Annotated in this window: 170 protein-coding genes, 2 tRNA genes and 1 riboswitch (1 of these 173 running past the window's edge); of the genes, 107 read left to right on the top strand and 65 right to left on the bottom strand. The window is 64.9% G+C overall.

Features of this window, described 5'->3' with window-relative positions:
- The 7 genes from motA to F3H87_RS15360 form a co-directional block, all read left to right on the top strand.
- Positions 1-279 carry the end of a flagellar motor stator protein MotA gene (motA, locus tag F3H87_RS15330; protein WP_149787299.1) on the top strand. 591 nt of this gene lie to the left of the window's left edge, so 279 of the gene's 870 nt are visible here — the last part of the coding sequence; its start codon lies off the left edge, out of view; its stop codon occupies positions 277-279.
- A gap of 248 nt (positions 280-527) precedes the next feature.
- On the top strand, positions 528-2,480 hold the full coding sequence (locus F3H87_RS15335) for a hypothetical protein (protein ID WP_149787298.1): 1,953 nt from the start codon (positions 528-530) through the stop codon (positions 2,478-2,480).
- Positions 2,481-2,630: 150 nt separating this feature from the next.
- Positions 2,631-3,308 (top strand): transglycosylase SLT domain-containing protein, encoded by a 678-nt coding sequence (locus tag F3H87_RS15340; protein ID WP_149787297.1) that lies wholly within the window; start codon positions 2,631-2,633, stop codon positions 3,306-3,308.
- Positions 3,308-5,386: a flagellar biosynthesis protein FlhA gene (flhA, locus tag F3H87_RS15345; protein WP_149787296.1), complete on the top strand. Its 2,079-nt coding sequence runs from the start codon at positions 3,308-3,310 to the stop codon at positions 5,384-5,386. The genes F3H87_RS15340 and flhA overlap by 1 nt, the downstream gene beginning before the upstream one ends.
- A complete protein-coding gene (locus tag F3H87_RS15350) occupies positions 5,383-6,156 on the top strand; it encodes a flagellar biosynthetic protein FliR (protein ID WP_149787295.1) in 774 nt (257 codons plus the stop codon). Before flhA ends, F3H87_RS15350 begins: the two co-directional genes overlap by 4 nt.
- Complete coding sequence (locus tag F3H87_RS15355; protein WP_149787294.1) at positions 6,153-7,235, top strand: EscU/YscU/HrcU family type III secretion system export apparatus switch protein; 1,083 nt, start codon at positions 6,153-6,155, stop codon at positions 7,233-7,235. Before F3H87_RS15350 ends, F3H87_RS15355 begins: the two co-directional genes overlap by 4 nt.
- Positions 7,232-7,612 carry a hypothetical protein gene (locus F3H87_RS15360; RefSeq protein ID WP_149787293.1) on the top strand — a complete coding sequence of 127 codons (381 nt, stop codon included), beginning with the start codon at positions 7,232-7,234 and terminating at the stop codon, positions 7,610-7,612. The genes F3H87_RS15355 and F3H87_RS15360 overlap by 4 nt, the downstream gene beginning before the upstream one ends.
- A gap of 7 nt (positions 7,613-7,619) precedes the next feature.
- On the opposite strand, the gene F3H87_RS15365 is transcribed toward F3H87_RS15360, so the two are convergent.
- The 9 genes from F3H87_RS15365 to F3H87_RS15405 are packed head-to-tail and all read right to left on the bottom strand — an operon-like array spanning position 7,620 to position 12,171.
- Positions 7,620-8,105: a flagellar basal body-associated FliL family protein gene (locus tag F3H87_RS15365; protein WP_149787292.1), complete on the bottom strand. Its 486-nt coding sequence runs from the start codon at positions 8,103-8,105 to the stop codon at positions 7,620-7,622.
- 15 nt (positions 8,106-8,120) lie between these two features.
- A complete protein-coding gene (flgH, locus tag F3H87_RS15370; protein WP_149787291.1) occupies positions 8,121-8,852 on the bottom strand; it encodes a flagellar basal body L-ring protein FlgH in 732 nt (243 codons plus the stop codon).
- The gene (gene flgA / locus F3H87_RS15375) at positions 8,849-9,268 is read right to left on the bottom strand and encodes a flagellar basal body P-ring formation chaperone FlgA (RefSeq protein WP_149787290.1); all 420 of its coding nucleotides are present in this window, start codon (positions 9,266-9,268) and stop codon (positions 8,849-8,851) included. The genes flgH and flgA overlap by 4 nt, the downstream gene beginning before the upstream one ends.
- Positions 9,268-10,053, bottom strand: a complete 786-nt coding sequence (gene flgG, locus F3H87_RS15380; RefSeq protein WP_149787289.1) for a flagellar basal-body rod protein FlgG — start codon at positions 10,051-10,053, stop codon at positions 9,268-9,270. Before flgG ends, flgA begins: the two co-directional genes overlap by 1 nt.
- Positions 10,054-10,068: 15 nt before the next feature.
- Positions 10,069-10,782, bottom strand: a complete 714-nt coding sequence (locus F3H87_RS15385) for a flagellar hook-basal body complex protein (RefSeq protein ID WP_149787288.1) — start codon at positions 10,780-10,782, stop codon at positions 10,069-10,071.
- 18 nt (positions 10,783-10,800) lie between these two features.
- Positions 10,801-11,067 (bottom strand): flagellar biosynthetic protein FliQ, encoded by a 267-nt coding sequence (locus tag F3H87_RS15390; protein WP_149787287.1) that lies wholly within the window; start codon positions 11,065-11,067, stop codon positions 10,801-10,803.
- A 3-nt stretch (positions 11,068-11,070) separates the two neighbouring features.
- On the bottom strand, positions 11,071-11,355 hold the full coding sequence (fliE, locus tag F3H87_RS15395; protein WP_149787286.1) for a flagellar hook-basal body complex protein FliE: 285 nt from the start codon (positions 11,353-11,355) through the stop codon (positions 11,071-11,073).
- A gap of 27 nt (positions 11,356-11,382) precedes the next feature.
- Positions 11,383-11,772, bottom strand: coding sequence for a flagellar basal body rod protein FlgC (gene flgC, locus F3H87_RS15400; RefSeq protein WP_149787285.1), 390 nt, complete (start codon positions 11,770-11,772; stop codon positions 11,383-11,385).
- A 12-nt stretch (positions 11,773-11,784) separates the two neighbouring features.
- The gene (locus F3H87_RS15405) at positions 11,785-12,171 is read right to left on the bottom strand and encodes a FlgB family protein (RefSeq protein ID WP_149787284.1); all 387 of its coding nucleotides are present in this window, start codon (positions 12,169-12,171) and stop codon (positions 11,785-11,787) included.
- A gap of 83 nt (positions 12,172-12,254) precedes the next feature.
- On the opposite strand from F3H87_RS15405, the gene F3H87_RS15410 reads away from it, so the two are divergent.
- Positions 12,255-13,613: a FliI/YscN family ATPase gene (locus F3H87_RS15410; protein WP_149787283.1), complete on the top strand. Its 1,359-nt coding sequence runs from the start codon at positions 12,255-12,257 to the stop codon at positions 13,611-13,613.
- A 17-nt stretch (positions 13,614-13,630) separates the two neighbouring features.
- Here F3H87_RS15410 and F3H87_RS15415 read toward each other — a convergent pair whose 3' ends face one another.
- The 6 genes from F3H87_RS15415 to F3H87_RS15440 form a co-directional block, all read right to left on the bottom strand.
- Entirely contained in the window at positions 13,631-14,434 is an 804-nt protein-coding gene (locus tag F3H87_RS15415) for a DUF1217 domain-containing protein (protein WP_149787282.1), read from the bottom strand.
- Complete coding sequence (gene flbT, locus F3H87_RS15420) at positions 14,431-14,835, bottom strand: flagellar biosynthesis repressor FlbT (RefSeq protein ID WP_149787281.1); 405 nt, start codon at positions 14,833-14,835, stop codon at positions 14,431-14,433. Before flbT ends, F3H87_RS15415 begins: the two co-directional genes overlap by 4 nt.
- Positions 14,832-15,209, bottom strand: coding sequence for a flagellar biosynthesis regulator FlaF (flaF, locus tag F3H87_RS15425; RefSeq protein WP_149787280.1), 378 nt, complete (start codon positions 15,207-15,209; stop codon positions 14,832-14,834). Before flaF ends, flbT begins: the two co-directional genes overlap by 4 nt.
- 77 nt (positions 15,210-15,286) lie before the next feature.
- Positions 15,287-16,498: a flagellin gene (locus tag F3H87_RS15430; protein WP_149787279.1), complete on the bottom strand. Its 1,212-nt coding sequence runs from the start codon at positions 16,496-16,498 to the stop codon at positions 15,287-15,289.
- Between the two features lie 228 nt (positions 16,499-16,726).
- Entirely contained in the window at positions 16,727-17,077 is a 351-nt protein-coding gene (locus F3H87_RS15435; RefSeq protein ID WP_149787278.1) for a flagellar protein FlgN, read from the bottom strand.
- Between the two features lies 1 nt (position 17,078).
- Positions 17,079-17,342, bottom strand: a complete 264-nt coding sequence (locus F3H87_RS15440; RefSeq protein ID WP_149787667.1) for a rod-binding protein — start codon at positions 17,340-17,342, stop codon at positions 17,079-17,081.
- 111 nt (positions 17,343-17,453) lie between these two features.
- On the opposite strand from F3H87_RS15440, the gene fliK reads away from it, so the two are divergent.
- The 3 genes from fliK (at position 17,454) to F3H87_RS15455 (ending at position 20,398) form a co-directional block, all read left to right on the top strand.
- Entirely contained in the window at positions 17,454-18,761 is a 1,308-nt protein-coding gene (fliK, locus tag F3H87_RS15445; RefSeq protein ID WP_223228084.1) for a flagellar hook-length control protein FliK, read from the top strand.
- A gap of 9 nt (positions 18,762-18,770) precedes the next feature.
- Complete coding sequence (locus F3H87_RS15450) at positions 18,771-19,439, top strand: flagellar hook capping FlgD N-terminal domain-containing protein (protein WP_149787277.1); 669 nt, start codon at positions 18,771-18,773, stop codon at positions 19,437-19,439.
- A gap of 71 nt (positions 19,440-19,510) precedes the next feature.
- Positions 19,511-20,398 carry a phosphotransferase family protein gene (locus F3H87_RS15455; protein WP_149787276.1) on the top strand — a complete coding sequence of 296 codons (888 nt, stop codon included), beginning with the start codon at positions 19,511-19,513 and terminating at the stop codon, positions 20,396-20,398.
- Here F3H87_RS15455 and ubiB read toward each other — a convergent pair.
- Together ubiB and ubiE are read right to left on the bottom strand one after the other, a co-directional pair.
- Positions 20,383-21,918, bottom strand: coding sequence for a 2-polyprenylphenol 6-hydroxylase (gene ubiB / locus F3H87_RS15460; protein WP_149787275.1), 1,536 nt, complete (start codon positions 21,916-21,918; stop codon positions 20,383-20,385). The two genes, F3H87_RS15455 and ubiB, sit on opposite strands and share 16 nt — an antisense overlap.
- A 1-nt stretch (position 21,919) precedes the next feature.
- On the bottom strand, positions 21,920-22,672 hold the full coding sequence (ubiE, locus tag F3H87_RS15465) for a bifunctional demethylmenaquinone methyltransferase/2-methoxy-6-polyprenyl-1,4-benzoquinol methylase UbiE (protein ID WP_149787274.1): 753 nt from the start codon (positions 22,670-22,672) through the stop codon (positions 21,920-21,922).
- A gap of 88 nt (positions 22,673-22,760) precedes the next feature.
- Here ubiE and mutM point away from each other — a divergent pair, with 88 nt between their 5' ends.
- The 7 genes from mutM (at position 22,761) to gyrB (ending at position 31,795) form a co-directional block, all read left to right on the top strand.
- Complete coding sequence (gene mutM, locus F3H87_RS15470) at positions 22,761-23,612, top strand: bifunctional DNA-formamidopyrimidine glycosylase/DNA-(apurinic or apyrimidinic site) lyase (protein WP_149787273.1); 852 nt, start codon at positions 22,761-22,763, stop codon at positions 23,610-23,612.
- 65 nt (positions 23,613-23,677) lie between these two features.
- Positions 23,678-24,454, top strand: coding sequence for an enoyl-CoA hydratase (locus tag F3H87_RS15475; protein ID WP_149787272.1), 777 nt, complete (start codon positions 23,678-23,680; stop codon positions 24,452-24,454).
- Between the two features lie 211 nt (positions 24,455-24,665).
- Positions 24,666-24,929 (top strand): 30S ribosomal protein S20, encoded by a 264-nt coding sequence (gene rpsT / locus F3H87_RS15480; protein ID WP_149787271.1) that lies wholly within the window; start codon positions 24,666-24,668, stop codon positions 24,927-24,929.
- 529 nt (positions 24,930-25,458) lie between these two features.
- Positions 25,459-26,820, top strand: a complete 1,362-nt coding sequence (gene dnaA, locus F3H87_RS15485) for a chromosomal replication initiator protein DnaA (protein WP_223228085.1) — start codon at positions 25,459-25,461, stop codon at positions 26,818-26,820.
- Positions 26,821-26,977: 157 nt separating this feature from the next.
- A complete protein-coding gene (gene dnaN / locus F3H87_RS15490) occupies positions 26,978-28,096 on the top strand; it encodes a DNA polymerase III subunit beta (RefSeq protein ID WP_149787269.1) in 1,119 nt (372 codons plus the stop codon).
- Positions 28,097-28,166: 70 nt separating this feature from the next.
- The gene (gene recF, locus F3H87_RS15495; protein ID WP_149787268.1) at positions 28,167-29,279 is read left to right on the top strand and encodes a DNA replication/repair protein RecF; all 1,113 of its coding nucleotides are present in this window, start codon (positions 28,167-28,169) and stop codon (positions 29,277-29,279) included.
- A gap of 98 nt (positions 29,280-29,377) precedes the next feature.
- A complete protein-coding gene (gyrB, locus tag F3H87_RS15500) occupies positions 29,378-31,795 on the top strand; it encodes a DNA topoisomerase (ATP-hydrolyzing) subunit B (RefSeq protein ID WP_149787267.1) in 2,418 nt (805 codons plus the stop codon).
- Positions 31,796-31,876: 81 nt separating this feature from the next.
- On the opposite strand, the gene F3H87_RS15505 is transcribed toward gyrB, so the two are convergent.
- A complete protein-coding gene (locus F3H87_RS15505; RefSeq protein WP_149787266.1) occupies positions 31,877-32,278 on the bottom strand; it encodes a group I truncated hemoglobin in 402 nt (133 codons plus the stop codon).
- A gap of 41 nt (positions 32,279-32,319) precedes the next feature.
- Positions 32,320-32,541 (bottom strand): tautomerase family protein, encoded by a 222-nt coding sequence (locus F3H87_RS15510; protein WP_149787265.1) that lies wholly within the window; start codon positions 32,539-32,541, stop codon positions 32,320-32,322.
- Positions 32,542-32,725: 184 nt separating this feature from the next.
- Between F3H87_RS15510 and F3H87_RS15515 the strand changes: the two genes are divergently transcribed.
- From F3H87_RS15515 to glpK, 3 genes are all read left to right on the top strand, one after another.
- Entirely contained in the window at positions 32,726-33,424 is a 699-nt protein-coding gene (locus tag F3H87_RS15515; protein WP_149787264.1) for a winged helix-turn-helix transcriptional regulator, read from the top strand.
- A 177-nt stretch (positions 33,425-33,601) separates the two neighbouring features.
- On the top strand, positions 33,602-35,155 hold the full coding sequence (gene glpD, locus F3H87_RS15520) for a glycerol-3-phosphate dehydrogenase (RefSeq protein WP_394852157.1): 1,554 nt from the start codon (positions 33,602-33,604) through the stop codon (positions 35,153-35,155).
- A 63-nt stretch (positions 35,156-35,218) separates the two neighbouring features.
- Positions 35,219-36,703 carry a glycerol kinase GlpK gene (glpK, locus tag F3H87_RS15525; RefSeq protein WP_149787262.1) on the top strand — a complete coding sequence of 495 codons (1,485 nt, stop codon included), beginning with the start codon at positions 35,219-35,221 and terminating at the stop codon, positions 36,701-36,703.
- Here glpK and F3H87_RS15530 read toward each other — a convergent pair whose 3' ends face one another.
- A complete protein-coding gene (locus F3H87_RS15530; protein WP_149787261.1) occupies positions 36,704-37,528 on the bottom strand; it encodes an ABC transporter permease in 825 nt (274 codons plus the stop codon).
- A gap of 133 nt (positions 37,529-37,661) precedes the next feature.
- Here F3H87_RS15530 and cysQ point away from each other — a divergent pair, with 133 nt between their 5' ends.
- The 8 genes from cysQ (at position 37,662) to F3H87_RS15570 (ending at position 46,988) form a co-directional block, all read left to right on the top strand.
- Complete coding sequence (cysQ, locus tag F3H87_RS15535) at positions 37,662-38,459, top strand: 3'(2'),5'-bisphosphate nucleotidase CysQ (protein WP_149787260.1); 798 nt, start codon at positions 37,662-37,664, stop codon at positions 38,457-38,459.
- The gene (locus F3H87_RS15540; protein WP_149787259.1) at positions 38,456-39,256 is read left to right on the top strand and encodes a 3-deoxy-manno-octulosonate cytidylyltransferase; all 801 of its coding nucleotides are present in this window, start codon (positions 38,456-38,458) and stop codon (positions 39,254-39,256) included. Before cysQ ends, F3H87_RS15540 begins: the two co-directional genes overlap by 4 nt.
- The gene (locus F3H87_RS15545; RefSeq protein ID WP_149787258.1) at positions 39,253-40,479 is read left to right on the top strand and encodes a glycosyltransferase family 2 protein; all 1,227 of its coding nucleotides are present in this window, start codon (positions 39,253-39,255) and stop codon (positions 40,477-40,479) included. Before F3H87_RS15540 ends, F3H87_RS15545 begins: the two co-directional genes overlap by 4 nt.
- A 155-nt stretch (positions 40,480-40,634) precedes the next feature.
- Positions 40,635-41,528 (top strand): UTP--glucose-1-phosphate uridylyltransferase GalU, encoded by an 894-nt coding sequence (gene galU, locus F3H87_RS15550; protein ID WP_149787257.1) that lies wholly within the window; start codon positions 40,635-40,637, stop codon positions 41,526-41,528.
- A 16-nt stretch (positions 41,529-41,544) separates the two neighbouring features.
- Positions 41,545-42,786 (top strand): glycosyltransferase, encoded by a 1,242-nt coding sequence (locus F3H87_RS15555; protein WP_262974987.1) that lies wholly within the window; start codon positions 41,545-41,547, stop codon positions 42,784-42,786.
- 70 nt (positions 42,787-42,856) lie between these two features.
- Positions 42,857-43,843 (top strand): glycosyltransferase family 2 protein, encoded by a 987-nt coding sequence (locus tag F3H87_RS15560; protein ID WP_188129158.1) that lies wholly within the window; start codon positions 42,857-42,859, stop codon positions 43,841-43,843.
- A 16-nt stretch (positions 43,844-43,859) separates the two neighbouring features.
- Positions 43,860-45,557, top strand: coding sequence for a DUF5927 domain-containing protein (locus F3H87_RS15565; protein ID WP_149787255.1), 1,698 nt, complete (start codon positions 43,860-43,862; stop codon positions 45,555-45,557).
- 3 nt (positions 45,558-45,560) lie between these two features.
- Entirely contained in the window at positions 45,561-46,988 is a 1,428-nt protein-coding gene (locus F3H87_RS15570) for a sulfotransferase domain-containing protein (protein WP_149787254.1), read from the top strand.
- Here F3H87_RS15570 and F3H87_RS15575 read toward each other — a convergent pair whose 3' ends face one another.
- The 7 genes from F3H87_RS15575 to F3H87_RS15605 form a co-directional block, all read right to left on the bottom strand.
- The gene (locus F3H87_RS15575) at positions 46,989-47,453 is read right to left on the bottom strand and encodes a PTS sugar transporter subunit IIA (protein WP_149787253.1); all 465 of its coding nucleotides are present in this window, start codon (positions 47,451-47,453) and stop codon (positions 46,989-46,991) included. It lies immediately after the preceding gene.
- Positions 47,454-47,503: 50 nt separating this feature from the next.
- Entirely contained in the window at positions 47,504-48,070 is a 567-nt protein-coding gene (gene hpf, locus F3H87_RS15580; RefSeq protein WP_149787252.1) for a ribosome hibernation-promoting factor, HPF/YfiA family, read from the bottom strand.
- Positions 48,071-48,312: 242 nt separating this feature from the next.
- Positions 48,313-49,071 (bottom strand): LPS export ABC transporter ATP-binding protein, encoded by a 759-nt coding sequence (gene lptB / locus F3H87_RS15585; protein ID WP_149787251.1) that lies wholly within the window; start codon positions 49,069-49,071, stop codon positions 48,313-48,315.
- A gap of 4 nt (positions 49,072-49,075) precedes the next feature.
- Entirely contained in the window at positions 49,076-49,555 is a 480-nt protein-coding gene (lptA, locus tag F3H87_RS15590) for a lipopolysaccharide transport periplasmic protein LptA (protein ID WP_223228091.1), read from the bottom strand.
- A gap of 18 nt (positions 49,556-49,573) precedes the next feature.
- On the bottom strand, positions 49,574-50,179 hold the full coding sequence (gene lptC / locus F3H87_RS15595) for an LPS export ABC transporter periplasmic protein LptC (RefSeq protein ID WP_149787250.1): 606 nt from the start codon (positions 50,177-50,179) through the stop codon (positions 49,574-49,576).
- Positions 50,180-50,219: 40 nt separating this feature from the next.
- Complete coding sequence (locus tag F3H87_RS15600) at positions 50,220-50,831, bottom strand: ribonuclease D (protein ID WP_149787249.1); 612 nt, start codon at positions 50,829-50,831, stop codon at positions 50,220-50,222.
- Positions 50,832-50,980: 149 nt separating this feature from the next.
- Positions 50,981-51,067 (bottom strand) — tRNA-Leu (locus F3H87_RS15605).
- Between the two features lie 143 nt (positions 51,068-51,210).
- Here F3H87_RS15605 and F3H87_RS15610 point away from each other — a divergent pair.
- On the top strand, positions 51,211-52,191 hold the full coding sequence (locus F3H87_RS15610) for a complex I NDUFA9 subunit family protein (RefSeq protein ID WP_149787248.1): 981 nt from the start codon (positions 51,211-51,213) through the stop codon (positions 52,189-52,191).
- A 30-nt stretch (positions 52,192-52,221) separates the two neighbouring features.
- On the opposite strand, the gene F3H87_RS15615 is transcribed toward F3H87_RS15610, so the two are convergent.
- Entirely contained in the window at positions 52,222-53,025 is an 804-nt protein-coding gene (locus F3H87_RS15615; RefSeq protein ID WP_149787247.1) for an undecaprenyl-diphosphate phosphatase, read from the bottom strand.
- Between the two features lie 222 nt (positions 53,026-53,247).
- On the opposite strand from F3H87_RS15615, the gene F3H87_RS15620 reads away from it, so the two are divergent.
- The 7 genes from F3H87_RS15620 (at position 53,248) to queG (ending at position 63,428) form a co-directional block, all read left to right on the top strand.
- On the top strand, positions 53,248-54,690 hold the full coding sequence (locus F3H87_RS15620; protein WP_149787246.1) for an NAD(P)-dependent oxidoreductase: 1,443 nt from the start codon (positions 53,248-53,250) through the stop codon (positions 54,688-54,690).
- Positions 54,691-54,715: 25 nt separating this feature from the next.
- Positions 54,716-55,171, top strand: a complete 456-nt coding sequence (locus F3H87_RS15625; RefSeq protein WP_149787245.1) for a GFA family protein — start codon at positions 54,716-54,718, stop codon at positions 55,169-55,171.
- Positions 55,168-59,697 carry a glutamate synthase large subunit gene (gene gltB / locus F3H87_RS15630; RefSeq protein ID WP_149787244.1) on the top strand — a complete coding sequence of 1,510 codons (4,530 nt, stop codon included), beginning with the start codon at positions 55,168-55,170 and terminating at the stop codon, positions 59,695-59,697. Before F3H87_RS15625 ends, gltB begins: the two co-directional genes overlap by 4 nt.
- 163 nt (positions 59,698-59,860) lie before the next feature.
- Positions 59,861-60,766, top strand: coding sequence for a Hint domain-containing protein (locus F3H87_RS15635; protein WP_223228092.1), 906 nt, complete (start codon positions 59,861-59,863; stop codon positions 60,764-60,766).
- A 43-nt stretch (positions 60,767-60,809) separates the two neighbouring features.
- On the top strand, positions 60,810-61,571 hold the full coding sequence (gene mtgA / locus F3H87_RS15640; RefSeq protein ID WP_149787663.1) for a monofunctional biosynthetic peptidoglycan transglycosylase: 762 nt from the start codon (positions 60,810-60,812) through the stop codon (positions 61,569-61,571).
- 63 nt (positions 61,572-61,634) lie between these two features.
- A complete protein-coding gene (gene fzlA / locus F3H87_RS15645) occupies positions 61,635-62,300 on the top strand; it encodes an FtsZ-binding protein FzlA (RefSeq protein WP_149787242.1) in 666 nt (221 codons plus the stop codon).
- A gap of 96 nt (positions 62,301-62,396) precedes the next feature.
- Positions 62,397-63,428: a tRNA epoxyqueuosine(34) reductase QueG gene (gene queG, locus F3H87_RS15650; protein WP_149787241.1), complete on the top strand. Its 1,032-nt coding sequence runs from the start codon at positions 62,397-62,399 to the stop codon at positions 63,426-63,428.
- Here queG and F3H87_RS15655 read toward each other — a convergent pair.
- Both F3H87_RS15655 and rbfA read right to left on the bottom strand, forming a co-directional pair.
- Positions 63,425-64,168: a phosphodiester glycosidase family protein gene (locus tag F3H87_RS15655; protein WP_149787240.1), complete on the bottom strand. Its 744-nt coding sequence runs from the start codon at positions 64,166-64,168 to the stop codon at positions 63,425-63,427. The genes queG and F3H87_RS15655 overlap by 4 nt on opposite strands.
- Positions 64,165-64,578 carry a 30S ribosome-binding factor RbfA gene (gene rbfA, locus F3H87_RS15660; RefSeq protein ID WP_149787239.1) on the bottom strand — a complete coding sequence of 138 codons (414 nt, stop codon included), beginning with the start codon at positions 64,576-64,578 and terminating at the stop codon, positions 64,165-64,167. The genes F3H87_RS15655 and rbfA overlap by 4 nt, the downstream gene beginning before the upstream one ends.
- An 83-nt stretch (positions 64,579-64,661) precedes the next feature.
- Between rbfA and dapB the strand changes: the two genes are divergently transcribed.
- Complete coding sequence (gene dapB, locus F3H87_RS15665; protein WP_149787238.1) at positions 64,662-65,471, top strand: 4-hydroxy-tetrahydrodipicolinate reductase; 810 nt, start codon at positions 64,662-64,664, stop codon at positions 65,469-65,471.
- Between the two features lie 6 nt (positions 65,472-65,477).
- On the opposite strand, the gene F3H87_RS15670 is transcribed toward dapB, so the two are convergent.
- Positions 65,478-65,663: a DUF1674 domain-containing protein gene (locus F3H87_RS15670; protein ID WP_149787237.1), complete on the bottom strand. Its 186-nt coding sequence runs from the start codon at positions 65,661-65,663 to the stop codon at positions 65,478-65,480.
- 67 nt (positions 65,664-65,730) lie between these two features.
- Between F3H87_RS15670 and F3H87_RS15675 the strand changes: the two genes are divergently transcribed.
- The 3 genes from F3H87_RS15675 (at position 65,731) to preA (ending at position 69,953) form a co-directional block, all read left to right on the top strand.
- On the top strand, positions 65,731-66,999 hold the full coding sequence (locus F3H87_RS15675) for an RsmB/NOP family class I SAM-dependent RNA methyltransferase (protein WP_149787236.1): 1,269 nt from the start codon (positions 65,731-65,733) through the stop codon (positions 66,997-66,999).
- A 317-nt stretch (positions 67,000-67,316) separates the two neighbouring features.
- Positions 67,317-68,645, top strand: a complete 1,329-nt coding sequence (locus tag F3H87_RS15680) for an NAD(P)-dependent oxidoreductase (RefSeq protein ID WP_149787235.1) — start codon at positions 67,317-67,319, stop codon at positions 68,643-68,645.
- A gap of 3 nt (positions 68,646-68,648) precedes the next feature.
- Positions 68,649-69,953 (top strand): NAD-dependent dihydropyrimidine dehydrogenase subunit PreA, encoded by a 1,305-nt coding sequence (gene preA / locus F3H87_RS15685; RefSeq protein WP_149787234.1) that lies wholly within the window; start codon positions 68,649-68,651, stop codon positions 69,951-69,953.
- A gap of 25 nt (positions 69,954-69,978) precedes the next feature.
- Here preA and F3H87_RS15690 read toward each other — a convergent pair whose 3' ends face one another.
- On the bottom strand, positions 69,979-70,593 hold the full coding sequence (locus tag F3H87_RS15690; RefSeq protein WP_149787662.1) for a TetR family transcriptional regulator C-terminal domain-containing protein: 615 nt from the start codon (positions 70,591-70,593) through the stop codon (positions 69,979-69,981).
- 160 nt (positions 70,594-70,753) lie between these two features.
- Between F3H87_RS15690 and F3H87_RS15695 the strand changes: the two genes are divergently transcribed.
- From F3H87_RS15695 to F3H87_RS15725, 7 genes are all read left to right on the top strand, one after another.
- Entirely contained in the window at positions 70,754-72,004 is a 1,251-nt protein-coding gene (locus F3H87_RS15695; protein WP_149787233.1) for a Zn-dependent hydrolase, read from the top strand.
- A gap of 231 nt (positions 72,005-72,235) precedes the next feature.
- Complete coding sequence (gene hydA, locus F3H87_RS15700) at positions 72,236-73,699, top strand: dihydropyrimidinase (protein ID WP_149787232.1); 1,464 nt, start codon at positions 72,236-72,238, stop codon at positions 73,697-73,699.
- A 92-nt stretch (positions 73,700-73,791) separates the two neighbouring features.
- Positions 73,792-74,577, top strand: a complete 786-nt coding sequence (locus F3H87_RS15705; RefSeq protein WP_188129156.1) for an ABC transporter ATP-binding protein — start codon at positions 73,792-73,794, stop codon at positions 74,575-74,577.
- A complete protein-coding gene (locus F3H87_RS15710) occupies positions 74,567-74,788 on the top strand; it encodes a hypothetical protein (RefSeq protein WP_149787231.1) in 222 nt (73 codons plus the stop codon). The genes F3H87_RS15705 and F3H87_RS15710 overlap by 11 nt, the downstream gene beginning before the upstream one ends.
- Complete coding sequence (locus F3H87_RS15715; RefSeq protein WP_149787230.1) at positions 74,785-75,648, top strand: ABC transporter permease; 864 nt, start codon at positions 74,785-74,787, stop codon at positions 75,646-75,648. The genes F3H87_RS15710 and F3H87_RS15715 overlap by 4 nt, the downstream gene beginning before the upstream one ends.
- Entirely contained in the window at positions 75,648-76,493 is an 846-nt protein-coding gene (locus F3H87_RS15720; RefSeq protein ID WP_149787229.1) for an ABC transporter permease, read from the top strand. The genes F3H87_RS15715 and F3H87_RS15720 overlap by 1 nt, the downstream gene beginning before the upstream one ends.
- Positions 76,494-76,529: 36 nt before the next feature.
- The gene (locus tag F3H87_RS15725) at positions 76,530-77,510 is read left to right on the top strand and encodes an ABC transporter substrate-binding protein (RefSeq protein WP_188129155.1); all 981 of its coding nucleotides are present in this window, start codon (positions 76,530-76,532) and stop codon (positions 77,508-77,510) included.
- Positions 77,511-77,730: 220 nt separating this feature from the next.
- Here the strand turns inward: F3H87_RS15725 and F3H87_RS15730 are convergent, their stop codons facing one another.
- Both F3H87_RS15730 and F3H87_RS15735 read right to left on the bottom strand, forming a co-directional pair.
- Entirely contained in the window at positions 77,731-79,053 is a 1,323-nt protein-coding gene (locus tag F3H87_RS15730) for an ammonium transporter (RefSeq protein WP_149787228.1), read from the bottom strand.
- 26 nt (positions 79,054-79,079) lie between these two features.
- The gene (locus tag F3H87_RS15735; protein ID WP_090028867.1) at positions 79,080-79,418 is read right to left on the bottom strand and encodes a P-II family nitrogen regulator; all 339 of its coding nucleotides are present in this window, start codon (positions 79,416-79,418) and stop codon (positions 79,080-79,082) included.
- A gap of 262 nt (positions 79,419-79,680) precedes the next feature.
- On the opposite strand from F3H87_RS15735, the gene F3H87_RS15740 reads away from it, so the two are divergent.
- Positions 79,681-81,876 (top strand): transglycosylase domain-containing protein, encoded by a 2,196-nt coding sequence (locus F3H87_RS15740; RefSeq protein ID WP_149787227.1) that lies wholly within the window; start codon positions 79,681-79,683, stop codon positions 81,874-81,876.
- A gap of 4 nt (positions 81,877-81,880) precedes the next feature.
- Here F3H87_RS15740 and F3H87_RS15745 read toward each other — a convergent pair whose 3' ends face one another.
- Together F3H87_RS15745 and F3H87_RS15750 are read right to left on the bottom strand one after the other, a co-directional pair.
- On the bottom strand, positions 81,881-82,504 hold the full coding sequence (locus F3H87_RS15745; protein WP_149787659.1) for an MlaC/ttg2D family ABC transporter substrate-binding protein: 624 nt from the start codon (positions 82,502-82,504) through the stop codon (positions 81,881-81,883).
- The gene (locus tag F3H87_RS15750; protein WP_223228086.1) at positions 82,479-83,288 is read right to left on the bottom strand and encodes an MlaA family lipoprotein; all 810 of its coding nucleotides are present in this window, start codon (positions 83,286-83,288) and stop codon (positions 82,479-82,481) included. The genes F3H87_RS15745 and F3H87_RS15750 overlap by 26 nt, the downstream gene beginning before the upstream one ends.
- Positions 83,289-83,521: 233 nt before the next feature.
- On the opposite strand from F3H87_RS15750, the gene F3H87_RS15755 reads away from it, so the two are divergent.
- The 4 genes from F3H87_RS15755 to F3H87_RS15770 are packed head-to-tail and all read left to right on the top strand — an operon-like array spanning position 83,522 to position 86,278.
- Entirely contained in the window at positions 83,522-83,983 is a 462-nt protein-coding gene (locus F3H87_RS15755; protein WP_149787225.1) for a RidA family protein, read from the top strand.
- Positions 83,980-84,744, top strand: coding sequence for a glycerophosphodiester phosphodiesterase family protein (locus tag F3H87_RS15760; RefSeq protein ID WP_149787224.1), 765 nt, complete (start codon positions 83,980-83,982; stop codon positions 84,742-84,744). The genes F3H87_RS15755 and F3H87_RS15760 overlap by 4 nt, the downstream gene beginning before the upstream one ends.
- Positions 84,745-84,797: 53 nt before the next feature.
- Complete coding sequence (locus F3H87_RS15765; protein WP_149787223.1) at positions 84,798-85,985, top strand: GNAT family N-acetyltransferase; 1,188 nt, start codon at positions 84,798-84,800, stop codon at positions 85,983-85,985.
- Positions 85,982-86,278: a 4a-hydroxytetrahydrobiopterin dehydratase gene (locus F3H87_RS15770; protein WP_149787222.1), complete on the top strand. Its 297-nt coding sequence runs from the start codon at positions 85,982-85,984 to the stop codon at positions 86,276-86,278. Before F3H87_RS15765 ends, F3H87_RS15770 begins: the two co-directional genes overlap by 4 nt.
- A gap of 333 nt (positions 86,279-86,611) precedes the next feature.
- Here F3H87_RS15770 and urtE read toward each other — a convergent pair whose 3' ends face one another.
- The 6 genes from urtE to urtA all read right to left on the bottom strand — a co-directional run bounded on the left by urtE (position 86,612) and on the right by urtA (position 93,126).
- Positions 86,612-87,307 (bottom strand): urea ABC transporter ATP-binding subunit UrtE, encoded by a 696-nt coding sequence (gene urtE / locus F3H87_RS15775; RefSeq protein WP_149787658.1) that lies wholly within the window; start codon positions 87,305-87,307, stop codon positions 86,612-86,614.
- 4 nt (positions 87,308-87,311) lie between these two features.
- Positions 87,312-88,052 (bottom strand): urea ABC transporter ATP-binding protein UrtD, encoded by a 741-nt coding sequence (gene urtD / locus F3H87_RS15780; RefSeq protein ID WP_149787221.1) that lies wholly within the window; start codon positions 88,050-88,052, stop codon positions 87,312-87,314.
- Positions 88,049-89,305: an urea ABC transporter permease subunit UrtC gene (gene urtC, locus F3H87_RS15785; RefSeq protein WP_149787220.1), complete on the bottom strand. Its 1,257-nt coding sequence runs from the start codon at positions 89,303-89,305 to the stop codon at positions 88,049-88,051. Before urtC ends, urtD begins: the two co-directional genes overlap by 4 nt.
- 28 nt (positions 89,306-89,333) lie before the next feature.
- Complete coding sequence (locus F3H87_RS15790) at positions 89,334-89,750, bottom strand: DUF6636 domain-containing protein (protein WP_149787219.1); 417 nt, start codon at positions 89,748-89,750, stop codon at positions 89,334-89,336.
- A gap of 73 nt (positions 89,751-89,823) precedes the next feature.
- A complete protein-coding gene (gene urtB, locus F3H87_RS15795) occupies positions 89,824-91,785 on the bottom strand; it encodes an urea ABC transporter permease subunit UrtB (protein WP_149787218.1) in 1,962 nt (653 codons plus the stop codon).
- A gap of 57 nt (positions 91,786-91,842) precedes the next feature.
- Positions 91,843-93,126 (bottom strand): urea ABC transporter substrate-binding protein, encoded by a 1,284-nt coding sequence (gene urtA, locus F3H87_RS15800; RefSeq protein WP_149787217.1) that lies wholly within the window; start codon positions 93,124-93,126, stop codon positions 91,843-91,845.
- 368 nt (positions 93,127-93,494) lie between these two features.
- On the opposite strand from urtA, the gene F3H87_RS15805 reads away from it, so the two are divergent.
- The 5 genes from F3H87_RS15805 to nrdF all read left to right on the top strand — a co-directional run bounded on the left by F3H87_RS15805 (position 93,495) and on the right by nrdF (position 98,340).
- Complete coding sequence (locus F3H87_RS15805) at positions 93,495-94,196, top strand: endonuclease III domain-containing protein (RefSeq protein WP_149787216.1); 702 nt, start codon at positions 93,495-93,497, stop codon at positions 94,194-94,196.
- 80 nt (positions 94,197-94,276) lie between these two features.
- Positions 94,277-94,480, top strand: a riboswitch (cobalamin riboswitch).
- Between the two features lie 102 nt (positions 94,481-94,582).
- On the top strand, positions 94,583-94,804 hold the full coding sequence (gene nrdH, locus F3H87_RS15810; RefSeq protein WP_149787215.1) for a glutaredoxin-like protein NrdH: 222 nt from the start codon (positions 94,583-94,585) through the stop codon (positions 94,802-94,804).
- Positions 94,805-94,808: 4 nt separating this feature from the next.
- Entirely contained in the window at positions 94,809-95,237 is a 429-nt protein-coding gene (gene nrdI, locus F3H87_RS15815; RefSeq protein WP_149787214.1) for a class Ib ribonucleoside-diphosphate reductase assembly flavoprotein NrdI, read from the top strand.
- Positions 95,219-97,351: a class 1b ribonucleoside-diphosphate reductase subunit alpha gene (gene nrdE, locus F3H87_RS15820; protein ID WP_149787213.1), complete on the top strand. Its 2,133-nt coding sequence runs from the start codon at positions 95,219-95,221 to the stop codon at positions 97,349-97,351. Before nrdI ends, nrdE begins: the two co-directional genes overlap by 19 nt.
- 11 nt (positions 97,352-97,362) lie before the next feature.
- Positions 97,363-98,340 (top strand): class 1b ribonucleoside-diphosphate reductase subunit beta, encoded by a 978-nt coding sequence (gene nrdF, locus F3H87_RS15825; RefSeq protein ID WP_149787212.1) that lies wholly within the window; start codon positions 97,363-97,365, stop codon positions 98,338-98,340.
- Between the two features lie 86 nt (positions 98,341-98,426).
- Here the strand turns inward: nrdF and F3H87_RS15830 are convergent, their stop codons facing one another.
- Both F3H87_RS15830 and F3H87_RS15835 read right to left on the bottom strand, forming a co-directional pair.
- The gene (locus tag F3H87_RS15830; protein WP_149787211.1) at positions 98,427-100,394 is read right to left on the bottom strand and encodes an acetoacetate--CoA ligase; all 1,968 of its coding nucleotides are present in this window, start codon (positions 100,392-100,394) and stop codon (positions 98,427-98,429) included.
- Between the two features lie 84 nt (positions 100,395-100,478).
- Positions 100,479-100,967, bottom strand: a complete 489-nt coding sequence (locus tag F3H87_RS15835) for a peroxiredoxin (RefSeq protein WP_149787210.1) — start codon at positions 100,965-100,967, stop codon at positions 100,479-100,481.
- 102 nt (positions 100,968-101,069) lie between these two features.
- Between F3H87_RS15835 and F3H87_RS15840 the strand changes: the two genes are divergently transcribed.
- Genes F3H87_RS15840 through F3H87_RS15850 form a run of 3 tightly spaced genes read left to right on the top strand, consistent with a single transcriptional unit; the run spans position 101,070 to position 103,386 of the window.
- Entirely contained in the window at positions 101,070-102,281 is a 1,212-nt protein-coding gene (locus F3H87_RS15840) for an NAD(P)/FAD-dependent oxidoreductase (protein ID WP_149787209.1), read from the top strand.
- Entirely contained in the window at positions 102,278-102,838 is a 561-nt protein-coding gene (gene rsmD, locus F3H87_RS15845) for a 16S rRNA (guanine(966)-N(2))-methyltransferase RsmD (protein ID WP_149787208.1), read from the top strand. The genes F3H87_RS15840 and rsmD overlap by 4 nt, the downstream gene beginning before the upstream one ends.
- Positions 102,838-103,386, top strand: a complete 549-nt coding sequence (locus tag F3H87_RS15850) for a YcxB family protein (protein WP_149787207.1) — start codon at positions 102,838-102,840, stop codon at positions 103,384-103,386. Before rsmD ends, F3H87_RS15850 begins: the two co-directional genes overlap by 1 nt.
- A gap of 6 nt (positions 103,387-103,392) precedes the next feature.
- On the opposite strand, the gene map is transcribed toward F3H87_RS15850, so the two are convergent.
- Entirely contained in the window at positions 103,393-104,241 is an 849-nt protein-coding gene (map, locus tag F3H87_RS15855; protein WP_149787206.1) for a type I methionyl aminopeptidase, read from the bottom strand.
- 55 nt (positions 104,242-104,296) lie between these two features.
- Positions 104,297-104,998: a DNA/RNA nuclease SfsA gene (gene sfsA / locus F3H87_RS15860; RefSeq protein ID WP_149787205.1), complete on the bottom strand. Its 702-nt coding sequence runs from the start codon at positions 104,996-104,998 to the stop codon at positions 104,297-104,299.
- Between the two features lie 48 nt (positions 104,999-105,046).
- Here sfsA and F3H87_RS15865 point away from each other — a divergent pair, with 48 nt between their 5' ends.
- The 4 genes from F3H87_RS15865 to F3H87_RS15880 are packed head-to-tail and all read left to right on the top strand — an operon-like array spanning position 105,047 to position 107,992.
- Positions 105,047-105,769 (top strand): competence/damage-inducible protein A, encoded by a 723-nt coding sequence (locus F3H87_RS15865; protein WP_149787204.1) that lies wholly within the window; start codon positions 105,047-105,049, stop codon positions 105,767-105,769.
- Positions 105,766-106,497, top strand: a complete 732-nt coding sequence (locus F3H87_RS15870; RefSeq protein WP_149787203.1) for a GNAT family N-acetyltransferase — start codon at positions 105,766-105,768, stop codon at positions 106,495-106,497. The genes F3H87_RS15865 and F3H87_RS15870 overlap by 4 nt, the downstream gene beginning before the upstream one ends.
- Positions 106,494-107,066 carry a peroxidase-related enzyme gene (locus F3H87_RS15875; RefSeq protein ID WP_149787202.1) on the top strand — a complete coding sequence of 191 codons (573 nt, stop codon included), beginning with the start codon at positions 106,494-106,496 and terminating at the stop codon, positions 107,064-107,066. The genes F3H87_RS15870 and F3H87_RS15875 overlap by 4 nt, the downstream gene beginning before the upstream one ends.
- The gene (locus F3H87_RS15880; protein WP_149787201.1) at positions 107,063-107,992 is read left to right on the top strand and encodes an OmpA family protein; all 930 of its coding nucleotides are present in this window, start codon (positions 107,063-107,065) and stop codon (positions 107,990-107,992) included. The genes F3H87_RS15875 and F3H87_RS15880 overlap by 4 nt, the downstream gene beginning before the upstream one ends.
- Before the next feature lie 24 nt (positions 107,993-108,016).
- Here the strand turns inward: F3H87_RS15880 and F3H87_RS15885 are convergent, their stop codons facing one another.
- The 3 genes from F3H87_RS15885 to F3H87_RS15895 all read right to left on the bottom strand — a co-directional run bounded on the left by F3H87_RS15885 (position 108,017) and on the right by F3H87_RS15895 (position 110,309).
- A complete protein-coding gene (locus F3H87_RS15885) occupies positions 108,017-108,397 on the bottom strand; it encodes a rhodanese-like domain-containing protein (RefSeq protein WP_149787200.1) in 381 nt (126 codons plus the stop codon).
- A gap of 24 nt (positions 108,398-108,421) precedes the next feature.
- Entirely contained in the window at positions 108,422-109,318 is an 897-nt protein-coding gene (locus F3H87_RS15890) for an MBL fold metallo-hydrolase (RefSeq protein WP_149787199.1), read from the bottom strand.
- A gap of 76 nt (positions 109,319-109,394) precedes the next feature.
- A complete protein-coding gene (locus F3H87_RS15895; RefSeq protein WP_149787198.1) occupies positions 109,395-110,309 on the bottom strand; it encodes a LysR family transcriptional regulator in 915 nt (304 codons plus the stop codon).
- 98 nt (positions 110,310-110,407) lie between these two features.
- Here F3H87_RS15895 and F3H87_RS15900 point away from each other — a divergent pair, with 98 nt between their 5' ends.
- From F3H87_RS15900 to F3H87_RS15920, 5 genes are all read left to right on the top strand, one after another.
- Complete coding sequence (locus tag F3H87_RS15900; RefSeq protein WP_149787197.1) at positions 110,408-111,631, top strand: urate hydroxylase PuuD; 1,224 nt, start codon at positions 110,408-110,410, stop codon at positions 111,629-111,631.
- 51 nt (positions 111,632-111,682) lie between these two features.
- The gene (locus tag F3H87_RS15905; protein ID WP_149787196.1) at positions 111,683-112,783 is read left to right on the top strand and encodes a THUMP domain-containing class I SAM-dependent RNA methyltransferase; all 1,101 of its coding nucleotides are present in this window, start codon (positions 111,683-111,685) and stop codon (positions 112,781-112,783) included.
- A gap of 60 nt (positions 112,784-112,843) precedes the next feature.
- Positions 112,844-114,685, top strand: a complete 1,842-nt coding sequence (mutL, locus tag F3H87_RS15910) for a DNA mismatch repair endonuclease MutL (protein WP_149787195.1) — start codon at positions 112,844-112,846, stop codon at positions 114,683-114,685.
- Entirely contained in the window at positions 114,682-115,860 is a 1,179-nt protein-coding gene (locus F3H87_RS15915) for a DNA recombination protein RmuC (RefSeq protein WP_149787194.1), read from the top strand. Before mutL ends, F3H87_RS15915 begins: the two co-directional genes overlap by 4 nt.
- A 130-nt stretch (positions 115,861-115,990) precedes the next feature.
- Complete coding sequence (locus F3H87_RS15920; RefSeq protein ID WP_149787193.1) at positions 115,991-116,305, top strand: antifreeze protein; 315 nt, start codon at positions 115,991-115,993, stop codon at positions 116,303-116,305.
- 6 nt (positions 116,306-116,311) lie between these two features.
- Here F3H87_RS15920 and F3H87_RS15925 read toward each other — a convergent pair whose 3' ends face one another.
- Entirely contained in the window at positions 116,312-117,151 is an 840-nt protein-coding gene (locus F3H87_RS15925) for a prephenate dehydratase (protein ID WP_149787192.1), read from the bottom strand.
- 115 nt (positions 117,152-117,266) lie between these two features.
- Between F3H87_RS15925 and F3H87_RS15930 the strand changes: the two genes are divergently transcribed.
- From F3H87_RS15930 to F3H87_RS15950, 5 genes are all read left to right on the top strand, one after another.
- Entirely contained in the window at positions 117,267-117,794 is a 528-nt protein-coding gene (locus tag F3H87_RS15930; RefSeq protein WP_149787191.1) for a c-type cytochrome, read from the top strand.
- A 173-nt stretch (positions 117,795-117,967) separates the two neighbouring features.
- Entirely contained in the window at positions 117,968-119,920 is a 1,953-nt protein-coding gene (locus F3H87_RS15935; RefSeq protein WP_394852154.1) for an extracellular solute-binding protein, read from the top strand.
- Positions 119,921-119,938: 18 nt separating this feature from the next.
- Positions 119,939-121,027: a microcin C ABC transporter permease YejB gene (locus F3H87_RS15940; RefSeq protein ID WP_149787189.1), complete on the top strand. Its 1,089-nt coding sequence runs from the start codon at positions 119,939-119,941 to the stop codon at positions 121,025-121,027.
- Positions 121,028-122,134 (top strand): ABC transporter permease, encoded by a 1,107-nt coding sequence (locus F3H87_RS15945; RefSeq protein WP_149787188.1) that lies wholly within the window; start codon positions 121,028-121,030, stop codon positions 122,132-122,134. It begins immediately after the preceding gene.
- Entirely contained in the window at positions 122,131-123,720 is a 1,590-nt protein-coding gene (locus F3H87_RS15950; protein ID WP_149787187.1) for an ABC transporter ATP-binding protein, read from the top strand. Before F3H87_RS15945 ends, F3H87_RS15950 begins: the two co-directional genes overlap by 4 nt.
- Positions 123,721-123,730: 10 nt before the next feature.
- On the opposite strand, the gene F3H87_RS15955 is transcribed toward F3H87_RS15950, so the two are convergent.
- Entirely contained in the window at positions 123,731-124,627 is an 897-nt protein-coding gene (locus F3H87_RS15955; protein WP_149787186.1) for an endonuclease/exonuclease/phosphatase family protein, read from the bottom strand.
- A gap of 11 nt (positions 124,628-124,638) precedes the next feature.
- Entirely contained in the window at positions 124,639-125,994 is a 1,356-nt protein-coding gene (gene hemN, locus F3H87_RS15960; protein ID WP_149787185.1) for an oxygen-independent coproporphyrinogen III oxidase, read from the bottom strand.
- 64 nt (positions 125,995-126,058) lie between these two features.
- On the opposite strand from hemN, the gene fnrL reads away from it, so the two are divergent.
- From fnrL to F3H87_RS15975, 3 genes are all read left to right on the top strand, one after another.
- Positions 126,059-126,805, top strand: a complete 747-nt coding sequence (gene fnrL / locus F3H87_RS15965; RefSeq protein ID WP_149787184.1) for a transcriptional regulator FnrL — start codon at positions 126,059-126,061, stop codon at positions 126,803-126,805.
- A gap of 70 nt (positions 126,806-126,875) precedes the next feature.
- Positions 126,876-128,153: a flavin-dependent oxidoreductase gene (locus F3H87_RS15970; RefSeq protein WP_149787183.1), complete on the top strand. Its 1,278-nt coding sequence runs from the start codon at positions 126,876-126,878 to the stop codon at positions 128,151-128,153.
- A gap of 57 nt (positions 128,154-128,210) precedes the next feature.
- Complete coding sequence (locus tag F3H87_RS15975) at positions 128,211-128,465, top strand: GlsB/YeaQ/YmgE family stress response membrane protein (protein WP_149787182.1); 255 nt, start codon at positions 128,211-128,213, stop codon at positions 128,463-128,465.
- A 128-nt stretch (positions 128,466-128,593) separates the two neighbouring features.
- On the opposite strand, the gene F3H87_RS15980 is transcribed toward F3H87_RS15975, so the two are convergent.
- On the bottom strand, positions 128,594-129,433 hold the full coding sequence (locus tag F3H87_RS15980) for a universal stress protein (protein WP_149787181.1): 840 nt from the start codon (positions 129,431-129,433) through the stop codon (positions 128,594-128,596).
- A gap of 223 nt (positions 129,434-129,656) precedes the next feature.
- On the opposite strand from F3H87_RS15980, the gene ccoN reads away from it, so the two are divergent.
- The 9 genes from ccoN to ccoS all read left to right on the top strand — a co-directional run bounded on the left by ccoN (position 129,657) and on the right by ccoS (position 138,418).
- Entirely contained in the window at positions 129,657-131,261 is a 1,605-nt protein-coding gene (ccoN, locus tag F3H87_RS15985) for a cytochrome-c oxidase, cbb3-type subunit I (protein WP_149787180.1), read from the top strand.
- 14 nt (positions 131,262-131,275) lie between these two features.
- A complete protein-coding gene (ccoO, locus tag F3H87_RS15990; RefSeq protein WP_149787179.1) occupies positions 131,276-132,004 on the top strand; it encodes a cytochrome-c oxidase, cbb3-type subunit II in 729 nt (242 codons plus the stop codon).
- 11 nt (positions 132,005-132,015) lie between these two features.
- The gene (locus F3H87_RS15995; RefSeq protein WP_149787178.1) at positions 132,016-132,207 is read left to right on the top strand and encodes a cbb3-type cytochrome c oxidase subunit 3; all 192 of its coding nucleotides are present in this window, start codon (positions 132,016-132,018) and stop codon (positions 132,205-132,207) included.
- Between the two features lie 3 nt (positions 132,208-132,210).
- Positions 132,211-133,095, top strand: coding sequence for a cytochrome-c oxidase, cbb3-type subunit III (gene ccoP / locus F3H87_RS16000; RefSeq protein ID WP_149787177.1), 885 nt, complete (start codon positions 132,211-132,213; stop codon positions 133,093-133,095).
- A 364-nt stretch (positions 133,096-133,459) separates the two neighbouring features.
- Positions 133,460-133,966, top strand: a complete 507-nt coding sequence (locus F3H87_RS16005) for an acyloxyacyl hydrolase (protein WP_149787176.1) — start codon at positions 133,460-133,462, stop codon at positions 133,964-133,966.
- Positions 133,967-134,127: 161 nt separating this feature from the next.
- Entirely contained in the window at positions 134,128-135,591 is a 1,464-nt protein-coding gene (ccoG, locus tag F3H87_RS16010) for a cytochrome c oxidase accessory protein CcoG (protein WP_394852153.1), read from the top strand.
- Entirely contained in the window at positions 135,591-136,049 is a 459-nt protein-coding gene (locus tag F3H87_RS16015; RefSeq protein WP_149787174.1) for a FixH family protein, read from the top strand. The genes ccoG and F3H87_RS16015 overlap by 1 nt, the downstream gene beginning before the upstream one ends.
- Positions 136,050-136,065: 16 nt before the next feature.
- On the top strand, positions 136,066-138,252 hold the full coding sequence (locus F3H87_RS16020) for a heavy metal translocating P-type ATPase (protein WP_149787173.1): 2,187 nt from the start codon (positions 136,066-136,068) through the stop codon (positions 138,250-138,252).
- Between the two features lie 7 nt (positions 138,253-138,259).
- Entirely contained in the window at positions 138,260-138,418 is a 159-nt protein-coding gene (ccoS, locus tag F3H87_RS16025) for a cbb3-type cytochrome oxidase assembly protein CcoS (RefSeq protein WP_149787172.1), read from the top strand.
- A 140-nt stretch (positions 138,419-138,558) separates the two neighbouring features.
- On the opposite strand, the gene F3H87_RS16030 is transcribed toward ccoS, so the two are convergent.
- Together F3H87_RS16030 and F3H87_RS16035 are read right to left on the bottom strand one after the other, a co-directional pair.
- On the bottom strand, positions 138,559-139,941 hold the full coding sequence (locus tag F3H87_RS16030; RefSeq protein ID WP_149787171.1) for a D-alanyl-D-alanine carboxypeptidase family protein: 1,383 nt from the start codon (positions 139,939-139,941) through the stop codon (positions 138,559-138,561).
- A gap of 267 nt (positions 139,942-140,208) precedes the next feature.
- The gene (locus F3H87_RS16035; protein WP_149787170.1) at positions 140,209-140,910 is read right to left on the bottom strand and encodes an HAD family hydrolase; all 702 of its coding nucleotides are present in this window, start codon (positions 140,908-140,910) and stop codon (positions 140,209-140,211) included.
- An 87-nt stretch (positions 140,911-140,997) separates the two neighbouring features.
- Between F3H87_RS16035 and clpS the strand changes: the two genes are divergently transcribed.
- The 5 genes from clpS (at position 140,998) to F3H87_RS16060 (ending at position 145,334) form a co-directional block, all read left to right on the top strand.
- A complete protein-coding gene (gene clpS / locus F3H87_RS16040; RefSeq protein WP_149787169.1) occupies positions 140,998-141,336 on the top strand; it encodes an ATP-dependent Clp protease adapter ClpS in 339 nt (112 codons plus the stop codon).
- 55 nt (positions 141,337-141,391) lie between these two features.
- Positions 141,392-142,339: a class I SAM-dependent methyltransferase gene (locus F3H87_RS16045; RefSeq protein ID WP_149787657.1), complete on the top strand. Its 948-nt coding sequence runs from the start codon at positions 141,392-141,394 to the stop codon at positions 142,337-142,339.
- A gap of 40 nt (positions 142,340-142,379) precedes the next feature.
- Positions 142,380-143,180: an SDR family NAD(P)-dependent oxidoreductase gene (locus F3H87_RS16050; RefSeq protein WP_149787168.1), complete on the top strand. Its 801-nt coding sequence runs from the start codon at positions 142,380-142,382 to the stop codon at positions 143,178-143,180.
- Between the two features lie 67 nt (positions 143,181-143,247).
- A complete protein-coding gene (gene hemF / locus F3H87_RS16055) occupies positions 143,248-144,135 on the top strand; it encodes an oxygen-dependent coproporphyrinogen oxidase (protein ID WP_149787167.1) in 888 nt (295 codons plus the stop codon).
- Between the two features lie 149 nt (positions 144,136-144,284).
- The gene (locus F3H87_RS16060; protein WP_149787166.1) at positions 144,285-145,334 is read left to right on the top strand and encodes a cytochrome-c peroxidase; all 1,050 of its coding nucleotides are present in this window, start codon (positions 144,285-144,287) and stop codon (positions 145,332-145,334) included.
- A gap of 60 nt (positions 145,335-145,394) precedes the next feature.
- On the opposite strand, the gene F3H87_RS16065 is transcribed toward F3H87_RS16060, so the two are convergent.
- Both F3H87_RS16065 and F3H87_RS16070 read right to left on the bottom strand, forming a co-directional pair.
- Positions 145,395-146,096, bottom strand: a complete 702-nt coding sequence (locus tag F3H87_RS16065; RefSeq protein ID WP_149787165.1) for a response regulator transcription factor — start codon at positions 146,094-146,096, stop codon at positions 145,395-145,397.
- The gene (locus F3H87_RS16070; protein ID WP_223228087.1) at positions 146,093-148,015 is read right to left on the bottom strand and encodes a hybrid sensor histidine kinase/response regulator; all 1,923 of its coding nucleotides are present in this window, start codon (positions 148,013-148,015) and stop codon (positions 146,093-146,095) included. Before F3H87_RS16070 ends, F3H87_RS16065 begins: the two co-directional genes overlap by 4 nt.
- Before the next feature lie 174 nt (positions 148,016-148,189).
- Here F3H87_RS16070 and F3H87_RS16075 point away from each other — a divergent pair, with 174 nt between their 5' ends.
- From F3H87_RS16075 to F3H87_RS16110, 8 genes are all read left to right on the top strand, one after another.
- Positions 148,190-150,190, top strand: a complete 2,001-nt coding sequence (locus F3H87_RS16075; RefSeq protein WP_149787164.1) for an AMP-binding protein — start codon at positions 148,190-148,192, stop codon at positions 150,188-150,190.
- A gap of 51 nt (positions 150,191-150,241) precedes the next feature.
- Positions 150,242-151,063: an ABC transporter ATP-binding protein gene (locus F3H87_RS16080; RefSeq protein ID WP_149787163.1), complete on the top strand. Its 822-nt coding sequence runs from the start codon at positions 150,242-150,244 to the stop codon at positions 151,061-151,063.
- Between the two features lie 37 nt (positions 151,064-151,100).
- Positions 151,101-152,087 (top strand): branched-chain amino acid ABC transporter permease, encoded by a 987-nt coding sequence (locus F3H87_RS16085; protein WP_149787162.1) that lies wholly within the window; start codon positions 151,101-151,103, stop codon positions 152,085-152,087.
- A 4-nt stretch (positions 152,088-152,091) separates the two neighbouring features.
- Complete coding sequence (locus F3H87_RS16090) at positions 152,092-152,349, top strand: hypothetical protein (protein ID WP_149787161.1); 258 nt, start codon at positions 152,092-152,094, stop codon at positions 152,347-152,349.
- On the top strand, positions 152,349-153,425 hold the full coding sequence (locus F3H87_RS16095; protein ID WP_149787160.1) for a branched-chain amino acid ABC transporter permease: 1,077 nt from the start codon (positions 152,349-152,351) through the stop codon (positions 153,423-153,425). Before F3H87_RS16090 ends, F3H87_RS16095 begins: the two co-directional genes overlap by 1 nt.
- A 136-nt stretch (positions 153,426-153,561) precedes the next feature.
- Positions 153,562-154,845: an ABC transporter substrate-binding protein gene (locus F3H87_RS16100; RefSeq protein WP_149787159.1), complete on the top strand. Its 1,284-nt coding sequence runs from the start codon at positions 153,562-153,564 to the stop codon at positions 154,843-154,845.
- A 63-nt stretch (positions 154,846-154,908) separates the two neighbouring features.
- The gene (locus F3H87_RS16105; protein WP_149787158.1) at positions 154,909-155,736 is read left to right on the top strand and encodes an ABC transporter ATP-binding protein; all 828 of its coding nucleotides are present in this window, start codon (positions 154,909-154,911) and stop codon (positions 155,734-155,736) included.
- A gap of 86 nt (positions 155,737-155,822) precedes the next feature.
- Positions 155,823-157,043, top strand: a complete 1,221-nt coding sequence (locus tag F3H87_RS16110; protein WP_149787157.1) for a phenylacetate--CoA ligase family protein — start codon at positions 155,823-155,825, stop codon at positions 157,041-157,043.
- 97 nt (positions 157,044-157,140) lie between these two features.
- On the opposite strand, the gene ykgO is transcribed toward F3H87_RS16110, so the two are convergent.
- On the bottom strand, positions 157,141-157,266 hold the full coding sequence (gene ykgO / locus F3H87_RS16115; RefSeq protein ID WP_012177066.1) for a type B 50S ribosomal protein L36: 126 nt from the start codon (positions 157,264-157,266) through the stop codon (positions 157,141-157,143).
- 71 nt (positions 157,267-157,337) lie between these two features.
- Positions 157,338-157,412 (bottom strand) — tRNA-Val (locus F3H87_RS16120).
- Positions 157,413-157,570: 158 nt separating this feature from the next.
- On the opposite strand from F3H87_RS16120, the gene F3H87_RS16125 reads away from it, so the two are divergent.
- A complete protein-coding gene (locus tag F3H87_RS16125) occupies positions 157,571-158,434 on the top strand; it encodes an N-formylglutamate amidohydrolase (protein ID WP_149787156.1) in 864 nt (287 codons plus the stop codon).
- On the opposite strand, the gene F3H87_RS16130 is transcribed toward F3H87_RS16125, so the two are convergent.
- Positions 158,435-159,688, bottom strand: a complete 1,254-nt coding sequence (locus F3H87_RS16130; protein WP_149787155.1) for a DNA polymerase IV — start codon at positions 159,686-159,688, stop codon at positions 158,435-158,437.
- Between the two features lie 46 nt (positions 159,689-159,734).
- Here F3H87_RS16130 and F3H87_RS16135 point away from each other — a divergent pair, with 46 nt between their 5' ends.
- Positions 159,735-160,169 carry an NUDIX hydrolase gene (locus tag F3H87_RS16135; RefSeq protein WP_149787154.1) on the top strand — a complete coding sequence of 145 codons (435 nt, stop codon included), beginning with the start codon at positions 159,735-159,737 and terminating at the stop codon, positions 160,167-160,169.
- On the opposite strand, the gene pyrF is transcribed toward F3H87_RS16135, so the two are convergent.
- A complete protein-coding gene (gene pyrF, locus F3H87_RS16140) occupies positions 160,166-160,861 on the bottom strand; it encodes an orotidine-5'-phosphate decarboxylase (RefSeq protein ID WP_149787153.1) in 696 nt (231 codons plus the stop codon). The genes F3H87_RS16135 and pyrF overlap by 4 nt on opposite strands.
- A gap of 53 nt (positions 160,862-160,914) precedes the next feature.
- The gene (locus F3H87_RS16145; RefSeq protein ID WP_149787152.1) at positions 160,915-161,175 is read right to left on the bottom strand and encodes a hypothetical protein; all 261 of its coding nucleotides are present in this window, start codon (positions 161,173-161,175) and stop codon (positions 160,915-160,917) included.
- 210 nt (positions 161,176-161,385) lie between these two features.
- On the opposite strand from F3H87_RS16145, the gene clpB reads away from it, so the two are divergent.
- Complete coding sequence (gene clpB / locus F3H87_RS16150; RefSeq protein WP_149787151.1) at positions 161,386-164,004, top strand: ATP-dependent chaperone ClpB; 2,619 nt, start codon at positions 161,386-161,388, stop codon at positions 164,002-164,004.
- 82 nt (positions 164,005-164,086) lie between these two features.
- On the opposite strand, the gene F3H87_RS16155 is transcribed toward clpB, so the two are convergent.
- The 3 genes from F3H87_RS16155 to F3H87_RS16165 all read right to left on the bottom strand — a co-directional run bounded on the left by F3H87_RS16155 (position 164,087) and on the right by F3H87_RS16165 (position 166,233).
- Positions 164,087-164,701, bottom strand: coding sequence for a hypothetical protein (locus tag F3H87_RS16155; protein ID WP_149787150.1), 615 nt, complete (start codon positions 164,699-164,701; stop codon positions 164,087-164,089).
- A 128-nt stretch (positions 164,702-164,829) separates the two neighbouring features.
- Positions 164,830-165,615 carry a helix-turn-helix transcriptional regulator gene (locus F3H87_RS16160; RefSeq protein WP_149787149.1) on the bottom strand — a complete coding sequence of 262 codons (786 nt, stop codon included), beginning with the start codon at positions 165,613-165,615 and terminating at the stop codon, positions 164,830-164,832.
- 180 nt (positions 165,616-165,795) lie between these two features.
- Positions 165,796-166,233 carry a DUF302 domain-containing protein gene (locus F3H87_RS16165; protein WP_149787148.1) on the bottom strand — a complete coding sequence of 146 codons (438 nt, stop codon included), beginning with the start codon at positions 166,231-166,233 and terminating at the stop codon, positions 165,796-165,798.
- A gap of 111 nt (positions 166,234-166,344) precedes the next feature.
- Here F3H87_RS16165 and F3H87_RS16170 point away from each other — a divergent pair, with 111 nt between their 5' ends.
- From F3H87_RS16170 to F3H87_RS21990, 4 genes are all read left to right on the top strand, one after another.
- On the top strand, positions 166,345-167,835 hold the full coding sequence (locus F3H87_RS16170) for an FMN-binding glutamate synthase family protein (RefSeq protein WP_149787147.1): 1,491 nt from the start codon (positions 166,345-166,347) through the stop codon (positions 167,833-167,835).
- A gap of 112 nt (positions 167,836-167,947) precedes the next feature.
- A complete protein-coding gene (gene msrP / locus F3H87_RS16175; RefSeq protein WP_149787146.1) occupies positions 167,948-168,847 on the top strand; it encodes a protein-methionine-sulfoxide reductase catalytic subunit MsrP in 900 nt (299 codons plus the stop codon).
- Positions 168,847-169,479, top strand: coding sequence for a protein-methionine-sulfoxide reductase heme-binding subunit MsrQ (gene msrQ, locus F3H87_RS16180; protein WP_394852152.1), 633 nt, complete (start codon positions 168,847-168,849; stop codon positions 169,477-169,479). Before msrP ends, msrQ begins: the two co-directional genes overlap by 1 nt.
- A 61-nt stretch (positions 169,480-169,540) precedes the next feature.
- The coding region (locus F3H87_RS21990; RefSeq protein WP_223228088.1) for a hypothetical protein at positions 169,541-169,806 on the top strand (266 nt) is incomplete at its 3' end.

A 169,806-nucleotide genomic window follows, 5' to 3' on the forward strand; every position in this document is an offset into this window, starting at 1 on the left:
GTGCTGGGCAAGATGATCGGCGGTGCGCTTGTCGGCACGTTCCTCGGCGTCTTTCTGGCCTACGGTCTGGTTGCGCCATTCGCGGGCAAGGTCAAGGCCGTGGTCGAGGAAGACGCGCATTTCTATCAGTTGATCCGCGAGGTGCTGGTCGCCAACCTGTACGACCATGCGGCCAATATCTGTATCGAGGTCGGGCGGCAAAACACGCCTTCGCACTATCGCCCCGATTTCGACGAGCTGGAAGAGGCGCTCAAGGCGCTCCGGCAGGAGGCGGCATGACACGGTTCCTGGCCTGTCTGCTTCTGATTGCGGGTCTGGCGGCGCCGATGGCGTGGGCGGCGCAGGCCACTGTCCGATCGGGGGACCATGGTGATTTCACGCGGCTTGTGATCCACCTTCCCCGGCCCGGCGAATGGGTGCTCGAAGAACGCCCCGGCGCGGCGGTGTTGCGTATCCCCGAAGGTGTTACCGGGTTCGATCTGTCGGAGGTGTTCACCCGGATCGACCGCAGCCGGATCAGGGATGTGGTGCCCGGCGCGCTGCCGTCCGAGATCGTCGTCGAATTCGCCTGCGATTGCGCGGTTCGGGTCGAGGATCAGGGGGGCGGTATGCTGGTCCTCGACGTTTTCGGGGAGCCGAAGATATCCGAGGTACTCGGCCACCAGGGCCGGGAGTCGAATGCCACTCCCGAACCGGACGTCACGGCCACCGATCTGCCGTTGTTCCTGCCCCATCCGACTGCGCCGCCCGGTGTGCCGGATCGACTGGACGCAAACGTGCAACAGAACGCAGAAATCGGAGAGGCGGTAAAAGCCGCAGAACAGAGGCTGCTGGAGCATCTGGGTCGCGCGGCGGCGCGGGGCGTTTTGCAACCCGCGCAGAGATTGCCGACACGAGACCCGGCCTTGCAACCGGCTGAGCCTGCTTCCGCAGCGAAGCCGGTGGATTCTTCGATTCCATTGGGTGTGCTTACAGGCACAGACGCGGCGATAGACGCACATATGCGCGTGAATGGTGAAGGTCTGAACGACACCACCTGCCTGGATGACGTGGCATTTGCCATCGCCGGTTGGGGGGCAGAGGATTTCAACACGGGCCTCGCAAACTGGCGGTCGCAGCTTTACGGGGAATTCGACAGGCTCCGGCCCGAGGCTGCGCTGGGACTGGCCCGTCACTATCTGCATTACGGTTTCGGGGCCGAGGCGCGCGGCAGCCTTGCCCTGCACGAGGTTTCTCAGCCTGTCCTGACTATCTTGTCGCATATTGTCGATGGCGGGACGGTGGCAGAGGCCGGACCCCTGACCGGGCAGGCCGTTTGCGATGGTGCGGTGGCCCTGTGGGCTGTTCTTGCACTGCCGGACGGGATGGACCGGCAGGACGTGGACGACAAGGCGGTGGTCCGGCATTTTGCGGCCCTTCCCGATCATTTGCGCCAAAGGCTGGGGCCAATGCTGGCGCGGCGTTTGATGGCCCTCGGGTATCGTGATGCGGCGGAAACGGTGCTGCGCCGGCTCGACCTCGCGCGAGAGGAACAGGACGCGGACAGCAAGATGGCGTCGGCGGATATTTCCGCCCGTTCCGGTGCGGTCGACCGAGCGCAGGACAGGCGCAAGGAAGTGGTTGCGAAGAATACCACCCAGTCGCCCGAAGCCTTGGCCGAACTGATCGTGGCCGAGATTGCCGCGGGGCGGCCGATTACGCCGGAGACCGCGGATCTGGCTGCGGCCTTCGCGTTCGAGCACAGGAAATCCGATGCGGCGGACCGGCTGGCCTGGGCCGAGAGCCTGGCGCGCGCCGGTGCCGGGCAGTTCGGGGACGCCTTTGCCGTATTGGAGGCATTGCCCGATGACAATGGCGTCGCGCGCCCTGAAACGATCTATGACCTCTTGCACGACAGGGCATCGGACGAGGTTTTTCTGACGCAGATTTTCCCGCGCCTGGAAACCGCCGCGTCGCTGTCTGCCCGGACGGCCAATCGCCTGGCCGCGCGGCTGGGCACGCTCGGGTTTCATCAGCAGGCGGTGTTGGTCCTGCGTGGTGGTGCGACGGGTTCTGCGGGGCGGGAGAGGCGTCTTTTGCGTGCCGGGAATGCCCTTGCGCGCGGACAGTCGCGTCAGGCCGAAGCTGAAATTCTGGGGCTGTCCGGCAGGGATGTCGATGCGTTGCGGGCGCAGGCGCGCGACATGGCGGGCAATCACGCGGTGGCGGCGCGAATCTATGCCGCGCTCGAGGTGCAGGACAAGGCCGCGCACGCCGCCTTTCTGGCCGAAGACTGGGGGACACTGGCAAATGCGGAAGATCCGGTTCTTGCCGGGATCGCGCGGCTGAAGACCGGGGCTCGCGACCCGGAAACCGGGCCCGAAGGCGTCCTGACGCGAAACCGCACGCTTCTGGATCAAAGTGCCGCCATGCGCGCGATGTTGGACCGACTGCTGTCGTCCTACCCGGTCGAGGGCGTGCTGCAGGACGGACAGGAATAGCTGCCTTGGCAGCACCGGCGGTAACCGAATCGCAACCGGAGGCCCCTAAACCTGGTGGCGCTGGCAGAAAGCGGCGGAGGACGGTGAATGACCGCGCGACATATGAGTTCCGGGATGTACCGAGGCGCCCTTTGGCCACTCCGCGGTGCGATGATCGCAATATGCTGGCTGTTGCTTTGTCGTCTGGCCCTGGCCGATCCCGTTGCGGGGCGCTGTGACGAGGCCGCCAGGATCGCCTCGCAGGAAACCGGCGTTCCCCTCTCTGTGCTGCGCGCGATCACCCGCACCGAAACCGGACGCAGCCGCGCCGGCGCGCTGCAACCCTGGCCCTGGACGGTGAACATGGAGGGCGAAGGCGTCTGGTTCGACACGCCGGACGAGGCCAAGGCCTATGTCTTTCGGCATTTCAAACGCGGCGCGCGCAGCTTCGATGTCGGGTGTTTCCAGATCAATTATCGCTGGCACAGCGGCGGGTTCCGTTCGATCGACGAGATGTTCGATCCGCAGGCCAATGCCCTTTACGCGGCACGGTTTCTTGGGTCGCTCCACGATGAAACCGGCGACTGGACGAAAGCTGCCGGGGCCTATCATTCACGCACGGCTACCCATGCACGTCGCTACGAGGCACGGTTTTCCGAAATCCATGCATCCCTTGGCCCGTCAGAGGCCCCGGCACCCTTGCAGCGTCCCGCCGGACATGAGGGACGGCGAGGAAATGCCTTTCCTCTCTTGCGGGCGGGCGCGCCGGCGCGGCTGGGGTCACTTGTGCCGCAGGATGCGCATATCGGGCGGTCCTTTCTGCCTCTCGTTAGCGAGGAGCGGGGTTGATGTCGCACCGCGCGTTGTTCCAGCCCACCGTGTTGCTTGCGCTTGCGCTGATGGCGGTGATCGTGATGATGATCCTGCCGATGCCGGCCTGGGTCCTCGATATCGGGCTGGCGGTGTCCTTCGCGCTGGCGATCCTGATCTTTACCGTTACGCTGTTCGTCGAGAGGCCGCTGGATTTCTCGGCCTTTCCGACGATCCTGCTGGCGTCGCTGATGCTTCGGCTGTCGCTCAACGTGTCGTCCACCAAGTTGATCATCGGCCAGGGGCATACCGGCACCCGCGCCGCCGGGGGTGTGATCGAGGGCTTCGCCAGTTTCGTCATGGGCGGTAGCCTGTTCCTGGGCCTCGTGGTGTTCGGGGTTCTGCTGATCGTGAATTTCATGGTCATCACCAAGGGGGCCGGGCGGATGGCCGAGGTTGGCGCGCGTTTCGCGCTGGACGGGATGCCGGGCAAGCAGCTGGCGATCGACAGCGACCTGTCCGCCGGGGCGATCGACCATGCCGAAGCCCGTGCCAGGCGCGAGAAGGAACAGCAGGAGACGACCTTTTTCGGCTCGCTCGACGGTGCTTCGAAATTCGTCAAGGGCGACGCGCTGGCGGGGCTTCTGATCACGTTGCTGAACCTTGTGATGGGGCTTGTCATGGGGCTGGTGGTGCATGATCTGCCGGTTGCCACCGCCTTCGAAACCTATGCGATCCTGACTGTCGGTGACGGGCTTGTGACGCAGATCCCGGCCGTGATCATTTCCATCGCCGCCGCCCTGTTGCTTGCGCGCGGGGGGACGGTGGGGGCCACCGACACGGCGCTTGCCACGCAACTCGGCCGGCATCCTGCGGCGCTTGCCACGGTTGCGCTTTTGATGGCGCTTTTCGCGCTTGTGCCCGGCCTGCCATTCGTGCCGTTCGTCCTGGGGGCGGCCGGGCTGGGCGCGGCGGCATTTGCCGTGTATCGCCGCGGCCCGGGGGACCCACAGGACAGGCCCGACAAGACGGAAGACACCGCCCCGCGTCCGCAGCCGCTGGGCGATGTGCTGGACCTTGACGACATCCATGTCGAATTTGCGCCCGACCTTGTGACCATGGTGCTGGACACGGGTACCGGGCTTGACGTGCGGATCGCGAACATGCGGATGCATGTGGCCAAGTCCTTTGGCCTGATCCTGCCCGAGATCCGGCTGACGGATGACGCCGCCTTGCCGCCTGGCACCTACGTGATCCGCATCCAGGGGGTCGAGCAGGTACGCGCGCGGCTGTTTCCCGACCGGGTGCTGGCGCTGGTGCCCGAGGGCAAGACCGGCCTGCCACCCGGCGAAGACGTGGCCGAACCCGTCTATGGCGCACCGGCGCGCTGGATCGAGGATGCGGCGCGCGAGAACCTGGCGCTGGCGGGCGTGACGATCGTGACCGCGGCCGAGGTTCTGGCAACCCACCTTCTGGAAACGATCAAGCGGAATTTCCCGCGCCTGCTGACGCTCAAGGCGTTGCGCCGCCTGCTGGACGAGATGGTGAACCTGTCCGACCCCGCCCGCGCGGATGCCAACCGCAAGCTGCTGGACGAGATGATACCGGACCGCGTGCCGCTGGACCTTTTGCACCGGGTCGCGCGGCTGCTGCTGGAAGAGCAGGTGTCGATCCGCAACCTGCCCCTTATCCTCGAGGCAACGGCCGAGGCGCGCGCGGCCGGCCTCTCGGCGCCGGACGCGATTTGCGAACATGTGCGTCAGCGGCTGGGGTTCCAGCTCGTTTCCGGGTTGAAGCGCGCGGACGGTTCCCTGCCGCTGATCCAGCTTGCGCCGGAATGGGAGGACAGGTTCGCCGCCTACCAGATCGAGAGCGAGCGCGGCGCGCTGGATATCGCCCTGCCGCCCGAGCTGTTCACCAGGCTTGCCGATGGCGCCGCCGCGAATGTGTCGGACGCGGGTGAGAGGGGGGTGTTCCCCGTCATCGTCACCTCGGCCCGGCGCCGCCGTTTCTTGCGCACGGTTCTGTCGGCAAAGGGGCTGTCGACACCCGTCTTGTCCTTCGAAGAAATTGGCGTTGACGCCCGGCCGGCGCTTATCGGGACGGTGGCCGCATGATCGAGCAGGCGGCGGGTTTGCTGGGCCTGTCGCTGGCAGTCCTGTGGCACGGTTTCGTTGTTTTCCTGCGAGTCGGTGCGCTTGTCGCGTTGCTGCCGGCATTTGGCGAAACATCGGTTCCGGTGCGGGTCAGGCTTGGTCTGGCACTGGTCTTTGCCGTGCCGGTTGCAGCGTCGGTCCCACCGTTCGGCACGGCACCTACGCTGCCGGACCTGGCCTGGCTGGTTCTGACCGAGACGCTGGCGGGGCTTCTTCTCGGGCTGTCGCTGAGGCTTTTCGTGCTCGGCCTCTCCACCGCCGGGGCCATCGCGGCACAATCCACGTCGCTGGCGCAGATCTTCGCGGGCGCGGGTGCCGATCCGCAGCCGGCCATTGCCCATGTCCTTGTGGTTGCCGGTCTGGCGCTGGCCATGATGACGGGCCTGCATGTCAAGGCGGTCAGCTTCGTGATCCTGTCCTACGAGCTTTTCCCGCCCGCCCGTCTGCCGGACGCATCGGTGGTTGCGGCATGGGGCTCGGGGCTGGTGTCGCGGGTGTTTGCGCTGGCCTTTACCCTGGCTGCGCCCTTCGTGATAGCGTCGGTCCTTTACAATCTGACGCTCGGGGCGATCAACCGCGCGATGCCGCAGCTGATGGTGGCCTTTGTCGGCGCGCCGGTCATCACCTTTGGCGGGCTTGCGTTGCTGATGATCCTGTCGCCGCTGATCCTGCAGGTCTGGCTGGCGGCGATTGACGCGTTTCTTGCGGCGCCGCAAGGACCTACCCGATGAGCGCCGGGCAGGAGGAGGGCGACAAGACACATGACCCGACGCCCCGAAAGCTGGAAGAGGCGCGCAAGAAGGGCGAGGTCGCAAGATCGCAGGATCTTTCGGTGGCCGCAGCTTATGGCGGGCTGCTGCTGTCCTTTCTGGTCGCGGGGGTGCAGGGGGTTGACCGGCTCGGCACCGTTTTCGCCAGCCTGACCGGCGGTGCCGATGGCTGGCGAGCGGTCTTTTTCGGCGGTGCCTCGGCCGCGCCTGCAATTTCACTGATCGGCCGGGTTGCCGGGGCAGTGGCCCCGTGGTTCGCGATTCCGGCGGCCCTGGTCCTGCTGGCCATCGTCGCGCAGCGTGCCCTGGTGGTAGCGCCGTCAAAACTTGCGCCGAAACTCAACCGAATATCCCCGGTCTCGAACGCGAAGAACAAGTTTGGACGGGGCGGGTTGTTCGAGTTTGCCAAGAGCTTTGTCAAACTGGTGATCTATTCGGTCGTGCTATTCCTGTTTCTCCGCGCCCGGATCGAGGAGATGTCGGCCAGCGTCCAGACCAGCCCGGCCATCGCCGCGTCGTTGCTGGCCAGGCTGAGCCTTGAATTTCTTTTCGTCGTCCTGCTGGTGGCGCTGGGCATCGGTGCGGTCGACTATCTTTGGCAACGGCACGAGCATCTGCGCAAGAACCGCATGTCGCACCAGGAATTGCGCGATGAACACAAGGAGGCCGAGGGCGATCCGCATATGAAGCAGAACCGCCGGCGGAAGGCACAGGAAATCGCGTCGCGCCGGATGATGGAGGCGGTGCCGGGCGCGGATGTGGTGATCGTCAACCCCACCCATTATGCCGTGGCCCTGAAATGGAGCCGTGCGCCTGGCACGGCGCCGGAATGCGTGGCCAAGGGTGTGGACGAGATCGCCCGCCGCATCCGCGAGATTGCGGCGGAGAACGGTGTTGCCATCCATTCCGATCCGCCGTCCGCGCGGGCGCTTTTCGCCAGCGTGGACATCGGACAGGAAATCGCGCCCGAACATTACCGCGCGGTCGCGGCCGCGATCCGGTTTGCCGATACGCTGCGGCAGAAGGTATGGCGCGGATGAGTGGGCGTCACGCGGATCTGGCCCGGCTGACCGGCATGGTCTATCGCCTGCGCCAGTCGGAAATGCAGGCCCTGCGCGCCGAGGAACAGAAATTGCGCGCGGCACTTGCCGAGATGGACGAGAGCCGCCGTGCCTCGGCCCGGACGAATCACGACAGGCCTGAGCGCAGGGCCAGCGGCGCGGATGTGGCATGGCAGGCGTGGCTCGATGCGCGCCAGCGCACGCTCAACATGGAGCTGGCGCGGCTTCTGGCCCGCAAGGAGCCGGTCGAACACCGGCTCAGGCAGGCGTTCGGACGCGATCGCGCCGCGCGGGAGCTGGAAAAACGGGCCGGGAAAACGGCCCGTGCCCGGCACAGCGGGCAGGAATGGCAATAGGGGTGGATCACACGTCCTGGCGGGCGATGTCGGTGATCAGAACATCCGTCACGTCATGACCCATCACGCCCTGCGCGGCATCGAGCAGCGCGCCGCGCAGGGTGCCCATGTTCCCGGCGGTGGTAAAGGTGCCGCGGAAACCGCCGACATTGGCGTGATCGAACAGCACTTGCAGGAAGATGTCCCGCAGCTTTGGCTCGCGCGAAAAAACCTCTTCGCGCTTGCCGGGATTTGCCTCGAGGCTGATCGACAGCACCACCATCGACGCGACCCGGTCGTGATCGACGATGGGGATCACGAACTGGTTGTTGAGCTTGATGTATTCCGGCAGGTCCGGGGTGTCATGACCATCGTGATCGTCGCGGGCGATCTCGACCGGCGCGCATTCGGGCAACGCCGCTTTCGCAGCCGGGTCCGGGCGCAGCAGCAGCCCGGCGCCAATGCCACCGCCGATCCCGATCAGGATCAGAAGGATGGGAAGGATCTTTCGCATCTGTGGCACCCCGGTTCAGAATGGCAGGATCGCGTCCAGAACCTGCTGGCCATAGCGTGGTTGCTGCATGTCGGAAATCTGCCCGCGCCCGCCATAGGACACCCGGGCCGAGGCGATCTTGTCATAGGTCACCTCGTTCTGGCGCGAGATGTCTTCGGGCCGGACATAGCCGCTGACCAGAAGCTCGCGCATCTCGAAGTTAACGCGCACCTCCTGGCTGCCTGAGATCGACAGCACACCGTTCGGCAGAACGTCGGTGATCGTGGCGGCGACGCGCAACGTCAGCTTTTCGTTGCGCCGGACCGAGCCCGTGCCCGAGCTTGACGAGGACGATTTGACCGACACTGCGTCCGCCATCGTGGCCCCGTCGGGCAGACGCCGGTCGAGCCGTTGCGGGATACCCAGAAGGCCGGGCAGGCCAAGGTTTTCCGATCCGTCGCGGGCCCGCTCGGAGCTGTTGGATATCTCGGCCTCGTCGTCGATCTCGATCACCACGGTCAGGATGTCGCCCCGCCGCATTGCCCGCCGGTCGCCCAGCAGCGATTGCCGCCCGGACCGCCACAGCGATGCCTGGTCGACGGGCCGCAGGATCTCTTGCCGCATCGGCAGGCCGGGGTTGAACATGGCGTGATGCGCATCGGTTTGGTGGATCGGGGTGAAATCGGGCGCCTTGCCGATATGCCCCGTGCGCCCGCAGGCGGCGGTGATGGCGAGGAAGGTCAGAAAAACGAGTGATTTCAGGGTCATTTCGTACCTTCGACCAGGATTGAGCCATCGGGCTGCACCGTGCCCGTCACCGGGTTGCGTGACCCGAGGTTGAGAACGCGGACCGTTTCGCCCGCGCCTGCACGGTCAAGGGCGCGGGCCTCGGTTTCGATGCGCAGGATGGCCGAGGCGTAGATCAGCGGCACCACCTGGTTGCGTTCCACGATGGCGGGCGGGCCCACATCGCCGGGGCGCAGGGGGCGGCCGGCATAGATCGTGACGCGGGTTTCCTGCCCGATCACGAGCGCCGGATCGGTCAGGCCGGTATCGGGCCCGGCGCGCAGGGTCAGGTCGCCGGGCGAAACGATGGTCTGGGCGCGCAGGGTGCGGGTGGCTACCAGCATGTCGGCATGTGCCGGCAGCGCGGCAAGGCAGGGAAGCAGCCAGAGCCAGCGCATCACCGCACCTGCGCGGTTGCGCCCAGCATCTGATCGGCTGCCGAAATCACCTTGGAATTCAGTTCATAGCCGCGCTGCGCCTCGATCAGTTCGGTGATTTCGCGCACCGGATCGACCGAACTGTCTTCGAGATAGCCCTGCCTGAGCGTGCCCAGCCCGTCCTCGCCCGGGGTGGAGACAAGCGCGGGGCCGGAGGCTTCGGTCTCGGTAAAGAGGTTCGAGCCGATTGCCTCGAGCCCTTTGGGATTGGTGAAACCCACCAGGCTGAATTGCCCCAGAAGCTGTGCCTCGGTTGCAAGATCGAAATAGGCATAGACCTCGCCATCGGCATTGATCGAGATTGATTTCGCATCCTCGGGGATGACGATCTCGGGCTGCACCGGGAAGCCGTCGGATGTCACGATCAGCCCGTCGCCGGTGCGTTTCAGGCCACCGTCGCGGGTATAGGCGGCCTGCCCCGAGGGCAACGTGACCTCGAGATATCCCTGGCCGTCGATGGCGATATCGAGATCGCCGCCGGTATTGCTGAGCGATCCCTGCGCGATGTTCACCGACACCGCGGCGGGCCGCACGCCAAGACCAAGCTGCACGCCGGTGGGCAGAACGGTGCCGTCCGAAGCGTTCACCGTGCCGGCGCGCGCAACCTGCTGGTAATGCAGGTCGGCAAACTCGGCGCGGCGCGCGTTGTAGCCGGTGGTGGACATGTTGGCGAGGTTGTTCGAAATGGTTTCAACCCGCATCTGCTGGGCTGACATGCCGGTGGCGGCGATTTTCAAGGCGCGCATGGGGTGCTCCTGTGATCAGCGGATGAATGTCTTGACGGCGTTGCGAATGCGCTCGTCCTCGGCTTCGAGGAATTTCTGGCCCAGTTCATAGGCGCGCTGAACCTCGATCATGCGGGCGACCTGGCCCAGCGGATCGACATTCGATCCTTCGAGAAACCCCTGAAGGATGCGGGCCTGTTCGACGGGCTCGGTGCCGGTTTCGGCGCGGAACATCACCCCATCCTCGCGGATCAGGTCCAGCGGGTCGGCGGGACGGAACAGGCCGATCTGCCCGAGCGGCCGGCCATTGCTGCTGATCGTGCCGTCGGCTGCGATGGCGACATCCCCGGCATCGGGCGGCACGAATATCGGCGCCCCGCCCGCGTCGAGCACGCGGAACCCGTCATTCGTTACCAGTTCCCCCTGGGCATTCGGAGTGAAGCTGCCGTTGCGTGTCAGACGCTCGCCGCCGGGTGTTTCGATCAGAAAAAAGCCATCACCCTCGATCGCCAGGTCAAAGCGTCCGTTTGTTTGCGCCAGTGCCCCCTGCAGCATCGAGGTGTTGCGCACATTCGCCGTGGCCATCGACAGAGATGGGCCGGGGCCAGTGGCTTTCACATGCTCGGCAAAAATCAGACCTTCTTGCCGAAAACCGGTCGTTGCCATGTTCGCAATGTTGTTCGCCACCACCCGCATTTCGCGCATCAGCCCCGATTGACGGGTCAGCGTGGTATAGCCTGCATTGTCCATGTTCTGCCCCTTGCCGCGTTAGCCACCGATCATCAGCGGCACCAGCGTGTCCTGAAAAAAACTGACCAGCGTCTGCGTCATGAATCCCATCGACATCCAGTAGACGATGACGATCGCGCCCAGCTTGGGCACGAAGGTCAGCGTCATTTCCTGGATCGAGGTCAGCGCCTGGAACAGGCCGACCACAAGGCCTGCGACCAGCGCGACCGACAGGATCGGCACCGAGGTGATGACCGCGACCCACAGCCCCTGACGGAGCGTGTCATAGAAAACGCCCTGGTCCATCGGTCAGACCGGCATCCGCAGGATTTCCTGATAGGCCTCGACCATCTTGTCGCGCACGGTCACCGCGGCCTCGACCGCGAGTTCGGTCTGGGCAAGGACCTGTACCAGCGCATGCGGGTCGGCATCGCCGGTCATCGCGGCCTGTGCCGTCGCCTCGGCCTGTTGCAGCGTCGCGGTGAAATCGCGGGCGATGTTCAGCGCCGCAGTGCCGCCCGTGCCCGGTTGCGGTTCGGTTGCGGGGCGGGCGGCGGCATAGCTGTGCCCGGCGAGGGCGGAAACTGTCGGCATGGTTTCTTCCTTTCTTTTCAGCCGGTTTTACCGGCGCAACAGGTCCATCAGGGCCGATGACATCTGTCTTGTCTGGTCGAACATCTTGAGGTTTGCCTCGTAACTGCGTTGCGCTTCGCGCGCGTCGGCGATCTCGATCACCAGATCGACGTTGGAGCCGAGGTAGTGGCCGGTTTCGTCGGCCAGCGGATGCGCCGGGTCATAGACCCGCTCCAGATCGCTGCGGTCGAGTTTCACCCGGCCGGGTTTCACCGCGCTGGCACCGTTCCGGCCAGCCTCGATTTCGAACGGGATGGTCTTGCGGCGGTATCCCGGCGTGTCGGCATTTGCGATGTTTTCGGATACGTGGCGCAGGCGCTGGGCCTGGGCGGTCAGGCCGCTTGCCGACACTGAAAGGGATTTTGAAAAGTCGCTCATGTTTGCCCTCCTTTACCGGCGGCCGATGGCGCTGCGCAGGATGGTGAGAGAGCTTTTGTAAATGGCGAGCGCCCGGTCATGCTGCCGCCTGGTATCCACCGCGTGCAGCATCTCCTGCTCCAGCGTGACATTGTTGCCGTTGGGATTGGTCGTCCCCCCCTCGCGCGGGATCACGGTGAGGGGCGTCTGCGGTCCGGCGGTGCCATTCAGGTGATCCGCCCGCGTGGCGCGCAGGCCGGTCTGTCCGGTCTGAACCATCTCGGCAAACGGGCGCAGATCCTGCGCCTTGTAGCCGGGCGTATCCGCGTGGGCGATGTTTCGCGCGATGACGGCCTGACGCGCGCCGGCATGGGCGGCCATGGAATGCGCAAGGCGAAAAATCTGCAGGTTGGCAAACATCCGGGCTTCTCCCTCGGTGACTACACCGATGCTTAACCCCGATTCCTTTAGAAATTGTTTTCAAAGGATTTTCGGAGCGTTCGATGCCACAAAGAAAACTGACCCCCCTGTTATCCGACCTGCAAAGCCTGTCTGCCGTGCGCGATGTGGGGCGCGTATGTGCGGTGTCCGGCGGCCTGATTGAGGTGCAGGGCCTTGGTGCGCTGGCGCGGCTGGGCGACCGTTTGCGCCTGATGCGCAAGGGGGCCGCCCCGCTTGAGGGCGAGGTACTGCAGATCACGCGCGACGGGCTGGCCATGTTGCCCGAGGATGCGCCCGATGGTGTCGCCCTGGGCGATCGGGTGGTGTTGGCGGGGCCGGCGCGAATCGCGCCCTGCGACGGTTGGATCGGCCGCGTGATCGACGCCATGGGCCGGCCGATGGATGGCCGGCCGTTGCCGCAGGGCCCGGCCGTGCGTGCATTGCAGGCCGCCCCGCCCCCGGCGGCGTTGCGGCGTGGGCTGGGGCCGCGGCTTGCCACGGGTATGCGCGTGTTCAACACCCTGCTGCCGATCGTGCGCGGGCAGCGCGTCGGGCTTTTCGCGGGTTCGGGTGTGGGCAAGACGCGCTTGCTGGGGCATCTGGCGCAGAACATGCAGGCGGATCTGGTGGTGATCGCCCTGATAGGCGAACGCGGGCGCGAGCTTGGTGAATTCGTCAACCGGGTACTTGGGCCCGACGGGATGGCGCGGGCGATCGTCGTCGCCGCGACCTCGGATCAGTCGCCGCTGTTGCGCCGGCGCTGTGCCTGGACGGCGATGTGCGTGGCCGAGCATTTTCGGGATGCCGGCCGAAACGTGCTGTTTCTGGCCGATTCGATCACCCGCTTTGCCGAGGCGCATCGTGAGATTGCCGTGGCGTCGGGCGAGGCTGCGGCGCTGCGTGGGTATCCCGCCTCGACCGCACATACGATCATGTCGCTGGCCGAGCGTGCCGGGCCGGGAAGCGCGGGTATGGGCGACATCACCGCCCTGTTCACCGTGCTGGTGGCCGGATCGAACATGGACGGGCCGATTGCCGACATCCTGCGCGGTGTTCTTGACGGTCACGTGGTTCTGGATCGCGGGATCGCCGAGCGCGGCCGTTTTCCGGCGATCGACCTGCCGCGCTCGGTCTCGCGCAGCCTGCCCGAGGCGGCGGACGATGATGAGAATGCCGCGATTGCCGAGGCACGTCGCCTGCTTGGGCATTACGATGAGAACGAGATGATGATCCGCGCGGGGCTGTATGTTGCAGGGTCCGATCCGGTACTGGACAGGGCAATCGCGGCCTGGCCCGAGCTCGATGCGTTCCTGGCCGAGCCCGAGGCGCAGGGTATCGAGGATAGTTTTGCACGGCTTCGCCTGATCCTGCGCCGTGCCGGGGCGCAGGGTGCGCGCGGCGGTCCGGCCCCGGGCGGATGATCGGGGCGTGGTCCCTGTCATCCCGGGCGCGGCATGGACTGCAAAAGGCTCAGCGCGATTGCACCTGCCGAGGGTGCGGCAGCTTCGGCCACCTGGTTGCGCAGAAGGTAGCGCTGGATCAGCTTGTCGCGGATATCCGGTTGCGCCAGATCGTCGAAGGTTTCGATACCTAACTGGGCGCGCGCCTTGTCCTGAAAAACCTCAAGCTGCTTGTCGAGGTCGATCCGGCCAAAGCTTTTGGGCAATCCCAGCGCGACCTCGAAAACCTCGCGCAGGGGGGCGGTGCCCATGACGCGCAACCATTTGGTCGTGTCGCTGCTGGAGGACTCCGTCAGGTCCGGCAGCTGGCGCTGGGCATTTAGGGCAAGGCGCATCGCCCCGTTCTGTTCCCCCACCGCAAGCTCGAACTGCTGGCGCCGGTAAAGTGCGACAACGCGCGGGGCAAAATCGCTAAGTCCGGTATTGGGGACGGGAAAGTCACCAAAGCCGAAGGCGCGCGAAAAGGTCTTGAAGCGGTCGTCAGCCAGCCGGTTGGCCAGCGCGTCGGGATCTGCCGTGCCCTCTTCCAGAACCTTGCGGATGAAATAGCGGTTGTCGATCTCGTCCTGCAGGCCGTAGGCGCCCAGCGCGACGCGTAGTAGCCGGCGATCCGCGACCAGTTGTTCGACCGTTTCGATCTGGCCGATGGTTTCAAGGAAATAGTCGGTGTCTCGGGTGATCTGCACGCCCTTGTCGAACGCGGCTGTCTGGCTTTCCAGCGTGCGTTGCAGGAACCGCCAACCGGCAAGGCCGCCTGCAGGAAGAACCGGCTGAAAGCTCATCTTGGCGATGCCGCCAGCAGGCGGTCCTCGCGCGGGATCAGCCGGCGGAGCGCCTTGAGGCAGTGATAGTAGTGGCCCGAGATCAGCGCCTGTGTCGCCTCGGCCAACTGGGCGCGACTGTCGTGATCGGTCAATACCTGGCTGAGTTCCTCAATCCGGCGCAACAGTTGTTGCCGGGCCTCTGCCGGGTCCGCGTCTCCTGACAGCACCAGTTGCGCGGCATAGCAGACGCGCCGGACAGGGGTGCGTGCGTCCTCGGGGTGGATGGCATCGCGCAGCCGCAGGATATGTGCGCCGGGGGTGACGATCGACAGGCGTGTACGCCGATCGCCGTTTTCGATCACGGCGCCGTTCACAAGCACGCGTTCCCTGGGATTCAGTTTCAGGACAAGCCCGCTCATCTTGCAGCTCCTTCCGTTTTCAGGCCCCGCATCACGGCGGTATTCACCTCGATCAGCGGGGCAACGGTTGCCTGGCCGCGCAGCACCTTCCGGCTGTGGGTGTCGGTGAATTCTGCAAGGTAGAACAGGCGCGCGCGCAAATCATGCGGCAGGGCGTTTTCGTCATCCGCCACCGCGGCCGCCAGCACTGTCCAGAGCCGGCGGTTTTCATGCAACGCGTCGGCAAGGGCGGCAAAGCCGGCCTTGCCCTGGCGGGCGGTGCTGGCCAGGCGATGGGTTATGCGGGCAAACGCCTCGTACTCGGTGCTGCGTGGTGTGCGGATGGGCGTTTGTGTCGACTGATAGGCGCGTTGCGCCTGACGCTGGCTGTTCACGTCTGGTCCTTCCGGTCTGCGGGGATGTTCGGGAAAAGGGCCGGGGGCGCGGGACGGCGCCCCCGGTATGTGTCAGCTCAGCGGAAAAGCGACAGGATCGTCTGAGGCGCCTGGTTGGCGATCGACAGAGCCTGAACGCCGAGCTGCTGCTGCACCTGCAACGCCTGCAGCCGGGCCGAGGCCTCTTCCATGTCGGCATCGACCATCGTGCCGATACCCGATTTCAGCGCATCGACCATACCGTTGATGAACTCGGACTGGGTTTCGATTCGGCCCTGGATCGAGCCGAAGGCCGCTGCCGAATCGATTGCCGTCTGAATCAGCCCTTCGATCGCGGTAAGCGATGCGTTGGCGGCCTCGCTTGAGGTCACGTCGATACGGGACAGCAGTTCGAGCCCGCCGCCCGCCTCGCCATCCGTTGTAACGCTGATATTGCCGGCTGCCGTGGTGACGGCGGTCGCAGTGTTGTTCGTCAGCGTCAGGTCCGTGCCATTCGCCGAAAAGGAGATATCCGCCACGCCGGCATCGGCCAGCGCAAAGTTCAGTCTTGCGGCAAGCTGGCTGGCTGCGTCGGCGGCGGTTTCACCGTCCCGCAGCACATAGTCGGCCGCAATCGTCTGCCCCGCGATGCTTGCGGAGTATTCGAACGACAGGCCGTAGGCATCGGTATTGGTCGACAGGTCGTAGTCCACCGTGCCGCCGTTGGCCGCCGCGGTCGGCCCCGACACACCGATCGCCGTGCCCGCAGTCGACCCTGCCAGCGATGCCTGCTGTCCGAGATCCTGCTTGGTGACGGAAATGTCGCTGGTCGCCACCCCGCTGGCAGAGCGGTCAAGCGAGGACAGGACGTCCACCGTGCCCGAACCGACGGCACTATCCTGGTTCGAAAGCAGGTTCAGGCCGTTGATCTGGGCCGCGCCCACGATCGAGGTGATCTGGTCGCGCAGCGCGTCGATATCCGTCTGGATCTTCGCCCGGTCGACGTTTTCTTCCTGTGCGGCAACGATCTTTTCCTTCATGTCGGTCAGAAGGTCGGAGACGGTTTCCGATGCCTGGCGTGCCACGGCGACGGTGGAATCCCCAAGGCTCAGGCTGGTCTGAATGGCCTTGAAGCCCTTTACATCCGATTCCATCACCTTGGAGATCGCCCAGACAGCCGCGTTATCCCGGGCCGTGGCAACGGATTTGCCCGTGGAAATCTCGTTCTGGGTGGTGGCGAGGTTCTTGTTGATCGAACGCAGGGTCTGAAGCGCGACCATCGCGCTGTTATTTGTCAGGATGCTTGACATCTTTTTTCCTTCAGTCACGGGGCGGTTTCCGCCCGTTTGGGTTTTCCGCGCCCCGAAAGACCGGGGGCGGATCGACCGTCTTCTGACGTTTGCGGGATCGGTTTGCCGGTCCCGCGCCACCGGAAGGTGCGCCGCCAGACTGAAGCGCAAAGAGCTAAGAGACCCCTAACCGGACAGGGCAATGTCGTGCGGATTTGACTGAACAGAAGTGGAAAATTCGCCTTGAATTCAGGCCCGTTTCTCGACCCTGGGCTGGCGCAGGCCGTCGATGCTGTGGCGCCTGCCGTTGCTGTCATAGGTGTCGAGCGTGCCGCGCAGCTGGCGTACCGCCTCAAGCCGGTCGGCGACGGCGCGGATTCCGTCAAGCGCGCTGTTCAAAAGCGCCTGATTGCGGGCGGCCTTGTTCCGAAGCCCCTCAAGCCCCGGGACTGCGCTACCCGAAAGCTGCCCGATCAGGCGCTCCTTTTCCTCGGCAAGCCCGGCGATCGTTTCCAGATCGCCGGCAAGAAGGGCGTTCCGTTCCCGGTCGAGCAGCTTTTCGAGTGCTTCATGCACCACGTCCCTGGTTCTGTCGGTCATGTCATTTCCCTTTCAATGCGTTGAAAATCGTCTCGGCCAGGCCGATTCCGCCGCGTTCGGCCAGTGCGCGGGCCTGTTCATGCACGAGGAACGAGGCGAACTGATCCTCGCCCGCGCCGCCACCGAATGCGTCCGGCGTCTTGCCCAATCCGGCCGTTTTCAACATTTCCGCCAGGAAACTGGCCTCAAGCTTGATTGCGACATCGCGCAAGGGGCGGTCGTTGGCGGATGGTGTTGCGCCTTGGACAGGGGACAGGTCGGTCATGTCACGGATTCTTTCAATTCGATGGATTTTCCCGACCATGGCCTGAGACCGGTAAAGAACCGGTAACTACCAGTGATCATAGTCGGCCCGACGATCCGGGACGGAGCTGCCATGATCAACGATTCCCCACCGCCGGGCGGCCTGCCGGCCATCGCATTCGCAACGCCGGTGCCGGGCAGCGGGCACTCCCCGGCGTCCGGTTTCCTGTGCGAGTTTCTCGCCCAGCCAGTCGAAGAGCAGGCTGTTTCGCCTGTCGAAGGCATGTCGCAACAGGGCAACGATCACGAGCACGCTCCGGTGACCGACGTCGATGGCGGGGCAGACGAAAACGATCCGAACGCCGTCACCGGTGAAACCGATGATCGTGCCGGTGTCGAAGGGTATTCCGATCCATCATGTCCGGGCCTGTCCTATGGCTCAATGCCGCCGGTGCGGCCCGAAACCCTTGTAAGGGGACATCGACAGAGTGCACTGCCAGCGACGGGTACGGTGAATTCCGCCGAAGAGTTTTGCGACAGCGATGCCCCAAGGAATGAAGGACGGTCCGCTACGCCTGTGGGCACGGATACGCATGAATCGCAGGATGGAACGCCTGTTGCCGAAAACCCGCGTCCCAGATCCGGGGCGCCTGTGCAGCGGATGGATCGGCCAGACACCTCGCCGCTTCCCTTGCACACGAAAACGGCGGCTGACCCCGCCGATATACGGCGCGAATCGCCCGCTGTGCCTGCCGAACCATCGGCGGGCATATCCGAAACGCCGCTACGGTCGATGACCGATCAGGACTTGGCAACCCCGGCCGGTACGGGTCGGACGATTGAGCAAGGCGCAATGCGAACTGCGCACCAAAATAACCCCTTTCATAGGCTGCCTGGCAATGCCTCTGCCGGGCAGGAGGTCGTTCGGTTTCGCCGCCAAGGGGAGGAACCGGACCCGCACGCATTGGGCCTCGATCCGCTGACCAACCGTGTGTTGCAACCGAGTGCCGCGCCCGCATCAGGGGCGGGGGCCCGTCCGGCCACGCTTGCGCAGACCGTTGCGCACCAGATTGCGGATGCCGCCCCGCGGCTTTCCGAAGGGGCGTTGGAAATCATCCTCCGGCCGGAAGAACTGGGCCGGCTGCGCCTGACGCTTTCACCGGGGGAGGGCACCGCCGGTGTCCTTACCGTCATTGCGGATCGCCCTGAAACGCTGGAGCTTGTGCGCCGCCATCTCGCGCTGCTTGTGTCCGAATTCGCGGCGCAGGGCTTTGCTGATCTGCATGTGGCGCTTGGCAATGACCGGGGTGCGGCGATGCAGGGTCAAGGCGGGTCAGCCGCGCAGGCCGACGATCAGGCAACCCCTGACGTCACAGTCGATATACCCGTCCCACTGGGCAGGCCGCGAATGGCTGCCGATACGCTCGACATCAGATTGTAAGAGATACACATGACCGAATCCCAGGCGATCCAACCCGCATTTTCGGCGTCCTCGGCACCCAGGCCCGGCGGCGCGACATCCCGTGCGACGCTCAGTTCGGATTTCGAGACATTCCTCAAGATGCTGACGGTGCAGATGCAGAACCAGGACCCGCTCAACCCGGTCGAATCCTCGGAATACGCGGTGCAGCTTGCGACCTTTTCCTCGGTCGAGCAGCAGGTTCTGACCAACGATCTGCTGGGTCAGATTCTGGGGCAATCGGGTGCCGGGCTGGCGCAGATGGCGGGCTGGGTCGGGATGGAGGTGCGCGCGCCCGGCCCTGCCACGTTCGAGGGTTCGCCGATTACCGTCTGGGCCGAACCGGCGGCGGGCGCGGACGATTCCGATCTGGTGGTGCGCGATGGTTATGGCAATGAGATCACGCGCAACCGGATCGCCGGCGAGGGTGGCCGCATGACCTGGACGGGTACCTTGCCGGATGGCGGCATGGCGTTGCATGGCGATTATGTTTTCGAAGTGGAGAGCCGTGCCGCCGACGGATCGGTGATCGGGCGGGATGCGGCGCAGGTCTATGCCCGCGTGGTCGAGGCGCAGCAGGTGCCGGAGGGGTTGCTGCTGGTAACCGAAGCCGGGCGCAGCGTTGCTGCCAGCACGGTAACCGCCCTGCGCGCCCCGTAATTGCGGCGCTTGTTCCCCGAGGGCGCAGGCAGTAGCGTGCCGCGCGTTGCCTTGCCGGGAACAGGATCGAGATGACAGCCTCTGCCCCGAAAACCGAAACGCCCGCATTGGCGGCAGACCCTGCCCTGCGCGGCTGGCTTCCCCGACGCGCCGAATGGCGGCGGCTTTCCGGCGGGCGCACCAACCGGCTGTGGCATGTCATGGCGGACGGTGCGGCGCTGGTGGTCAAGCTGTATGACCGGGATGCCGCGACACCGCTTTTCCCGAACGATGCGCAGGCCGAGGCGGCGGTGCTGCGCTGGCTGGATGGCACGGGGCTGGCCCCCGTACTGATCGCAGAGGTGGATACCGCGCAAGGGCCATGCGTGATCTACCGGCATGTTCCGGGGGCGCAGGGCGCCGTGTCGCCGGACGCGATGGGGCGTGCGCTGGCCCGGTTGCACCGGCACCCGCCGATGCCCGGGCTGCGGCCCGTGCCGTCAGGGGGGCAGTCCATTCTGCGTCAGGGGGACCAGATCCTTGCGGCCTGTCGCACGCCCGGGGATATTGCCCGCCTCCGGCCGGTTGTTGAGGATCATCCGGCGCCGGCGCCGGTGTTCCTGCATGGCGATCCGGTGCCCGCCAACGCCATTGCCACGCAAACGGGCATCTGCCTGATCGACTGGCAATGCCCAGCCCTGGGCGATCCGGTGGAGGATCTGGCTATCTACCTTTCCCCGGCGATGCAGTTTCTTTACGGCGCAGGCCCGCTGTCACTGGCCGACGAGCACGCGTTCCTGACCGGGTACGGGGATGACAGGGCGGTTGCGCGCCTGCGTGGGCTGGCCCCGGCATTTCATTGGCGGATGGCGGCCTATTGCCAGTGGCGGGCCGAGCGGTCGGGCGCGGATACGCGGGACAAAGAGGCGCTGCAGCTTGAGCTTGCGGCGCTGCGGGCCACGGCTCAACCCAGCAGGTGAAGCGCCAGCGCCGTTGCCGCCGCACCGCCGATGGCCCCCACGCCGACACCCAGCCAGACCAGCCAGCCGCTGCGTTGCACGGGCGGTTCCTGCGGCTGGGCCTGTCGCACCAGCGCCGTTTCGACAAGGCCGGGCAGGCGCGGGCCGAACCGGGCCAGCACCACCGCCGTCTTGCCCAGATCGCGCGCCAGCGCGGCCGGGCCGATCGACGTGCGGATGTAATTCTCGACAACCGGCCGCCCGACCTTCCAGATGTTGATCTGCGGGTTGAGCGACCGTGCCACGCCTTCGACCACCACCATCGTGCGCTGCAGCAGAATCAGCTCGGTCCGGGTTTCCATGCCGAACCGCTCGGTCACTTCGAACAGGTAGCTCAGCAGCCGGCCCATCGACACCCTCGTGGCATCGAGGCCGAAGATCGGTTCGCCCACGGCGCGCAGGGCGCGGGCGAATTCCTCGACATCGCGGTCGGCGGGCACATAGCCGGCTTCGAAATGCACCTCGGCCACGCGCTTGTAATCCTTGCGGATGAAGCCATAGAGAATCTCGGCATAGACCCGGCGGGTATATTCGTCGATATGGCCCATGATCCCGAAATCATAGGCGATGATGTCGCCATCCGGCGCGACCTTCAGGTTGCCCTGGTGCATGTCGGCGTGAAAGAACCCGTCGCGCAGCGCGTGATTCAGGAACAGTTGCAAAACCCGTTCGCCCAGAACGGCGCGGTCGTGGCCCGCCGCGTCCAGCGCCGCGTTGTCGCCCAGCGGCACACCTTCGGCCCAGCCCAGCGTCATGACCCGGCGGCTGGAATAGCGCCATTTTACCTCGGGCAGCTGGAACCCCTCGTCATTGGCCGTGTTGGCCGCGTATTCGCTGGCCGAGGATGCCTCGAGCCGCAGGTCGAGTTCCCCCATGACCACGCCTTCGAAATGCGTGATCACGTCGTTCGGGCGCAGGCGGCGTGCGAACGGGGCCAGGAATTCGATGATGTCGGCGGCAAGAAAGAAGGCGTCGATATCCTTGCGGAACGCGCGTTCGATACCGGGGCGCAGCACCTTGACGGCCACGGCCTCGCCGGTTTCGCGCAGCCGCGCCTTGTGCACCTGCGCGATCGAGGCGGCGGCGACCGGTTCGCTGATGTCGAGAAACACGTCGTCGACCGGCTCGCCCAGTTCGGTCTCGATGCTCTTGCGCGCCTCGGCCAGCGAGAACGGCGGCAGCTTGTCCTGCAGCACGCGAAGCTGGTTGGCCAGTTCGTCGCCCACAACGTCGGGTCGCGTCGAAAGGACCTGACCGAACTTGATATAGGCCGGGCCCAATGCCGTCAGCGCGCGCGTCGCGGGCGGCATCGACGGGTCGCCCTTGTAGCCCAGCCAGCGGAACGGCCACGCGACCGAGCGCAGGACAATCCGCACTATGCGCGGGGCGTCGAAGGCGTCCAGAACCACGTGCATGGCGCCCGTGCGTTCCAGCGTCGCGCCCGTGCGGATCAGGCGCCATATGTTGTGGGGGCCGCGCATGTCAGATCTTCCAGCCGGAATGCAGGCAGGCAATGCCCATCGTCAGGTTGCGATACTTGGCATTCCCGAAACCCGCGGCGCGGACCATGCTCAGGAATGTTTCCTGATCGGGGAATTTGCGGATCGATTCGACAAGATACTGATAGCTGTCCCTGTCATTCGCTATGACCTGCCCCAGACGCGGAATGATGTGAAAGGAATAGAGGTCATAGACCTTTTGCATCAGGTCGTTCGGGATCTGGCTGAATTCCAGCACCATCAACCGGCCACCGGGGCGCAGCACACGATAGGCTTCGTTCAGCGCCTCTTGCGGGCGTGTCACGTTACGGATGCCAAAGGAAATCGTGTAAGTGTCAAAGCTGTTGTCGGGAAACGGCAGGGCCATCGCGTCGCCCACCACCCAGTCCAGGTTGTCGGCCTGCCGCTCGGCCTCGGCCCGTTTGCGACCCTCGACCAGCATCGGTTCGGTCAGGTCCAGAACGGTGGCGTGCGCCTGGCCCGCGCGCGCGAGATAGCGGAACGCGATATCGCCCGTGCCGCCCGCGACATCCAGCAGCCGGGTGCCGGGGCGCGGGGCCAGCCAATCCATCATCGCATCCTTCCAGATGCGGTGAATCCCCATGCTCATCGCGTCGTTCATCACATCGTATTTCGATGCGACCGATCCGAACACGCCCTGAACGCGCCCCGCCTTTTCGGATTCGGGGATGTCCTGAAACCCGAAATGCGTGGTTTTCTGATACTCGTCGCTCATGGGGCTTGCCGTTCCTGTGACTCTGCCCTTCTTATAGGGCGCTTGCCGGGCGCTGCAATGCGCCCTTCTGTCAGGGAGGTCCGCAAACATGCCCGAATTGCCCGAGGTCGAAACCGTCCGCCGCGGTCTTGCCCCCGTAATGGAGGGGCAGGTGATTGCCCGCGCACAGGTGAACCGGCCCGATCTGCGCTGGCCGTTTCCCCCCGGCATGGCCGGGCGGCTGACGGGCCGGCGGGTGCAGGCGTTGCGGCGGCGGTCGAAATACATCCTCGCCGATCTCGATTCGGGGGAAACGCTGCTTGTGCATCTGGGAATGTCCGGCCGGATGCTGGTGTCGGGCGATCCGCTGGGGGTTTTCGTGCATGACCATCCTGCGCCCGAGAAACATGACCACGTGGTGCTGGACATGGAGAACGGCGCGCGCATCACCTTCAACGATCCGCGCCGGTTCGGGGCGATGGACCTGATGGAGACCGCCACCGCCGACAGCCACAAGCTGCTTGCGGCGCTTGGCCCGGAACCGCTGGGCAACGATTTCAGCGAACCGCATCTTGTTGCGGCGTTTCGCGGGCGAAACACGCCGGTCAAGGCGGCGTTGCTGGATCAGCATATCGTGGCGGGGCTGGGAAATATCTATGTGTGCGAAGCACTTTACCGCGCCCGCATCTATCCGCAGCGCAAGGCGGGGCGCATCTCGGCGCGGCGTGTCGCCGCATTGGTACCGGTAATCCGGCAGGTTCTGACCGATGCGATCGCCGCCGGCGGATCGTCGTTGCGCGACTTCCGGCAGGCGGATGGCGAACTGGGCTATTTCCAGCATTCCTTTGACGTTTACGGACGCGAGGGGCAGCCCTGCCGCACGCCCGGATGCGAGGCGAAGATTGCCCGGATCGTCCAGTCGGGGCGGTCGAGCTTCTACTGTCCCATATGCCAAAGATAACTTGAACCGCGCGGCAAGGGTGGTAAGCGTATCGACCTGAGCGAAACAAGCGAAAGCGAAACTTCATGGCCTATGAGACGATCATCGTCGAAGTAGAAGACCACGTCGCCCTTATCAGGCTGAACCGTCCCGACGCTATGAATGCCCTCAACGATCAGTTGCTGGGTGAATTGTCGGACGCGCTGACGGCGGCACAGGAAAATGACAAGGTGCGCTGCATCGTCATCACCGGAAGCGAAAAGGCTTTTGCCGCCGGTGCCGACATCAAGATGATGAGCGAGAAAAGCTTTGTCGACGTGTTTGCCGGCGATCTGTTCACCAATGAAACGGATGCGATCTGCCGCGTGCGCAAGCCAATCGTCGCTGCGGTCTCGGGCTATGCCCTGGGTGGCGGGTGCGAGCTTGCGATGATGTGCGATTTCATCATCGCGTCGGACACCGCCAAGTTCGGGCAGCCGGAAATCAACCTGGGCGTCATGGCCGGTATCGGCGGCACCCAGCGCCTGACCCGCGCCATCGGCAAGGCCAAGGCGATGGACATGAACCTGACCGGCCGCTTCATGGATGCCGAAGAGGCCGAGCGCGCAGGCCTGGTCAGCCGCATCGTTCCCTGCAAGGAGCTGATGAAGGAAACCATGGCCGCCGCCGCCAAGATTGCCGAGAAATCCATGATCACCGTGATGGCGGTCAAGGAATCGGTGAACCGGTCCTTCGAGACGCCGCTGCGCGAGGGCCTGCTTTTCGAACGCCGCGTCTTCCACTCGCTTTTTGCGACCGACGACCAGAAGGAAGGCATGGCGGCCTTCCTCGAAAAGCGCACCGCGCAGTTCCGCGACCGCTGATATCGGAACCGGCCCGGCCTGTGCGCCGGGCCGGTTGCCGGGTGGACGGGAAATAGAGGTTTGCAAAACCCGCGCTTTCCGCTATAGCCCGCCGCCATACATGCGCGTGCAGCCCGCTCTGGCTCGAATCGATCCGGCCCCTGGCCTGCCGGAACGGGTTTGCATCCTGCAAGACAACGAACCGAACCCGTAAAGACAAAGGTCAGATACCATGGCAAATACGCCCCAGTCCAAGAAACGCGCCCGCCAGAACGAGCGCCGCTATGCCGTCAACAAGGCACGCCGTTCGCGCATCCGCACCTACCTGCGCAAAGCCGAGGAAGCGATCGCTTCGGGCGACAAGGACGCGGCACAGGCCGCCCTGCGCGCCGCCCAGCCCGAACTGATGCGCGGCGTCACCAAGGGCGTGTTCCACAAGAACACCGCAGCGCGTAAAATGTCGCGCCTGGCAGCCCGGGTGAAGGCCCTCGGCTGACCTTTGGTCACAGCGAAAATGACGGGAAGGCGTTGCAGTTCTGCAGCGCCTTTTTTCGTGACTCCAAGAGATTCAAAGGCCTGCTGCGGGCGCGAGAGATTCTTTTTCGCAAAAGCCAGAGTCAAGCGCGAAGATCGGTTGCCCGGCGCTTGGCCGAATTGCTAGCTTCGGTCCTGCGAGTCACATCGCCTTGGGGGGACAGGTAAGGTCAGGCAACGCCGAACAGGAGCGGGCCGGACCTATCGGAAGTCGCTGATGCGCAGCTGCTGCGCATGTCTGCTTTCTGCGGGTGTCGTTTGCGCCCGGCCAGTCCGACAAGCTATTTCGGTGCGTGGGTCACCGTGCGGTACTCGGGGAGGGGACGCCCCGCGCACATGCCCGCCATCGAACCTTATGAATGCCGCCCGTGAAGGGCAGCGTCCGGCTGAGCAGTGTCAGCGGGCAGGGGAGTTTTGTGTGGTTTACGGTTCGGACAGGCCGTGAATTTGGGGTGTGTTGGCGACAGGGCCGCGACAGAAACGGGGTAGAGATGACGCAGGAACAGTGGGGACAGTTGCGCAAGAACTTGCTGGGGACGGTGGGCAAGAACAACTACGCAAACTGGATCGAGCCGATCGAATTTTCGGACATAAAGGACGGGGTCGCCGTCTTTACCGTGCCCACCAGTTTCCTTGGAAACTACGTATCGCAGAATTTCGGTGAGCTGATCCTGCATCAGCTGACCAGCGCGGGTGAGAATGTCCGCCGCCTGAGCTTCCAGGTCGCCGCGAACGAAACCGCACGCCCCAGGGCTGCCGCCGTGGCCGACACCCCGCGCAACACATCCCGCCCGGCGATGCAGGACGACCTGCTGCCGGGTGCGCCGCTCGATGCGCGTTTCACCTTCGACACCTTCGTTGTGGGCAAGCCGAACGAGCTGGCCCACGCCGCCGCAAGGCGCGTGGCCGAGGGTGGGCCCGTCACCTTCAACCCGCTGTTTCTTTACGGCGGCGTCGGGCTGGGCAAGACGCACCTGATGCATGCCATCGCGCATGAATTGCAGGCGCGGCGGCCTGACCTGAACGTGGTCTACCTGTCCGCGGAACAGTTCATGTACCGCTTCGTGCAGGCGCTGCGCGACCGCCGCATGATGGATTTCAAGCAGCTTTTCCGTGCTGTCGACGTGCTGATGGTCGATGACGTGCAGTTCATCGCCGGCAAGGATTCGACGCAGGAAGAGTTCTTTCACACCTTCAACGCGCTGGTGGACGGCAACAAGCAGATCATCATTTCGGGCGACCGCGCACCGGGCGAGATCAAGGATCTGGAGGACCGGATCAAAAGCCGTCTGCAATGCGGGCTGGTCGTCGACCTGCACCCCACCGATTACGAGCTGCGCCTGGGTATCCTGCAATCCAAGGTCGAACAGTTCCGCGACCAGTATCCCGGCCTTGTCCTGACTGACGGTGTGCTGGAATTCCTTGCCCACAGGATCAGCACCAATGTCCGCGTTCTCGAAGGGGCGCTGACGCGCCTGTTCGCCTTCGCTTCGCTTGTCGGGTGCGAGATCACGCTGGACATGACCCAGGATTGCCTTGCCGATATCCTGCGCGCCTCGGAACGCAAGATCACGATCGAGGAAATCCAGCGCCAGGTGGCCGAGCATTACAACATCCGCCTGTCCGACCTTGTCGGGCCCAAGCGCGTGCGCAGCTTTGCCCGCCCGCGCCAGGTTGCGATGTATCTGTGCAAGCAGCTGACCAGCCGCTCGCTGCCCGAAATCGGGCGCCGGTTCGGCGGGCGCGACCACACCACGGTGATGCATGGCGTCCGGCGCATCGAGGAATTGAGGGTGCAGGACGGCCAGATCGCCGAGGATATCGAGATGCTGCGCCGCACGCTTGAGGCGTAATCGACACGAAACCGGGGTGTCGGGCGGCAGCATCCCTTGCCGCCCTTGACGCCTTTTGCTTTTCCTTGGACAACCGAACAAAAGCCTTGAGCAGGCGGGGATTTGCGATACCTTGCCGCTCCCGGCATGTGTCCGGCACGGGAAAGGAACGAGGATCATGAAGCTCAGCATCGAACGAGGCACCTTGCTCAAGGCTGTCGCTCAGGCGCAATCGGTTGTCGAACGGCGCAACACCATTCCGATCCTCGCCAACGTCCTGATCGAGGCCGAGGGCGATACCGTGCAGTTCCGCGCGACCGACCTCGATATCGAAGTTGTCGACAAGGCCCCGGCCCAGGTCGAACGCGCGGGCGCGACGACCGTATCGGCGGTGACGCTGCATGAAATCGTGCGCAAGCTGCCCGATGGCGCGCTGGTCACCCTGACCGACGATGGCGCGAACGGCCGCCTGGCCGTCACGGCGGGCCGGTCGCAGTTCAACCTTGCGACGCTGCCGAAAGAGGATTTCCCGGTCATGGCCTCGTCGGAATACACGACGAATTTTTCCGCCGCTGCCCCGGTGCTGCGCCGCCTGTTCGACAAGTCGAAATTCGCGATCTCGACGGAAGAGACGCGGTATTACCTGAACGGCGTCTACATGCATGTGGCCGATTCAGACGGGGGCAAGGTGCTGCGCTGCGTGGCGACCGATGGCCATCGCCTTGCCCGGATCGACGCCGATCTGCCTGAAGGCGCGGCCGACATGGCCGGCGTGATCGTGCCCCGCAAGACGGTGGGTGAGCTGCGCAAGCTGCTGGAGGATGACGACACCAGGATCGCCGTGTCCGTGTCGGAAACCAAGGTACGTTTCGCCACGCCCGACATCACCCTGACCTCCAAGGTGATCGACGGCACATTCCCCGATTACACCCGCGTCATCCCGCAGGGCAACACCCGCAAGATGGAGGTGGACGCCAGCGAATTCGCGGCCGCGGTGGACCGCGTGGCGACCGTCAGCTCGGAACGCTCGCGTGCGGTCAAGATGCAGCTGGACGAGGATCGTTTGGTGCTGTCGGTCAACGCACCCGACAGCGGCGCCGCCGAGGAAGAACTGGCCGTGGCCTATGGCGACGAGCGGCTGGAGATCGGGTTCAACGCCAAGTACCTGCTGGAAATCGCGTCCCAGGTGGATCGGGAAAACGCGGTGTTCCTGTTCAACTCGGCGGGCGACCCGACCCTGATGCGTGAGGGTAACGATACCAGCGCGGTCTATGTCGTCATGCCGATGCGGGTGTGACGGTCCGGGCGAAATCGGCTGCGCCGATGCCTTCGGCGAGAGTATTTGCGGAACAGTGAAGGACAGGGACATGGCTGGCCTGTATCTGTCCGAACTGACGCTGTCCCATTTCCGATCCCACCTGGGCGCGCGGCTGGCGCTCGATCCGCGGCCGGTGGCGATTTTCGGGCCGAACGGCGCGGGCAAGACCAATATGATCGAGGCGGTTTCGCTGTTTTCCCCCGGTCGCGGGCTGCGGCGATCCTCGGCCGGGGACATGGCCCGCCGCCCCGAGGCGCTGGGGTGGAAGATCACCGGCATCCTGCATTCCCTGCACCAGGTGCACGAGGTCGAGATATGGTCGGAACAGGGGGCCGCGCGGCAGGTTCGGATCGACGGCAAGGCGGCGACGCAACTGGCACTGGGCCGGATCGCGCGGGTGCTGTGGCTGGTGCCCAGCATGGACCGGCTGTGGATCGAAGGCGCCGAGGGACGGCGGCGGTTCCTGGACCGCATGACCATGAGCTTTACCCCCGACCATGCCGAGGCGGTGCTGGCCTATGAAAAGGCGATGCGCGAACGCAACCGCCTGCTGAAAGACCAGGTGCGCGACGGGCACTGGTATGTCGCGCTGGAACGCCAGATGGCAGAGGCCGGTGCGCAGATCCACGCCAACCGGCAGGCGGCGCTTGTGCAACTGGCCGAGGCGCAGGGCGCGGCGGAAACCGCCTTTCCCGCCGCTGAGCTGGAGTTGCAGCAATCCGAGGGCGCGATGCCCGAAATCGCCGGCGATCTGCGCGATGCCCTGTCCGAAGGCCGGTTCCGCGACCTTGCCGCCGGCCGCACGCTGGTCGGGCCGCACCGCACCGACCTTTACGGGGTTTACGCGGCCAAGGGCGTGCCCGCGCGCGATTGTTCGACGGGCGAACAGAAGGCGCTGCTCGTGTCGCTGATCCTGGCCAATGCCCGTGCGCTGGCCCGCGATTTCGGCGCGCCGCCGCTGTTGCTGCTGGACGAGGTCGCCGCGCATCTGGATGCAACGCGTCGTGCCGCGCTCTATGACGAGATCTGCGCACTGGGCGCGCAGGCCTGGATGACGGGCACGGGGCCGGAACTTTTCGCCGAACTGGGCGACCGGGCGCAGTATCTGGAGGTCACCGACGAGGCCGGCACATCGCGCACCGCGCAGACCGGCGGGGCGTGACCGGCGCCGGCACGCAGACGCCGCAAAATCTGGTGTATCTGCGTGACAATCCCCCCCACAACTCGTATAAATCGGCGCAAAGAACAAGGAAGTCATAAATGGCAGAAAACGCGCAGCCCCAGCAAGAATACGGCGCCGATTCCATCAAGGTTCTCAAGGGCCTGGAAGCGGTGCGCAAACGCCCGGGGATGTATATCGGCGACACCGATGACGGCTCCGGTCTGCATCACATGGTCTATGAGGTCGTCGATAACGGCATCGACGAGGCGCTGGCCGGCCATGCGGATTCCGTGCGCGTGAAGATTCACGCCGACAGCAGCGTTTCCGTGCGCGACAACGGGCGCGGCATCCCTGTGGATATCCACGAGGAAGAAGGCGTATCCGCGGCCGAGGTCATCATGACCCAGCTTCATGCCGGGGGGAAGTTCGACCAGAACTCCTACAAGGTGTCCGGGGGCCTGCATGGCGTGGGCGTTTCGGTGGTGAACGCGCTGTCCGACTGGCTGGAACTGCGCATCTGGCGCAAGGGAAAAGAGCATTTCGCAAAGTTCGAGCGTGGCGAGACCGCCGAGCATCTGCGCGTCGTGGGCGACTCGGACGGTGAGACGGGAACCGAGGTGCGGTTCCTTGCCTCGACCGACACGTTTTCCAACCTCGACTACAGTTTCGAGACGCTGGAAAAGCGCCTGCGTGAACTGGCCTTCCTGAACTCGGGCGTGCGTATCATTCTTGAGGACGAGCGCCCCGCGGAACCCCTGAAAACCGAGCTTTTCTACGATGGCGGGGTGCGCGAATTCGTCAAGTATCTTGACCGCTCCAAGACCCCGATGATGCCCGAACCCATCTTCATGGAAGGGGAGCGTGACGGCATCGGCGTCGAGGTCGCAATGTGGTGGAACGACAGCTACCACGAGACGGTCCTGCCCTTCACCAACAACATCCCGCAGCGCGATGGCGGCACCCACATGGCGGGGTTCCGGGGGGCGCTGACGCGGACGATCACGAAATACGCGCAGGAATCCGGCATCGCGAAAAAGGAAAAGGTGAACTTTACCGGCGACGACGCGCGCGAGGGCCTGACCTGCGTTCTTTCGGTCAAGGTGCCCGACCCGAAATTCAGCAGCCAGACCAAGGACAAGCTGGTCAGCTCCGAGGTGCGCCCGGCTGTGGAAAACCTTGTGAACGAAAAACTGGGCGAGTGGTTCGAAGAGCACCCGAACGAGGCCAGGATCATCGTGTCCAAGATCGTCGAGGCCGCGCTTGCGCGCGAGGCCGCGCGCAAGGCCCGTGAGCTGACCCGCCGCAAGACGGCGATGGACGTGAATTTCCTTGCCGGCAAGCTGAAGGATTGTTCGGAAAAGGATGCCTCGAAGACCGAATTGTTCCTGGTCGAGGGTGACAGCGCCGGCGGTTCGGCCCAGACCGGGCGCGACCGGCGCACGCAGGCGATCCTGCCCCTGCGCGGCAAGATCCTGAACGTGGAACGCGCGCGGTTCGACAAGATGCTCAGTTCGCAGGAGATCGGCAACCTTGTCATGGCGCTGGGCACGGGGATCGGGCGTGATGAGTTCGATATCTCGAAGCTGCGCTACCACAAGATCGTCATCATGACCGATGCCGACGTGGACGGCGCGCATATCCGCACGCTTTTGCTGACCTTCTTCTATCGCCAGATGCCCGAGCTGATCGAGGGCGGATACCTCTATATCGCGCAGCCGCCGCTCTACAAGGTGATGCGCGGCAAGTCCGAGGTGTATCTGAAAGACCAGACCGCGCTTGAGGATTACCTGATCGACCAGGGCACCGATGGCGCGGGCCTGCGGCTGAAATCGGGCGAAGAGATCACCGGCAACGATCTGGTGCGCGTGGTCGAAGAGGCCCGCCAGACCAAGCGGATTCTGGATGCGTTCCCAACGCATTACCCCCGCCACATCCTGGAACAGGCGGCGATTGCGGGCGCGTTCGAAACCGGCCGCGCCGATGCCGACCTGCAGGGCGTGGCCGACGATGTGGCGCGGCGTCTGGATCAGGTTGCGGTGGAATACGAACGGGGCTGGCAGGGCCGGATCACGCAGGATCACGGAATCCGCCTTGCCCGCGTCGTGCGCGGCGTCGAAGAGGTGCGCACGCTGGACGGCCAGGTTCTGCGCTCGGGCGAGGCGCGCAAGCTCGGGTCGATGTCGAAGGCGCTGCAGGCGGTCTATGCCGAGGTGGCGCATCTGCTGCGCAAGGAACGGATGCAGGAGATTCACGGCCCACTGGACCTGCTGGATGCGATCCTGAAAGAGGGCGAAAAGGGCCTGACGCTGCAGCGCTACAAGGGTCTGGGCGAAATGAACCCCGACCAGCTTTGGGAAACCACGCTGGACCCCGAGGCGCGCACCCTGCTGCAGGTCGAGGTCGACGACATGGCCGAGGCCGACGACCTGTTCACAAAGCTGATGGGCGATGTGGTCGAGCCACGGCGTGAGTTCATCCAGCAGAACGCGCTGAACGTCGAGAACCTCGATTTCTGATCGGGTGTAGCGAATGCGTGGCGCGCACCCGGATGCGCGCCACCGCTCAGGTTTGGTCCTGGCCGTTTTTGCGATCCGGCATCATTTGTGCACGATGTCCGGTTTCAGCGATCGAAGGATCGCGTGAACCTCTTCCCGGGTCTTCTCGTCATAGTTCAACGAGTCCATCGTCCCGAGGATGTCATCGGCCGCGGCGTCATATTCCGCAGCGTCGATATCCATGTCCCGATGCGCTTCGGCCATGTCGCGGCCCTGATACCTGTCGGGCCCGCCACTTCCGGCGGCGAAGAAATCGCAAGTGTGCTGCTTGATCTCCTCGACACGCTCGGGGCGGTCTTCATAGGGCAGAAACCGTGCCTTGATGGCCGGGTTCTGCATATGCGCCGCGACGGCGCCGTCGACGATCCGCCGGATTCCGGCAGCACCGCCAAGCCGTTCGAACAGCGTCACGTTGGTAAGGTTTTGCGCCAGCGATTGTTGCATCATGTCCTCCTGCGTCTGTCGTTGTGTCGTCTGGCGTCCTGTCAGGCGGGTTCGGATCGGGCCGCCGTGACATCGGCGGTGGTCATCGCCTTGCCGCCGATCGCCCATTCGCCGCTCGCGAACTCCCGGACCCTGACCCAGGTGACGCCGCGAAGGGCCTCGCCCTCGACGCGCACCATCGCTTCGGTCACGTCCCTGATCATCGCTTGTTTCTGGTTTTCGTCGAAGACGCCTTCGATCAGTTGAATGTCTACAAGGGGCATGGCGATACTCCTTTGGCTCCCTGTGTTTCGTTGCCATCGGTCTTTTCCGATGTGGGGACAGGCTGCCATTCCGGTTGCCGGTCCGGCCAGTTCAGGAAGTGAACCCGGGCGATACAGTATCTGAACTGGCCACAGGCGGCGCACGCATGGCAGGATGGGGCGACCTCGATGAAAGGAGGCCACAATGACCAATGCGAGCTACCAGCAGTTCTGTCCCGTTGCGATGGCGGCCGAAATCCTGTGCACGCGGTGGACTGTCGTGCTTCTGCGTGAGTTGATTGCCGGATCGACGCGGTTCAACGAATTGCGCCGGGGCGTGCCCCGGATGTCGCCGGCCCTTCTGTCCAAGCGGCTGGGAGAGCTGGAACAGGCCGGTATCGTCGAACGTGCGCGCGTGACCGGACGGCCCGAGATCGACGCCTACCGGCTGACGGACTCTGGCCGCGACGTTCAGGCGGTTGTCGAAGCCATCGGCATGTGGGGCCAGAAATGGGTCGAAACCGAGCCGTCGCTGGACAATCTGGATGTCGAATTGCTGATGTGGGACATGCGGCGCAACCTGAACACCCAACCCGTTCCGCCCGAACGGACGGTGATCGAATTCATGTATCCCGAGCTGCCGCACTCCCGGCGAAAATGGTGGTTGATCGTCGAACCGGACCGCACGGTCGATCTGTGCCATATCGACCCGGGCTTTGACGTCGATCTTTATGCAACGGTCGATCTGCGGACGATGACCGAGATCTGGATGGGCCTCAGAACCGTTGCGAACGCGGTCGACCGCAACAGGCTTTTGCTGGTCGGTCCCTCCACGTTGATCGACAACATGCAAAACTGGCTCGGTCTCAGCCCTTTTGCCAAACAGGAGAAACTGGCAAGTTGATCGTCGGCCGTTTTCGGGCTGACCGGGGTTTTGGTCTGATGGGGCGTCTTTTCCGATCTTGCGAAAGCGGCTGCGGCCCGTTTCGTTTTCCTGTCATATCGGCAGGTTACGGCGCGGCATGATTGACAAGACAGTGCGCTTTCCGGCGCAATCCGGGATATGGCAGAGATGACGGATATGGCCCCGACCGCGCCGGTCGACCTCCTCGTGATAGGGGGTGGCGTGAATGGCTGCGGTATCGCCCGCGATGCTGCTGGGCGCGGCCTGTCGGTGATGCTGGTCGAACAGGGCGATCTGGCACAGGCGACCTCGTCAGCGTCGACAAAGCTGTTTCATGGCGGGTTGCGATACCTGGAATATTTCGAGTTCCGCCTGGTGCGCGAGGCGCTGAAGGAACGCGAGGTGTTGCTGCGCAACATGCCCCATATCAGCTGGCCGATGCGTTTTGTCCTGCCACTGGCCCCCGACATGCGGTTCGACAGCGAAACCCCGGCGGGGCGCTTGCTGGCGCGGCTGATGCCCTGGCAAAGGGGGCGGCGGCCCGGCTGGATGATCCGGCTGGGGTTGTTCCTTTACGATCACATGGGCGGGCGGCGGCTTCTTCCGGCGACGCGGCGCTTGCGCTTGCGGGAGCAGAAAGAGGGGGCACCGCTCAGGCCGGCTTATCGCGCGGGGTTTGAATACTCGGACTGCTGGGTACAGGATTCGCGGCTTGTGGTTCTGAACGCGCGCGACGCGCAGGCGCGGGGTGCGCGGATTGCCACGCGGACACGGCTGGTTAATGCCATACGCGGTGCCGATACCTGGCGCTGCACGTTGCAGGACGCCCGCACCGGCGCGCTTTGCGAGGTCGAGGCGCGGGCGCTGGTCAACGCGGCCGGTCCCTGGGTGGCGCAGGTGATCCACGATGCGCTGGGGCAGATGACGGGCGAGCGTATCCGCCTTGTCCGGGGCAGCCATATCGTGACGAATCGCCTTTACGATCACGATAAAGCCTATTTCTTTCAGGGGCCTGACGGGCGGATCATCTTTGCCATTCCCTATGAGCAGGATTTTACGCTGATCGGCACCACGGATGTCGATCACCCCGATCCCGATACGCCACCCGTCTGCACCGAGGAGGAGCAGGCGTATCTTTGCGCCTTTGCCTCGCGCTATTTCCAGCGGCCGGTGACGCGGGACGATATCGTCTGGACCTATTCCGGCGTGCGTCCGCTGATGGATGACGGGCAGCCCTCGGCCAGCGCGGCGACGCGGGACTATACGCTCAGGTTGGATCGTGACGGTGCGCCGGTGCTGCATGTCTTCGGCGGCAAGATCACGACGTACCGCAAGCTGGCCGAGGCGGCGATCGAGGAACTCCGCGCGGTTTTGCCGGTAAACCGCGCGGTCTGGACGGCGGAGGCGCCGCTGCCGGGCGGCGATTTCCCGGTCGGGCAGGTGGCCGAAAGGATCGCGCGGCTGCAGGGCGACTACCCGTTCCTGACCCCCGGTCAGGCCGGGCGGCTTTTCCGCACCTACGGCACCGAGGCGTGGCAGGTGCTGGGCGATGCGAAGGGCGTTTCCGATCTCGGGCAGGATTTCGGGGCAGGGCTGAGCGCGGCCGAGGTCGACTGGCTTGTCGCCCGTGAATTCGCCCGGTCCGCCGAGGATATCCTGTGGCGGCGCACACGGCTGGGGTTGCACATGACCGGGAAGCAGGTTGCGCGGCTTGCGGCTTATCTGGCCTGACCGCTTGCCGATGCCGTGACTGCGCGGCACGATACGCCCGGGTATTGAAAGGGAGGCGCCGACATGACCCACATCCTTGCCATCGACCAGGGCACCACGTCATCGCGCGCGATGATCTTCGATGCAGCTTTACATCCGGTGGCAAGCGCGGGGCAGGAATTTCCGCAGCATTTTCCCGCCTCGGGCTGGGTCGAGCACGATCCGCGCGACCTGTGGACCAGCGTGGCCGGCAGCTGCCGCGCGGCCATCGAAAAGGCGGGGTTGCGGGCCGGGGATATTGCGGCCATCGGCATCACCAACCAGCGCGAAACCACGCTGATCTGGGATCGTGCGACCGGCAAGCCGATCCATAACGCGATCGTCTGGCAGGACCGCCGCACCGCCGATACATGCGCCGCGCTGCGCGAGGCGGGGCATGAGGCGGCGATCACACAGGCAACGGGGCTGCTGCTCGACCCATATTTCTCGGGCACCAAGATCAAGTGGATTCTGGATCATGTCGAGGGCGCGCGGACGCGGGCCAAGGCGGGGGAACTGGCCTTTGGCACGGTGGATACGTGGCTGATCTGGAACCTGACCGGCGGCGCGGTGCACGCCACGGATGCCACGAACGCCGCGCGCACGATGCTGTTCGACATCCGCACCGGCGAATGGAGCGACGAGATCTGCGCCCTGCTGGACATACCGCGCGCGATCCTGCCCGAGGTGTGCGACTGCGCGGCGGATTTCGGGCACGCCCGTGCCGATCTTTTCGGGGCGGAAATCCCGATCCTCGGCGTGGCGGGCGACCAGCAGGCGGCCACGATCGGGCAGGCCTGTTTCCGGCCCGGCATGATGAAATCCACCTATGGGACGGGGTGCTTTGCGCTGCTGAATACCGGCCCGGAGATGGTGCAATCGCAGAACCGGCTGCTGACCACCATCGCCTACCAGCTTGACGGGCAGCGGACCTATGCGCAGGAGGGGTCGATCTTTATCGCCGGGGCGGTGGTGCAATGGCTGCGCGACGGGTTGAAGATCATCCGGGAGGCCAGGGAAACCCAGCCGCTGGCCATGGCTGCCGATCCGGCGCAGGACGTGGTGATCGTGCCGGCCTTTACCGGGCTGGGCGCCCCCTATTGGCGGCCGGATACCCGTGGCGCGGTGTTCGGGCTGACACGAAACTCGGGCCCGGCCGAGTTTGCACGGGCGGCGCTGGAAAGCGTGGGTTTCCAGACCCGCGACCTGTGGGAGGCGATGCGCGCCGACTGGCAGGGCGCGGGCGACAGCGTGTTGCGGGTGGACGGGGGCATGTGCGCCTCGGACTGGACGATGCAGTTCCTGGCCGACATCCTGGGCGCGCCGGTGGACCGGGCCGAGGTGCAGGAAACCACCGCGCTGGGCGCGGCGTGGCTGGCGGGGATGCGGGCCGGTGTCTGCCCGGGGATGGAGGATTTCGCCGAAAGCTGGCGCTGCGAAAGGCGGTTCACGCCAGCGATGGAGGCGGGGGCACGCGATGCGCGTTACGGCAGGTGGCAAAAGGCTGTCGCGGCGGCGATGCAGGTGTGATCAGCGCCGCGCACCCCAGCTGAGTGAGGCGTGGCGGCGCGTATAGAACTCGCCCATCATGCCGATCATCAGCAGCACCAGCCCCACCCAAAGCGCGTATTCCCAGGACGTGTAACGCGGGAAATAGTTGATGAAGACATAGCCGCGCGACTGGTCGATGCAGTGGAAAAGCGGGTTCCAGTCGAACATCGCCAGCATATAGGCGGGCAGGGTGTTGGCCACGAACATCTTGCCCGACGCGATCATGTTGGCGCGCTGGTAGATCGTGGTGAAGATGCTGACGAAGGTGGGAAACCACGGCTTGATCGACAACAGCAGAACGCCCAGGCCAAGGCCGGTGAACCACGCGATCAGCACCATGCCGAAGGCCGAGGCGGGGTCCTGTATCTCGAACGGGGTGACTGCCACGTCATAGATGAACAGGATCACGAACAGCGACAGCACCTGGATGTAAAGCGTGGACAGCGCCGCCGCCAGGATCGAGATGATCGTGTTCATCGGCGCGTGTTTCATCATCGGAGAGGCTGGCCCTTCGGACCCGACGACCGCCCCCAGCGTCTTGGAATGCGTTATGTAGAGAAAGATGCCCGACATGATGTAGAGCAGGAAATCGCCGCGAAGCGCGGCGCTGCGCAATCCCAGAACCGAGAAGAGCACGTAGAAGGCCAGGACGAAGATTGCGACCTGCAGCATGTTCATGACCAGTGCCATCAGCGCATTGCCATGCGCCTTGCGCACGTTGCGCACGGTGCTGTGATACACCAGTTCGAATAACTGGACAGCCGAGCCGAGGCCGGACTGCCGGATGGGTCTTTGCTGAAACATGGCCTGACCGCTCTGCCGATGGGGGTATTCGTGACACGGAATTCTTGCCGTTCCGTTGGCGCCGGATCATAAGGGGACCAGCCCGTTTTGGCAATTCGCATCCGCATGGCGGTTGAAAACAGGAGAGATTGGTTTGGATTACGAAAAGCTGACCCGCGTGATGCGTCGTCTTGCGCTCGAGGCCGGAGATACGATCATGGCGATCTACGAGGCCGACGATTTCGAGGTAAAGGCGAAATCCGACGACAGCCCGGTGACCGAGGCGGACGAGGCGGCGGATGCGCTGATCTCGGCGGGTTTGCGGGCCGAATTTCCCGACGTGTTGCTGGTGACCGAGGAACAGGCGGCCTCGCATACGCAGAAGGCCGATACGTTCCTGATCGTCGATCCGCTGGACGGCACCAAGGAGTTCATCAAGCGGCGTGGCGATTTCACGGTGAACATCGCCTATGTCGAAAACGGCGTGCCGACGCGCGGCGTTGTCTATGCCCCGGCACGGGGGCGGATGTTCATCACGCTGGCGGATGGGTCTGCGGTGGAAGAGGACGGGCCGTTCGACAAGGCGCGGGTGGGAAACCTGCGTCCGATCCGGGTGAGCAATGCCGATAACGGCGCGCTGAACGTGGTGGCATCGAAATCGCACCGCGACCAGGCAACCGACGATTACATCGGCAAATATGCCGTGGCGGATACGAAATCGGCGGGCTCGTCGCTGAAATTCTGCCTTGTGGCGACGGGTGAGGCCGATCTTTACCCGCGCGTCGGGCGCACGATGGAATGGGATACGGCGGCGGGTCATGCGGTGCTGACCGGGGCGGGGGGCCGCGTGCTGCGGTTCGACGACCACAGCCCGCTGACCTATGGCAAGGACGGTTATGCCAACCCGTTCTTCATCGCCTGTGCGCCGGGCGTGGAGCTGAAACCGGCATGAGCGTGCTGATCGTCATCCCGGCGCGCTATGCCTCGACCCGCTATCCGGGCAAGCCGCTGGTCGGTCTGACCGGGGCCGGTGGCGACACCCGCAGCCTGATCGAACGAAGCTGGCGCGCGGCTTGTGGTGTGGCGGGTGTGGATCGCGTTGTCGTGGCGACCGACGACGATCGCATCCGCGACGCGGCCGAGGGGTTCGGTGCCGAGGTGGTGATGACCTCGACCGATTGCCAGAACGGCACCGAACGCTGCGCCGAGGCGCATGAGGCGCTGGGCGGCGGCTATGACATCGTGGTGAACCTGCAGGGCGACGCGCCGCTGACGCCAAGCTGGTTCGTCGAGGATCTGGTGCGGGGATTGCGCGACGATCCGGCCGCCGAGGTGGCGACGCCGGTTCTGCGCTGCGACGGCCGTGCGCTGAACGGTTTTCTGGATGACCGGAGGGCCGGGCGCGTCGGTGGCACCACGGCGGTTTTCGGCGCGGCGCGTCATGCGCTTTATTTCTCGAAAGAGGTGATACCCTACACCTCGGACCGCTATGCCGATGATGCGGAAACGCCGGTGTTCCACCATGTCGGTGTCTATGCCTACCGGCCGGATGCCCTGTCGGCCTATCCCGCGTGGGAGGCCGGGCCGCTTGAACGGCTGGAGGGTTTGGAGCAGTTGCGATTCCTGGAACGCGGGCGCGCGATCCTGTGTGTCGAGGTCGCCGCGCGCGGGCGGCAGTTCTGGGAACTGAACAACCCCGAGGACGTGCCCCGGATCGAGGCGATGATGGCCGAGATGGGGATGGAATGACCGCAGCGCGGGCCAGCGTCGTCATCGTCAGCCGGGGACGGCCCGACGCGTTGGTTCGCTGCCTGTCAGGCGTCGCGCGGTTGCGGAACGCCGAATACGAGGTGATCGTCGTGGCCGATCCCGATGGGATCGCGGCGGTCCGTGCGCTGCCCTTTGCCGGGCAGGTCAAGCTGGTGGCTTTCGACCGCGCCAATATATCGGAGGCGCGCAACCTCGGGATCGCCGAGGCGGCGGGGGATGTCGTTGCCTTCATCGACGACGATGCGGTGCCCGAACCGCGCTGGCTGGAGCATCTGTTGCGTCCGTTCGGGGATGCGCGGGTTGCTGCGGCAGGCGGGTTCGTGCGCGGGCGGAACGGGATTTCATTTCAGTGGAAGGCGCGGGTGGTGGATGCCACCGGACGGACCCACCCGGCGCAGGTGGACGAGGACAGGCCCACGATCCTGACCCCGCCGACGGGCCGTGCGGTCAAGACCGAGGGCACCAACATGGCGGTGCGGCGCGAGGTGCTGGCCGGGATGGGCGGGTTTGATCCGGCCTATCGGTTTTACCTGGATGAAACCGACCTAAACATGCGGCTGGCGCAGGCTGGTCACGCGACGGCCATCGTGCCGCTGGCGCAGGTGCATCACGCCTATGCGCCCAGTTCGCGGCGCACCGCCGGGCGTGCGGTGACCGACCTGCATGAAATCGGTGCCTCGCAGATGGTATTCCTGCGCAGGCATTGTTCCGATCAGTTGCTCTGGCCCGTGGTTCTGGACGACATGCGCAAGGAACAGCGCCGCCGCCTGTTGCGGCAGATGGTGGATGGGCTGGCCGAGCCGGGCGATGTCCGTCGTATTCTTGCGGGGTTCGATGCGGGTGTGGCCGACGGGCGGCAGCGCAGGCTGGCATCGTTGCCCGCCATTCCCGCATCTCCGCGCGGTTTTCGGCCCTTTTCCAGCCTCGCGACCGGGCCGGTCGAGGTATTGGCGGGCCGGATCTGGAGCCGCAAACGCCTGCGGGCCGAGGCTGCCCGGTGCGCGCATGAGGGGGCGACGGTATCGCTGTTCGTCTTTTCGCATACCGCGCTGTATCACTCGGTACGATTCCTGCCCGAAGGCATCTGGTTCCAGCGCGGCGGGCTTTGGGGGCGCAGCGACAGGGCCGATCCGGCCTGGAAATGGTGGCGGTTCGCACGCCGCCTTGAGCGGGAAATGGCGCGCAACGCGGGGCTGCGGTGACTAGGATGGTGTGATTTTTTTCCGCATCGGGTATGAATTTTGTGGTTTTTCCCCTCGATGCCCGGAAATTAACATGTTTTACCCATTTCCATGTGCAAGACTGCGCCCGAAAAGACCACGCGACAGAAAGTGGATCACGAGTTAGAGGTCAGGATATGAGAAAAAAACTTACCAAAGCCATCTTCCCGGTTGCGGGTCTGGGAACGCGGTTCCTCCCGGCGACGAAATCCGTCCCGAAAGAGATCATGACCCTGGTCGACCGCCCCCTGATCCAATACGCCATCGACGAGGCGCGGGCTGCCGGTATCAAGGAATTCATCTTTGTCACCTCGCGCGGCAAAGGCGCGCTTGAGGATTATTTCGACGAGGCGCCGCAACTCGAACAATCCCTGCGCAAATCGGGCAAGACCGAGCTGTTGGAGATCCTCAGAAACACCAACATGGAAAGCGGGGCCATCGCCTATATCCGCCAGCACAAGGCGTTGGGGCTCGGCCACGCAGTCTGGTGCGCGCGGCGGCTGATTGCGAACGAACCCTTCGCGGTGATCCTGCCCGATGACGTGATCGCGGCGGAAAAGCCCTGCCTTCAGCAGATGGTCGAGGCTTATGAGGAAACCGGCGGCAACGTGGTGGCCGCGATGGAGGTGCCGCAGGAAAAGGCCAGCGCCTACGGCATTCTCGACGTGAAAGAGGACATGGGATCGGTCGTGTCGGTCAATGGCATGGTGGAAAAGCCGCCGATGGGCGAAGCGCCGTCCAACCTGGCCGTGATCGGGCGCTACATCCTGACGCCGCATGTCCTGCAGAACCTCAACAAGATGAAATCCGGGGCAGGTGGGGAAATCCAGCTGACCGACGCCATCGCCGCCGAGATCGAGGCGGGGCGCGATGTCTTTGGCTATCGTTTCCGCGGCCAGCGATTCGATTGCGGATCGAAGGCGGGTTTCCTGCAGGCCACGGTATCCTTCGGCCTGTCGCGCCCGGAATTGCGCGACGAGCTGGCGCAATACCTGCGTGAAATCGTCTCGCTCGAGAAGGCCGCCGAGTAAGGCGGCGTTGCCTGCCGTGACTGACAGGGCCAATGCCCCACCGGCGGGGTTCCTGCTGGATCTGTCGCGGCTTGTCAGCCGGGCAGGCCGCACGCCCACCGGTGTGGACCGCGTGGAACGGGCCTATCTCGATCATTTCCTGGGGCTGGACGTGCCGCTGTTTGCGCTTGTGCGCACGGCTTACGGGTTTGCGCTGCTTGACCGGGCGGGGATGGCAGGGTTGCGCGACAGGCTGTCCGGCGCGCTGCCCTGGGGCGAGGCCGACCGGCTGTCGCGGATGCGGCGGGGCCTGTCCGCGCCACGGCAGAGGGCCGAGGCGGATGTGCGGCGGCTGGCGGTGGCGCGGTGCCTGCCCGCGCGGTTGACGCGGCTTTTGGCGCGCGCGGTGCCGCGGGGGGCGATCTATTTCAACATCGGCCACAGCAACCTGACCGATCGCGTATTGATCGCCGTCAGGCTGGGTGCGGACGCGCGTATCGCGGTTTTCGTGCATGACACGATCCCGCTGGATTTTCCGCAGTATCAGCGGGCGGGCGTCGCCGAACGGTTCGGCCCGATGCTGCGGCGCGTGCGGGCCAGGGCCGACTGGATCATCTGCAACTCGCACCAGACCGGGGGCGACCTGCACCACATCATGGGGCGATGGGGGCCCGTGCCGCCGATCGTCGTGGCGCATCTGGGGGTGGATCTGCCCGAACCGGCAGCGGCATGGCCGCACCCCGCCGGGTTCGATCCGGGGCGGCCGTATTTCGTGACGGTGGGCACGATCGAGCCGCGCAAGAACCACGGCTTTCTTCTGGACCTCTGGGCCGGGCTGCGGCGCGACGGTATCCGGCCGATGCCGCAGCTTGTGATCTGCGGCGCGCGCGGCTGGAACAACGAGGCGGTGTTTCACAGGCTCGACAGCGATCCGATGATCGGGCGCGACGTTTTCGAACTGCCGGGGCTGGACGACGCGGAACTGGCGGCGGCGCTGACCGGGGCGGCGGGGCTGTTGTTTCCCAGCCATGCCGAGGGTTATGGCCTGCCCGCCGCCGAGGCGGCGGCGCTGGGCGTGCCGGTTCTGTGCAACGATCTTGCGGTGTATCGGGAGATACTGGGCGATATTCCCGTTTACGCACAGGTCGGCGACATATATCCTTGGCAGCAAAGAATAATGGCCATGTTGGCCGGAGAACGGGCAGGATCCGGGGAAAGAGCGGTCGAAGTGCCGGGATGGGATGCGCATTTCAATACCGTCTTAAGCAGACTGGTATAGGCGCGACCGGGGACAGATCCCTCGGGCACGGGACGGGGATGACGATTTGGGCGCGTTGCAATCATACCGTTTGAGGCTCCAGCGGAAACGCTGGCTCATTCGCGCGTTTCGCAAGCGCCGCGAGCTGAAAACGGTGATCGACCGGACATCGCAGATCCGCCCCGGCGATATCCTGTTGTTCTCGACCCTGCGGAACGAACAGGTCCGCCTGCCGTTTTTCCTGAATTATTACCGCGAGATGGGGGTCAACCATTTCCTGATCGTCGATAACGCCAGCAGCGACGGATCGGTCGATTACCTGGCCGATCAGCCCGACGTATCGGTCTGGCAGAGTGCGCACAGCTACAGGCGGTCGCGTTTCGGGGTGGACTGGCTGAACTGGCTGCAACGCAAATATGCGCATGGGCATTGGGCGCTGGTGGTCGACCCGGACGAATTCCTGGTCTACCCGTTCTGCGACACACGCCCGATCCGGGCGCTGACCGACTGGCTGGACGCTTCGTCGATCAAGTCGTTCCCGGCGATGCTGCTGGACATGTATCCCAAGGGGCGGATCGACGAACAGCCCTATCGCGCGGGGCAGGACCCGCTTGAGATCGCAACCTGGTTCGATTCCGGGAATTACACGATTTCTAGGAACCGCCGCTTCGGCAACCTGTGGATACAGGGCGGGCCGCGGGCGCGGGTGTTTTTCCCCGAGATGCCGGAAAAGGCGCCGGCGCTGAACAAGATACCGCTGGTGAAATGGGACCGGCGCTATGCCTATGTCAGTTCGACCCACATGCTGCTGCCGCGCGGCCTGAACCTTGTCTACGACGAATGGGGCGGCGAAAAGGCCAGCGGGGTTCTGCTGCATACCAAGTTCCTGGATACCTTCACCGTCAAGGCCGCCGAGGAGCTGACGCGCAAGCAGCATTATGCCGCCAGTGTCGAATACAGGGCCTATGCCGAAAGGCTGACGGAAAACCCCGATCTGTGGTGCAAATGGTCTGAGAAATACATCAACTGGCGGCAGCTGGAGATCCTGGGCCTCATGTCCAAGGGAAACTGGGCATGAAGCGGGGCACGCGCGGATGAATGTCGGGATCGTCATGCTGGTGCATACCGCGCTGGGCCGGGCCGAGCAGGTGGCGCGACACTGGCACGCCGCCGGCTGCCCGGTGGTGATCCACGCTGACAGGAAGGTGCCGCGCAAGACCTATGACGCTTTCGTAAAGGCGCTGTCGGATCTGCCGAATGTCCGGTTCTCGCGTCGCCATCGTTGCGAATGGGGCACCTGGGGGATCGTTGCCGCATCGCAAAGCGCGTCCGAGCTGATGCTGGCCGAGTTTCCCGAGGTGCGCCATGTCTATCTGGCCTCGGGGTCGTGCCTGCCGTTGCGGCCGGTGCAGGAGCTGATCGACTACCTGGCTGACCGGCCGCGCACCGATTTCATCGAAAGCGCCACAACCGCCGACGTGCCCTGGACGGTGGGCGGGCTGGATCACGAACGGTTCACGCTGCGGTTTCCGTTCAGCTGGAAAAAGCACCGCCGGTTTTTCGACGGTTACGTGAAACTCCAGCGGCGGCTGCGGCTGCACCGCAAGATCCCCAGGGGAATCGTGCCGCATATGGGCAGCCAGTGGTGGTGCCTGACCCGCCAGACCCTGTCGGCGATCCTGCAAGACCCCGAGCGTGACACTTACGACGCCTATTTCTCGAAGGTCTGGATTCCCGACGAAAGCTATTTCCAGACGCTTGCGCGGCTTTACTCCACCAATATCGAAAGCCGGTCGCTGACCCTGTCGAAGTTCGATTTCCAGGGCAAGCCGCATATCTTCTACGACGATCACCTGCAGCTTTTGCGGCGGTCCGACTGCTTTGTCGCGCGCAAGATCTGGCCCCATGCCGGCCGCCTTTACGAGGCGTTCCTGACCGATCCGGCCGGCGCGATGAAACGGACCGAACCGAACCCGGGCAAGATCGACCGGATATTTGCCAAGGCCGTGGAAAAACGGACGCGCGGGCGGCCGGGCCTTTACATGCAAAGCCGCTTTCCCAACGAGGATTGGGAAAACGGCGTGACCTCGGGGCGTTACTCGGTGTTCTGCGGTTTCTCGGACCTGTTCGAGGATTTCGAGACATGGCTGACCAAGGCGACCGGCGCGCGTGTGCACGGCCATCTTTTCGCCCCCGGGCGCGTGGAATACGCGCAGCGGCAAACCATCATGAACGGCGCGTTGACGGACAATGCCTGCGCGCGCGACTACAATCCGCGGGCCTTTCTGACCAACCTGATCTGGAACACCCGTGGCGAACGCCAGTGTTTCCAGTTCGGGCCGGGCGACACCCAGGACATCAACTGGTTCATGGCCAAGGATTCGAACGCGCAGATCTCGGTCGTGTCCGGGGCGTGGGCGGTTCCGCTGTTCAAGTCGAACAGGAATTTCGCCGATATCCGAAGAACAGCGGCGGAGTTGCAGCGCGTTGAAAGCAAGTTCCTGGATGTATTGCGGTCGCCCTATGCCAAGGCGCGCACCCGCATCTGGACGATGGCCGAGTTCATCGAGGCCCCGATGGAACCGCTGCAATCCATCATCGACGAGATCGGCAACAAATCCCTGCGCCGCCTTGCCGAAGTGCCCAAGATGGAAGATCTGGCGGGGTTCGGGCAATTCCTGCAGAACCTCAAGAACCAGGGAATGCATCCCTATCTGATGGGCGATTTCCCGGTGACGCGCGACCTGGGCCCGCAGCAAAGCCGCCCGCGCAAACCCTATCTGGTCAAGTAAGCCATGCCGCAGCCCTTTGATTACTTCGTCGTTTTCGCCGAGATGCGGACGGGGTCGAATTTCCTGGAAACCAACCTGAACGCCTATGACGGGGTTACCTGCCATGGCGAGGCGTTCAACCCGCATTTCATCGGTTATCCGAACAGGACCGAGATCCTGGGGATCACGCAGGCGATGCGGGATGCCGATCCGCTGCGGCTGGTCACGACGATACGGGACGCGACCGGGGGGCTGGGCGGGTTCCGGTTCTTTCACGATCACGATCCGCGCGTGCTGGAGGCGGTGCTGGGCGATCCGCGCTGTGCCAAGATCATCCTGACGCGCAACCCCGCCGAAAGCTATGTCAGCTGGAAGATCGCGCAGGCCACCGGCCAGTGGAAGCTGACCGATGCCCGCCGCCGCAGGGACAGCCGCATTACCTTTGACCGGGACGAGTTCGAGACGCATCTGGATGCGTTGCAGGAGTTCCAGCTGCGGCTGCTGAACGCATTGCAGATCACCGGCCAGACGGCTTTCTATGTCGATTACGAGGATCTGCAGAGCGTCGAGGTGATGAACGGGCTGGCGCGCTGGCTGGGGATATCAGGGCAGCTGGAAACGCTGGATCAGAGCCTGAAAAAGCAAAATCCCGAACCGATGGCCGACAAGGTCAGGAATTTCGAGGCGATGGGCGAGGCGCTGGCGCGGCTGGACCGTTTCAACCTGAGCCGCACGCCGAATTTCGAACCGCGCCGCGGGGCGCAGGTGCCCAGTTTCGTCGCCGCGGCGCGGGCGCCGCTGCTTTACATGCCGGTCCGCTCGGGGCCCGAGGCGCAGGTGATGTCATGGCTTGCGGCGCTCGACGGGGTCGGGGTGGATGGGTTGCAGGCGAAATTCACCCAGAAAACCCTGCGCCAGTGGAAACGCGCCCTTCCCGGGCATCGCGGCTTTACCGTGCTGCGTCATCCGGTGGCGCGGGCGCATGACGTGTTCTGCCGGCGCATCCTGTCCACCGGGCCGGGCAGCTATGCCGAGATTCGCAAGACCTTGCGCAAGGCGTTCAAGCTGCCGATCCCGGGGCAGGAACCGGGGGCGGAATACGACCGCGCCGCGCATCGTGCGGCCTTCCTGGCGTTCCTGGAGTTTCTGAAGAAGAACCTGAACGGGCAGACCGGCATCCGCGTCGATGCGGGCTGGGCCAGCCAGGCGCAGGTGGTGCAGGGGTTTGCCGGTTTCGCGCTGCCCGACCTGATCCTGCGCGAGGCGGATATGGCCGAAACGCTGCCCGACCTCGCGCGGCGGGCCGGGTGCGATCCGGTGCCGGTGCCGGGGGCCGCGCCGGACGAGGCGCCCTTTGCGCTGCCCGAGATCTACGATGACGAGATCGAGGCGCTTGCCGCGCAGGTGTACCAGCGCGACTACGTCACCTTCGGTTTCGGGCGCTGGGCCTGATCAGGCGGCCTGCACCGTCTGCGCCTCGGTCAGGATGGTGTAAAGCGTCTGCGCATCCGCATTGGCCCGCAACTTCTTGCAGATCGACTGCTCGCGCAGGGTGCGCGATACCAGCGCCAGCGCCTTGAGGTGTTCGACACCGGCCTCTTCGGGGGCGAAAAGGCCGAATATGATGTCGACCGGCTGGCGGTCGACCGCGTCGAAATCGACGGGTTTCTCCAGCAGGATGAACACGCCGACCACCTCGTCGAGGTCACCGATGCGGGCATGGGGGAGGGCCACGCCGTGGCCCACCCCTGTCGGGCCGAGCGTTTCGCGTTCCATCAACGCCTCGACAGCGCGCGCGGAATCGATTCCGTATGCGCTGGCGGCAAGGTCGCCCAGATCGTGCAGAAGGCGTTTCTTGCTCGATGCCGAAGAAACGACCTTGACCGCCTCTGGCTTGAGGATCGTGGAAAGTTGCATGCTCGTCCTGTCTCTGGCGCGCGGCCGGATCGGGATGGCCGCGGTTTATATCAGTTCGGATCGATCCACCCGATATTACCGTCATCGCGGCGGTAGACCACGTTCAACCCGTCCTTGCCTTCGTTTCGGAACACCAGCACCGGCGCCCCCGCGAGTTCCATTTGCATCACCGCCTCGCCTACGGACAGGGACGGGACACGCGTTTCCATTTCGGCGATGATCATCGGCTGGAGCGTTTCGGGCTCTGATTCCGCGTCATCCTTGTCAGAGGCGAGGATATACGAGGACACGCCGATGAGTTCAACAGGTTCGGACCGCTCGCGGTGGTGATCCTTGAGCCGCCGCTTGTAGCGGCGAAGCTGCTTGTCCATCTTTTCGTTGCAACCATCGAAGGCTGCATAGATTTCGGTGGCGTGGGCCTTGGCCTGCGCCGTCAGGCCGGTGGAAAGATGCACTGTCGCCTCGCACACGAATTCGTGCCCCGATTTCGAGAAAGTCACATTCGCATCGGTCGGGCGCCCGGCATATTTTTCGACCGTACTGCCCAGTTCGGTCTTCACATGGGTCTGAAGGGCCTCGCCAATGTCGATCTGCTTACCGGTGATCTGATAGAGCATCTTGTCTCCTTTACGTGACAAATCGGGGGTCTTGTCCGGCCGCGGGATGCAACCGGTTTGTTTATGCCCGAATGCTTGGAAATGACATTCCGCCGGATTGTGGCCGACCGGGCCTTGGCAAACAGGCCATGCGCGAATGCGGTGCAAAACCCAGGAATGTCATACTCCCATTTGAGGCGAGTCGGGCGGCTGCTGTCAATCGAAACCGGCGAAACCCATTGTTTGCGCATCGAAATGCCACGTCACGACATGCGGAAGGTATCGCCCAGGTAGACGCGGCGCACATTGTCGTTGCGCACGACGTCCTCGGGCGTGCCCGACATCAGCACCTTGCCATCGTGCAGGATATAGGCGCGGTCGACGATTTCCAGTGTTTCGCGGACGTTGTGATCGGTGATCAGAACGCCGATGCCGCGTTTTTTAAGGTCGGCAACAAGATGCCGGATATCGCCCACGCTGATCGGGTCGACCCCGGCGAAGGGTTCGTCGAGCAGCAGGTATTTCGGGTCGGCGGCCAGGCAGCGGGCGATCTCGACCCGGCGCCGCTCGCCGCCCGACAGGGCCAGCGCCGGTGCGCGGCGCAAATGTTCGATCGAGAATTCGCTCAGCAACTCTTCCAGCCGCTCGCGCCGCTTGTGCCGGTCCCTGACCGCAATATCCAGAACCGCCGATATGTTGTCCTCGACGCTGAGGCCGCGGAAGATCGACATTTCCTGCGGCAGATAGCCGATACCGAGCTGCGCGCGCCGGTACATCGGCAGGTTCGTCACGTCCCGCCCGTCAAGGATCACCTGGCCCGCCTCGGCCGTCACCAGACCAGCGATCATGTAGAAGGTGGTGGATTTGCCCGAGCCGTTGGGCCCCAGCAGCGCGACCACCTCGCCGCGGTTCAGCTCCATGCTGAAATCGCGGATCACCACCCGTTTCTTATAGCTTTTGCGCAGGTTGACGACGCGCAAGCCCAGGTCGCCATCGGTTACGGTAAGGTCGGGGCGGGCCATTCGGTCACTCCTGCGGTTGCAGAATGGTCTTGACCCGGCCGTGCATCTGGGCCGAACCGGTCGTCAGGTCCACCGTCATGTAGTCCGATGTCATCACGTTCAGGCCCCGTGTCACCAGCACGTCGTTCGTCATCACCACAAGGCCGGTGTCGATGTCGTAATCGGCGCGCTCGGCCTCGGCCGCGTCCTCGCCGCTGACCAGCGTCGCACCGCCCGTCGCCTCGAGCCGCTGGATACGGCGCTGGTCCTCGCTGTAGACGACCATGACGCGGGGGGCGGCCAGCCGCATCTCGCCCTGCACGATCACCACGTCGCCGGTAAAGATGGCGATGCCGGTTTCCTGGTCGACCGACAATTCCTGCGAGGTGACCTCGACCGGCAGGCTGGTGTCCTGCTGCATGTTGCCGAATGCGACGCTGGTGGTCTGCGCCTGCGCGGCCGACGCCAGGAAAAGCGCACCGCAAACGGCAAGGACGTGACGAATGGCTGACACTGCTACCCCCTAGTTTGCCGGATCATATATCAGCTTGACGCCGTTTGTGAAAAGCAAATGGGCGTTGCCGGTTTCGGGATCGCTGTCGATCTGCATCTTTCCGGCATCAATCCGCCCCGGCGGCCCGGTGCCAGTGACCGGGCCCGCGGTTTCGGCTTCGATCCTATCCAGTGCCGTCGTGAGCTTTTCGGTGGTCATCCGGTACCCGGCCGAAGTGGTGATCACCGCGTCGCCGATCAGCTCGGCTTCTTGCCTGCGGTCGTTGACGACGCCCTGTTTCGCGGAAAAATCCATTGCCGAGCCGCTCAGGAAATCAATATGCGCGGTCAGATCCCTGGCCAGAAGGCGGTCAGCCTGTTCGGGGTCGGGGCGTGCGGTCGTTGCGATAAAGGAGATCAGGTCGCCCTCGGCGGTCGCGCCGGAAAAGAACGGGCCGGTCACCTGCTGGTCTATCACGCGGTTTTCCATTTCGTCGGTGACGAAGGGGATGGTCCTGGACGGGTCGATATTGCGCGACAGCAGGAACAGCGTCGAGAGCAGCCCCAGCGCCAGCAGCGGCAACAGGATTCGCAGCCACGCGATCAGGCGGGGATAGTATCTGTCCCGGCGGCTCATGCGCGTGCCACCCCGGGGCGCGATATGCGCGCCGCCGCGATCAATGGGCGAAAATGTCGATTTCGGGCCAGCCGGCCAGGTCGAGCCGGGCGCGCATCGGCAGGAAATCGAAACAGGCCTGCGCCATCGCGGTGCGGTCCTCGCGCTCCAGCATCCGGTCCAGCGCCTCCCTCAGGCGGTGCAGGTGCAGCACGTCCGAGGCGGCATAGTCGAGCTGCGCTTCGGTCAGGGCGGTTGCGCCCCAGTCGCTCGATTGCTGCTGTTTCGAGATGTCGACGCCCAGCAGTTCCTGCAGCAGGAACTTCAGCCCGTGCCGGTCGGTATAGGTGCGCACCAGCTTGCTGGCGATCTTGGTGCAATAGACCGGCGCGGTCGTCGCGCCGAACGCGTTATAGAGCGCGGCGATATCGAATCGCCCGAAATGAAACAGCTTCAGCACATCGGGGTTTTCCAGCATCGCGCAGAGATTCGGCGCCCCGGTCTGGCCCTTTTCGATCTGCACCAGATGCGCGTCGCCATCGCCGCCCGACATCTGCACCACGCACAGCCGGTCACGATGGGGGTTCAGGCCCATCGTTTCGCAGTCGATGGCCACGACCGGGCCAAGGTCCAGCCCGTCGGGCAGATCGTTCCTGTAAAGATGGTTCGTCATGATCGTCCTTCCGCGCCACAAGGGTCCGGGGCGTTTCGGGCAGGGCCCGCGCTGTATTTGCGGGGTTATCCAACCTCACCGGCAGCGGCGCAAGGGGTTTGTCCCCGGCAGGGTGCCGGACCGGGTCACATCGTCGCGTTTCGGGGGAATGGTGCCCAGGAGAGGACTCGAACCTCCACGTCCGTACGGACACTAGCACCTGAAGCTAGCGCGTCTACCAATTCCGCCACCTGGGCAGGTGTCGTGGAGGGGCGTTTAGACCTGCCGCGCGATGCTGTCAACGGCGATTCTGGTGATTTTTCGGATTCCTCTCAATCGTCTTGTTCCGGGGGGCGGTTGGGGGTAGGAACGGACAGGATTTTCAGGGCCGGAGGCAGACATGTCGAAACTCGTCACCATCTATGGCGGATCGGGCTTTGTGGGGCGCTATATCGCGCAGCGGCTGGCCAGCGACGGCTGGCGCGTGCGTGTCGCGGTGCGCCGCCCGAACGAGGCGATGCATGTCAAACCCTACGGCGTGCCGGGCCAGGTCGAGCCGGTGTTCTGCAACATTCGCGACGATGCCAGCGTGCGTGCCGTGATGCACGGGGCCGACGCGGTGGTGAACTGCGTGGGCACGTTCGAGGCGCGCGGAAAGAACAATTTCGACGCGGTTCAGCACGCAGGGGCCGAGCGTATCGCGCGTATCGCCGCGGAAGAGGGCGTTGCGCGCCTGGTGCATATCTCGGCCATCGGCGCCGACAAGGACAGCCCCAGCCGTTATGCGCAGACCAAGGCGCTGGGCGAAGAGGCCGTTCTGGCGCATATGCCTGACGCAATGATCCTGCGCCCGTCGGTGGTGTTCGGGCCCGAGGACGGGTTCTTCAACAAGTTCGCCACAATGGCCGCGTCCTCGCCGGTGCTGCCATTGGTGGGGGCCGATACGAAGTTCCAGCCTGTCTATGTCGATGACGTTGCCGCCGCGGCGGTAATGGGCGTCGAGGGCAAGGCCAGCGGCATTTACGAGCTTGGCGGCCCGGACGTGGGCAGTTTCCGCGAACTGATGCAGGAAATGCTGGGCGTGATCCAGCGCCGCCGCCTGATCGTGAACTTGCCGTTCTGGGTTGCCCGGATCATGGCCTTCGGGCTGGACATGGTGCAGGTGGCGACCTTCGGCCTGGTCAAGAACACGCTGCTGACCCGCGATCAGGTCAAGGGCCTGAAGGCCGACACAGTGATGGCCGAAGGCGCGAAGGGGTTGGCCGATCTCGGTATCCAGCCCACCGCGACCGAGGCGGTGCTGCCGGAATACCTGTGGTCCTATCGCCCGTCCGGGCAATATGCCGCCATCAAGAACTCGGCGCGCAACCTGCGGACCTGACCGGGCGTTTCAGGGTTTCCCCGAAATGCTTCAGCGGTAGCCGATCCACAGCAGGATGCCGCCCAGAATCACGCGATAGATCACGTAGGGCGTGAAGCTGACCGCGCGCAGCAGTCGCATCATCAGGCTGAGCGCCAGCAGCGCTGCGACAAAGGCGAAAACGGCCGCGATCGCCCCGTCGCGCGCGGCCCGTGCGTTTGCGGTGGCTGCCACCTCGATCCCCAGAAGGGTGCCGCTGGCGATGATAACGGGAATCGACATCAGCATTGCGATCTTGGCCGCGTCATGCCGGGCATAGCCCAGCATCCGCGCAGCGGTGATCGTGATGCCCGAGCGTGATGTGCCGGGAATCAGCGCAACCGCCTGCCACAGCCCCATCCTGATCGCATCGCCAAGGCCCCAGTCGGCATCGGTCTTTTCCGTCGCGCCGGTCTGGTCGGCCCAGTAGAGCAGCAGCCCGAACAGCAGCATGGTCCAGCCGATCACCGTGATGCCGCGCATCGCGTCGTTCAGGCCGGTGAGTTTCAGGATCAGGCCGAAAATCACCGCCGGGATCGTGGCGACCAGCAGAAGAAACGCCAGCCGTGCCCCCGGCGTATCCGCGCGCCCGGTCAGCAGCCGCGGCAGGCCCACCAGCGCCACGCGCACATCCGCCCAGAAATAGAGGATGACGGCGAAAAGCGTGCCGACATGCACGGCCACGTCGATCACCTGCCCCTGGTCCTGCATCCCGGTCAGTCCGGGCAGCAGGATCAGATGCCCCGAGGACGAGATCGGCAGGAACTCGGTAATGCCCTGCACCACGGCGACTAGGAAAATGTGGAACAGGGTCATGCGTGGCTTCCCGGGTGGACTTGGCACATTGCTAGCGCCCTTCGAATCAAAGGGAAAGCACATAGATAGGTCCGGTTCGGTCATAAAATTAGCAAGATTCCCGCGACTTGCTGCCTTGCGGCATCGAAAAACATGAATTTAGGTCAGTAGAATTTACTTTTATCGACTCCGAAACTCGCTTATACGGGCGCGACCGAAGGAATCTGAGCGGAGGCTCCAACCGTGGCCAAGCAACCGATGCTGAAATTCGTAACCGTCGCCCGCGACATGCCCGAAAAGCGTGGCGCCGATGAGCGGCGCGCCGACTTTCACGAAATCTATGCGGAATTCGCGGCTGAAAAGGCAAAGGAGCAGGCCAGCCGCTGCAGCCAGTGCGGCGTGCCCTATTGCCAGTCGCATTGCCCGCTGCACAACAACATCCCCGACTGGCTGAACCTGACCGCCACGGGCCGCCTGCAAGAGGCGTATGAGGTCAGTCAGGCCACCAACACCTTTCCCGAGATTTGTGGCCGCATCTGCCCGCAGGATCGCCTGTGCGAAGGCAATTGCGTGATCGAACAATCGGGCCACGGCACCGTCACCATCGGCGCGGTCGAGAAATACATTACCGACACCGCGTGGGAGGAAGGCTGGGTCAAACCGGTGAAGCCCGCGCAGGAACGCCCCGAAAGCGTGGGCATCATCGGCGCGGGCCCCGGCGGGCTGGCGGCGGCCGACATGCTGCGCCGCGCCGGCGTGCAGGTCACGGTCTATGACCGCTATGACCGCGCGGGCGGGCTGATGACCTATGGCATCCCCGGCTTCAAGCTGGAAAAGGACGTGGTGATGCGCCGCAACGACCAGCTTGCGGCGGGCGGCGTGTCCTTCGTCATGAACTGCAATGTGGGCGAGGATATCCCGTTCGACGATATCCGCGCGAAACACGATGCGGTGCTGATCGCCACGGGCGTCTATCAAAGTCGCGACCTGGGCGGGCCGGGCGCCGGTGCGGCCGGGATCGTCAAGGCGCTGGATTACCTGACCGCCTCGAACCGCGCGGCGAATTTCGGCGACAGCGTGCCCGAATTCGACAGCGGCGAGCTGAACGCCGCGGGCAAGAAGGTGGTGGTGATCGGCGGTGGCGACACGGCGATGGATTGCGTGCGCACCGCCATCAGGCAGGGCGCCGAAAGCGTGAAATGCCTTTATCGCCGCGACCGCGCCAACATGCCCGGTTCGCAACGCGAGGTGCAGAACGCCGAGGAAGAGGGCGTGCAGTTCGAATGGCTGACCGCGCCCAAGGGCTTTACCGAAAAGGACGGCAAGGTCGCGGGCGTGATGGTGCAGAAGATGCGCCTCGGTGCCCCCGATGCCACCGGCCGCCAGAGCCCCGAGGCGATCGAGGGTGCGGATTACCTTGAAGACGCCGACCTTGTGATCACGGCGCTTGGGTTCGAGCCCGAGGATCTGCCAAAGCTCTGGGGCGTGGACGGGCTGGACGTGACCCGCTGGGGCACGATCAGGGCCGACTTCACCACCGGCAAGACCAGCCTCGACGGCGTATTCGCAGTGGGCGACATCGTGCGCGGCGCCTCGCTGGTGGTCTGGGCCATCCGTGACGGGCGCGATGCGTCCGAGGCGATCCTGGACTACCTGAACCAACCGGCCGCGGTGGCGGCGGAATGAACGACCCGGAAAGGGAGGCAGACCGATGACCGAAACCGCCTATCGCAGAACCGGCCGGATGGACGGCCACTGCCTGTGCGGTGCCGTCACGATCCGCATCGGGGGCGAGCATATCGCCGCCGTCGGGGTCTGTCATTGCAGCATGTGCCAGCACTGGAACGGCGCCGTGTTCGGCGTCTTCACCGCGGCGCCCGAGGCGGTGACGATCACCGGGCCGGTCGTCCGCTACCAGTCCTCGGAATTTGCCGAGCGGGCATTTTGCCAGACCTGCGGCAGCCATCTGTGGATGCGCAACACCACGCCGCCGGACGATTACGAGTTCATGCCGGGGCTGTTCCCCGACGCGCGGGATTTCCCGCTGATCTCGGAAATCTACGTGGATTGCGCACCCGCCTATGCGCCGCTTGCCGGCAACCACAGGCGCCTGACGCGCGCAGAATATGAATCGGAAAACCTCTTTGTCGAGGGAGACAAGCCATGACCAAATATGATGCCGAATGGGTCAGAGCCGAAGAGGCCAGGCGCAAGTGGCTGGCCGGGAACGGCCTGTATTCCGAGGCCGATGAAAAGGCCAATTGCGGCGTGGGCCTTGCCGTGTCGATCGACGGCAAACCCAGCCGCAAGGTGGTGGAAAACGGTATCAGCGCGCTCAAGGCGATCTGGCACCGTGGCGCGGTGGACGCCGATGGCAAGACCGGCGATGGCGCGGGCATTCACCTGCAGATCCCCGTCGCGTTCTTCTATGACCAGATCGAGCGCACCGGCCACAAGCCCCGCAATGACGAGCTGATGGCCGTGGGCCAGGTGTTCCTGCCGCGCACCGATCATGGCGCACAGGAAACCTGCCGGACGATCGTGGAAACCGAAGTCCTGCGCATGGGGTATTACATCTATGGCTGGCGCCACGTGCCGGTGAATGTCGATGTGCTGGGCGAAAAGGCGAACGCCACCCGCCCCGAAATCGAACAGATCCTGATCTCGAACGCCAAGGGCGTCGACGAAGAGACTTTTGAGCGCGAACTTTACGTGATCCGCCGCCGGATCGAAAAGGCCGCCGCCGCCGCCGGTATCAGCAACCTCTATCTTGCGTCGCTGTCGTGCCGGTCGATCATCTACAAGGGCATGATGCTGGCCGAGCAGGTCAGCGAGTTCTACCCAGACCTGCAGGACGAGCGGTTCGAAAGCGCCTTTGCGATCTATCACCAGCGCTATTCCACCAACACCTTTCCGCAATGGTGGCTGGCGCAGCCGTTCCGCATGCTGGCCCACAACGGCGAGATCAACACGCTCAAGGGCAACGTCAACTGGATGAAAAGCCACGAGATCCGCATGGCCAGCGCCGCGTTCGGCGACATGGCCGAGGATATCAAGCCGATCGTGCAGTCGGGCAGCTCGGACTCGGCCGCGCTGGACGCGGTGTTCGAGGCGCTGGTGCGCGCGGGCCGCAATGCGCCGATGGCCAAGACCATGCTGGTGCCGGAATCCTGGTCCAAGCAGGCGGTGGAACTGCCGCAGGCGTGGCGCGACATGTATTCCTACTGCAACTCGGTGATGGAGCCGTGGGACGGCCCCGCCGCCCTGGCGATGACCGATGGCCGCTGGGTCTGCGCCGGGCTCGACCGCAACGGGTTGCGTCCGATGCGCTATGTCATCACCGGCGACGGGCTGCTGATCGCAGGGTCCGAGGCGGGGATGGTTCCGGTCGACGAAACCCGGGTCAAGGAAAAGGGCGCGCTTGGCCCCGGGCAGCTTCTGGCCGTGGATATGGCCGAAGGCGCGTTGTATCACGACACCGAGATCAAGGACAAACTGGCGGCCAGCCAGCCCTTTGGCGAATGGGTCGGCAAGATCACCGAACTGGACGAGGAACTGGCCAAGGTCACCGAAACGGCGATCTATTCCGGTGACGAGCTGCGCCGCCGCCAGATCGCGGCCGGTTATACCGTGGAAGAGCTGGAACAGATCCTGTCGCCCATGGTCGAGGACGCCAAGGAGGCGCTGGCCTCGATGGGCGACGACACGCCCAGCGCGGTGCTGTCCAAGCAGTATCGCCCGCTCAGCCACTTCTTCCGCCAGAACTTCAGCCAGGTGACCAACCCGCCGATCGACTCGTTGCGCGAATACCGGGTGATGAGCCTGAAGACACGGTTCGGCAACCTCAAGAACGTGCTGGACGAAAGCAGCAGCCAGACCGAGATCATCGTGCTGGACAGCCCGTTCCTGGGCAACGCGCAATGGCAGCGGGTGAAAGAGGCGTTCAACGCCGACATGGTCGAGATCGACTGCACCTTCGCCGGCGGTCCCGGTGCGCTGCAAAAGGGGCTGGAGCGTATCCGCGCCGAGGCCGAGGATGCCGTGCGTTCGGGCGCGGGCCACCTTGTGCTGACCGACCAGCACCAGGGCGCCGAGCGCGTTGCGATGCCGATGATCCTGGCCACCAGCGCCGTGCACAGCCACCTGACGCGCAAGGGGTTGCGGACCTTCTGCTCGCTCAACGTGCGGTCGGCCGAATGCATCGACCCGCATTACTTCGCGGTCCTGATCGGCTGCGGCGCGACCACGGTCAACGCCTATCTGGCCGAGGATTCCATCGCCGACCGGATCGAACGCGGGCTGCTGGACGGCCCGCTGACCGAGGCGGTCGCCCGCTATCGTGAAGCGATCGACCAGGGGCTGCTCAAGATCATGGCCAAGATGGGAATCTCGGTGATCTCGTCCTATCGCGGCGGCCTGAATTTCGAGGCCGTCGGCCTGTCGCGCGCCATGTGCGCCGAGTATTTCCCCGGTATGCTCAGCCGTATCAGCGGTATCGGTGTCAGCGGTATTCAGAGAAAGGCCGAAGAGGTCCACGCCCGCGGCTGGAAGGCCGACGCGGTGATGCCCATCGGCGGCTTCTACAAGGCGCGCAAGTCGGGCGAGACCCACGCCTGGGGCGCGCAGACGATGCATATGATGCAGATGGCCTGCAACAAGGCCAGCTATCAGCTGTGGAAGCAGTATTCGGCCAAGATGCAGGCGAACCCGCCGATCCACCTGCGCGACCTGCTGGCGATCAAGCCGCTGGGCGAACCGATCGCGCTGGAAGAGGTGGAATCGATCACCTCGATCCGCAAGCGTTTCGTGACGCCGGGCATGTCGCTGGGCGCGCTGTCGCCCGAGGCGCACAAGACGCTGAACGTGGCGATGAACCGCATCGGCGCCAAGTCGGATTCCGGCGAGGGCGGCGAGGACCCGGCGCATTTCGTGCCCGAACCGAACGGCGACAACCCGTCGGCCAAGATCAAGCAGGTGGCCTCGGGCCGGTTCGGCGTGACGGCCGAATACCTCAACCAGTGCGAAGAGCTGGAAATCAAGGTGGCCCAGGGCGCCAAGCCCGGCGAGGGCGGCCAGCTTCCGGGGATGAAGGTCACCGACCTGATCGCGCGGCTGCGGCATTCGACCAAGGGCGTAACGCTGATCAGCCCCCCGCCGCACCACGACATCTATTCGATCGAGGATCTGGCGCAGCTGATATATGACCTGAAACAGATCAACCCACGCTGCAAGGTCACGGTCAAGCTGGTGGCGTCCTCGGGTGTCGGCACCATCGCGGCGGGCGTGGCCAAGGCCAAGGCCGACGTGATCCTGATCTCGGGCCATAATGGCGGCACGGGCGCATCGCCCGCGACCTCGATCAAATACGCGGGCCTCCCGTGGGAGATGGGCCTGACCGAGGCGCATCAGGTGCTGGCGATGAACAACCTGCGCAGCCGCGTGACGCTGCGCACCGATGGCGGGCTGCGCACCGGGCGCGACATCGTCATGGCCGCGATGATGGGGGCCGAGGAATACGGCATCGGCACCGCCGCGCTGATCGCGATGGGCTGCATCATGGTGCGCCAGTGCCAGTCCAACACCTGCCCGGTTGGCGTGTGCACCCAGGACGAGGCGCTGCGCGCCAAGTTCACCGGCACGGCCGACAAGGTGGTGAACCTCATCACCTTCTACGCCCAGGAAGTGCGCGAGATCCTTGCCTCGATCGGGGCGCGGTCGCTGGACGAGGTGATCGGCCGCGCCGACCTGCTGAGCCAGGTCAGCCGTGGCGCCGCGCATCTGGACGACCTGGACCTGAACCCGCTGCTGATCACCGTCGATGGCGCGGCCGAGATCGTCTATGACCGCAACAAGCCGCGCAACGAGGTGCCCGATACGCTGGACGCCGAGATCGTGCGCGACGCCGCGCGGTTCCTCGAGGATGGCGAGAAGATGCAGCTGCAATACGCGGTGCAGAACACGCATCGCACCGTCGGTACCCGCGTTTCCAGCCATATCGTGCGGCGGTTCGGGATGCGCAATTCGCTGCAGCCCGATCACCTGACGGTCAAGCTGAACGGCAGCGCCGGGCAGTCGCTGGGTGCCTTCGCCGCGCCGGGCCTCAAGATCGAGGTGTCGGGCGATGCCAACGACTATGTCGGCAAGGGCCTGTCGGGCGGCATCATCGTGGTGCGCCCGCCGATGGCCAGCCCGCTGGTGGCCGATCAGAACACGATCATCGGCAACACGGTGCTGTATGGCGCGACCGACGGCTACCTGTTCGCGGCCGGCCGCGCGGGCGAGCGGTTCGCCGTGCGCAACTCGGGTGCGCGGGTGGTGGTCGAGGGCTGCGGCTCGAACGGGTGCGAATACATGACTGGCGGCGTTGCCGTAATTCTCGGTCAGATCGGCGCCAATTTCGGGGCCGGCATGACCGGCGGCATGGCCTATCTCTATGATCCCGAAGGGCTGGCACTGCCGCTGATGAACATGGAGACGCTGGTGACCTGCCCGGTCGAGGTCGACCATTGGGAGGCGCAGCTGAAAGGGCTGGTCGAACAGCACCATGCCGAAACCGGCAGCCGCAAGGCGGGCGACATCCTGCAACACTGGGATGCCGAGCGCGCCAATTTCATCCAGGTCTGCCCCAAGGAGATGCTGAACAACATCCCGCATCCCCTGACGCTGGAACAAGGCGCGATCCCGGCGGAATAAGCGCCTACGGCATTGAAAAGGCGACCCCGCGGCATTCCTGCCGCGGGGTTTTTTCTGCCGATCACAATCCGGCCAAAGTTCCCTCGTATTTGTGGCTGATTTTTCCTGCATTGAAGCGAAGGGTGGTATCGCGTTCGAGTAGGAAAGGATCAGGGTTTTGGCCGTGATCAGTGATCAGTTCTTCGTCCTGGACCCAGGTTCGGCGCCCTCGTACGGCACCGCCCTGACCGTGCAGCAATTCGCCATCAACGATGCGAATAACGACAACTACGTGTCGACCTCGGCCGGTGACACGGTCGGCGGCCTGACCGTGACAAGCGTCTGGGTCGGCGACCAGATTCGTGTCCGCTGGCCGGACAACACGACGCAGTGGATCACCGGCGTCACCTTTTACCGGTCCGGTGGTTCGGCGGTGTTTACACCGACCGATGGCACTGTCCTGCAAAACGCGACCTTCCTGAGTTCGACCTGGGTCAACACCAGCACGCAGGTGCCGCTGGGCGATCTGGGGCCGGCGTGTTTCGGGCTGGGAACGCTGATCGAAACCGATCGCGGCGTGCGCCCCATCGAAACGCTGACCGCCGGGCAGCTTGTCCGCACGCTCGACAACGGGTTGCAGCCGGTGCGCTGGATCGGTCGCACGACGGTGCGCGCCTGTGAAAACTATGCGCCGGTGCATATCGCACCGGGTGCGCTGGGCAACATGCGCGCGCTGATCGTGTCGCAGCAGCACCGCGTGTTGCTGCGTAGCTGGCAGGCCGAGCTGATGTTCGGAGAGCCCGAGGTGCTGGTTGCCGCGAAACACCTGGTGAACGGCGATACGATACACATCCGCGCCGGCGGTTCGGTCACCTACCTGCATTTGCTGTTCGACCGGCATGAAGTGGTCTTTTCCGAAGGGATCGCCACCGAAAGCTATTTCGCCGATGGCGCCGCCGACCGCCCGGCCGATGCGCAAAGCGCCGAGATCCTGGCGCTGTTTCCCGAACTGGCCGCGCGTCATCCCTTGCACGGGATACCGGCCCGCCCGGTTCTGCGCGGCTACGAGGCGGCGACGTTGGTCGCCTGAGCGGGGTTTTCACCGCACCCTGAGCGGCCTATAGCTTGGCATGATGGCGCGGAAATCTGGCAAACCGACGCGGCGGAAGGGCCGCAAATCCACGGCGGACGGCCCGGTCGCCGCGATTGCGCGCGCGCCGCTGCGCCCGCTGCGGTGGATCTTGCGCTGGACGGTGCGCGGCCTGCTGGTCGCGGTTGCGCTGCTGGCGATCTGGGTGTTGTCCTATACGGTGATCGACCCCCGGACCACACCCTATATCCGGCACGAGGCGCGCAGGCTGGGCGGGGTGGACCGGGCCTGGGTGTCGATGGACGAGATCGCGCCGGTCATGGCGCGCAGCGTGGTCGCGGCGGAGGATGCGAATTTCTGCCTGCACTGGGGGTTCGACATGGCCGCGATCCGTGCCGCGCTGGAACAGGGCGCGCGGCGCGGGGCATCGACGCTCAGCCAGCAGGTGGTCAAGAACGCGTTTCTCTGGCATGGGCGCGACTGGTCGCGCAAGGCGCTTGAGGCACTGATCACCCCGCTGGTCGAGGCGACGTGGTCCAAGCGCCGTATTCTCGAGGTCTATCTGAATATCGTGGAGTTCGACGAAGGCATATTCGGCGTCGAGGCGGCGGCGCGGCATTACTTCGGCATCGGCCCCGAGGCGCTGAGCGCGGTGCAGGCCGCGCGGTTGGCCGCAGTGCTGCCCAACCCCAAGGCACGCGATGCCGCGCGGCCCACCGCCAACCTGCGCCGCCGCGCTGCCGGCATCCTCGACGGGGCAGAGACGATCCGCCGGGATGGCCGCGCCGCCTGTTTCGAGGATTGAAATTGCACGCCTTAGCGTGCATTCAAGGATAAGTTTCCGCACGCGTTTCAACGAGGTCGCCGTATGGCAAAGCTCTATCACGTTCCGTTGTCCCCGTTCTGCCGCAAGGTGCGCCTGACCCTTGCGGAAAAGCGGATCGAATGCGAGCTGATCGAAGAACGCTATTGGGAACAGAACCCCGACTTCCTGCGCCGCAACCCCGCGGGCAAGGTGCCGGTGCTGAAGATCGACGGCCGCACCATGTCGGAAAGCGCGGCGATCTGCGAGTGGCTGGAGGAAACCCACCCCGACCCCGCGCTGATGCCCAAGGACACCGACGGGCGCTATGAGGTGCGGCGGCTGGTGGCCTGGTTCGACGACAAGTTCCACAGCGAAGTGACCTCGAAACTGGTCTACGAACGGGTGAACAAGAAGGTGATGAAGCAGGGCTTTCCCGACAGCGGCAACGTGAAGTCGGGCGCGCGGGCGATCAAGTATCACCTGGATTACATGGCGTGGCTGCTGGACCGGCGGCGCTGGCTGGCCGGGGACAACATGACGCTGGCCGATTTCGCGGCCGCCGCGCATCTGTCGTCGCTCGACTATATCTCGGACGTGGACTGGAACCGCAGCGAGACGGTCAAGGACTGGTATGCCAAGATCAAGTCGCGGCCCGCTTTCCGCAGCATCCTGGCCGACCAGGTGCCGGGCTTTCCGCCGCCCGCGCATTATGCCGACCTGGATTTCTGATCCGGTTGCGCGGCCTTCCGGCCGCACCCCGGGGCAGGGGGCGCTGCCCCCTCTTGGGCCTGCGGCCCAATTCACCCCCGGAGTATTGCCGGCAAGATGAAGGACGACCTGAAATCCCGGCTGATCGCGCAGGCCCGCGCCGAAGGGTTCGACCTGACCCGTATCTGCCGGCCCGACGCGGTGCCCGAGGTGCCCGCCCGGCTGGCCGCGTTTCTGGCGCACGGCTATCACGGGCAGATGGGCTGGCTGGCGGACAGGGCGGCGTGGCGGGGCGATCCGGCGGCGTTATGGCCCGAGGCGCGGTCGGTGATCGTGCTGGGCGAAAGCTATACCCCGGAAGAAGACCCGCTGGCCGGGCTGGAAACGCCGGATCGCGGGGTGATCTCGGTCTATGCGCGCAACCGCGATTATCATGACCTGGTCAAGAAACGGCTGAAGCGGCTGGCGCGCTGGCTGATCGCCGAGGGCGGGGGCGAGGTCAAGGTATTCGTCGATACCGCGCCGGTGCCCGAGAAACCGCTGGGGCAGGCGGCCGGGCTGGGGTGGCAGGGCAAGCATACCAACCTTGTCAGCCGCGATCTGGGCAGCTGGTTTTTCATCGGGTCGGTTTTCACCACACTCGCGCTGGAACCGGACGCGCCCGAGACGGATCATTGCGGCAGTTGCCGGGCCTGTCTCGATGCCTGCCCGACCGATGCATTCCCGGCGCCCTACCGGCTGGATGCGCGACGCTGCATTTCCTACCTCACGATCGAGCACAAGGGGCCGGTCGACGAGGAATTGCGGGCGAAGATGGGCAACCGCATCTATGGTTGCGACGATTGCCTGGCGGCCTGCCCGTGGAACAAGTTTGCCGTGGCGGCGCGCGAGCTGCACTATCACGCGCGGCCCGACCTGGTGGACCCGCCGCTGGCCGAACTGGCGGCGCTGGACGATGCGGGGTTTCGCGCGCGGTTTTCCGGGAGCCCGATCAAGCGGGTCGGGCGTGACCGGTTCGTGCGCAACGTGTTGTATGCGATTGGAAATTCGGGCGATGCGGCTTTGCGGCCCGCCGCGCAGGCGCTGGTGGATGACCCGGACGCCACGGTGGCCGAGGCCGCGCGCTGGGCCGTGGCGCGGCTGGGTTAGCCTGCGGGTTCGGTCACGCCTACGATCGGGCCCATGCGAAACCCCGGATCGGAGCGGCCCAGTTGCGGCGCGTGCAGGCGCGAGATGTTGCCATCGAAATAGAGCGCGTTCGGGGTCTGCAGGGCGTCGCGGAACAGCCGGCCGAATTCGTGGAACGTGACCGGGTTGTTGGAGATCACGAAATGCACGGTCCGCCCGTCATCCGAGGTGCCCACCCCGTTGCGGATATAGCGCGAGGCGCTGTCGGGCAGGAAGCGCGGGTGCAGCGCGCCCTCGATCACCAGCATCGGGCCGGATTGCGTGGCAAAGCGGCAATCGCGCGGTTTTGTCACGAAAGCGCGCGTTTCGATGACATCGGCGCGCGACGGGCCGATACAGAGAAGGCCGTTCGGCACCAGCCCGAAATTGCCCGGCCCGGCAGAGGTGATGATGCGCATCCGTTCCTCCCCGTTTTCGACATAAAGGCCGACGGGGCTGCGGTCGGTGTGGTACATGCCGGCATTCATGGCGAAGGACAGCCGGCGCCCGTCCTGTGAAAGTGCCTGGTCCAGCGTGCTGAAGTGGCTGTATTTCCGGCCCTCCGCATCGTCGAGGAACAGGCGCAAATCCTCGGATGCCGTATCTACCGTGCAGAGCGAATAGCTGTTGCCGTCATGGGTCAGGTCGCGGCAGTCGACCGCGAAAGCCGCCGTGGCGCACAGGGCGAATACAAGGCCCAGCACGGCGCGCAGGGCGGTCATGGATCGTCCTGTTCGTCCGTTCCGACATCGCGGCGCACGTCGTCCTGCGAAAACAGGCGGCGGGTTTCGTCCAGCCGGTCGAATGTCTCGTCGATGCGGAACCGCAGGTCGGGGGTGAATTTCAGCCCGACCTTCTTGCCGATCATGCGGCGCAGCTCGCCCTTGTTGCGGGCCAGCAGGTGCAGCACGTCCTCTTGCCCGGTGCCGCCCAGCGGCAGGACATAGGCGGTGGCGATCCGCAGGTCGGGGGATGTCGTCACCTCGCCCACCGTGATCGACAGGCGGTTGAGGTCGGGATCGTGCACGTCGCCGCGCGCCAGCACCTCGGAGAGCGAGCGGCGGATCACCTCGCCCACGCGCAGCTGGCGCTGGCTGGGACCGGGACCGTCGTGAAACTTGTTCTTTGCCATGATCCGCACTTAAGGCTTTGCCGGGGCTTTGCCAATGGGGGAAGGCTTCGCTATGACAGCGCGAAAGCATAGGAGCGACGGAAATGACCGACCTGCCGGGAATCGTGGTGACGGGCGCCTCGGGGCGCATGGGGCAGATGCTGATCCGCACGGTGCTGGCCAGCGACAAGGCCCGGCTGGTCGGCGCGGTCGAACGCGCGGGCCATGACTGGGTGGGCCAGGACGTGGGCGTTGCGATGGGCGGCGCGCCGATCGACCTTCACGTGACCGATGACGCGCTCGAGGCGTTTTCGAAGGCGCAGGCGATCATAGATTTCACCGCGCCCGCCGCGACGGTCGAATTCGCGGGGATCGCGGCGCAGGCGCGGGCGGTGCACGTGATCGGCACTACCGGGCTGGGCGAGGACGACCTTGCCAGCATCAGGGCCGCCGCGCGTCATGCGGTGGTGGTGCGCGCGGGCAACATGAGCCTTGGGGTCAACCTGCTGGTGCAGTTGACGAAAAAGGTGGCCGCCGCGCTGGACGAGGATTTCGATATCGAGGTGATCGAGGCGCATCACCGCCACAAGGTCGATGCCCCCTCGGGCACCGCGCTGATGCTGGGCGAGGCCGCCGCCGAAGGGCGCGGCGTGTTGCTTGAGGCGGTCAGCGACCGGGGGCGCGACGGCATCACCGGCGCGCGCGAGCGCGGGCATATCGGGTTTCACGCCATCCGTGGCGGCGATATCGTGGGCGAACATGACGTGCTGTTCGCGGCCGAGGGGGAGCGGATCGTCCTGCGTCACGTGGCCAGCGACCGGGCGGTGTTCGCGCGCGGCGCGCTGAAGGCGGCGCTGTGGGGGCAGGGCAGGAAGCCCGGCGAATACGACATGGTCGATGTTCTGGGGCTCTGACCGGGGTCAGAAATCCACCGCGATCCCTTTCTTTTCCCAGTCGCCGAAGCGCACGGGTTCCGGCCCGTCGCGGCCGCCCAGTTCCTTTGGCATTGTTCTTGCCTCGGCTTCGGCCTTCCTACGGCGTTCCTCGGCCTCGGCCAGGGCGCGTTGGGCGGCGGGCGGCAGATCCTTGCGCGGGATGTCGGACATCGGTGGCTTCCTTCCGTTCTCTACCCCTGATATACGCCGCTGGCCCCGCACAGCAAGGCCATAGCCCATGTCGACATCGCCCTCACCCGCCCGCCGCAGCGCCGTTTACCTGTTGGATCAGGTTCTGGGCGAGGGGCGCCTGATGGCCGAATTGCTGGGCGCCGGTGCGCTGGACCGGCTGGAACCGGCCGACCGCGCCCGCGTGCAGCGGCTGGCGCAGGACGTGCTGCGCGGGCTGGAACGCGCCGACCGGGTGCTGGGCAAACACCTGCGCAAGACCCCGCCGCTGCATGTGCGCAACATCCTGCGCCTTGCCACGGTCGAGCTGTGTTCGGGCGGCGATGCGCACGGCGTGGTGAACGACGCGGTGGCGCTCACCGCCGGCCACAAGAAGGGCCAGCACATGAAGGGTATGGTCAACGCGGTCCTGCGCAAGGTCGCCGCCGATGGCGGTGCCGAATGGGCAAAGCTGCGCGTGCCGCGCCTGCCGAAATGGCTGCGCGATCCGCTGGTCATGGCCTGGGGCGGCGAGGCCGTGATGGCGATGGAGACCGCGCAATTCGCCGGTGCGCCGCTGGACCTGACCGTCAAACCCGACGCCGGGGACTGGGCCGCGCGGCTGGGCGGGGCGGTTCTGCCCACCGGATCGGTCCGGGTGGCGCAGGCGGGGCAGGTTTCGGCGCTGCCGGGTTTTGCCGAGGGCGCGTGGTGGGTGCAGGATGCCGCCGCCGCGATGCCCGCGCGCCTGCTGGATGCGCGGCCCGGCGAGGCGGTGCTGGATATGTGCGCGGCCCCCGGCGGCAAGACGCTGCAACTTGCCGCCGCCGGTGCCGATGTGACGGCGCTGGATATCTCCGAGGCGCGGCTTGCGCGGGTGCGCGAAAACCTGTCGCGCACCGGGCTGACCGCGCGGGTGGTGGCCGGTGACGCGCTGGAACATCGGGGCAGTTACGACGCGATCCTGCTGGATGCGCCCTGTTCGGCCACTGGCACGATCCGTCGCCATCCCGACCTGCCCCATGCCAAGGACGGGGCGGAATTCGGTGCGCTTTTCGAGTTGCAGGCGGCGATGCTGGACCATGCGCTGGGCCTGCTGAAACCGGGCGGACGGCTGGTGTTCTGCACCTGCTCACTCTTGCCGGACGAGGGCGAATGCCAGGTGGAAGAGGCGCTGGAACGTCACCCCGGCCTGACCGTGGATCGTGCCGCGCCGGACCGGCCCGGCATCGACCCGGCCTGGATCACCGAAGAGGGCGGGCTGCGCCTGCGCCCCGATTACTGGCCTGACCTGGGCGGGATGGACGGGTTTTACATGGCGGTCCTGCGCAAGGGCTGATCGGAGGGTGTCGGGCCGGTCCTTGGCCGGGCGATTGGCTGCCGTGAGCGCTTCGCTTTGAGGGAGGAAGTGGCTGCAGCATAAACTGCCAGCCGCAGCCGTCGGATCGCCCGACTGCGGCCCTGCGATGCCCTCTGTTGCGTTCAATCCGACAGGTTGGCCGGCGCCCCACCTCCTTGCCCAAATCTTGTGCGTGGGCCCGCGCGGCCCCCGGTTTTTGTCCATCCGGTAAATTTTACCGATTGATAAAAAATCGAATCGTGGAATACTGATTCCCAATAAAAGGCACCGACAAGGCACCAACAGGAGAGGATGGGATGGCCGCGAATGCGCTGACTCCCGGTATTGTCGCGGGGCGTCTGGGCCCTGCCGACTACGCCGAACAATTCACCGATCTGCACCCCAGGCTGGACGATCACGAGGCGCTTGTCGCCGCCGATCGCTGCTATTTCTGCCATGACGCGCCCTGCGTCACGGCCTGCCCCACCGATATCGACATACCGCTGTTCATCCGGCAGATCGCCACCGGCACGCCCGAGGCGGCGGCACGGACGATTTTCAGCCAGAACATCCTTGGCGGCATGTGCGCCCGCGTCTGCCCGACCGAAACGCTGTGCGAAGAGGCCTGCGTGCGCGAAACCGCCGAGGGCAAGCCGGTCAAGATCGGCGAATTGCAGCGATATGCCACCGACACGCTGATGGAACAGGGGGTTCACCCGTTCTCCCGGGCGGCCTCGACAGGGCGGCGTATTGCCGTGGTCGGGGCCGGACCCGCGGGTCTGGCCTGTGCGCACCGGCTGGCGATGCTGGGGCATGACGTGGTGATCCTCGACGCCCGGCCCAAGTCGGGCGGGCTGAACGAATACGGCATCGCCGCCTACAAGACACCGGGCGGGTTCGCGCAGGCCGAGGTCGACTGGCTGCTGAAAATCGGCGGTATCACTGTCGAGAACGGCAAGTCGCTGGGCCGCGACGTGACGCTGGAGGCATTGAAGGCCAGTTATGATGCCGTGTTCCTGGGCATCGGTCTGGGCGGGGTCAACGCGCTGAATGCGCCGGGCGAGGACAAGGCGGGCGTGCTGGACGCCGTCGATTTCATCGCCGACCTGCGGCAGGCGTCGGACCTGTCCGGGCTGCCCGTGGGCCGCGATGTCGTGGTGATCGGCGGCGGCATGACGGCGGTGGATGCCGCCGTGCAGGCGAAGCTGCTGGGCGCGCTGAATGTCAGCCTTGTCTACCGCCGGGGCCGCGACCGGATGAATGCCAGCGTGTTCGAACAGGATCTTGCCGCCTCGAAAGGCGTGCGGATCATCACCAACGCCACGCCCGTCGCGGTGCATGGCAACGGCGCTGTGCGTGAGATCGAGTTCGAATATACCGACGACGACCTGAAGCCGACCGGCCAGACATTCCGCCTGGCCGCCGACCAGGTGTTCAAGGCGATCGGCCAGACGCTTTCGGGCGACGGGCTGCCCGCGCTGGACGGCCGCAAGATCGGGGTCACCGGTGCCGGCCGCACCAGTATCGCGGGCGTCTGGGCCGGGGGCGATTGCGCGGCGGGGGGCGACGACCTGACCGTGACGGCGGTGGCCGAAGGCCGCGATGCCGCCGAAGACATTCACGCAACACTGACGGCGGAGGGCTGAGACATGGCCGATCTGACGACCGAATTCGCCGGGATCAAATCCCCCAACCCGTTCTGGCTGGCCTCGGCGCCGCCGACGGACAAGGAATACAACGTGCGCCGCGCCTTCGAGGCCGGTTGGGGCGGCGTGGTCTGGAAAACGCTGGGCGAGGACGGCCCGCCCGTCGTCAACGTGAACGGCCCGCGCTATGGCGCGATCTGGGGGGCGGATCGCCGCCTGCTGGGGCTGAACAATATCGAATTGATCACCGACCGCCCGTTGCAGGTGAACCTCGATGAAATCACGCGGGTGAAAAAGGACTATCCCGACCGCGCCGTGGTGGTCAGCCTGATGGTTCCGGTGAACGAGGATGCATGGAAATCCATCCTGCGCCGGGTCGAAGAGACCGGTTGCGACGGGGTCGAGCTGAATTTCGGCTGCCCGCACGGCATGAGCGAGCGCGGCATGGGCAGTGCGGTGGGCCAGGTGCCCGAATACGTGCAGCAGGTCACCGAATGGTGCAAGCAGCATTCCGACCTGCCGGTGATCGTCAAGCTGACGCCGAACATCACCGACATCAAGAAACCCGCGCAGGCGGCCAAGGACGGCGGCGCGGATGCCGTTTCGCTGATCAACACGATCAATTCCATCACCTCGGTCGATCTGGATCTTTTCGCGCCCGAACCCACGATCGACGGCAAGGGCGCGCATGGCGGGTATTGCGGACCGGCGGTGAAACCCATCGCGCTGAACATGGTGGCGGAAATCGCGCGCACGCCGTCGTTGCAGGGATTACCGATCAGCGGCATCGGCGGCGTGACCACGTGGAAGGACGCGGCCGAATACCTGGCGCTTGGGGCGGGCAACGTGCAGGTCTGCACCGCGGCCATGACCTATGGGTTCAAGGTGGTGCAGGAAATGATCTCGGGCCTGTCGCAATACCTGGATGAAAAGGGCATCGACTCGGTCCATGATCTTGTGGGGCGGGCGGTTCCGAACCTGTCGGACTGGCAGCACCTGAACCTGAATTACATCACCAAGGCGCATATCGACCAGGACGCCTGTATCAAGTGCGGCCGCTGCTATGCCGCCTGCGAGGATACCAGCCACCAGGCCATCGCCATGTCCGATGACCGCACGTTTACCGTCAAGGACGAGGAATGCGTGGCCTGCAACCTGTGCGTCAATGTCTGCCCGGTCGAGGATTGCATCACGATGGTCGAAATGCAGCCCGGCGAGGTCGATCCGCGCACCGGCAAGGTGGTCGAAAAGGACTATGCCAACTGGACGACCCACCCCAACAACCCCGGTGCCTGCGCCGCGGAATAGCGGTGTTTCGCCGGCCGTCCGGGCCTTACCGGCCCGGTGTCAGAAGCCGCGTGTAAAGCGTTTCCAGAAACGTCTCGGCCCCCGGTGCGCCCGGGGGCATGAGCACGCCAAGCTGGGCGTCGAAATCGGCGTAATGCTGGGTCGTCGCCCAGATCGACACGATCAGGTGGCCGGGATCGACAGGCGCCAGCCGCCCCTGATCCATCCATTCCCGGACAAGCGCGCATTTCCTGTCGAACAGCGGTTTCAGCCCGCTTTCCAGATGCGGCGCCATGCGCGGTGCGCCTTGCAGGATCTCGTTGGCGAACAGCCGGCTTTCGCGGGGAAATTCGCGGCTCATCTGCAGCTTGCGGCGGACATAGCCCAGCATTTCCTGCAGCGGGTCGCCATTCGGGTCCATCTCGTCCAGCGGGTCGAGCCAGGTTTCCATCAGCCGGTTCAGCAGGGTGACGTGAATCTCTTCCTTGCCGCTGAAATAATACAGGATATTCGGTTTGGACAGGCCCGCCGCCTCTGCGATCTGGTCCAGCGTCGCGCCGCGATAGCCGTGCTGCGAAAACACGTCCAGCGCGGCCTCAAGGATGCGCTTGCGGTTCTTCTGCTGGATGCGGCTGGGCTTTTTCGGGGTGGGCTGATCCATCGCTGCTGCATCTTTCATCACGTTGCGCCGGGGGATAGCCCGCAAGGCGCCCGCACGCCAAGACGAATCTTGACACCACGGGGGGCTTTGGCAATCGTGACTTTACCATTTGGTAAAAAAGCGGCAAGCCAAGCCGCCGGGGAAAAAGCAGGGGGATGCGATGCCGGCACCGGGCGAAAATCTTAGGATAAACGGCGATCGTCTGTGGGACAGCCTGATGGAAATGGCAAAGATCGGCCCCGGCGTCGCGGGCGGCAACAACCGCCAGACCCTGACCGACGAAGACGCCGAAGGCCGCGCGCTGTTCCAGACATGGTGCGAGGAGGCGGGCTGCGAAATGGGGCTCGACAGCATGGGCAACATGTTCGCCATGCGCCCCGGCACCGATCCCGATGCGCTGCCGGTCTATGTGGGCAGCCACCTGGATACGCAGCCTACGGGCGGCAAGTATGACGGGGTGCTGGGCGTGCTCGGCGGGCTTGAGGTCGTGCGCACGCTGAACGATCTGGGCATCAGGACGAAACACCCCATTGTCGTCACCAACTGGACGAACGAGGAAGGCACGCGGTTCGCGCCGGCCATGCTGTCCTCGGGCGTATTTGCCGGTATTCACACCGAAAGCTGGGCCAAGGAGCGGACCGATGCCGAGGGCAAGACCTTCGGCGACGAGTTGAAGCGGATCGGCTGGGAAGGCGACGAACCCGTGGGCGCGCGCAAGATGCATGCCATGTTCGAACTGCATATCGAACAGGGGCCGATCCTGGAGGCCGAGGGCAAGGATATCGGCGTCGTCACCCACGGCCAGGGGCTGAGCTGGACGCAGGTGACGGTGACGGGCAAGGATGCGCATACCGGCTCGACACCGATGCCGATGCGCCGCAACGCCGGGTTGGGCATGGCGCGCATCCTTGAAAAGGTGGACGAAATCGCGTGGTCGCACGCCCCCCATGCGGTCGGCGCGGCGGGCCATATCGACGTTTATCCCAACTCGCGCAACGTGATCCCCGGCAAGGTGGTCTTTACCGTCGATTTTCGCAGCCCCAACCTGTCGGTGATCGAGGACATGGAAAAACGCCTGCGTGAAGAGGGACAGAAGATTGCCGACGACATGGGCCTGCAGGTCGCATTCGAAAAGGTCGGCGGCTTCGACCCGGTGGAATTCGACAAGGGCTGCGTGCAGGCGATCCGCGACGCGGCAGAAAGGCTGGGCTATTCGCACCAGGATATCATCTCCGGCGCCGGGCACGATGCCTGCTGGATCAACCAGGTGGCGCCGACCGCGATGGTCATGTGCCCCTGCGTCGACGGGCTGAGCCATAACGAGGCGGAAGAGATATCAAAGGAATGGGCGACGGCGGGGGCGGATGTGCTGTTTCACGCGGTGGTGGAAACGGCGGGGATCGTGGAGTGAGGTTTGCCGGAAAAGCGGAAACCTCCCACAAGGCCGTTGGATCGTGTATCAATCGGGGGTGACGCTGCCATGACCGGCCACCGCCCGGCAAATATGGTGGGAGCGCGCTGCCCGATCGCCCGGAAAAGCGGTCGGTCGCGGCGTTCCCGGTTCTGACAAGGCGCGCCACCGGCGTGCGCAGCGGGACCGCGTGACAATCGTGGCCCGCCCAAATACGGGGAGATTTGAAAGATGGGAACCAAAGTCATCAAGGGCGGCACCGTCTGCACCGCGGACCGCACGTGGAAGGCCGATGTCCTGATCGAGGGCGAAACGATCAAACAGATCGGCGAGGATCTGAAGGGCGACGAATATATCGACGCCGAAGGCGCCTATGTGATCCCCGGCGGGATCGACCCGCATACGCATCTGGAAATGCCCTTCATGGGCACCACGGCGGCCGAAACCTTCGAAACCGGCACCTGGGCCGCGGCCTGTGGCGGCACCACGATGATCGTGGATTTCTGCCTGCCGGGCGAGGATGGCAGCATCAAGAACGCCATCGCCGAATGGCACCGCAAATCCGCGCCGCAGATTTGTGCCGATATCGGCTATCACATGGCGATCACCGGCTGGAACGAGCAGGTGTTCGACGAGATGAAGGATGCCGTGGACGCGGGCGTGAACTCGTTCAAGCATTTCATGGCCTACAAGGGTGCGCTGATGATCGAGGATGACGAGATGTTCGCCTCGTTCAAACGCTGCGCGGAACTGGGCGCGCTGCCGATGGTCCATGCCGAGAACGGCGACCTCGTGGCCGAGTTGCAGGAAAAATACTTCAACCAGGGCATCACCGGCCCCGAGGGCCATGCCTATTCCCGCCCGCCCGAGCTGGAGGGCGAGGCCGCCAACCGCGCGATCACCATCGCCGATACGGCGGGCGTGCCGCTCTATATCGTGCATGTGAGCTGCGAGCAGACGCATGAGGCGATCCGCCGGGCCCGGCAAAAGGGGATGCGCGTCTACGGTGAGCCGCTGGTGCAGTTCCTGACGCTGGACGAGTCGGAATATTTCAACAAGGACTGGGATCACGCCGCGCGCCGGGTGATGTCGCCGCCCTTCCGCAACAAGGAACACCAGGCCTCGCTCTGGGCGGGTCTGCAATCGGGGTCGTTGCAGGTGGTCGCCACCGATCACGCGGCCTTCAGCACCGAACAGAAACGCCGCGGCGTGAACGATTTCCGCATCATTCCCAACGGGTCGAACGGGCTGGAGGAACGGCTGGCCGTGCTGTGGACCGAAGGGGTGGAAACCGGCCGTCTGACGCCGAACGAGTTTGTCGCCGCCACCTCGACCAACGTGGCCAAGATCCTGAACATCTATCCCAAGAAGGGCGCGATCGTCGAAGGGGCGGATGCCGATATCGTGGTCTGGGACCCGAAGATCACCAAGACGATCAGCGCCTCGAACCACCATTCGATCCTGGATTACAACGTCTTCGAAGGGTTCGAGGTGCAGGCGCAGGCGCGTTACACCATCAGCCGGGGCGAGGTGATCTGGGCCTGGGGCCAGAACAGCCAGCCCAACCCCGGCCGGGGTCGTTTCGTGCCGCGCCCGGCCTTCCCCTCGGCGCATACCGCGCTGTCGAAATGGAAAGAGCTGACCGCGCCGAAACAGATCAGGCGCGATCCGCTCAATATTCCGGCAGGGATCTGAATTTTCTTGCGCCCGGGGCAGTCCTCGGGCGCAAGTCCTTGACAACAATAACAGATCGCGGCGCGATGAGCCGCGACAGGGGAGACACGGGTGTGACGACCGAGACAGTGATCAGCGCCAAGGGCCTGAACCTGACATTCCAGACGAACGATGGCCCGGTGCACGCGCTCAGGGACGTGGACCTTGACATCAACAAGGGCGATTTCGTCAGCTTCATCGGCCCCTCGGGCTGCGGCAAGACAACATTCCTGCGCTGCATGGCCGATCTGGAAACGCCCACCGGCGGGTCCATCACGGTCAACGGCGTCAGCCCCGAAGAGGCGCGCAAATCCCGCGCCTATGGCTACGTGTTTCAGGCGGCGGGGCTTTACCCGTGGCGCACCATCGGGCGCAACGTGTCGCTGCCGCTGGAAATCATGGGCTACCCGAAATCCGACATTGCCGACCGCGTGCAGCGCGTGCTGGAGCTTGTCGACCTTGCCGGGTTCGAAAAGAAATTTCCCTGGCAGTTGTCGGGCGGGATGCAGCAGCGCGCCTCGATCGCGCGGGCGCTGGCCTTCGACGCCGATATCCTGCTGATGGACGAACCCTTCGGCGCGCTGGACGAGATCGTGCGCGACCACCTGAACGAACAGCTTCTCAAGCTCTGGGACCGCACCGACAAGACCATCGCCTTCGTCACCCACTCGATCCCCGAGGCGGTGTACCTGTCGACGAGAATCGTCGTGATGAGCCCGCGCCCAGGCCGGATCACCGACGTGATCGAAAGCACCCTGCCGCGCGAGCGCCCGCTCGATATCCGCGACACGCCGGAATTCCTGGAAATCGCCCATCGCGTCCGCGAGGGCCTGCGCGCGGGACATGCCTATGACGATTGAGGCGGCCATCCTGTCACCGGCCCGCGTTTCGGACAAGGGAGCGGGCCCCTTCTTCACCGTTCGCGGCCATCGGCTCTCCAGCCTGTACCGCGGGGCGAGAAAAGCACCAAATCCTTTCATCGTTCTTAAAATACTCGAATACCTGCGCTGGCCGTCCGGCGGCGCGGGTGAGTATTTGTGGAACGATGAAAACAGGGGGTGCGCGCCATGACCCGCAGCATCCTGCCCATCCTGACCGTCGTCGCGGCGATCTTCGTGCTTTGGTATGGGGCCGCCGTTTGGCTGAATGCCGCCTGGGCGCATGACAAGGCGGGCCGCGCGGGGGTCGAGCTTTCCTTCGGCGAACTGGTGGCCGACACCTGGAGCCAGGACAAACCCAAGCTGCCGGCGCCGCACCAGGTGGCGGTGGAGCTGTGGGATACCACGGTCGAGAAAAAGATCACCTCGAAGCGCAGCCTGATCTATCATTCCTGGGTCACGCTGTCGGCGACCTTGCTGGGTTTTGCGCTGGGCACGGTCCTGGGGGTGGGGCTGGCGATCGGGATCGTCTATAACCGCGTGATGGACATGAGCGTGATGCCCTGGGTCATCGCCAGCCAGACCATTCCGATCCTCGCCATCGCGCCGATGATCATCGTGGTGCTGAACGCGGTGGGGATTTCCGGGTTGCTGCCCAAGGCCATCATCTCGATGTACCTGTCGTTCTTCCCGGTCGTCGTCGGCATGGTGAAGGGGCTGCGCAGCCCCGGCGTGATGCAGCTTGACCAGATGAAGACATGGAACGCCAGCGCCAGCCAGACCTTCTGGAAACTGCGGCTGCCGTCCTCGATGCCTTACCTCTTCACCTCGATGAAGGTGGCGATGGCGGCCAGCCTTGTCGGGGCCATCGTGGGCGAATTGCCCACCGGCGCGGTTGCCGGGCTGGGCGCGCGGCTGCTGGCCGGCAGCTATTACGGGCAGACCATCCAGATCTGGAGCGCGCTTTTGATGGCCGCGGCACTGGCCGCCGTGATGGTCGCGCTGATCGGCGCGATCCAGCGGGTGACGCTGAAACGGATGGGGATGGCGTGATGGGCTGGATCGTTGCAGGGTTTGCCGCATGGGCCGTGGGATGGTGGGCCAACGCGCTGCTCGCCCGCCTGCCGAAAAGCCGCGCCACCGGGCTGGCCGTGCCGGTGATATTCGGCCTGACCGTCATCGTGATGTGGGAATGTTTCGTGCGCGGGCTGGATGTGTCCTCGGTCATCCTGCCGCCGCCCAGCGCCATCGCGGCGCGGTTCGCCGCCTCGACCGGCATCCTGTGGGAGGATTTCGTGCAGACCGTCGTCAAGGGGGCGCTGACCGGCTATGTCCTGGGCTGCGGCGCGGCGGTCCTTATGGCCATCGCGGTCGACCGCTTTCCGTTCCTGCAGCGCGGCCTGTTGCCGGTGGGCAATTTCGTGGCGGCCCTGCCGATCATCGGCATGGCGCCGATCCTGGTCATGTGGTTCGGCTTCGACTGGCAGTCGAAGGCGGCCGTGGTGGTCGTGATGGTGTTCTTCCCGATGCTGGTGAACACCGTGCAGGGGTTGCAGTCCAGCGACCGGATGCAGCGCGACCTGATGCGCACCTATGCGTCGTCCTACTGGCAGACGCTTTTCAAGCTGCGCCTGCCGGCGGCGATGCCGTTCATCTTCAACGGGCTCAAGATCGCCACCACGCTGGCGCTGATCGGGGCCATCGTGGCCGAGTTCTTCGGCTCGCCCGTGCGCGGCATGGGCTTTCGCATTTCCACCTCGGTGGGGCAACTGGCGCTCGATCTGGTCTGGGCCGAGATCGTCGTTGCCGCCATCGTGGGGTCGGCATTCTATGGCGGGGTCGCGCTGCTGGAAAAGGCAGTCACCTTCTGGCACCCGTCGCAACGAGGCAGAGCATAGAAAACAACCAAGCCAAACCAGCAAGGAGAGAATGAAATGAAACATATGGCAACGACACTGGGCACCGCCGCCCTTGGCCTTTGGGCCGGCATGGCCGCCGCCGCGGACGAGGTGACGCTACAGCTGAAATGGGTCACGCAGGCGCAGTTCGCGGGCTATTACGTGGCGCTCGACAAGGGCTTTTACGAAGAAGAAGGGCTGGACGTCACGATCAAGCCCGGCGGCCCGGATATCGCGCCGGTGCAGGTCCTGCTGGGCGGCGGGGCCGACGTCATGGTCGACTGGCTGCCCTCGGCGCTGGCCGCGCGGGAAAAGGGGGCACCGATCGTCAATATCGCGCAGCCCTTCGCCTCGTCGGGGCTGATGCTGACCTGCCTGAAGGAGCACGGCATCACCTCGCCTGAGGATTTCCCCGGGCACACGCTGGGCACCTGGTTCTTCGGCAACGAGATCCCGCTTTACACCTGGATGGGCAAGCTGGGCATTCCCACCGACGGGTCCGAGGGCGGTGTGACCATCCAGAAGATCAACTTCAACGTCGATCCGCTTTTGCAAAAGCAGGTCGAATGCGCCACGACCATGACCTACAATGAATACTGGCAGGTTATCGACGCCGGCCTGACCCCGGATGACCTGGTGGTCTTCAAGTACGAGGACGAAGGCATCTCGACGCTTGAGGACGGTCTTTACACCACCGAGGACAAGCTGGCCGACCCGGCCGAGGTGGACAAGCTGGCCCGCTTCGTCAAGGCGTCCATGAAGGGCTGGAAATATGCCGAGGAAAACCCCGACGAGGCCGCCGATATCGTCCTTGAAAACGACGAAACCGGCGCCCAGACCGAAAAGCACCAGCGCCGCATGATGGGCGAGATCGCCAAGCTGACCGCGGGCAGCAACGGCGCGCTCGATCCGGCGGCCTATGAGCGGACGGTGGGCATCGTCATGGACGGCGGTGTGATCACCAAGGAGCCCGAGGGCGCCTGGACCCATGCGGTCACCGACAAGGCCCTGAACTGATCCTGTCGTCATATCCCTGGAAAGGCCCGGCATCGTCCGGGCCTTTTCTTTTGCCCGCCGCACCGCCAGATGTCTGGCCGGCATTTCATCGTTCCCCAAATACTCCCGCCGGAGGCGTCCGGCATTGCCGCCGCCGCAAACGGGGCAGGTTGCACGCGGACAGCAAAAAGCCCGGGCGCGAACGCCCGGGCAGGTGTCACAGAGCCGATGGAAGGAGGTATCAGCTCTTGGAGAATTCGGGATAGGCCTCCATCCCCAGCTCGGCCATGTCGAGGCCGTTGATCTCTTCCTCTTCGCCGACACGGATGCCCATGACGGCCTTGAGGATCAGCCAGACCACCATGCTGACCACGAAGACGAAGGCGCCGATGGCCACGATGCCGACGATCTGCGTGCCGAACGAGGCGTCGCTGTTATAGGCCGGGACGATGAAGGTGCCCCAGATACCGGCGATCAGGTGCACCGGGATGGCACCCACGACGTCGTCGATCTTGAGCTTGTCCAGCATCGGCACGGTCAGCACGACGATGATACCGCCCACGGCACCGATCCACAGCGCGCCGAACAGCGTCGGGGCCAGAGGCTCGGCGGTGATCGACACCAGACCGGCCAGCGCGCCGTTCAGCGTCATGGTCAGGTCGGGCTTTTTGTAGAGCGCCTGGCTGAGCAGCAGGGCGGCGACGGCGCCGGCGGCGGCGGCCATGTTGGTGTTGGCGAAGATGCGGCTGACATCGGTCACGTCACCCACGGTGCCCATCGCCAGTTGCGAGCCGCCGTTGAAGCCGAACCAGCCCAGCCACAGGATGAACGTGCCGAGCGTGGCAAGCGCCAGGTTCGAACCGGGGATCGGCACGGTCTTGCCGTCCTTGTTGTATTTACCGATACGCGGGCCCAGCACCAGTGCGCCTGCAAGGGCTGCGAAACCGCCTGCCGCGTGCACCAGCGTCGAACCGGCGAAATCGGAAAAGCCCATTTCGCTCAGCCAGCCGCCGCCCCACTGCCAGGACGCTTCGATCGGGTAGATGGCGCCGGTCAGGACCACCACGAAGATCAGGAAGGGCCACAGCTTGATACGTTCGGCCAGCGTGCCCGACACGATCGACGCCGTGGTGGCGCAGAACATCAGCTGGAAGAAGAAGTCCGAGCCGACCGAGGCGTAATCCAGCGATGCGTCGGCAGCCGCCAGGCCCACCGGCTCAAGCGAGGTGGTGGAGAACCACGGGCCCATCCAGCCGGCAACCCACCAGCCGTCGCCGGGATACATCAGGTTGAAGCCGATCAGCCAGTACATGATGGCCGCGATCGAAAACAGCGCGATGTTCTTGGTCAGCTGCATCGTCACGTTCTTGGAGCGCACGAGCCCCGCTTCGAGCATGGCAAAGCCTGCGGCCATCCAGAACACGAGGAAGCCACCGATCAGGAACAGAAGCGTGGTGAAGATATACGGGTTGATGTCGGGTGCAGCCTCGGCCTCCTGCGCCAGCCCCATCGAGGGCAGGGCGACCAGAGCGGCGGCAAGGCCCAGTTTGGTTGCGAGTTTCATGATGTTGTCCTTTCCCCCGGCGCGCATCACAGCGCGTCCTCGTTCGTTTCGCCGGTGCGGACGCGCACGGCCTGTTCCAGATCCAGTACGAAAATCTTTCCGTCGCCGATCTTTCCGGTCTTGGCGGTCTTTGCGATCGTCTCGATCACCTGGTCGGCCATCGCGGCGTTCACGGCGATTTCGAGCTTGATCTTGGGCACGAAATTCACGGCATACTCGGCGCCGCGGTAGATTTCCGTGTGGCCGGACTGCGCGCCGAACCCCTTGATTTCGGTCACCATCATCCCGCGCACGCCGATTTCGGTCAGCGCCTCGCGGACCTCTTCCAGCTTGAACGGTTTGATCGTCGCTATGATCAGTTTCACCTTTGTCCCCTTTGCGATTTGCGGCGGAGGGTGCCCGCCTGTTTGCACGTGCAGAAAACCGGAGACTCGGGTCAGGAAGGAAGGTAAATGCCCGGTTGGGCGTGATGAAAAAACGCCAGAACGCATAAAAAATGTGCATATCGGGCGTATGGATTAAAATTTATGCAAAACAAAAAGGCATACGGGGCGGTCTGCAGGGTCTACATCCTGTCGCCGGATCGTTATGATCGCCGCAACGATACGGGCTCGGGCAGGGCAGGAAATGAGTGATTCAGGTCGCAGGAAACGGCCATTGGTGGCGGACCGTCGTTACCCCAAAACGGCAAAGGCGCCGGCAAAGAAAAAGACCCCCGCAAGCCCGAAAAAGGCTGCGGGCCGGAAAACCGCGCGCAAGCCGGCGCGCAGGCGCAACCCGGTCGTTGCCCTGTTCCTGGCCATAATCGGGTTCTTCTGGCGGATTATCTGGGCGCTCACATGGCGCATCGGCGCGATTACCGCGCTGCTGATCGCGCTGGCGGTGGGCTATGTCTATGCCACGCTGCCCGCGCTGGACGAGGTGCTGGACGGGCGGCAGCGCGGCTCGGTCACGCTGCTGGATGCCAACGGCCGGAACTTTGCCTGGCGCGGCGACCAGTTCGGCGGCGTCGTGACCGCCGATATCGTCAGCCCGCACCTCAAGAACGCCGTGGTCGCCACCGAGGACAAGCGGTTCTATCGCCATTTCGGGCTGTCGCCGCGCGGGATCGCCTCGGCCATCCGCATCAACCTGCGCGAAGGGCGCGGGCCGTTCAGCGGGCATGGCGGTTCGACCATCACGCAGCAGACGGCCAAGCTGATGTGCCTTGGCGTGAAATACGACCCCGCCAAGTGGGAAAGCGAGGCCGCGTATGAGGCCGACTGCCGCCGCGGCTCGCTGTCACGCAAGGCGAAGGAAGCGATCTATGCGCTGGCGATGGAGGTCAAGTACAGCAAGGACGAGATCCTGACGATCTATCTCAACCGCGCCTATATGGGCGGCGGGGCCTTCGGGGCCGAGGCCGCGGCGCAGCGGTTCTTTGGCAAGACGGCCGGTCAGGTGACCCCGGCCGAGGGCGCGATGCTGGCGGGGCTGCTGACGGCACCCACCTCGCTGGCACCGACCAACAACCTGGAACGTTCGCAAAGCCGCGCGGCGCTGGTGATCGGGCTGATGCGCGATCAGGGCTACCTGTCCGAGGCCGAGGCGCGCGAGGCGCTGACCAACCCGGCCGAGCTGTCCGAGGCCGCCGAGGCGCAGGCCGGCGGCTATTTCGCCGACTGGGTGATGTCGTCGGGCCCCGAGTTCTTTACCCGCAACACGACCGAGGACGTGATCATCCGCACGACGCTCGATCCGCGCATCCAGGACGCCGCCGAAGACGCGATGAAATACATCTTCGAAAACAAGGTGCGCGAGGGATCGAAGGCGCAGGCCGCCATCGTGGTGATGAGCGCCGACGGCGCCGTGCGCGCGATGGTGGGCGGGCGCAAGACAAAGGTGGTGGGCGCCTTCAACCGCGCGACGCAGGCGCTGCGCCAGACCGGCTCGGCGTTCAAGCCCTTCGTCTATGCCGCCGCGCTGGACATGGGGTATTCCGGCAACGACGTGATCGAGGACGGGCCCTATTGCATCACCGTGCCGGGCTCGGGCGAGTGGTGCCCGCAGAACTATGACCGCAAGTATCACGGGCGCGTCACCCTGACCGAGGCGCTGCGCACGTCGCTGAACATCCCGGCGGTGAAGGTGGCGCAAAGCGTGGGGCTGGATCTCGTGCGCAGGGTCGCCGCCGATTTCGGTATCGACTCGGACCTGGCGCTGGGGCCTGCGCTGGCGCTGGGTGCGTCGGAATCGACCCTGATCGAGATGACGGGCGCCTATGCCGGCATCCTGAACGGCGGCTCGGCCGTGACGCCCTATGGCCTGGTCGAACTGCGGATGCAGGGCGACAGCGAACCGGTGATGACCGCCACCGGCGGCATCGGCGAGCGCGTGATCCAGCAGGATGCGGCGCGCGAGCTGACATGGATGATGCACAAGGTCGTGGCCGAGGGAACCGGCCGCCGTGCCGCGCTGCCCGACCGGCAGACCGCGGGCAAGACCGGCACCACCCAGGCCGCGCGCGATGCGTGGTTCATCGGGTTCAGCGCCGATTACGTGGCCGGCGTCTGGATGGGCTATGACGACAACACACCGCTGACCGGGGTGACGGGATCGGGCCTGCCGGCCGAGATCTGGCATGAAACCATGGTCCGCGTGCATGACGGGCTGGCGCCGCGCGAACTGCCGATGCAGCCGCCCGCCGGGTATTCGGAGTTTTCCGAGCAGCCGCAGGTGCAGCGCGACCGCAACACGCGGTCAGGCATCGAGAACCTTCTGGAAAGCATCTTCGGCGGCAATGTCGAACCGGGGCAGGCCCCGACGCCGGAAAGCCAGCGTTAGGGGATCAGCCCGTGGCGCGCAGGTCGGCGATCATCTTGTCGATGTCGCCGCCGCGACGGTCCAGCATCGCGCCGATCTCGGTGCGTTCGGTCAGCAGCATGTTCACCCCTTCGATGAACAGGTTGAAGAACCGGTCGCTGCCGGAGCGGTCGGACACCAGGAAGGTCACGTTGAACGGTGCTTCGCCGCGCAGATGCGCCACGGTCCTGACCTCGATGAAGCTCTTGACCGGGCGGGCGTCCCGCACCTCGATGCGGCCGCCGATGAACTCGCGGAAACGCCGGCCGTACTTGACCGAGATGTAACGCTGGAAAACGTCGGTAAAGCTGCGCAGCTGTGCCGGGCTGGCGCGGCGCGCATCTACCCCCAGCGCATAGCGCGCGATGGTCGGCACGTCGGCATAGCGCGAAAAGATGCGTTCGAAATCGCGGTACATCGCGGGTTCGGATTTGCCGGAATTGATGACCGAGTTGATATCGGCCACCACGCTGTCGACCAGCGATTTCGCCTTTGCCTCGCTCAGTGCAAGGGCCGGCGTTGCCATCATCGGCGCGGCAAGGCCGGCGCCGATCAGCGTCAGGGCGCCACGGCGGCTCAGGCGGTCATTCGGCGGCGTAAGGGTCGGCATACGGGTCATCGTAAGGGTCCTCGTAATTCGGGTCGGTGCCTGTGGCATATGGGTCTTCATAGGCGTCCGCGCTATCCCCGCCCAGTTCGAAGCGCCGGTTCTGCAGGTAGATCAGGCGCGACTGGGCATAGCTGTCGGCGCTTTCATAGAGGATCGAATCGACGATATCCGAATACCGGCCCCGGTCGCCGACCCGCGCCGCCACCGATGCGCCGCGCGCGTAATAGCGTTCGGGATCGGGCAGCGTGTTGATCAGCGGGTTGGTGAACAGATCCACCATGCGGCCCAGCGTATCGCGCTGTGTCGAGGGGCCCAGCACCGGCAGTTCCACATAGGCGCCTTCACCCACACCCCAGGTGTACAGCGTTTCGCCGAAATCGGTATCGAACTCGGGGATGCCCAGCGCCCCGGCCATGTCGATCAGCCCGCCCAGGCCGACCGTGGTGTTCACCGCAAACCGAATCGTGTTCATCACCGCGCCCTCGACGTCACCCTGCAAAAGGTGGTTCACGAAATGGCTGGGTTCCCCGAGGTTGCTGGCGAAATTGCCGACGCCCTGCTGCACCGGCTCGGGCACGATCTGCACGTATCCCTTGCCGACGGGCCGCACGAGCGCGCGGTCCAGGTTGCGGTTGAACTCGTGCCTCGCGCGGTTCTCGGCCTCGTAGGGATCGTTGATGCCCGAGGCCACGGGGGCCGAGCAGGCGGCAACGGCGAACAGCGCCAGCGCGGCAAGGCCGCGGGCCACAAGGCGAAAGGGGGGTCTGGAACGAACAGAAGACAATGGTTTTCCCGGCAGCTTACTTGACGTGTGTATGTAAATCATACCACGGGCGTTCCCACCCCCCGGCGCGTGGTTGCCCCCTTCTGTGGCAGATTCGCGACAACAATCCAAAGGTAATCTGCGTGCAGGCGGGGACAAAAGCGCGCCTTTCATGCGCGATCCGTCGCCGCCGGTGTTTTCTTTGCCGGGGGCGCGATGTAGCGTCGCCGCAAACACCCAACCGGAGAGCTGCCATGAGCGTGATCGAATCCCGTCTTGCCGAACTCGGCGTCACCCTGCCCGATGCCCCCGCACCTGCGGCCAATTACGTGCCCTTTGTGCAGTCGGGCAACCTTGTCTTCGTGTCGGGCCAGATCTCGATGCGCGACGGCGCGATCATCACCGGCAAGCTGGGCGACGATATGGACACCGCCGATGGCGCGGCGGCGGCGAAAACCTGCGCGATCGCGCTGCTGGCGCAGCTCAGGGCCGCGTGCGGCGGCGATATCGACCGGCTGGTGCGGGTGGTCAAGCTGACCGGCTTCGTCAACTCGACGCCGGATTATACCGAGCAGCCCAAGGTCATCAACGGCGCGTCGGATTTCCTGGTCGAGGCGCTGGGCGACAAGGGGCGGCATTCGCGCTCGGCGGTGTCGGCGGCGGCGCTGCCGCTGGGCGTGGCGGTCGAGATCGAGGCGATCTTCGAAATCGCATGAAGCTGCCCGACAGCTTCCTGCGGGCACCGCTGGCGCATCGCGCCTTTCACGACCTGTCGCAGGGGCGGGCCGAAAACGCCCCCGCGTCGATCGAGGCGGCGATCGGCGCAGGATATGGGATCGAGATCGACGTCCAGATATCGCGCGACGGGCGGGCGATGGTGTTCCACGATTACCGGCTTGAGCGTCTGACCGGCGAGGCGGGTTTCATCCGCGACCGTGATGCCGCCGGTCTGGGGCAGATTCGCGTCAAGGGCTCTGATGACACGATCCCGACGCTTGCGCAGGTGCTGGAACAGGTCGCGGGCCGCGCGCCGCTGCTGATCGAGATCAAGGACCAGGACGGCACGCTGGGCCCCGCCGTGGGCCGGCTGGAGCAGGCGGTGGCCGACGATCTGGCGGGCTATCGCGGGGATGTGGCTGTCATGTCGTTCAACCCGAATTCCGTGCGTGTATTCGGTGGCATGGCCCCGGAGGTGCCGCGCGGGCTGACGACCTGCAGCTTTTCCAGGGACGACTGGCCCGCGGTGCCGGGGGTGCGGCGCAAGCGATTGGCAGGTATGCCGGATTTCGATCCCGCGGGGGCGTGTTTCATTAGCCATGATGTGACCGACCTGCAGAACCCGCGCGTTCTGGACCTGAAATCGCGCGGTGTGCCGGTCCTGTGCTGGACGGTGAAATCGTCCGGGCAGGAAGGGGTGGCGCGGCAGGTGGCCGATAACATTACCTTCGAAGGCTACGCCGCCGCGATCCCGGCTTGAAGGTTGCAGATGCGGGCCCAGATTGAGCGGGGCAGAGGGATGGGCCGGATTTCATGACCGAAACCCAGGTGGAAATCGAGATCGTTCAAAGCCTTGGCGCGGTTACGCCCGCCGAGTGGGACGCCTGCGCCTGCCCCGAGGCGGAGGATGGCGGCCGGCCCGGGGACCCGTTCACCACCTACCGTTTCCTGAAGGCGCTGGAAGACAGCGGTTCGGTCGGGCGCGGCAGCGGCTGGGCGCCGCATTACCTGCTGGCGCGGGCCCAAGGGCGGCTGATCGCCTGCGCGCCGCTTTACCTGAAATCCCACAGCCAGGGCGAATATATCTTCGATCATTCCTGGGCCCATGCCTATGAACGGGCGGGCGGGCGGTATTACCCGAAATTCCAGATCGCCGCGCCCTTTACCCCGGTGACGGGGCGGCGTTTCCTGACCCTGCCGGGGTTCGAGGAAACCGGCATGTCCGCGCTTGTGCAGGGCGCGGTCGAGATTGCGGCGAAGAACGGTATCAGCTCGCTCCACGCCACGTTCTGCACGGGCCCCGAGGCGGAGATGGGCGAAAAGCTGGGGCTGATGCACCGGATCGGCAGCCAGTATCACTGGGAAAACCCGGGCTACCGCGATTTCGACGCGTTCCTGGCGGCGCTGAATTCGCGCAAGCGCAAGACCATCCGCAAGGAACGCCAGCGCGCGCAGGCGTTCGGCGGCGAGATCGTGCACCTGACCGGCGATACCATCCGCCCGGCCCATTGGGATGCGTTCTGGGCGTTCTACCAGGACACCGGAGCGCGGAAATGGGGGCACCCCTATCTGACGCGGCAATTCTTTGATATCGTTCACGAAACCATGCGCGACGACGTGCTGCTGGTGCTGGCGATGCGGGGCGGGCAGCCGGTGGCGGGGGCGCTGAACTTCATCGGGCGGACGGCGCTTTTCGGCCGGTATTGGGGCTGTATCGAGGATCACCCCTGCCTGCATTTCGAGTGCTGTTATTATCAGGCGATGGATTACGCGATTGCGCACGGCCTGGAACGGGTCGAGGCGGGGGCGCAGGGTGAGCACAAGATCGCCCGCGGATACCTGCCGCGCCGCACGCATTCGCTGCACTGGATCGCCGATCCCGGCTTTGCCCGGGCGGTGGCGCAATTCCTGCGGGCCGAACGGGGCGCGGTGGATGAAGAGGTTGAAATCCTTACGGATTACGGCCCCTTTCGGAAGACAGAAGGAAGGGAAACGGAATGACCGAGAAGCTGAGCGATACAGGCCGCAAGACCATGCTGGAGCCGCTTTTGCAGAACGGCTGGACGCTGGACGAAGGGCGGGATGCGATTTCCAAGGAGTTCGTCTTTGCCGATTTCGTGACCGCCTTCGGATTCATGACCCGCGCGGCGATCTGGGCCGAGAAATGGGACCATCATCCCGAGTGGTCCAACGTCTACAAGACGGTGAACGTGACGCTGACGACGCACGATGTCGAGGGGCTTTCGTCGCTGGATGTGAAGCTGGCGCGCAAGCTGGACCAGATCGCGGGCTGAGCCCCGCACGGCGCGTTAACCGCGCGGTCGGGGCGTGAAACCGCGCGGTTCCTGACAAGAGGTTAACAGAAATCGCGCGGTTTCCGGGCGATAGCGCGCGATTCCTGACGAAAGGTAAACGGGTTTCGGGCGATTTGCCGGGAAATCCGGCCTGATCCGGCACCTGCGGGCCAGAACCGCGCGGTTTCGGGTGCAAACCGCGCGGCGGTTAAGGTTTTGGGTCGATGGCCGCCCGGGGCCTGCCCCCGGCTTGCGAACGAAACACCCCGCCCGGAACGGCCGCGCCCCTGCTATGGCCTCTGTAGCAAGACGGTCTAACGGCCCCCGCCTCCCCTAAACCGAGACGTTTTCCAGAAGCGATTGCCGCGAGACATCGGCCTTGGTGCCGGACATGACGACCTCGCCCCGGCGCAGCACGCAGAAGCGGTCGGCAAGGTCGTAGGCGAAGTCGAAATACTGCTCGACCAGCACGATGGCCATGCGGCCCTCGTCGCGCAGCTTGCGGATCACGTCGCCGATCATCTGGATGATGTTGGGCTGGATGCCCTCGGTCGGTTCGTCCATCAGCAACAGCTTGGGCCGCGTGATCAGCGCGCGGGCGATGGCGAGCTGCTGCTGCTGGCCGCCCGACAGGTCGCCGCCGCGGCGGTTCTGCATCTCTTTCAGGACGGGAAACAGATCGAAGATTTCGGCGGGGATCGTGCGTTCGGATTTCGGGAGGATGGAGAACCCGGTTTCCAGGTTCTCGCGCACGGTCAGCAGGGGAAAGATCTCGCGCCCCTGCGAGACGAGCGCCACGCCCTTGCGCGCCAGTTGATGCGCCGGCAGCCGGGGCAGGGTTTCACCGTCGAGGACGACCTCGCCGCCGGTGCGCGGATGGCGCCCGGCGATGGCGCGGATCAGGGATGTCTTGCCGACCCCGTTCGTACCCATGACGCAGGTGACCTTGCCCCGGTCGGCGGTCAGGTCGACGCCGTGCAGGATCTGGGAATGCCCGTAATGCAGCGTCAGGCCGCGCACGTCGAGCATGGCGTTACCGTCCGAGATAGACATCAATCACCTCCTTGTTGGCCGTGACGTGATCGAGCGAGCCTTCGGCCAGCACCGAACCTTCGTGCAGGACGGTGACCCGGCAGTTCAGCCTGCGGATGAATTCCATGTCGTGTTCGACCACCACAACCGCGCGGGTGCGGGCCGCCTCGACGAGGATCTCGGTGGTGTGTTCACGCTCGGCCGGGGTCATGCCGGCGGCGGGTTCGTCCACCAGCAGAAGGCGCGGTTCCTGCGCCAGCAGCATCCCGATCTCAAGCCATTGCTTCTGGCCGTGCGACAGCTCCCCTGCCTTGCGCGGCAGCGCGTCGGCCAGCCCGATCTCGGAAGCGAGGTCGCGCACGCGGTCCAGATCCTCTTGCGCGGGGCGCCAGACCAGCACGGCGAAGGGCCCGCGCGCGTTGCTGAGGGCCATCAGCAGGTTTTCCTGCACGCTCTGGTCCTCGAACACGGTGGGTTTCTGGAACTTTCGCCCCACGCCGGCGCGGGCGATCTGCGCCTCGGACATCTTCAGCAGCGACACGGATTTCTCGCCCCACAGGATCGTGCCGCTGTCGGGTCGGGTCTTGCCGGTGATGATGTCCATGAAGGTGGTCTTGCCCGCCCCGTTCGGGCCGATGATGGCGCGCAGCTCGGCCTGACCGATGGCGAAGGACAGGTTGTTGATCGCCCTGAACCCGTCGAACGTGACCGACACGCCCGACACTTCCAGAAGTGTGCTCATTCGGTGGCCTCCTTTTCGCGCAGGGCGCCGTGGTCGGGGCCAAGATCGGCGCCGTGGCGGTCCGGGTGCCTGAAGCCTGCCCACAGGTCGAACAGCCCGCCGATGCCCTTGGGCGCGAACAGCGTGACCGCGACGAAGGACAGCCCCAAAAGGATCGTCCACCAGTCCACCCATGAAATCGTGTAGAACCCGAGGTTGATATCGGGGGCCTGCCCGCCGGTGAACCAGGTGGAGACAAGGCTGACGAACACCGCCCCGATCACCGCGCCATACAGCCGCCCGCGCCCGCCGATGGCGACCCAGACGGCAAGGTAGATCGACGCGATGGGCGCGATTTCGGCGGGGTTGATGATACCGGCCTGCGGATAATAAAGCGCCCCGGCGATGCCCGCGATCATGGCCGTCACGGTGAACAGGAACAGCTTGTAGCCCTCGACCGAGTAGCCGAGGAAGCGCACGCGCGCCTCGTTGTCGCGGATGCCGCGGATGACGCTGCCGAACTTGCCCGACACGATCCATGCCGCGAACAGGTATCCCAGCGCCAGCGCGGCGGCAGAGGCCCAGAAGAACCAGATCGACAGAACCGATTGCGGGACGTGATCGAGATGCGGGATGTTCTGCAGCCCGGACAGTCCGTTATTGCCGCGCAGCCCGCTGTCGTTCTGGAACAGGTAGAGCGCCAGCGCCAGCGTCATCGCCTGTGTCAGAATCGACAGGTAAACGCCGGTGACGCGGCTGCGGAACGCCAGCCAGCCGAACACCAGCGCCAGAAGGCCCGGCACCGCGACCACCAGCAAGAGCTGCAGCGCCAGGCTGTCGGCAAAGGCCCAGACCAGCGGAAACTCGGACGATCCCACCACGCCGAATATCTGCGTGCCGATGGCGTCCACGATCTCGGACTCGGACGGCGGGATGGTCGCGTTCGCCATCGAATCGGTCACGATCTGGCGGGTGCGTTCGTACATCAGCCACATGCCGATCATGTAGCCGCCCAGCCCGAAAAAGGCGAAATGCCCGAGGCTGAGGATACCGGCATAGCCCCACACAAGGTCCATCGCCACGGCGACCAGCGCCAGCGTCAGCGTCTTGCCCAGCGTCTTGACGAAGCTGGTTGAGATCAGCCCGACGCCGAAGCCCTCGGACAGGCCGGTGACCAGCAGGGTGAACAGCGCCAGCACGGCCAGGAAGACCAGGACCGAGGGGTTGCGCGCGACAAAGCTGCGGCGGGGCTGGGAAAGCGGTGTCCTGCTCATTGCCCGGCCCCCGGCGTGTGGGCGGGGGTCAGAACACCCGTTGCGACCGTCGTGACAGGAAGAAGCCGTTGCCGCTGCGGTTGCGGCAGGTCAGGCCGGTTTTCTCCGACTGGCAGGTGATGTCGCCGAAATTGCCCGTCTCGCCATAGGGCGCGACATCCGTATAGGTCGATTTGCGCGGCGCCGGCCCGCAGACGACGCGCGCCGGGCCGGTGCTGCCCAGGTCGAAATGGTGCCCCCAGACGCCCGGGCAATTGCCCGGATCGGGCCATGCGGGCGGGCCGCCGCGTTCGACGATCGAACAGGAAATGTCGCTGCTTCCCTGCGCTCCCCCGGCAAGCGAGCCGTTGCAGTAGATGTTCCCCGATGGTGTGCGAAACCCGTAGCCATCGGCGCGGGCGCCGGTGGCGGCGGCGAAAATGCAAAGCGCGATCAATGTCTTCATCTGAAATCCCCCTGTTGGCGGGCCGTGAAACCGGGCCCTCGTTACGGGCTGGCAATTGCCTGAGATCCATTGGTCAGTCTCCTGCGGCGCGGCCCTTGAGGGCGATGATACCCCTTGGACGGAACTGGATGAAGATAATGATGAAGACGATCATGTAGGTCTGCGCCGCGAGCGTGTTCGAGGGGTTCAGCCACTCGATGCCCTTTTGCAGCCCGCCGATCAGGCCCGCCCCGAGAAGCGTGCCCCAGATATTGCCGACCCCGCCGACGACGACCGTCATGAAGCTCTGGACGATGTAATCCTGCCCGAGTTCCGAGGTGACCTTGGCAAAGAGGCCGATGGCCACGCCCGCGATCCCCGCGATCCCCGAGCCGAGCCCGAAGGTCAGCATGTTCACCCGCCCCGGGTTGATGCCCATCGCCCCGGCCATGCCCGGATTCTGCGTGACCGCGCGGGTTTCCAGCCCCAGCCGGGTGCGTTTCATCACGAACAGGAACAGCGCCAGAAAGATCATCGCCAGCACGAAGATCGCGATCCGTATGTACGAGATCGACACCACGTCGTTCAGCACCAGCGAGCCCCCCAGCCAGTCCGGTGCGGTCAGCGGTCGGGCCTGTGTGCCGAAGATGTTCTTGAACAGCTGTTGCAGCGCGATGGAGACGCCGAAGGTGGCCAGCAGCGTTTCCAGCGGGCGGTTGTAGAGCCAGCGGATCACCAGCCGTTCCAGCGCGACCCCGGCGGCGAAGGTCACCGCAAAGGCCAGCGGGATCGCCACGATGATCGAGGCGGTGTGGTTCGGGATGACCTGCTGCACCACGTAGCCGGTATAGGCGCCGATCATGATGAATTCGCCATGCGCCATGTTGATGACGCCCATCACCCCGAAGGTGATGGCCAGCCCGATGGCCGCAAGGAAATAGATCGAGGCCAGCGATACCGCGTCCAGCCCGAGATCGAGCGCCTGGTTCAGCCCGACCCTGGTGTTGATCCGTTGCAGGGCGGCCTCGGCGGCGGCGGTCACGGCGGGGGACGGTTCGGCATAGATCGCGGCGAAGCGGTGCGCCGCAAGCGCGTCGTCCACCGCCTGTTCGGTCAGGTAGGGGGGCACGATGCCCTGCGCGGCAAGGGCGTTATAGGCTTCGATCCGCCTGGCGGGGTCCGACATGGTGTGCACCGGCACGCCGGCCACCGCGCCATCGCTTATATTGGCGCTCAGCGCCTCGCGCAGCGATGCGGGGGTGATCCGCGCGGGGGCGAGGCCGGCCTCGACCAGCATCGCGTAGGCCGCGTCGCGCGACAGCGCGTCGCTGCCGGAATCGAGACGCCGCGCGACGTTGACGGTTTCGGGCGGGGCGCCTTCGAACACCTGCAGCCGGGTCGCCACCAGCGGGTTCAGCGTGGCGCGCACATCCACGCCCAGATCGCCCGACATGTCGCCGATCGCCGCGACGCGCGCGGCATCGTCGGGGTCGTAGGAGATGGTCAGCAGCCGCTCCAACCGTTGTTTCCGCGCCTTCAGCCCGGCGTCCTGCTCGGGCTCTATCGAGGCGCGCAGCGGCGCCAGAAGATCGGCATTGGCCCCCCGTTCCAGCGATGCCAGCGCATCCGCGCGGCGCGTCCGGTCGGGATCGTTAAGCTGAAAGGTGACGAGCGCGGTGCCGATCAGCGCGCGAATGCCGGAATTGGGCTTGATCTGGTCCAGCGCATCCTTGGGCGCGGTGCCGGCGGTGGCGCCGGTATCGAAATCCGTCAGGAGATAGCCGTCATCGCCGGGTTCCGCGCGAAAGAACAGACCATCCGCCTTGCGATACCACATGTCCCTGGCCTGCCATGCCTCGAGCACGGCCTGCGCCTGCGGCAGACCCGAGCCCGCCACCGCGTCGATCGCCGGCTGGATCGTCCTGCGAGAGCTTTCGAGGATGATGTCGGAATGGGCCTGCAAGATCGCCTGCATCGGGCCCGTTTCGTCCTGCGCGTCTGCCGGAAGCGACAGCAGGAACACCGCACAGGCGGCCAGTAAGATGCGTTTCAACATGTGGTCCCGCGCGTCTGAGGCGCGGCGGCAGGGTTCGACCCGCCGCCGCGGATTACCTTAGTAGTTGGATTTGATCTGCACGCAGGACTCGGTTTCGGTATTGTACATACCGCAGGCCAGATCCTTCCAATCCGAGGTCAGGACCGCCGATTCCGGCAGGAAGTCGGTCCAGGCGTCGCCCGGCACCGGATCGGTTTCCGAGATGATGTCGAACTGACCGTCGGCCAGGATCTCGCCGATCAGCACCGGCTTGGCGAGGTGGTGGTTGGTGCCCATCACGGCGGTGCCGCCGGTCAGGTTCGGAAACTCCTGGCCCCACATCGCCTCGCGCACGGCGTCGACATCGGTGGTTTCGGCGGCGGTCACGGCATTCACCCACATGTTGAAGCCGATGTAATGCGCCTCCATCGGGTCGTTGGTCACGCGGGCATCGTCGCCGATGAAGCTGTGCCAGGCCTCGATGAATTCGGCATTGGCGGGCGTGTCGGCGGACATGAAATAGTTCCAGGCCGCGAGGTGGCCGACAAGGTTGGCGGTGTCGAGGCCGGAAAGTTCCTCTTCGCCGACCGAGAAGGCGACGACGGGAATATCCTCGGCCGAGATGCCCTGGGCGGCCAGTTCCTTGTAAAAGCCGATATTGGCGTCGCCGTTGATCGTCGAGACAACGCCGACCTTCTTGCCGTCGGCGGCCAGCGCGACGACATCCGACACGATCTTGGACCAGTCGGAATGGCCGAAGGGCGTGTAGTTCACGAAGATGTCTTCGGCGGCGATGCCCTTGGATTTCAGGTAGGATTCGAGAATGTTGTTCGTGGTGCGCGGATACACGTAGTCGGTGCCGAGCAGGGCGAATTTCTCGACCCCGAGTTCATCGAGGTAGTAATCCACCGCCGGGATCGCCTGCTGGTTCGGCGCGGCGCCGGTGTAGAACACGTTTTTCGAGCTTTCCTCGCCCTCGTACTGGACGGGGTAGAACAGCAGCCCGTTCAGTTCCTCGATCACCGGCAGCACGGATTTGCGCGACACGCTGGTCCAGTTGCCAAAGATCACGTCGACCTCGTGCACGGTCAGCAGCTCGCGCGCCTTTTCCGCGAAAAGCGGCCAGTCCGAGGCCGGATCGACCACGACGGCCTCAAGCTCGCAGCCCAGAACGCCGCCCTTCTTGTTCTGCTGGTCCACCAGCATGAGCATGGTGTCCTTAAGGGTGGTTTCGGAAATGGCCATGGTGCCGGACAGCGAGTGCAGGACACCCACCTTGATCGGGCAGTCGGCGGCCGAGGCCGCGCCGCTCATCGCGGCGACGGCCACGGTTCCGGCTAGAAAGGTTTTCAATGATTTCATAAGTCTCTCCCAATACGGGGCCGCCGGCAGCTTGCCCCGAAAGGCGATTTGCGGCAGGACGGTCCCGCAACTGTTGTTGCGCTCGTGTGGCGGTCGGACCGAGGTGCAATTCGCAAGACCGCCACACACCCCCGGATGCGCCTGGCACATTCAGCGGCGGTGCGTGGAAACCATTTTCCACCGCCTTTCCCGACACAAGGAAACGCGCGATGCGCGGCGCGGAATGCCCCCGCCTGCCCGTTTTTTCAGCGGGCGCAGGGGGCGGTGCGCAAAAATGCGGCCACGAAATGCTGCGTCGCAGAATGACTCCTGACAGTCGCAGCCGTGCAATTGTTCACTGTTTGTTCTGAAGTTTGATATACTTCCCCATGCAGTTGATTCTGATACACGACGACCGGACCGGGCGGTTGCAGGCCGCTCACGGGTGGCTTCGGCACTGTTTCGGGCCGCCGGGCCCCTATCGGTTGCTCGACCCGGTGTCGCAGCTGGTCATGGGGCTGATCGGCGGCCGGACGCGCGGCGCGGTGTCGGCGGCGGCCTTTATGCGTCTGCGGCAGCGGTTCGCCTGCTGGGAAAGCCTGCGGGATGCGCCGGTGGCCGAGATCCTGCCGCTGATCGCGGGCGTCAGTTTTGCCGAGGTCAAGGCGCCCCGGCTGCCGGCGGCGCTGCGGATGGTTACCGCCCGCCGGGGGGCGCTGACGCTGGATTTCCTGGCGGGCTGGCCCGACGGTGCCGCGCTGGACTGGCTGGAGCGGTTGCCGGGCGTGGGGCGCAAGACGGCCGCGACGGTGCTGAATTTCAGCACGCTTCGCAAGCCGGTGCTGGTCATCGACACGCATCACCTGCGGGTGATCCGCCGCCTTGGCCTTGTCGGGCCGCGTGCCGGTATCGCCGAGGCCCATGACTGCCTGACGCCGCTGTTGCCATCCGGCTGGGGCGCGGCCGAGATCGACGACCATCACCAGCTTGTCAAAACGCTGGGGCAGCGGTTTTGCCGCCCGTCGCGGCCTGCCTGTCCGGCCTGCCCGCTGCGCGCGCTGTGCCTGCAGGGGGTGCCGCGGCGGAGGTGAAACCCCGGGCCGGGCGCGTGGCGCGGGAAAAAATCCGCCGGTGGTGTGATCTATATATTGACAGTTTTTCCCTGCCGACACCAATATGAGGTTGCTTTGGTTCTTGCGGGGTGACTCGCAAGCGAAGAGGGAAGCCGGTAGGGACACAAGTCCGACTCCGGCGCTGCCCCCGCAACTGTATGCGGCGAGCCGAGGCCCGAAACCACTGGTGCGATCGCACCGGGAAGGCGGGCCGAAGCGTTCGAGCCGCGAGCCAGGAGACCTGCCAGGGCGATGTGAACGACGACCGCGGGCGGAGGGCCCGGGCGCGTGGCCGGTCGCCATCGGGGCGGTCCGTGCCGTGCTCCATGCCCTTGTGCCGCACCAAGATGCAAGGGACAGAGCGCATGACCATCACCGTCTATTCCAAACCGGCCTGCGTGCAATGCACCGCCACCACCCGCGCGCTGGATGCGCGGGGCCTGCCTTACGAGGTCATCGACCTGACCGAGGATGCCGGGGCGATGGCCCGCGTGCAGGAGCTGGGCTATCGGCAGGCGCCCGTCGTCGTCGCGGGCGACGATCACTGGGCGGGCTTTCGCCCCGACATGATCGGCCGGCTGTCCTGAACCGATGGGCGGGCTGGTCTATTTCTCAAGCGCGTCGGGCAACACCGCGCGCCTGGTCGGGCGGCTGGGCCTGCCCGCCTGCCGCATACCGCGGCGGGCCGGCGATCCGGTGCCGGCGATTACCGAACCCTTCGTGCTGATCTGCCCGACCTATGCCGACGGGTACGGGCGCGGCGCGGTGCCGAAACAGGTGATCCGGTTCCTGAACGATCCCGCCACCCGCGCGCTGCTGCGCGGGGTGATCGCCGGGGGCAACCGCAATTTCGGCAAGCTGTTCGCCCTGTCGGGCGACGTGATTTCCGCCAGGTGCAACGTGCCGCTGCTTTACCGGTTCGAACTGGCCGGAACCGGGGAAGACACCACCCGCATCCGCGCGGGGCTTGCCCGTTTCCGGGCCGAAGAAGAGGACAAGACATGCTTGACGCAAGCGTAACCGCCGATCTCGATTATCACGCGCTGAACGCGATGCTGAACCTTTATGACGACGAGGGGCGCATCCAGTTCGAGGCCGACCGCATGGCGGCGCGGCAGTATTTCCTGCAGCACGTCAACCAGAACACCGTGTTCTTTCACTCGCTGGACGAGAAGCTGGGTTACCTGGTCCACGAGGGCTATTACGAGGCCGGGGTGCTGGACCAGTATTCCAGGAATTTCCAGCGCAGGATCTGGGACGCGGCCTATGACAGGAAGTTCCGGTTTCCGTCCTTCCTGGGCGCGTTCAAGTATTACACCTCCTACACGCTGAAAACCCGCGACGGGCAGCGTTACCTTGAACGCTATGAGGATCGCGTGGTGATGAACGCGCTGACGCTGGCGCGCGGGGACGAGGCGCTGGCGATGCGGCTGATGGCCGAGATCATCGAGGGCCGGTTCCAGCCCGCGACGCCGACCTTCCTGAACGCCGGCAAGACGGCGCGGGGCGAGTTCGTATCCTGTTTCCTGCTGCGGCTGGAGGACAACATGGAAAGCATCGGGCGCGGCATCAATTCGGCCCTGCAACTGTCCAAGCGGGGCGGTGGCGTGGCGCTGATGCTGACCAACATCCGCGAGCATGGCGCGCCGATCAAGGGGATCGAGAACCAGTCGTCGGGCGTGATCCCGGTGATGAAGCTGCTGGAGGACAGTTTTTCCTATGCCAACCAGCTTGGCGCGCGGCAGGGGGCGGGGGCGGTGTACCTGAACGCGCATCACCCCGATATCCTGCGGTTCCTGGACACCAAGCGCGAGAACGCGGACGAGAAGATCCGCATCAAGACGCTGTCGCTTGGCGTGGTGATCCCCGATATCACCTTCGCGCTGGCGAAGCGAAACGAGGATATGTACCTGTTCTCGCCGCATGACGTGGAAAAGGTGTATGGCTGCGCCTTCTCGGACATATCGGTTACCGGGAAATACCACGAGATGGTGGACGATCCGCGCATCCGCAAGAAGAAGATCAATGCGCGGGCGTTCTTTCAGACCATCGCGGAGATCCAGTTCGAGTCGGGCTATCCCTATATCATGTTCGAGGACACGGTGAACCGCGCCAACCCGATCGCCGGGCGTATCGCCATGTCGAACCTGTGTTCCGAGATCCTGCAGGTGAACGAGGCGTCGCGTTTCAACGACGACCTGAGCTATGCCCATACGGGCACCGACATTTCCTGCAACCTCGGTTCCATGAACATCGCCCGCGCGATGGATGGCGGCGATCTGGGCGGCAGCGTGGAAACGGCGATCCGGGCGCTGAGCGCGGTGTCGGAGATGAGCGCCATCGACAGCGTGCCGTCGATCCGCCGCGGCAATGACGAGGGGCACGCCATCGGGCTGGGGCAGATGAACCTGCACGGCTACCTTGCGCGGGAACGCATTCATTACGGCAGCCCCGAGGGGATCGACTTTACCAATATCTATTTCTGCACCGTGCTTTTTCACGCGCTGGCGGCCTCGAACGCGCTGGCGCGGGAAAAGGGGCGCCGCTTTGCGGGGTTCGCCGAGTCGGCCTATGCCGATGGCAGTTTCTTCGAAAAATATGTCAGCCGCGACTGGCAGCCGGAAACCGACCGGGTGAAAGAGCTGTTCGCGCAGGCGGGGATCGCCGTGCCGGACCGCGAGGAATGGGCCGCCCTGCGCGACGCGGTGATGGCCGACGGGCTTTATAACCGCAACCTGCAGGCGGTGCCGCCGACGGGGTCGATCAGCTATATCAACTATGCCACGTCCTCGATCCACCCGATCACGGCGAAGATCGAGATCCGCAAGGAGGGCAAGATCGGGCGCGTCTATTACCCCGCGCCCTACATGACCAACGACAACCTGGAATTCTACCGCGATGCGTATGAGATCGGGCCCGACGCGATCATCGACACCTATGCCGCCGCGACGCAGCACGTGGACCAGGGCCTTTCGCTGACGCTGTTCTTTCCCGCCGAGGCCACGACGCGCGACATCAACCGCGCCCAGATCCATGCGTGGAAGAAAGGGATCAAGACGATCTATTATATCCGGCTGCGCCAGATGGCCCTTGAAGGGACCGAGGTGCAGGGCTGCGTTTCCTGTTCGCTGTAAGGAGCATCCCGATGAAAGACACCGACCACACCCGCCCCGTCCCGCGTGCCGTCAACTGGAACCGGCTGGAGGACGAGATCGACCTGGATGTCTGGAACCGCCTGACGGTGAATTTCTGGCTGCCCGAGAAGGTGCCGCTGTCGAACGACATCCCGGGCTGGTCGCAGCTGACGCCCGGGGAACAGACGCTGACGATCCGCGTCTTTACCGGGCTGACGCTGCTGGACACGATCCAGAACACGGTGGGCGCACCGGCGCTGATGGCGGATGCGATCACGCCGCATGAAGAGGCGGTGCTGAGCAATATCGCCTTCATGGAGGCGGTTCATGCGCGCAGCTATTCCTCGGTCTTTTCGACGCTGTGCCAGACGGCCGAGGTGGACGAGGCGTTCCGCTGGTCGGCCGAGAACGAGCACCTGCAGGCCAAGTCGCGGCTGATCCTGGACGAATACGATGCCGCGGCCTCGCCCCTGCGCAGGAAGGTGGCCAGCGTGTTCCTGGAATCCTTCCTGTTCTATTCCGGCTTCTACCTGCCGATGCACTGGTCGAGCCGCGCGCGGCTGACCAATACCGCCGACCTGATCCGCCTGATCATCCGCGACGAGGCGATCCACGGCTATTACATCGGCTACAAGTTCCAGCGCGGGATGGAGCGGCTGCCCGAGGCCGGCCGGCAGGAGATCAAGGATTTCGCCTTTGGCCTGCTGTTCGACCTCTACGAGATCGAGGCGCGCTATACCGAGCAGTTGTACGACGGGCTGGGGCTGAGCGAGGATGTGAAGCATTTCCTGCATTACAACGCCAACAAGGCGTTACAGAACCTCGGGTTCGAGGCGCTGTTCCCCGAAGAGGCGTGCAGGGTGAACCCCGCGATCATGGCCGCGCTGTCGCCCAATTCGGACGAGAACCACGATTTCTTTTCCGGCTCCGGGTCAAGCTACGTGATCGGAAAGGCCGTGGCGACCGAGGATGACGACTGGGATTTCTGAGGCCGGTGCGCAAGGGGGGGCGCTGCCCCCCTCGGCCTTGCGGCCTCACCCCCCGGAGTATTTGGGGAACGATGAAGCCGTGGGCATCAGCCGCCGGCGAGGTACTTCCCGGCATAGGCGTCGTACCAGTCGAGGCTGGCGGGATTGGCCATGGCATCGCGGGTGGCGGCCTTTGCCATTGGCTGACCGAGGAGGCGTTTCTTGATCGGCACCTCCATCTTCTTGCCGGTAAGGGTGTAGGGGATGTCGGGCGCAGCCTCGATCCGGTCGGGGACGTGGCGGGGCGAGGCGCGGGATTTCAGGTCGGCGACGATCGCGGCGCGCAGCCCGTCGGTGAGCGCCGCACCGGGGGCCAGTTTCAGGAACAGGATCATGCAGCTTTCGCGGCCGAGATATTCGAGATCCACCACAAGGCTGTCGGCCACGTCCTCGTGATCCTCGACCACGCGGTAGATGTCGGCGGTGCCCATGCGGATGCCGTGGCGGTTGATCGTGGCGTCCGAGCGGCCATAGATGATCGCGCCGCCATGGGGGGTGATCTTTACCCAGTCGCCGTGGCGCCAGATGCCGGGATAGGTTTCGAAATAGCTGGATTTGTAACGCACGTCCCCCTTGTCACCCCAGAAACGGAGCGGCATCGAGGGCATGGGGACGGTGCAGACAAGCTCGCCCACCTCGTCGATGAGGGGGTTGCCGTCGTCGTCGAACGCCTCGACCGCGGCGCCGAGGGCGCGGCACTGCATTTCGCCGATATGGACGGGCAGCATCGGGTTGCCGGCCAGAAAGGCGCCGGCGAAATCGGTGCCGCCGGCGATGGGCGACAGCCAGATGTCGTCACCCAGTTCGGACCAGATCCATTCATACGCCTCGGGCGGGAGGGGGGAGCCGGTGGAGCCCACGGCGCGCAGCGTTTGCAGGTTGGCGACCTCGCGCGGGTGGACACCGGATTTCATCGCGCCGATGAAATACGCCGCGCCGGCGCCGAACGAGGTCACGCCGGCCTTTTCGATGAAGCGCCAGAGCCGGCCGGCATCGGGGTGGTTGGGGTTGCCTTCGGCCAGCGCGATGGTGGAGCCGGTCAGCAGGCCCGCGATCTGGGCGTTCCACATGATCCAGCCGGTCGAGGTGAACCAGCTGAAGGTGTCGCCGGGGCCGAGGTTGCCGTGCAGCCCCTGCAGCACGAGATGTTCCAGCACGATGCCGCCATGCCCGTGCACGATGGGTTTCGGGCTGCCGGTGGTGCCCGAGGAATAGACCACCCAGAGCGGGTGATCGAAGGGCAGTTTCACCGGCGCGGGCGCGGCGGGTTTGGCCAGCAGGCCGGCCCAGCCGTGGCGGGTGGTGTGGCGCGGGTCGATGCCCGGCGCTGCGTCGAGGCTGATCCAGTGGTCCAGCGTCGGCAGCCCGTCGATCAGCGCCTGCACCTCGGCCCCGCGGTCGCGCCATTTGCCGGTGAAATCGTAGCCCGAGATCGTGAAGATCGCCTTCGGCCCGATCTGGCCGAAGCGTTCCAGGACCGTGGGCGCGCCCATGTCGGTGGCGCAGACCGACCATGTGGCGCCGATCGAGGCGCAGGCGAGGAAGGCGACGATCGTGTCGGGCGTGTTGGGCAGGTAGCCCACCACGCGGTCGCCGGTTTCGATGCCCATGCCGCGCAGGCTGGCGGCCAGGGCGCCGACGCGGGCGGTGAGGTCGTCCCATGTGAGGGTGGTCAGCGTGCCATCCTCGGCCTCGTGATGGATGGCCGGGTGGCCGGGGCGGACGTGGCGCAGCACCTGGTCGACATAGTTGAGCGTCGCGCCGGGGAACCAGACCGCGCCGGGCATGGCGGATTTCGCCAGCGCGGTGTCGAACGGGGTGGGCGAGGTGAGGCCGTAATAGTCCCAGATCGTGCGCCAGAAGGTGTCGGGGTCGGTGATCGACCATTGCCAAAGCGCGTCGTAATCGGTGAAATCGAGGCCGCGTTCGGTCCGCAGCCAGCGCATATAGGCCGCCATCGTGCTGGTTTCGGCAAGCTCTGCCGGCGGTGTCCAGAGACCGTTTTCGATGCCCATGCCGTGCCCCTCCCTGTCGGCTTGGCGGGCATGGTTTGCGGCGGGCGGCCCCGGTGTCAAGCCCGCCCGCCGCGCAGCGGTGCGTTACATCGCGTCGAGCAGCCCCTCACCCGCGGAGGTTTCGCAGGTGCCGGGGCTTTCCTCGGGGTTGAGCACCTTGACGGTGCCGTCCTCGACCAGCATGGCATAGCGCCTGGAACGCGCGATCAGACCGGCGGGCGGTGCGTCGAAATCCATGCCGATGGCCCTGGTGAATTCGCTGCCCGCGTCCGACAGCATGGTGATGCCGGCCTGGGTCGCGCCGGTGGCCTCGCCCCAGGCGCCCATCACGAAGGGGTCGTTGACCGCGATGCAGATGATTTCGTCCACGCCCTTCGCGGCGAACTGGTCCTTGGTGCGGATGAAGCTGGGCACATGGGCGGAATGGCAGGTGGGGGTAAAGGCGCCCGGCACCGCGAAGATCGCCACCTTGCGGCCCCTGAGCTTGTCCGAAAGCTGCACCGGCTCGGGGCCCTTGTCGCCCATCCGGGTCAGGGTTGCGTCGGGCAGCGTGTCGCCAACGGAAATCGTCATGGTTTGTCCTCTTCGTTCTCGCTTGGGTTTGCGTTTCCTGTGAGCGTGGATATAGGGTCGGTTCGCTGACAAGACCAACGGAATCCTGCGGGAGGGTGCGAGATGACCGATGTGGTGGTGGTTGGGGCCGGGCAGGCCGGTGCATCGCTGGTGGCAAAGCTGCGCGCCCTCGGCTTTGACGGGCGCATCACGATGATCGGCGAAGAACCCGCGCCGCCCTATCAGCGCCCGCCGCTGAGCAAGAAATACCTGCTGGGCGAGATGGCGGTCGAGCGGTTGTATCTGCGGCCCGAAAGTTTCTATGCCGAAAACGCCATCGACCTGCATCTGAACGAAACGGTGACGGCAATCGACCGGGCCGACAAGGCGGTGATCGCGGGCGGGCGTAAGGTGCCGTATGACCACCTGGTGCTGGCCACGGGATCGGTGCCGCGGCGGCTGCCGCCGGCGATCGGCGGGGCGTTGCAGGGTGTTTTCACCGTGCGGACCCTGCGGGACGTGGACGGCATGGCGCCCGAGTTCCGCGAAGGGGCGCGGGTGCTGATCGTGGGTGGCGGGTATATCGGGCTGGAGGCGGCGGCGGTGGCGGCGTCGAAGGGGCTGAAGGTGGTGCTGGTCGAAGCGGCCGGCCGCATCCTGCAGCGCGTGGCTGCGCCGGAAACCAGCGCGTTCTTCCGTGAACTGCACAAGGCGCATGGCGTGGACATCCGCGAGGGCGTGGGGCTGGAGCGGCTGACCGGCGAGGGGCGTGTGAGCGGCGCTGTGCTGGCTGACGGCACCGAGCTGGCGCTGGATTTCGTGATCGTGGGCGTGGGGATCACGCCCGCCACCGAACTGGCCGAGGCGGCGGGGCTGGAGATCGAGAACGGCATCAGGGCCGACGAGCAGGGCCGCACCAGCGACCCGGCGATCTGGGCCGCGGGCGATTGCGCCAGCTTTCCGCACGGGGGCGGGCGTATCCGGCTGGAATCGGTGCCCAACGCCATCGACATGGGGGAATGCGTGGCCGAGAACATCATGGGCGCGGGCAAGACATACGTGCCGCAGCCGTGGTTCTGGTCGGATCAGTATGACGTCAAGCTGCAGATCGCGGGGCTGAATGCAGGCTATACCCGCGTGATCACGCGGCCGGGCGAGAAAGCGGGCAGCGTGTCGTTCTGGTATTTCGACGGCGAGCGGCTGCTGGCGGTGGATGCGGCCAACGATCCGCGTGCCTACATGGTGGGCAAGCGGTTGATCGACAACGGGAAAACCGCGTCGCCCGATGCCGTGGCCGACCCGGAGACCGACCTCAAGAGCCTGATGAAAGCGTGAGGATCATCGCGGGCGAATTCCGCGGCCGCCCGCTGGCCAGCCTGGGCAAGGGCGACGCGGGCGCGCATCTGCGCCCGACGACGGACAGGGTGCGCGAAAGCCTGTTCTCGCTGCTTATGGGCGGGCGGTTCGGTGACCCGGTCACCGATGCGCGGGTGCTGGACCTGTTCGCCGGGACCGGGGCGCTGGGGCTGGAGGCGCTGTCGCGCGGGGCGGCGGATGTCACGTTCGTGGAAAGCGGGCGCAAGGCGCAATCGCTGATCGCGCGCAACATCGCCACGCTGGGCGTGGGCGACCGCGCGCGCCTGCTGCGCCGCGATGCGCGGCGGCTGGGCGAGAACGCGGAGGCGCCCTGTTCGCTGATCTTTCTCGACCCGCCCTATGGCAAGGGGCTGGGCGAAGGTGCGCTGCGCTCTGCACGCGAAGGTGGTTGGATCGGAAACGGTGCGTTTATCGTCTGGGAGGAGGGTGCCGACATCATTCTGCCTCAATGGTGCTCTATCGAAGAGGTGAGACGCTACGGGGATACGACGATTACGTTACTGCGGGCGGAGTGATGAGAGACACGATCTATCTAACCTATTCTTGGCGGGACATCCCGGTTGCCAAGCTGACAAACCGTTTGACTGTGCGGTTCTTCGGGCCGCTGCGCTGGATCGCCCTGTTGCTGGCGGTGACGGTGCTGTTCGCCAGTTTCATACTGTTGCAAAAGCACGTCTTCCCGCACGAGTCGGGAACGCAGCTTTCGACGGTGCTGGCCGCGATGGCCTGTGCGCTGATGCTGGGGCTGGGCAACACGCTGGGCCACAAGCGGCTGCAGGCGGCGCTGATGGAGGCGCCGATCCGTCAGAAGGAATGCAGCCTGGCGATCAACCGGCACGGCATCGCCTCGGAAGGGGGCGCGTTGCATGCGCATGTCGAATGGTCCGACGTGACCGAGATCGCCGAGATGGGCAGCTTTGTCCTGATCATGCTGTCGCCGCTGGAATACATCCCGATCCCCGAATTCTCGCTGCCGCCAGACCTGAGCCGCTCCGACTTGGTGGCGCAGCTGCGCGAATGGCACGAAGCCGCGCAAGAGGTGGGTGAGGCGGAATTCGCCTGACGGGTGCTATATCCTGTAGGTCGGGTGGAACCGGCCGGCAGGCGACAGGGTGAAGATATCGACCCCGTCCGCCGTGACGCCGACCGAGTGTTCGAACTGCGCCGACAGGGATTTGTCGCGCGTTACCGCCGTCCAGTCGTCGGCCAGCACCTTGGTTTCGGGCCGTCCGAGGTTCACCATCGGTTCGATGGTGAAGAACATCCCCTCTTCCAGCAGCGGGCCGGTGCCGGGGCGCCCGTAATGCAGCACGTTGGGCGGGGCGTGGAACACGCGGCCCAGGCCGTGGCCGCAGAAATCGCGCACCACCGACATGCGGTGCCCTTCGACGAAGCTCTGGATCGCATGGCCGATATCGCCGAAGGTGTTGCCGGGCCTGACCTGCTCGATCCCCAGCATCAGCGCGTCATGGGTGATCTGGATCAGGCGTTCGGCCTTGCGGCTGAGCTTGCCCGCGACATACATCCGGCTGGTGTCGCCGTACCAGCCATCGACGATCACGGTGACGTCGATATTCAGGATATCGCCATCCTTGAGCTTCTTGTCGCCGGGGATGCCGTGGCAGACCACGTGGTTGATCGAGATGCACGAGGCATGGCGATAGCCCTTGTAGCCGATGGTCGCCGACGTGGCGCCGGCGGCGTTCACCTTGTCCTCGATGATGCGGTCGATTTCGGCCGTGGTCTGGCCGGGAAAGACGTGGTCGGCCACATCGTCGAGGATGCGGGCGGCCAGTTCGCCGGCCTTGTGCATGCCGGCGAAATCGCCCGTTTCGTGGATGCGGATGCCTTCGCGCGTGATGCGGCCCCGATGCGCTTCGTTCACCTTGCCGGCCCCTTTGCCGAATTTCAAAATCATGCGCCCTACTTAGGACAGAATTGTGCCAAGGGCCAGTGCGTCGAGTCGCAGCGCCTCAGGGCAGTTCAAAGGGCAGGGCGCGGCCCAGGGTGATTTCCCGCGGCGAGATGCGGCAATCGAAGGCCATGACCTCGACCCCGGCCGCTGCTGCGGCGGCCAGCCCCGCGGCATAGGCCGGGTCGATATCGGCGGCGATCGTGGTGCGCGCGCAATCGGTGCGCTGCACGAGGTAGAGCATCACCGCCCGCGCGCCCTGCGCCTTCATCGCGGAAAGTTCCTGCAGGTGTTTCAGGCCGCGCGCGGTGATGCTGTCGGGAAACTCGGCCAGGCCGGGCTGGCGCGACAGGGTGACGGATTTCACCTCGACATAGGTGTCGGGACCATCGCCCGTCAGCAGGAAGTCGATGCGCGAATGCGCGCCGTATTTCACCTCGGGGCGAACCATCGGCGCGGCGAGGCCGGGCACCTGCCCCGCGATCAGGGCATCCTTGAGTGCGCGGTTGGGCACCGAGGTATCGACGCCCGTGAAATGGCCGCCGTCATGTTCGACCAGGCGCCAGCCGTATTTCAGCTTTTTCTTCGGGTCGTCGTTGGGCTCCAGCCAGATGCGCGCGCCGGGATCGGCCAGCCCCATCATCGAGCCGGGATTGGCGCAATGCGCGGTGATTTCCCGACCGTCCGCCAGCCGGCAATCGGCCAGGAACCGCTTGTAGCGGCGGATCAGCACGGCGGGCACAAGAGGGGTTTGAAAGCGCATGAATGCGGGCCTATACCGTGACGGACGCCCACGCAAGGAGAGCCGCCGATGCCGAACCCCACCGCCGCCATGATCGTGATCGGGGATGAAATCCTGTCGGGGCGCACGCGCGATTCCAACCTGTATTACCTGGCGCAGGAACTGACCAAGGTGGGGATCGACCTGGCCGAGGCCCGGGTGGTCAGCGACGATGCCGGGGCCATCGAAGGCGCCGTGCGGGCGCTGAGCGGGGCCTATACCCACGTGTTCACCAGCGGCGGGATCGGGCCGACCCATGACGATATCACCGCCGATTGCGTGGCGCGGGCCTTTGACCGGGCGATCGACGTGCGCGACGATGCGCGCGCGGTCCTGCAGGCGCATTACGACCGGATGGGGACCGAGCTGAACGCCGCGCGGCTGCGCATGGCGCGCATCCCCGAAGGGGCGACGCTGATCGAGAACCCGGTTTCCGCCGCGCCTGGATTCGTCATCGAGAACGTGTACGTGATGGCGGGTGTGCCGGCGGTGTTCGAGGCGATGGTGGCCAGCGTGTTGCCGACGCTGGTGGGGGGCAGACCGCTGATGTCGCAAAGCCTGCGGATATTCCGGGGCGAGGGGGATATCGCCGGGCCGCTGGGCGAGCTGGCGGCGGATTTTCCCGACCTGTCGATCGGCTCCTACCCGTTCCAGAAGGATGGCGTTTACGGCGCGCAGATCGTCATTCGCGGGCAGGACGGGGCGCAGGTGGATGCGGCGATGACCCGCCTTTCGGAGATTTTCGGCGCATGACCCCCGATATCCAGACGCTTTACGACGTGGTGGACGGCACCTGGCCGGCCGCCGCGTTCCACCGCGAGGGGCCGTGGACGATCCGCGAGGGGCAGGGCGGCGGGCAGCGCGTGTCGGCGGCGACCGCCACGGAGCCGGTGACCGAGTCCGACATTCCGCGCGCCGAGGCGGCGATGCAGGCGCTGGGCCAGCCGCGCCTGTTCATGATCCGGCAGGGTGACGAGACGCTGGACGCGATGCTGGCGGCGCGGGGATACCGGGTTGTCGATCCGGTGAACCTTTATGTCGCGCCGGTTGCGGATATCGCCACCGAACGGCCGCCGCGCATCACCACCTTTACCGTGTGGGAGCCGCTGGCGATCCAGATCGACATCTGGGCCGAAGGGGGCATCGGGCCGGGCCGCATCGCGGTGATGCAGCGCGCGAAAGGGCCCAGGACCTCGCTTATCGGGCGGCTGAACGACCATCCCGGCGGCACCGGCTTCGTGGCGATCCATGACGGCACGGCGATGGTGCACGCGCTGGAGGTGCTGGAGCCTCAGCGCAAGCAGGGGATGGGCCGCTATTTCATGCGCGAGGCCGCGTTCTGGGCGCAGGCCAACGGCGCGACCCACCTGGCGGTGGCCTGCACGCAGGGTAACGAGGGGGCCAACGCGCTCTATTCTTCCCTCGGCATGACGCTTGTGGGACAGTACCATTATCGCAAGCACGAGGAGGATATCGCATGAGCCGCGACGACATGCCCACAGCCCTGAACCTGCCACAGGTCGATCCGCTGCCGGAGGCCACGCAGAAATATTTCGACATCTGCCAGGACAAGCTGGGGCTGGTGCCGAATGTGCTGCGCGCCCATGCCTTCGATATCGAGAAGCTGAACAGTTTTTCGGCGCTTTATAACGAGCTGATGCTGGCCGACAGCGGGCTGTCCAAGCTGGAGCGCGAGATGATCGCGGTGGCCGTCAGTTCGGTCAACCGCTGTTTCTACTGCCTGACGGCACATGGTCAGGCGGTGCGTGCGCTGTCGGGCGATCCGATGCTGGGCGAGGCGCTGGTGATGAATTACCGCGTGGCCGACATCACGCCGAAACAGCGTGCGATGCTGGATTTCGCGGTGAAGCTGACCGAGGAAAGCTATCGCATCGGCGAAGAGGACCGGCAGGCGCTGCGCGATCACGGGTTCAGCGACCGCGATATCTGGGACATCGCCAACGTGGCCGGGTTCTACAACATGACGAACCGGGTGGCCTCGGCGCTCGATATGCGTCCCAATGACGAGTATCACGCCCAGAACAGATGATCCGCCACGCCGTCGCCCTTGTTCTTTGTCTGGCGGGCACGTCCGTTCGGGCGCTTGACCTGACCTTGCCGGGCAATGCCCGGGCGATGGCCGAAACGGTCAGCGACCCCGACAGCTATGCGCTGCCGACCGGCCCTTACGAGGCGGGCCGCCTGCCGGTGCGGATGCTGGAGGGGGCGGTGTCGCGTCAGGCCTGGCGGATCGACGGGCAGGGCATGACGACGCTGCAGATATTCGCGCCGCTGCGCGCGCAGTTGAAGGCGGCGGGTTATGAGCTGCTGTTCGAATGCGCGGACGAGGATTGCGGCGGGTTCGATTTCCGGTTCGAGATCGAGGTGCTGCCGGCGCCGGCCATGTATGTCAGCCTGTCCGATTTCCGGCACCTGTCGGCGCGCAAGGGGCCGGAGGACCATGTCAGCCTGCTGGTCAGCCGCACGGGCCGCGCGGGGTTCGTGCAACTGATCCGGGTTGCGGCGCCGGGGGACGGCGCGGGGGCGCCCGGCCTGCATGTGCAGTCGGCGCCGGGCGGTGCAGCGGTGGCGGGCGGGGGCGACCTGGCGCAGCGGCTGGCCGGGCAAGGTTTTGCGATCCTCAAGGATCTGGAATTCGCCACCGGTTCGTCCGAGCTGAGCGATGGCGACTATGCCTCGCTTGCCGCGCTGGGGGCGTTCATGCGCGACAATCCACAGGCACGGATCGCGCTGGTGGGGCACACGGACGCGGTGGGCGCGCTCGATGGCAACATCGCCCTGTCGAAGCGCCGCGCGGCATCGGTGCTGGAACGGCTGGCCGCCGTGCATGGCATCCCGCGCGAGCGGATGGAGGCAGACGGCATGGGATACCTGTCGCCCATCGCGCCCAACACCACGCCCGAGGGCCGCGAGGCGAACCGCCGGGTCGAGGTGATCCTGCTGAACACCGAGTGAGCGGGGGGCGATTGCCCCCGCCCGTTACTCGGGCGTCACCGCCTGCGGGGCGCCGGTGGCCATGTTGGTGCCGATATAGGATTTCTTCGCCTCTTTCCACGCGGCGAACCCGCCGTCCAGATGGGCGATGTGCCTGACCCCGGCGGCAATCGCGGCGCGGGCCACGCGCTCGGACCGGACGCCCGAGCCGCAATGGAACACGATGCGCTTTTCCACCTGGTCGGGCAGCTTGTCGCCCCTGAAAAAGGCCAGCGGCATCAGCATCGCACCCTCGATATGTTCGAACATGTATTCCTGTGGGGTGCGCACGTCGATCAGCACGATTTCGTTGCGGTCGAATGCCTGTGCGACCTCGTCCACGGTCCATGTCTCGAAACTGGCGTCGCCCACTTTCTCGGTCTTCATTGCGCGTCTCCTTTGTTGGATATGTCAGAACCTGTTTGCCGGTATCTTGAAGTAAGAATGGCCATCGGATTCGGGTGTTGCAAGGCGCCCGCCGCGCAGGTTGACCTGAAGCGCGTAAAGCATCCGGTCGGGCAGGTTCAGCGTGGCGTCGCGGTCGTCGCGCAGCTTGCGGAATGCGGCCTCGGTCGTGCCGCCGCCGAGATGCTTGTTGGATGCCCTGTGTTCGGCCACCGTGGCCTCCCACGCGGGATCGGTGCGTTCGCCCACCGGGGGATAGTCGTGGCCGACGAACAGGCGGGTGTCGTCGGGCAGCGACAGGATGGATTGCAGGCTGTCCCACAGGTCTTTGGACGATCCGCCGGGGAAATCGGCGCGGCTGGTGCCGGAATCGACATGCATCAGCGTGTCGTGGACAAAACCCGCGTCGCCGATGACATAGGTGATTGACCCCAGCGTGTGGCCGGGGTGCAGCATGACCCGCACCTCGAGATCGCCGAGGGCAAAGCTGTCGCCATCCGCGAACAGCCGGTCGAAATCGCGGTCCACGTCGAAGGCGTCGGGCAGGTTGTAGAACCCGGCCCAGAGCGCGGCGATATCGCGGGTTTTGTCGCCGATGGCGTTGGGCGCGCCGGTCTGCTCTTTGAGCCAGGCGCTGGCCATCATGTGATCGGCATGCGGGTGGGTGTCGAGCACCCATTCGACGCTCAGCCCCTGCGCCGCGACGAAATCCAGCACCTCCTGCGCGCTGTCGGTGCGGGTGCGTCCGTGCGCGGGATCGAAATCCAGCACCACGTCGATCAGCGCGGCCTTTTTCGTGTTCGGATCGGCGGCCACATACATGATCGAGCCGGTGTCGGGATCGTAGAACCCGGTCACGTCAGGGGAGGTCGGGCCATTGGACGGGCTGGTGCGGGTGAACATGAATATCTCCTTCCGACGTCAAAAGATGCGTTTCACATGCAGGTAATAGAATGTCACGAAATGACAAGGGGCAGGGTTAACCGTGCAGGTCACGCAGCGCCTTTTTGCAGTGATCGACCATGAATTCGCTAAAGACCTGCACCTTGGGGTCGCGGTAGCGGCGCGAGGGGGACAGGCAGGCCAGTTGCGTGGGCACCGGCGGCGTGTCGGTCGCCACCGGCACCAGCGCGCCGGTTGCGATGTGCCCGGCCACCTCGAACAGCGGTTTCAGGACGATGCCCGCGCCATCCAGCGCCCAGCCGGTCAGCACGTCGCCATCGTCGCTTTCCAGCGGGCCGGATATCTCGAACCGCTTGGGGCCGTCGGGGGTTTGCAGCGTCCACTGAAATTCGCGCGCGCCGGGAAAGCGCAGGTTCAGGCAATCGTGGCCCTCCTCGATCAGCGCCTGACCGTCGCGGGGCATCCCGCGCCGTTCGATATAGGCGGGCGCGGCGCAGAGCACGCGGGGGCATTCCTCGATCACGCGGACCTTGAGGTCGCTGTCGACCAGCGGCCCGAGGTGAAAGGCCAGGTCCAGCCCCTCGCCTGTGACGTCGATCACCCGGTCGGACAGGCGCAGGCGGATGTCGATCTGGGGATATTGCGCCTTGAAGGCGGGCACGGCGGGCGCGATGAACCGCCGCCCCACCCCCAGCGGCGCGGCAACGAACAGCGTACCGCGGGGCGACTGGCTGGCCTCCATCACCGCGGCCTCGGCGCTGTCGATCGCTTCGAGTATGCGGCAGGCGCCGTCATAGAACAGCCGCCCGTGTTCGGTGGGGTTCAGCGCGCGGGTGGTGCGGTTGAACAGGCGCACGCCAAGGTGCTTTTCCAGCTCGGCAATGCGGGACGAGGCCACCGCGGGCGAACTGCGCTGATCGCGTGCCGCCGCGCTCATGCTGCCCAATTCGTAGACACGCACGAACATGCGGATGTTGTTGACATAGGCCATTTTCAGATTCTTTTTGAAACTGTTCCCGCTACCTGCTGGATTAACAGACAAATACCGGCTCGGATAGCCTGTGCCGAAACCAACCGGGAGAGCCACCAATGTACGACCTCGCCGCAATGGGCGCATGGGCCGAGTTCGCGATCCGCTGGCTGCACGTCATCACGGCGATCGCCTGGATCGGATCGTCCTTCTATTTCATCGCGCTGGACCTGGGCCTGCACCGCGACCGCAACCTGTCCACCGGCGCGGATGGCGAGGAATGGCAGGTGCATGGCGGCGGGTTCTACCACATCCAGAAATACCTGGTGGCGCCGGCGCATATGCCCGACGGGCTGGTGTGGTTCAAATGGGAAAGCTATTCCACCTGGCTGTCGGGCTTTGCGCTGCTGGCGGTGGTCTATTACCTGGGCGCCGAGTTCTACCTTGTCGATCCGGCGGTGTGGGACGTTCATCCCGGATGGGCCATCGTGATCTCGATGGCGTCGCTGGCCTTCGGCTGGCTGGTCTACGACTTCCTGTGCGACCGTTTCGTGAACGCCAACCAGACCGGGCTGATGGTGGCGCTGTTCGTGGTGCTGGTGGCGATGGCGTATTTCTATACCTCGGTGTTCTCGGGGCGGGCGGCGATGCTGCATCTGGGCGCGTTCACCGCGACGATCATGTCGGCCAACGTGTTCTTCATCATCATCCCCAATCAGAAGGTGGTGGTCGCCGACCTGATGGCGGGCAACAAGCCTGATCCGAAATACGGCAAGATCGCCAAGCAGCGCAGCACGCATAACAACTATCTGACGTTGCCGGTGATCTTCCTGATGCTGTCGAACCATTACCCGCTGGCCTTTGCCAGCGAATACAACTGGATCATCGCCAGCCTCGTGTTCCTGATGGGGGTGACGATCCGGCATTTCTTCAACTCGATGCATGCGCGCAAAGGGATGCCATACTGGGCCTGGGCGGCGACGGCGGCGATCTTCGTGCTGATCATGTGGCTGTCGACCGCGCCGATGTTCCGCAGCGAGGAACCGCAGGAGGCGCAGGGCGCGGCGCAGAAATTCGCGCAGGCCGAGGGGTTCGACGAGGTGCATGACATCGTTCTGGGCCGCTGTTCGATGTGCCACGCGTCCGAGCCGTTCTGGGATGGCATCTTGTGGGCGCCCAAGGGCGTGCGGCTGGATACCGAGCACCAGATCGCCCGGCAGGCGCGTGCGATCTATCTGCAGGCGGGGCTGACCCACGCGATGCCGCCCGCGAACCTGAGCTTCATGGAAGAGGACGAGCGGCAGAAGATCGTCGCCTGGTATCGCAACGCCACGGGCGGATAAGGGGGCAGATACCCCCTCGCCGCGGGCTGTGTTTCCCGCTATGCCGCGGGCATGAGCGATCCATTCGAAATCTTCCTTGTCGCGCCCCCGGGGCTGGAGCGCACGCTGGCCGACGAGGCGCGCGCCGCCGGTTTCCCGCTGCCCGAGGCGGTCGAGGGCGGTGTCAGTTTCACCGGCGGGTGGGAGGATGCCTGGCGGGCCAACCTGGTGCTGCGCGGGGCCACGCGGGTTCTGGTGCGGATTGGGCAGTTCCGGGCCTTTCACCTGGCGCAGTTGGACAAGCGGGCGCACAAGCTTCCCTGGGCCGGCGTGCTGCGCCCGGACGTGCCGGTGAAGGTCGAGGTGACCTCGCACCGCTCGAAAATCTATCACGAGCGCGCGGCGGCCCAGCGGATCGCGCAGGCGATCACCGACACGCTGGGCGCACAGGTGCGCAGCGACGCGGCGGTGGTGCTGAAGGTGCGCATCGACGACAACCTTGTGACGATCAGCGTCGATACATCGGGCGAAAGCCTGCACAAGCGCGGGCACAAGCAGGCGATGGGCAAGGCGCCGATGCGCGAAACGCTGGCGGCGCTGTTCCTGCGGCAGATGGGGTTCGACGGCAGCCAGACGGTTGTCGATCCGATGTGCGGCTCGGGCACCTTCGTGCTGGAGGCGGCCGGGATCGCCGCCGGGCTGCTGCCGGGGGGTGACCGGGACTTTGCCTTTGAACAGCTTGCCACGTTCGACCCCGGCCGCTGGGCGGCGATGAAGGGCGCATCGCGGCCTGTCGTGCCGGATGCGCGGTTTTACGGCTATGACCGCGATCCCGGCGCGGTGCGCATGGCCCTGGACAACGCGGCGCGGGCGGGCGTGTCGGGCTGGACCGGTTTCGCCGCGCAGCCGGTCAGCGACCTGACCCCGCCGGATGGCCCGCCGGGGATCGTGATCGTCAACCCGCCCTATGGTGCACGGATCGGCGAGCGCAAGCCGCTGTTCGGGCTTTACGGGGCGCTGGGGCAGGTTCTGAAGGATCGTTTCGCGGGCTGGCACGTGGGGATCGTGACCAGCGACCAGGGGCTGGCGCAGGCCACTGGCCTGACGCTGCACACCGGCCCGGCGGTGCCGCATGGGGGCTTGCGCATCCGGCTCTACCGGGTGCGGCTATGACCGGCGCAGGCCGGTGATACAAGGTGGCAGAATCGCCTGTGCCATGCTAGGTCTTGTGGAATGAACAGCCACGCCCCCAACATACGCCCGGTTATCCGGCAGCTTGACGACTCTGCCATCAACCGCATCGCCGCCGGCGAGGTGGTCGAGCGCCCGGCCTCGGCGGTCAAGGAACTGGTGGAAAACGCCATCGACGCGGGGGCCACGCGGATCGATATTGCGATTGCCGACGGCGGCAAGACGCTGATCCGGGTCAGCGACGATGGCTGCGGGATCGCGGGGGGCGACCTGCCGCTGGCGCTGTCGCGGCACGCCACCTCCAAGATCGACGGGTCGGACCTGCTGAACATCAACAGTTTCGGTTTCCGGGGCGAGGCACTGCCCAGCCTTGGCGCGGTGGGGCGGCTGACCATCACCAGCCGCGTGCCGGGCGAAGAGGCGGCGCAGATCGCCGTGGCGGGCGGGCAGGCCGGGCCGGTGAAACCCGCCGCGCTGAACGCCGGCACCGTGGTCGAGCTGCGCGACCTGTTCTATGCCACGCCCGCGCGGCTCAAATTCCTGCGCACCGACCGGGCCGAGGGGCAGGCGATCACCGATGTGGTCAAGCGGCTGGCGATGGCCGAGCCCTTTGCCGCCTTCACCCTGCGCGACGTGTCGGGCGGGGGCGAGGGGCGCGTGGTGTTCCGCGCCGATGCGGAATCGGGCGACCTGTTCGACGCGCTGCACGGGCGGCTGGCCGGTGTGCTGGGGGCCGAGTTCGCCGAGAACGCCCTGCGCATCGACGCCGAGCGTGAGGGGTTCCACCTGTCGGGTTTCGCCGCGCTGCCCACCTATTCGCGCGGGGCGGCGGTTGCGCAATTCCTGTTCGTGAACGGGCGGCCGGTGCGCGACAAGCTGCTGATCGGGGCGCTGCGGGCGGCCTATTTCGATTTCCTGAGCCGCGACCGGCACCCGGTGGCTGCGCTGTTCGTCGATTGTGCGCCGACGCTGGTCGATGTGAACGTGCATCCCGCGAAATCCGAGGTGCGGTTCCGCGATCCCGGCACCGTGCGCGGGCTGATCGTCAGCGCGCTGCGCCATGCACTGGCCGGGGCGGGGCACCGCGCGTCCTCGACCGTGGCGGGGGCGACGCTGGGGGCGATGCGGCCCGAACCCGTGGCGCCGCGCGTCTACCAGATGGACCGGCCCGGCCCCGCCGCGCGGCAGATGTCCTATCAGATGCAGGCCCCCGCGCCGCAGCCGGGCTTTGCCGAAACCACGCTGGCCTACAGCGCGCGGGTCGAACAGGCGCCGGAAGAGACCCCGCAAGGCCCGGACGAGGGCCTGCCGCTGGGCGCGGCACGCGCGCAGGTGCATGAGAATTACATCATCGCCCAGACCGAAACCGGCATCGTCATCGTCGACCAGCACGCCGCGCATGAGCGGCTGGTTTACGAGAGGCTGAAACACCAGATGGCGGAAAATGGCGTCGCCGCGCAGGCGCTGCTGATCCCGGAAATCGTCGAGCTGTCCGAGGGCGATTGCGCCCGGCTGCTGGACCATGCCGGCGACCTGTCGCGCCTTGGCCTGACGCTGGAGCCGTTCGGCGGCGGGGCGGTGGCGGTGCGCGAAACGCCCGCGATCCTGGGCGAGGTGAACGCGCGCGCGATGGTGCTGGACATCCTCGACGAACTGGCCGACCAGGGCGACAGCATGACCGTTCAGGCGCGGCTTGAGGCGATCCTGAGCCGGGTCGCCTGCCACGGCTCGATCCGGTCGGGCCGGCGGATGCGGGCCGAGGAAATGAACGCCCTCCTGCGCGAGATGGAGGCGACGCCGCATTCCGGCCAGTGCAACCACGGGCGCCCCACCTATGTGGAGCTTAAGCTGAGCGATATCGAAAGGCTGTTCGGACGCACATGATCCAGATCGGTGACCAGAGCTATGCGTTGAACGATCCGGCGGTCCTGCTGGTGCTGGGCGGTGCCGTGCTGGCGGCTCTTTTCCTGATCCTGCTGGTCGTCGCGGTGCGCGCGGCCGGTCGCACCGCGCGGGTCGCCGAACCGCTGGCGCAGCAGATCGGGATGCTGGGCCAGCGCGTCGAATCGCTGAGCCAGGGGCAGCAGCAGCTTGCCGGCGGCCTGACCCACGTGTCCGAGGCGCAGGCGGCCAGCCAGGCCAACATGCTGCAACTGATGGAGCGGCGGCTGGGCCAGGTCAGCGAGAAGATGAACGAGAACCTGCAAGGCTCGGCCCGGCGCACGGCGCAGTCGCTGGGCGAGTTGCAGCAGCGGTTGCAGGCCATCGACAAAGCGCAGGAAAATATCACCAAGCTGTCGGGCGATGTGCTGTCGTTGCAGGATATCCTGTCGAACAAGCAGACGCGCGGCGCGTTCGGCGAGATCCAGCTGCGCGATATCGTGGGCAAGGCGCTGCCCTCGGACAGCTACCAGTGGCAGGCCACGCTGTCGAACGGCAAGCGGGCCGATTGCCTGATCTACCTGCCCAACCCGCCGGGGCCGATCGTGATCGACAGCAAGTTCCCGCTCGAGGCATATGAGGCGCTGGTCAACGCCGAAACGCAGGAGCAGCTGAACCGCGCCAACACCATGATGCGGCAGGCGGTGCGCGCGCATATCAAGGCGATTTCCGAGAAATACATCCTCGACGGTGAAACCGCCGACGGGGCGCTGATGTTCCTGCCCTCCGAGGCGGTTTATGCCGAGTTGCACGCGCGCTTTCCCGAGCTGGTGCGCGAGGGGTTCGCGGCGCGGGTCTGGATCGTGTCGCCCACCACCTGCATGGCGACGCTGAACACGATGCGCGCGATCCTCAAGGATGCCAGGATGCGCGAACAGGCGGGCGCGATCCGGCGCGAACTGGGTTTGCTGTTCGCGGATGTGGAGCGTTTGGGTGCGCGGGTGGAAAACCTCGACCGGCATTTCGGGCAGGCGGCCAAGGATATTTCCGAGATCAAGATCAGCGCCGACAAGGCGGGACGCCGGGCGCGGCGGCTGGACAATTTCGACTTCGAGGAACTGGCGCCGGAGCCCGAGGATGCCCCGGTCCTGCGGCTGGAACATCCCAAGGGCGGATGACCGGGCCGCTGTGGCAGGTTTCCCGCAACCGCGAAACGATCTGCGGGCGATCCCCGCAATACCGGCGAAAGGACAAGGTGTTTGTGCTACGAATCGACGTTACGGGTGGGGTGAAAGGCATGGTATTCTGATGTGGACCCCGGATCGTTTCCTTGGCCCGTGGACACTGGCGCTGGAGCTGTCGCGCGCGATGATCGACGCGCAGGCCGTCGTGGCGATGCGGCTTGGCGGTATGGCCGGTTTCTGGGCCGTGTCATCCGGCGAAACCACCCGCATGATCACCGAGAAACCGCGCGCGCTGTTCAAGGCGCAATGGGCCATGCAAAAGGCGTTGCTTGAGGGGCAGCCGCCGGATGCGATCCTGCGGGCCGGGCTGAAACCCATCCGCAAGAAGGTCGGCCAGAACGCCCGCCGGCTGGCCGCGCGGGGGCCGAAACTGCCCTGATGCCGGTCAGTGCCGGCGCGGATCGGCGGGGTAGACGCCCAAAATCTTCATCTCGGACGTGAAATAGCGCAGCTCGTCCAGCGCAAGGCGCACGTTGGCGTCTTCGGGGTGGCCTTCGATATCGGCATAGAACTGTGTGGCGGTGAACGATCCGCCGACCATGTAACTTTCCAGCTTGGTCATGTTGACGCCGTTCGTGGCGAACCCGCCCATCGCCTTGTAAAGCGCGGCCGGGATGTTGCGGACCTGAAAGACGAAGCTGGTCATCATGCCGTCGTCGCCGCGGCGGCTGTGGTCGCCCTCGCGCGACATCACCAGGAACCGGGTGGTGTTGTTGCCCTGATCCTCGATATGCCGGGCCAGGATATCCAGCCCGTAGATCTCTGCCGCCAGGTCCCCCGCCAGCGCGGCCAGCGCCGGGTTGCCCAGCTCGGCCACATGCCGGGCCGATCCGGCGGTATCGGCGCCGGTCACGCGGTGAATGCCGTGCTGCGTCAGGAATTTCTTGCACTGGCCCAGAAGGACGGTGTGGCTCATCGCCTGTTCCACCTGCTCCAGCTGCGTGCCCGGCACGGCCAGCAGGTTGATATGCACACGCACGAACGCCTCGTCGATGATGTGCAGCCCCGAGGCCGGCAAAAGCGAGTGGATGTCGGCCACCCGGCCATAGGTCGAGTTCTCGACCGGCAGCATCGCAAGCTCGGCACGCCCGTCGCGCACCGCGTCGATCGCATCCTCGAAGGTGCGGCAGGGCAGGGCCTCCATGTCGGGGCGGGCGTCGTGGCAGGCCTGGTGAGAGTAGGCTCCCGGCTCTCCCTGAAAGGCGATGCGATTGGTTTTCGTCATGGGTATTCCGTCAAAAATGCCGAAATCGGGCGTTTCGTCGCGCTAACTATACCTTGCCTCCGCGAAGGGGAAGCAATAGATAGCGCGCGACGGTTATGAAATGGACAGGCGAACCATGTTTGACACGATGACGATCACGAAGGTGGGTGGCGCGCTGTGCGGGGCGCTTCTGATCTTTCTTCTGGGCAACTGGGGTGCCGAGTCGCTCTATCACATCGGCGGCGGTCACGGCGACGAAGAGCATGCCGCAGGATACATGATCGAGGTCGAAAGCGGCGACGCCGAAGCCGACGAACCCGAAGAGGAAATGGACGTGACCGCCATCCTCGCGGCGGGCGATCCCGGCGCCGGCGCGCGCGTGTTCAACAAGTGCAAGGCCTGCCACAAGCTGGAAGAGGGCGAGAACGCGACCGGCCCGTATCTTTACGGCGTGGTCGGGCGCCCCATCGACTCGGTCGAGGGGTTCGGATACTCGGGCGCCCTCGAAGCGCAGGGTGCGGATCACTGGACGCCTGAAACCCTGTTTGCCTTCCTGGAAAACCCCCGCAACTGGGCGCCGGGCACCACGATGACCTTCGCCGGCCTGAGAAAGCCCGAGGATCGCGCCGACCTGATCGCCTATCTTTCGACGATCGGCGGCTGATCCCGCGATACGGATGACCGACGGGGCCGTCACCTGCGAAGGTGGCGGCCTTTTTCATGCCCGCGGCGGAAATCACGCGCGCTCACGCAATCTTACCTTGAATGTGGCCAAGCCGCGCCTTTAGCTTAGATCACCAATATCAGACGTATCCCGAACCGGAACGCGACAGGAGGATGAGCATGACACCCGCCCCCCGCACCCGTGCAATTGCGCGCCAGCGACAGACGGCCCCTGCCGCTGCCTTCCTGACGTGGATGCTGCTGGGTCTGGCCGCGCTTGCGATCCCGGCGCTGGCGCAGGATCAGGACGGGGAAACCATGATCCGCAGTCACGGCTATTCCTATTTCGGCAACCTGACCTACCCCGAGGATTACCCACATTTCGACTATGTGAACCCGGATGCGCCCAAGGGCGGGGAAATCTCGCTGGCGGCGATGGGCACGTTCGATTCGATGAATCCCTACAGCCGCAAGGGCCGGGCGGGGCGGTATTCGTGGATGATGTATGAAAGCCTGCTGGGCGAGGAACCGTCGAGCGGCGGCGCCGCGCCTGCCGATGTCTATGGCGAGATGTACGGGCTGCTGGCCGAGCGGCTGGAATACCCGGAATCGAAGGAATGGGTGATCTTCCACATGCGCCCCGAGGCGCGGTTTTCCGATGGTGAGCCGGTGACGGCGCATGACGTCGTGTTCTCGCACAACCTGCTGCTGGAACAGGGGCTGCCCTCTTACGCGCAGGCGGTGAAGGTGCGCGTTCTGACCGCCGAGGCGCTGGACGATCATACGGTCAAGTTCACCTTCGCCAAGGATATCTCGCGCCGGTCGCTGATCGACCAGGTGGGCAGCGTGCCGGTCTGGCCGAAACACTGGTTCGAGGAAACCGGCGCGCGGCTGGACGAACCCCGGCTTGAGGCAGCGCCGGGATCGGGCCCCTACATGGTGGACCAGGTCGAGGTGAACCGTCGCATCGTCTATAAACGGAACCCCGATTACTGGGGCAAGGATCTGCCGATCAACCAGGGCCGGCACAATTTCGACCGTATCCGGGTCGAGTATTTCGGCGACGACACCGCCGCGTTCGAGGCGTTCAAGGCCGGCGAATTCACCGTCCGCCCCGAGGGCAATTCGCGGCTCTGGGCCACGGGATACGATTTCCCGGCGGTGCAAAGGGGCTGGGTCAGGATGGAGGATCTGCCCGATGGCACGCCCCCCGCGCCCACCGGCATCATCTTCAACCTCGGCCGCGACAAGTTCCAGGATCGCCGCGTGCGCGAGGCGGTATCGCTGGCCTATAACTTCGAATGGACCAATGCCTCGTTGCAATACGGCCTGTTCGAGCAGCGCCATTCCTTCACCCAGGGGTCTCCGTTCGAGGCGCAGGGCGTGCCCGAGGGCGCCGAGCTGGAGCTGCTGGAATCGCTGGGCGACATCGTGCCGCCCGAGATGCTGACCGAACCCGCGGTGATGGCGCACAGCTCGTCCGAGGAACGCCTGACCGACCGCCGCAACCTGCGCCGCGCGATGGGTCTGCTGGACGAGGCCGGCTGGACCGTGGGCGATGACGGTATCCGCCGCAATGAGGCGGGCGAGGTGCTCAGGATCAATTTCCTGCTGAACACCGCCGGCTCGCCCACGCTGGAATCTGTGGTCGAGACATTCGTGCAGAACCTGAAAAAGATGGGCATCGACGCGATGGTGGAAAAGGTCGATCCGTCGCAATACACCCTGCTTGAGCGGGATCGGGCGTTCGACCTGATCTTCGACCAGTATCGCGCCTTCCTGGATACCGGCACCGGGCTGCACCAGATGTATGGCTCGAAAGAGGCGGCGTTCAGCCTGTTCAACCCCGCCGGGCTGGCCAGCCCGATGGTGGACCGGATCATCGACATATCGCTGCTGAGCGAGACCGAGGAGGAACGCGACGTGGCGTTGCGCGCGCTGGACCGCGCCCTGCGCTGGGAGCGGTTCATGATCCCGGTCTGGTATAACCCGAGCGTCTGGATCGCCTATTGGGACCAGTACGACCACCCCGAGGAACTGCCGACCTATTCCGTGGGCCTTTTGGATTTCTGGTGGTATGACACCGACAAAGCCGAAAAGCTCAGGGCCGCGGGCGCGTTGAGATAAGCGGGAGACAACCGGCAGATGGGCGCCTATATCCTCCGGCGATTGTTGCTGATCGTCCCGACCCTGCTGGGGATCATGATCATCAACTTCGTGCTGACCCAGTTCGTGCCCGGTGGCCCGGTCGAACAGGTCATCGCCCAGATGCAGGGCCAGGGCGACGTGACCGCAGGGTTTGCCGGCAGCGGCAACGACGCCGGCATGGACGTGCCCCAGAACGAGGAATATATCGGCGCGCGCGGATTGCCGCCGGAATTCATCGCCCAGCTTGAACGCGAATTCGGTTTCGACAAGCCGCCGCTGGAACGGTTCCTGAACATGATGTGGAACTATGCGCGGCTGGATTTCGGGGAAAGCTGGTTCAAGAAGCGCGAGGTCACCGACCTGATCATCGAGGCGATGCCGGTCTCGATCTCGCTGGGGCTGTGGTCGACGCTGCTGGCCTATCTCATCTCGATCCCGATGGGCATCCGCAAGGCGGTGCAGGACGGCTCGCGCTTTGACAGCTGGACCTCGACCGTGGTGATCGTGGCCTATGCGATCCCCGGCTTCCTGTTCGCCATCCTGCTGCTGGTGCTGTTTGCCGGCGGTTCCTACCTGCAGATATTTCCATTCCGCGGGCTGACCAGCGAACAGGCGGTGTGGGACACGCTGACATGGTGGGAAAAGGTGCTGGACTATTTCTGGCACATCACGCTGCCGGTCGTGGCCTCGACCATATCCGCCTTTGCGACGCTGACGCTGCTGACCAAGAACAGCTTTCTGGACGAGATCAAGAAGCAATACGTGATCACCGCCCGCGCCAAGGGGCTGAGCGAGCGGCAGGTGCTGTACGGTCACGTGTTCCGCAATGCCATGCTGATCGTGATCGCGGGGTTCCCGGCGGCCTTTATCAGCATCTTCTTCACCGGCTCGATCATCATCGAGAAGTTGTTTTCGCTGAACGGGCTGGGCCTGCTGGGCTTCGAGGCGGCGCTGCAGCGCGATTACCCGATCGTGTTCGGAACGCTGTTCATCTTCGGGCTGATCGGCCTGCTGGTCGGCATCCTGTCGGACCTGATGTATGTGCTGGTCGATCCGCGCATCGACTTCGAAAAGAGGGAGGGGTAAATGGCGCTGTCCCCCCTGAACCAGCGGCGCTGGCGCAATTTCCGCCGCAACCGGCGGGCCTTCTGGTCGCTGATCGTGTTCTCGATCCTGTTCGGCCTGTCGCTGTTCGCCGAGTTCATCGCCAACGACAAGCCGATCCTCGTGCAGTATCGCGGCGAATATTTCACGCCGATCTTCCGGTTCTATCCCGAAACCGCCTTTGGCGGCGATTTCCAGACCGAGGCGGATTACCGCGATCCGGTGGTGCAGTGCCTGATCGAAACCGGCGGGCTGGATAGCTGTTTCGACACGCCCGAGGATCTGATCGCGGATGCGCGCGACGGGATGATCGACGGCGCCGGGATCGAACGGGGCTGGGCGTTCTGGCCGCCGCTGCGCTATTCCTACAACACCACGGTGGACCGGCCCGGCGCCGCGCCGCTGCCGCCCAACGACCAGAACTGGCTGGGCACCGACGATACCAAGCGCGACGTGCTGGCGCGGGTGATCTATGGCTTCCGGCTGTCGATCCTGTTCACGCTGATCGTGACGACGCTGGCCAGCATCATCGGTATCATCGCGGGTGCGTTGCAGGGGTTCTTCGGCGGCTGGCTGGACCTGATATTCCAGCGCGTGATCGAGATCTGGGTGGCGATGCCGCAGCTTTACGTCATCATCATCCTGTTCGCGATCCTTGGGCGGGGCTTCTGGCTGTTGGTGTTCATAACGGTGCTGTTCGGCTGGACGGCGCTGGTGGGCGTGGTGCGGGCCGAATTCCTGCGCGCGCGTAACCTGGAATATGTGCGCGCAGCCCGCGCGCTGGGCGTCGGAAACCGGACGATCATGTTCCGCCACATGCTGCCCAACGCGATGGTGGCGACGCTGACCATGCTGCCCTTTATCGTCACCGGCACGATCGGGCTGCTGGCCAGCCTCGATTTCCTGGGCTTCGGCCTGCCGTCCTCGGCGCCCAGCCTTGGCGAGCTGACGTTGCAGGCCAAGCAGAACCTCGATGCGCCATGGCTGGCCTTCACCGCGTTCTTCACCTTTGCCATCATGCTGTCGCTGCTTGTCTTCATCTTCGAAGGGGTGCGTGACGCGTTCGACCCCAGAAAGACCTTTCAATGAGTGTGCTCGAGGTCCGCGACCTGACCGTGGCCTTCCGGCAGGACGGCAAGGTCAACCCCGCCGTGCGGGGCGTGTCGTTTTCCGTCGACCGGGGCGAAACCGTGGCGCTGGTGGGCGAATCCGGGTCGGGTAAATCGGTCACGGCACTGTCGACGGTGGGCCTGCTGCCGCCCAGTGCGCAGGTGGGCGGATCGGTCACCTATGAGGGCCAGCAGATGATCGGCGCCGGCGACCGGCTGCTGCGGCAGGTGCGCGGCAACGACATCAGCTTCATCTTTCAGGAGCCGATGACCTCGCTCAACCCGCTGCACACGATCGAAAAGCAGCTGCGCGAGTCGATCGAACTGCACCAGGGGCTGGAAGGCCCGGCGCTGCGCGACCGTATCCTCGAACTGCTGAACCGCGTCGGCATTCGCGACCCGCAGGAGCGGCTGAACGCCTATCCCCACCAGCTGTCCGGCGGGCAGCGCCAGCGCGTGATGATCGCGATGGCGCTGGCCAACAAGCCCGACCTGCTGATCGCGGATGAACCCACCACCGCGCTGGACGTGACGATCCAGGCGCAGATTCTCGACCTGCTGGCCGAGCTGAAAAAGACCGAGGATATGGGGCTGCTGTTCATCACCCATGACCTTGGCATCGTGCAGCGCATCGCCGACAAGGTCTGCGTGATGAAGGATGGTGAGATCGTCGAGGCAGGACCGACCGCCGCGATATTCGCCGACCCGCAGCACCCCTATACGAAAAAGCTGCTGGGCGCGCGCGCTGTGGGCTCTCCCGCGCCGGTGCCCGCACAGGCGAAATCGCTGGTCTCGACCGATGGTCTGCGCGTGTGGTTCCCGATCCAGAAGGGGTTTCTGAAGCGCACGGTCGGCCATGTGAAGGCGGTGAACGACGCCACCATCGACGTGCGCGAGGGCGAAACGCTGGGCATCGTCGGCGAAAGCGGATCGGGCAAGACGACGCTGGCATTGGCGATCATGCGGCTGATCCAGTCGACGGGCAGCATCACCTATGACGGGCAGGACGTGCGCGGCTGGTCCACGAAAAAGCTGCGCCGCCTGCGCCGTGAGATGCAGATCGTGTTCCAGGACCCGTTCGGCAGCCTGTCGCCGCGCATGACCTGCGAACAGATCATCGCCGAGGGGCTGGGCGTGCACGGCACCGCGCCGGGGCGCAACGCGACCGAGATGGTGGCCGAGATCATGGCCGAGGTCGGGCTGGACCCCGCCACGATGCACCGCTACCCGCACGAGTTTTCCGGCGGCCAGCGCCAGCGCATCGCCATCGCCCGCGCGATGATCCTGCGGCCGCGGCTGGTGGTGCTGGACGAACCCACCAGCGCGCTGGACATGACGGTTCAGGTGCAGATCGTCGACCTGCTGCGCGACCTTCAGGTGAAATACGGGCTGGCCTACCTGTTCATCAGCCACGACCTGAACGTGGTGCGTGCGATGAGCCACAAGATCATCGTGATGAAACAGGGCGACGTGGTCGAGGCCGGTATGGCCGAAGATCTGTTTACCGCTCCGCAGACCGACTATGCGCGCACGCTGCTGTCGGCGGCGCTGGACCTGGCGGGCTGAACGGGCCCCGTCACCCCAGCGGCAGGTCGATCACCAGCGCGGCGTGATCGCTGGCATGGGGCCGGTGGTGGCCCACCTGCGGCAGGTGCAGACCGGCATGGCGCGCGGCCTCCAGCGACAACCCCTCGCGGTGCAGTTCCGGCACGGCACCGGCGCAGGCGCGGGCCAGCGCCGGGCTGGCCAGCATCCCGTCGGACCGCCAATAGATATCGTCCCACGGGTCATGCGCCGACCAGCGCGCGCCTTGCGGCAGTCGCGCCATCAGATCGACCGAGAACGGCGGCAGGATCGGCGCGGTTGCCGGGTCGTCCGCCGGGTGCGCGGGATCGTTCAGGTCGCCCAGGATCAGCCACATGTCGCGGCCCCGCGCCTGAACCAGGTGTCGCACGGCCAGCGCCTCGTGCCGGCGCACGGGCCATGCGGCGGCGGGGTCGGGATAGGGCGCCTTGAAATGGCAGATGAACAGCGTCAGCGTGTCGAACCCGACCTCAAGGCAATCACGGCGAAAGACCGGCGTGTCGGGATGCACGCCGGGCGGGGCCGCAAGGCCCAGATCGGCCGGGCGCAAATCGGCATGGCTGGATACCGCAACGGGCGCGACACGGCTGAGCAGCGCCACGTCCTGCCCGCGCCCGTCATTGCCGGGCAGGCAGATCCGGTGCGGATAGGGCGGCACGCCCGCGGGCAGCAGAAAGGCGTCGTGGAAATGATCCAGCGTGTCCCGGTCGAACACCTCCTGCAGGGCCAGCACGTCGGCGTTCAGCGCGGCGATCACCTGCGCGCCCAGCCGCCGGTCGATCCGGTCGGCCCAGGCATCGGGGCTGTCGGGCGTGTCGCGGTCATGCGCACCATCCAGAACCCCGCCGCGCAGGCGCAGGTTCTGGATGTTGAAGCTGCCGATGCGCATCGGCCCGGCCCCTAGATGGCCGAGCTGTGGCCAGCCTTGCTCAGGTCGTAGGCGTCGAAGGCGCGGGCGATCATGCGGGTCAGCGGCCGGGCCTCGACGGGCACGTCCAGCCCCGCCTCGGTCACCTTGAGAAGCCCGTCGAACTCGGCCGCGATGCGTTTGAACTCGGCCGTCAGGTCGGCGCGGTCGATGCCGAAGCGGCTGGTGATCTCACCCGCGTCGATGCGGAAATCGCACATCAGCGCCTCGATCATCCGCGACCGCATCAGGTCTTCGCCACTGAAGGCATGGCCCCGCGCGGTCGAGAAGCGCCCGTCGCGGATCGCCGCCGTATGCACCGATGTGGCCGAGGCGTTCTGCGCATACCCCTGCGGAAAGCGCGAGATCGACGAGGCGCCGACCCCGATCAGCACATCCGCCGGATCGTCGGTATAGCCCTGGAAATTGCGCCGCAGCCTGCCGGCGCGCAGCGCCCGCGACAGCCCGTCCTCGGGGCGGGCGAAATGGTCGATGCCGATCTCGTCGTAGCCGTCCCAGATGAACAGCCGCCGCGCGGTCTCGAACAGGTCCAGCCGCTCCTGCGGGGTGGGCAGCGCGTCCGACGGGATCAGTTGCTGGCGCTTGGCCATCCACGGCACATGCGCATAGCCGTAAAGCGCCACGCGGTCGGGGTTGAAGGACAGCAGTTTCTGCACGGTTTCGGTGATGCGCACCCCGGACTGGTGCGGCAGGCCGAACAGGATATCGGCGTTCAGGCTTTGCACCCCGCGCTCGCGGATCATGTCGACAGCCTGCCGGGTCACGTCATAGCCCTGGATACGGCCGATCGTCTTCTGGATTTCGTCGTCGAAATCCTGCACCCCGATCGAGGCGCGGTTCATCCCGGCGGCGGCCAGCACGTCCAGCCGTTCGGCGTCGATCTCGTTCGGGTCGATCTCGACCGAGAATTCGGCCTCGTCCGACAGCGGCGCGATGTCGAAGATCGAATCGGTCAGTTCGCGCATCATGTCGGGCTTCAGCAGGGTGGGTGTGCCGCCGCCCCAGTGCAGCCGCGACAGTGTGACGCCCCGCGGCAGCGCCGCGCCCAGCATCGCCAGTTCGGATTTGAGTGTTTCGAGATATGCGCGCACCGGCTCGTCGCTTTGCGTGCCCTGGGTGCGGCAGGCGCAGAACCAGCACAGGCGGCGGCAAAACGGGACATGCACGTATAGCGAGATACGGGAACCGGGCTCTATCGCGCGGATCCAGTCGGCAAAATCGGTGGGGCCGATCACGGACGAGAAATGCGGCGCCGTCGGATAGCTTGTGTATCGCGGCACCTTCGCGTCAAACAGTCCCAGTTTTGCAAGTTGCGTTTTCTTGGCCATAAGCCTAGCCTGTAAGGCAGGACACGAGGGTCATCCTTGACCCAGATCAAGCGCGCGAACACATATGTTGAATGAAGATACCAAAACGGTTGCCCACGACTGTGGCGACTGCCCTATTCGCCATAGGGCTGTATGCGCACGGTGCGAAACCGACGAATTGGAACGGCTTGAGGAAATCAAGTACTACCGCAATTTCGAAGCCGGCCAGACGATCATCTGGTCGGGCGACCGGATGGATTTCGTCGGTTCGGTCGTGTCGGGTATCGCCACGCTGACGCAGACGATGGAGGATGGCCGCACGCAGATGGTGGGCCTGTTGCTGCCCAGCGATTTCGTGGGCCGCCCGGGGCGCGACGGGTCGCCCTATGACGTGGTGGCCACGACCGACATGGTGATGTGCTGTTTCCGCAAGAGACCGTTCGAAGAGATGATGGTCGCCACCCCGCATATCGCGCACCGGCTGCTTGAGATGACGCTGGACGAACTGGATGCCGCGCGCGAATGGATGCTGGTGCTGGGCCGCAAGACCGCGCGCGAAAAGATCGCGTCTCTCCTGTCGATCATCGCGCGGCGCGACGCCACGCTGAACCTGCAACCGGCGCAGAACCGGCTGGTGTTCGACCTGCCCCTCACGCGTGAGGCGATGGCCGATTACCTGGGTCTGACGCTGGAAACCGTCAGCCGCCAGATTTCGGCGCTGAAACGCGACGGCGTGATCGAGCTTGAGGGCAAGCGCCACGTCACCGTCCCCGATTTCAGCCGCCTGCTGGACGAGGCGGGCGACGACACCGATGGCGGGCTGCTGGTCTGACGCGCGCCTGCGCATTTGCGGATTTCGCCATAGTTGCTAAACACCTGCCAAACAGGTGAAGGCCCGGGATATGACGACCCCCCATGTATTGATCGCCGGCGGCGGCATTGCCGGCCTGTCCCTTGCGCTGACGCTGCACCAGGTCGGTGTGCGCTGCACGGTTTTCGACTCCGTGCCGGTGCTGCGCCCGCTGGGCGTGGGCATCAACCTGCAACCCAATGCCGTGCGCGAGCTTTACGATCTCGGAATCACCGGCGATGCGCTCGACCGTGTCGGCCTGCCCGCGCGCGAATGGGCGCTGGTCGGGCGCAACGGCAACGATATCTATGCCGAACCGCGCGGGCTGCTGGCGGGCTATAACTGGCCGCAATACGCGGTGCATCGCGGGCAGTTGCAGATGCTGCTGTATGACAAGGTGGTTCAGCGGCTGGGCGCCGATGCGGTGCGGCTGGGGCAGCGTGTCACCGGCTATGCGCAGGATGGCGATAGCGTGACCGCAATGCTGGCTGACGCCGAAGGCCGGGAAAGCCGGACCACCGGCGCGCTGCTGATCGGGGCGGACGGGCTGCATTCGGCCATTCGCGCCCAGATGCATCCCGACCAGCCGCCGATCCGGTGGGGCGGGGCGATCCTGTGGCGCGGCGTGACGCGGGCGAAACCCATCCGCACGGGATCGTCTTTCGTGGGGCTGGGCACGCACAAGCACCGGATGGTGATCTATCCGATCTCGCACCCCGATTCCGACGGCATGGCCACGATCAACTGGATCGCGGAACAGACCTTCGACAATTCCGCCGGCTGGGAAGGCGACTGGAACAAGAAGGTCTCGGTGCAGGATTTCGTGCATCATTTCGAGGGCTGGAATTTCGACTGGCTCGACGTGCCCGCGCTGATCCGTGGCGCGGACGAGGTCTATGAATACCCGATGATCGACCGTGACCCGGTGCCGACCTGGGTGGACGGGCGCGTGGCGCTGATGGGGGATGCGGCGCATGTGATGTATCCCACCGGGTCGAACGGGGCGAGCCAGGCGATCATCGACGCCCGCGCGATCGGGGCGGAAATGCTGGCGCATGGCGTGACGGCGCAGGCGCTGGCCGCCTATGACGCGCGGCTGTGCCGGCCGGTGTCCGACCTGATCCTGCGCAACCGCGGGGCCGGGCCGTTCGGGATGCTGAACATCGTGGACGACCGCTGCGGCGGGGAGTTCGACGATATCGACGATGTCTTTCCTGCGGCCGAGCGCGCCGAATTCATGGCCGGTTACAAGACGGCGGCGGGCTTTGCCATCGAGGCGCTGAACGCTGCGCCGCCGACAATCGCGCCGGGCGCGCGCGTGACATCCTGAATTGCACGGGCGGCCGGGTCGTGACACTCTCGGGGCTGCACAATAATGGAGCATCGCATGGGCGTGGAAAGCATACTGGCCATTCTGATCGTCGGGGCCATCGCCGGATGGCTTGCGGGCAAGATCATGCACGGCGGGGGCTTTGGCTTGCTGGGCAACATCGTCATGGGCATCGTCGGTGCCTTCGTCGCGGGGCTGATCCTGCCGGCGGTGGGGCTGAATATCGGCGGCGGTTTCATCGGGTCTGTGATTAACGCCACCATCGGGGCCGTGATCGTTCTTTTCGTGATCCGCATGATCAAGCGGGCCTGACGCCAGGACATTTGCCTGTTCAGAGCCCTGCTACGACCTTTGAGGCGCACCCGGCCGGAACAGCCATCCCGAACGACAACGCCCCGCAGTTTCCTGCGGGGCGTTTCTTGCAAGCTCCTGGCGCCCGCTCAATGCGACATGAATACCGGCACCTCGGCCTGTTCCAGCATATAGCGTGTTGCGCCGCCCAGGATCGCCTCGCGGAAGCGCGACTTGCCATAGGCGCCCATCACGACCAGCTCGGCTTCGATATCCTTGGTGTGGCGCAGCAGCACGTCCGACACCCGCGGCATGGTCTTGGACAGCACGTCGATCTCGGCCTTGACGCCGTGGCGCGAGATGTATTGCGACAACAGCCCGCCGGGGTCCGAGCGGTTCGGCCCGTGGGTCGGCGGGTCGATCACCACCACGTGCACCGACTCGGCGGCGCGCAGCATCGGCAGGGCGGCCCGCGCCGCGCTCAGCGCCTCGGCGCTTTCGTTCCAGGCCAGCACGATCTTTTTCGGCGCGGTCACCTCGGTCTTTTCGTCGGGAACGACCAGAACCGGCGTGCGCCCCTCGAACAGCGCCGCCTCAAGCACCGGCTCCAGTTCGACCCCGCGGCCATCGCCATAGGGGCGCGGCAGCACCACGAGGTCGGAAAACCGTGCCCGGGCTGCAACATGCCGGCCGATATCGGCCAGTTGCGCCACGCCGTTCTCGGTGCTCCAGCGCACGTCCCACGGGCTCAGAACCTCGCGGGCGCGGGCTTCGACGGCCTCGGCCTCTTCCTGCGCGCGGGTAATGCTTTCCTGCAGAATCATGGCGTTGGCACCGGCGTAGTAATAGCCGGTCTGGCTACGGTCGACGCCCATGCACAACGCTTCGAGATGGGCATCGTTCATTTCGGCCAGCCTGGCCGCTTGCGACAGGACAGGGCCTGCCAAGGATTCGTCGGTAAGGACTGAAAACAACGACTTGTAGGCCATATCGGTCTCCTTCGATTGTGACAGGGCGCGGCAAACGCACCCTGCTTGCCTGGTTACCCTAACCTGCGGACAACAACAGATTCCTTGATGCTGGTCAAAAAAACCGCAAGCCGCCTTTGATGCAGATCAAGGCACGCGATGCCCGCGCGCCCCATTAAGCGGACAGTCTAAACCTATCCGCGCAGCCTCACGAATCGCGCGGGGACAGACGAAGGGACGCAAAATGGTTAACTACTTCAAGCTGATCGTGCTTGGCCTGATCGCGCTTTTCGCGCTGATCGCGGCCAATTACGCGCGCGATCTGGCATATCTCGTCAATGCGCTGACCGTGGCACTTGCCGCGGCCGGGCTGTTTCTGTGGACGCTGCGCCGCACGGACGAGCCTGTGCCGAATGTCGATCTTTCGGGTGAATACATGGACGGCGTCGTGCGCGCCGGGGTCATCGCCACGGCGCTCTGGGGGGTCGTCGGGTTCCTCGTCGGTGTGACGATCGCCTTTCAGCTTGCCTTTCCGCAGCTCAATTTCGAATGGGCGCAGGGCTATCTGAATTTCGGCAAGTTGCGCCCCCTTCACACTTCGGCAGTGATTTTCGCCTTTGGTGGCAACGCGCTGATCGCCACCTCGTTCTACGTCGTGCAGCGCACCAGCGCGGCGCGGCTGTGGGGCGGCAACCTGGCGTGGTTCGTGTTCTGGGGTTTCCAGCTTTTCATCGTCCTGGCCGCAACCGGTTATATCCTCGGGGCAACGCAATCCAAGGAATACGCCGAGCCTGAATGGTATGTCGACTGGTGGCTGACCATCGTCTGGGTCTGTTACTTCCTGGTGTTCGTGGGCACCATCGTGAAACGGAAAGAGCCGCATATCTACGTCGCCAACTGGTTCTACCTCAGCTTCATCATCACCGTGGCGATGCTGCATATCGTCAACAACCTGTCGATCCCGGTGTCGATCTTCGGCTCGAAATCGGTGCAGGTCTTTGCCGGTGTGCAGGACGCCATGACGCAATGGTGGTATGGCCACAACGCTGTGGGCTTCTTCCTGACCGCGGGCTTCCTGGGGATGATGTACTACTTCGTCCCGAAACAGGCCGAACGGCCCGTCTTCAGCTATAAACTGTCGATCATCCACTTCTGGGCGCTGATCTTCATCTACATCTGGGCCGGTCCGCACCACCTGCACTATACCGCGCTGCCCGACTGGGCCTCGACGCTGGGCATGGTGTTCTCGATCGTGCTGTGGATGCCGTCCTGGGGTGGCATGATCAACGGCCTGATGACGCTGTCGGGCGCGTGGGACAAGCTGCGCACCGATCCGATCATCCGCATGATGGTGATCTCGGTCGGCTTCTACGGCATGTCGACCTTCGAAGGGCCGATGATGTCGATCCGCGCGGTGAACTCGCTGTCGCACTATACCGACTGGACGATCGGCCACGTGCATTCCGGCGCGCTGGGCTGGAACGGCATGATCACCTTCGGCGCGCTCTACTTCCTCGTGCCGCGCCTGTGGAACCGCGAGCGGCTCTATAGCCTCAGCCTGGTGTCCTGGCACTTCTGGCTCGCCACCATCGGCATCATCCTCTACGCCGCCTCAATGTGGGTGACCGGCATCATGGAGGGCCTGATGTGGCGTGAAGTGGATGCAAACGGCTTCCTCGTGAACTCGTTCGCCGACACCGTGGCCGCCAAGTTCCCGATGTATGTGGTGCGTGGCCTGGGTGGGGTGCTCTACCTCATCGGTGGCGTCATCATGTGCTACAACCTCTGGATGACCGTCAAGCGTTCGCCGGCTGTGGAAGCCACGAACCAGATGGTCCCGGCTGAATAAGGAGGGCCGGAGAGATGGCAATTCTCGATAAACACACGATCCTTGAGAAGAACATCACGCTTCTTTCGATCTTCGCCTTCCTTGTGGTCACCATCGGCGGCATCGTGCAGATCGCCCCGCTGTTCTGGCTGGAAAACACGATCGAGGATGTAGAGGGCATGCGCCCCTACACCCCGCTCGAACTGGCCGGGCGCGATATCTACGTCCGCGAGGGCTGCTATGTCTGCCACAGCCAGATGGTGCGCCCGATGCGGGACGAGGTGGAACGCTACGGCCATTACAGCCTTGCGGCCGAATCGCAGTACGACCATCCGTTCCAGTGGGGCTCCAAGCGGACCGGGCCCGACCTTGCGCGCCTCGGCGGTCGCTATTCGGACGAATGGCATGTCGACCACCTGCGCGACCCGCAATCGGTGGTGCCGGAATCGGTGATGCCGAAATACGGCTTCCTCGAAAACCGCATGATCGACGGCCGGTATATCGCGGACGTGATGTCCACCCACGCGCTGCTTGGCGTTCCCTACTCGGACGAGATGCTGGAAAACGGCGCCGGGGACTTTGCTGCGCAGGCCGACCCGGACAGCGACTATGACGGTCTGCTTGAGCGCTATGGTGAAAGTGTGAACGTGCGCAATTTCGACGGCCAGCCCGGAATCTCCGAGGCCGACGCGCTGATCGCATACCTGCAAATGCTGGGCACGCTGGTCGATTTCTCGACCTTCACGCCCGACGAAAGCCGGTAAGGGAGGGGACGATGGACACATATTCCCTTCTCCGCGAGATCGCTGACAGCTGGGTTCTGCTTGCGATGTTCGCCTTCTTCGTAGGGGTGGTGATCTTTGCCTTCCGCCCCGGCGCGACGAAGGTCTACGACGACGTGGCAGACATCCCGTTCCGGCACGAAGACAAACCCGCCCCGCAAGGCGGCCGGCCCGAGGAGGCTTGATCCATGGCACAACAACCCAAGAAAAAGCAGGATGTCGAAACCACGGGCCATGAGTGGGACGGCATCGAGGAATACAACAACCCCCTCCCGCGCTGGTGGCTCTGGATCTTCTACGCCACGATCGTCTGGGCCATCTGGTATACCATCGCCTATCCGGCATGGCCGGGTATCAGGTCGGCGACGACCGGGTATCTCGGGTTCTCGACCCGTGCCCAGGTGGCCGAGAATATCGCCGAGTTCGAAGCGCGGCTTGAGCCGATGAACGCCAGGCTGGCAGCCGCCGACCTGAACGGGATTCGCGGAGATTCCGAGCTGGAGGGCTACGCCGTTTCGGCCGGGGCCGCCGTCTACAAGACGTGGTGCGCACAATGCCACGGGTCGGGTGCGGCTGGCGCCAAGGGCTATCCCAACCTGCAGGACGACGCCTGGCTCTGGGGCGGCACGATGGAGGATATCCATTACACCGTCAGCCACGGCATCCGCAACGAGGACGATCCCGACGCGCGCTATTCCGAAATGCCCGCCTTCGGCCGCGATGAGCTGCTGACCGGGGAAGAGGTCGAGCAGGTCGTGAATTACGTCATGTCGCTGTCGCCGGTGAACCCCCCGGTCGACGCCTCGCTGGTCGAAGCCGGCGCCGAGGTGTTCGAGATCAACTGCGCCTCCTGCCACCTGGAAGACGGCACCGGCGACCGGTTCCAGGGCGCACCGAACCTGACCGACGCCATCTGGCTTTATGGCGGGGATTACGATGCCATTCGTGAAACGGTCTGGAACGCACGTTTCGGCGTGATGCCCCCGATGGGCGGCGCCGACCTGAGCGAGGCCGAAATTCGCGCCGTGGCCACCTATGTTCACCAGCTGGGTGGCGGCGAGGCCCCTGAATAAGAATACCCGCGGGCGCAAGCCCGCGGGTTCGGCACCGGCCCTTCCGTCCTGTTCGCGCGTTTCCTGGAAGGCCGGTGCCACCTTTTTCCCCGGTGGCGGTTGATGGCGTCAAGCCTTAACCGCCGCCGGTTTCGTTTTTTCCGATACACGCCTGTTTCCGCCGGCCGGGGCATCCCGGGCGGGAATGTTGCGCGAAAACGCCCTTCGGTGTAGCCTGGTCTGCGGGGAAGAGCATCCCGGCGTAACCGGTGATCTTTCAGCGTGCATGGTCGATTCTCCGATGCGCGCCGCGAGTTTTTAAAGGAATTTTTGCTCGACACTTTTCGACCCGGGGCCCGTCCGGCCCGGGCTTCGGGGTGATCGGATGTTTGCAGGATTTCTGTTTTCCAGTCTGCTTTTTCTGTCCACCATCCAGGCCGTCACGGCGGGCGAGATTGTTATTGGCATGGGTGCCGACGACATTCTCGATTCGAACCGGGACCATGCCAACGGCGCTTTCGCCGGGCTGGTCGAGCTTCACCTGGAGCCGTTCGCCCGTGTTGCGGGGTTCGATCTGGCGCCGATGGCAACGCTCCAGTTCGACAATCACGGCGATTACTATGCCGGTATCGGCTTTTACGTGTTTCGCAGGCTTGGCCGCGCGCGGCGCTGGATGATCGAAGCCAGCCTGGCGGGCGGCATCCTGCGCGAGAGAAGCACGCGGTTCGACATCGACGACGATTTCCGCTTTCGCAGCTCGATCGGTTTCGGCTTCGACATCTCGCCACGTGCTCGGATGAGCCTGACGCTCGATCACATCCTCGACGAGTCGTTGCGAAACCAGGACCCGGGCAGCGAGACGATATTCATCCGATACACGCGGAAATACTGATTTCCCGCGATTTTCCCGGCCCGCCACGGGGCATCGGGACACCGCCACCGGCCAGCCACGATATGCCGCACTGACTCCGCCCGCCTGCGTAAATAGATGTGTTTCAGACTCAAAATTGACACAGGTCAATGAGCCTGCCGCCCCCGGTTGACACAAGGGGCATGACGCAATCCTTACGACGGAGTGATTCCGTGTCCGACACGCAGCCCGACGCCCCCGGCCTCTATGCCGCGCGGGAACCGATCTTTCCCAAGCGGGTCAGCGGCAAGTTCCGCAATCTCAAATGGATCATCATGGCGATCACGCTGGGTATCTACTACCTGACGCCATGGATTCGCTGGGACCGGGGCCCGAACCTGCCTGACCAGGCGGTCCTGATCGACCTTGCGAACCGCCGCTTCTTCTTCTTCTGGATCGAGATCTGGCCGCATGAGTTCTACTTCATCGCCGGCCTGCTGGTGATGGCGGGGCTGGGTCTGTTCCTGTTCACCTCGGCCATGGGCCGGGTCTGGTGCGGCTATACCTGCCCGCAAACCGTCTGGACCGACCTCTTCATCCTTGTCGAACGCTGGATCGAGGGCGACCGCAACGCCCGCCTGCGCCTGCACCGGCAAAAGAAATGGGATGTCCGCAAGGTGCGGCTGCGTCTGACGAAATGGATCGCCTGGCTGCTGATCGCGCTGGCCACCGGCGGGGCCTGGGTGTTCTATTTCACCGACGCGCCCGGTTTGCTGGTCGATCTGGTGACGGGCAACGCCCATCCGGTCGCCTATACCACGATCCTGATCCTGACCGGGACGACCTTTGCCTTCGGCGGTTTCGCGCGCGAACAGATCTGCATCTACGCCTGCCCCTGGCCGCGCATCCAGGCCGCCATGATGGACGAGGATACGCTCACCGTCGCCTACCGCTCCTGGCGGGGTGAGCCGCGCGGCAAGCACCGCAAGGCCGAGGGCGCCGAGGAGCTGGGCGATTGCATCGACTGCATGGCCTGCGTCAACGTCTGCCCGGTGGGCATCGACATCCGCGATGGCCAGCAGCTTGAATGCATCACCTGCGCGCTGTGCATCGACGCCTGCGACGACATCATGGAAAAGGTCGGCAAGCCGCGCGGCCTGATCGACTACATGGCGCTGACCGACGAGGTCGCGGAACGTGCGGGCAACCCGCCAAGGTCGGTGTGGAAACACATCTTCCGCCCGCGCACCGTCCTTTACACCGCGCTCTGGTCGCTGGTGGGTGTGGGGCTTGTCGTGGCCCTGTTCATCCGCTCCGATATCAGCGTCACGGTGGCGCCGGTGCGCAACCCGACATTCGTCACCCTGTCCGACGGCACGATCCGCAACACCTATGACGTGCGCCTGCGCAACCAGCATGGCGAGGAACGCCCGTTCGAGATCACGATCGCCGGCCACCCGGACCTGAGCGTGCAGCTCGAAGGCACGGATGACGGCCGGGTCATGGTGCCGGCGGATACCACGCAGTTGCAGCGCGTCTACGTGCTGGCGCCGCCGAATTCCGAGCCCGCGGAAAGCGAACGCTGGGATATCCGCATGTGGGTCGAAGACACCTCGAACGGCGACCGCGTCTACAAGGACACGATCTTCAACGGGAGGGCAAACTGATGGCCGGACGCCAGATCACGGGCCGCCAGGTCTTTTTCGGATTCGTCGCCTTCTTCGGCGTTATCATCGCGGTCAACATCGTCATGGCCTACAGCGCCATTTCCACCTTTCCGGGGCTCGAGGTCCGCAACGGCTATGTCGCCAGCCAGAGCTTTGACGAACGCCGCGCCGCGCAACAGGCACTGGGCTGGTCGGCGCGGGTCGAGGTGAATCAGGGCCGCCTGTCGGTCGCCATCACCGATGCCGAGGGACGCCCCGTGCAGGCCGGCAAGGTGCAGGCGCTGGTGGGCCGGCCCACCTCGAACCGCGACGATTTCACGCCCGAACTGGTGTTCAACGGCCGCGTCTACGAAGCGCCCGTTGAACTGGGCGGCGGCAAATGGATTCTGCATCTCAAGGCACAGTCGCTGGCCGGTGAACCGTTCGAGCAGCGCCTTGACGTGCATGTAAACTCCTGACGAAAGGCAAACGGCCATGACCGCCACGATGCGCCCCAACATGTCGGCCTGTCCCGCCTGTTCCGCCGCTCCCGCGGCCGAGGCGCTGGCCGATGCGGCCGCGGTCAGGAACGCGCGCATCGCCCTTTCCCTGCCGACGATCCACTGTTCGGCCTGCATCACGGCGGTCGAGGATGCGCTGAACGCTTATCCCGGCGTGCAGGAGGCGCGGGTCAACCTGACCATGAAACGCGCCAGCATCCAGGCCGACCCCGACGTGATGCCCGACGACCTGGTGCGCGCGCTGGCCGGTATCGGATACGAGGCGCATGAGCTGGACGCCGGCACGCTGTCGGCCACCGAAACCGACAAGGCCGGGCGCGAACTGCTGATGCGGCTGGCGGTGGCCGGTTTCGCGTCGATGAACGTGATGCTGCTGTCGGTCTCGGTCTGGTCGGGGGCGGCGGATGCCACGCGCGACCTGTTCCACTGGATTTCGGCCTTCATCACCATGCCGGTCATCGTGTTCTCGGGGCAGCCGTTTTACCGCAACGCCTGGGCGGCGCTGCGGCACGGGCGGCTGAACATGGATGTGCCGATCACGCTGGCCATCGTGCTGGCGGTGGTGACCTCGCTTTGGGAAACGTCGCTGTCGGGCGAACATGCCTATTTCGACGCGGCGCTTGCGCTGACGTTCTTCCTGCTGGCGGGCCGCTATCTCGATCACCGCACCCGCGCCATCGCCCGGTCCGCGGCCGAGGAACTTGCCGCGCTCGAAGTGCCCCGCGCCTGGGTGCTGCGCGACGGGCAAGAGGTGCAGGTGCCCGCCGCACAGGTCGCCGTGGGCGACCTGATCCGCGTCCGCCCCGGCGGGCGGATGCCGGTGGACGGCGTGATCACCGACGGTGTGTCGGAACTCGACCGCTCGCTTCTGACCGGTGAAACCCTGCCCGTTTTCGCCGAACCGGGCCGCGACGTGTCGGCGGGCGAGGTCAACCTGACCGGGCCGCTGACGATCCGCGCCACGGCGGTCGGCGAACAGACCTCGCTGCACCGCATGGCCGATCTGGTAGCCATCGCGGAATCCGGGCGCTCACGCTATACCTCGCTGGCCGACAAGGCGGCCAAGCTCTATGCGCCGGGCGTGCATATCCTGTCGGCGCTCAGCTTCGTCGGCTGGTATCTCTATACGTGGGACGTGCGCACCGCGCTGAACATCGCGGCGGCGGTTCTGATCATCACCTGCCCCTGCGCGCTGGGCCTTGCCGTGCCGGCGGTGACGACCGCCGCCAGCGGGCGGCTGTTCCGCCGCGGTATGCTGATCAAGCATTCCACCGCGCTGGAACGCCTGGCCGAGGTCGATACCGTGGTGTTCGACAAGACCGGCACGCTGACGCAGGGCACACCGGAACTGACCAACCTGGCCGATCACGCCGCCAGCGACCTGCAAATCGCCGCAGCCCTTGCCGCGGCCTCGTCGCATCCGCTGTCGCGCGCCATCGTCACCGCTTGCGATGCGGCGGATGTGATGCCCGCCGAGATAAGCGATATCCGCGAGCTGCCCGGTTATGGCACCCAAGGCGTGTGGCAAGGCATGACAGTGCGGCTGGGCCGCGCCGCATGGGTCGGGGCCGAGGCGCGTTCGGAAACCACCGCATGGCTGCGCATCGGCGATGAACGCCCGCGCGCCTTTATCTTCGCCGACGCCCTGCGCCCCGGCGCGGCCGAGGCCGTGCGCGCCCTGCGCGATGCCGGGCGCGAGGTCATCCTGATTTCCGGCGACACCACCCCGGCGGTCGAGGCGCTGGCGAAACGGCTGGGCATCGCCCAGTGGATGGCCGAGGCATTGCCCACCGACAAGGTCACCCGCATCACAAGGCTGACCGAACAGGGCCGTCGCGTGCTGATGGTGGGCGACGGTCTGAACGACACCGCCGCGCTGGCCGGCGCGCATGTGTCGATCTCGCCTGCCTCGGCGCTCGATGCCGCGCGGGTGGCGTCGGACATCGTTCTTCTTGGCGGAGATCTGTCGCCGATACCCGACGCTCTCGTCACTGCCCGCAAGGCCACGCGGCGCATCCGCGAGAATTTCCGCATCGCCACGATCTACAACATCATCGCGGTGCCGCTGGCGGTGGCGGGGCTCTGCTCGCCGCTGATCGCGGCCTTGGCCATGTCGGCCAGTTCGATTACCGTGTCGCTGAACGCATTGCGGCTGAGGTGACGCGCTGATGGAAGTTCTGGCCTATCTCATCCCCATTTCGCTGATCATGGGCGGGATCGGCCTGTTGTTCTTTGTCTGGACCGTCAAGACCAACCAGTATGACGACCCCGAAGGCGACGCGCGCCGCATTCTGTCAGACAAGTACGACGACAAGCCCAAGCAGTAGCGGCGGGGTGGGGCGCTGCGCCGCGCCCAGTCGGAAATTGCCCTGGGCTGCCTTTCACCGCACAAAAGAAAACCGCGCGGTTCAAGGGTGAAACCGCGCGGTTTTGGTATATTCAGTGGACAACCGAATATACGCAAGCGTCAGCCTGGAGGTGGGCCGACCATGAAACATGTCACCTGCCGGGCCTGCAGGCGGCGGCAGGCAAGGTCCGCCGTTTCCCGCGTAAGGCCCAGGAAATTCGCGTCGAATCCGGCGCTGCGCTGAACCACCTTGCGCAGGCTGCCATCCAGCGTATCCATTTCCAGAAGCGCGGTCTGCAACAGCACCCTTTCCGCCTTGTAACGGCTGGAATAGCGGCCCACGTTGATGCCCCAGTGCCGCCCGCCCGAGGTGGACACACGGGTCACGACCTCGCGCTCGGTGGCCGGCGCAACCGCTTGTTCGGCAATGGTTTTCGGGCGGATGCGCGGCGTGATGCTGGCGCTTGGCGCGACCGAGGCCAGCGTCACGTTTTCCGGTATGTCGGGTGCGGGCGCCGCTGTGTCGGGCGCGGGCGTGCTGACCTCCTGCGCCTCTTCCAATGCCTGCTTGATGTCGTCCTGCATCGCCACCAGCATAGGTGCGGGTTCCTCGGTGCTGCCAGGGCGCAGTTTGGGGCGCAGGCTTTTCTTCACCGCCGTCAGGATGCGGATCGTTTTGCCCGCGGCGCCGGATTCGGCGGTATATGTGGGTTTCTCGGGCTTGCGCGCCGCCACCTGGTTGGGTGCCCGACGGAACCCCATATCCAGCAATTCCGCCACGCGCGCATTGCGCCAGGCCGAGGACTGGCCGCCGAACACGGTTGCGATCACGCGTTCGTTGCCGCGTTCGGCCGAGGCCACGAGGTTGAACCCGGCGGCGCGGGTGTAGCCCGTCTTGATGCCATCGGCCCCCTTGTAGGCGGCCAGAAGGCGGCGGTTCGTGTTGGCGACCTCGCGCACGCCGGCATCGGTCGAGCGGCGGGAGAACAGGTTGTAATATTGCGGATAGTCATACAGCAGATGCCGCCCCAGCGTGGTCATGTCGCGGGCGGTCGACAGGTGGCCCTCGGTGGTCAGGCCGTGCATGTTCCTGAAGGTCGTGCGCGACATCCCCAGCGCCTTGGCGGTGCGGTTCATCCGTTGGGCAAAGGCGGCTTCGGAGCCTTCGATCGCCTCGCCGATGGCGGTGGCGGCGTCGTTGGCCGATTTCACCGCTGCCGCCCGGATGAGGTAGCGCAGCTTGATCCGCTGGCCGGATTTCAGCCCCAGCTTGCTGGGCGGTTCGGCCGCGGCGTTCGCCGAGACGCGCACCATCGTATCGAGGCTGATCTCGCCCCGTTCGACGGCTTCGAACGCGATGTAGAGGGTCATCATCTTGGTAAGCGATGCCGGGTGCAGCCGCGTATCCGCGTTGCGCGAATGCAGAACCTCGCCTGTGCGTGCGTCGATCACCATCGCGGCATAGGGGGCTGCCACCGCACTGAGCGGGACAACGATGAACATCCATACCGCTGCGATTAAATACAGGCCCAAACGGCCCGGCGTCCACTGCCGATCCTTCACGATCACTGCCTTCTCTGCCTCAAAGCCGCCGGTTTTCCGGTCTGGCGTTCTTCTTGCTCTTGTCAAAATCCTATCACAAGAAGCTGCACCTTTAAAGTGTTCATTTCACATAGAATTTCGCCCATGCAGGCGGCGCGGAACGGAATATGTTGGGGGTGCGGGCGGCTGCACCCCCAAGACTGTCGATTGTGGCGGGAATGTGGCGCGCTACCCGATCGCGCGGACAAGCGATGCAAGCGCCCCGAGATCGGGCAGTTCACGATAGCGCGCAGCCTGTTCCGGGGCGTCGGCATGTTCGATTTCCCAGGTCAGCCCGTGGGGCACGTAAACGCCCCAGCCGCCGGCCTCGATCGCGGGGACGACATCGGATTTCATCGAGTTGCCCACCATCATCGCATGGGCGGCGCCATCGCCGTGCCGGTCGAAAATCGCGTGATAGACCGGCGGGGTCTTGGCGCTGACGATCTCGACCCCGTCGAACATTTCGCCCAGGCCTGATTGCGCAAGTTTACGTTCCTGATCCAGAAGGTCGCCCTTGGTGATCAGCAGGACGCGGTGGGTTTCGGCCACGGCCGCCACCGCCTCGGCCGCGTGCGGCAGCAGCTCGATCGGGTGGCGCAGCATGTCCTGCCCGGCCTCGATCAACTCGCGGATGACGGGGGCGGGCACGCGGTCTTCGGTGACGTCGATGGCGGTTTCGATCATCGACAGGACAAAGCCTTTGATGCCGAATCCGTAATGGGCGATGTTGCGCTTTTCCGCCGCCAACAGCCGCCCGGCAAGGTGGTCGGGATCGGCATAGTCGGCCAGAAGCTCCTGAAACCGGGCCTGCGTGAGTTTGAAGAAGCGTTCGTTATGCCACAGCGTGTCGTCGGCATCGAAGCCGATGGTGGTCAAATTCCGCGTCATTGCGGGGCCTTTCCCGGTCAACCCTTTTCTAACACCGTTCGAACGATATATAGACAGGCCGAAGCCTGAAACCGGAAAAGCGATGTGATGACCGATTGGCCCGAAAAGATGTCTGACAAGGAAGACGGCGACGGCCATGCCGAAGTTGTCGTCAAGACGCGGCCAAAGACGCAGCGGCCGCCGCTTTACAAGGTGCTGATGCTGAATGACGATTATACGCCGATGGAATTCGTCGTTCACGTTCTGGAGCGGTTTTTCGGTATGAACCACTCGCAGGCGTTCGAGATCATGCTGACCGTGCACAAGAAGGGGCTGGCCGTTGTGGGCGTTTTCAGCCACGAGATCGCCGAGACCAAGGTGACGCAGGTGATGGATTTCGCCCGGCAGCACCAGCATCCGCTGCAATGCACGATGGAGCGGGAATAAGGCGCCCGTGACTCATCCCCGGTTCAGCCTTGCGCGTGATGCGCGTCTGTTCGACATGCCCGATACCGGCGATGTGGCGGTGTTCGGCGCCGTGGCCGGTGTCGATCTGTCCGACCTTCCGCAGGACCGGCTGGTGATCGTGTCGCCCCTTCGCACCGATCACGAGGCGTGCGAACGTGCCGGTTTGCGGGTGGCGCTGGACCGGCCCGAGGCGCCGGTTCTGTCCATCGTCATCCTGCCCCGCGCCAAGGCGCTGGCGCGCGGCCTGATCGCCACGGCCATCGCGGCGACGGACGGGCCGGTGGTCGTTGACGGGCAAAAGACCGATGGCGTGGACAGTATCCTGAAAGACTGCCGCAAGCGCGGTGAGTTGGGCGAGGTGATCGCCAAGGCCCATGGCAAGCTGTTCGTGCTGCGCGGGGATGCCGCGGATTTCGCCGATTGGGCGCTGCCCGATACACCGCGGGATGTGGGTGAGGGGTTCGTTACCGTGCCCGGCATCTTTTCGGCGGACGGGATCGACCCGGCCTCGCGGCTGCTGGCCGACAACCTGCCGGCGCGGCTGGGCAAGACGGTGGCCGATCTGGGCGCGGGCTGGGGATACCTGGCGCGGCGGGCGCTGGAGCGGGACGAGATTGCCGAGCTGCACCTGGTCGAGGACGACCACACCGCGCTGGATTGCGCGCGGCGCAACGTCACCGATCCGCGCGCGCGGTTTCACTGGGCCGATGCGACGCGCTGGCGGCCGGATCAGCCGCTGGACGCGGTGATCATGAACCCGCCCTTTCACACCGGCCGCACCGCCGAGCCCGCGCTGGGCCAGGCGTTCATCGCCAACGCGGCGGCCTGCCTTGCCCCGCACGGGCGGCTTTGGCTGGTGGCGAACCGGCACCTGCCCTATGAGGCAACGATCGCCCGGCATTTCGCCCATTGCGAGGAAATCGCCGGCGACAACCGGTTCAAACTGCTGGCCGCGCACAGGCCCACTCGTCACAAGCGGTAGCATCCACTAATCTGGTCGATCAGAATCACGAGGGGTTTCGATGTCCTTTTCCATCGCCGGCAAGACCGCCATCGTCACCGGGGCCGCCAATGGCATCGGCCTCGCCATCGGCAAGCATTTCGTCGACAAGGGGGCGAATGTCGTCTTCGCCGACATGGACGAGGAGAAGCTGATCAAGGAGATCGGTCAGGACGCCGATGGCAGCAACATGCGTTACTTCGCGGGCGACCTGCGGCAGAAGCTGACCGTCGCCAACCTGCTGTCGGCCACGATAGACGCGTTCGACCGGGTGGATATCCTGGTCAACGGGTCGCGTCAGGTGATCGCGGCAGACCCGCTGAACCCCGATGACGACGCGATGGAGATGCTGCTGGAACAGAACCTGCTGACCTCGCTGCGGTTGAGCCAGCAGGTCGCCAGACGCATGATCAAGCAGGCCGAGGGGCAGGAGGAAGGCACCGCCGGTACCATCGTGAACCTGTCGTCGATCGCGGCGCGGCGGTCGAACCCGCAACTTATGGCCTATTCGGTGTCGACCGCGGCGCTGGACCAGATGACACGCTCGCTGGCCGTGGCGCTGGCGCCGCACCGGATCCGGGTCAACGCGGTGGCGTTCGGCTCGGTCATGTCGAACAGCCTGAAGGGCACGCTGAAGGAACATTCCGATTATCGCTCGGATATCGAGGGGCACACCCCGCTGGGCCGGATCGCGGCGCCGGGCGAGCTGGCTGAGGCGGTGCATTACCTGGCGTCCGACGGGTCGGGCTTCATGACCGGGCAGATCATGACCGTGGATGGCGGGCGCACCCTGCTGGACCCGGTGGCCGCGCCGGCGCATTGATCGCCGGGGCCTTGGGGTTGAACCCCGTTAAAAGACCATGATTCCTGGCCGGAAAGGGAGAGCTGCCATGACCGATTTCGCCGCCGAAAAGGACCGGGCAAGCGGATGGTTCCGCCAGTTGCGGGACGAGATCACCGCCGCCTTCGAGGGGTTGGAGGACAGTCACACCGAAGGCCCGTTCTCAGACATGGCGCCGGGTCGGTTCGAGGTGACCGAAACCACGCGCCAGTCCGACGACGGATCGGATGCCGGCGGCGGGTTGATGAGCGTGATGCGCGGCGGCCGTGTGTTCGAAAAGGTGGGGGTGAACATCTCGACCGTGTACGGGACATTGGGCGAGGCCGCGCAAAAGGCGATGGCGGCGCGCGGCGTGCCCGGTATCGAACAGAACCCGCGGTTCTGGGCCAGTGGCATTTCGCTGGTCGCGCATATGCAGAACCCGCATTGCCCGGCGGTGCACATGAACACGCGCATGTTCTGGACCCCGAACGCCTGGTGGTTCGGCGGCGGGTCCGACCTGAACCCCTGTATCGAGTATGACGAGGACACGGCCCATTTCCACGCCACGCAAAAGGCATATCTCGATCCGCATGGCGCCGACTGGTACCCGAGGCTCAAGGCCTGGGCCGACGAGTATTTCTATATCCCGCATCGCAAGCGGGCACGGGGTGTCGGCGGCATTTTCATGGACGATCAGAACTCGGGCGACTGGGCGGCGGATTTCGCGCTGACGCAGGATATCGGGCGGGCGTTCCTGCCGGCCTTCGTGCCGCTGGTGGAAAAGCGACGCGTTCAGCCATTCACCGAGGGCGACAAGGACACGCAGCTTATCCATCGCGGGCTTTATGCGGAATACAACCTTGTCTACGATCGCGGCACCAGGTTCGGCCTGGCGACGGGGCACGATGCGAATGCGGTTCTGATGAGCCTGCCGCCGATGGCCAAGTGGCTTTGACAAAAGTCATTTACTTGTTAAGCCTATGAAACCACGGGAAAAGTGGCTTAGAATTGATCCAGATCAACGCTTTGAGAACCTCTTGTCGCTAGTTTTGATTCGAAACGGGGACGCGTAATTTGCCAATAGGGGCACAGGAGGCCCAAGCCATGAAACTCAGGACACTACTTTTTTCGACCTCTGTAGCCGTGATCGCTGCTCAGGCCGCCAGCGCGAATGAGGAGTTGCGCGAATGGGCCGCAGAGACGTTCGCACCGCTGCCTTCGACCATTCCGGCGCTGAACGAAAACCCGGTGACGCCCGCAAAGATCGACCTCGGCAAGGCGCTGTTCTTCGATCCGCGCATGTCGGCTTCGGGTGTGTTCTCCTGTAACTCGTGCCACAACCTTGCCACCGGCGGGGATGACAACATGCCCACCTCGATCGGGCATGGCTGGCAGAAGGGTCCGCGTAACTCGCCCACCGTGCTGAACTCGGTGTTCAACACCGCGCAGTTCTGGGATGGCCGCGCCGCCGACCTTGCGGAACAGGCAAAGGGCCCGGTTCAGGCCGGGGTCGAAATGGCCAACACGCCGGACAACGTGGTCGCAACGCTGAATTCCATGCCGCAATACGTGGACTGGTTCAAGGCGTCCTTCCCGGACGAGGCCGATCCGGTCACCTTCGACAACTTCGCCAAGGCGATCGAGGCCTATGAGGCCACGCTGATCACGCCCGCACCCTTCGACGCATGGCTGAACGGTGACGACAACGCGCTGAACGCCGAACAACTGGCCGGTCTGGAACTGTTCCTGGATAAGGGCTGCACGACCTGCCACAACGGCGTGAACATCGGCGGCAACGGGTACTTTCCGTTCGGCCTGATCGAGAAGCCCGGTGCCGACATCCTGCCCGAGGGCGACAAGGGCCGTTTCGCGGTGACCGAAACCGCGGATGACGAATACGTCTTCCGGGCCGCACCGCTGCGCAACATCGACCAGACGGCGCCGTATTTCCACTCGGGCCTCGTGTGGGACCTGAAGGTTGCCGTGCAGATCATGGCCGAAAGCCAGCTTGGCGAAGAACTGACCGATCAGGAGGCCGATCAGATCGTGGCCTTCCTCGGCACGCTGACCGGCGACATGCCCGAAGTCACCTATCCGATGCTGCCGGTGGAAACCGCCACCACGCCGCGTCCGACGGGTGAGGTGATGCCGTAAACGAACGAAAGGGGTTTGCGTCCCTGACTGGCGCGCGCGGAGTGATCCGCGCGCGCTTTTTCACATCCAGGTCACATCGCCCAGAAAGATGTAGCCCGCGCCATATATCGTCTTGATCAGGCGGGGATTCCTGGGATCTTCGCGCAGTTTCGTGCGCAGCCGCGAGATGCGCACATCCATCGCCCGGTCGAAACTTTCACCCGCCGCGCCGCCCAGCGTTTCCTGCATCACCGCGCGCGAGATCAGCCGCTTCGGCCGTTCGAGGAACAGGCGCAGCACCTCGCCCTCGGCATGGGAAAACGGGGTCTGCTCGCCGCTTTCGCTGGTCAGGGTGTAGCTGTCGAAACAGGCCGTCCAGCCGTTGAACCCGGCGCGGTTGCCGGTTTGGGCCGCGGGCCGGTCGCGCCGCAGCCGGGCACGGATGCGCGCCACCACCTCGGCCGGGTCGAAGGGTTTGATGATGTAGTCGTCCGCCCCAAGCTCCAGCCCGGTCACGCGGTCCTGCACCTGCGCGCGGCCCGAGATGATGATGACCGTCGCGCCCTGTTCCAGCGCCAGCCGGTGCACCAGTGTCAGCCCGTCCCTGTCGGGCAGGCTGAGATCCACAAGGCACACGTCGGGGGTGCGGGTTTTCAGCGCGGCCTCGAATTCGGTCGCCCGGCCAAAGCTCATGGTGCGGAACCCCGCTTCTTCCAGCGCGTCGGCCAGCATCGTGCGGATCGCCGGTTCGTCATCCAGGATCGAGACAAGCGGTTGCGTCATGGCGTGGTCCCCCGGGTGGACAGGAATGCGCCCAGTTCGCGCGCGGAAAAGGGTTTGCGCAGAACAGGGGCCTGCGTCAACGCCCTGGCATGCAGCGGGTGGTCGGGCGGAAGCGAGGTCATCAGGATGATCGGCGGCGCCTGTTCGGGCAGGGCCGCGATCAGGTCCAGGCCCGTGGCGTCGCCTTCGAGCGAGATATCGGACAGGATCAGCGAGATATCGGACAGTTCGTCCAGCAGGATCAGCGCCTCTTCCACCGAGGCGGCCTCGATCACGGTGTGGTCGAGATCGGTCAGCATGGCGCGGATGCCCTCGCGCAGGTCGGCGCTGTCCTCGACCAGCAGGACCAGCCCGGGCGCGACCGGCGCGGGCGCGGGGCGCAGCGGCAGGCGCAACGTGACCTGCGCACCGCTGTCGGTATTGGACAGCCGCACGCGGCCGCCCGCCAGTTTCGAGGTGTCGTAGACCATGGCAAGCCCCAGCCCGGACCCCTCGCCGCCCTTGGTGGAAAAGAACGGCTCCAGCGCGTGTTCGAGCGCGTTGTCGGAGAATCCCGGGCCGGTATCGGTGACCGTGAAATCGGCCCAGGTGTTCTGGACCGGCGTGATCGTCAGGGTGATCCGCCCGGCCTCGCCCATCGCATCGCGGGCGTTGAGAAACAGGTTCAGCAGCGCGTCCTGCAACATCCCGGAATCGAGCATCAGCCGGTCGCGTTCGAGCATGTTCAGGATAGTAAGCCGCATCGCCGGGGGCAGGGCAGGCGCGGCCAGCGTTTCCAGGTCGCGCAGCAACGCGCCCAGGCCGGTCGGTTGCGGCACCCATTCGCGTGCGCCGGTGATATCGCCGATCCGCGTCAGCAACGTGCCACCGCGATGCGCGGCGCCCAGCGTGGCGCTGACCAGTTCGCGCGCCTCGGGCGGCAGGCCGATCCGTTGCAGGCGCGACTGGCTGCCGAGGATGATCGTCAGCAGGTTCGAGAAATCATGCGCCATCCCGCTGGTCAACTGCGCGGCCATCTCGCGCCGGCGGGTCTGTTGCAGGGCGGATCGCGCCTGCGTTTCCTCGGTGATGTCGGTGGACAGGATGTAGACGCCGGCGATGTCGCCATTCGCATCCCGATCGGGGGTAAAGGCCGTGCGGATACGCCGGGACGTGCCTTCATGCGTGAATTCGAAGGTCGAGGGCCGACCTTCGAACGCGGCTTCCAGCTTGGGGCGGATATGGCCATAGGCCTCTTCGCCCAGAGCCTCGCGGATATCCAGCCCCCGGAGTTCCTCGGGGCGGCCGGGCAGGATCGAGTTCAGGCGCCGGTTGGAGAAGGTATAGGTCATGTCGCGGCCGACATGGGCGATATGGGCCGGCATCATCTCGGTGGTCAGGCGGGTGCGGGCCTCGGTCTCGGTCAGCTGGCGCTTGGCCTCTTCCAGTGCGGCGATGGTGCTGGCAAGCTGGCGGTTGGTGGCCGACAGTTCCTCGGCGTATGCCAGCACCTTGTCGCTCAGCTCTTCCGAGCGGGCGCGCAGCAGCGCCTCCTGGTTCTTGGTCTGGGTTATGTCGGTATAGACGGTGATCCAGCCGCCCTCGGGCAGGGGCGCGCCCTCGACGCTGATGACCCGGCCGTTGGCGCGGGTGCGTTCCATGTAATGCGGCTCGAACGCGCGGGCTTGCTCGACGCGGAAGCGCACGGCCTCTTCGACATCGTCGATGGGGCCGTATTCGCCGCGTGTCACCTGGTGGCGGATCGTGTCCTCGAACGTGGCGCCGGGTTCGGTCAGATGCGGGGGAAGGTCGAACATCTCGCGGAACATGCGGTTGCCGACCACCAGCCGCAGGCGGTTGTCATAGATCGACAGCGCCTGCTGGATCAGGTTCAGGCCGGCCATCATCATGGCGGCGCTATGGGGTGTGTCCTGTGGCATGTCGTTGCCTTTCGCCTGCCTTGCGATAGCACCGCCCGGCCCCGGCGGCAAAGGCTGCTGTGGGGTTGTTACAATTCGATAGGATTTAGAAATGATCACGAAAAAGTTGACGCAGAGCGTGCGGTCTGCACCATCTGTGCCGGAGGACTCGCCGGGCAGGAGGTCATCAGCCCGATGTTTCGGGCCCAGGGAGGAACAGATTTGGCACAGTCGTCTCAGGCGGCCGGAGGACATGAGTCCATTCCGGCACTACTGCTTCGCAACGCTGCGGAATTCGGTGACAAGCCGGCCTATCGGGAAAAGGAATTCGGGATCTGGCAGTGCTGGACCTGGAAAGAAGCCGAACAGGAGATCCGCAAGCTTGCGCTTGGCCTGATCAACCTCGGTGTCAACGAAGGCGACTTCATAGCGATCATCGGGAACAACCGGCCGTATCTTTACTGGTCGATGGTGGCCGCCCAGTGGGTCGGCGCGACACCTGTACCGCTTTACCAGGATTCGGCGGCCGAAGAGATGGCTTATGTTCTGGACCATTGTGGCGCGCGTTTCGTGATCGTCGAGGATCAGGAACAGGTCGACAAGGTGATCGAGGTTCAGGACCGGCTGCACCAGTTCGAACACCTGATCTATCTTGATCCGCGCGGGATGCGGAAATACGACCATTCGCACCTGCACGAATACGCCCATGTGCAGGAGCAGGGCCATGCCGCCCGCGACGAGTTCACGCCCGAGCTGGAAAAGCGCGGCCAAAAGCTCGATTACGCGTCGACCTGCGTGATGCTGTATACCTCGGGGACGACGGGAAAGCCCAAGGGCGTGGTCCTGTCCAACCGCAACATCATCGAAACCGCCAAAAGCAGCGCCGAGTTCGACCATCTTGGCCCGGGCGAGGAGATCCTGGCCTATCTGCCAATGGCCTGGGTGGGCGATTTCATCTTTTCCATCGGGCAGGCCTATTGGACGGGCTTTTGCGTGAACTGCCCCGAAAGCCCCGAAACAGTGGCCGCCGACCTGCGCGAGATCGGGCCGACCTATTACTTTGCGCCGCCGCGGGTTTTCGAAACGCAACTGACCAGCGTGATGATCCGCATGGAGGATGCCGGCAAGCTCAAGAAGCGGCTGTTCGACATCTTCATGGCCCATGCCCGCCGCGTCGGGCCGGCGATCCTGGACGGCAAGCCGGTAGGTGGCTGGGATCGGTTCAAATACTGGCTGGGCGATCTGTTCATCTATGGCCCGCTGAAGAACACGCTGGGCTTTTCCAAGGTGCGTGTCGGTTACACCGCCGGTGAGGCGATCGGGCCGGAAATCTTCGATTTCTACCGCTCTCTCGGTATCAACCTGAAACAGCTTTACGGCCAGACCGAGGCGTCGGTGTTCATCACCGTGCAGCCCGATGGCGAGGTCCGTTCGGACACGGTGGGCGTGCCCGCGCCGGGCGTCGAGCTGAAGATCGCCGACAGCGGCGAGGTGTTCTATCGCAGTCCGGGCGTGTTCGAGTTCTATTACAAGAACGAGGAAAGCACGAAATCGACCAAGGATGCCGAAGGCTGGGTTGCGACGGGCGACGCGGGGTTCATCGAGCACGACACCGGCCATCTGCGTATCATCGACCGTGCCAAGGATGTGGGCAAGATGGCCGACGGCAGCCTGTTTGCGCCGAAATACGTCGAGAACAAGCTGAAATTCTATCCCAACATCCTTGAGGCGGTGGTGTTCGGCAACAACCGCGACAGGTGCATGGCCTTCATCAACATCGACCTGTCGGCGGTGGGCAACTGGGCCGAGCGCAACAACATCGCCTATTCCAGCTATCAGGAACTGGCCGGTCATCCCAAGGTTTACGAGATGATCCAGAGCCATGTCGAAGAGGTGAACGCCTCGGTCGCGGAAGACGAGATGCTGTCGGGTTGCCAGGTGCACCGATTCCTGATCCTGCACAAGGAGCTGGATGCCGACGACGGTGAAATGACCCGCACCCGCAAGGTGCGGCGCGGGATCATCGCCGAGAAATTCGATGACCTGATCGAGGCGCTCTATTCCGGCAAGACCGAGCAATACACCGAAACCGAGGTGACCTACGAAGACGGTCGCAAAGGGTCGATCAAGGCAACGCTGGAAATCCGCGACGCAAAGACTGTGCCGGTCACGACGCAGAAGGTGGCGGCGGAATGATGCCGCGTATCCGCGCCGAGGGGGGATATCTGACGATGAAGGGATTGCGCCATGCTTGACGCAAGCGACGAAGGTTACGTCACCGAGGATGGCCGCAGGATCGGCGGCGTTCTGATGGAAATGAAGAACATCACCCTGCGCTTCGGCGGGGTGAAGGCGATCACCGATATCTCGTTCGACATCCGCGAGGGCGAGATCCGCGCCATCATCGGCCCGAACGGCGCCGGCAAGTCGTCGATGCTGAACGTGATCTCGGGCTTCTACGTCCCGCAGGAGGGCGAGGTCTGGTACAAGGGCGCCAAGCGCCCGCCGATGAAACCCTATCAGGTGGCGCAGCTGGGCATCGCCCGCACGTTCCAGAACATCGCCCTGTTCGAGGGCATGACCGTGCTGGACAACGTGATGACGGGTCGCCTGAACTACATGAAGACCAACATGTTCCAGCAGGCGCTGTGGAAGGGCAAGGCCGAGGCCGAAGAGGTCGAGAACCGCGAATTCGTGGAAAAAATCATCGACTTCCTGGAAATCCAGTCGATCCGCAAGACACCCGTCGCGCGCCTGCCCTATGGCCTGAAAAAGCGGGTGGAACTGGCGCGCGCGCTGGCCGCGGAACCCAGCCTGCTGCTGCTGGACGAACCGATGGCCGGCATGAACGTCGAGGAAAAAGAGGACATGAGCCGCTTTATCCTGGACGTGAACGACGAATTCGGCACCACCATCGCCCTGATCGAACATGACATGGGCGTTGTCATGGACCTGTCCGACCGTGTCGTGGTGATGGATTACGGCAAGAAGATCGGGGACGGCACCCCCGACGATATCCGCAGCAACCAGGCCGTGATCGACGCTTATCTGGGGGTGGCCCATGACTGAGCGGCACGCAAAGTTTTCGCAGGGAGGAGCCTGAGCCATGCCCGATCAACTGATTTACGCGATGGAGGTATTCCTCAACGGCCTGATGGCCGGGGTTCTCTATGCGCTCGTCGCGCTGGGCTTTGTCCTGATCTACAAGGCCAGCGGCATCTTCAACTACGCGCAGGGCGTTATGGCGCTGTTCGCGGCGCTGACGCTGGTGGGGATCATGGAGGGACAGGTGCCGTTCTCGCATCTGATCAACGCCATGTTCGGGACCGAGATTCACCATTTCGGCTGGCACTTGCCGGCGCTGGTGTCGATCCTGCTGACGATGGCGGTGATGGTGTTGCTGGCCTGGGCGGTGAACAAGCTGATCTTCAACCACCTTGTGAACCAGGAACCGATCATCCTGTTCATGGCTACCATCGGGCTGGCCTATTTCATGGAAGGATTCGGCGACATCATGTGGGGCGCCGACATCAAGAAGCTGGATGTGGGGCTGCCGCAGGGTATCAACACGGCGATCGACGAAACCACCTATGGCTGGTTCGGCTATGGCTTCTTCATCGACAACCTCGATATCGTGGCGACCGTGATCGCGGCGATCCTGGTGATCGCGCTGGTGATCTTCAGCCAGTATACCAAACAGGGCCGGGCCATGCGCGCGGTGGCCGACGACCACCAGGCCGCGCTGTCGGTGGGGATCAGCCTGAATTTCATCTGGGTCATGGTGTGGTCGCTGGCGGGGTTCGTCGCGCTGGTGGCGGGTATCATGTGGGGCACGAAATCGGGGGTTCAGTTCTCGCTGTCTCTGATTGCGCTCAAGGCGCTGCCGGTGCTGATGCTGGGCGGGTTCACCTCGATCCCCGGCGCCATTGTGGGCGGCCTGCTGATCGGCGTGGGCGAAAAGCTGTTCGAATTCTCGGTCGGCCCGCTGATCGGTGGCGCGACCGAGAACTGGTTCGCCTATGTTCTGGCGCTGCTCTTCCTCGTGTTCCGGCCGCAGGGCCTGTTCGGCGAGAAGATCATCGAAAGGGTGTAGGACGATGCGCAAGCTTATCGCCATCGTCAACGTGATCGCCTGGTCCGGGTTCTGGGCCTTCGGCTATCTCGCGCTGTCGGCGGATGTGTCGAACACAAGGCAAATGATCACGGCGGCCATACTGGCGGCGCTGGGCGCGGCCCTGGGATTGTGGGCCTATTTCCGCCTGATCCGCATCAATGAGGACACCGGATATGCCCGGCGCCCGAACCGGGCCGACCGGTCGCATCTGGATATCGAAGTAAACGGGGAGGAAGCCTGATGTTCTATCGTGAGGCGGGCGATTTCAAAACGTCCTATGAGGAAGACAGCCAGACCTTCCCGATCAAGTTCGACAGGTATCGCTATTATTTCGTGCTGGCCTTTGCCTTCGCGGTGGTGCCCTTCGTGATCAACGACTACTGGGTGAACGCGATCTTCATGCCGTTCCTGATCTACTCGATCGCGGCGATCGGTCTGAACATCCTGGTGGGGTATTGCGGGCAGGTCAGCCTTGGCACCGGCGGGTTCATGGCGGTGGGGGCCTATGCGGTCTACAAGCTGATGACCGCATTCCCCGAGGTGAACATCATCTTCCACGTGATCGCCGCGGGCGGCATTACTGCCATCGTCGGGGTTCTGTTCGGCCTGCCGTCGCTGCGGATCAAGGGGTTCTACCTGGCGGTTGCGACGCTGGCGGCACAGTTCTTCCTGGTGTGGCTGTTCAACCGCGTGCCGTGGTTCTACAACCATTCGGCCTCGGGGCAGATCAACGCGCCCGAGCGGACGGTCTTCGGCGTCGAGGTGACGGGCCCGAATACCGAGGCCTGGGCCACCTATCTGTTCTGCCTGGTGTTCACGCTGATCTGCGCGATCCTTGCACGCAACCTGACCCGCGGGGTTCAGGGGCGCAAATGGATGGCGATCCGCGACATGGATATCGCCGCCGAGATCATCGGCGTGGACCCGCTGCGCGCCAAGCTGAGCGCCTTTGCCGTCAGCTCGTTCTTTGTCGGTATCGCGGGGGCGCTGTTCTTTGCGGTGTACCTGGGCGCGGTCGAAGTGGGCGAGGCGTTCGGCATCAACAAGTCGTTCCTGGTGCTGTTCATGGTGATCATCGGCGGGCTGGGGTCGATCTTCGGCTCGTTCGCGGGCGCGGCCTTCCTGGTGCTGCTGCCGGTTCTGCTGAAGAACACGCTGGTGGGCGGGCTTGGCTGGCCGACCGACCTTGCCTCGCATCTGGAGTTCATGATCGTGGGCGCGCTGATCATCGCCTTCCTTATCGCGGAACCGCACGGGCTGGCGCAGCTCTGGCGCGTGGCGAAAGAGAAATTGCGGCTCTGGCCGTTCCCGCACTGAGCTGCGGGGCGCGGGGCGCGCCTGCCCCGCGAAACGGAGGATTACCCTTTCCCGCGTGGCCATGCGGGGCGGGGCCATGTTTTCGGGGGCTGCCCCCGGAATTGAGACATCGGAATAACCAAGGGAGGAACACCCGATGAAGATGAAACTGATCGCAACTGCGCTGGCGGCCGCCGTGACCGCGGCGCCGGCCATGGCGGACCTGGTATTTCCGTCGCTGAGCTACCGCACCGGCCCCTATGCCGCTGGCGGGATTCCCTTTGCGGACGGTTACGCCGACTATTTCACCCTTCTGAACGAGCGCGACGGCGGTATCGGTGGCGAGAAAATCCAGATGCCCGAATGCGAAACCGCCTATAACACCGAAAAGGGCGTGGAGTGCTACGAGTCGACCAAGGGCATGGGTTCGCTCGTCTACCAGCCGCTTTCGACCGGGATCACCTATCAGCTTATTCCCAAGGTGACGGCGGACGGCATCCCGATGCTGACCTCGGGCCTGGGGCGGACATCGGCCAAGAACGGCGCGGTGTTCCCGTGGGTGTTCAACTTCCCCGCCAACTACTGGGACGGGGCGTCGGTTGCGGTCAAGCACATCCTCGATCAGGAAGGTGGCGATATCAGCGGCAAGAAGATCGCGCTGGTCTATCATAACTCGGCCTATGGCAAGGAACCGATCCGCACGCTGGAGGAGCTTTCGAAAAAGCACGGTTACGAGCTGAGCCTCATCCCGGTGGACCACCCGGGCCAGGAGCAGAAATCGCAATGGCTGCAAATCCGTCGTGACCGCCCCGATTACGTGATCATGTATGGCTGGGGCGTGATGAACCAGGTCGCCATTCAGGAAGCCGTCAACATCCGGTTCCCGATGGACAAGTTCATCGGCATCTGGTGGTCGGGTTCGGAAAACGACGTGAAGCCCGCAGGCGACGGGGCCAACGGCTACAAGGCGCTGACCTTCCACAACCTCGGCAGCGACTACCCGCTCTATGACGACCTGAAGGCGCATGTCTTCGACAAGGGGCTTGCCGCCGGTGCCGGCGACCAGCACGGAACCGCGATCTATAACCGCGGCCTGTATGCCGCGATGCTGGTGGCCGAAGCCGCGAAGACCGCGCAGGAGATCCACGGCACCAGCCAGATCACCCCGGCGATGATGCGCGACGGTATGGAGGCCCTTGAAATGACCGAAGAGAAGATGACCGCGTTGGGACTGCCGAAATTCGGCCCCGAGTTCACGGTCTCGTGCGAGAACCACGGCGGGAACGGGTTTGCCGCCATCGGTCAGTGGGATGCGAGTGCGGGCGAATGGAAGCTGATCACCGACTACATGCAGTCGGACCAGGACATCGTTCAGCCGCTGATCGAAGCCGACTCGATGGCCTATGCCGACGAAGCGGGGATCACCCCGGCCTGTAACTGAGCCAGACAGACGGGCCGCCGCATCGTGTGGCGGCCCGCATCAACCGATTGACGGAGCGTGGACATGCTGGACGCCGCCGAGACGCAGACAGAGACCCTGTTGGAGGTCAACAATATCGAGGTGATCTATAATCACGTGATCCTCGTGCTGAAGGGTGTCAGCCTGAAGGTGCCCAAGGGCGGGATCACCGCTTTGCTGGGGGGCAACGGCGCGGGCAAGACCACCACGCTCAAGGCCGTGTCGAACCTGCTCGCCTCGGAGCGGGGCGAGGTGACCAAGGGCAGCATCCTCTACCGCGGCGAGCGCGTGCAGGATCTGACGCCGAATGACCTGGTGAAAAAGGGCGTGATCCAGGTGATGGAGGGCCGCCACTGTTTCGAGCACCTGACGGTCGAGGAGAACCTGCTGACCGGGGCCTATACCCGTGGGGCGGGCAAGGCCGAGATCGATGCCGATCTTGAGATGGTCTATAACTATTTTCCGCGCCTCAAGGAGCGCCGCCGCAGCCAGGCGGGCTATACCTCGGGCGGGGAACAGCAGATGGTTGCCATCGGGCGCGCACTGATGAGCCGGCCCGAGACGATCCTTCTGGACGAACCCAGCATGGGGCTTGCGCCGCAGCTGGTGGAACAGATTTTCGACATCGTGAAATCGCTGAACGAATCCGAGGGATACACCTTCCTTCTGGCCGAGCAGAACACGAATGTCGCCCTGCGGTTCGCGCATTACGGCTATATCCTGGAAAACGGCCGCGTCGTGATGGACGGCCCCGCCCAGGAGTTGCGCGAGAACCCGGACGTCAAGGAATTTTACCTCGGCATGTCGGACGAGGGGCGCAAATCGTTCCGCGACGTGCGCTCTTATCGCCGCCGCAAGCGTTGGCTGAGCTGACGCGCGCGCGTCGCCCGGCCGGATAAGAAATTTGACCTGACCCGCCCACTGGCCCGGATGCGCCGGGGCGCTGAGAGGATATGCAGATGAGCGGATATTTCGACGAATTGGAAACCCGAAGCGCCGATGAACGCGCGGCCGCGCAGGCCGGGGCGCTGTCCGAACAGGTGGCGCGCGCGCGGGGCCTGCCGGGCTATCGCGGGCGGTTGGACGATGTGGACCCGGCCGCGATTGCCGGGGCCGCCGATCTGGCACGCCTGCCGGTGCTGCGCAAATCCGACCTGGGCGCGGTGCAGGGCGCGGGCAACCCGTTCGGCGGGCTGACGACGCGGCCCGCCAGCGGCTTTGCCCATGTCTTTCAATCGCCCGGCCCGATCTATGAACCGGGCGGGGTGGACCATGACTGGTGGCGTATGGGGCGGTTCCTGAACGCCTGCGGCATCGGGCGCGGCGACATCGTGCAGAACTGTTTCGGCTACCACCTGACGCCCGCCGGCATGATCTTTGAATCCGGGGCGCGCGCTGTGGGGGCGGCGGTGCTACCGGCGGGCACCGGCCAGACCGAGCTTCAGGTGACCGCCGCGCGCGATATCGGCACCACGGCCTATGCCGGGACGCCCGATTACCTGAAGGTGATCCTGGACAAGGCCGACGAGATGGGCGTGACGCTGGCGATCACCAAGGCGGCGGTGGGCGGCGGGGCGCTGTTCCCCAGCCTGCGCCAGGAATACGCCGATCGCGGCATCACCTGCCTGCAATCCTATGCCACCGCCGATCTGGGCAACATCGCCTACGAATCCGCCGCGATGGAGGGGATGATCGTGGATGAGGGCGTGATCGTCGAGATCGTCACCCCCGGCACCGGCGATCCCGTCGCGCCGGGGCAGGTGGGCGAGGTCGTGGTAACCTCGCTGAACCCCGACTATCCGCTGATCCGCTTCGCCACCGGCGATCTTTCGGCGGTGATGGAGGGCACGTCGCCCTGCGGCCGCACCAACATGCGTATCAGGGGGTGGATGGGCCGTGCCGACCAGACCACCAAGATCAAGGGCATGTTCGTCCGTCCCGAGCAGGTGGCGCAACTTGTGGCCAAGCACGATGAGATCGCCCGCGCCCGCGTCGTCGCGGGGCGTGATGGCGAAATGGATGTCATGACCGTTCGGATCGAGGCCACCGGCGGCTCGGAAGAGGCGTTCGGCAAGACCGTGGCCGAGGTGCTGAAGCTGAAGGGCAAGGTCGAGATCGTGGCGCCCGGCAGCCTGCCGAACGACGGCAAGGTGATCGAGGATACCCGCGACTACGGGTGACCGGCCTTCGGTCCTGCGATCCGGTGCCCTGCATAAACAAAAAGACCGTCGCCTGGTATGGGCGACGGTCTTTTCGATTGCTCGAACGGCGGTTCGTTCAGCCCTGGCGGGCCTTGAACCGGCGCTGCGTCTTGTTGATGACGTAGACGCGGCCCTTGCGGCGCACGACACGGCAGTCGCGATGACGCTGCTTGAGCGAGCGGAGCGAGTTCTTGACCTTCATGGTCCTCTCCTTTCGTCGCGGCGCGGGCGTGCGCCATTGCAGGTCGTCCCCTTATGGGGACAGTGAATTCATGGTGGGCGGTACTGGGATCGAACCAGTGACCCCTACGATGTCAACGTAGTGCTCTACCGCTGAGCTAACCGCCCGTAGTACCGGCACTTTCATCGCCCCTAACGAATAGGGGCGCGGAAGCCCGCGCCGGTTCGCGTTCCTATAAAAGGAGTCGGCAGGGGGATCAAGGGCTTTTGGCATCCATTGCAATCGGTCTATGCTGGCGGCGAACGAGCAGCCCGGATCCGCACAGATGCCCAAGGTCGCCTACCACCTGATCAACCCAGGACAACGCACGACAAGCGTCGTCTTTGCCTCGCCCCATAGCGGCCGCGATTATTCACGCACGTTCATGCGGCGCACGATTCTGGACGAACACGCGATCCGCAGTTCCGAGGATGCCTTTGTCGACAAGCTGTTCGCCACCGCGCCGCAGCACGGTGCACCGCTGTTGCTGGCGGGCGCCCCGCGTGCCTTTATCGACCTCAACCGCAGCGCGGACGAGCTTGACCCCGCACTGATCGCCGATGTGCGCCACCCGCTGCATAACCCGCGCGTCGCCTCGGGGCTGGGCGTGGTGCCGCGCGTGGTCGCGGGCGGGCGCGCGATCTATAGCGGGAAATTGTCGCGGATCGAGGCGCAGCAGCGCATCGACACCTATTGGCACCCGTATCACGCCACGCTTCAGCGGCTTCTGAACGAATCCGTGGGTCTGTTCGGCGAGGCGATCCTGATCGACTGCCATTCGATGCCGCACGAGGCGATGGACGGTATCGCGCGTGCCGGAGTGCGCCGCCCCGAGGTCGTGCTGGGGGACCGGTTCGGCGCCTCGGCCAGCGCCGAAGTGGTCGAGCGGATCGAGGCGGCCTTTGCCGCGGCGGGGCTGAACGTGGTGCGCAATGCGCCCTTTGCCGGGGCCTTTACCGCGCAGCATTACGGCCGGCCGCTGCGCGGTCAGCATGTGGTGCAGATCGAAATCGACCGTTCGCTTTACATGAACGAGCAGATGATCCGCCCGAACAGCAATTTCGCCGAGATGCAGCGCGTTCTGGGCCGCGTGATTTCCGAGATTTCCGAGATCGGCCGCGCATCCGAGCAGCCGCTGGCCGCCGAGTGATCAGCGCAACGCGCGACCTTTGAGGATCGCCTCGTCGCCGAATCGCTTGCGGATCTCGTCGGTGGCGCGTTCCGCCTTTGCGCGGGCGCGTGCCTGCGGGTCCAGAAGGTCGCCCGACAGGTCCGCCGCCTCTTCCCCGCACAGGTCCGACAGCCCCACGCCCAGCAGCCGATAGGGTGTCTTGTGGTCGGTCTGGTCGAACAGCGCCCGCGCGGTGCGATAGATCGTGTCGGCCATCTGCGTCGCGTCGCGCAGGGATGTCCGCCGCGTCAGCAGCTTGTGATCGGCGCGTTTCAGCTTCAGCGTCACCACGCGCCCCGCCCTGGCCCTTGCCTTGGCGCGGTCGGCGACCTTTTCGGCCATGCGCCAGATATGCCCGTCCAGCAGGTCGGGATCGGCGGTGTCCTCGGAAAAGGTGGTTTCGTTCGAGATCGACTTGATCGGCGCATCGCGGCTGACGCGGCGGTTGTCCTGCCCGCGCGCAAGGTGCCACAGCCGGTCGCCCATCGACCCGAAGCGCGCAATCAGGTCGCGCTGTTCCCATCGCAGGAGGTCGCGAAAGCTGCGGATACCGGCCTGTTCCAGCGATGCCTGCGCCGCCTGACCCACGCCCCAGATCATGCGCACGGGTTTGTCGCGCAGGAAATCCGACGTTTCGACCCGGCCGATCACCGAAAAGCCATGCGGTTTGTCGAGGTCCGAGGCGACCTTGGCCAGAAACTTGTTATGGCTCAGCCCGATCGAGCCGGTGATGCCAAGCTCGGACTGCATCCGCTTCACCAGCCGCGCCAGCATCACCGCGGGCGGATGGCCGTGCAGCCTTGCGGTGCCGGTCAGGTCGAGGAATGCCTCATCCAGCGACAGGGGTTCGATCGAGGGGGTAAGTTCCTCCATCATGGCGCGGATCTGGCGGCTGACATCGGCATAAAGGGACATGCGCGGTTTGATGACCACGGCGTCGGGGCAAAGCCTGAGCGCCTGGAACATCGGCATGGCCGAGCGCACGCCGCGGATGCGCGCGACATAGCAGGCGGTCGACACCACGCCGCGCCGCCCGCCGCCGATGATGACGGGCTTGTCGGCAAGGTCGGGATTATCGCGTTTTTCCACGCTGGCATAGAACGCGTCGCAATCCATATGCGCAATCCCGAGATCGAACAGCTCGGGGTGGCGCGTGACGCGCGGCGACCGGCAGGCGGGGCAGCGGGCCCCGTCGTCAAAGGAGGTCAGGCAATTGCGGCAAAGGGCTGGCATCGGCTTTGTGCTGGTTCGCTTGGGGGTAAGTATATAGGTTCGGGCGATGCAGGACGACAGCGATTTCATCGGCGCCAAGCTGGCGCTTTTCCTTGGCGACCGGCTGGCGGTGATCCGGCGGGACGACCGGCCGGGGCTGGACTGGGCTGACCATTGGGACTTTCCCGGCGGAGGGCGCGAGGGGGATGAGAGCGCGACAGAGTGCGTGTTGCGCGAGACGCATGAGGAGCTGGGGCTGCGCGTGCCGCGTGCGGCGCTGGTCTGGAACCGCGCGTTTTTGCGCCCGGACCGCGCGGTTGGCTGGCTGTTCGTGGCCCGTCTGCCCGTGGCATCGGCCAGCGATATCCGGCTGGGGGACGAGGGGCAGGGCTGGGCGTTGATGACGCCAGGCGAGTATCTGGCGCACCCGCTGGGCATCCCCCATTTCAAGGAGCGGCTGCGGCTTTACCTGATGACGGCAGAGCGCGCCGGTCAGTTCTAGAGACCGGCGAGTTCGTCGACGATGGCCTGCGCCGCGGCGCGGGGGTCGGGGGCCGTCCAGACGGGGCGGCCGACGACGATATGGTCGGAGCCGTTGGCGATCGCCTGTGCCGGTGTCGTGACGCGTTTCTGGTCGCCCAGGTCGGCGCCTGCGGGACGGACGCCGGGGGTGACGATCAGGCGCCCCTCGGACTGGTGCAGGGCGCGGATCATGGCGGATTCCTGCGGGCTCGCGATCACGCCGTCGGCGCCGGCCTCGAACGCGCGGGCGGCGCGCTCGGCCACCAGGTCGGCCACGTTTCCGGGTTTGATCAGGCTGGCATCCAGATCGCTGCGGTCGAGCGAGGTCAGGATCGTCACGGCGAGGATTTTCATGTCCTTGCCGGCCGCGCCTTCCTTGGCCGCGCGCACGACATGGGGATCGCCGTGGACGGTCAGGAAATCGAGATCGAACTGCGCCAGCCCGCGCACCGCGTTTTCCACCGTCGCGCCGATGTCAAAGAGTTTCATGTCGAGGAAGATGCGCTTGCCGTGCTCTTGCTTGAGCTCGTTGGCAAGGGCCAGCCCGCCGCCGGTCAGCATCCCGAGGCCGATTTTGTAGAAGCTGACCGCATCGCCGATCTTTTCGGCCAGTTCCAGCCCCAGATGCGCATTGGCGACATCGAGGGCGACGATCAGGCGGTCATCAGGCATGGGCGGCTCCTTGGATCGGGTTTCCGCCCTTTTTGGGGTAAAGCGTGCCCGCGTCAAGCGGCCAGCGGAATCTCGTGCAGGTCGGCCTCGAGCGTGATCCGCCGGATGCCACGGCGGTATTCAGGCATCCGCATGATCTGCCGTATGGCATCCTGCAGCAGTGCCATGCGCAGGCCTTCCAGGTCGTTGTAGGACGAGATGGGCACGGAGCAGGCGCAATGGGTCGTGCCCCTGTTGGTCGAAAGGATCACCTCGGCCGCGCACATGTTGTCTTCGACGCGAATGTCGGAATACTCGATATCTTGGATATGCATGACTGCCTCCTTTTACATGTCAAAAGCTACGGTTCGATTGTGGTCCCATTGTGGAAAATGCGGGACCATCCGGGCGCCTATCCGTTTGCGTCGCGGTATCGCCTCTTGAACAGGGGCGGGGCTGTTCACACATAGGTGAGGAGGCCCGGACAGGGGCGTGCCGCAAAGCGGGCGCCGGACGAAGCGGGCGCTTTGAAAAGGAGAGTGACGATGGACTTGTCGAAGTTCACGGAACGGTCGCGTGGTTTCATCCAGGCCGCGCAGACCATCGCAATGCGTGAAAATCACCAGCGCCTTGTGCCCGAGCACCTGTTGAAGGCGCTGATGGATGATCCCGAAGGATTGGCCAGCAACCTGATCAAACGCGCGGGCGGTGCGCCAGAACGCGTGGTCGACGCGCTGGATGCGGCAATGGGCAAGCTGCCCAAGGTCACCGGCGATGCCGGGCAGGTCTATCTGGACAACAGCATGGCCCGCATCATCGACGAGGCCGAGAAAATCGCAAAGAAAGCGGGCGACAGTTTCGTTCCGGTCGAGCGGTTGCTGATGGCGCTGGCGATGGTCAAATCCGGCGCCAAGGATGCGCTGGATGCCGGCGCGGTGACGCCGCAAAAGCTGAATGAGGCGATCAACGATATCCGCAAGGGCCGCACTGCCGACACGGCGAGCGCCGAAGAGGGATATGACGCGCTGAAGAAATACGCGCGCGACCTGACCGAAGCGGCGCGCGAAGGCAAGATCGACCCGATCATCGGCCGCGACGACGAGATCCGCCGCGCCATGCAGGTGCTGAGCCGCCGGACCAAGAACAACCCGGTCCTGATCGGTGAGCCGGGCGTGGGCAAGACGGCGATTGCCGAGGGCCTGGCCCTGCGCATCGTCGATGGCGACGTGCCGGAAAGCCTGCGCAACAAGCGGCTGATGGCGCTGGACATGGGCGCGCTGATCGCCGGTGCGAAATATCGCGGCGAGTTCGAGGAGCGCCTGAAGGCGATCCTGAAGGAGATCGAGGCCGCGGCCGGCGAAATCATCCTGTTCATCGACGAGATGCACGTGCTGGTCGGCGCGGGCAAGACCGATGGCGCGATGGATGCCGCCAACCTGATCAAGCCCGCGCTGGCGCGGGGTGAGCTGCATTGCGTTGGCGCCACCACGCTGGACGAATACCGCAAATACGTTGAGAAGGACGCCGCCCTTGCCCGCCGGTTCCAGCCGGTGATGGTGGAGGAGCCGACCGTCGAGGACACGATTTCGATCCTGCGGGGCATCAAGGAGAAGTACGAGCTGCACCACGGCGTGCGCATCTCGGACTCGGCGCTGGTGTCGGCGGCGACGCTGTCGCACCGCTATATCACCGACCGTTTCCTGCCGGACAAGGCGATCGACCTTGTGGACGAGGCGGCCAGCCGGTTGCGGATGGAAGTGGACAGCAAGCCCGAGGAACTGGACGCGCTGGACCGCCAGATCCTGCAGATGCAGATCGAGGCCGAGGCGCTGCGGCTGGAGGATGACAAGGCGTCCAAGGACCGGCTGGAAAAGCTGGAAAAGGAACTGGCCGACCTGCAGGACAAATCCGCCGAGATGACCGCCAAGTGGCAGGCCGAACGGGACAAGCTGGCATCCGCCCGCGACCTGAAGGAACAGCTTGATCGCGCCCGCGCGGAACTGGACATCGCCAAGCGCGAGGGCAACCTGGCCAAGGCTGGCGAGCTGTCCTATGGCATCATCCCGCAGCTGGAAAAGCAGCTTTCCGAGGCCGAACAGGCCGAGGATGAGGGCGTGATGGTCGAAGAGGCCGTGCGCCCCGAACAGATCGCCCAGGTGGTCGAACGCTGGACGGGTATCCCGACCTCGAAGATGCTGGAAGGCGAGCGCGAAAAGCTGCTGCGGATGGAAGACGAACTCCACCGTCGCGTGATCGGGCAGGATGCCGCCGTGAAGGCCGTTTCGAACGCGGTGCGCCGTGCGCGTGCCGGGCTGAACGACGAGAACCGGCCGCTGGGGTCGTTCCTGTTTCTCGGGCCGACCGGCGTGGGCAAGACCGAGCTGACCAAGGCGGTGGCCAACTACCTGTTCGACGACGATCAGGCGATGGTGCGCATCGACATGAGCGAATTCATGGAGAAGCATTCGGTCGCGCGGCTGATTGGTGCGCCTCCGGGCTATGTCGGGTATGACGAGGGCGGTGTGCTGACCGAGGCCGTGCGCCGGCGCCCCTATCAGGTGGTGCTGTTCGACGAGGTGGAAAAGGCCCACCCCGAGGTGTTCAACGTGCTGCTGCAGGTTCTGGACGACGGTGTTCTGACCGACGGGCAGGGCCGCACGGTGGATTTCAAGCAGACGCTGATCGTGCTGACCTCGAACCTCGGGTCGCAGGCGCTGAGCCAGTTGCCGGAAGGGTCCGATGCCTCGGACGCGCGGCGGGACGTGATGGATGCGGTGCGGGCGCATTTCCGCCCCGAGTTCCTGAACCGTCTGGACGAGATCGTGGTGTTCGACCGGCTGACCCGTGACCAGATGGACGGGATCGTCGATATCCAGCTTGCCCGCCTGATGAAGCGGCTGGCGGCCCGCAAGATCAAGCTGGAACTGGACGATGCCGCCAAGACCTGGCTGGCCGACGAAGGCTATGACCCGGTCTATGGCGCGCGGCCGCTGAAGCGGGTGATCCAGAAGGCGCTGCAGGACCCGCTGGCCGAGGCGATCCTGTCGGGCGAAGTGGCCGATGACAGCGTGGTGCCGGTTTCTGCCGGGGCCGAAGGGCTGATCATCGGGGATCGCGTGGGCACCACGAACAAGCCCAAGCCGGACGATGCCGTGGTGCACTGAGGCCCCGCGCGAGAAACAAGAAGGCCCGCCCGGGAAACCGGGCGGGCCTTTTGCGTTCGTGGCCCCGCGACCCGGTCGGTTATCAGTCTCTTTCCGAAGTGTTGTCTGTGGCGGAGTCCTGTTGCGTTCGCAGATGGGCCTGATGGATGACGAAACCGACCTGCGGCTCGATTTTCATCAGAAGCGCGGCGAAACGGCCTGATACGTTGCGGGTATTGCGCAGACGGTGTCTGTCCAGGAAACACTCGATACCCAGCGTGCAGAGGGGTGATGCAAGTGCATCGTCTATCGTGACACGGAACCGCAGACGCCCGAGGATCAGGGCATTCGCCATCTGTTCCACCCGGTCCCAATCCTGTCGCACGGCCTTGCGCCGTGCCCATGCTGTCTGGGCCTCTTCCACTGCTTCCAGCGGATCGGTGGCCGCTGCGTGATAGCCGTGTTTTTTGTCCTGCCGGCGCACCAGCCAGAACAGTGTGCCGTCCCGCGTGGCGATTCCGCGATAGGCCATCGTTTGCCGGTTGTCGAAGCTGACCGCGTGACCGTAGTCGATAAAGGCGTCTACCCAGTTTTCACGTTCAAAGGCGATTTCATCCGACCGGGCCAGAATTTCCTTGTCCAGCAGGGATACCATCTGGCGTTGCTTTGCCAGCAGTTCGCGGGCGCGTTCGGGGGTCAGGGATCGAGACAGGAACATGCACCTTCCTTTCCAAGCCTTGCCATGTCGTCGGCGGCCTTTACGGGCCGCCGACAGTCTGAGGCAGGCGGGATCGAAAGCGCGATCCCCCAATATTAGGGGTTTGACAGGTTTCGGAGTTTGGCCGCCTATGGCACGATCAGCCCAAGCGTGATCGCGCGCACGACGGCCTGGGTGCGGTTCGATGCGCCGAGTTTGCGCTTGGCCGAGGCGAAATATTCGTTGACCGTGTCGTCGCACAGTCCCGTGATATCGGCGATTTCCTGGGTCGTCCGGCCGGTGGCGGCCCATTGCAGGCAGTCACGTTCGCGATTGCCCAGACGACCCGGCGGATCGCTGTCGGCCATGCCGCGGACCTCCAGCCCTTCAAGGAAGAACTGCGCTGCGCGATGAAGTGCGCCGAGGTGATTTTCAACAAGCTCTTTGAGGTTGCCGGGTCTGCCCGCCAATTTGTTGATCATGAGAATCGAAATGCGGCCCGTCCGTCCGTCGGCGAAGGACACGGCAAAGGATTGCCGCATCCCATGATCGGCGACGAGGCGGATCATGTCACGCTCTTCTTTCCTGACCGGCTTGTAGGGCAGGGTCGAGGCATCCGTGAGGTCGACATATTTCGGTTTGCGCGAGGTAAACAGGTGGCGGGCCAGAATATCGTCGGCGATCAGGTCCGTTCGCGTCTGGTAGTAGTTGTGCCATTCCTGCGTGACGAGACAACCCATCATCTCGTCGTTGCGGGGAAAGGCGCCGAGCCTGAGCGGCATCCCGTGGACGACCCCGGCGGAATCCACGCCCAATTGGCTGAAAATCCGTTGCAGCCTGTCCCAGGCCGCACTCTTGTCCGGGGCCCGGGCCGCGGTGGCGAACCAGTCCAAGGGGTCCAGGTGGCCGGAAAGGCCATGCTGTTTCAAAGCCATGCCTGCAAAAAAACGTCGAGGCGCTTCCTCTCAAATCAACGTGTCTTCGAAGTTATGCCGGAAATGATATGCGATTCGGGGCTAAAAACAAAAATACCCCTTCAGGCCACCTGAGATTGGCGCTGTGCCGCGTGACCTGTTACATGCCTCATCTGTCTGGCGACAGCTTGGGCCCGGGGTTTATTCCATGCCGATGGCTGCGCGGGCGATGCCATCGAGCAGAAGCTGCACCTCCTGCATTTCCCCCGCAGGGAAGGGGCGGTAGCCGATCATCACCTGCCCGCCGGGCTGCTGTGCCACGAAGATGTCGTAGGGACAGAACTGCACGTTCATCGGGTCGATCTCCATCACCTTGCGGCTGAGAGCGGCCGAACAGAACGAGTAGATATCCGCCTTGGTGAAAATCGTGACTTCGCCCCCGACATCGGCCTTGGTGCGTTCCAGCATGTCGCCGGTGTGGGACACGCTGTCGATCACGAGGCCCTCGTCCAGGATGGCGTTTTCGAGGCCGAAAACAACGTCGTCAAAGCTTTCGTCGGTGGTGTAGATCACCGGTTCTTCTGCGGTGGCCAGGCTTGCGCAGGCGCAAAGAGCCGTTGCCAGGAAAAATCGTTTCATTCGTCTCCTCCAGACACAGGCGGCGGTTCCAGCCGCGTCATGCAATGTGTAACGTCACATCATAGGGTTCAGTCTGGGTGTCACTTTGACCCAAATCAACCGGGGGTGAATATGGAATTCGTGCTGGACGCGCTGTTGATACTGGCGCTTCTGTTCATTCTGGCGCTGGGTGCGGCGGTTCTGGCCGTTCTGGTGCTGTTTCTGATCGACCGGACGCAGACGGGCGATGCGATCCGGCGCAACTATCCGGTGATCGGGCGGTTCCGGCACCTGTTCACGTCGCTGGGCGAGTTCTTTCGGCAGTATTTCTTTGCGATGGACCGCGAGGAGATGCCGTTCAACCGGGCGCAGCGCGACTGGGTTTACGATTCGACCAAGGGGCACGGGAATACCATCGCCTTCGGCTCGACCCGGAACCTCGGGGTGCCGGGCACATCGATTTTCGTCAACGCGGTCTTTCCGCCGCTGGACGATCAGTTCGCCACGACACAGCCGATGGTGATCGGGCCCACGGCGGCCATTCCCTATAATGCCAAGTCGATCTTCAACATCTCGGGCATGAGCTATGGCGCGATTTCGCGCCCGGCGGTCGAGGCGCTGAGCCGTGGCGCCGCCGAGGCGGGTATCTGGCTGAACACCGGCGAGGGCGGGTTGAGCCGGTATCACCTGACCGGGGCCTGCGACATCGTCTATCAGATCGGCACCGCCAAGTACGGCGTGCGGGACGAGCATGGCAACCTGAGCGACGAACGGCTGCTCAGGGTGTCGGAAAATCCGCAGGTCAGGATGTTCGAGCTGAAGCTGGCGCAGGGGGCAAAGCCGGGCAAGGGCGGTATCCTGCCGGGCGAGAAGGTCAACGAGGAGATTGCCGGGATTCGCGGCATCCCCGTGGGCCGCGACAGCGTTTCGCCCAACCGCCACCGAGAGATCGACGATTTCGGCGATCTGCTGGACATGGTGGGGCATATCCGCAAGGTCACCGGCAAACCCTGCGGGTTCAAGACGGTGATCGGCTCGTCCGACGCGTGGGAGGCGTTTTTCCAGCTGATCAACGCGCGGGGGGCGGACAGTGCGCCGGATTTCATCACGATAGACGGAGGCGAAGGCGGCACGGGCGCGGCGCCCATGCCGTTGATGGACCTGGTCGGTATGCCGCTGCGCGAGGCGCTGATGCGCATGGTGGACCTGCGCGACCGGCACGGGCTGAAGGACCGTATCCGCATCATCGCCAGCGGCAAGCTGGTCAATCCCGGCGACGTGGCGATGGCGCTGTGCGCGGGGGCGGATTTCGTGACATCGGCGCGCGGCTTCATGTTCTCGCTCGGCTGTATCCAGGCGCTGAAATGCAACCGCAACACCTGCCCCACGGGGATCACCACGCATGACCCCTATCTGCAGCGCGGCCTTGTGCCGGAGGACAAGTACCGGAAGGTGGCCAGATACGCGCGCGCGGTGATCAGCGAGGTCGAGACCATCGCCCATTCCGTCGGCGTGGCCGAGCCGCGCCTGATGCGGCGGCGGCATGTGCGCATCGTGCAGGCGGACGGCACCTCGGTTCCGCTGAACAAGATCAGGCCCAGCTTCAACGCGCCGCCGGGATGAGCGGCGCGATTGTTTCAGCCCGCCACCGTTTCGTGAGATCGCTTGTTTTGCGTCCGGGCGATTCCGCGCTTACACCTGCATTCGGAGAAGGACGGTAACGAGGATAGACGTGATGGCCTTTCGCTGGAAGAACGACCTGAGTGATCGCGATGTGACTGACGAGGCGCTGTGGCTGAACCGACGGCAGATCATGGGCGGACTGGCGGGCGTCGGGCTGGCCGGCATGGCCGGAGCAGCGCGCGCCGAAACGGATGAGCCGAACAGCTGGGAAGAGATCACCCGCTACAACAATTTCTACGAATTCGGCACCGCCAAGGGCGATCCGGTGAAATACGCCGATGCGATGACGATCGACCCTTGGAGCGTGCGTATCGACGGCCTGGTCGACCGGCCGGGCGATTATGCCTTTGACGACATCATGGCAAAGATGGCGGTCGAGGAACGGATCTATCGGTTCCGCTGTGTCGAGGCGTGGTCGATGGTGATCCCGTGGAACGGGTTTGAGCTGTCCGACCTGCTGGACCTGGCCGGGGTGCAGTCGGGCGCGAAATACGTGGCCTTCGAAACCTACCTGAACCGGCAGGAGATGCGCGGCACGCGGTTCCCCGTTCTGGAATGGCCCTATGTCGAGGGGCTGCGGCTGGACGAGGCGCTGCATCCGCTGACCATCATGGCCACCGGTATTTATGGCCGGGATATCCCGAAACAGAACGGTGCGCCGCTGCGGCTGGTGGTGCCGTGGAAATACGGGTTCAAGTCGATCAAGTCGGTGGTGCGCATCACGCTGACCGACAGCGAACCGCCGACAAGCTGGAACAAGGCGAATGCGCGCGAATACGGGTTCTATTCCAACGTGAACCCCGAGGTCGACCATCCCCGCTGGAGCCAGGCGAGCGAGCGGCGCATCGGCGGCGGGTTATTCGCCGAGCGGCTTCCGACGCAGATGTTCAACGGCTATGCCGGCGAGGTCGCGGATCTTTATGACGGCATGGATCTGCGCAAGCTTTTCTGATGGACATGCGCGAGCTGGTCAATTCATGGGCGCGGCGGCTGCCAACATGGGTGGTCTATCTGGCTCTTGCGGCACCTGCGCCCTGGCTCTTCTTTCTTGCGGTAACGGGGGGCTTGGGGGTCGATCCGGTCAAGGCGCTGGAACATGAATACGGCCTGATCGCGCTGCAGCTTCTGATCGCCGGGCTGTGCATCACGCCGCTGCGGCGATACGCGGGTGTGTCCCTTTTGAAATTCCGGCGGGCCCTCGGGCTGCTCGCCTTTTGCTATGTCGTCCTGCACCTGCTGGTCTGGGCGGTGCTGGATGTTCAGGCATTCGATCGGGTCTGGGCCGATATCGTGAAACGCCCCTATATCACCATCGGAATGACGGCGTTGCTGCTGATGCTGCCGCTGGCGGCGACATCGAACAACCTTTCGCTGCGCCGCCTCGGGCCGCGATGGCGGCAGCTGCACAGGCTGACCTATGCGGTGGCGGTGCTGGCCGCGGTGCATTTCGTCTGGCTGCGCAAGGGATGGCAGGTCGAACCGCTTGTCTATCTGCTGGCGATCCTGGTTTTGCTGGGATTGCGCACCGTTCCCCGGAATCGGGGGCGCATGGTGGGCCGCCCGAGTCGCGATTCCCGGGCCTGAATCGCGCTCTTCCGGCCGCTGACTCGCGCGTGATTGGGGATAACCCGGTGGATAACTCAACATGTTGTGGCGCGGCCTTGACTGGGCGGGCATCTTTCTTTCGCAACTCGGTGCCTGCGGGAAATTAGATTTCTCTAAGTCACTGAAAAACAGCCAAAAATCAGAAAATCGAAAAAAATCCGCCCATCGCGGAAAAAAGGGGTTGCGGGGGTCAGGGGTTATCCGTAAAAGCCCCTTCACCGGCGCTGCTGAGGCGGTTGCTGGGTCGCTGGACGGGGCTTGTTGGTCTTGGATGGCGGAGAGATACAGAGGCATTGACGGGCGGGC

This window comes from Lutimaribacter pacificus (assembly GCF_900142185.1).
Classification (GTDB): domain Bacteria; phylum Pseudomonadota; class Alphaproteobacteria; order Rhodobacterales; family Rhodobacteraceae; genus Lutimaribacter; species Lutimaribacter pacificus.

Bases quoted from the DNA above. Each gene is read 5' to 3' on its own strand.
- mutM (WP_149787273.1), top strand. From the start codon at position 22,761: ATGCCCGAATTGCCCGAGGTCGAAACCGTCCGCCGCGGTCTTGCCCCC.
- F3H87_RS16060 (WP_149787166.1), top strand. From the start codon at position 144,285: ATGAAACTCAGGACACTACTTTTTTCGACCTCTGTAGCCGTGATCGCT.
- fliK (WP_223228084.1), top strand. From the start codon at position 17,454: ATGATCAACGATTCCCCACCGCCGGGCGGCCTGCCGGCCATCGCATTC.
- F3H87_RS15715 (WP_149787230.1), top strand. From the start codon at position 74,785: ATGACCCGCAGCATCCTGCCCATCCTGACCGTCGTCGCGGCGATCTTC.
- F3H87_RS15880 (WP_149787201.1), top strand. From the start codon at position 107,063: ATGATCCGCCACGCCGTCGCCCTTGTTCTTTGTCTGGCGGGCACGTCC.
- F3H87_RS15970 (WP_149787183.1), top strand. From the start codon at position 126,876: ATGACGACCCCCCATGTATTGATCGCCGGCGGCGGCATTGCCGGCCTG.
- sfsA (WP_149787205.1), bottom strand. From the start codon at position 104,998: ATGCGCTTTCAAACCCCTCTTGTGCCCGCCGTGCTGATCCGCCGCTAC.
- F3H87_RS15545 (WP_149787258.1), top strand. From the start codon at position 39,253: ATGACCGCAGCGCGGGCCAGCGTCGTCATCGTCAGCCGGGGACGGCCC.
- F3H87_RS16090 (WP_149787161.1), top strand. From the start codon at position 152,092: ATGCGCAAGCTTATCGCCATCGTCAACGTGATCGCCTGGTCCGGGTTC.
- F3H87_RS16005 (WP_149787176.1), top strand. From the start codon at position 133,460: ATGTTTGCAGGATTTCTGTTTTCCAGTCTGCTTTTTCTGTCCACCATC.
- rpsT (WP_149787271.1), top strand. From the start codon at position 24,666: ATGGCAAATACGCCCCAGTCCAAGAAACGCGCCCGCCAGAACGAGCGC.
- F3H87_RS16020 (WP_149787173.1), top strand. From the start codon at position 136,066: ATGACCGCCACGATGCGCCCCAACATGTCGGCCTGTCCCGCCTGTTCC.
- F3H87_RS15625 (WP_149787245.1), top strand. From the start codon at position 54,716: ATGACCGAAACCGCCTATCGCAGAACCGGCCGGATGGACGGCCACTGC.
- F3H87_RS15745 (WP_149787659.1), bottom strand. From the start codon at position 82,504: ATGCCGACCCTTACGCCGCCGAATGACCGCCTGAGCCGCCGTGGCGCC.
- F3H87_RS15455 (WP_149787276.1), top strand. From the start codon at position 19,511: ATGACAGCCTCTGCCCCGAAAACCGAAACGCCCGCATTGGCGGCAGAC.
- lptC (WP_149787250.1), bottom strand. From the start codon at position 50,179: ATGAGCCGCCGGGACAGATACTATCCCCGCCTGATCGCGTGGCTGCGA.
- ccoG (WP_394852153.1), top strand. From the start codon at position 134,128: ATGACGCAATCCTTACGACGGAGTGATTCCGTGTCCGACACGCAGCCC.
- F3H87_RS15350 (WP_149787295.1), top strand. From the start codon at position 5,383: ATGATCGAGCAGGCGGCGGGTTTGCTGGGCCTGTCGCTGGCAGTCCTG.
- nrdH (WP_149787215.1), top strand. From the start codon at position 94,583: ATGACCATCACCGTCTATTCCAAACCGGCCTGCGTGCAATGCACCGCC.
- preA (WP_149787234.1), top strand. From the start codon at position 68,649: ATGGCCGATCTGACGACCGAATTCGCCGGGATCAAATCCCCCAACCCG.
- F3H87_RS16170 (WP_149787147.1), top strand. From the start codon at position 166,345: ATGGAATTCGTGCTGGACGCGCTGTTGATACTGGCGCTTCTGTTCATT.
- F3H87_RS16035 (WP_149787170.1), bottom strand. From the start codon at position 140,910: ATGACGCGGAATTTGACCACCATCGGCTTCGATGCCGACGACACGCTG.
- F3H87_RS16045 (WP_149787657.1), top strand. From the start codon at position 141,392: ATGCCCGATACCGGCGATGTGGCGGTGTTCGGCGCCGTGGCCGGTGTC.
- fliE (WP_149787286.1), bottom strand. From the start codon at position 11,355: ATGCCGACAGTTTCCGCCCTCGCCGGGCACAGCTATGCCGCCGCCCGC.
- ubiE (WP_149787274.1), bottom strand. From the start codon at position 22,672: ATGAGCGACGAGTATCAGAAAACCACGCATTTCGGGTTTCAGGACATC.
- F3H87_RS15950 (WP_149787187.1), top strand. From the start codon at position 122,131: ATGAGTGTGCTCGAGGTCCGCGACCTGACCGTGGCCTTCCGGCAGGAC.
- glpK (WP_149787262.1), top strand. From the start codon at position 35,219: ATGACCCACATCCTTGCCATCGACCAGGGCACCACGTCATCGCGCGCG.
- F3H87_RS15390 (WP_149787287.1), bottom strand. From the start codon at position 11,067: ATGGACCAGGGCGTTTTCTATGACACGCTCCGTCAGGGGCTGTGGGTC.
- nrdI (WP_149787214.1), top strand. From the start codon at position 94,809: ATGGGCGGGCTGGTCTATTTCTCAAGCGCGTCGGGCAACACCGCGCGC.
- F3H87_RS15565 (WP_149787255.1), top strand. From the start codon at position 43,860: ATGAATGTCGGGATCGTCATGCTGGTGCATACCGCGCTGGGCCGGGCC.
- F3H87_RS15885 (WP_149787200.1), bottom strand. From the start codon at position 108,397: ATGAAGACCGAGAAAGTGGGCGACGCCAGTTTCGAGACATGGACCGTG.
- F3H87_RS15710 (WP_149787231.1), top strand. From the start codon at position 74,567: ATGACGATTGAGGCGGCCATCCTGTCACCGGCCCGCGTTTCGGACAAG.
- fzlA (WP_149787242.1), top strand. From the start codon at position 61,635: ATGGCAAAGCTCTATCACGTTCCGTTGTCCCCGTTCTGCCGCAAGGTG.
- F3H87_RS16135 (WP_149787154.1), top strand. From the start codon at position 159,735: ATGCAGGACGACAGCGATTTCATCGGCGCCAAGCTGGCGCTTTTCCTT.
- F3H87_RS15695 (WP_149787233.1), top strand. From the start codon at position 70,754: ATGCCGGCACCGGGCGAAAATCTTAGGATAAACGGCGATCGTCTGTGG.
- F3H87_RS16125 (WP_149787156.1), top strand. From the start codon at position 157,571: ATGCCCAAGGTCGCCTACCACCTGATCAACCCAGGACAACGCACGACA.
- flbT (WP_149787281.1), bottom strand. From the start codon at position 14,835: ATGAGCGGGCTTGTCCTGAAACTGAATCCCAGGGAACGCGTGCTTGTG.
- F3H87_RS15835 (WP_149787210.1), bottom strand. From the start codon at position 100,967: ATGACGATTTCCGTTGGCGACACGCTGCCCGACGCAACCCTGACCCGG.
- F3H87_RS15450 (WP_149787277.1), top strand. From the start codon at position 18,771: ATGACCGAATCCCAGGCGATCCAACCCGCATTTTCGGCGTCCTCGGCA.
- F3H87_RS16065 (WP_149787165.1), bottom strand. From the start codon at position 146,096: ATGACGCAACCGCTTGTCTCGATCCTGGATGACGAACCGGCGATCCGC.
- F3H87_RS15920 (WP_149787193.1), top strand. From the start codon at position 115,991: ATGTGGACCCCGGATCGTTTCCTTGGCCCGTGGACACTGGCGCTGGAG.
- F3H87_RS15475 (WP_149787272.1), top strand. From the start codon at position 23,678: ATGGCCTATGAGACGATCATCGTCGAAGTAGAAGACCACGTCGCCCTT.
- F3H87_RS15980 (WP_149787181.1), bottom strand. From the start codon at position 129,433: ATGGCCTACAAGTCGTTGTTTTCAGTCCTTACCGACGAATCCTTGGCA.
- urtE (WP_149787658.1), bottom strand. From the start codon at position 87,307: ATGCTCGACGTGCGCGGCCTGACGCTGCATTACGGGCATTCCCAGATC.
- F3H87_RS15940 (WP_149787189.1), top strand. From the start codon at position 119,939: ATGGGCGCCTATATCCTCCGGCGATTGTTGCTGATCGTCCCGACCCTG.
- F3H87_RS15895 (WP_149787198.1), bottom strand. From the start codon at position 110,309: ATGGCCTATGTCAACAACATCCGCATGTTCGTGCGTGTCTACGAATTG.
- ubiB (WP_149787275.1), bottom strand. From the start codon at position 21,918: ATGCGCGGCCCCCACAACATATGGCGCCTGATCCGCACGGGCGCGACG.
- msrP (WP_149787146.1), top strand. From the start codon at position 167,948: ATGGCCTTTCGCTGGAAGAACGACCTGAGTGATCGCGATGTGACTGAC.
- F3H87_RS15930 (WP_149787191.1), top strand. From the start codon at position 117,267: ATGTTTGACACGATGACGATCACGAAGGTGGGTGGCGCGCTGTGCGGG.
- F3H87_RS16100 (WP_149787159.1), top strand. From the start codon at position 153,562: ATGAAGATGAAACTGATCGCAACTGCGCTGGCGGCCGCCGTGACCGCG.
- F3H87_RS15610 (WP_149787248.1), top strand. From the start codon at position 51,211: ATGTCGAAACTCGTCACCATCTATGGCGGATCGGGCTTTGTGGGGCGC.
- F3H87_RS15790 (WP_149787219.1), bottom strand. From the start codon at position 89,750: ATGAAGACATTGATCGCGCTTTGCATTTTCGCCGCCGCCACCGGCGCC.
- galU (WP_149787257.1), top strand. From the start codon at position 40,635: ATGAGAAAAAAACTTACCAAAGCCATCTTCCCGGTTGCGGGTCTGGGA.
- hemF (WP_149787167.1), top strand. From the start codon at position 143,248: ATGACCGATTTCGCCGCCGAAAAGGACCGGGCAAGCGGATGGTTCCGC.
- recF (WP_149787268.1), top strand. From the start codon at position 28,167: ATGGCTGGCCTGTATCTGTCCGAACTGACGCTGTCCCATTTCCGATCC.
- ccoN (WP_149787180.1), top strand. From the start codon at position 129,657: ATGGTTAACTACTTCAAGCTGATCGTGCTTGGCCTGATCGCGCTTTTC.
- F3H87_RS15680 (WP_149787235.1), top strand. From the start codon at position 67,317: ATGGCCGCGAATGCGCTGACTCCCGGTATTGTCGCGGGGCGTCTGGGC.
- F3H87_RS15870 (WP_149787203.1), top strand. From the start codon at position 105,766: ATGACCCCCGATATCCAGACGCTTTACGACGTGGTGGACGGCACCTGG.
- F3H87_RS15955 (WP_149787186.1), bottom strand. From the start codon at position 124,627: ATGCGCATCGGCAGCTTCAACATCCAGAACCTGCGCCTGCGCGGCGGG.
- F3H87_RS15670 (WP_149787237.1), bottom strand. From the start codon at position 65,663: ATGTCCGACATCCCGCGCAAGGATCTGCCGCCCGCCGCCCAACGCGCC.
- F3H87_RS16085 (WP_149787162.1), top strand. From the start codon at position 151,101: ATGCCCGATCAACTGATTTACGCGATGGAGGTATTCCTCAACGGCCTG.
- ccoP (WP_149787177.1), top strand. From the start codon at position 132,211: ATGGCACAACAACCCAAGAAAAAGCAGGATGTCGAAACCACGGGCCAT.
- F3H87_RS15360 (WP_149787293.1), top strand. From the start codon at position 7,232: ATGAGTGGGCGTCACGCGGATCTGGCCCGGCTGACCGGCATGGTCTAT.
- F3H87_RS15900 (WP_149787197.1), top strand. From the start codon at position 110,408: ATGTACGACCTCGCCGCAATGGGCGCATGGGCCGAGTTCGCGATCCGC.
- F3H87_RS15975 (WP_149787182.1), top strand. From the start codon at position 128,211: ATGGGCGTGGAAAGCATACTGGCCATTCTGATCGTCGGGGCCATCGCC.
- ccoO (WP_149787179.1), top strand. From the start codon at position 131,276: ATGGCAATTCTCGATAAACACACGATCCTTGAGAAGAACATCACGCTT.
- F3H87_RS15655 (WP_149787240.1), bottom strand. From the start codon at position 64,168: ATGACCGCCCTGCGCGCCGTGCTGGGCCTTGTATTCGCCCTGTGCGCC.
- urtA (WP_149787217.1), bottom strand. From the start codon at position 93,126: ATGAAATCATTGAAAACCTTTCTAGCCGGAACCGTGGCCGTCGCCGCG.
- F3H87_RS16070 (WP_223228087.1), bottom strand. From the start codon at position 148,015: ATGCCACAGGACACACCCCATAGCGCCGCCATGATGATGGCCGGCCTG.
- F3H87_RS15755 (WP_149787225.1), top strand. From the start codon at position 83,522: ATGAGCGTGATCGAATCCCGTCTTGCCGAACTCGGCGTCACCCTGCCC.
- F3H87_RS15515 (WP_149787264.1), top strand. From the start codon at position 32,726: ATGACCAATGCGAGCTACCAGCAGTTCTGTCCCGTTGCGATGGCGGCC.
- dapB (WP_149787238.1), top strand. From the start codon at position 64,662: ATGACCGACCTGCCGGGAATCGTGGTGACGGGCGCCTCGGGGCGCATG.
- clpB (WP_149787151.1), top strand. From the start codon at position 161,386: ATGGACTTGTCGAAGTTCACGGAACGGTCGCGTGGTTTCATCCAGGCC.
- F3H87_RS15925 (WP_149787192.1), bottom strand. From the start codon at position 117,151: ATGACGAAAACCAATCGCATCGCCTTTCAGGGAGAGCCGGGAGCCTAC.
- F3H87_RS16105 (WP_149787158.1), top strand. From the start codon at position 154,909: ATGCTGGACGCCGCCGAGACGCAGACAGAGACCCTGTTGGAGGTCAAC.
- flhA (WP_149787296.1), top strand. From the start codon at position 3,308: ATGTCGCACCGCGCGTTGTTCCAGCCCACCGTGTTGCTTGCGCTTGCG.
- F3H87_RS15890 (WP_149787199.1), bottom strand. From the start codon at position 109,318: ATGTTCACCCGCACCAGCCCGTCCAATGGCCCGACCTCCCCTGACGTG.
- F3H87_RS15435 (WP_149787278.1), bottom strand. From the start codon at position 17,077: ATGACCGACAGAACCAGGGACGTGGTGCATGAAGCACTCGAAAAGCTG.
- F3H87_RS16110 (WP_149787157.1), top strand. From the start codon at position 155,823: ATGAGCGGATATTTCGACGAATTGGAAACCCGAAGCGCCGATGAACGC.
- F3H87_RS16145 (WP_149787152.1), bottom strand. From the start codon at position 161,175: ATGCATATCCAAGATATCGAGTATTCCGACATTCGCGTCGAAGACAAC.
- F3H87_RS16165 (WP_149787148.1), bottom strand. From the start codon at position 166,233: ATGAAACGATTTTTCCTGGCAACGGCTCTTTGCGCCTGCGCAAGCCTG.
- F3H87_RS16160 (WP_149787149.1), bottom strand. From the start codon at position 165,615: ATGGCTTTGAAACAGCATGGCCTTTCCGGCCACCTGGACCCCTTGGAC.
- flgG (WP_149787289.1), bottom strand. From the start codon at position 10,053: ATGCGCGCCTTGAAAATCGCCGCCACCGGCATGTCAGCCCAGCAGATG.
- ykgO (WP_012177066.1), bottom strand. From the start codon at position 157,266: ATGAAGGTCAAGAACTCGCTCCGCTCGCTCAAGCAGCGTCATCGCGAC.
- urtB (WP_149787218.1), bottom strand. From the start codon at position 91,785: ATGTTGAAACGCATCTTACTGGCCGCCTGTGCGGTGTTCCTGCTGTCG.
- F3H87_RS15355 (WP_149787294.1), top strand. From the start codon at position 6,153: ATGAGCGCCGGGCAGGAGGAGGGCGACAAGACACATGACCCGACGCCC.
- F3H87_RS15945 (WP_149787188.1), top strand. From the start codon at position 121,028: ATGGCGCTGTCCCCCCTGAACCAGCGGCGCTGGCGCAATTTCCGCCGC.
- pyrF (WP_149787153.1), bottom strand. From the start codon at position 160,861: ATGCCTGATGACCGCCTGATCGTCGCCCTCGATGTCGCCAATGCGCAT.
- F3H87_RS15675 (WP_149787236.1), top strand. From the start codon at position 65,731: ATGTCGACATCGCCCTCACCCGCCCGCCGCAGCGCCGTTTACCTGTTG.
- F3H87_RS15440 (WP_149787667.1), bottom strand. From the start codon at position 17,342: ATGACCGACCTGTCCCCTGTCCAAGGCGCAACACCATCCGCCAACGAC.
- glpD (WP_394852157.1), top strand. From the start codon at position 33,602: ATGGCCCCGACCGCGCCGGTCGACCTCCTCGTGATAGGGGGTGGCGTG.
- F3H87_RS16050 (WP_149787168.1), top strand. From the start codon at position 142,380: ATGTCCTTTTCCATCGCCGGCAAGACCGCCATCGTCACCGGGGCCGCC.
- ccoS (WP_149787172.1), top strand. From the start codon at position 138,260: ATGGAAGTTCTGGCCTATCTCATCCCCATTTCGCTGATCATGGGCGGG.
- F3H87_RS15875 (WP_149787202.1), top strand. From the start codon at position 106,494: ATGAGCCGCGACGACATGCCCACAGCCCTGAACCTGCCACAGGTCGAT.
- F3H87_RS15865 (WP_149787204.1), top strand. From the start codon at position 105,047: ATGCCGAACCCCACCGCCGCCATGATCGTGATCGGGGATGAAATCCTG.
- F3H87_RS16080 (WP_149787163.1), top strand. From the start codon at position 150,242: ATGCTTGACGCAAGCGACGAAGGTTACGTCACCGAGGATGGCCGCAGG.
- dnaA (WP_223228085.1), top strand. From the start codon at position 25,459: ATGACGCAGGAACAGTGGGGACAGTTGCGCAAGAACTTGCTGGGGACG.
- flgC (WP_149787285.1), bottom strand. From the start codon at position 11,772: ATGAGCGACTTTTCAAAATCCCTTTCAGTGTCGGCAAGCGGCCTGACC.
- F3H87_RS15770 (WP_149787222.1), top strand. From the start codon at position 85,982: ATGACCGAGAAGCTGAGCGATACAGGCCGCAAGACCATGCTGGAGCCG.
- gltB (WP_149787244.1), top strand. From the start codon at position 55,168: ATGACCAAATATGATGCCGAATGGGTCAGAGCCGAAGAGGCCAGGCGC.
- F3H87_RS16015 (WP_149787174.1), top strand. From the start codon at position 135,591: ATGGCCGGACGCCAGATCACGGGCCGCCAGGTCTTTTTCGGATTCGTC.
- F3H87_RS15760 (WP_149787224.1), top strand. From the start codon at position 83,980: ATGAAGCTGCCCGACAGCTTCCTGCGGGCACCGCTGGCGCATCGCGCC.
- hpf (WP_149787252.1), bottom strand. From the start codon at position 48,070: ATGCTCTATCAGATCACCGGTAAGCAGATCGACATTGGCGAGGCCCTT.
- F3H87_RS15725 (WP_188129155.1), top strand. From the start codon at position 76,530: ATGAAACATATGGCAACGACACTGGGCACCGCCGCCCTTGGCCTTTGG.
- F3H87_RS15575 (WP_149787253.1), bottom strand. From the start codon at position 47,453: ATGCAACTTTCCACGATCCTCAAGCCAGAGGCGGTCAAGGTCGTTTCT.
- msrQ (WP_394852152.1), top strand. From the start codon at position 168,847: ATGGACATGCGCGAGCTGGTCAATTCATGGGCGCGGCGGCTGCCAACA.
- F3H87_RS15385 (WP_149787288.1), bottom strand. From the start codon at position 10,782: ATGGACAATGCAGGCTATACCACGCTGACCCGTCAATCGGGGCTGATG.
- F3H87_RS16155 (WP_149787150.1), bottom strand. From the start codon at position 164,701: ATGTTCCTGTCTCGATCCCTGACCCCCGAACGCGCCCGCGAACTGCTG.
- hemN (WP_149787185.1), bottom strand. From the start codon at position 125,994: ATGGCCAAGAAAACGCAACTTGCAAAACTGGGACTGTTTGACGCGAAG.
- queG (WP_149787241.1), top strand. From the start codon at position 62,397: ATGAAGGACGACCTGAAATCCCGGCTGATCGCGCAGGCCCGCGCCGAA.
- lptB (WP_149787251.1), bottom strand. From the start codon at position 49,071: ATGGCCCGCCCCGACCTTACCGTAACCGATGGCGACCTGGGCTTGCGC.
- F3H87_RS15410 (WP_149787283.1), top strand. From the start codon at position 12,255: ATGCCACAAAGAAAACTGACCCCCCTGTTATCCGACCTGCAAAGCCTG.
- nrdF (WP_149787212.1), top strand. From the start codon at position 97,363: ATGAAAGACACCGACCACACCCGCCCCGTCCCGCGTGCCGTCAACTGG.
- mtgA (WP_149787663.1), top strand. From the start codon at position 60,810: ATGGCGCGGAAATCTGGCAAACCGACGCGGCGGAAGGGCCGCAAATCC.
- fnrL (WP_149787184.1), top strand. From the start codon at position 126,059: ATGTTGAATGAAGATACCAAAACGGTTGCCCACGACTGTGGCGACTGC.
- F3H87_RS15720 (WP_149787229.1), top strand. From the start codon at position 75,648: ATGGGCTGGATCGTTGCAGGGTTTGCCGCATGGGCCGTGGGATGGTGG.
- F3H87_RS15995 (WP_149787178.1), top strand. From the start codon at position 132,016: ATGGACACATATTCCCTTCTCCGCGAGATCGCTGACAGCTGGGTTCTG.
- flgA (WP_149787290.1), bottom strand. From the start codon at position 9,268: ATGCGCTGGCTCTGGCTGCTTCCCTGCCTTGCCGCGCTGCCGGCACAT.
- nrdE (WP_149787213.1), top strand. From the start codon at position 95,219: ATGCTTGACGCAAGCGTAACCGCCGATCTCGATTATCACGCGCTGAAC.
- F3H87_RS15510 (WP_149787265.1), bottom strand. From the start codon at position 32,541: ATGCCCCTTGTAGACATTCAACTGATCGAAGGCGTCTTCGACGAAAAC.
- F3H87_RS16030 (WP_149787171.1), bottom strand. From the start codon at position 139,941: ATGTTCATCGTTGTCCCGCTCAGTGCGGTGGCAGCCCCCTATGCCGCG.
- mutL (WP_149787195.1), top strand. From the start codon at position 112,844: ATGAACAGCCACGCCCCCAACATACGCCCGGTTATCCGGCAGCTTGAC.
- flgH (WP_149787291.1), bottom strand. From the start codon at position 8,852: ATGACCCTGAAATCACTCGTTTTTCTGACCTTCCTCGCCATCACCGCC.
- F3H87_RS15840 (WP_149787209.1), top strand. From the start codon at position 101,070: ATGACCGATGTGGTGGTGGTTGGGGCCGGGCAGGCCGGTGCATCGCTG.
- F3H87_RS15615 (WP_149787247.1), bottom strand. From the start codon at position 53,025: ATGACCCTGTTCCACATTTTCCTAGTCGCCGTGGTGCAGGGCATTACC.
- hydA (WP_149787232.1), top strand. From the start codon at position 72,236: ATGGGAACCAAAGTCATCAAGGGCGGCACCGTCTGCACCGCGGACCGC.
- rbfA (WP_149787239.1), bottom strand. From the start codon at position 64,578: ATGGCAAAGAACAAGTTTCACGACGGTCCCGGTCCCAGCCAGCGCCAG.
- F3H87_RS15805 (WP_149787216.1), top strand. From the start codon at position 93,495: ATGCAGTTGATTCTGATACACGACGACCGGACCGGGCGGTTGCAGGCC.
- F3H87_RS15830 (WP_149787211.1), bottom strand. From the start codon at position 100,394: ATGGGCATCGAAAACGGTCTCTGGACACCGCCGGCAGAGCTTGCCGAA.
- F3H87_RS16130 (WP_149787155.1), bottom strand. From the start codon at position 159,688: ATGCCAGCCCTTTGCCGCAATTGCCTGACCTCCTTTGACGACGGGGCC.
- urtD (WP_149787221.1), bottom strand. From the start codon at position 88,052: ATGAGCACACTTCTGGAAGTGTCGGGCGTGTCGGTCACGTTCGACGGG.
- F3H87_RS15570 (WP_149787254.1), top strand. From the start codon at position 45,561: ATGCCGCAGCCCTTTGATTACTTCGTCGTTTTCGCCGAGATGCGGACG.
- F3H87_RS15540 (WP_149787259.1), top strand. From the start codon at position 38,456: ATGAGCGTGCTGATCGTCATCCCGGCGCGCTATGCCTCGACCCGCTAT.
- F3H87_RS16075 (WP_149787164.1), top strand. From the start codon at position 148,190: ATGTTTCGGGCCCAGGGAGGAACAGATTTGGCACAGTCGTCTCAGGCG.
- F3H87_RS15530 (WP_149787261.1), bottom strand. From the start codon at position 37,528: ATGTTTCAGCAAAGACCCATCCGGCAGTCCGGCCTCGGCTCGGCTGTC.
- F3H87_RS15340 (WP_149787297.1), top strand. From the start codon at position 2,631: ATGATCGCAATATGCTGGCTGTTGCTTTGTCGTCTGGCCCTGGCCGAT.
- F3H87_RS16095 (WP_149787160.1), top strand. From the start codon at position 152,349: ATGTTCTATCGTGAGGCGGGCGATTTCAAAACGTCCTATGAGGAAGAC.
- F3H87_RS15740 (WP_149787227.1), top strand. From the start codon at position 79,681: ATGAGTGATTCAGGTCGCAGGAAACGGCCATTGGTGGCGGACCGTCGT.
- F3H87_RS15430 (WP_149787279.1), bottom strand. From the start codon at position 16,498: ATGTCAAGCATCCTGACAAATAACAGCGCGATGGTCGCGCTTCAGACC.
- F3H87_RS15905 (WP_149787196.1), top strand. From the start codon at position 111,683: ATGAGCGATCCATTCGAAATCTTCCTTGTCGCGCCCCCGGGGCTGGAG.
- dnaN (WP_149787269.1), top strand. From the start codon at position 26,978: ATGAAGCTCAGCATCGAACGAGGCACCTTGCTCAAGGCTGTCGCTCAG.
- F3H87_RS15850 (WP_149787207.1), top strand. From the start codon at position 102,838: ATGAGAGACACGATCTATCTAACCTATTCTTGGCGGGACATCCCGGTT.
- F3H87_RS15730 (WP_149787228.1), bottom strand. From the start codon at position 79,053: ATGAAACTCGCAACCAAACTGGGCCTTGCCGCCGCTCTGGTCGCCCTG.
- F3H87_RS15935 (WP_394852154.1), top strand. From the start codon at position 117,968: ATGAGCATGACACCCGCCCCCCGCACCCGTGCAATTGCGCGCCAGCGA.
- clpS (WP_149787169.1), top strand. From the start codon at position 140,998: ATGACCGATTGGCCCGAAAAGATGTCTGACAAGGAAGACGGCGACGGC.
- urtC (WP_149787220.1), bottom strand. From the start codon at position 89,305: ATGAGCAGGACACCGCTTTCCCAGCCCCGCCGCAGCTTTGTCGCGCGC.
- F3H87_RS15915 (WP_149787194.1), top strand. From the start codon at position 114,682: ATGATCCAGATCGGTGACCAGAGCTATGCGTTGAACGATCCGGCGGTC.
- F3H87_RS15415 (WP_149787282.1), bottom strand. From the start codon at position 14,434: ATGAGCTTTCAGCCGGTTCTTCCTGCAGGCGGCCTTGCCGGTTGGCGG.
- F3H87_RS15600 (WP_149787249.1), bottom strand. From the start codon at position 50,831: ATGACGAACCATCTTTACAGGAACGATCTGCCCGACGGGCTGGACCTT.
- F3H87_RS15365 (WP_149787292.1), bottom strand. From the start codon at position 8,105: ATGCGAAAGATCCTTCCCATCCTTCTGATCCTGATCGGGATCGGCGGT.
- map (WP_149787206.1), bottom strand. From the start codon at position 104,241: ATGATTTTGAAATTCGGCAAAGGGGCCGGCAAGGTGAACGAAGCGCAT.
- F3H87_RS15690 (WP_149787662.1), bottom strand. From the start codon at position 70,593: ATGGATCAGCCCACCCCGAAAAAGCCCAGCCGCATCCAGCAGAAGAAC.
- F3H87_RS15505 (WP_149787266.1), bottom strand. From the start codon at position 32,278: ATGCAACAATCGCTGGCGCAAAACCTTACCAACGTGACGCTGTTCGAA.
- F3H87_RS15765 (WP_149787223.1), top strand. From the start codon at position 84,798: ATGACCGAAACCCAGGTGGAAATCGAGATCGTTCAAAGCCTTGGCGCG.
- F3H87_RS15405 (WP_149787284.1), bottom strand. From the start codon at position 12,171: ATGTTTGCCAACCTGCAGATTTTTCGCCTTGCGCATTCCATGGCCGCC.
- gyrB (WP_149787267.1), top strand. From the start codon at position 29,378: ATGGCAGAAAACGCGCAGCCCCAGCAAGAATACGGCGCCGATTCCATC.